We start from the raw sequence: 230,686 nt of genomic DNA, 5'->3' as shown, positions 1-230,686 counted from the left end.
CACGTCGCGGTCAACCGCATGCGTGAAGAATTGGGACTCACGCCCCTGTCCCAGGAAACCATCGTCAACTTCGTCGGCAAGGGGACCGAGAACCTGATCCGGCGCGTGCTCGCCGTGGACTATGCCGAGGACGAGGCGGCGCAATACTTCCAGCAGGCGCTGGACAGCTACACGGAGCATTACCTGGCCATCAATGGCGACTATTCCTCGCTCTACCCGGGCGTGGTCGAGGGCCTGCAAGCCTTGCGCGCCAAGGGCCTGCGCCTGGCCTGCGTGACCAACAAGCCGCTGGCCTTCGCCGTACCGCTGCTGCAGAAGAAGGGGCTGCGCGATTTCTTCGAGATCGTCTATGGCGGCGATTCCTTCCCGAAGAAGAAGCCCGATCCCATGCCCTTGCTGCAAGTCTGTGAGGATTTCGCCCTGCAACCCGCGCAGGTCGTGGCCATCGGCGACTCCAGCAACGATGCCCAGGCCGCCCGCGCGGCCGGTTGCCGTGTCCTGAATGTTCCGTATGGATACAATCACGGTGAATCTATACACGACGTCGATTCGGATGGTATAGTTTCGACGCTTGTAGAAGCAGCGCAGCAAATCTCGGTGGACTGACAACCCGTCAGCTCACCGGTCGACAGACCGAAGATCCAATCGCGACCCACATCAATGTTTCGTAACAACAAACGAACCGCTCAACCGACAGCCGCCCCTGAGGCCTGGCTGTGGCGACGCTGGCAATTCCAGGCGCAGTAATTGACGCCTGGACCTGGCCGCACCTGCGTGCCGGGTCGTTTGTTGTGGTACCGCATCCTCCGCATTTCCCGTAATTCTCATAACGACACCGCTGGCGAGAGTCCGCACCTGTCTGCTGCATCCGCGTGCATCGCGTCCATGGCTTCATGGCGTCTGCGCGCCGGTCTGCGGCCAGGCCCGCGTACCCTACAATGGCGGTCTGGAGTGACACATGACCGAACTCGAATTCAAATCGCTGGCCGCCGAAGGCTACAACCGCATCCCCCTGATCGCCGAAGCCTTCGCCGACCTGGAAACTCCGCTGACGCTCTATCTCAAGCTGGCCCAGAGCCACAACACCGGCAAGAACACCTTCCTGCTGGAGTCGGTGGTCGGTGGCGAACGCTTCGGCCGCTATTCCTTCATCGGCCTGCCCGCCTCCACCAAGATCCGCTGCAGCGGACAGCAGATCGAGGTACTGAAAAATGACGAGGTCATCGAGACCGCCGAAGGCAATGCGCTGGAATTCATCGCCGAGTATCAATCCCGCTTCAAGGTCGCCATCCGTCCCGGCATGCCGCGCTTCTGCGGCGGCCTGGCCGGCTACTTCGGCTACGACGCCGTGCGCTACATCGAAAAACGCCTGGAAAACAGCGCCCCGCAAGATACGCTGGGCCTGCCCGACATCCAGCTGCTGCTGACCGAAGAACTGGCCGTCATCGACAACCTCTCCGGCAAGCTCTACCTGATCGTCTACGCCGACCCTACCCAGCCGGAAGCCTTCTCCCGTGGCCGCCAGCGCCTGCGCGACCTGCGCGCCATGCTGCGCCGCCCGGCCGATGCACCGGTGACCACCGGTTCGGTGCGTACTGAAACGATCCGCGAATTCCCCAAGGACGAATACCTCAAGGCCGTGGCCCGCGCCAAGGAATACGTGATGGCCGGCGACCTGATGCAGGTGCAGATCGGCCAGCGCCTCAGGAAATCCTATGTGGATTCGCCGCTGATGCTGTACCGCGCGCTGCGTTCGCTGAACCCCTCCCCTTACATGTACTTCTACAACTTCGGCGACATGCAGATCGTCGGTGCCTCGCCGGAAATCCTGGTGCGCAACGAATCCATCGGCGAAGGCCAGAAGAAGATCACCATCCGCCCGCTGGCCGGCACCCGCCCGCGCGGCTCCACCATCGAGCGCGATGAACAGCTGGCGCGCGAACTGCTGGCCGATCCCAAGGAAATCGCCGAGCACGTGATGCTGATCGACCTGGCCCGCAACGACATCGGCCGCATCGCCACCACCGGCAGCGTCAAGGTCACCGACCAGATGGTGATCGAAAAATATTCCCACGTGCAACACATCGTCTCCAACGTCGAGGGCATCCTCAAACCCGGCATGTCGAACCTGGATGTGCTCAAGGCCACCTTCCCCGCCGGCACCCTCTCGGGCGCCCCCAAGGTGCGCGCCATGGAAATCATCGACGAACTGGAACCGACCAAGCGCGGCATCTACGGCGGCGCCTGCGGCTATCTCTCCTTCGGCGGCGAGATGGACGTGGCCATTGCGATCCGTACCGGCGTCATCAAGGACGGCACGCTGTACGTGCAGGCGGCCGCCGGCATCGTGGCCGACTCGGTGCCGGAAATGGAATGGGAAGAAACCGAAAACAAGGCGCGTGCCGTATTGCGCGCTGCTGAACAAGTGCAAGATGGCCTGGACGGAGAAATCTAAATGCTGCTGATGATCGACAACTACGACTCCTTCACCTACAACCTGGTGCAATACTTCGGCGAGCTGGGCGAAGAGGTGCTGACCATCCGCAATGACGAGATCACGCTGGATGACATCAGAAAACTGAACCCGGAACGCATCTGCCTATCCCCCGGCCCCTGCAGCCCCAAGGAAGCCGGCATCTGCGTGGCCCTGCTCAAGGAATTTTCCGGCAAGCTGCCCATCCTTGGAGTCTGCCTCGGCCACCAGGCCATCGGTGAAGCCTTCGGCGGCAACATCATCCGCGCCAAGCAGGTCATGCATGGCAAGACGTCCAAGATTGCGCACACCGGCGTGGGCGTCTTCAAGGACCTGCCCACTCCCTACACCGTGATCCGCTACCACTCGCTGGCCATCGAACGCGCCACCCTGCCGGATTGCCTGGAAGTGACCGCCTGGACCGATGATGGAGAAATCATGGGCGTGCGTCACAAGGAGTTCGACCTGCAAGGCGTGCAGTTCCACCCCGAGTCCATCCTCTCCGAGCACGGCCACGCCCTGCTCAAGAACTTCCTGACCGGCAGCGCCCGCGGCTGAGACCATTAGACAAATCGAGACAAGACATGCCCATCACTCCCCAAGAAGCGCTGCTGCGCTGTATCGAGCATCGCGAAATCTTCCACGATGAAATGCTGACGCTGTTCCGCCAGATCATGAGCGGCGAGATGTCGCCGGTGATGATCGCGGCCCTCACCATGGGCCTGCGCGTGAAAAAGGAAAGCATCGGCGAGATCGCCGCCGCGGCCCAGGTCATGCGCGAATTCGCCACCAAGGTGCCGATGGCCGACACCTCCCGCCTGCTCGACATCGTCGGCACCGGCGGCGATGGCGCGCACACCTTCAACATTTCCACCGCCTCCATGTTCGTGGCGGCGGCCGCCGGTGCGCGCGTGGCCAAGCATGGCGGACGCAGTGTTTCTTCGTCCTCTGGCAGCGCCGACGTACTCGAAGCCCTGGGCGCAGACATCAACCTGCAACCCGAGCAAGTGGCGCAATCGATTGCCCAGACCGGTATCGGCTTCATGTTCGCCCCCAACCACCACGCCGCCATGAAGCATGCGGCGCCGGTGCGCAAGGAGCTGGGCGTGCGCACCATCTTCAACATCCTCGGTCCGCTTACCAATCCGGCCGGTGCCCCCAACATCCTCATGGGCGTGTTCCATGCCGACCTGGTCGGCATCCAGGTGCGCGTCCTGCAACGCCTGGGCGCGCAGCACGCCATCGTGGTCTGGGGCCGAGACAACCTGGATGAGGTCACGCTGGGCGGTGCCACCATGGTGGGCGAGCTGGTCAACGGCGAGATCCGCGAATACGAGATCCATCCGGAAGACTTCGGCCTGTCCATGTTTGCCAGCCGCAACTTGCAGGTCGGCAATGCTACCGAGTCCAAGGAGAAAATCTTCGAAGCCCTGCGTGGGGAACCCGGTCCGGTGCACGACATCGTAGTCATCAATGCCGCCACCGCGCTCTATGCGGCCGGCGTTGCGCCCTCGATCGCCGAGGGCCTGCAGACGGCGCGTGCCACCATTGCTTCCGGTGCGGCGCGTGCCAAGCTGGACCAGTTCGTCCAGGTGACCCGCCAGCTCGGCGGCAAGCACTGACCTCCGCCCCTCAACTCAGACCCCTGACAGGAGCCCCATGTCCGACATCCTCAACAAGATCCTCGACGTCAAGGCCGAGGAAGTCCGCATCGCCAAGCAGCAGCGCGACCTCGCCAGCCTGCGCCGCGATGTGGAAACCGATAGCGAATTGCGCTCGGAACTGCGCAATTTCGAAGAGAGCCTGCGCGGCAAGATCGCCAACGGCCAGGCCGGCGTGATTGCCGAAGTCAAGAAAGCCTCGCCTTCCAAGGGCGTGATCCGTCCCGACTTCAAGCCGGCCGAGATCGCGGTGAGCTATGCCGAACATGGCGCGGCCTGCCTGTCGGTACTGACCGATGAACAATTCTTCCAGGGCTCGCCGGACTACCTCAGGCAGGCGCGCGCCGCGTGTGCCCTGCCGGTACTGCGCAAGGATTTCATGATGGATCATTACCAGATCTATCAAGCGCGCTCCTGGGGCGCGGACGCCATCCTGCTGATCGTGGCTGCGCTGGACCACGGTCTCATGGCCGACATGGAAGCCTGCGCCCATGAGCTGGGCATGAGCGTGCTGGTGGAAGTCCACGATCAGGCTGAACTGGACGCGGCCCTCAAACTGAAGACCCGCCTGTTGGGCATCAACAACCGCAACCTGCGCACCTTCGAGACCACGCTCGACACCACGCTGAACCTGCTGCCGCGCATCCTCCCGGAAAAGCTGGTGGTCACCGAATCGGCGATCGCCACCCCGGACGATGTCAAGCGCATGCGCGATGCCGACGTGCATGCCTTCCTGGTCGGTGAAGCCTTCATGCGTGCCCCGGAGCCGGGCGTAGAATTGGCTCGCCTGTTCGCCTGATTCCCCCTCTCACGAAAAAACCTCGCCCGGTGCAGACCGGTACGAGGTTTTTTTTCGTCCTGAGAGTGACGGTGACCTGAGCAGCGATCAAGCCGAGAAACCGCCATCGATCATCAGGTTGGCACCGGTGATGTAGCCCGCTTCCGAACCTGCGAGATAGGCCACGAAACTGGCGATTTCTTCAGCCTTGCCATAGCGGGGCAGTGCCATCAGGCCAGTCAGGGAAGTGGCGAAGTCGCTGTTGGCCGGGTTCATGTCGGTATCGACCGGACCAGGCTGGACGTTGTTGACGGTGATGCCGCGCGGGCCGAGGTCACGGGCCAGGCCCTTGGTCAGGCCAACCAGCGCCGACTTGCTCATGGCATACACGGCGCCGCCGGCAAAGGGGATGCGGTCGGCATTGGTGCTGCCGATGCTGATGACGCGGCCGCCTTCGCCCATGTAGCGCACGGCCGCCTGGGTCGCTACGACCACGCTGCGCACATTCACGGCCAGGGTCCGATCCAGATCCTCCAGCTTGAACTCATCGATGGGGCCCATGGCCAGCACGCCCGCATTGTTGACCAGGATATCGAGCCGGCCAAAGGTCTCTGCGGCCAGGCGGACGGCTTGCTGCAGGGCGGCTGCATCGGCGCTGTCGGCCTGGATCGCCAGGGCGCGGCCACCGGCGGCTTCCACGCGGGAGACCAGGGCTTGCGCCTTGTCCGGCGAAGTGACATAGGTGAAGGCGACGGTGGCGCCTTCGGCGGCCAGGCGCTGCACGATGGCCGCGCCGATGCCGCGCGAACCGCCTTGCACGAAGGCAACCTTGGAGGCCAGGGTGGATGCGGATGGGGATGCGGCGGCGTTCTGGATTTGCTTGTTCATGATCTTGCTCCTTGAAAGTGATGGGTTGGCCCCGTCGGCCTGCAGCGGCGTGCTGCTGTGTGCGTCCGGGTTGAAGCAAGTATCGGCGTTTGATTATGTAGCGACTAGCTGGCAATCTCTATCTTCCTTTTAAACCAATGGTTTAGAATCGAGCGATGGAAACCATGACCAGCATCGAATGCTTCGTCGCCGCGGCCCACGCCGGCAGCTTTTCGGCGGCGGCACGCCAGCTCGGCCTGACCTCGGCGGCCGTGGGCAAGAACGTGGCACGGCTGGAGACTTCACTGGGCGTACGCCTGTTTCACCGCAGCACCCGCAAGCTCTCGCTGACCGAGGCAGGTGAGCGCTTTCTGCAAGAAGTGGGCGGCGGCCTGCAAGCCATCCGCAGTGCCGTGGCCAATCTCGCCAGCGCTGGCGGACAGCCGGCCGGCACGCTCAAGGTCAGCATGGGGACAGGTTTCGGGCGGCAATACATCGTGCCCTTGTTGGGAGAATTCCTGGGGCGCTATCCGGGCATCCAGCCGGACTGGCATTTCGAGAACCGCTCGGTGGATCTCATCACCGAGGGCTTTGATGCCGCCATCGCCGGCGGCACCGAGCTCTCGCCGGGCGTGGTGGCGCGCGAGCTGGCCCCGGCGCATCGGGTGCTGCTGGCTTCACCCGCCTATCTGGAGGCGCATCCCGCCTTGCGCTCGCCGGCCGACCTGGCCGAGCATGCGGGCATCCTGATCCGCTCGCCCCAGACCGGACGCGTTCGGCCTTTCTCGCTACGCGACCACAGCGGCCAGCAGGCACCGGTCACGCTGCAGCAACGCATGACCATGAGCGATGCCAATGCGGCTTGCGAGGTGGCCGAAGCGGGGCTGGGCATCACGCTGGTGTCGATGCCGCATGCCCTGCTCTATCTGGATCGCGGCACGCTGGTGCGGGTGCTGCCGGACTGGTACGTGGATACCGGCATGCTCTCGCTCTACTTCACCGCGGCGCGGCTGCTGCCGGCCAAGACCCGGGTATTCGTCGATTTCGTGGTCGAGCACTTCCGCCGCGAGCGGCTGGCGGAGCGCTTTTCGGCGCACCGCTGAATACACGTCCGAGAAGTTCAGCGCTTGCCTTGCGCGGCGCGCATCCCGCCACCGATATTGCTGCCTGCGTCCCGCGCCAGGCCACGATAGCCGATCACTGAAACCAGCGTCACCACCCCGGCCATCGCGAAGGCCCACTGGAAATCGCCCAGCGTGAAATGCGCGCCGGTGGCATCGATCTCCTCGCCCCGGATCGCCGCCGCGATACGCAAGGCCAGCGCACCGAAGGCGATGCCCATGCCGATGGTCATCTGCTGCGCCACGCTCCAGAGCGTGCTGGCCGAGGATTTGCGGGCATCACTGATGTCCGCATAAGCCAGCGTGGCCAGGGTCGAAAACTGCATCGAACGCGACAGCCCGTAGCAGAAGATCACCCCCAGGATCACCGGCAGCGGCGTGCCCGGCGTGAGCAGGCCGCAGGCGATGATGAGGCAACCCGCGATGGCCGCATTGTTGACCGCGACGCTACGGAAACCGAAGCGCTGCAGGATGCGCGTGGTGAATGCCTTCATGCCGAGATTGCCGAGGGCGGTGGCCAGCAGCAGCAACCCCGACTGGAACGCCGTCAGGCCGAAGCCGATCTGGAACATCAGCGGCATCAGGTAAGGCACTGCATCCACGCCAATACGCGTGAGCGAACCGGTCAGCACCGTCACCGAATAGGTCGGAATGCGCAGGTTGGAAAAATCCAGCAGCGGATGTTCGATGCGCTGCATGTGCCGCCACGCGCAGTATCCGAGCACCACGCCAAGGGCCACGAAACCGAGCGCCACCTTGATGTTGGATTCCATATGGCTGGCGATCTCGGTGCCATACAGCAGCGAGGTCAGCGCCGCGCCCGAAAGCAGGAAACCGATCACGTCCAGCGGCCGCTTGCCGTGGCCGTGTTCATTGCGCACCACGCGCATGACGGCAATGAACGCCGCAAACCCGAACGGCACGTTCATCAGGAAGATCCAATGCCAGGAAGCATAGGTGGTGATGAAGCCACCGATCGATGGTCCCACCACCGGTGCCACGATGGCCGGCCAGGTGATGGTGGCAATGGCTTTCATCAGCCTGTCCTTGCCGGTACTGCGTACCACGATCATGCGCCCGACCGGTACCATCATTGCGCCACCCAGGCCTTGCAGCACCCGCGCTGCGGTGAACTCCCACACGTTCTGCGAATAGCCACACAAAACGGAAGCCAGCGTGAAGATGGCAATGGCGATGCCGAACACGGTGCGCGAACCGAAGCGGTCGGCCACCCAGCCGCTGATGGGAATGAAGACGGCCAGCGTCAGCATGTAGGCCGTCATGCCCAGGCTCAGTTCGTTGGGACCGACACCGAAGGACTGCGCCATCTGCGGCAAGGCCGTGGCGATGATGGTGGTGTCGAGATACTCCATGAAGAAAGTCGCCGCCACGATGTAAGGCAACATGCGCACGCGTGCATCGGACAGGCTGTTGTCGTTGGTTCCCACGGTGTTCTTGGCCTCTGTTGTTTTGGGTTGAACCATGCGAAACGCCGGCATAGGCCGGCGCTTGCTGAAGACAGTTTTAGATAGTTACCAAATTAACCAAACTATCTAAATCATCCAAATCATCTAAATCATCTAAATGATTTAAATCATTTACATCAATAGAACTTCAGGAAATGCATCAGCACCTGGATCACGATGATGCCGCCGATGAGCCCCCCGCCGAAATAGACGATCACACCCAGCAGCATGTTGGTGCGCCGCTGCTCGGCCAGCAGCTTGCGGATCAGTTCGGTGTTCTGCGGCTGGTTCTCGCCTTCGGTGTAGCGCGTCAGCGCCTGGTGCGCCAGGCGCGGCAGTTCCGGCAGCAGGCGGCTGTAACGCGGCACTTCCACCTTCAGCTGTTCGACGAAACCGCGCCAGCCGATCTGCTCGCTCATCCAGCGCTCCAGGTAGGGCTTGGCGGTCTTCCACAGGTCCAGGTCCGGATCGAGCTGGCGGCCCAGGCCTTCAACGTTGAGCAGCGTCTTCTGCAGCAACACCAGTTGCGGCTGCACTTCCACGTTGAAACGGCGCGAGGTCTGGAACAGGCGCAGCAGCACCTGGCCGAAGGAGATGTCCTTCAGCGGACGGTCGAAAATCGGTTCGCAGCAGGCACGCACGGCCGCTTCGAGTTCATCGACGCGGGTTTCCTTGGGCGCCCATCCGGATTCGATGTGGGCCTCGGCCACGCGCTTGTAGTCGCGGCGGAAGAAGGCCAGGAAATTCTGCGACAGGTAATCCTTGTCGTAATCGTTGAGCGTGCCGACGATGCCGAAGTCCAGCGCGATGTAGCGGCCGAAGGTTTCCGGGGCCACCGACACCAGGATGTTGCCGGGGTGCATGTCGGCGTGGAAGAAGCCATCGCGAAACACCTGGGTGAAGAAAATCTCCACGCCATCGCGCGAGAGCTTGGACAGGTCGACCCCTTCGGCGCGCAGGCGCTCGGTCTGCGAGATCGGGATGCCGTACATGCGCTCCATCACGATGACCGAGGATGAACAATAATCCCAATACATCTCCGGCACCATCAGCAGCGTGGACTCGGCGAAGTTGCGGCGCAGCTGGCTGGCATTGGCCGCTTCGCGCATGAGGTCCAGCTCGTCGTGCAGGTACTTGTCGAACTCGCCCACGACTTCCTTGGCCTTCAAGCGACGTCCATCGGCCCACAGGCGTTCCAGCCAGTCGGCGGCCACGTGCATGAGGCCGATGTCGTGATCGATGACGTCGCGCATGCCGGGACGCAGCACCTTGACGGCCACTTCCTTGCCATCCTTCAGGGTGGCGAAGTGGACCTGCGCAATCGAGGCCGAGGCCACCGGGGTGCGCTCGAAGCTGGCGAAGAGCTGGTCCGGATGCGCGCCCAGCGACTTCTCGATCTGCTTGACCGCAAGTTCCGAATCGAAGGGCGGCACGCGGTCCTGCAGCAGCGTCAGTTCATTGGCGATATCGGGCGGCATCAGGTCGCGCCGGGTCGAGAGCACCTGGCCAAACTTGATGAAGATGGGACCGAGATCCTCCAGCGCGCGACGCAGGCGCTCACCGCGCGGCGCAGTCAGGTCGCGCCAGAAGAAGATGCGGTTGATGATGCGGGCGATGCGCGGCGGCGCAAATTCGGAGGCGATGATTTCATCCAGGCCGTAGAGAATGGCGACACGGATGATCTTGAGCAGACGCATGGAACGCAGCAGCATTTAACGACGCTCCAGTTTCTCGATGCGCTTGGACAGGCGTTCCAGGTCATCGCGCAGGCGCACGACGTCGGCGGAAAAATCCTGCAACTGGCGGGGGCGGATCAGCATCGGTTGTTCTTCCAGGAAATACTCGGCAAGGTTTTCGGTCAGCTTGCGCTGGGTGGTGCGGGCGGCGTCAAACAGGCCACGCGCGCCGGCGACGATGCGGGTCGCAGCAACATCGCCGACCACGCGGGAGAGATCATCCTCGGCATCCCAGCGCAGATTCTGGCTCAGTTGCGAAATGGCATTGGCGAAATCGGCATCGCCCTCCAGCTTGACGTAAGAGACGGCGCGCTCGCGGTTGGCGGCAATCAGCGGCAGGTCGGACAGCTTCAGGCGGATGGTGACATTGGCCAGCGCATCGGCCGGCACCTCCTGCAGGTAGCCGTCGCCGGTCACCTTCAGGCGCAATTGCATGACGCCGGTATCGATGCAGGCGACCTTGCCGGCGTGGGCCATGAGGGTGTCGCGCGCCCACGGTTCCTGGGCCAGCAGGTGATTGATCACCGCAGCGGCAGGTTTCATCGGGTCGAGGCCGGAGACAAGAGTGGACGGATCGGGCAGCACGGACATGGATTCCAGAATCGGGGTGGATCGGAGGACTACAGGTTGAGTACGCCGGAGCAGAAAGAATTCCCTCCGCCAAAACAAAACCGCCCGCAAAAGCCGGGCGGTTTCAAGTGTACCAGCTTGGCGCACTGGCAAGGTTCAGGCACTGCGGCGGGCTTGATCCAGCGCGCCTTGTACCTGCATCAGACTTGCTGGATACCCGCCAGCACCCAGCCGCCGCTGCCGTTGAGCGGCTTGGAGAGATTCCAGATCTCGGCGAAGGGTTCGGCCGAGGCATCCGGCGCTTCCTTGATGAGACCCTGGAAGCGCACCGTGGCCAGGTAATCGAAGGCCATGGTCTCGATGCCCAGCAGTTGCGCGTCGAGCTGCACGACATCGGTGGCATTGGGCGCTGCGCCACGTTCGGTCAGCTGCATGCGCAGTTCGGCGAACATCTCGGGCGTGGTGAATTCACGGATGTCGTTGACGTCGGCGCGATCCCACGCCGCCTGCAGGCGGATGAAATAAGTCTTGGCATTGCGCACGAATCCGGCCGTATCAAAGCCTTCGGGGATGCCCCATTGCTGGATCTGCGCCGGCTGGGCCGTGCCGCCGTAGCCATTGCCTTGCAGGGCGGCAGGGGGCGCGTGCGGGACCGCCGGCGGCGGATTGATGTCGCGCAGGCCGGAACCGATTTCCGGGGTGGCACCGGCAGCGCTGCCGATGGGGCTCACGCCCGGCATCGGTGTGGCATAGGCCGGATTGTTGTTCTGCGCTTCACGGCCACGGGCAAACAGACGGATCAGGAAGATCACCGCCGCGCACAGCAGCGCGATGGTCAGCAGCGAACCCAGCATGCTGCCGAGCGCGCCACCGATCCCGAAGTGCGACATCAGCGCACCGAGGCCGAAGCCCAGCAGTGCACCGCCCAGCACATTGCGCCAGGGACTGGCGGGCTTGGGCATGGGAGCGCTTTGCGGCGCGGCGGCCGGTGCGGCAGGACGGGAAGGCTGGCTATAGGACGGCGAAGACGGCGCAGAGGGGGCCGCCTGGCGCGAGTAATTGGAGGATTGCTTGCCGAAGGAACCACCGCCACCCAGGCGCTTGGCCTCGGCGGGCGACATGATGAGGGAGAGCGAAGTGATCGCCAGCAGCAGTGCGAGGAATATTTTTTTCATGGGCTTGCCTCTTGTGGATGATGCCGAAGTGGCGAGCGGGCCGAGGGAAAAGCAAGCCGCCACATCGGAGCCATCATTGTCGCCGGGCAGAATTAAGCCAGCCTTAATGCTGGCGCGCCCAGCATTAATCACATCTTAATGCCCGTATGCAGCGCAGCCACACCGGCGGTCAGGTTGAAATACTGCACGCGGTCCAGGCCGGCCTGTTCCATCATCTGCTTCAGGGTTTCCTGGTCGGGGTGCATGCGGATCGACTCGGCCAGATAGCGATAACTGTCGGCATCGTTGGCGACCTTCTTGCCCAGCCACGGCAGGACCGAGAAGGAATAGACGTCATAGGGCTTCTTCAGCGGTTCCCAGACCTTGGAGAATTCCAGCACCAGCAGCTTGCCACCGGGCTTGAGCACGCGGCGCATTTCGGCCAGGGCGGCATCCTTGTGGGTCATGTTGCGCAGGCCGAAGGCCACCGAGACGCGGTCGAAATAATTGTCCGGGAAGGGCAGTTTCTCGGCATCGCACAGCATGGTCGGGGTGACGATGCCCTTGTTGAGCAGACGGTCGCGGCCCACGCGCAGCATGGATTCGTTGATGTCGGTAAGCCAGACTTCGCCGCTCGGACCTGCCTGCTTGGCGAAGACCTTGGAGAGGTCACCGGTACCGCCGGCGATGTCGAGCACCTTGAAGCCCGGACGCACGCCGGCCTGGGCGATGGTGAAGGCTTTCCAGATGCGATGCAGGCCCGCCGACATGAAGTCGTTCATCACGTCGTACTTGGCTGCGACGGAGTGGAACACTTCCGCGACCTTGCGGACCTTTTCTTCTTCTTTGACGGTTTCGTAACCGAAGTGGGTGGTGTTGGTCATGGCTGGGCCTGTAACGATGAAGACGACATTATAAGAGACGGGCCAGCGCAGAGCTTGCCCTGGATCAGCAGGAGGCGCGCCTCAGTGCGAATGGCCGCAGCCATGGCCGACTGCCGCCTCGGGCTGGTGATCACGCCCGCTTTCACGGGTGAAGCCGGCCGCTTCCAGTTTCTGCAGATAGGCTTCCCACAGGGCAGCCTGGTCACGGCCGAGCTGGTAGAGGTAATCCCAGGTGAAGATGCCGCTGGCGTGGCCGTCCGAGAACAGCGGTTTGACGCCATAGTTGCCGACCGGTTCGATGCCGTGGATCTCGATGTCGCGCTTGCCGGTCTGCAGCACTTCCTGGCCCGGTCCGTGGCCGCGTACTTCGGCCGAGGGCGACAGAACGCGCATCAGTTCAAAGGGCAGGGAAAACATCACGCCGTCATCGAACTCGACTTCGACCACGCGCGAGAGCTTGCGCACCTTGAAGGACACCGGAACCGGAGAAGACGGGGCGCTCATGGGCTCTCCCTTGTTGAAATTGGTGAGTAGAAACATCGCGCCCGGCGGCGTCACCGCGCGCCGGGCTGCTGCCGGCATCAGGCCGTCAGGCCGGCCGCATCGAGATGCCGGCGCACTGCCTCGCGCAACTGCGGCAGCAGTGCACGGCGTGCGGCCAGCGAGGCCTCATCGGCCGCACGGCGCGGCTCGGCCCAGACCGGGCTGGGGAAATGGCGATCATCGGTGAAGCGCGGGATCACATGCCAATGCACGTGCGGCGTCATGTTGCCCAGCGTGGCCAGGTTGACCTTCTCGGGCTGCATCACTTCGCGCTGGGCGGCCTCGACCGCCCACACCGCATTGGCCAGCAGGGTGCGCTGGGCCGGGGCGAGGTCGGTCATTTCCTTCACGTGCGCATGGCAGATCACCCGGCAGAAGCCCGGATAATCGGCCTCATCGACCAGCACCACGCGAAACGCGGGATGCTGCCACAGCACCTCGCCACCATCGCCGGCACACAGCTCGCAAGCGGGAACCACGGAGGCACTCATGGCTTACACCAGGATACGTTCGATGCCGCCATTGTTGGCGCGCTCGACGTATTCCGGCATCCAGTTTTCGCCCAGCAGGTGACGCGCCATTTCCACCACGATGTAGTCGGCGGTGGTGCCGGCATCCTCGTTGTAGCGCGACAGGCCCTGGAAGCAGGACGGGCAGGAGGTCAGAATCTTGACGTCGCCGGTGAAGCCATCGGCGCGGACCTTGTCGCTGCCCTTCTTCATTTCCTCTTCCTTGCGGAAGCGGACCTGGGTCGAGACATCCGGACGCGACACACCGAAGGTACCCGACTCGCCGCAGCAGCGATCGTTCTTTTCGATCTTCTGCGCGTCCACCGTGGTGATGAGCGAGTTGACGGTCTTCAATGGATCCTGCTGCTTCATCGGGCTGTGGCAGGGGTCGTGGTACATGTAGCGGGTACCGGTCACGCCTTCCAGCTTGACGCCCTTTTCCAGCAGGTATTCGTGGATGTCGATGATGCGGCAGCCGGGGAAGATCTTCTCGAATTCATAGCCCTGCAGCTGGTCGTAGCAGGTACCGCAGGACACCACGACGGTCTTGATGTCGAGGTAGTTCAGCGTATTGGCCATGCGATGGAACAGCACGCGGTTGTCGGTGATGATCTTCTCGCCCTTTTCGAAGTCGCCGGTACCACGTTGCGGATAACCGCAGCACAGGTAGCCCGGCGGCAGCACGGTCTGCACGCCCACGTTCCACAGCATCGCTTGCGTGGCCAGGCCGACCTGCGAGAACAGGCGCTCCGATCCGCAGCCCGGGAAATAGAACACCGCTTCCGTATCGGCCGTGGTGGTCTTGGGGTTGCGGATGATGGGGACGATCTTGTCATCCTCGATATCGAGCAGCGCGCGGGCGGTCTTCTTGGGCAGGTTGCCCGGCATCTTCTTGTTGATGAAGTGGATCACCTGCTCCTTGATCGGCGCCTTGCCGACGGTGGCTGCAGGTTTCTGGGTCTGCTTCTTGGCAAACTTCTTCAACAGGTCATTGCCCAGGCGCTGCGCCTTGAAGCCCCACTGCGTCATCACCTTGCGGGTGGCGTTGATGGTGGCCGGGTCGGTGGCGTTCAGGAAGAACATGGCCGCATTGGTGCCGGCATTGAAGGACTTCTTGCCCATCTTGCGCAGCAGGTTGCGCATGTTCATCGAGACATCGCCGAAGTCGATATCGACCGGGCAAGGCGTGACGCACTTGTGGCACACCGTGCAGTGGTCGGCCACGTCCTCGAACTCTTCCCAATGCTTGATGGAGACGCCACGGCGGGTCTGCTCTTCATAGAGGAAGGCTTCCACCAGCAGCGAGGTCGCCAGGATCTTGTTGCGCGGCGAGTACAGCAGGTTGGCGCGCGGCACGTGGGTCGAGCAGACCGGCTTGCACTTGCCGCAGCGCAGGCAGTCCTTGACGCTGCTGGCAATGGCACCGATGTCGCTCTGCTGCATGATCAGCGACTCGTGGCCCATCAAACCGAACGACGGCGTGTAGGCATTGGACAGGTCGGCTTCCATGCCGGGCAGGTTCAGGAGTTTGCCCTTGTTGAAGCGGCCTTCCGGGTCCACGCGCTTCTTGTATTCGCGGAATTCGCCGATCTCGTCTTCGGTCAGGAATTCCAGCTTGGTGATGCCGATGCCGTGCTCGCCCGAGATCACGCCATTGAGCGAACGCGCCAGCTTCATGATGCGCGCCACGGCGACGTGGGCATCCTGCAGCATTTCGTAGTGGTCGGAATTGACCGGGATGTTGGTGTGCACGTTGCCATCACCCGCGTGCATGTGCAGGGCCACGAAGACGCGGCCGCGCAGCACGCGCTTGTGAATGGCCTGGCATTCTTCCAGGATCAGCTTGAAGGCCGCGCCCGAGAAGATCTGGCGCAGTTGCGCCCGCACTTCCTGCTTCCAGGAGATGCGCACGGTGCGGTCCTGCACCACGTGGAAGACGGCGGCTTCGGGCTGGTCGATCAGGCGCTGCTCAAACACCGGCAGCATCTTTTCCAGGCCCAGTGCGGCCAGTTCTCCCTTGGCTTCATCCAGCGGCTTGTCCAGGTTGGCCAGCAGGTAGGACCAGCGTGCGTGGGTCTGTTCGAGCAGGCTCTCGGCCTGGTGGACGCGGTCTTCCAGCATTTCGGCGGCGGGGATGTCGTCACCCTCGGCGTCGTCGCTCTTGCCCAGCGGCAGGTTGCCCTTGACGAAGAAGCTGTCCAGTTCGGCCAGCAGTTGCAGCTTGTTCTTGATCGACAGCTCGATGTTGATGCGCTCGATGCCGTCGGTGTATTCGCCCATGCGGTTCAGCGGGATCACCACGTCTTCATTGATCTTGAAGGCATTGGTGTGCTTGGCGATGGCCGCCGTGCGCGAACGGTCCAGCCAGAATTTCTTGCGCGCTTCCGGGCTCACGGCCACGAAGCCTTCGCCCACACGGTTGTTGGCCATGCGGATGACTTCCGACGCGGCAGCGGCCACGGCATTCTCGTCATCGCCGACGATGTCGCCGATCAACACCATCTTGGGCAGCACGCCGCGCTTGGACTTGGTGGCATAGCCGACCGCGCGCAGGTAGCGCTCGTCCAGGTGTTCCAGGCCGGCCAGGATGGCGCCGCCCTTCTTGGTTTCGGCGTCGAGGTAATCCTTGATTTCGACGATCGAGGGAATCGCATCGCGCGCCTGGCCGAAGAATTCCAGGCAGACCGTGCGGGTCTGCTTGGGCATCTTGTGCAGGATCCAGCGGGCCGAAGTGATCAGGCCGTCACAGCCTTCCTTCTGCACGCCGGGCAGGCCCGAGAGGAACTTGTCGGTGACGTCCTTGCCCAGGCCTTCCTTGCGGAATTTCTTGCCGGAGATTTCCAGGATCTCGGTCTTGAAGACTTCAGTCTTCTGGCCCTTTTCGCCGGGATGCGACCACTCCAGCTTGAAGCGTGCCACTTCGACATCGTGGATCTTGCCCAGGTTGTGGTCCAGGCGGGTCACTTCCAGCCAGTCCCCCTGCGGATCGACCATGCGCCAGCTGGCCAGGTTGTCCAGCGCGGTGCCCCACAGCACGGCCTTCTTGCCGCCGGCGTTCATGGCGACGTTGCCGCCGATGCAGGAGGCTTCAGCCGAGGTCGGGTCCACTGCGAAGACGAAGCCGGCCTTTTCAGCCGCATCCGAGACGCGCTTGGTGACCACGCCGGCACCCGAGTAGATGGTGGCGTAGGGCTTGTCCAGGCCGGGCAGGATTTCCATCTCGACCGCGCCCAGCTGTTCCAGCTTTTCGGTATTGATGACGGCCGACATGGGCGTCAGCGGGATCGCGCCGCCGGTGTAGCCGGTGCCGCCGCCGCGCGGGATGATGGTCAGGCCGAGTTCGATACAGGCCTTGACCAGGCCGGCCATCTCGTCTTCGCTGTCCGGGGTCAGCACCACGAAGGGGTACTCGACGCGCCAGTCAGTGGCGTCGGTCACGTGGGAGACGCGCGAAAGGCCATCGAACTTGATGTTGTCCTTGGCGGTATAGCGGCCCAGTACCTTGGTGGCGCGCTTGCGCAGGTCATAGGTCTGGCGGAATTCTTCGGCGAAATCGCCGATGGCCTTGCGGGCGGCCTTCAGCAAGGCTTCCACGCTGGCGCTGCGGCGCTGGGCCTCGGCGTCGCCGGATTCGGCCAGGTCGGTGGCCAGGCGGCGCTTGTCGACTTCGCTCAGGCGATGGTTCAGCGCCTCGATCAGCGCGGCGCGGCGCTTGGGGTTGTCCAGCAGGTCGTCCTGCAGATAAGGATTGCGGCGGACCACCCAGATATCGCCCAACACTTCATACAGCATGCGCGCCGAACGGCCGGTCTGGCGCTTGCCGCGCAGCTCGTCCAGCAGGGACCAGGAGGCTTCGCCCAACAACCGGATCACGATCTCGCGATCGGAGAAGGAAGTGTAGTTGTAAGGGATTTCGCGCAAGCGCGGTGTCGCTGCGCCATGCGGCGCGTCTGTAAGCAAAGCCTGGATCTGTGCGGGGGCGTTCATCGATGTATGAGGTAAATCTGCTGCCGGAGGTGCATTTTAGCCTATTGGCAAAACTCGCGATGGCCCGACCCGGGTTTTGGGCGCGCTTGCATGAGCTTTGAGAGACCTTGTGCGGCGGATCGGCGACGTTTGCAGCGAGCAGCGCGGCAATAGCCTCCAGCAATTTGATTCATAATAACAATCAATTTCTAAAAGTCGATTGCCAAAACCTATAATCCATCTCAACTACTCAGCCATCAGGGACATGCCCTGACCCATCCCGCCAAGGAGGCCCCATGTTGCAAACCCTGATGACCGAATTCCTGGAAAACCTGGCCATTACCCTGGCCGACTATGCCCAATGCAAGGCCTGACCGGGCCGCGACGACGCTACAAGGAGATCACCATGCATACCGCCATCCTCAACGAAGACACGGGCCTGACCATGAAGCTCAAGACCCGCCACCTGGCCGTGCTGGGTGTGACGGCGACCTTCCTGGCAATCCGCCTGATCGAGAATCTGGTGCCGACTTTGGCAGGATGATTCACCTGCCTCCCGGAAACCCTGCCACGGCGCCCTTGCGGCGCCGTTTTGCTTCGTCTTTTCAGGAATTTACGCCAGCCAGCTGCCCAGCTTGTGCCAGAAGCCATCCGGCACGTTCAGCAGCAGCCAGGTCATGAGCACGTAGCGGATGAACTTGCCGATGGCCATGTAGAACACCGAAGGCCAGAACGGCAGCCGCAGCCAGCCGGCCAGGGTGCAGATGGGATCGCCGATGCCGGGCAGCCAGGCCAGCAGCATGGTCTTGGCACCGAAACGCTCCAGCCAGTGGAACCAGCGCGAGGAGCGCTCCTTGGCAAAGGCCTGCTTGGCCCCATAGCCCATCCAGTAGTCGACGATGCCGCCCAGGGTGTTGCCGAAGGTGGCCACCAGGATCACCGGCCAGAACATCTCCGGACTGGCCTTGATGACGGCAAACACCGCCGGTTCAGAACCCAGCGGCAGCAGGGTGGCCGAAATGAAGCTGATCAGGAACACCGAGGTCAGGCCGACGGTAGGAATGGCGAGGATATTGAGCAGCCAGAGGACGGCGGATTCGATCATGCAGGAGGCAGGTAGATGAAATCGGCTGGCCGCAGCCAGGAGGAAAACTTGCCACCCGTCAAGCCGGTCGGGTGGCGCAGCGTGCATTCTAGCTGGTGCCGCCGGGCCTGAATTCAAGAAGTGAAGAAAGATTCATCTCCGGCATCAGACACGCCAAGCTTGCCGTCGCCTTGGCCGGCTCCCTTATAATGTCCAGTTCCCCTGGCCCGGACCGGTGACCTGCCAGCCCGGCCCAGGAGGAAATCCCAAGCGGCTTACCCAGCCTTGATTCCTTTTATCCTGATTGCGATATGACCGCGCCTGAACCCGCTGCTGCTCGCCTGACTTCACTTCATTGATGACCAACATGAGTAACGATTATCTGAAAAAGATCCTGACCGCCCGCGTCTACGACGTCGCCCAAGAAACCCCGCTGGAACTGGCGAATACGCTGTCGCAAAGGATTGATAATCGAATTTACTTCAAGCGTGAAGACATGCAGAGCGTGTTCAGCTTCAAGCTGCGCGGCGCCTACAACAAGATGGCCCACCTGACGCCGGCGCAACTGAAGCGCGGCGTCATCTGCGCCTCGGCCGGCAACCACGCCCAGGGCGTGGCGCTCTCCGCAGCCCGCCTGGGCTGCCGCGCCGTGATCGTCATGCCCACCACCACCCCGCAGGTGAAGATCGATGCCGTCAAGGCGCGCGGCGGTGAAGTGGTGCTCTTTGGCGACTCCTTCACCGATGCCTACGAACACGCCTTGACGCTGGAAAAGAAGCAGAAGCTGACCTTCGTCCACCCCTTCGACGATCCTTACGTGATCGCCGGCCAGGGCACGGTGGGCATGGAAATCCTGCGCCAGCACCCGGAACCGATCCACGCCATCTTCGTGGCCATCGGCGGTGGCGGCCTGATCGCGGGCGTGGCCTCCTACGTCAAGGCCGTGCGGCCGGACATCAAGATCATCGGCGTACAGACCACCGACTCCGACGCCATGGCGCGCAGCCTGAAAGCCGGCCGCCGCGTGGCCCTGCCGGACGTGGGCCTGTTCTCGGATGGCACGGCGGTCAAGCTGGTAGGTGAAGAAACCTTCCGCATCGCCAAGGAGCTGGTGGACGAAGTCATCATCGTCGACACCGATGCCGTCTGCACCGCCATCAAGGACATCTTCCAGGACACCCGCAGCATCGTCGAACCCGCCGGTGCGCTGGCCGTGGCCGGCGCCAAGGCCTATGTGGAACGTGCCAGGGCCAGCAAGAAACCGATCAAGGGCGAGTCCCTGATCACCATCGCCTGCGGTGCCAACATGAACTTCGACCGCCTGCGCTTCGTGGCCGAAATGGCAGACAACGGCGAGGCCCGTGAAGCGGTCTTCGCCGTCACCATTCCCGAAGAACGCGGCAGCTTCCGCCGCTTCTGCGAAACGGTCGGCCCGCGCAACGTCACCGAATTCAACTACCGCATCAGCGACGCCAAGGCGGCCCATGTGTTCGTCGGTATCCAGGTATCGGCAGCGGATGAAGCAGGCAAGATCGCGCGCAATTTCGAGAAGGCAGGCTTTGGCGTGCTGGACCTGACCCATGATGAACTGGCCAAGGTCCACATCCGTCACCTGGTGGGCGGCAAGAGTGAACTGGCGGGCGATGAACTGCTGTATCGCTTTGAATTCCCGGAACGTCCGGGCGCGTTGATGAAGTTCCTTTCCAGCATGAACCCGGGCTGGAACATCAGCCTGTTCCACTACCGCAACCAGGGCGGCGATGTCGGCCGCATCCTGATCGGTGTGCAAGTGCCGAAGAAGGAAATGAAGGAATTCCGCGCCTTCCTGGCCCAGCTGGGTTATCGCCACTGGGACGAAACCAAGAACCCGCTGTACAAGCTCTTCCTCGGCTGATCAACGCCGACGCCGCGCGCCGTTTCCCCGGCGCGCGTCGGCAACATCACAGAACGTCACCCGCAGCACCGCAGGAGTATTCATATGGACCACACCAACCCGCCCGCATCCACCGTCGGCCATTCGCCGGAAAGTTCTCCCCTGGGCAAGAGCTCGGAATATCCGACGCATTACGATCCGAGCCTGCTGTTCCCGATTCCGCGCGCGCCCAAGCGCGCCGAATTGCAGATCAGCGGCACCCTGCCCTTCTTCGGCGTGGACCTGTGGACGGCCTATGAAATCTCCTGGCTGAACCTGCGCGGCAAACCCCAGATCGCCATCGCCACCTTCATGGTGCCGGCCGATTCGCCCAACATCATCGAGTCGAAGTCCTTCAAGCTGTACTTGAATTCCTTCAATCAGGAGCGTCTGGAAAGCGCCGACCAGTTGATCGACAAGATGCGCACCGACCTCTCGGCCGCCGCCGGTGCCAGCGTGCAGGTGACGTTGACCGAATCCTCGCAGTTCGGGCAGATGCAGTATGGTGAACTCTCGGGCCTGCTGCTGGACCGGCTCGATGTGGAAATCGAACCGGCCACCGGCGCGGCCCATCCCGACGGCAGCCTGCTGCGTGCCAATACCGACGAAACCACGGTGGAAGAAACCCTGGTGTCGCACCTGCTCAAGTCCAACTGCCCGGTGACCAGCCAGCCCGACTGGGGCAGCGTGCAGATCCAGTACGTGGGCGCGCCCATCGACCAGGAACGGCTGCTGAAGTACATCATCGGCTTCCGCGAACACAATGAATTCCACGAGCAATGCGTGGAACGCATCTTCACCGACATCCTGCGCCACTGCAAACCGCAGAAGCTGGCGGTCTACGCTCGCTACACGCGGCGCGGCGGACTGGACATCAATCCCTGGCGCAGCAATTTCTCCAGCGCCAAGCCGCCTTCGCAACTGCGCAACGCGCGCCAGTAAGCGTCGACAATTCATCCCTGCAGGCTGTTCTCCGTGGTGCCAACACCACGGAGTGTCAGCAAATTGTTACAAAATCTTGCGACCAGCGGTGTCGTTGTCCCGTGGGGACAGCCATGGCCGCCATGATTTGGTAACATCTTGCGCTTCAGCAAGATCCACCTAGCGGGATATTTTTGCCACGATGGCAGTCCACACAAGCTGTGGATGAGCTGGCCGGCGACTCGCCTTTTGCCTGTTCCTCGGTCACCGAGCCGCCTGCACATCCCCTCGCTTACCCACTTGCCATCGCGTTTTTTTGCTTTTCCCTTCAATAACAACCATGAAAACCACCACCCAGCTCCGGTGCCAGGCCGAAACCTTCACTTTTGGCGCGATATTGCGCAAAGCCGCCCTCGTCTCTGCCGCCACCTTGGCCCTGGCCCCTGCCGCCCACGCCGAAGACAACCAGTACAGCCTCTGGCAGCAAACCAAGGACCACGCCTCCAGGATCTGGAACCAGGGCGATGACGCCATCTACCTGTCCGGCGTGGCGCACCACGGCCGCAGCACCTACAGCCGCGACAAACTCAATGAACTCAACGAACATGCCTGGGGTGCCGGTTACGGCAAGACCCTGCGCAACGAGCAGGGCAATGATGAATCCCTGTACGGCTTCGTGATCAAGGATTCGCACCGCCATCCGCAGTACATGGCCGGCTATGCCTATGAATGGGTATTCCCGATCGCCAAGACCGGGCTGGAACTGGGCCTGGGCGGCACGGCCATGCTGATGAGCCGCCAGGATTACTTCAACAGCATCCCCTTCCCGGTACCGCTGCCGCTGGCCTCCATCGGTACGCAGAAGGCCAAGATCATGTTCGCCTACGTGCCGCGCCTGTCGGCCAACAAGAACAATGGCGACGTGCTGCTGATCTTCGGCCGCATCGAGATGTAATGCTCTTCAGCCCGCCGGTGCATGCCGGCGGGTCTGCTTTGCGGCATTCGTCCGGGCCGATGTGACCGGGCAACAGATGAGCCGCCCTTTCCTGCCGCGCTTTTTTCCAGACATCGTCACACATCATCGCCAACCATCACGGCGTGATATCCCTTGCGGCAACTTGTTGCCAACGATCATCGATCTTTCGTATGAAACTCGTGGCAATTCGGGGTTTTCTGCCCGAAATCCCCTCCTGTTCAGCGCTTTCAAAGCCCTCCGGCATCGGCAAAGAAGCCTATAATCCTGCTCAAAGCTTCAGTCCGTAGCAATTCCTTGAGCGTCATGACTAATCTCGCAAAAATCCTGTCTCCAGAAAACGTGGTTCTGGATCTGGAAGTGTCCAGCAAAAAAAGAGCTTTCGAACAAGCCGGCCTGACCTTCGAAAACAACAGCGGCATCGCGCGCTCCACCGTTTCCGAAAACCTGTTCGCACGAGAGCGTCTGGGTTCGACCGGACTGGGGCATGGCGTGGCCGTGCCGCACGGCCGCATCAAGGGCCTGAAGGCGCCGCTGGCGCTGTTCATGCGCCTGGCCGCACCGATTCCCTTCGAGTCGCCCGATGGTCAACCGGTCAAGCTGCTGGTGTTCCTGCTCATTCCCGACAACGTGACACAGCAGCATCTGGAAATCCTCTCGGAAATCGCCGAGATGTTTTCCGACGATGCCTTCCGCAATGAACTCACCGTCGAGTCCGACCCTGCCGTGGTGCATGCCCGCATCGTGACCTGGCAGACCTCGATGGAAAAAGCCGGCTGAGGCCGGCACAATCAGGCTGCACCAAGCCGGCGGCAATTCCGCACCCTATTCTGTGAGCAGATCCGGATCTCCATGCCCAATTATTCCGCGTTGTCGATTCAGCAGCTGTACGAAGAAAACCGTGAATCCCTGCAACTGGGCTGGTTCGCCGGCTTCCCCGGCGGCGAGCGCCTGATCTCGGGCGATGCCGTCTCGGCCTCCGACCAGGTCGGCCACCTGAACCTGATCCACCCCGGCCGCCTGCAGGTCTTCGGCCATCAGGAAATCGAGTACTACAACCGCCTCTCCAACACTTCGCGCGCCTACCAGACCGCCGAACTGGTGGCCGGCGAGCCTCCTGCGTTCATCATCGCGCAGGGCCTGTCGACCCCGCCCGATATCCTGGCGGTGTGCGATGAAAAGAACATCCCGCTGTTTTCCACGCCGCTGCCGGCCGCGCAGGTGATCGATTATCTGCGCGTGTATCTCTCCAAGAAACTGGCCCAGCAGATCACCATGCACGGCGTGTTCATGGACGTGCTGGGCGTGGGCGTGTTGATCACCGGTGAATCGGGACTGGGCAAGAGCGAACTGGGTCTTGAACTGATCTCGCGCAGCCACGGCCTGGTGGCCGATGACGCGGTGGAGTTCGCGCGCATCGCGCCCAACATGATCGAGGGCCGCTGCCCGCCGCTGTTGGCCAACCTGCTGGAAGTGCGCGGCTTGGGTCTGCTGGACATCAAGGCCATCTTTGGCGAGACCGCCGTGCGCCGCAAGATGCGCCTGAAGCTCATCGTCCACCTGGTCCGCCGCAGCACGCTGGAAGAAAACTACGAACGCCTGCCGCTGGATGCGCAATATGAAGAAGTGCTGGGCCTGCCGATCCGCAAGGTGGTCATTCCCGTGGCGGCCGGCCGCAACATCGCGGTGCTGCTGGAAGCCGCCGTGCGCAACACCATCCTGCAACTGCGCGGCATCGATACCCTCAAGGAATTCATCGAACGCCAGCGGCGCGCCATGAACGGCGAATAAGCCGGACAAGCCGGACGCAATTTTCCCGCTCGTCGGGAAAACTTTCGGTGGCGCGTTGGCCTACCCGTGCCGCCACGCAGGCACGGGTGATGCGTTATGATTCCGCCATGCGAATCGTTCTGATCACCGGCATTTCCGGCTCCGGCAAATCGGTAGCACTTCACGTGCTGGAAGACGCCGGCTATTTCTGCGTCGACAATCTCCCGCCCTCCCTGCTGTGCGACCTGGTGCAGACCCGCATCAAGGAAGGTGCAAGCATGCTGGCCGTGGCCACCGATGCCCGCAGTGCCGATTCACTGGCCACGCTGCGCACCGACATCGAGCAGTTGCGCGCCGATGGCCATGACGTCAAGGTGTTCTTCCTGACCGCCTCCGACGAAACCCTCATCACCCGCTTCTCCGAGACGCGCCGCAGCCATCCGCTGTCGCACCGCCTGCTGCCGGGCCGCCCGACCTCATCGGACCGCCTGACCCTGACCGAGTGCATCGCACTGGAAAAGGAGATGCTGGGCGACCTGCAGGACATCGGCCTGGTCATGGATACCTCGCAGCTCAGCTCCAACAAGCTGCGCCGCTGGATCAAGGACCTGGTGGATCTGGAACGCTCGCCGCTGACCCTGCTCATCGAATCCTTCGGCTTCAAGCACGGCCTGCCGCTGGATGCCGACCTGGTGTTCGACGTGCGCATGCTGCCCAATCCGCACTATGACGCCGAACTGCGCCCGCTGACCGGACGCGATGCACCGGTGATCGAGTTCCTGGTGGCCTATCCGGAAGTGGCCGAGATGTACAACGACATCCGCGGCTTCGTCGAAAAGTGGCTGCCCTCCTTCAAGAACGACAACCGCAGCTATCTCACCGTGGCCATCGGCTGCACCGGTGGCCAGCATCGTTCAGTCTATCTGGCTGAGCAACTGGCCAGCCATTTCCGCGCCACTGAACAGGTGGTGTGCAGGCATCGCCAGCTGAACTGACAGGTGCGCGCTTCCGAAGTGTCAGGTGCGGGGACTTGAAGTGTCAGGTGTGAGACCCGCAACTGTCAGGTGAACTGTTCAGGCACTGGCCAGCAGATCGTCCGCCCGCAAGACCCCCAGCAAGAGTTTCTTGACCGGTGCCGGCAAGGGCGCATCGGCCAGCTTGCGCGCCGGATACCACACCAGCCCGCCTTCGGCGATGCGATGGCTACGGCTCTTCAGGGCAACCTGGAACGGTGCCACATGCAGCTTGAAGTGCGTGAAGACGTGCGAGAACGGTTGCAGCTTGCGGCATCCATCCAGTTCGCCATAGGGTGCCACCAGGGTGCGAACGGCAATGTCGAAGTGCTCGGCATTGCCCACGCCGATTTCCGGCAGGGACAGCAGGCCGCCCCAGATGCCGCTGTCGGGGCGCTGCTCCAGCAGCACATCCTCGCCCTGGGTGATGACCAGCATCACCGTTTCCTTTTCCGGCACGGCTTTCTTCGGTTTGCTCACCGGCAGTTCGGCCACGCGATCCTCGGCCAGCGCCACGCAGCGTCCGGCCAGCGGACAGCGTGTGCAAGCCGGCTTGCCGCGCACGCACAGCGTCGCGCCCAGGTCCATCAGGCCTTGGGTGTAGGACTCGATATCCTCTTCCGGGAGCAGGGCCACCGCGCGCAGCCACAGCTGGTCTTCGACCGGCTTGGCACCGGGATAGCCATCCACTCCGAACACGCGCGCAAAGACGCGCTTGACGTTGCCGTCGAGGATGGCCGCGCGGCGTCCATAGGAAAAGGCGGCGATGGCAGCTGCAGTTGAACGCCCGATGCCGGGCAGGTCGGCCAGCAGCGCCGGATCGTCCGGGAAGCGGCCACCGTATTCAGCCACCACCCGCTGCGCACACTTGTGCAGGTTGCGCGCGCGCGTGTAGTAACCCAGGCCGCTCCACAGCGCCATCACGTCCTCAGAGGGGGCGGCGGCCAGCGCGAAGACATCCGGACAGCGCTCCAGGAAGCGCTGGTAATACGGAATCACGGCAGCAACCTGCGTCTGCTGCAGCATGATCTCGGAGAGCCACACGCGATAGGCATCGCGCGTGTTCTGCCAAGGCAGCTTGTGACGGCCATGCTGCTTCTGCCAGGCGATGACCTCCGCCGAAAAGGAGGGATCTTCATACTGCGCGCCCGCGTTCTCGGCGGTGGACGCCTTCTTGCGGCGCGATTCGACAAGTCCCTTCATTTCTGGCAGCTCACGCAGTAGAAGGTGGAGCGCTGGCCCTGCTTGATCTGGCGGATCGGTGCCGCGCAGATGCGGCAGGGCTCGCCGGTACGGTTGTAGACGAAATAATTCTGCTGGAAGTAACCCGACTGACCGTTGACTGCAATGAAGTCGCGCAGCGTGCTGCCACCCTGCTCGATGGCGGCGGCCAGCGTCTCGCGGATGGCTTCGGCCAGGCGCTCATAGCGCGCCAGACTGATCTTGTACGCCGGGGTCTTGGGATTGATGCGGGCCTTGAACAGGCTTTCCGACGCATAGATGTTGCCGACCCCGACCACGATGTCGCCCGCCAGCAGCACCTGCTTGATGGGGGCGCTGCGGCCACGCGTCTGGTTGAACAGCTCGCGCGCGCTGAACTTGTCTTCCAGCGGCTCCAGGCCCAGGCTGCGCAACAGCAGGTGCTCTTCGATGTCGCCGTCGCTGAGGTCATGCCACAGGATGGCACCGAAGCGGCGCGGGTCGGTCATGCGCATGACCTGGCCGCCGACTTCTAGGTCGAAGTGGTCGTGCTTCTGTGGGGTGATGCCCGGCGGCAGGATGCGCAGGTGGCCGGACATGCCCAGGTGCACGATGAGCGTGCCATGGTCGAAATGGATCAGCAGATATTTGCCGCGTCGCCCGGTGCTGCGGATCACGCGCCCGGCCAGGAGCGCATGCAAGCCCTCGGGGAAAGGCCAGCGCAGGCCGGTGTGGCGCAGCACGACGCCGCTGACGGTGCGCCCTTCCAAATGGGGCGCGACCCCGCGGCGGGTGACTTCGACTTCTGGTAATTCAGGCATGGGCTTGCGGATCGCGGTGATCCGGGAGGACGAGCAGGAAGCTGCATATGATAATGCACTTGCTGAAATCAAGACCTGAAGCCGCGTGTGCAACCTCGGGACAGAAGCTTGTCAAAGATGGATTACACTGCGTTATCCGTAGCATCGTCAGTCTCAATGCCGTCAGCAACGCCACGGTTGTTGCGCGTAAAATCGAACCTCTCCGAATCGTCAGGATGACATCTTGAAAAAAACCATCGCCCTCCTCACCAGTTCCCTGCTGCTGACTGCCTGCGCGAGCTTCCAGCAGCCCGGCGACAAGGCGAACGCCCAGGCGGCCACTGACCAGAAGACGGCTTCCTCCAAGCCGGCCAACCGCAAGAAAGCCCCCAAGGCCAAGGTCCAGCAGCAGGAAGACGCGCTGCCGGCCATGGAGCTGAGCGAGGACATCCTTTACAAAGTGCTGACAGCCGAGATCGCCTTCCAGCGCGGCCAATGGCAATCGGCCTACGTGACCATGCTGGCCGCCGCCCAGCAGACGCGTGACCCGCGCCTGGCCAAGCGCGCCGCCGAGATGGCCGTGGCCGCGCGCCAGGCCGGCGAAGCGCTGGTGGCGGTACGCCTGTGGACCGAACTGGCACCGCATTCGGATGAAGCCCTGCAGAATTATCTGGGCCTGATCATGCTCTCGGACAGCGTCGACGAAATCGAACCGCTGCTCACCCAGCGCCTGGCCGATGCCGCCCCGCAGGCGCGCGGACCGATGCTGCTGCAGATCCAGCGTCTGCTGGCGCGGGCCAAGGACAAGCAGGCCAGCTATACCATCCTGCAAAACATCAGCAAGCCTTATGGCGATCTGATGGAAACCCATCTGGCCCTGGCCCAGGGTGCCTTCGGCATGGGCGATGGCGCCACCGCCCAGCGCGAAGCCGCCGCGGCCATGAAGATCAAGCCCGATTCGGAACTGGCCGTGCTCACCGCCGCCCAGGTTGCCTCCAACAACAAGGATGCGACCAAGCTGGTGACCGATTTCCTGCGCAAGTATCCGGATGCGCGTGAAGTACGCGTGGCCTATGCCCGCAGCCTGGTCGAGCAGAAGGACTTCAAGCTGGCCCGCACCCAGTTCGAGACCCTGCTGAAGGAAGACGGCGAAGACGCCACCACCCTCTTCGCGCTGGGCGTACTGTCGGCCCAGACCGACCAGTTGAAGGATGCCGAATACTATCTGCAGCGCTACCTGCAGGTGCTCTCGGCCCAGCCCGAGGAAGACCGCGATCCCAGCCAGGCCCTGCTGCTGCTCTCGCGCATCGCCGAGGAGCGCCGCGATCTGGATTCGGCCCTGCGCTATCTCGATCAGGCTGAGCCCGGCACCGAAGGCTATCTGAACATCCAGGTCCGCCGCGCCCAATTGCTGGCCCGCAAGAACGACATCGAAGGCGCGCGCAAGGCGCTGGAAGATGCGCAAGCCGAATCGACCAACGATGGCGAGCAGCTGCAATTGCTGCTGGCCGAATCGAGCCTGCTGCGCGATGCCAACCGCAACCAGGAAGCGGCCGACGTGCTCAAGGGCGGCCTGCAGCGCTTCCCCAACAATACCGACCTGCTCTACGACTACTCCATGGTCCTGGAAAAGCTGGGCAAGTTCGACGAGATGGAAAAGTCGCTGCGCCGCGTGATGCAGCTGGCACCGGGCAACCAGCACGCGTACAACGCGCTGGGCTATTCGCTGGCCGATCGCAACATCCGCCTGCCGGAAGCGCTGGAACTGATCCAGAAGGCGGCCGACCTGGCCCCGGAAGATCCTTTCATTGCAGACAGCCTGGGCTGGGTGCTGTTCCGCATGGGCCGCGCCGAACAGGCCGAAACCCAGATGCGCCGCGCCTATGGCCTGCGCCCCGATGTGGAGATCGGCGTGCACCTGGGCGAAGTCCTGTGGACCAATGGCAAGCAGGACGAAGCCCGCAAGGTCTGGCGCGAAGTGAGCCTCAAGGAACCCAACAATGAAGTCCTGAAAAGCACGCTGTCGCGTCTCAATGTGAAGTTATGAGCAAAACACGCGCTTTCCCGGGGGCTGCTGCCCTCTGCCTGGCCGCTCTGCTCGGCGGTTGCGCCACGGTGTCGCAGGATGCCGTGGCACCGGACGCCACCGCACCGGCTTACCAGTCCAGCATCGAGATCGATGGCCGCATCTCGGTGCAGTACGAGCAGGATGACCGTCCGCAATCGCTGCATGGCAGCTTCTTCTGGAAGCAGACTGCGCAGGAGCTGAACCTGGAGATGTTCTCGCCCTTGGGCCAGACGGTGGCCACAATCAACGTCAAGCCCGGCATCGCCACGCTGGTGCAGTCAGGCCGCGCACCGCAAGTGGCGGCCGATGTGGATGCCCTGGCTGCGCAATCGCTGGGCTGGCCGCTGCCGGTCTCGGGCATGCGCCAGTGGCTGCAGGGCAGCGGCATCGATGCCAGCGGCAAGCCCTTCGTGGCCAAGGCTGGCGAGAACGATGCCAGCTTCACCACCCGCGATGGCTGGCGCGTGACCTATGCCAACTGGGAGAGCGATGCCGCCAGCGGCCAGACGCGCCCCAAACGCATCGACCTCACCCGCAGCACGACGCAGGCCGGCAAGGTGGCGATCCGCATCGCCATCGATGGCTGGAAGAAGCCTTGATGGAATGCCTGATGGCAGAACCTGCACCGCGTTTGATCCACAACTGAAGAATTCGTACTGCGCATGACCACCACCCTCACCGCCTGCCCGGCGCCGGCCAAGCTCAACCTGTTCCTGCACGTGACCGGCCGCCGCCCGGATGGCTATCACCTGCTGCAATCGGCCTTCCAGTTGATCGACCGCTGCGACACGCTCGATTTCAGCCTGCGCGAGGACGGGCGGATCCGCCGTACCAATGAGGTCCCCGGCGTGCCTGAGGCATCGGACCTGGTGATCCGTGCCGCGCACCTGCTGCGCGAGGCCAGCGGCCGGCCGCAACCGGGTGCCGACATCACCGTGCACAAGCTGCTGCCGATGGGCGGCGGGGTCGGTGGCGGCTCCTCCGATGCAGCAACGACATTATTGGTCTTGAATCATTTATGGAAATGCGGATACAATCGCGCCTCTCTGATGGAGATGGGCCTGAAGCTGGGTGCTGATGTTCCCTTCTTCCTGTTCGGCCGCAATGCATTCGCCGAAGGTGTGGGTGAAGAATTGTCGGCACTGCGTACCGCAGATTGCTGGTATGTGGTGATCGAACCGGGCGTATCTGTTCCAACTTCAATAATTTTTTCATCAAAGTTGTTGACAAGGGATACGAAACCAATCAGAATAACGGACTTTCCTGATGCGACGAAACAAGTTGCTTCCAGCTTCGGGAAAAACGATCTGGAAATGGTGGCAACCGCACATTTCCCCGAAGTGGCAGCAGCAGTCGAGTGGCTGGGCAAATTCGGGAGTGCGAGGATGACCGGATCTGGCGCTTGTGTGTTTAGTGCATTCGAACACGAACATCAGGCAGACGAAGTGCTCAAGCAATTGCCTTCGCGCTGGATCGGCTGGAAAGCCAAAGCGATGCAGGAACATCCTCTCGCCCATTTAGTGCAGTCGTAATAGAGAATTAGAGAATTGGTTTGACGAAGACGCAGCGCCTGAAGATGAGCGCGCCGGCACGGCAAACAGCAAGTTGCGTAGGGGAATCGCCAAGCTGGTTAAGGCACCGGATTTTGATTCCGGCATTCCAAGGTTCGAATCCTTGTTCCCCTGCCATTTAATTCGGACAGGCCTTGTTTGATCAGGCCCGGGTCCAGTCAGAAAAATAAGCCGTCAATGTGAGACCGAACAAGTCAAGCATTGTCGGCTTTTCGACTTTTTAACGATTGCATTCAGGGATACCCACATGGCACTTGAGAACCTGATGGTTTTTACGGGCAACGCCAACCCCGAACTGGCGCGCGGCGTCGCTGAGAAACTCGGTATCCCGCTGGGCAAGGCCAATGTTTCGAAGTTCTCCGACGGCGAAGTGATGGTCGAGATCAATGAAAACGTTCGCGGCAAGGACGTCTTCGTGCTGCAGTCCACCTGCGCACCGACCAATGACAACCTGATGGAAATCATGATCATGGTCGATGCCCTGAAGCGCGCATCGGCTGGTCGCATCACCGCCGCCATCCCCTACTTCGGCTATGCCCGCCAGGACCGCCGCCCGCGTTCGGCGCGTGTGGCCATCTCGGCCAAGGTCGTGGCCAACATGCTGCAGGAAGCCGGCGTCGAGCGCGTCCTGATCATGGATCTGCACGCAGACCAGATCCAGGGCTTCTTCGATATCCCGGTGGACAACATCTACGCTTCGCCGATTCTGCTGGGCGACCTGGTCAACAAGAACTACGACGACCTGCTGGTCGTGTCGCCCGACGTCGGCGGCGTGGTGCGCGCCCGTGCGCTGGCCAAGCGCCTGAATTGTGACCTGGCCATCATCGACAAGCGCCGTCCGAAGGCCAACGTCTCCGAAGTGATGAACATCATCGGTGAGGTCGAAGGCCGCAACTGCGTCATCATGGATGACATGGTCGATACCGCCGGCACCCTGACCAAGGCCGCTGAAGTGTTGAAGGAACGTGGTGCCAAGAAGGTCGTGGCTTACTGTACGCACCCGGTGCTGTCGGGTCCGGCCATCGATCGCATCGCCAATTCGCCGCTGGATGAACTGGTCGTCACCGACACCATTCCGCTGTCGCCTGCTGCACGCGGCTGCCCGAAGGTACGTCAGCTGACCTGCGCCGACCTGCTGGCCGAGACCTTCAAGCGCATCACCAAGGGTGACTCGGTGATGTCGCTGTTTGCTGAATAAGATTTTGCATTCGCCTCGCTGCGGTTTTTCGCAGCGAGGTTTTTTCGTATTCCCTGGTCGCGGGGAATATTTATCTCACGGGGCAACCGTCCATGGAATGATTCCACGACGAGCCCCGCCAACATTGGAGTTATCACATGAAAGTCATCGCCTTTCCGCGTAATGAACAGGGCACCGGAGCGAGCCGCCGCCTGCGTCGCGCGGGTCAAACCCCGGGTATCGTCTACGGTGGCACCGCTGCCCCGCTGAACATCGCTGTTGACCACAACGCGCTGTACCACGCCCTGAAGAAGGAAACCTTCCACTCGTCCATCCTGGATCTGGAAATCGACGGCAAGGTCGAGCAAGTGCTGCTGCGTGACTTCCAAGTCCACGCGTTCAAGCAACTGGTCCTGCACGTTGACTTCCAACGCGTGGATGCTTCCCAGAAGCTGCACACCAAGGTGCCCCTGCACTTCGTGAACGCCGAGATCTCGCCTGCCGTCAAGCTGCACGCCGGCATCATCAGCCACGTGGCTGCTGAACTGGACGTGGCCTGCCTGCCGAAGAACCTGCCTGAGTTCATCGAAGTCGACCTGGCCAAGCTGGACGTCGGTCAATCGATCCACCTGGCTGACCTGAAGCTGCCCAACGGCGTGACCGCCGTGACCCAGGAAAACCTGACCATCGCCACCGCCACCGTGCCGGCTGGTCAAGTGGCCGCTGAAGGTGAAGCTGCTGGCGGCGCTGAAGAAGCCAAGTAATTCGCTTTTTCCGCTGCAAGAAAAAACCCGCCAATTTGCGTTGGCGGGTTTTTTTTCGTCTGGCGTGATGGCGACGGGCATCGTCGCATCAAATCAGCGGCCCTTCAGGGTGAGCCATGCCTGGCGCTGACGCAGCACTGCCACTGGCTTGGCCAGCGGCTTGAGCGTGACCTGCAGTGCGGTATCGGACTTGAGCCTGAGACTGAACTCCATGAGCTCATCACGGCGGAAGGCGTGGATGCGCACGGTGTCATTGAAACGATAGCGCGCCAGCAGACCATCGGGGCCCGCAGCCGGTACGCGCAGGCCATCAATGGCGACCAGTTTGTCGCCGGCCGAGAGACCCGCCTGCATCGCCGGGCCGCCCTCATAGACGGCGGCCAGCTTGGCATCGCCGCCTTCCTTGCCGATGCGCGCACCGAGCCATGGCTTGGCGTCGGCCGGTACGCTGGCCTCATAGGCCACACCGAAGGCGGGCAGCAGATCGACCAGCGGCACGTCCTCGGTACCACGGATGTGACGGTCATGGAAACGCTTGAGATCAGCGCCGCTCAACTCTTCCATGATGGCCAGGATCTCGTCTTCCGGCACGCCCTGCTGCTTGCCGTCGTAGAAGTCGCGGCCATAGCGTGTCCACAGCCCGCGCATCACGTCATCCAGCGAACGGCGGCCACGGGTCTGGGTGCGGATGGTCAGGTCCAGCCCCAGCGCCACCAGCGAGCCCTTGGTGTAGTAGCTGACGATGGCATTGCTGGCGTTTTCATCTTGGCGGTAATACTTCACCCAGGCATCGAAGCTGGACTCGGCCACGCTCTGCTTCTTGCGGCCGGTGCCGCGCAGGACGCCCGTGACCGTCTTGCCGACCAGCTTGAGGTAATTGTCCAGATCGATGACCCCGGTACGGACCAGGAACAGGTCATCGTAATAACTGGTAAAGCCCTCGAAGAGCCACAGCAGCGAGGTGTAATTTTCCTGACGCAAATCGTAGGGCGCGAACACCGCCGGCTTGATGCGTTTGACGTTCCAGGTGTGGAAATACTCATGGCTGCACAAGCCCAGGTAAGTGCGGTAGCCATCGGTCTGTTCCGGCTTGCCCTTGACCGGCAGGTCGGCCCGCGAGCAGATCAGCGCAGTCGATGCACGGTGCTCCAGACCACCGTAGCCGTCACCCACGGCCAGCGTCATGAAGACATAGCGATCCATGGGGGCACGCTTGCTGCGCGGCTCGAAGAAGGCGATCTGCGCCTCGCAGATCTTCTTCAAGTCATCGCACAGGCGTGCCAGGTCGAGATTGGGCACGCGGCCCGTGATGACCACATCGTGTGGCACGCCATGCGCCTGGAAAGTGGCCAGGGCAAAGTCGCCGATCTCTACCGGATGATCAATCAGCGCATCGTAGTTCGGTGCAACGTAAGTCCCGAAACCATAGCGCCTGGCCTTGAGTTCCGGCATGGCCGTGGCCACGCGCCAGCGCTTGAAGTCATCCCCTTCCGGGCGAACGATGTCCACCACGTGCTCACCCTCCTCGAAACCATGCGCGGCCAGGAAGACGCTGGTGCCATTGAAGAAGCCATGCGTGCGGTCCAGGTGGGCCGTGCGCACCGACAGGTCCCAGGCATACACCTGATAGTGCAGCGTGAGCGCACCCTTGCAGGGGGCGGCTTGCCAGGTGTGCTTGTCCAGTTTCTTCACTGCCACCTTGCGGCCATTGGATTCGCCACGCAGCTGCACGATGTTCTTGCCGAATTCACGAATCATGTAGCTCCCCGGAATCCAGGCAGGCAGCGAGAAGACCTGGCCGTCAGCGGCCGGGCTATCCACGGTGACGCTGACGTCGTAGAGATGGGAGGCAGGATCGAGGGAAGTGATGCGGTAGCGGATCGGAGTTGCCATTGCGATGTGCGTAGGGATGGTGCCGGCAGGCGGCGATGGGCCATTTTACACGCGCGGCCAAAGGGCATGGGGCTTGGGGCGCAGGCATGGCACGAAACTCATGACGAAAAAAAACCGGACCGGCTTGCGCCGATCCGGGTCCAGGGTCAAACGAAAAATGCAGAAAACTGCGTACTGCTTGATACTTTTTAAATCATATAAATCATTCAGCGTTCAGTACGAGGCGACCAATCAGCGCGGCAGCAGCGAAGAACCCATCAGGAATTCATCCACCGCACGTGCGCACTGGCGGCCTTCGCGGATCGCCCACACCACCAGCGACTGACCACGGCGCATGTCGCCCGCAGCAAAGACCTTGTCCACCGAGGTCTTGTAGCAGCCTTCGCCATCGGTCGTGGCCTTGGCATTGCCGCGCGCATCCTTCTCGACGCCGAAGGCATCCAGCACCTGCTGCACCGGCGAGACGAAGCCCATGGCCAGCAGCACCAGGTCAGCCTTGATCTCGAATTCCGAATCGGGCACTTCGACCATCTTGCCGTCCTTGAACTCGACGCGCGCCGCGATCAGCTTCTCGACCTTGCCGCCCTTGCCTTCCAGGCGCTTGGTGGTCACCGCGAAATCACGTGCGCAACCTTCTTCGTGCGAGGAAGAGGTACGCAGCTTGATCGGCCAGTAGGGCCAGACCAGCGGCTTGTTTTCGGATTCCGGCGGTTGCGGCATCAGTTCGAACTGGGTCACCGAAGCCGCACCGTGACGGTTGGAGGTACCGACGCAGTCAGAGCCGGTGTCGCCACCGCCGATGACGACCACGTTCTTGCCGGTGGCCATGATCTGGCTCTTGAGCTTGTCGCCGGCATTGACCTTGTTCTGCAACGGCAGGAAGTCCATGGCGAAATGCACGCCCTTCAGTTCGCGGCCCGGCACCGGCAGGTCACGCGGGGATTCCGCACCACCAGCGATGACGACGGCGTCGAATTCCTTCTTCAGCTCTTCGGGGGTGACGCTTTCCTTGGACCAGTTGTTGACGCTCTCGGGGAATTCCTTGCCGACGAACACGCCGGTACGGAAGCTCACGCCTTCGGCCTTCATCTGTTCGACGCGCAGGTCGATGTGCGACTTTTCCATCTTGAAGTCGGGGATGCCATAACGCAGCAGGCCGCCGACGCGATCATTCTTTTCAAAGACGGTCACGTCGTGACCGGCGCGCGCCAGCTGCTGGGCAGCGGCCAGGCCGGCAGGACCGGAGCCGACCACAGCGACCTTCTTGCCGGTCTTGACCGCAGCAGGTTGCGGCACGACCCAGCCGTTTTCCCAGCCCTTGTCGATGATGAAGTGCTCGATCGACTTGATGCCTACGGCGTCATTGTTGATGCCCAGGGTGCAGGCGGCTTCGCAGGGTGCCGGGCAGATGCGGCCGGTGAACTCGGGGAAGTTGTTGGTCTGGTGCAGGGTGTCCAGGGCTTCCTTGTAGTTGCCGCGATAGACCAGGTCATTCCAGTCGGGAATGATGTTGTTGACCGGGCAGCCGTTGTTGCAGAAGGGGATGCCGCAGTCCATGCAACGCGCGCCCTGGATCTTGGCGTCAGCGTCGCTCAGGTGCAGGACGAATTCCTTGTAATGCTTGGTACGCGCGGCAGGTGCCTCGCTGGCCTCTTTCAGGCGCTGGTACTCCATGAAACCGGTTGCTTTTCCCATTTTCCTCTCACATTCTCGCTAAGGATGCGGCGGGCGGCGCTCTTCACTTTTCGCGCCACGCCCGCCGGCGTGCTTGATTGATTAGTCCGATTGATGCCTGGCTGAAAATCAGGCAGCGACCTTTTCCTTCTTCGTTTCGGCAGCGGCGGCCAGTTCGGCCAGCGCACGCTTGTACTCGGTCGGGAACACCTTGACGAACTTGGCGCGCGACGCCGCCCAGTTATCCAGCAGGTAGCGCGCACGCGTGCTGCCGGTGTACTTGAAGTGGCGTTCAATCAAGCCGCGCAGGATGGCTTCGTCGGTCTGGCGCTCGCCACCGCGCAGCAGGCTGTGCCAGATGTCGCGGCCCAGGGTCTGCTCCTGCTCGGTGTCGGACAGGACCTTCTCCAGGCTGACCATCGAGGTATTGCACTTGCCGGCGAAATCGCCTTCCGGGTCATACACATAGGCGATACCACCCGACATGCCCGCTGCGAAGTTGCGGCCGGTGTTGCCCAGCACCACTACGGTGCCGCCGGTCATGTATTCGCAACCGTGGTCGCCGGTGCCTTCCACCACTGCAGTGGCTCCGGAGTTGCGCACGGCGAAACGCTCGCCGGCCACGCCGTTGATGAAGGCTTCACCGCTGATGGCACCGTACAGGACGGTATTGCCGGAGATCATGTTGTCCACCGCACGGCCACGGAACTCGGTGTTGGGACGCACGATGATGCGGCCACCCGACAAGCCCTTGCCGACGTAGTCGTTGCCTTCGCCAACCAGGTCCAGGGTCACGCCCTTGGCCAGGAAGGCGCCAGCGGACTGGCCTGCGGTACCTTGCAGCTGGATGTGGATGGTGTCGTCCGGCAGGCCTTCATCGCCGTAACGCTTGGCCACTTCACCCGAGAGCATGGCGCCGACGGTACGGTTGAGGTTCTTGATCGGGGAGATGAACGAAACCTTCTCGCCCTTCTCCAGCGCGATCTTGGCTTGCGCGATCAGCTTGTGGTCCAGTGCCTTGTCCAGGCCGTGGTCTTGCACGTCGGTGTGGTACACCGGCAGGTTCGACTCGGGCTGGTGGAAGATGCGGCTGAAGTCCAGGCCCTTGGCCTTCCAGTGCGCGATGGCCTTGGAACGGTCCAGCAGGTCAGCGCGGCCGATCAGTTCGTCGAACTTGCGGATGCCCAGCTGGGCCATGATCTGGCGCGCTTCTTCAGCGATGAAGAAGAAGAAGTTGACCACGTGTTCCGGCTTGCCGGAGAACTTGGCGCGCAGCACCGGATCTTGCGTAGCGACGCCCACCGGGCAGGTGTTGAGGTGGCACTTGCGCATCATGATGCAGCCTTCGACCACCAGCGGTGCGGTGGCGAAACCGAATTCGTCCGCGCCCAGCATGGCGCCAATGACGACGTCACGACCGGTCTTCATCTGGCCGTCAGCCTGCACGCGGATGCGGTTGCGCAGGCCGTTCAGGACCAGGGTCTGCTGGGTTTCAGCCAGGCCCAGTTCCCACGGGGAACCGGCGTGCTTGATCGAGGACAGCGGCGAAGCACCGGTACCGCCATCGTGACCGGCGATGACCACGTGATCCGACTTGGCCTTGGCCACACCGGCAGCAACGGTACCGACACCCACTTCGGAGACCAGCTTGACCGAGATGGAAGCGCGCGGGTTGACGTTCTTCAGGTCGTGGATCAGTTGGGCCAGATCCTCGATGGAGTAGATGTCATGGTGCGGCGGCGGCGAGATCAGGCCCACGCCCGGCACCGACACGCGCAGCTTGGCGATGTATTCCGAGACCTTGTGGCCGGGCAACTGGCCGCCTTCGCCAGGCTTGGCACCCTGGGCCATCTTGATCTGGATCTGGTCAGCCGAGATCAGGTATTCGGCGGAGACGCCGAAACGGCCCGAGGCCACCTGCTTGATGCGCGAGCGCAGCGAGTCGCCTTCCAGCAGGGGAATGTCGACTTCGATGTGTTCCTTGCCGATTTCGGACGCCAGGGTCGCACCTTGCTTGATGGGGATGCCCTTCAGCTCGTTGCGATAACGGTTGACGTCCTCGCCACCTTCACCGGTGTTGGACTTGCCGCCGATGCGGTTCATCGCGATGGCCAGCGTGGCGTGGGCTTCGGTCGAGATCGAGCCCAGCGACATGGCACCGGTGGCGAAGCGCTTGACGATTTCCTTGGCCGGTTCCACTTCATCGATCGAGATCGCCTTGGACGGGTCGATCTTGAACTCGAACAGGCCGCGCAGCGTCATGTGGCGCTTGGACTGGTCGTTGATGATCTGGGCGTATTCCTTGTAGGTGTTGTAGCTGTTCGAACGGGTCGAGTGCTGCAGTTTGGCGATCGCGTCCGGGGTCCACATGTGCTCTTCGCCACGGATGCGGAAGGCGTATTCGCCACCGGCGTCCAGAGCGTTGGCCAGCACCGGGTCGGCGCTGAAGGCGGCGGTGTGCAGGCGCAGCGCTTCTTCGGCCACTTCGAACACGCCGATGCCTTCGACGTTGGACGCGGTGCCCTTGAAGTACTTGTCCACCAGCGCCTTCGACAGGCCGATGGCTTCGAAGATCTGCGCGCCGCAGTAGGACATGTAGGTCGAGATGCCCATCTTGGACATGACCTTCAGCAGGCCCTTGCCGACCGCCTTCTGGAAGTTGTAGATGGCCTTCTCAGGCGACAGGTCGCCCGGCAGACCCTTGGCCAGATCGGCCAGGGTGTCCATGGCCAGGTACGGGTGGATCGCTTCGGCGCCATAGCCTGCCAGCAGGGCGAAGTGGTGCGTTTCGCGGGCCGAACCGGTTTCCACCACCAGGCCGGTGGAGGTGCGCAGACCCTTGCTGACCAGGTGCTGGTGGATAGCCGAGGTGGCCAGCAGTGCCGGGATCGGCAGCTGGTCGGCATCGACCTTGCGGTCCGAGATGATCAGGATGTTGTGGCCCGACTTGACCGCATCCACGGCCTTGGCGCACAGCGAAGCCAGGCGCGCTTCGATGCCTTCCTTGCCCCAGGCGACGGGGTAGCAGATGTTCAGTTCGTAGGACTTGAACTTGCCGCCGCTGTGCGCGCTGATGTTGCGCAGCTTGGCGATGTCGTCATAGTCCAGCACCGGCTGCGACACTTCCAGGCGCATCGGCGGGTTGATGTTGTTGGTGTCCAGCAGGTTGGGCTTGGGGCCGATGAAGGACACCAGCGACATGACCAGCGCTTCGCGGATCGGATCGATCGGCGGGTTGGTCACCTGCGCGAACAGCTGGCGGAAGTAGTTGTACAGCGGCTTGTTCTTGTTGGACATGACCGCCAGCGGCGAGTCATTGCCCATGGAGCCGATGGCTTCCTCGCCACCGCTGGCCATGGGGGCCATCAGGAACTTGACGTCTTCCTGGGTGTAGCCGAAGACCTGCTGCAGGTCCAAGAGCTTCAGGGACGAGGACGGCTGGCGCGGCTCTTCCTTCAACTCGTCCAGCTTGACGCGTACCGAGTTGATCCACTGCTTGTAGGGCTTGGCGTTGGCGTAGGTGTCCTTCAGTTCCTTGTCGTCGATGATGCGGCCGGCATCCAGGTCGATCAGGAACATCTTGCCCGGCTGCAGGCGCCACTTCTGGATGATCTTGGACTCGGGAATGGGCAGCACGCCGGATTCGGAAGCCATCACCACCAGGTCGTCATCGGTGACGATGTAGCGCGCCGGACGCAGGCCGTTGCGGTCCAGCGTGCCGCCGATGTGGCGGCCGTCGGTGAAGGCCAGCGCAGCGGGGCCGTCCCACGGTTCCATCATGGCGGCGTGGTATTCGTAGAAGGCGCGGCGGTTGTCGTCCATCGAGGTGTGGTTTTCCCAGGCTTCGGGGACCATCATCATCATCGCCTGCGGCAGCGGATAGCCGGCCATGACCAGCAGTTCCAGCGCGTTGTCGAAGCTGGCGGTATCGGACTGGCCTTCATAGATCAGCGGGAACAGCTTCTTGAGGTCCGACCCCAGCACGGCCGACTGCATCACGCCTTCGCGGGCGCGCATCCAGTTGAAGTTGCCCTTGACGGTGTTGATTTCACCGTTGTGGGCGATCAGGCGGTACGGGTGGGCCAGCGGCCATTCCGGGAAAGTGTTGGTGGAGAAGCGCTGGTGCACCAGGGCCAGCGCGGAGACACAGCGCTCGTCCTGCAGGTCCTTGTAGTACACGCCGACCTGGTCGGCCAGCAGCAGGCCCTTGTAGACCACGGTGCGGGCCGACATCGAGGGCACGAAGAATTCCTTGCCGTGCAGCAGGTTCAGGGCCTGGATGGCGTGGCCGGAGGACTTGCGGATCACGTACAGCTTGCGTTCCAGCGCGTCGGTGACCATCACGTCGGGGCCGCGGCCGATGAAGATCTGGCGGATCACCGGCTCTTTTTCGCGTACGGTCGGCGACATCGGCATGTCGCGGTCCACCGGCACATCGCGCCAGCCCAGCACGATCTGGCCTTCGGCCAGCACCGCGCGTTCGATTTCCTGTTCACAGGCAATGCGGGAGGCGTTTTCCTTCGGCAGGAAGACCATGCCCACGCCGTATTCACCGGGCGGCGGCAGGTCCACGCCCTGCTTGGCCATCTCTTCACGGTAATACTGGTCGGGGATCTGGATCAGGATACCGGCACCGTCACCCATCAACGGGTCGGCACCGACAGCACCCCGGTGATCCAGGTTCTTCAGGATGAGCAAACCCTGGTCAACGATGGAATGGGTTTTCTTGCCCTTGATGTGGGCGATGAAACCGACGCCACAGGCGTCATGTTCATTTGCTGGGTCGTAAAGGCCTTGCGCGTGCATAACGGTACTCCACCACATTGACAGTAAGGATTTGAAGAATAGTGCACTGCACCCAATAGTTCAATGAAAATAATTAGGGTCTGAGTGTAATTAAAATCCCCAAGATTTTCAGGATTTTTTTAATGGGGACACAGTGAAGCAATGCAGATTCAAGTCCTTGATTAAAAGGACTTATTTTTGAAAGCTTACGATTCTTGCCGGACGGACACTTCATCCGCCTCGCCCGCAATGCGAACGATGGCGGGACGGCCACGCTTGGCCGGACTGACGCGCCGATGGGTCTGGCGCTCCAGCCCCTGCTTGAAATCTTCCGAACCCAGCGCCCAACCCTTGAGCGTGGCATCGGTGATGCGCTCCACTTCGGCGCGCGCCAGTCCTTCTTCGGTGAGCTGGCGATAAGCGATCTCACGATCGAAGGGAGTGTTGCCAATCGACCAATATTGAGGATGGTCGGTGATCAGCCCATCCTGCTTGGCTCCGATGTGATGCATGTAGCTGGACCACGGATAATCCCCCGGGCTGGCCACCAGGCCATTGCGCACCGGGTTGAGCTCGATGTATCGGCAGATGGCCAGCAGGTAGAGCTCGGGGTCGATGACGGTGGCCCGGTAACGCCCCTGCCACAGCGTGCCGCTGCGTCCATGCTTCTGGTTGAAATACGGGACGTAGTGACGTCCGATCCATTGCATCATCCGTGCCAGGCCTTGATCGTCGGCCGGCGTAGCCAGCAGGTGCAGGTGATCCGGCATGAGCACATAGGCATGGACGGCCACCTTGAATTGCCTTGCAGCCTCCTTGAGCCAGCCGAGGAAGGCCAGATGGTCATCAGCATCACGGAAGATGGACAGACCGTCATGGCCACGCTGGATGATGTGGTGCGGCTGGTGCGGAACGACGAGTCGGGGAAGGCGGGCCATGGCAGACGCTGCAAACCGGTTGAGTGGAGCAGACATTCTAATGCACTCCGTCCCCAATAAACGCGCGATGCCGAATTTGCATCGCTTTATCCAATTCGTTCACTCGCGCATAAAAAAACCGGCCAGATCGCTCCAGCCGGTCAAGCCCCACGTTGAATTGTTCACATCTCCATCAAAGCCGCTTATACCGCCGTGGTTTCCTTGTCCTTGCCCTTGGTCAGGACCAGGCTGGCGATGATGGAGATCACCAGGATGGCACCGACGATGGACAGCGAGACCAGCACCGGCACGTGGAACCAGTAGGACGCCAGCATCTTGCCACCCACGAACAGCAGCACCAGCGCCAGGCCATACTTGAGCAGGTGGAAGCGCTCTGCCGAATCAGCCAGCAGGAAGTACAGCGCACGCAGACCCATGATGGCGAACATGTTCGAGGTGAAGACGATGAACGGATCCTTGGTGATGGCGAAGATCGCCGGGATGCTGTCCACCGCGAAAATCACGTCGGAAATCTCGATCAGCAGCAGCACCAGCATCAGCGGGGTGAAATAGCGCACGCCATTGATGCGGGTGGTGAAGTTTTCGCCGTCATAGTTGTCACTGATCTTCATATGGCCGCGCAGCCAGCGCAGCAGCGGGTTGTCACCCAGATCAGCTTCCTTGTCGGCAAAGATCAGCATCTTGATGCCAGTGAACACCAGGAAGGCACCGAACACGTACAGGATCCAGCTGAACTGCGCGATCATCCAGGCACCCAGCAAAATCATCACGGCCCGCATGACGATGGCACCGATGACGCCGTACAGCAGCACGCGGCGCTGCATTTCAGGCGGCACGGCGAAGTAGCTGAAGATCATCAGGAACACGAAGATGTTGTCGACCGACAGCGCCTTCTCGATCAGGTAACCGGAGAGGAACTCGGCGCCCTTCTGGTTGGCGAACTCGCGGCCGACGTTGGCATCGAGGTACCACCACATCAGGCCGGCGAACAGGAAGGCCAGCGACACCCATACCACCGACCAGCTCAACGCCTCCCTGGGCGACACCCGGTGGGCGTTGCGGCCACCCAGGGCAAACATGTCCACGGCCAGCATCCCCAGCACGAAGACGATGAAACCTATCCACATGGGCAGGCTTGCGAAACTCTCTACACCGTTCACGTCATACCTCTCTTCTTGTTCACCCGCCGGCGGCGGGCTCGGTTATCGGTTTTGGTAAAAAATCTTCAATCGAAGTCGAAGATTTCACCCAGGAAGCCTTTTTTCTTGCGCTTGTATTCATATCCATGGCCACTGCGACCATAGCGGGCATCGTACCCGCCCTGCGGGGGCATCGGTGGCGTGTGCGGCGCAGGCGGCATGTGCGTCCGCGCTGCCTGTACCGGAGCAGGGGCGCTCACCTGGCTGGCGGCCGAGCGTTCGATGAGCTTGTCCAGCTCGCCGCGATCCAGCCACACACCCCGACATTGGGGGCAATAATCGATCTCGATGCCCTGACGTTCCGAGATCAGCAGGTTGTGCACTGTGCAAACGGGACATTTCATCAGGCTTCTCCTTCATTCAGCGTTGGCAACGATACCCGGCACGGCGACAACTCCCCACCGCACCTGACAAGGCGCTACTGTAGGCCAAACCAGACTGAATGAAAATTCGAATATTTTGAGATAATACTTCGGAAAAACCGAAGTATTACAATCGCCCCGCAACCAGGAAGCAATCCATGGCCAGCCTCAACTACAAGCATCTCCACTATTTCTGGACGGTCGCCAAGACCGGCGGCGTGGCGCGCGCCAGCGAGCGGCTGCACCTGACCGCGCAGACCATCAGTGGCCAGATCAGCCTGTTCGAGGAATCCCTGGGCTACAAGCTCTTCAAGCGCGTGGGCCGGCGGTTGGAACTCAATGATGAAGGCCGCATGGTGTTCGATTACGCCGAACGCATCTTCAGCCTCGGCGAGGAGCTGGAAGAAGCCCTGCGCCTGCGCCCCGGCGGACGCACGCTGCAACTGCGCGTGGGCGTGGCCGATGCCGTGCCCAAGGCGATTGCCTACCTGCTGCTGGAAAGCGCACTGGCGATGCAGGACCCGATCCGCATCATCTGCCGCGAAGGCAAGCTGGACGTACTGCTGGCCGACCTGGCCATCCACAAGCTGGACATCATCATCGCCGACAGCCCGATGCCGCCCAATGTGGACGTGCGCGGCTACCACCACCTGCTGGGCGAATGCGATACCAGCTTCTTTGCCACGCCCGAACTGGCCAGGCGCTATCGCAAGGGCTTTCCGCAGAGCCTCGATGCCGCGCCCTTCCTGATGCCAGGGGAAGATGCGGCGGTGCGTCCGCGCCTGCTGCGCTGGTTCGAGAAGGAAGGCATCCGCCCACAGATCACAGGGGAATTCGACGATGGAGCCCTGCTGCTGGCCTTCGGCGACGCCGGCGCGGGCATCTTTGCGGCCCCCACGGCGATTGCCGGGCAGATCCGCAAGCAATATGGACTGGTGGAGATCGGCAAGGCCGACGCCATCCGCGAGCAGTTCTATGCGATCTCGGTCGAACGCAGGCTGAGCCATCCCGCCGTGCTGGCGATCCAGACGGCGGCGCGTGGCAACCTCATCGTGGGCAGCACGCCACCCCGGCCCGACGGCAAGACCGGGACCCGGTGATGAGACCGGCGGGCACAAACATGCAGGATGCGGAAAAAAACGAAAATATATGCACCTTGGTACATATCCCTTGCACACATGTGGCAAACTGACTCGTCATACCAGTGCAGTCGTAAATGACGGGAAATGCAGGGCTGAAAATGGGATGAAAAAACGCGGTACAAAGGAAAAACCCCACGGCCCTTGCGAGTCGTGGGGCAAATCCCATTCTCGGGGGGGGGAGAATGGAGGGGGAACTTCAATATAGGGAAATAGCCGAGCTGTCGCAGCCGTTTTTACAAATGGTTACACCCTCTTCATATGCTGCAACCGCAAACATATTTGTGGCGTGGAGGTTCATATCAAAACAATCCGGTATGAGTCCAATATATCAAAGACTTGCCACAAGTAAAGAGCGCAAGGCCAGCAGTGAAGCCGAGCTGCGTTCCCGCCGGCTGATCAGGAAGGTGGTCACGCGGCCATCGCGGCCCAGCGAATGGGTGGCAAATCCGTGGGGTTCCATCTGCATCGCGATCACCGAACGCGGCACCACCGCCACCCCGGCACCTGCCGCCACGCAGGCCAAGATGGCGTGATAGGAGGCCAGTTCCAGCGTGCGTACCGGCACCCCGCCCTTGCCTTGGCCGGCGAACCAGCTTTCTGCATGGCGGCGGTAGGCGCAGCCCTGCTCGAAGACGATCAGGGTATCCAGCATCACATCCTCGGGCGAGCGCACCCTGCGATGGCTGCGCGGCGTCACCAGCAGCAGTTCTTCCTTGTACAGCGGTGTCGCGGACAGGGCGCCATCCTCGATGGGCCCGGCCACCAGCGCCGCATCCAGCTTGCCGGCGCGCACCCCGGCGATCAGTACATCGGTCGGGCCGGTCGACAGTTCCAGCCGCACTTCGGGCCAGCGCTGGTGGAATTCGGCCAAGGGGGCCGGCAAGCGGCTGGCGGCGGCGCTTTCCATGGAGCCGATGCGCAGGCGGCCACGCGGATTCTGCGGCGACACCACCTCGCGCGCCTCCTGCACCAGGTCGAGGATGCGCTCGGCGTAATCCAGCAGGGCTTCGCCCGAGGCAGTGAGTACCAGCCGCTTGCGGTCGCGCACGAACAGCGGCACGCCGATGGATTGCTCCAGCTGCTTGATGCGCGTGGTGACATTGGACTGCACCCGGTTGAGCCGCTCGGCGGCGCGGGTCACGCCGCCTTCGGCGACGACGGTGCGGAAGATTTCCAGTTCGGCCAGTTCCATGGCTGCTCCAGTGGATGTTCTCGAATCAAGATGAAGTCATCCCGATTATTCATTTTTTGGAATGACTGAAAGACGATAGCATAGACCCCTGTTCACCTCACGCCTTTGCGCTTGCCCATGACCCAGCCCGCCTCACACCCCAGCGCCTCCCTTCACGCGCTGGCCTGGAAAGTCTGCCTGTCCGGCATGGTGGCCCTGTCGGTGGCGATGGGCATCGGCCGTTTCGCCTTCACGCCGCTGCTGCCGATGATGCTGCATGAAGGCAGCCTCTCGCTGCAGATGGGCGGCTGGCTGGCCACTGCCAATTACCTGGGCTACTTCGCCGGTGCCATGCTGTGCGCCTTCCATCGCAGCAAGCGCGGCGTGGCCATGCTGCGCGCCGGGCTGGTGGTGACCATCCTGCTCACGCTGGGCATGGGCGTGCTGCATCAGGACTGGATCTGGCTGTGGATGCGCTTTCTCTCCGGCGTGGCCAGCGCCTATGTGTTCGTCTATACCGCCGGCTGGTGCCTGCAGCAACTGACGCAGCTGGGCCGTCCCGAACTGGGTGGCGTGATCTTCTGTGGTCCCGGCCTGGGCATCGCGCTGACCGGCCTGCTCTCGGGCCCCATGATCGCGGCTGGCTGGCTGGCGGCGGGCGGCTGGATTGCCTTCGGCGTGATCGCGCTGGGGCTCACGGCATTGGTGTGGAAGTCGTTCAGCTTCGATGCCGGGCGCGGTCTCAACGTGCATCCGCATGACAGCAATGCAGCACAGGCTCCGGTCCCGGAATCGGCGAGCCGGAAGCGGGAAGTGATGATCCAGGTGATTGCCTACGGCATCGCCGGATTCGGATATATCATCACCGCCACCTTCCTGCCGGTGATCGCGCGCCAGGCGCTGCCGGGCTCGGTGTGGCCGGATTATTTCTGGCCCATCTTCGGCTTGTCGGTGGCGGCCGGGGCCTTCAGCGCCACGCGGCTGTCGGTGCAGGGCGACCAGCGCCTGCTGCTGACCGGGGCTTACCTGATGCAGGCGGCGGGAGTGCTGGTGTCGATCCTGTTCCCCACTGCACCCGGCTTTGCGTTGAGCTGTCTGCTGCTCGGTCTGCCCTTTACCGCCATTACCCTGTTCGGCATGCGCGAAGCACGCCGCCTGCGGCGCGAACAGGCCAGCAGCCTGATGGCCCTGATGACCGCCGCCTACGGCATCGGCCAGATCGCCGGCCCGCCGCTGGCCACCGCACTGGTGCACGGCAGCGGCTCCTTCACGCCCTCACTGTGCGTGGCGGCGGTGACGCTGCTCATCGGTGCGGGACTCTACTATCGACTCACGATCACGCATCGCCTGCCGCGCTGATCCGCTTCGCTACCCACCAACAAAAACGCCCGCGACATCGACTGTCGCGGGCGTTCGTCCTTGCAGCCACCAGCAATGTAGATCAGCGGAAGGCCGGCTCCGCGAAGCTGCGCAGCTTGCGGCTGTGCACCTGCTCGATGCCATTGTTGCGCAACAGCTCCAGCGCGCGAATGCCGATCTGCAAGTGCTGCGCCACGCGCTGCTCGTAGAAGGTATTGGCCATGCCGGGCAGCTTGATCTCACCGTGCAGCGGCTTGTCCGAGACACACAACAGCGTGCCGTAGGGCACCCGGAAGCGGAAACCGTTGGCCGCCACCGTCGCGCTTTCCATGTCCAGTGCGATGGCGCGGCTCTGCGAGAAGCGCAGCAGCGGCATGCGATGGTCGCGCAGTTCCCAGTTGCGGTCATCGACCGAGGCCACGGTGCCGGTACGCATGATGCGCTTCAACTCATAGCCATCGAGCTGGGTGATGCTGGCCACCGCATCCTGCAAGGCCAGCTGCACTTCAGCCAGCGCCGGGATCGGCACCCACAGCGGCAGGTCGTCATCGAGCACGTGATCGTCCCGCACATAGGCATGCGCCAGCACGTAATCACCCATGCGCTGCGAGGCCGACAGGCCGGCGCAGTGGCCCAGCATCAGCCAGCCATGCGGACGCAAGACGGCCACATGGTCGGTCACCGTCTTGGCATTGGACGGGCCCACGCCGATATTGACCAGGGTGATGCCGCTACCATCGGCACGCTGCAGGTGATAGGCCGGCATCTGCGGCTGCCGTGCTGGTGCCACACCGGAAACTGGCCTGGTCTCTGTACCGGTCTGGTTGGCACTCCAGGTGGTGACATTACCGGGCTCGACGAAGGCAGTGTACTGGCGGCGATAGGCCAGTTCATCCGGATCATCGGTCGGCTCCATCAGGCGCCGGCCCAGGCGCACGAACTCATCGACGTAGAAAGCGTAGTTGGTGAAGAGCACGTAGCGCTGGAACTGGTCCGGCGAGGTCGCCGTGTAATGGCGCAGGCGATGCAGCGAGTAATCGATGCGCGGCCCGGTGAACAGCGCCAGCGGATGCGGCCCTTCGCGCCAGGCACCGTTGTCCACTTCATAGGTGCCGTTGGCGATGCGGTCATCCATGGTCGCCAGGTCGGGCAGGTCGAAGTAATCGGGCAGCGTGCGCAGGTGTTCCGGGTCCAGGCTGCCTTCCACGTGTATGCCTTCGGGGAAGGCGAAGTGCACCGGGATCGGCAGCTCGCTCACGCCCACTTCCAGCGGCACCTCATGGTTCTGCAGCACAAGCTTGAATTGCGCCAGCAGGTATTGATGGAACAGCTTGGGACGCGTGAGCGTGGTCTCGTAGCAGCCGGGACCGGCCACGAACCCGAAGGACTGGCGGGTATCGGTGTGGGTGGATTTTTCGGTGGTGATGCGCACGAAGGGATAGCAGGCACGCACCCGCTGCGGCATCCCTTCGCCGCTGGAGAACTGGCGGAAGGCATCGCGCAGGATGGCCGTGTTGTGTTCGTAGATCTCCAGCACGCGCGCATAGGCGGCTTCGGGGTTGGTGAATTTTTCTGTGGCAAACATCGTGGTTCTCCATCATTGCCGCGCGCCGCACCGGTGTAAAAGCCAATGCGCTGGGGCGGCGCGGCCGGTTGGACCGGTCATTCATCGAAAGAACTTGTGCGCGGCACCATCTTACCTGAGAGCGCTGCTTTCCACGCAGCTGCGCCATGCCGCGATCAAGCAAGACAATGCCGCGCTTGTCAGGCTTTGCTGCACTCTGATTCGGTGATATCTTCCGAGTTCTTCGGCGCGATTTACTTATTTTTTCAAGCGCGCCTTCCCTGCCCGCCTGCCCTGCGCCGGCGCCCCCCGGCCACCTGCGTCAGCGCGCTGTCAGTTGCGCGTCATTTTGCCCTTTTCGATCACTCCTGTCGGGCCAAAACGCACCAAACGTGCGCGCACCCCCGTCGCAAAGGCCCGCGCCATGCGGCTTTCTCACCCGATAAAAAAACCTTTGATTGCCAGGCGAGCCGGTGCTATCGTGTCGGCGCTTTTGGCGGGATGAGATCGCGCGGCAAGACGTGAGACATCTTCGCAAGGCTACCAATAAAACTAAGAAAATCCATTCAACCACTCGTTCAGAGGCAAACATGTTCATCAGAAAAATCTTCCAGCAGATGCTGGTCCTGCTCTGCCTGGCCGCGGCCGCAGCCGCACAAGCACAAAACCTGCCCAACGTGGTCATCCTGGCCACCGGCGGCACCATCGCCGGTACCGGTGCCACCAGCACCACCACTGTCGGCTACACCGCCGCCAAGGTCGGCGTGGATGCGCTCATCGCAGCCGTTCCCGAACTCAAGAAGGTCGCCAACGTGCGCGGCGAGCAGGTCATGCAGATCGCCAGCGAGAACATGAACAACGAGGCCTGGCTGAAGCTGGCCAAGCGCGTCAACACCCTGCTGGCGCAGAGTGACGTCGATGGCATCGTCATCACCCACGGCACCGACACCATCGAAGAAACCGCCTACTTCCTGGACCTGGTGGTCAAGAGCAAGAAGCCGGTGGTGATCGTGGGTGCCATGCGTCCCTCCACCGCCATCAGCGCTGACGGCCCGATCAACCTGTACAACGCCGTGCTGCTGGCCGGCTCCAAGGAAGCCGTCGGCAAGGGCGTGCTGGTGACCCTGAACGACCAGATCAATGCTGGCCGTGAAGTGACCAAGACCAACACCTCCACCATGGACACCTTCAAGACGCCGGAACTGGGCTTCCTGGGCTACATCCAGGGCAGCAAGCCGTACTTCTATCGCCAGTCCACCCGCAAGAACACGGCCGACACCCCGTTCGACATCATGAACCTGGACAAGCTGCCGCAAGTGGACATCGTCTATGGCTACGCCAACATGAACCCGATCGCCCTGAACGCCTTCGTGGCCGCTGGTGCGCAAGGCATCATCCACGCCGGCGTGGGTGACGGCAGCCTGAACAACACCGTGGTGCCGTCGCTGACCGAGGCCCGCAAGAAGGGCGTCGTGATCGTGCGTTCCAGCCGCGTCGGCCAGGGCATCGTGGCGCGCAACGGCGAAGCTGACGATGACAAGCTGGACTTCGTGGTCTCCGATACGCTGAACCCGCAGAAGGCGCGCATCCTGCTGATGCTGGCCCTGACCAAGACCACCGACAGCAAGGAAATCCAGAAGATGTTCTGGGAGTACTGATCCTGCCGGTCCGGCGGCCCTGGCTGCCGGACCCAGCATCAATCAATCCTCAGTCCGAAAGCCCGCTGCCCGTGCAGCGGGCTTTTTTTACGCAGGAACCAAGCACGGCAGGCTTCACTCTGTAGAGTTCGTCTTGCCCCGGACCGCTTCACAGGAGAACATCGCATGCCCAGCCGCCGTCAATTCCTCGCCGCCGCCAGTGCCGCTTCGGCATTGGCCGCCCTCGGCCTCTCGCCGCGTGCGCTGGCGGCGCAGGGCTTGCGCCTGGGCCGTGCGCAGCCGTTTTCCTTCGACAGCCTGATCGCCCGCGCCCGCGACATGGCCCGCACGCCCTACCAGGCCCCGCCGGCCGTGCCGGCCGAGGTGCTGGACAAGATCGACTACGAAGCCCACGGCAAGATCCGCTTCAAGACTGCCGATGCGCTCTTCGCCCAGGGGCCCGGCGCGTATCCGGTGACCTTCTTCCACCTCGGCAAGTTCTTCCGTGTACCGGTACGGATGTTCATCCTTGCTGGTCAGGGCGATGGCACTGTACCGGTACAGTCGCGCGAAGTGTCTTACCGCGATGACTATTTCGACATGCCGGCCGACAGCCCCGCCCATCAGCTTCCGGCAGGCAGCGGCTTCGCCGGTTTCCGCTTCCAGGAAAGCCGCCTGGCCGACCAGAAGGAGAAGGACTGGCATACCAATGACTGGGTGGCCTTCCTCGGTGCCTCCTATTTCCGCGCCATCGGCGACCTGTACCAGTACGGCCTGTCGGCGCGCGGCATCGCCGTCGATGTGGCCCAGGCCGACCGGCCTGAAGAATTTCCCGACTTCACGCAATTCTTCTTCGAACCCTCCGCCCCGGGCAGCGATACGGTGGTGGTGTATGCCCTGCTCGATGGGCCCAGCATCACGGGTGCCTATCGCTTCGCCATGCAGCGCAAGCAAGGCGGCGGCGTGCACATGGAGATCGACAAGTCGCTGTTCCTGCGGCGCGACGTGGCGCGCCTGGGCCTGGCCCCGGCCACCTCGATGTACTGGTTCTCGGAAACGGTGAAGGGCACCGGCGCGGACTGGCGGCCGGAGGTGCATGACTCGGACGGACTGGCGATCTGGAACGGCGCAGGCGAACATCTCTGGCGTCCGCTCAACAATCCGCCGCGCACCATGTCGTCGGCCTTCAGCGACCAGCACCTGCGCGGCTTTGGCCTGCTGCAACGGGACCGCGATTTCGATCATTACCTCGACGGCGTGCATTACGAACGCCGCCCCAGCCTGTGGGTAGAACCGGTGGGCGACTGGGGCGAAGGCGAAGTGCAATTGATCGAGCTGCGCACCGATGACGAGATCCACGACAACATCGTCGCCATGTGGGTACCCAAGGCACCGGCGCGCGCCGGCAACGCCTATCGCGTGCGCTACCGGCTCTACTGGCAGCAGGACGAACCCTTCCCTACCCCGCTGGCACGCTGCGTGGCCACGCGCCTGGGACGTGGCGGCCAGCCGGGCCAGCCGAGGCCGCCGCAGGTGCGCAAGTTCATGGTGGAGTTCAAGGGAGAAGCGCTGGCGGGGCTGCCCTTCGGCGTGAAGCCGGAAGCAGTCATCACGGCTTCGCGCGGCAGCATTTCCTATGTCTATACCGAGGCGCTGCCCAACGGCGTGCCCGGCCACTGGCGCGCGCAGTTCGATCTCACGGCCAGCGGCGAGGAACCGGTCGAGCTGCGCCTGTTCCTGCGCCATCAGGGCCAGGCATTGAGCGAGACCTGGCTGTTCCAGTACCATCCGTTTGCCGCGCGGGAAGTCTATTGAAATGCGGTGAAATAGTTTTTTTGAAGGGCTGCGAAAAAATGTTTGTACTTTTTTGAAAAGCTCCTTATAATCTCGTTCTTTCGCGGCTGTAGCTCAGCTGGATAGAGTACTTGGCTACGAACCAAGGGGTCGTGGGTTCGATTCCTGCCAGCCGCACCATATGTAGTAGAAAAAGGGTCCATCGCAAGATGGGCCCTTTTTTGTTTTGTGCTGCCGCCAGCATGGCGCAGCTCATCCACAGAATCCAAAGCTGGCCGACGCAGGGTTGCGCCATCGTCCGACAGGCCCCCGCAGCCCGGCTGGGGATAATCAAGGCTCCCCGAATCTGATTCCATCGATTTCCCTCGATGCCCACAGGAGCCGCAATGAAAAAGATGTCCTTCCTCATGCTGGCCGCCGGTTCGCTGGCCATGCTGGCCGCTGCCAAACCGGTACTGCGCCGCTATGAAGATCTCAACCGCCGCCGTGCCGCCACCGCGCCCGCCGACACCGCCTCAGGCCAACCGGCCATCATCGGTGAAGAAGACATGCAGCCCGTCGCTCAGGAAAGCAGCATCGTGGCTGACGGCACGCAGCACCATGATCCGGCCGGCGCACCGCCTGTCCAGGCCGCTGCGGTCGATGCCCCGCCGCGCAAGGATGGCGACTTCGCACCGCCGGTCGGCGCGTAAATCAAAGACATTGAACGCGCTCGCTGACGGCCGGGATTTTTCCGTCAGAGCGTCAATCGACGCTCGATGATCTCGTACGCACGCAGTATGCCGGCGATGCGGGCGTGCTCGAAATCGAGATACAGGGGGCTGTCCTGCCGGTAACGCAGGATGCGCTTGCCGGCGTGGAAGATGCGCAGGCTCATCTCCCAGCCATGCGGCCCCTGAATCGCGATGACGCGGATATCGTAGTCGCGATACCGGGCGTGGTGGATCTGCTCGCGGTCGTTGAGGAGCCGGCGGCCATACAGCCGCAAATCACTGCGCGGACACATCATGCCTCCTGCACGCCTTGCGCGCTGCGGCGACGTCCCGCCCCCAGCACCAGCACGAAGAACAAGGGCACGAACAGGACCGCCAGCACCGTGGCACTGACCATGCCGCCGAACACGCCCGTGCCGATGGCGCGCTGGGTCTCGGCACTCGCGCCCGAGGCCAGCATCAGCGGCACCACGCCCAGCGCAAAGGCCAGCGAAGTCATGAGGATGGGACGCAACCGCAGCACCGCCGCCTTGATCGCCGCCTCCACCAGGCCCGCACCCTCGGCGCGCAACTGGCGCGCGAACTCGACGATGAGGATGGCATTCTTGGCCGAGAGCCCGATGACGGTAATCATGCCGACCTTGAAGAACACGTCATTGGGCATGTCGCGCAGGATCACCGCTGCGACCGCACCGATCAAGCCCAGCGGCACCACCAGCATGACCGACAGCGGAATGCGCCAGCTCTCGTACAAGGCCGCCAGCACCAGGAACACCACCAGCATCGACAAGGCCATCAGCATCGGTGCCTGGGCCGCCGACAGGCGTTCCTGCAGGGACTGGCCGGTCCATGCCACGGCAAACCCGGGCGGCAGTTGCTGCGCCAGCTTTTCCATCTCCGCCATGGCATCGCCACTGGCCACGCCCGGCGCAGCACTGCCGGAGATGCGCACCGCCGGGAAGCCCTGGTAGCGCTGCAATTGGGTCGGCACGACCTGCCATTGGGCTTGTACCATTTCCGAGAGCGGCACCATCCCGCCGTTCTGGTTGCGCACATACAGCTTCATCAGGTCCTCGATCTGCATGCGCGATTGCGCCTGGGCCTGAATGATGACCTGCTGCATGCGGCCCGCATTGGGGAAATCATTTACATAGAAGGAACCCATGGCCGCCGAGAGCGTATCGCTGATGCTGGCAAAGGAAACGCCCAGCGCGGCCGCCTTGTGGCGATCCACATTGAGCTGCAGGCTCGCACCCGGTGGCAGGCCATCCGCATACACGCCGGCCAGCTTGGGGCTCTGTGCCGCCAGTGCCAGCAGTTGCGCTTCGGCCGCCTTGAGCGCGGCGTGGCCCTGGTTGGCACGGTCCTGCAGGCGCATGGCAAAGCCGGAGGAATTGCCCAGCTCCTCGATGGCCGGCGGCAGCAGGCTCATGACCATGCCATCCACTCCGTTCTCCATGGCCGCCTGCGCATGCTGGGCCTCGATGGCGGCGGTGGAGCCCTTGCGCTCCTTCCAGTCCTTCAGTTCGGTGAAAGCCATCGCCGCATTGGGGCCGGAACCGGAGAAACCGAATCCCAGCACCGACAGATTGGCACCGATATCCTCGCGCGTTTTCAGATAGCGCTCGAACTGATCCACGGCACGCGCCGTGCGCTCGGTGGTGGCATCGGCGGGCAGCTGGAAGCTGGTCATGAAATAACCCTGGTCTTCCTCCGGCAGGAAGGCCGACGGCAGCGCCCGCAAACCCAGCACCAGCAACAGCGACAGCGCGCCATAGAGCAGCATCATGCGCAGACCGCGCGCGATCAAGCGGCCCAGCAGCGATTCATAGCGGCGCGTGAGGCGTGCGAAGGCACGGTTGAAGGCTCCGAAGAAACCACGCTTCTCGTGATGGCCGGGGGCCACCGGTTTGAGCAAGGTGGCGCACAGGGCCGGCGTCAGGCTCAGCGCCAGGAAGGCCGAGAACAGGATCGATACCGCCATGGCCAGCGAGAACTGGCGATAGATCACGCCCACCGATCCCCCGGCCAGCGCCATGGGAATGAAGACGGCGGTCAGCACCAGGGTGATGCCGATGATGGCACCGGTGATCTCCCCCATCGCCTTGATGGTGGCCTCGCGCGGACCCAGGCCTTCCTCGGCCATGATGCGCTCGACGTTTTCCACCACCACGATGGCGTCATCGACGATGATGCCGATGGCCAGCACCATGCCGAACATGGTCAGCACGTTGACCGAGTAGCCGGCCACCAGCATCACCGCCAGCGTGCCCTGCAGCGCGATGGGCGCGACGATGGCCGGGATGACGGTATAGCGCACGTTCTGCAGGAACAAATACATCACCAGGAACACCAGCACCATGGCCTCGATCAGGGTCTGCACCACTTTCTGGATGGAGATCTTGACGAAGGGCGCGGTGTTGTAGGGCAGCGAGAACTGCATGCCCTGCGGCAGGCTGGGGCGCAGTTCTTCCATGCGCGCCTGGATCGCCGCAGCCGTGCGGACCGCGTTGGCACCGGGCGAGAGCTGTACGGCCGCCACGCCCGCAGGCTTGCCGTCTTCACGGTTGGCGAAGGCATAGGATTGCGCGCCCAGTTCGACCCGGGCCACGTCACCCAGCAGCACCCGCGAACCATCGGCCTTGGCCTTGAGCACGATGGAAGCGAACTGGTCCGGTGACTGCAACTGTCCTTGTACTGTCAGGGGAACGGCGATCTGCTGGCCCGGTACAGTTGGCGTATCGCCCAGGCGTCCGGGAGCAATCTGTGCGTTCTGCTGGCTGACCGCTGTACTGATATCTGTCACGGTCAGTCCGAAGGCATTGAGCTTGAAGGGATCGATCCAGATCCGCATCGCCTGCTCGGCACCGAACAGCTGCACGCGGCCTACGCCGTCGACGCGGCGCAGTTCTTCGACGATGTTGCGGGCCAGGTAATCGTTGAGGCGGATTTCATCATGGCGGCCGTCCACCGAGGTCAGGCTGACCATGAGCAGGAAGCCAGAGGCCGCCGACTCCACGGTCACGCCGTTCTGGCGCACGGTTTGTGGCAGGCGCGCTTCGATGGCCTTGAGCTTGTTCTGCACGTCGACCTGGGCCAGTTCCGGATCGGTGCCGGGCTTGAAGGTCACGGTGATCTGGGCGCTGCCCGATGTATCGGCCGAGGATTCGAAATAGAGCAGGTTCTTCACGCCCGACAGCTCACGCTCGATCAGGCTGATGACGCCATCGTTCATGGTCTGCGGCGTGGCCCCCGGATAGGTGGCGTTGATCGTCACGCTGGGCGGGGCCACCGAGGGATAGCGGGCAATGGGCAACTGGCTCATGGCGATCACGCCGAAGAGCACGATGAACAGCGCGACCACCCAGGCAAAGATGGGGCGGTCGATAAAGAAGCGAGGCATGCAGGAACTCCATCGGGGGAAACACGCGAAGGACAGCGCCTGCCGGTCAACCCACGGCTTTTTTGCCGCACGTGCTGCCCGACAGTACAATCGCGAGCGAAGGCGGAGTCTGGGGCATGCGCGTGAGGTTTGCGCGATACAACGATGGAGTTTTGATGGAGAACGCAAGAATGGCGGCAACCCAAGTGAAAGCCGGCGAGGCCGCACCGGCCACGGGTGCGCTGATCCTCATCGCCGAGGATGCACCCGAGATCGCCGAGATCCTGGCCGCCTACCTGGCCCGCAGCGGCATGCGCAGCGTGCATGCGGCCGATGGTGCGCGGGCACTGGAGCTGCATCTCTCGCTCAAGCCGGACCTGGTGCTGCTCGATATCCAGATGCCGCAGGTCAATGGCTGGCAGGTGCTGGCGCAGATCCGCCAGCGCGACAACACGCCGGTCATCCTGCTCACCGCGCTGGACCAGGACGTGGACAAGCTCACGGGACTGCGCATCGGTGCCGACGACTACGTGGTCAAGCCTTTCAACCCGGCCGAAGTGGTCGCGCGCGTGGAAGCGGTACTGCGCCGCAGCCTGCCGCGCGAGGAGCGCGAAGACCGCCGCATCCTGCGCGCCCCGCCCTTCGTGATCGATTTCGAACAGCATGAGGTGGTGGCCGAAATCGAGGGCGTGAGCCACATGCTGATGCTGACGCTGACCGAATTCAAGCTGCTGGCACAACTGGCACGCGCCCCGCGCCGCGTGTTCAGCCGCGCCGAACTGCTGGCCACCTGCCTGCCCGAGGGCGACACCCTGGAACGCACCGTGGACAGCCACGTCAGCAAGCTGCGCAAGAAGCTGGAAGACCTCGGACTGGCCGGTATCCCGGTGAGCATCCGCGGGGTCGGCTACCGCTTCCAGCAGGGCGGCTGATTGCACGCACCCGATACGCCTCCATGAAACCCGGCATCGATCTCCTGACCCTCTGGCGCGGCAAGGGACTGGCGCGCCAGATCATCAGTTCCGTCGCCATCCTGGCACTGACCATCATGCTGATGGTGCTGCTGGGGTCTTACGCGTTCTATTCGACGCTGTTCATCTTCCTGCCCACGGCGCTCTCCGCACCGGACAGCTGGCTGCCCTCGCCCGCTGAATGGGGCTGGATCTTCGTGACCACGCTCGTCGGCGTGGCCATCGCGGTGTGGGTGGCCATCCGGTTATCGCGCCGCATCCTCACGCCCTTGAATTCGGTGGCCACCAGTTTGCGCCGTGTAGCGCAGGGTGACCTGGCCGCGCGCGCCGCCGCAGACCGGCAGCCGCTGGACGAAGCCTCGCAACTGATCAGCGATTTCAATGCCATGGCCGAACGGCTGGAGCGGGTGCAGCAGGAACGCATCTTCTGGAACGCCGCGATTGCGCACGAGCTGCGCACGCCGGTGACGATCCTGCGCGGGCGTCTGCAGGGCCTGGCCGATGGCGTGTTCCAGCCCGATCCGGCGCTCTTTTCCAGCCTGCTGGTGCAGGTGGAAGGACTGGGCCGGCTGATCGAGGACTTGCGCATCGTGGGGCTGGCCGAGAGCGGCCACTTGCGCATCCAGCTGCAGCAGGCCGATCTGCGGCAGGAGATCATGACGGTGCTGAAAGCGTGTGAATCGGCACTGCACGACAAGGGTTTCACGCTCACCCTGGCGCTGGGCGCGGAGCGCCCGGCATGCGACCCGGTACGCATCCGCCAGGCACTGCTGGCGCTGCTGGAGAATGCCCTGCAACACGCCACGCCGGGCCCCTTGCGCATCAGTACCCTGGTCGTCGATGGCCAGCATTGCCTGCGCGTGGAGGACAGCGGTCCTGGCCTGTCCGCCAGCGACGCGCAGCGCATCTTCGATGCCTTCCAGCGTGGGCCCCGTACCGGCGACACGGCCGCCAAGGGTAGCGGGCTGGGACTGGCCGTAGTGCGGGCCATTGCCAGCGCGCATGGCGGCACGGTGGATTGCCAACCCTCGACCCTGGGCGGTGCCTGCTTCGAGTTGCGCTGGCCGAAATGAAACCGGAGGCCACCACGCCTCCCTGAAAATCGCCCTACTCTTCACGCCGGTGGCTGCCTGCCCCCCCGCCTGGGCCGCATGGACGGCAGCGTGCTGATGTTCTCTTCATATCGCCCTCCAGCCCCCCGCCAGTGGGAGTTCGTGTTCGCCTGCGCTAGGTCTTGAAGGTCCCGACCAGTCCGCTGAGCTTGTGGGCCTGCTCCTGCATCGACTCGGCGGCGGCCGAGGCCTGCTCCACCAAGGCGGCATTCTGCTGGGTCACGTTATCCATCTGGCTGATCGCCTGCTGGATCTGCTCCACGCCGGCGGACTGTTCCTGGCTGGCCGAGCTGATGCCGGCAATGATTTCGGTAACGCGTTGTACGCTGGCGACGACTTCATCCATGGTGGAGCCGGCCTGGTTGACCAGTGTGCTGCCGGCATCGACCTTGGAGACCGAGTTGTCGATGAGTTCCTTGATCTCCTTGGCGGCGGCCGCCGAGCGTTGCGCCAGGTTGCGCACCTCGCTGGCGACCACCGCAAAACCGCGCCCCTGCTCGCCAGCCCGGGCCGCTTCCACGGCGGCGTTGAGTGCCAGGATATTGGTCTGGAACGCGATGCCGTCAATCACGCCGATGATGTCGACGATCTTCTTCGACGAGGCATTGATGGCCCCCATCGTCTCCACCACCTGCGAGACCACGGCTCCGCCGCGCTGCGCCACCGCCGACGCAGTACTGGCCAGTTCGCTGGCCAGCAGGGCGTTGCTGGCATTCTGCTTGACGGTGGAGGTGATCTCTTCCATCGAGGACGCGGTTTCTTCCAGCGAACTGGCTTGCTGCTCGGTGCGGGTGGACAAATCCAGCGTACCGGCCGCGATCTCAGTGGCTGAATTGTCGATGCGATGGGCACCGTCGCGTACATCGGTGACGATGATTTGCAGGCCGGTCTGCATCGTCCGCAGGGCTTCCAGCAATTCACCGGTTTCGCCCCTGACGTGGTGGCTGATCTCGGCCGTCAGGTCGCCCTGCGCCACCCGGCGTGCCACCCTGGCGGCATGCGCCAGGGGATCGCGGATAGCCTTGTAGACCAGCATGAGCGTACAGGCCAGCACCACCACCGCCACCCCCATGAGGGCGTAGAAGATCAGCGCCATCGTGGCCGAATGCGCCCTGGCATCTTCCACCTGGGCCAGGGTGCGGGCGTCCAGCATGGCGAAGAACTGGTCTACCGGGCGCATGATCCGGGCCTTGTTCACGTGGTAGGCAAGGTCGTGCATGAGTTCGCGTGCACGGACCAGGTCGGGTTCGCCACGCCGGGTGAAGTTGCCTTGCGCGTCTTCGTAGAGGCCCTTGACCATGTTCATGGCCAGCGCTTCGGTCTTGACCAGGGCATCCGAATTGGCCTTGGCTTCGCTGAGCTTGGCCAGTTCGGCGTCGGTGAAGCCGGCCTCGCGCATCAGCGCGATCAGGGCGACGCTGCGCGAGCTGTCCGGGCGCGGCGGCTTGCCGTCGGCGGCGACGAAATCCCAGTAGATGCGGCCATAGTTTTCCGGGCGGGGCTTCTTGCCGTCGCGGATGTCGAGGATCGCCTGGTACTGTTTTTCATAGGCGGGGTCAGCCGTGATGACGTAGGTGCGTGCCAGGCGGGTCAGGTCGTCCGAACCCTGGCGCAGTTCCGTGGCCAGCTGGAACGAGGCGTAGCGGCTCTCGTTGGCGGCATTGAGCGTGGCGTCGCTGCGTTCCAGCGCCAGCGCGACCAGCGCGATGGCCAGCATGAGCGCACTGATGACGCCGGTAAGCAAAATGAAGATCTGGCGGATGGTAAAACGGCCTATGAATGAGACGTTCATGAAAACCCCGCTGGAAAGAGTGGATGCAATCGGAACGGTCCAGCCGCCTGCGCTCCGAATTGAGGTGGCTCGAATTACTTGATCTATTGCAAAAATCATTAAATCTAATACTTTAAGGAAACAAAACACCAAATTTATTTTATTGAGTGAATTCAATAAATCAATGTAATTTAATGAAGAGCTTGGTTTTTTTGATCGGGATGAATTTGGCGGTGAGATGCACGCTTGCGGGGTCAGAGATCGGAGCGGATGCAATCCTTGCACTGGCGCATGGTCCGATCACGCCAGGGTGTGTATATTGGACCGCGTACCTGTGCAGAAATAACAACCATCACAGATCAAGATCCCGGGCAGGTTGCGCCGGGAATGGGGGGAAGTGAGATGCGCAAAGTCACCATCATGAGGGCGGCCTGGTTCGCCCTGCTTGCCTGTTTGCAGCCGTGGACGATGCAGCCGGCCGAGGCCGAGGAAGTCCGCCAGGTGACGCTGGGCCTGAGCGCCTGGCTCACGCAGCCGATCGTGCAGAGTGCCTGGCACGGTGCGGAGTTGGCGGTGGAGGATGCCAACGCCATGGCCGCCAGGAAGAAAGCTTCATGGCGTTTTCGCCTGCTGGCCCAGGATGATCAGGGGTCGGCCAATTTCGGCGTGAATGTCGCCCGTTATTTCATCAAGGAAAAAGTCGCGGGGGTCATCGGGCCCTGGAGCAGCGATGCGGCCATGGCCACGGCCGAACTGTACGAGGCGGCCCGCATCCCGCAGATCGGCTTTACGGCCGGCACCAGCCAGTGGACCAACCAGGGCAATCGCATGCCGTTCCGGGTCGTGGGTGGAACCGCCGAGGTCGGCCTGTCGATGGCCGAGGTGATCACCACCGACCTGAAGGGCAAGCGGGTCTTCGTCGTCCACAATGATTCGGCTTACAGCAATGCCCTCACCGATGAGCTGACCGCGCGCCTGGTCAACCGGCCGGGACTGACCGCCACCCGCTATCTGGTCGGCCGGCGCACGACTGACTTCAATGCCACCATCAAGGCGGCCAATCAGTATCAGGCGGATGTGATCGTGTTCCTCGCGCTGTTTCCGCAGGCGGCAGCGTTCATGGAGGAAGTCCGGCGCTCCGGAACGGAGGCCAAGGTGTTGCTGGTGGGCGGGGCCAGCAGCCTGTCCTTCGGCGAGGCGGCGCTGCCGCAGGCCTACGTGCTGGAATATGAACTGGCACGTGAGCAGTGTCCGCGCTGGAAGGCGTTCACCCAGGCCTATATGCGGCGCTACAACGTCGCCCCCAGTCCTTATTCCTACTATGCCTATGACGCGGCCAGCGTGTTGATCGCCGCCATCCTGCAAAGCGACTCGACCGATGGCGAAAAGATCGCGGCCAGCTTGCGCCAGCTACGCCATGCGGGACTGAGCGGACCGATCAGTTTTGCGGCCGGCGGTGCCAATGCGGCACCGCGCTTCCGGCTGTACCAGTATCGGAGCAGGGGGCAATGGCAGCAGGTGGGCGTGTTTCCGCGCGGCGCGGGGATCAACGAGAAATGCCAGTAAGCGGAACCTGCAAAGCAAAAGGCCCGTTCCCGGGGGGAACGAGCCTTTGGACTGCCTGGCGTAATGAAACGAGGTCCGATCAGAAGGGAATATCGTCGTCCATGTCCGAGAAGTTCGGCGCCGGGCGCTGGGCCGGCTGCTGGCGCGGGGCACCACCGCCAGCTGCTGCGCCACCGCCGGCGCTCTGGCGCGGAGCACCGCCGCCGTAGCTGCCGCCACCGCCGCCACCGCCACCGTAGCCGCCTTCGTCCATGCCACCGCCACCGCCGCCCGCACCCTGGCGGCCGCCCAGCATCTGCATGGTGTCAGCGATGATTTCGGTGGTGTAGCGTTCGACGCCTTCCTTGTCCTGCCACTTGCGGGTCTGCAGGCGGCCTTCGACGTAGATCTGCGAGCCCTTCTTCAGGTATTGGCCGGCGATTTCAGCGAGCTTGCGGTAGAAGGTGATGCGGTGCCATTCGGTGAGCTCCTTCTTTTCGCCGGTGTTCTTGTCCTTCCAGCTTTCGGTCGTGGCGACGGCGATGTTGGTGACGGCTTCGCCGTTGGGCATGTAGCGGGTTTCCGGATCGCGCCCGAGATTGCCGACGATGATGACTTTGTTGACCGATGCCATTGTTTCTCCTGAATACGTTTAGGCTGTTGCACCCGCCGCCTGCGCAGCGCGGCGCGGCAGGTTTTTCATGTTAGCCGCGATTATAAGCCAGGTCAGCGTGAGGACGGCTGACAAGAGAAACACGGCGGAATTCCCCACATTTTGTTTGAGCCAGCCCCCCAAGGCGCCGCCGCAAGAAAGCCCCAGCGCCTGCAAGGTGTTGTAGACGCCCAGCGCCGCGCCCTTGGCAGCCGGCGGCGCGATGCGCGACACCAGCGACGGCTGGGCCGCCTCCAGGATGTTGAAGGCGACGAAGAACAGGAACAGCAGCGCCACCAGCATCCACACCTGCGCCAGCGGATGCGACAGCACCGCCCAGAAACCCAGCTGCACCAGCAGCATCAGCCCGATGGCCCCGAGGAAGACCGGTTTCATGCGGCCATATTTCTCGGCCACGAAGATCGGTGGCAGCATCAGCACGAAGGACGCGAGCACCACCGGCAGGTAGATCTTCCAGTGCTCCCCCAGCGGGATGCCGGCCAGTTGCACCAGCGCCGCCGGCACCACCATGAACATGGCGACCTGGGTCAGGTGCAGGGTGAACACGCCAAAGTTGAGTCGCAGCAACTCCGCATGGCGCAACACCTCGGACAGCGAGACGCGACGTGCCGCCACCATCGGTGCGGCCGGGACCACCCACACCACCACCGCGATGGCGATCAGCGACAGGATGCCCGTCAGGCCGAAGATGCCGCCCATGCCGATGGACTTGTAGAGCAGCGGCGAGGCCACCATCGACACCGCAAAGGTCACGCCGATGGAGGCACCGACCATGGCCATGGCCTTGGTGCGGTGTTCTTCCCGGGTGGAATCGGCGATGAAGGCCGTGATGGCCGCCGAAATCGCGCCCGAACCCTGCAGCGCGCGTCCGATCAGCAGCCACAGCACGCTGTGGGCAGCGGCCGCCACGAAGGAACCCAGCGCAAACAGCAGCAGCCCGATGACGATGATGCGCTTGCGCCCGTAGCGGTCGGAAGCGATGCCGTAAGGAATCTGGCCGAACGCCTGCGCCAGGCCGTAGATGCCCAGGGCGATGCCGACCAGGGTGTCGCTGTCACCGCCGGGCAGGCTGTGGGCGTGCACTGCGAACACCGGCAGCACCAGGAACAGGCCCAGCATGCGCAGGGAAAAAATGGAGGCAAGAGAAACGCTGGCGCGCACCTCGGCGCGCGACATGCCGGATTTTTCAGGCTGTGCGGTGGAACGGGAGTGGTGGGACATACGGTTCGTGACTGGCGTTGGCGACTGCCCGGCCCTGCAAGTAAAACCCGGCCGGGGCAAAAGCCGTATGGTAACAGGATAGTCCGGCTGACCGGCAGCACCGCCCAGCCCCTGCACTCCCGGCCCGCAGGATTGAGGCACTTCCATGTCCTGCGTCAACTTCCGCGGCCCCGCCGGATGGTGACAGCGGGACGGGAGTGTCGCGAATCTTCACAACTTTCCTGACAAACCTGTCATGTTAGGTACACCTTATGCCAAAATAGCGCATTGCTCATTTTTTCTGCAGTGCTCATAACAGCCGCCCCTTCCTGAACGGAAGATTTCAGCCCGGCCATAAACTTCGCCAAGAAAAAGAAGGCAATCACGCGTAATGGGGGGGAGAACCCGGACGCAGAGGATGGCGAACAGGTCAAGCGGTGTCCCGCATGCGGCGGCACGCTGGTGTCGTGCGCATCCTCGATGTCCTCCGGTTTTCAGTTTTTTTCCGTTTTTTGTTTGTTGCGCTGGCGGCGCAGGCCGCTCGCATCCGTATATTCAGCATGTTCCTATTTGATTCGCTCAACGAAGGCAAGACGAGCACTTCCCGCTCTGCGCAACCGGTCTCTGCTGCCGGCGGGCAAGCCCTGCCCGCCCGTCTGGCCTGGCTGCTGCTGATCCTGGCCGGTGCCGCCTGGCTGCTGCCGGGCGTGTTCGGCCATGGTCCCTGGAAACAGGATGAGACCTATACCTTCGGCATGATCCATCACATGCTGGTCTCCGGCGAGTACCTGGTTCCCACCAATGCCGGCCAGCCCTTCATGGAAAAGCCGCCGCTGTACTACTGGACCGCCGCGTTGCTGGCCAAGCTGGCCTATCCACTGCTGCCGTATCACGAGGGCGCGCGCCTGGCCAGCGTGCTCTACAACCTGGTCACGCTGGTGTTCGTGGCCAGGATTGCCAAGATGATGTGGGGCCAGCGCAGCCTGATGAGCCTGCCGGTACTGGCTACCCTGGCCCTGTTCGCCGGGTCGCCGGGCATGGTCAAGCACGCCCACGACATGTTCACCGACGTGGCCCTGGTCACCGGCGGCGTCATGGCCACCTACGGCCTGCTGGCCATCGCCCTCAACGAGGAGCGCCGCACGCCCGCGTGGAGCGCGGCCTTCTGGTTCGGCCTGGGGGTGGGCATCACCGAGATGACCAAGGGCCTGTTCGTGCCGCTCACCTTCGCCGCCACGGCGATGGCCGTCGGCGTGATGGTGCCGGCCTGCCGCTCGCGCTCGTACTGGAAGATGGTCGGCACCGCCGTGCTGGTCTCGCTGCCCTTCTTCGTGATCTGGCCGGCACTGCTGGCCCAGCACTCCATGCCCTTGTTCATGGAATGGTTCTGGGACAACAACGTCGGCCGCTTCTTCGGCTTCTCGGTCAAGAAACTGGGCTCGGACAACGACCACACCGTGATCCTGCGCGCCCTGGGCGGCTTTGCCCTGCCTGGCTCGGTACTGGCGCTGGTGGCGCTGGGCAGCGGCGACTGGCGTCAGGTCGGCACCAGCAAGGTGGCGCTGCCGCTGGCCTTTGGTGCCATCAGCCTGGCCGTGCTGCAGAGCTCCGCCACTGCCCGCCAGCTCTATCTGCTGCCGGTACTGCTGCCGCTGGTAATGCTGGGCGCGCGCGCCCTGCCGCGCCTGCCGGCGCTGGCCAACCTGGCGTGGGACTGGTTCTCGCGCCTGGCCTTCGGGGCGCTGGCCGTGGGGATCTGGGCGACCTACATCGTCTCCACCTGGCCGGCCGACCAGCACCAGCCCATCGCGTTCATGGGCAAGTGGCTGCCGCTGAGCTTCGTGACGCCGATCCAGCCGCTGGCCGTGCTGGCCGCGGGAGCCATGAGCATCCTGTGGATCGCCTCGCTGGGCCTGCTGAGCCGTGCCGGCCAGTGGCGTGGCGCGTTCTCGTGGTTTGGCGGGATCACCCTGATGTGGGGCCTGGCTTTCACATTGCTGCTGCCCTGGGCCGATTACGGCAAGAGTTATGAATATGTCTATGCCGATCTCCAGGCCAAGATCGGTCCGGCCTGGCAAGAGGGCGATTGCATGGCCAGCCAGGCACTGGGCGAATCGGAGGCGCCGATGCTGTACTACTACACCGGCATCCTGCACCAGCCCATCGACAGCGGCCGCCACACCGCATGCCGCTGGCTGATCCAGGAGATGCCCGACGCCGGCAAGCGTCCGCATGGTCACTGGACCCTGTTCTGGGAAGGCCGCCGCGACGGCGATGAAGGACAGTTGTTCAAGATCTACGAACGCGCCCACTGAGGGCAAGCGATTACATGACAAGAAACTGCCGGCCACGCGCCGGCTTTTTCTTGTCTGCTTCATCATTCATCAGCAATCCCTGCACCGGATCCGCCACGCAGACGATTTCCTGCGGCATTTGCGCTGCAAGGCCATGGCTTTTTCCACGGCCGCGCTTTCAATTCGACGATGCATGCCCACATGGGTCATCTGCCGCTGCAGCCCCGCCTGCCGGCCATTCGCAGTCCTGTTATAGTTACATGTTGTCCCCATCGCTGCTCCGCACAATGCGTGATCGCTCATCGGCTGATCGCACGCGGGGGCAGGCAACCCCTAGCTGAAGGCATCCATGGAAGAAATTCGCATTCGCGGCGCACGTACGCACAATCTCAAGAATATCAACCTAGACCTCCCCCGCAACAAGCTCATCGTCATTACTGGCCTGTCCGGTTCGGGCAAATCGTCGCTGGCCTTCGATACCTTGTATGCCGAGGGGCAGCGCCGCTACGTGGAGTCGCTGTCGGCCTACGCGCGCCAGTTCCTGCAGCTGATGGAAAAGCCCGATGTCGACATGATCGAGGGCCTGTCCCCGGCCATCTCGATCGAACAGAAGGCGACGTCGCACAACCCGCGCTCCACCGTCGGTACCGTCACCGAGATCCACGACTACCTGCGCCTGCTGTACGCCCGCGTCGGTACGCCCTATTGCCCGGACCACCCCGAGCATCCGCTGGAGGCGCAATCGGTCTCGCAGATGGTCGACGCAGTCCTGGCGCTGCCGGAAGACACCAAGCTGATGATCATGGCCCCCGTGGTGGCCAACCGCAAGGGCGAGCACGCCGACCTGTTCGAGGAGATGCAGGCCCAGGGCTTCGTGCGCTTCCGCATCCAGAGCGGCACCGGGTCGGCCAAGGTCTACGAGGTCGATGACCTGCCCAAGCTGAAGAAGACCGAGAAGCACACCATCGACGTCGTCATCGACCGCGTCAAGGTCAAGGCGGAGATCAAGCAGCGCCTGGCCGAAAGCTTCGAGACCGCACTGCGCCTGGCCGATGGCCGCGCCATTGCGCTGGAAATGGACAGCGGCAAGGAACACCTGTATTCCAACAAGTTCGCCTGCCCCATCTGCGGCTATTCGCTGCAGGAGCTGGAGCCGCGCCTGTTCTCCTTCAACAACCCGATGGGTGCCTGCCCGGAATGCGATGGCCTGGGCCACATCGAGTTCTTCGATCCCAAGCGCATCGTGGCTTTCCCCAATTTGTCGCTGGCCTCGGGCGCGATCAAGGGCTGGGATCGCCGCAACCAGTTCTACTTCCAGATGCTGACCAGCATCGCCGCCTACTACGGCTTCGACCTCGATGTGCCCTTCGAGCAGCTCGACGACAAGGCCCAGCAGGCAGTGCTGTACGGTTCGGGCCGCCAGACCATTCCGTTCGCCTACGTCAACGAGCGTGGCCGCACGGTGGTCAAGGAGCACACCTTCGAAGGCGTGGTCAACAACCTGCAGCGCCGCTATCGCGAAACCGATTCGATGGCGGTCAAGGAAGAACTGGCCAAATTCATCAACGAGAAGCAATGCCCGTCCTGCCACGGCGCCCGCCTGCGGGTGGAAGCGCGCTATGTGAAGGTGGGTAGCGGCAAGCAGCAGCGTGCCATCTACGAAGTCGCTGCCACGCCGCTGCGCGAGACCCTGTCTTTCTTCGAGACCCTGAAGCTGACCGGTGCCAAGAAGGAAATCGCCGATCGCATCATCAAGGAAATCGTCTCGCGCCTGACCTTCCTCAACAACGTCGGCCTGGACTATCTCTCGCTGGAACGCAGCGCCGATACGCTCTCCGGCGGCGAAGCCCAGCGCATCCGCCTGGCTTCGCAGATCGGCTCGGGACTGACCGGCGTGATGTATGTGCTGGATGAACCCTCCATCGGCCTGCACCAGCGCGACAACGACCGCCTGATCGATACCCTCAAGCATTTGCGCGACATCGGCAACACCGTGCTGGTGGTGGAGCACGATGAAGACGCCATCCGCACTGCCGACTACGTGGTCGACATGGGCATCGGCGCGGGCGTGCATGGCGGTGACGTGATCGCCCATGGTTCGCTGCCGGACATCCTCAAGAACAAGAAGTCGCTGACCGCCAAGTACCTGAACGGCTCGCTGGAAATCGCCGTGCCCAAGAAGCGCACGCCCTGCGATGAATCGCGCATGCTGACCATCACGGGCGCCACCGGCAACAACCTCAAGAATGTGGACCTGGAACTGCCGGTGGGCCTGCTGACCTGCGTGACCGGGGTCTCCGGTTCGGGCAAGTCGACCCTGGTCAACGACACGCTGTACCTGTCGGCGGCACGCCACCTGTACGGTTCGCAAACCGAACCGGCCGAGCACGAAGCCATCGGCGGACTGGAACACTTCGACAAGGTGATCGCGGTGGACCAGGCGCCAATCGGCCGCACGCCGCGCTCCAACCCGGCCACCTACACCGGCCTGTTCACGCCGATCCGCGATCTGTTCGCCACCGTGCCCATGGCCAAGGAACGCGGCTACAGCGCCGGACGTTTCTCCTTCAACGTCAAGGGCGGCCGCTGCGAAGCCTGCCAGGGCGATGGCGTGATCAAGGTGGAAATGCACTTCCTGCCGGACGTGTATGTGCCCTGCGATGTCTGCCACGGCAAGCGCTACAACCGTGAAACGCTGGAAGTGCAGTACAAGGGCAAGAACATCACCGAGATCCTGGACATGACGGTGGAAGACGCGCACGAGTTCTTCAAACCCGTGCCGCTGATCGCGCGCAAGCTGCAGACCCTGCTCGATGTGGGCCTGGGCTATATCAAGCTGGGCCAGAGCGCCACGACCCTCTCGGGTGGCGAGGCGCAGCGCGTGAAGCTGTCGCTGGAATTGTCCAAGCGCGATACCGGCCGTACGCTCTACATCCTGGATGAGCCGACCACCGGCCTGCACTTCCACGATATCGACCTGCTGCTCAAGGTGATCCATCGTCTGCGCGACCAGGGCAATACGGTGACCATCATCGAACACAACCTGGACGTCATCAAGACCGCCGACTGGATCATCGATCTCGGTCCCGAAGGCGGTGCCGGCGGTGGCCGCATCGTGGCGGCCGGTACGCCCGAGGACGTGGCCAAGAATCCGGCCAGCGTCACCGGCAAGTACCTGGGTCCGCTGCTGAAGAAGAAATCGAAGCAAGAAAAATAAGTCCGGACTTGCGCGCGCGCAAACGATACAGAATTGCTGCCCATCTGTATCTTGCGCTGCGCCGGCCATGGCATAGAGTCATGCACCTGGCCGCCATCCGGCGCACAATGAAGGCTCGCCCGTCCGCCATGGACGGGCCGCCGTGCAACCCCGAAAGTCCATCATGTCGAACCCGCTGTCACCCGCCCAGGTCGCCTTCTTCCGCGAACAGGGCTATCTCCTGCTCAAGGGCATGGTCCCTGACGCCCTGCGCGAACGCCTGCTCGCCGTCACGCAAGATCACCTGCAACGTGCTGTCGCACCGCTGGAATACGAAGCCGAAGTCGGCTACGAAGGCGCTCCCGCCTCGCTGGAGGCCGAAGGAGGCCGCACCGCGCGGCGTCTGCGGGCAGCCTGGCAGCGCGATCCGGTGTATCGCGAATGGGCCGCCGATCAACAACTGGTGGCCATGCTGCACCAGTTGTTCGAGGAACCGGTCTGCCTCACGCTGGCGCATCACAACTGCATCATGACCAAGCACCCGGCCTTCGGCACCGCCACCGGCTGGCACCGCGACATCCGCTACTGGTCCTTCCCGCGCAATGAACTGATTTCGGTATGGCTGGCGCTGGGTGCGGAAACGCCGGAGAACGGCGCGCTCAAATTCATCCCCGGCTCGCACAAGCTCAAGCTGCAGCCGGAACAGATGGATGAACTGGATTTCCTGCGCCCGGATGTGGCCGCCAACCAGGCCCTGTTTGCGCAGGGCATTGCGCTGTCACTGGCGCCGGGCGACGTGGTGCTGTTCCACAGTGGCCTGTTCCATGCCGCCGGCCGCAACGACAGTGAACAGGTCAAGTGTTCGGCCGTGTTCGCCTATCACGGCAAAAGCAATCCGCCCCTGCCCGGTACCCGTTCGGCTGCGTCCGAGGATATGGCCCTGGACACTTGAACGACTGTACTGGCTGGGGGCGGATCACTGTACCGGCAAGGTCGAAGCGACCGTACCGGTACGGAAAGACGCGGTGACTTGCGGTGTCAGTGAAGCAGCAAGCCACCCTTGCCCGGCAAGGCCGCTGATGCCGGCACAGCCACCGTAACAGTTGCACGCGCGGACAGCGCCTGGGCTGCCGGTACGCCGGCGACGGCAGTACCGCCGAGCCGGAACACGCTGACCGCTTCCGACAGGCGTGCCGCTTGTTCCTGCATGGACTGTGCGGCGGCTGCGGCCTGTTCCACCAACGCGGCGTTCTGCTGCGTGGTTTCATCCATCTGCGTGATGGCATTGTTGACCTCCTCGATGCCCTGGCTCTGCTCCTGCCCGGCTGCACTGATGTCGGTCACCACTTCGCTCACGCGCTGCACGCTTCTGACCACTTCGTCGATGGTCTGTCCGGCCTGTGCCACCAGGGCACTGCCGGTCCCCACCCGCGTGACCGAATCATCGATCAGGACCTTGATCTCCTTGGCTGCGGCCGCAGAACGCTGTGCCAGTGAACGCACTTCCGACGCCACCACGGCGAAGCCGCGTCCCTGCTCACCCGCGCGCGCCGCTTCCACTGCGGCGTTCAGGGCAAGGATGTTGGTCTGGAAGGCGATGCCATCGATCACGCTGATGATGTCGACGATCTTGCTGGAAGACTGATTGATGGAACTCATGGTATCGACCACCTGGCGCACCACCTCGCCCCCGCGCACCGCCACTTCGGAAGCGGAGTGCGCCAGTTCCTTGGCTTGCTGCGCACTGTCGGCATTGTGGCGCACGGTGGAGGTCAGCTGTTCCATGGCGGACGCCGTTTCTTCGAGCGCCCCGGCTTGCTGCTCGGTACGCGAGGAGAGATCGAGGTTGCCATGCGCGATTTCGCTGGAAGCGGTGGCAATGGTATCCGTGCTCAGGCGCACCTGGCCGACGATGCCCTGAAGGTTGTCATTCATCTGCCGCAGCGCCTGCATCAGCTGGCCGGTTTCATCCTGGCTGTGGACGTCGATCTGCTGGGTGAGATCACCGGCAGCCACGGCCTGGGCCACGGTGACCGCACGCTGCAGCGGACGCGAAATCGCCCGCACCAGCAGCACGCCCATCAGCAGCGCCACGAACAAACCCGCCGCCATGGCCACGCCCATCACCACCAGCAGGGTCTGGTAACGCTGCTGTGCCTGTTCGTGCAGCTCGCGCCCGACCGTGCGCTGCAGGTCCATCAGTTGCGCCAGCGTGGTATGGGCATCGGCGTAGAGCTTGAGCATGACGCCGCCATACAGTTCGATCGCACCCTGGAAGTCGCGATTGCGCAAGGCTTCGGCCGCCGGCTTGATGCCATCGGTGACGAACTTCTGGCGCTGGGGAATGAGCTTGTCCAGCAGCACGCGTTCATCGCTGGTGAGCTGGGTGTCCTGGTATTGCTTGACGATGGCGTCGTTGGCCTTGATGGCCTTCTCGATCCGGTCCATGTTGGCATCGATGTCGCCGGAGTCGCCGACGATGGAGGTGGAGATGCCATTGCGCGCCGCATCCAGCGCCGCCGACATGCGCTCCAGCTGGGAGAAGGCGACCAGGCGGTCTTCATAGAGCGAGCGCATCTGCGCATTGGTCGAACGCAATCCGACCAGGCCCAATACGCCTGAGCCGACCAGCATCAGCGCCAGAAAGCCGATGACGAAAATCAGGCGTGCCCTGATGGTTAATTTGCTGAACATGTTCCTCCCGGACTTCACTTTTGTTTTCTCTACAACGGATTCATTGTGTGGACCCGTAGTCCTGATGCGTCCAGCGCGCGCCGATAAGGCTGCGTCGCTGCCACCCGGAAACACTAGCATTTCCCGTACCAGGGGAACAGGTCCGGGATGTGGGAAGTGAACATTTATTTTTGGCAGGCTGGAATGATGAGCAGATGTGCTGAAGTGTGCGGCACGAGCCGCTGCGCATCGGCTGCCAGCGGCGCTCTCCGGCTATTTGCTGAGCAGGCGTTTTTCGGCGCGCAGGATGGCTTCGGAACTGCCGCGCAGCACCACGATGTCGCCGGCCATCAGTTCGGTGTCTTGCGGCGCTTCCAGCCGTTGCTTGCCGCGTCGCAGCATGGCGACTTCGGCACCACATTGGGCCGGCAGGTCGATGTCGGCCAAGGTGTGGCCGATGGCGCTGGCACCGCCGATGAGGGTGACAGATTGCAGACGCACGTTCATGCCCACGCCATCGGCTTCTGCATCGGACATGCCGTGGAAGTAACCGCGCAGTGAAGCGTAACGTTCATCGCGCGCATCCTGCACGCGGTGCACCACGCGGCGCAGCGGCACGCCCAGCATCACCAGCGCATGCGAGGCCAGCATGAGGCTGCCTTCCAGCGCTTCCGGCACGACTTCGGTGGCACCGGCGGCCAGCAGCTTTTCCAGGTCGGCATCATCGTGGCTGCGCACGATCACCGGCAGCTCCGGTTCCAGCTCGTGGGCGTGATGCAAGACTTTCAATGCCGAGGGTGTGCTGGCATAGGTCACCACCAGCGCCGCCGCGCGGTGGATGCCGGCAGCCACCAGGCTCTCGCGCCGGGCCGCGTCACCGTAGGAAACATTGGCGCCCCCATTGCGGGCGTCCTGCACCAGTTCCGGATCCATCTCCAGGGCGTGGTAGGCGATCCCCTCCTCTTCCAGCAGGCGCGCCAGGCTCTGGCCGCTGCGGCCGAACCCGGCGATGATCACGTGCTTCTGCACACCCATGGTGCGGGTCGCCAGTTGCGTCAAGGCCAGCGATTGCAGCATCCATTCATTGGCCGACAGCTTCATGACGATGGCGTCGGACTGGGCCAGGATGAAGGGCGTGGCCAGCATCGACAGCACCATCGCGGCCAGGATCACCTGGATCAGCATGGGATCGACCAGCTTGAGGCCGCCGGCCTGGCTCAGCAGCACGAAGCCGAACTCGCCGGCCTGCGCCAAGCCCAGGCCCACGCGCAGCGCCACACCGGTGGTGGAGCCGAACAGGCGCGCCAGTCCGGCGATGAGGGCAAACTTGAGCAGGACCGGCCCGGTCAGCAGCAGCAACACCAGGAACCAGTGATCCACCAGCGTGCGCACATTGAGCAGCATGCCGATGGTGATGAAGAACAGGCCCAGCAGCACATCGCGGAAGGACTTGATGTCTTCTTCCACCTGGTGCTTGAACTCGGTCTCGGAAATCAGCATGCCGGCGATGAAGGCCCCCAGCGCCAGCGACAGGCCGGCCTTCTCGGTGATCCAGGCCGCGCCCAGGGTGATCAGCAGCAGGTTCAGCATGAACAGTTCCTGCGAGCGCCGCTTGACCACGATGCGGAACCAGCCGCGCATGAGCTTGCTGCCGAAGAACAGCAGCAGCGCCAGCACAACCAGCGCCTTGCCCACGGCCCAGCCCAGCGTGACCATGATGTTGCCGGAATTGTTGGCCAGCGCCGGCACGACGATCAGCAGCGGCACCAGCGCCAGATCCTGGAACAGCAGCACGCCGAGGATGCGGCGACCGTGTTCGGTCTCCAGCTCCAGCCGCTCGGTAAGCAGCTTGGAAACGATCGCCGTGGACGACATGGTCAGCGCCCCGCCCAGCGCAAAGGCCGCCTGCCAGCTGACGTTGGCGAACTGCGGCAGCACCATGGCCGCGCCCCAGGCCACCAGCATGGTGGTGGCAATGGTCGCCGCCACCTGTGCCACGCCCAGGCCGAAGACGATATGGCGCATGGCCGAGAGCTTGGAGAGCGAAAACTCCAGACCGATGGAAAACATCAGGAACACCACGCCGAACTCGGCCAGCGCATGGGTGGTTTCATTGTCCTCGGCAAAAGCCAGGCCGTGCGGGCCGATGATGATGCCCACCACCAGGTAGCCCAGCATCGGCGGCAACTGCATCATGCGGAAGGCGACCACGCCAAGGACTGCGGCAGCCAGAAGGAAAAGGGTCAGTTCCAGTCCGGAAAACATTGCTGTTGGGGTTTCTTGTCAAAAGCCGCCGGGCTGCGGCGGGGTTCGATATGAATGAATTTGTAAAATTGGCAACGCACCAGCAAAAGGCAGTTCACCTGACCAGTGTGCAATATGAAGGAAAGCCTTGGGCGGCGAGGCGCGAAATCGCCTTGAAATTCATACGTGTGGCTCCACAACAGCAGAGTAATTCAGTGCGACCGTGAACCCTCCGCGCTTGCTGCAATGCCATGCCCCATCCCGGCAATGGCCGGAAATCCCCCGTGGCAGCGGTGCTGCGGCGCGATGCAACGCTGCATATCACGTCAAATCCGGCAGCATTCCCTTACATCTGGCAAGTTTTTTGCTTTGCTAATTCGTTTATACTTCGGTTATGAGTGTAACCGATGACAAAACCACGCCTGCATCTTTTTCGGCCGGGGCTGCCCGCCGTGCCATCGAACTGGCACGCCAGACCCTGCAGATCGAAGCCGATGCCATCCTGGCCCTGAAAGACCGCCTGCGCGACGACAGCGCCGCCCCTCTGGCACTTGCCGTGCAGACCTTGCTGCAATGCGAGGGACGTGCGGTGGTCTCGGGGATCGGCAAGTCCGGCCATGTCGGCCGCAAGATCGCCGCCACCCTGGCCTCTACCGGCACCCCCTCGCTGTTCATGCATCCGGCCGAAGCCGCGCACGGCGACCTGGGCATGGTGACGGCGCGCGATGTCTTCATTGCCATTTCCAATTCCGGTGAAACGGCCGAGCTGCTGGCCATCGTGCCCATCGTCAAGCGCATGGGTGCGGTGATCATCGCCATGACCGGCAATGACCAGTCCACCCTGGCCAAGCTGTCCGCCGTCCACCTCAACGTGGGCGTGGCGCAGGAAGCCTGCACCCTCAACCTGGCCCCGACCGCCAGCACCACGGCCACGCTGGCCATGGGCGACGCGCTGGCGGTGTCGCTGCTGGATGCGCGCGGCTTCGTCGAGGAAGATTTTGCGCGCTCCCATCCCGGTGGTGCACTGGGCCGCCGCCTGCTGACCCACGTGCGCGACGTGATGCGCAGCGGCGAAGCCATTCCCGCCGTGCGCCCGGACGTGTCGCTGTCGGCAGCGCTGATGGAAATCACCCGCAAGGGCATGGCCATGACCGCCGTGGTGGATGAGCAATTCCGCCCGGTCGGCGTCTTCACCGACGGCGACCTGCGCCGCCTGCTGGAGCGTGGCCAGGACTTTTCCAAGTTTTACATCGCCGACGTCATGCATGCCAATCCGCAGACCGTCAACCAGGACCAGTTGGCCGTGGATGCCGTGCAATTGATGGAACAATTCCGCATCAACCAGCTGCTGGTCACCGATGCGGCCGGCGTGCTCACGGGCGCGCTGCACATCCACGATCTCACTCGCGCCAAGGTGATCTGATGAACGCGCCAGCCTTCGCCAGCACCCTGCCCGCTGCCGCGCTCGCCAAGGCGGCGGCGATCCGCCTGATGATCTTCGACGTGGATGGCGTGCTCACCGATGGCGGCCTGTTCTACGGCGAGGATGGCGAGGCCTTCAAGCGCTTCAACGCGCTCGATGGCCACGGCATCAAGATGATGCAGCAATACGGCACCGCTGCCGCCATCATCACCGCGCGCCAGTCGCCCTATGTGCTGCGCCGTGCGCGCGATCTCGGCATCGCCCATGTATTCCAGGGCATCCACGACAAGCGCCAGGCCTTCGAACAGCTGCTGCTGCAGGTGCAGTTGACGCCGCAGGATTGCGGCTACCTGGGCGACGACATCATCGACCTGCCGGTACTGACCCGCGTCGGATTCAAGGCCTGCGTGGCCAACGGCCATCGCGAGGTGAAGTCGCGCAGCGACTACGTGACCCAGGCCAGCGGCGGCCATGGTGCCGTGCGCGAGATCTGCGACCTGGTGCTGGCAGCACAAGGCAACTACGAGGCGGCCCTCGCGCCGTACCTGGCATGAGCGGGCGCAGCGGAGAACGCAACGCCGAGCGCATCCGCCTGGCGGTGATTCTGGTGATCCTGATCGCCGGTGCCCTGGGCAGCTTCTGGGTGATGCAGGCCATGCGGGCCGCGGGTGACCAGCAACCGGCGCAGCGTCCGCGTGGCAAACCCGACTACTACCTGGAAAACTTCAACTACGTGCGCATGGGCCCGACCGGTCTGCCGCGCTATGACGTTGCGGGAACGAAGATGGTGCACTACCCCACGGATGACTCCTTCGAGATCACCAAGCCGGTGGTGCACAACCTGGACCAGAACCAGGCACCGATGGAGCTCTACTCGGATACCGCGCGCGTCACCGACGACCAGACGCAGATCCACATGTACGGCAACGCCAACGCCATTCGCGCGCCCTACAAGGGCCGCGAGCAGATGCACCTGGTGTCGGAATACCTGCTGCTGTTGCCTGACGATGAAATCGTCAAGACCGACAAGCCGGTGGCCATGACCATGGGCACCACGCGCCTGAACGGCGTGGGCATGGTGGCCAACAATGCGACCCAGGTGGTGCAGCTGTTCGGCAATGTCCGCGGCTATTACGAGCCCACTCCGAAGAAACGCTAAGCCGGATGACTCCGGGATAAAAACGCCAAGAACCGATCAGACAGGAACCCAATGAAACGCTCATTCTTACTGCCGATGCTGATGCTGGCTGCCGTGTGCGGCGTGGCCAACGCCGAGAAGGCGGACTCCACCAAGCCGACCAACATCGAGGCAGACCAGATGGTCTACGATGACGTGCGCCAGGTGAAGACCTTTACCGGCAACGTGGTCATGACCCGCGGCACGCTGATCATCAAGGCCGGCCGCGTGGTATTGACGACCGACCAGTACGGTTATGAAAATGCGGTGCTGTATGCGGCCCCGGGCGCGCTGGCCAACTTCCGCCAGAAGCGTGACGGCGGTCCCAACCTGTGGATCGAAGGCCAGGCCGAGCGCATCGAGTATTCGGAGCAGACCGAAATCTCCAAGCTGTTCCAGCGCGCGCACATCCAGCGCATGGACGGCGATCGCATCACCGATGAAGTCAACGGCGAATTCATCTCCTACGACAGCCGCGCCGAATTCTATTCCGTGAACAACACCGCCACCGGCGAGAGCAAGCCGGGCGCAGGCCGCATCACTGCGGTGATCCAGCCCAAGAATCCGCCGCCGGCAGGCAGCACCGCGCCGGCCACCCCGTCGGCCCAGCCCGCGGGCAAGAACAACGCCGCGCAGCCTGCAACGCGTCGCGACAGCGGAAAGGATCAGTAACGATGGCAGTCAGCTCGCTGGTCGTTCGCGGCCTGAAGAAAAGTTATGGCGCGCGCCAGGTAGTGCGCGATGTCTCGATGGAATTGCGCAGCGGCGAGGTGGTCGGCCTGCTCGGCCCCAATGGGGCCGGCAAGACCACCTCGTTCTACATGATCGTGGGACTGGTGCCTTCCGATGGTGGCGAGATCGACCTCGATGGCGCGTCCATTTCGCGCATGCCGATCCACAAGCGTGCCACCATGGGCTTGTCCTACCTGCCGCAGGAAGCCTCGGTATTCCGCAAGCTGACGGTGGAAGACAATATCCGCGCCGTGCTGGAACTGCGCCGGGAAGAGGGCAAGCCGCTCTCGCGCGATGAAATCGAAGGCCGCCTCAACAACCTGCTGCACGAATTGCAGATCGAGAAGCTGCGCGAAAGCCAGGCGCTGTCGCTCTCGGGCGGTGAACGCCGGCGCGTCGAGATCGCCCGCGCACTGGCCACCGATCCGCGCTTCGTGCTGCTGGATGAACCGTTCGCCGGTATCGACCCGATTGCCGTGATCGAGATTCAGCGCATCGTGCGCTTCCTGAAGGAACGCGGCATCGGCGTGCTGATCACCGACCACAACGTGCGCGAAACGCTGGGCATCTGTGATCGCGCCTACATCATCAACCAGGGCACGGTGCTGGCCAGCGGCAATCCGGAAGAGATCATCGCCAACGAGTCGGTGCGCCGCGTGTATCTGGGCGAGCATTTCCGCATGTAAGCGGTGCAGTCGGCTTGCCCGATACGCTTGAAGAAATACAGAGTGCACATCACGTAATACGCAACAAGCAATACGCAATACGCAACGACCGGCAGAGCAACCAGCGGGCCACGCCGCTTTCAGAAAGACAGATGAAACAGTCGCTCCAGTTACGTACCTCGCAGCACCTCGCATTGACGCCGCAACTGCAGCAGTCGATCAGACTGTTGCAACTGTCGACGCTGGAACTGCACCAGGAACTGGAACAGATCCTCTCCGATAATCCCCTGCTGGAACGCCTCGACGACGCGCTCGACAATTCGGTACGTCTGCTGGCCGATGGCGCGGTCTCCAGTTCGCCCTCCAGCGGCGTTGCCGAAACCAGTCACGAAGGCAGCGGCGAAGCGGCCCCGGCCGCCAGCGATGGCGATTCCAGCTTCGACTACCAGGACAACGCGCCGGAAGCCGGTGTCACGGGGGATGCCGACTGGAGCTTCGACGACGTCGCGCGCAGCGGCAAGTCGCCAGACGATGACGATGCCCGTCCACAACTCGAAGCGCACGAACTGACCCTGCGCGAACACCTGCTGGAACAGATCCGCGTGACCGCACGCACCCTGCGTGATCGTGCGCTGCTGGAACTGCTCACCGATGCGCTCGACGAGAGCGGCTATCTGGAAGAGCCGCTGGAAGACATCCACGCGCGCCTGCCCGAAGAGCTGGGCATCGACATGGAAGAGCTGTCGATTTCGCTCAAGCTGCTGCAGAGCCTGGACCCGGCGGGTGTCGGTGCGCGCAGTGCCGGCGAATGCCTGGCCCTGCAGATCCGCCGCCTGCCCAAGATTCCCTTCGTGACGCGCAAGCTGGCCTTGAGGATCGTGGAGGATTACCTGCCGCTGTTTGCACAACGCGATTTCAACAAGATCAAGAAGGCACTGGATTGCGATGACGAAGACCTGCGTGAAGCGCAGGCCGTGATCCGCCAGTGCCGTCCGCATCCGGGTGCGGAATTCGCGCGCGATGCCTCGGACTATGTGGTGCCGGACGTGATTGTCAAGCAGACAAAGAACGGCTGGCAGGTCATGCTCAACCATGAGGTCATGCCCAAGCTGCGCGTCAATGCGATGTATGCCAGTGCATTGAAGCAAGCCAAGGGAGAAGGTTCGCTGTCGTCGCAGTTGCAGGAAGCCAAGTGGCTCATCAAGAACATGCGGCAACGTTTCGATACAATTTTGCGCGTCGCGCAGGCTATTGTGGAACGTCAAAGAAACTTCTTTTCACATGGGGCAGTCGCCATGCGCCCCCTTGTGCTGCGTGAAATTGCTGATACACTGGGTCTACACGAGAGCACCATCTCTCGCGTGACGACTCAGAAATACATGCTCACTCCGCATGGAATGTTTGAGTTGAAATACTTCTTCGGTAGCCATGTCGCGACTGAAACCGGAGGTGAAGCATCCTCCACCGCGATACGGGCGCTGATCAAACAGTTGATAGGAGCCGAGAACCCGCAGACCCCATTATCCGATAGCAAGATTGCGGATATGCTGGCAGAACAAGGCATGGTGGTCGCGCGACGCACAGTCGCCAAATACCGCGAAGTGTTGAAGATTCCGCCGGTCAATCTCCGCAAGTCCCTCTGAGTTTTTCCTCAGTTTTTCTGCAGTACCGTTGCTGTGTTCAGGCAAGCATCCGACTGATGCCCGCGCCATCCGACACGAAGACCGTGCCCGTGGTACAGCTGCAGCAGGATCGATTGCACGAACCTCCAGTGACTTCACGATAGGAGTCTTGTATGAATCTGACCATCAGTGGACACCACCTCGAACTGACCCCCGCCATCCGGGAATACGTGCAAAGCAAGCTCTCGCGTATCAAGCGCCATTTCGACAACGTGATCGACGTCAGCGTGATCCTGAGCGTAGATAAACTCACAGAAAAGGAAAAGCGCCAAAAAGCGGAAATCAACGTCCACATCAAGGGGAAGGATCTACATGCGGAAAGCATCGCACACGACCTCTACGCTGCCATTGACACGCTGATCGACAAGCTCGATCGCCAGGTCATCAAGCACAAGGACAAGTTGCAGGAGCATCACTCCATGGCCAAGCGCCTGCCGGACGAAACGCCGGAGGATGCGGTGGCCGGAGCGGCATAAGCCAGGACACCCTCGGCAAGCCACCTCGCAGCCGCAAGGCTGCTGAGAAAGCCAGCCGAATTTCATGAGGAAGGGGCGCGCAAGCGCCCTTTTTCATTTGCGGCCGCCGAACTGGCCAAGCCTGTGGAAAAGATATAAATCATTGCGTAAAGCAACTTTTCCACCGCCGCTGCTGACGATGATGCAAGGGACGGCTTGAATGTCTTCACGGCACCCTCATCTTCGACACAAGAATTTGCATACGATATAAATCATTTCCTCGATGCAATTTTTTTCCCGTTCAGACAGGCCACCAGCATGCAGGCGATTTCAACGCGCCCGCCGGCTTTTCCCTATAATGTCGGGCAATCCCATTTTTAAAGGCACAGCCATGAGCGACGTCCAATCCTGGATCAAAGAAACCGTGACCCAAAACCCCGTGGTGCTGTTCATGAAGGGCACTGCACAGTTCCCCCAATGCGGCTTTTCCGGCAAGGCCATCCAGCTGCTGAAGGCCAGCGGTGCCGAGAACATCGTCACCGTCAACGTGCTGGAAAGCCCGGACGTGCGCCAGGGCATCAAGGAATACTCGAACTGGCCGACCATTCCTCAGCTGTACGTGAAGGGTGAATTCGTCGGCGGCTCCGACATCATGACCGAGATGTACGAGTCCGGCGAACTGCAGACCCTGATCAAGGGCTGAGTTTTACTTACCTGACTGACTCATGAGCAGTTCTTCCAGCCAGCCGCGCCAGCGCCTGATCGTTGCGATCACCGGTGCCACCGGTGCCATCTATGGCGTGCGGCTGCTGGAGCATCTGCGCAAGCATGGCCAGGTGGAAACGCACCTGATGGTGTCCGAAGCTGGCGTGCTCAATCTGCATCAGGAACTGGACATGCGGCGCAAGGATGTGGAAGCGCTGGCCGATGTGGTGCACAACGTGCGCGATGTCGGCGCCTGCATCGCCAGCGGCTCGTTCGCCTCCACCGGCATGGTGGTGGCGCCCTGTTCGATGAAGACCCTGGCCGCCGTGGCGCATGGTCTGTCCGACAACCTCATCACCCGCGCAGCGGATGTGGTGCTCAAGGAACGCCGCCAGCTGGTGCTGATGGTCCGCGAGACCCCGTTCAATCTGGCCCATCTGCGCAACATGACATCCGTCACCGAAATGGGCGGCGTGATCTTCCCGCCCCTGCCCGGCTTCTACCAGCGCCCTGCTTCCATGGAAGAGATGGTGGATCACACGCTGGGACGCGTGCTGGACATGTTCGGGATTTCCATGCAGTTGACGCCGGAGTGGAAGGGCATGAAGGGCGGGACTGAGTGATGCGTTAGCCCTTATCACGTTCGGGCAAAGAAAAATGGCCGCAGCTCATCACCGCGGCCATTTCTTCATCTGGCGAATATAACCCGGCTCACCCCCGCCCGATATACGGCATCTTGGTCGCCATCACCGTCATGAACTGCACATTGGCCTCCAGCGGCAGGCTGTCCATGTAGAGGATGGCACGGGCCACGTGTTCGGCATCCATGGTCGGTTCGACCTTGGTCGAGCCATCAGCCTGCAGCGTGCCCTTCTTCATCAGCGTGGTCATGTCGGTGGACGCATTGCCGATATCGATCTGCCCGCAGGCGATGTCATAGGCACGGCCATCGAGCGAGGTGGCCTTGGTCAGCCCCGTAATGGCATGCTTGGTGGCGGTATAGGAGGCCGAGAACGGGCGCGGTGCATGCGCCGAGATCGAGCCGTTGTTGATGATGCGCCCGCCGCGCGGCGACTGATCCTTCATGATGCGGAAGGCTTCCTGAGTGCAGAGAAAAACGCCGGTCAGGTTGATGTCCACCGCCGCCTTCCACTGCTCCACGCTCAGTTCTTCCAGCGACACCGGCGGCGCAAAGATGCCGGCATTGTTGAAGAGCAGGTCCAGCCGTCCGAAACGCTCGCGGGTCCTGGCGAAGAGCTGCTTCACCGAGGCCGGATCGGTCACGTCGGCCGCCACCACCAGCGCGTTGGCACCATGTTCGCCGGCCAGCTTGCCGGTTTCTTCAAGCGCATCCTGGCGGCGTCCGGCCAGGGCGACGCCATAGCCTTCGCGCAGCAGCGCGAGCGTGATCTGCCGGCCAATGCCGGAACCTGCGCCGGTCACCAGCGCGATACGTTTGGGTGCAGCCATCGTGTGTACTCCTCACTCACTGTAGTTCATGGACGATGCGCATCACGGAGCCATAAAAAAACCGCCCGTGATGCACGGGCGGTTTCACTATAACAAACACGGCGTCGGGCCAGATGAGAGATTTTCAATCCGGCTGGCCGCCGTTCATCTATCGCTCCACTTCATACTGAGGACGACAAGGGCTTGTTCGTATCGATACCCAATGTACGCGCCGCTTCTTGCAGCCGCGCACGTTCATCCCCCCACACTTCACACAGGGCCGTATAAGCAATCCAGCGCGCATCGATCTCGAAGAAGTCCCGCAGGTTCACCCGCGTATCGCTACGCCCAAACCCGTCCGTCCCCAGCGTCACATAGGGTGCCGGCACGAAGGCGCGAATGCTCTCGGGCAAGGTACGGATGTAATCGCTGACCGCAATCACGGGCGCCACACTGCCCTGCAATTGCGCTGTGACATAGGGCTGGCCATCGCTGCCCGACAAGCGCTGTGCGCGTTGTGCCGCCACGCCATCCCGCGCCAGTTCGGTATAGCTGGTCACGCTCCACACCTCGGCCTCGATCTGCCAGTGCTGCTGCAGCAGCGCAGCCGCCGCCACGGCTTCCTTGAGGATGGGGCCGGAACCCAGCAGCCGCACTGGCGCCCCGGGCTTGCGGCCGAGACAGTACATGCCGCGCAGGATGCCCTCCTGCACGCCGTCCGGAAGACTGGGCTGGGCCTCGTTCTCGTTAGTGACGGTGATGTAGTAGAAGACGTCATCGCCGCGTTCCATCATGCGCCGCATACCCTCATCCAGGATCACCGCCAGCTCATAGGCATAGGCCGGATCATAGGACACACAGTTGGGAATCGATGCGGCCGTCACCAGACTGTTGCCGTCCTGGTGCTGCAGTCCTTCGCCGCCCAAGGTCGTGCGGCCGGAGGTGGCACCGATCAGGAAGCCGCGCGCACGCTGGTCCGCCGCCGCCCAGATCAGGTCGCCGATGCGCTGGAAACCGAACATCGAGTAGTAGATGTAGAACGGCAGCATCGGCGTGCCATGCACCGAATACGCGGTGGCCGCTGCCGTCCACGAGGAAATCGCCCCCGCCTCGGTGATGCCCTCTTCCAGAATCTGGCCATCCTTGGCCTCGCGATAGTAGAGAATGGAACCGATATCCTCCGGCTCATACAACTGCCCCTGCGAAGAATAGATGCCGACCTGGCGGAACAGGTTGGCCATGCCGAAGGTGCGCGCCTCATCGGCCACGATGGGCACCACATACTGGCCGAAGTCCTTGTCCTTCAACAGGTTGCCGAGCTGGCGTACCAGCGCCATGGTGGACGACATTTCCTTGCCGTCGGCTTCCAGCGCGAACTTGCTGTGCGCCTCCAGCGGCGGCACGGTACGCCGTGCATCGCCCGCATGGCGGCGCGGCAGGTAGCCGCCCAGTGCGGCACGGCGTGCATGCAGGTGCTTCATCTCCGGGCTGTCATCGGCCGGCTTGTAGAAAGCCAGCTCACGGCATTGCTCATCGCTCAGCGGCAGCTTGAAGCGGTCACGGAATTGCATCAGACTCTCTTCATCGAGCTTCTTCTGCTGGTGCGTGGTCATCTTGCCCTCGCCCGCCGCGCCCATGCCGTACCCCTTCTTGGTCTGCGCCAGAATCACCGTGGGCTGGCCGCGATGACTGGCCGCTGCCTGATAGGCCGAGAAGATCTTCTTCATGTCATGGCCGCCACGGCGCAGGCGATTGATTTCCTCATCGGTGAGGGTGGCGCCGATGGCACGCGTGCCCGGGGTCTGGCCGAAGAAATGCTGGCGATTGAACGCGCCATCATTGGCGGCGAAGGTCTGCAATTGCCCGTCCACCGTGCGGTTCAGGGCATCGACCAGTTCACCGTCCTTGTCGCGCGCAAACAGGCCATCCCAGTCCGAGCCCCACAGCAGTTTGATGACGTTCCAGCCGGCACCGGCAAACAGCGTTTCCAGTTCATCGACGATGTGGCCATTGCCGCGCACCGGACCATCGAGCCGCTGCAGGTTGCAGTTGACCACAAAGATCAGATTGTCCAGCTTCTCGCGCGAGGCCAGCGAGAGTGCGGCCAGTGACTCGGGCTCATCCATCTCGCCATCGCCGAACACGCCCCACACCTTGCGTCCCTGATCCTGCAGCAGGCCGCGATGCTCCATGTAGCGCAGGAAGCGCGCCTGGTAGATGGCATTGATGGGACCGATGCCCATGGAGCCGGTAGGGAATTGCCAGAAATGCGGCATCAGCCAGGGATGCGGATAGGACGAAAGTCCCTGCCGTCCCACGCGCTTGGCCTCGAGCTCGCGGCGATAGTAGGCCAGGTCTTCTTCGCTCAATGCACCTTCAAGAAACGCGCGCGCGTAGATACCCGGCGCGGAGTGCGGCTGGAAGTAGACGACGTCGCCCGCGAACTGCGCATCGCGCGCACGGAAGAAATGATTGAAGCCGACCTCGAACAAGTCCGCCGCCGAGGCAAAGCTGGCGATGTGCCCGCCCAGCTCACCGTAGGCGCGATTGGCGCGTACCACCATGGCCAGCGCATTCCAGCGCATGATGCTGGCGATGCGTTCCTCGATGGCCTGCGCGTCCGACCCACCGGGAAAAGGCGGTTCCTGTTCAGGCCGGATGGTGTTGACGTAGGGCGTATTGCGCGCATCGCGCCAGTTCACGCCCCATTGCTGGGCCGCCGCCGACAGCCGCGAGAGCAGGAAGCGCGCGCGTTCCGGGCCGGCTTCGGCCAGCACGCTCTGCAGCGCTTGCAGCCACTCCTGGGTTTCCTGGGCATCGAGGTCGATATCCTTGGGGATATCGCTGTCACTGGGGCGGGACATGTCCACTTCCTGTTCTCCTGTCTGGGCGCGCCGGGTCGCTCGCCTGCAGTCAGCACAAAACGTGCCGGCACTGCAATCGCTGCTATGCAAAGAGACAAAAAGCCGGTAAAACACAGGCCGCGCCATCCGTCTCCCCGCGCCCGACGCCTTTTCGGTCTTGTTGTCGTTGAGGGCTAGCTGTGTGATGGAACCACCGGCTTACGATACGCCGGATGCCCCGGCATGAGTCACTTAAAATTGGAAGTTGCCGTACAATATTCAGCATCCAGTGCTGCGAAACTGAAACTGACAGAATTAAATTTCGATAATGGAACTCGACACCACCGATTTGCGCATCCTGAACATCCTGCAGGAGAACAGTTCGATCAGCAATCTGGAGCTGGCCAGCCGCATCAACCTCTCGCCCTCGCCGACCCTGGCCCGGGTGAAGCGCCTGGAAACCGAAGGCATCATCTCGCGCTATGTAGCGCTGGCCGATCCGCACCTGCTGGGCTTGAAGGTGAACGTGTTCGTCAAGGTGATCCTGGAGCGCCAGGGTGCCGAAGCACTGGCCCAGTTCGAAACGGCCGTGAGTGCCTTCGATGAAGTCATGGAAGTCTACCTGATGACCGGCGACGAGGATTACCTGCTGCGCATCGTGGTGCCGGACCTGCTGACGCTGGAGCACTTCATCGTCGACCACCTGACCAAGATCCCCGGCATCAAGAACATCCGCTCCAGCTTTGCGCTCAAGCAGATCAAGTACAAGACCGCCCTGCCCACGCCCAAGATCAAGACGCGGCGCTGAGCTGAGCTGAGAGCGAAATCGCGCCTGCGCTGCCATGGCGGAAAAAAGGGCCTTGCGGCCCTTTGTTTGTTTTTACGCCAAGCCGCTGCGCGCAGTTCAGTGTGAGCGCCCGCCTTGCGGAGAGCCATCTTCCTGGCGCCGCTGCGGATGCCCGGGCAGACCGGCCAGCGCATCGCGCATCACGTCTGCGGACAACGGTGCCGCGGCCTCGCTGACATCGCACCAGCGCTCCACCATCTCCACCACACACTGCGCATAGTGTTCGCCATCGACCGGCTTGGGCAGGTATTCGGTCGCGCCGGCGGCCAGCGCCTCGCGCTCGCCCTCGGTTTCGTAGGAAGGGAAGACCACCACCGGCGCATCAGCCAGATGCTTGCTGGCACGCAACTCGCGCAGCAGCTGCAGGCCCTCGCCGCATTCCATGTCGGACTCCAGCAGGATCAGGCTGGGTGCAATGTCATCGCCCTGGCGGCGTCCCTGCAGCAGGCAGCGGCGCGCCGTGGCCAGGTCAGGACACGCACGGAAGGCGCAATGCAAGCCGGCACGCCACAAGGCGAAGCGCGCCAGTTCAGCGGCCTCCTGGCTGGGGTCGATCATGATGATGCTGGGAAAGCTCATGCTGTGGGGGACAGTCCTGTAAGAAGTGCACAAGCCACGGGATGGCTACAGCAAACGTTTTACAGGAGTGATGACCACTGCGGCATCGGGAAATTCCTGACCGCCGCCAATCTGCTGGCGGACGCGCCGTCAGGATTTCCCCGATCGCCAGCCCCGCACAGGATGGCTACAGTGACAACCTCAATGATCCGCTCCACCCGGATCCGCCCATCTCCGCACCAAGGAAGCCCCCCGCCGATGCTGCCGTTTGCCAAAGTCCGAGTCCCTGTCCCCACTGCCTTGCTGGGCAAGGTCGAGCTGTATGTCAGCGGTTGCACGCGCCTGGTGACCCAGCGCGCCAATGCCATGCATGATTGGGCCAGCCTGCATGCGCATCCGCGCATGCTGCTGGATTGGTTTGCCACGGCGGGTTTTTCACCCGGTGGAGAGACTGCCGCGCTGACCCGCTTCGAACCCTGTGCGCAGCGCCTGGCCCGCCTGGATCAGCTCAAGCATCGGCTACCACCGCCACTGGCCGTGCCCCGCTTCTGGCAGCTCGACGGCAACAACTATGGCTTCGATGCCAACCCGCACCTGTCCTATTGGCTCGCTGTGAACGAAGCTTCCTTCGTCCCGCTGCTGGTGCCCACGCACCAGATGGCGCACTTCTCGCGCGCCCTGTTGGCGTGAAGTTTCTTCCCTTTCCTTTAACGCCCCTATTTCAGGGGCAGGTAGATATCGGTCAGCAGCTCGCCTGGCGGCGTATCGGGCAGCAGGTTGAGGTAGTGGAAGTAAAGCGGGAAATCCCGCAGCTCCTCCCCGCTCTCCGGCAACCACTGGCGATACAGCGGATAGATGCTCTCGCCCAGCCGGTCATGCGCGCCTGCATGCCTTATGCGGGCGCAGCGCCCGCCGGGAATCAGGAAGGCTTCCACGCCTTGCGGATTGTCCGGCACGTCCCCTTCCACCTCGCCGCAGATGCCGAACCGGAATTGCTCCGGGGGTGTGGTATCGGGATTGTCCCAGGCCAGACCGAAGGTACGGCAGCGCTCCACCGGTGACAGGCCCGTGGCCTTGCGCCAGTCGATGAACTGCCCGACGGTGCCATTGAGCTGATTGACGGGACCGCGATGCGTAAGCATGGCGATGCGGATGGATTCGACGTTGACGATCTCGGCTTGCACGTCCACTTTCCTTTCAGGGATGCGGAACACGAAACGCTCGTTCCAGGAGGGCCAGTCGGGTGTGCGCCGGAACTGCGAGGGCGACTGGCCGAAGGCACTCCTGAAAGCGCGCGTAAACGATTCCGGATTTTCGAAACCGGCTTCGAGGGCGATGTCGATGATGCGCCGCTGCGGCTGGAAGGCCAGTTGCAGGCTGGCATGCTTCAGGCGCATCAGCAGGATGTAACGCGCCACCCCGACGCCGGTGAAATCGGCAAATTGCCGCTGGAAATGGAACCGCGAAAAATGCGCGACGGCCGCCAGCTGCTCCATCTCCAAGGGCGTATGGAGATGCGCCTCGATATGGTCGAGCACGCGCTCGAATCGGGCTTGATAGCGGGCCTGGCTGCTGGTTTTGCGGTCGTCGTTCATCGGTTCCTCGGTTCACGGGACGTACTGTGCAAGAAAGCGCGCCACAAATCCTGACCGAAATTGCGCATCGTCATCAGAACCTCTGGCAGTCTCGATGGCCGTCATGTTAAAACACGGGCTTCGTCGCGTTCCGCCTTTTTATCCGATGCCTTCCGCTCTCCTCTTGATGCTGGCGATCTGCAGCGTCTGGTTGCCCGCCCTGCCCTTGCCTGCTGGCCGATCCCTCGCGCCCTGGCTGCCGCTGCTGGTGCTGGCCCTCGCGCTGGGACTGCATGACGGCCAGCTCGATGCCATCGCCGTCGCGGGCATCGTCCTGTTGGGGTTCGCTGCCCGGGGCACGACCCATGCGCCACACGCATGGCAACGCCGCAGTCTGCTGGCGTTCACGCTGTTGCTCGCGCTGCTGCTGGCCTTGCATCGCTGGCCCGGCTTCCACAACGTGCTGGTGATCCCGTCAGCGGCCATCACTGCGGAGGCGCGGCCCTTCATGCTGTTCGCCAATCTCGACAAAGGGAGTGCCGGACTGCTGTTGCTGGCGCTGCTGGCCCCCCGCTGCCATGCGTGGCGGGAATGGCGCGAGACCATCGCCAGGACGCTGCTGCCGGGCCTCGCGACGATCGTGCTGGTGATGGGCGTGGGCTGGTTGACAGGTCTGGTCAAGCCGGCACTGAAGTGGCCTGGCTTCACGATGGAGTTCCTGGCCATCAACCTGCTGTTGACCGTGGTGGCCGAGGAAGCCTTTTTCCGTGGCGTGATCCAGCAGCGTCTGCAATCCGCCTTGCAGGGGATGCGTGGCGGTAGCGGACTGGCGCTGATGGCGTCGGCATTGCTCTTCGGAGCCGCGCATCTCGGGGGCGGCATGACCTATGCGACGATTGCCGGACTGGCCGGCCTCGGCTATGCGTGGGTGTTCCAGCGCAGCGGACGGATCGAGGCACCGATCCTGCTGCATTTCACGCTCAATGCGGTGCACTTCCTCGCGTTCACCTATCCGGCGCTGGCCTGAGTCGCGCTCGCCTCACGGCGCGATCCACTGCCCCTGCCATTGCTCCTGCCCGCGCGCGAAGCGGGCGCGGCGATGCTGGTCCGGCGTCAGGTCCAGCCATTCGATGCGCTCCAGCCGCACTTCCACCAGCGCAAAATTCTCGACACCATCGCTGCTGACGTGCGGCTGCACGTGAGCGTCTTCCGGTTGCGCAACAGGCGTGCCGGGGGCATGCGGTGTCTTGTACAGGATCAGCGTGTGTGGCCGGGCCCCCGTCCACATGGCGCGCACGCGGGCCGCATCCTGCACCACCTGAGCCACGCCGTTGACGCGCAGTTGCAGATGGCGCTCCAGGTCCACGGCCAGCATGGACACCCGCCCGTCTGCACGAATCTCGGCCAGTTTGGGAGAGCGCAGATCGGTGTGAAAGCACAGCGACCCGGCAGTCGCATCCGCCTCGCGCAGGACGATGGAACGCAACTGGGGCGTGCCATCCAGGCCCAGCGTGGCCAGTTGCCAGATGGTAAACGGCGAGCGCGTCGGGCTGGCGCCGCGACGCAGTTCGTCCCAGATCAGGGTGTGGAGTTCCGGCAAGTTCAGGTTGAAGTTCATGGCGCCATTGTAGGGCCTTGCGCATGCAATCGATTTCAGGGCAGCGCGAATCGCGCGTCAATCGCGGGACGACATGCTCATGTCAGGCCGGCGTCAGTGCATTGTCAGAGCGCTGTGCCACCATGATTCTGCACCCGCATCACCCATCGCAGTCCGGATCGCAGTCCATCGCAGCACGTCAGCCCCGCAGCACGGCGGGAACACACGGAGCCTCGCATGAAACTCTCCTGGTCGCCCAAACAGATTGCCCTGCCCGCACCTCTTGATGCCGGGCAAGTCCGGCTCCAATTCCACGCACGCTCCTTGCGCCTGCAAGCTCACGCTCGGACCTGGCTCATGCTGCTGGCCTGCGCCCTGCTGTCGGCACTGGCGCGCGCACTGGGCATGGGCTATCCCGGCAACATCGTCGCTACCTGGGCCGGTGGCTGTTGCTATGCCCGGGCCGCGCTCTACCTTGTGCGCGGTCATTGCCACCGCCTGCTTGCCCGCCGGCGCAATGAGGGGGCCGAAGCTGCCGATCTCACGCTCTCCCAATGACTACGCCCGCTTGCGCGGGCGTCATCGTTGCTTGCTGAGAACGGGTGGCGGTGAATCAGAATGCGCCGACGTAGTTCTCCGCCAGCGCCGTCGACAGCGCGCGCGAGTTGACCACGTTCTCCAGTTCGGCGCGCTGGATCTGGCGCTGGAAGGGCGAGGCATCGTCGAAGGTATGCAGCATGCTGGTCATCCACCACGAGAAATACTCGGCACGCCAGATGCGCTTCAGGGCTTGCTCGGTGTAGGACGCGAGACCTTCCTCGCTGGCACTTCGATAGAAATCCTCGATGCCCTGGGCCAGGCGTTTCACGTCACCCACCGCCAGGTTCAAACCCTTCGCGCCAGTGGGCGGCACGATGTGCGCGGCATCACCGGCCAGGAACAGGCGGCCATGCTGTATCGGCGTAGAGACGAAACTGCGCATGCCGATGATGCCCTTCTGGAAGATCTTGCCTTCCTTGACGCGCCAGCCGTCGCCGTTTTCCAGGCGGGTATGGAATTCATTCCAGATGCGGTCATCGCTCCAGTTGTCCACGCTGTCCTTGGGATCGCACTGGAAGTACATGCGCTGCACCGTTGGCGAACGGGTACTGATGAGCACGAAGCCGCGATCATGCTGGGCATAGATCAGTTCGTCCGAGGACGGCGGCGCTTCCACCAGCACGCCGAACCAGCCGAAGGGATAGATGCGCTGGTAATCCTGGCGCTTGCTTTCCGGAATGGCAGGACGCGAGACGCCATGGAAGCCGTCACAACCGGCGATGAAATCCGCCTCCAGCGTATGCTGCTCGCCCTCGTGCATGAAGCGCACGCGCGGCTTGCTGGTCTCGACGCCTTCGATGCTGGTGCCGCTCACACCGAACAGCAATTGCCCTTGCGCGGCCAGGCGTGCGGCCACCAGGTCCTTGATCACTTCGTGCTGGGCATAGACGGTGATGGCCTTGCCGGTCAGTTCGGTGAGGTCGATGCGATGGCGGCGGCCACCGAAGGCCAGCTCGATGCCGTGATGCAGCGCGCCTTCGCGCTTCATGCGCTCGCCCACGCCAGTCTCGTTGAGGATGTCCATGGTGCCTTGTTCCAGCACGCCGGCACGGATGGTGGATTCGATATCTTCGCGGGTGCGGGTTTCCAGCACGACCGATTCAATGCCCTTCAGGTGCAGCAGGTGGGACAGCAACAAACCGGCCGGGCCGGCGCCGATGATGGCGACTTGGGTACGCATGATGGAGGTCTCCGTGTAAAGGTCAGGCACCGTTTTCGTTCCCGGCGCGCAATGGCGCGAGCCGAAGCGGGTGGCAGTTGATCTGTTCTTGTTCTTGGTGTGAGAAGAATCTTAGACGGTGGTGTTCTGATAAAAAATGGATGATCCCGCCAATTACTTGTACTATTTTTACAGAGCACAACCATGCCGCCCCCTCGCAACGCACAGGATGGAGACCCTATGCCCTTGCCCCGCAGCAAACCGCGCACCAGCGATGTACCGCAATTTTCCTTGTACGGCGAGGCTTCCCGGCCGGAAGATGCGGAGCCGGTGCACATCGAACTGATCGAGACGCGCAGCCGCGTGCATGACTGGCATATTGCACCGCACACCCATGCCGGACTTTTTCAGGTACTTTTTTTAATGTCCGGACACGTCAGTGCCTTGATGGAGGAAGAGGTCTGGGAAGTCGATGGTCCGGTGGTCATCACCATCCATCCGTCCCTGGTACATGGTTTCGATTTCTCGGAACAGGCTGTGGGATTCGTGCTGACGGTGGATCCGCACGTGGTGTTTTCGGCTGGCGGCAGCGAGGGGCATGGCGAATTGTTTTCGCCCTTGTTCCTGCGCCCGATGGCCATCGAACTGGGGCGCGTACCGGAACTGCGCGAGCGCATGGAGACGCTGCTGCGTCTGTTGATTGCCGAATCGGCCGCACCGCGCACCGGCCACACACTGATGCTGGAATGGCTGGCGCGCAGCGTCATGCTCTTGCTGGTGCGGCTGGAAGCGGATCATCGCTCGGCGGAATTGTCCGGACGCGGCGACTTCGAATTGTTCAGCCGATTTCGCGCGCTGGTGGAGCAGCACTTCAAGGAGCAGTGGCAGGTGGCGGTGTATGCAGACAAGCTGCGCATCACGCCCAGCCGCCTCAATCGCCTGTGCCTGAAGCTGGCCGGGCATTCGGCCTTCGACCTTGCACAGCAGCGCTTGATCCTGGAGGCTTGCCGCAAGCTGACCTATGTGCCCTCAGGCATTTCGACGATTGCCTATGAACTGGGCTTTCAAGACCCGGCGTATTTCAGCCGGCTCTTCAAGCGGCACATGGGGGTGACGCCCAAGGAATATCGGCGCACGCATGTGGAGGAATAAAACATCTGGGTCTGAGGAACCGCCGGCGCGCCTTCGATACGCGGCTTCGCCGCTACTCAGGTCGAACGGGTTGTGAAACATCGATCCGACAGGCGAGGGGAAAGAAGGCATTTCCTTGTCACACCCTCCCTCCGTTCGGGCTGAGTAGGCCCGCAGGGCCGTATCGAAGCATCACCGGAGTTGGCGCAAAAACAAAAATGACAGCTCCATCTTCGAAAGTCAGCCAGCCCTCACAGCAGCGCTCCCAGCTCCACCTGGATCTTCAGCATGGCCGGCAGGCAGCGTTCCACCATGTCTTCCAGTTTCATGCGGGCCGCATGCACGCTGATGTTCATCGCCGCCACGACCTCGCCACGGAAGTTGCGCACCGGCACGGCCATGGTGCGCAATCCCAGTTCCAGTTCTTGGTCCACCAGCGCATAACCCTGTGCGCGGGCGCGCGCAATTTCCAGTCCCAATCGTTCGACGTCGGTGATGGTGTGGGCCGTGATGGCCTCCGGCTGGGCGCGCGCGAGGATGGCATCGAGCTGCGCCGGTGGCAGGTTGGCCAGCAGGATGCGGCCATTGGCGGTGCAGTAGGCCGGCACCCGCGTGCCGGGCTGCAGGGTGGTCGACACCAGTTGCCCCGCGCTCACCGCCGCCACGCACACCAGCTGGTCGTGATCGAGCACCCCGCAGGAAGCCGCCTCGCCCAGCGAATAGGCCAGCCGGTACAGCAGCGGCTGCACGATGCGCGGCAGCCGCGCCGAATGCAGGTAGGACTGGCCCAGCCGCAGCACCATGGGGGTGAGCGAGAAGGTCTTGTTGTCGTGCCGCATGTAGCCCAGGTGCGTGAGCGTGATGAGATAGCGGCGCGCGGCAGCGCGGGTGAGGCCCGTCAGTTGCGCCACCTCGGCGATGGTCAGGCGCGAGCGCTCCTGGTCAAACGCTTCGATCACCTGCAGGCCCTTTTCCAGACCGGCGACCAGGTCACGCTTGAGAGGACCGTCTGCGCCCTCCTCCACTTCTTCGATGTGTTCTTGCTGCATGTTTCCCTGCCCTGTGGATAAAACAAGCTGATGCGCACCGTCTTCCGTTCGCTGCAGAAAATCGGCCATTTGTGCGATTCTCGCACAAAGCGGGCGCAGGGCGGATATGCTGCGCTGCGTTGGCCTTGAGAGCGGGGATCGGCTTGCCTACTATCTGTCCACACCCAAGCACGGCGCGCCATTCGCCCATTCCGGCAGGCAAGGAATCCGAAGACGACGCCGCATTCACCCCGTCGACTGAGGAGACCTCATGCAATTCGATGCCATCGAACCCGGTGTCTATCCGGAACTGATCTATCCCCCGTACAAGTCCACCGCCAAGCGCGGCCCCACGCAAGCGCCGCTGCGCGTGCGCGACGAGACCGCCACCAGCACCAACCTGTTCGCCTCGCCCAAGCTGATCCTGCCGCACGACATGGACCTGACCGCGCAAGGCAAGGGCGAGCCGCTGGGCGAGAAGATCGTCGTCACCGGCCGCGTGCTCGATGAAGATGGCAAGCCGGTGCGCAATTCCCTGCTGGAAGTCTGGCAGTGCAATGCCGCCGGCCGCTACTTCCACAAGAAGGACCAGCACGATGCGCCGCTGGATCCCAACTTCACCGGCTTCGGCAAGATGCTTACCGATGACAATGGCCGCTATCGCTTCGTCTCCATCAAGCCGGGTCCGTATCCCTGGGGCAATCACCACAAGGCCTGGCGTCCGGCGCACATCCACTTCTCGTTGTTCGGCAACGTCTATGCGCAGCGCCTGGTGACGCAGATGTATTTCCCCAATGATCCGCTGTTCGCCTATGACCCGATCTTCCAGAGCATCCCTGACGAAGCCGCCCGCCAGCGCCTGATTTCGCGCTTCTCGCTGGAGGAGACGGTGGACGACAAGATGCTGGGCTATGAATTCGACATCGTCCTGCGCGGCCGCAACGCCACGCCCATGGGCATCTGAACACAAGGCAGGAGACCACATGAGCAACATCACCACTTCGCAAACCATCGGCCCCTTCCCGCACGAAGCCTGGGCTTGGGCCGTGGAACTGACTTCGCGCGTGGAGAGCAGCGCGCCGCAGGTCAAGATCAAGGGCGCCATCATCGATGGCGACGGCGTCCCCATCAATGACGCCTGGGCCGAAGCCTGGCTGCCGGGCAGCGCTGCGGCAGAAACTTCACATGCCATTCCCGGATATCGCCGGGTGCCCACCAATGAAGAGGGCGGGTTCACATTTTCGATTTCGCAGCCGCAGGCGCCGGCCGGCAAGCCGGTGGCTTACGTGACCGTGTTTGCGCGCGGGCTGGTCAAGCACCAGTTCACGGCCGTCTTCCTGGAAGATGATCCGGCGCTGGCGCAGTCGGCGCTGCTGGAGCAGGTCCCGGCTGACCGCCGCCACACCCTGATCGCCCGCAAGCAAGCCGATGGCAGCTACCTGTGGAATATTCACATGCAGGGCGCGAGCGAGACGGTATTCTTCGACTACACCTGAACGCCCGTTACGGCGTGACGCGCGAGGGGATCCGCAGGCTTTGGCCTGCCGGATCCCGTTTGCGTTGGATCGCGCCGGACGGGCAAGCAATGGAGACTTCATGAGCGTTTCGATCTTCGACAGCTTCCTCACCACTTCCGACATGATTGCGGTGTTCGACGACCAGGCGGTGGTGCAAGCCATGCTGCGCTTCGAACAAGTCCTGGCCGAGGCCGAAGCCGCCGAGGGCATCATCCCCGAGGCCGCCGCGCGCGCCATCGCCAGCGTATGCCGCGCCCCGCTCTATGACATCAATGCCTTGATCGTCGCAGGCCGCCGCGCCGGTGCGCTGGCCATTCCGCTGGTCAAGGAATTGCAGCGCACGGTCGCCCTCTACAGCGAGGAAGCCGCCACCCATGTGCACTGGGGCAGCACCAGCCAAGACGTGCTGGATACGGCCATGGTGCTGGTCACGCGTGAGGCCCTGCGGCTGGTCGATGGCGAACTGGACCAGCTGGCGCATCGCTTGCTGGACTTGTCGCAATCCCATCTCGATACGCCGGTGCTGGCACGCACGCTGATGCAACCGGCGCAAGTCACCAGCCTGGGCCTGAAGTTCTGCAACTGGGCCGCCCCCCTGCTGCGCTCGCGTGCGCAGCTGCAGGCGCTGGCTGAACGCGCCCTGCAGCTGCAACTGGGCGGCGCAGTAGGCACGCTGGCCGTACTCGGCGAGAAGGGTCCCGCCGTGGCCGCACGCATGGCTGCGGCGCTCGACTTGAAGACACCCGATGCGGCGTGGCATACCCAGCGCGACGAATGGATACGCCTGGGTACCGAGATGGCCGTGCTGGCCGGCAGCCTGGGCAAGATCGCGACCGACCTGTCGCTGATGGCGCAGGGCGAAATTGCGGAACTGGCCGAGCCTTCCGGCAATGGCCGTGGCGGGTCATCGGCGATGCCGCACAAGCGCAACCCGGTATCGTCCATGATCGCCCTGGCTGCTGCCGCCCGTGCGCCGCAACAGGCCGCTGCGCTGCTGGGGGCGATGTCGCAGCAGCACGAACGCGGGCTGGGCAACTGGCAGGCCGAACTGGCCGAATGGCCGGGCTTGTTCCTGGGCGTGCATGGAGCCTTGCGTGCGCTCAATGATGCGTTTGCCGCACTGGTCATCGATGACGCGCGCATGCTGCGCAATATCGATGCGCTGCAGGGATTGGTGTTTGCCGAATCCGCGTCGATTGCACTGGCGGGCGTGATCGGCCGTCCGCGTGCGCACAGTCTGCTGGAGCAGCTCACGCGCAAGGCCGTGGCCGATGGCGCGCAACTGGTCGATGTGCTGGTCGATGCCGTGCAGGCCGATGCGCAGCTGGGCAAGGAGATCGACCTGGCCATGTTGCGTGGGCTGTTCGATCCGGTGCAGGCGACGCGGCCTGCGCGCCGCATTGCTGAAGGGCAGCTTGAACATTTGCGCACGATGCTGGTGCGCTGAACCACTGATTTCTCCACCATCCTCCACATCACGAGACAAAAGAGAACACCTCATGAGCTACGATCCGCTGGACCATGATTTCGAGCGCGGCATGCGCAATCGCCGCAGTGTGCTGGGCGACCAATGGGTTGACCGTTCGGTGGCCAACGCCACCAACTTCAATGCCGATTTCCAGAACCTGATCACGCGTTTTGCGTGGAATGAAATCTGGGGCCGTCCCGGGCTGGACCACAAGACCCGGCGCATCATCGTGCTGGCCATCACCATTGCCTTGGGGCGCTGGGAAGAATTTGAACTGCACGTGCGCGCCGGCCTGACGGCTGATCCGGCTACTCGGTTGACGCCGGATGAGATGAAGGAAGTGATGATCCAGGCTTCGGTTTATGCGGGTGTGCCGGCGGGCAATACGGCGTTCACGCATGCGCAGAAGATCCTGCGTGAAGTGGGTGAGCAGATCGGTTACGCGGTGGTGCCGCAGGCGCCAGCGGCCAGCGTGCATCCGGGGGTGGGGCGTGAGGGACGTACTTCTTCTTCACCGGCGTTGCATTACACCTTGCGGGAGCCGCGCAATGGCAAGGCGCCGCGGCATACGGTGGTGTTGTCGCATGCGCTGGGGACCGACCTGATGATGTGGGACGGACTGGCCAATCTGCTGGCGGCCGATTGCCGGGTGATCGCTTACGATCATCGCGGGCATGGCAGTTCGGAGAAGGTGGACGGGCTCTACAGCATGGCGGACCTGGCTGATGATGCGGCGCGCTTGTTGCGGGAGCTGGATACCGGGCCGGTGGTGTGGGTGGGCTTGTCCATGGGGGGCATGGTGGGGCAGGAGCTGGCCTTGCGCCATCCGGGGCTGGTGCGGGCACTGGTGCTGGCCAACACTACCTCCGCCTATCCGGAGGCGGCGCGCGAGGTTTGGCAGCAGCGCATTGCTACCGTGCGGGATCAAGGGATCGAGGTGATTGCGGATGCGGTCATGGGGCGGTATTTCCACGAGGGGTTCCGGTCGGCTCAGGCGGCTACCGTGGCGCGCTATCGTCATCGGCTGGTCACTACCGATGCGGTGGGGTATGTGGGGTGCTGTCATGCCGTCGGGACTGTTGATACTTCTTCCCGGTTGGGAGCTATCCGCGTGCCTTGCCTGGTGATCGCAGGGGAGCTGGATCAGGGGACGCCGGTTGCCATGGCTCAGGCCCTGGTTGACGGTCTTGCTGATGCTCGCTTGGAGATCATTGCGGAAGCTTCCCACGTTAGTGCTGTGGAGCAGCCTGTTGTGTTTGCTGAGCTTGTTTCTGGGTTTATTGGCGGGCTTTGATGGTTTTAGGTTTAGGGCGTAGTCTGCACGGATTGCTTTCCTGCGCTCTAGCTTAATTACTTTCTCTCTCCGGTCGGAAGAACGCGCCGGGAGCGGCCCGGCAGCCGCTCACTTTTCTTGTCTCGCCAAGAAAAGTAAGCAAAAGAAGGCGACCGCAACTCCGCCGCCCTCCTTCGGAGGGTCCCCGCTTCAGTACCCAATAAAACGGGAAAAATAAAGTCGCTTCGCTCCGGTTATTTTTCTGATCCGTTTTATTGGGTACTGAAGCGGCGGCGCAGATGCGGACGGCCCAGACGGCTCGCCTTCGGCATCGCGGCGGACACTACTCGCCTTCGGCTTCGGGTTGAGGAGGTTCTTGCTAAATTCATTCATACGCTGGCCTCAATCGCCCTTTCCAAATTCTTTCTCGCAGTTGCCTCGTATCTTTCGAAAAATGTCTTTGTCCTGTATATCCTCGGACGATTCAGGAAACCTTGCAGAATCTTCTTCCGCTCTTGCATGAACAACGATAGCGGAACATAGTCATATTCCGCACGAATCTGCTTTTCGTATTCTTCGAAACGATCCGGTGGTGCGGCCAATATCGACAAGTCCACATCCACCAATAACGACGCGTCCCCCTCCACGCTGGACTGATGGTGCCGGGTTGCCATCACCAGTGCGTGCACGCGCTGCGCAATCTCTTCCGATGCGCCCGCATCCACCAGACAACGCCGCGCCCAATCCGCGCTCTTCTCTTCGTTGTCATGACATTTGACGTCATAGATGACGTCATGAAACCAGAGTGCCAGTTCAACTTCGCCGGGGTGGGAGGACTCGGTGTGCAACTCTTCCCACTTTGCAAAGCATTCATCGAGGTGCTGAAGGGTGTGATAGTGGCGATGGGGTTCGCGGTAGTGTGAGAGGACCGAGTCAAACAAGTGCGTATCGGGGCAAACCAGACCCAATTTTTTCCAGGTGAGATCCCAGCGTTGGGTGGTCAGGGTCATGATTGGGTCTTTCGAAAAAGAGGGGAGGAAAGATTATCTGTCGATATCCATCTCAATGCGAGAGAAGCGTACCAACCCCGACCAAAGCCGAAGGCGAGTAGGAGACGCGGCGAGGCCGCAGGCGAGCCCGTGGGGGGGGGGTGCCGTCCCCATAGAGCCAGCCGCCGCAGCGGAGCGAAAAGTGGATCAGAAGGATAGTGGGAGCGAAGCGACTCTATCCTTCCCACTTTTCGCTCCGCTGCGGCGGGGGGACCCTCCGTAGGAGGGCTGGCTCTTTGGGGTCGCCTTCTTTTGCTTACTTTTCTTGGCGAGACAAGAAAAGTGAGCGGCTGCCGGGCCGCTCCCGGCGCGTTCTCCCGACCGGAGAGAGAAAAGAATTAAGCTAGAGCGCAGGAAAGCAATCCGTGCAGACTACCCAAGAAAGAATCAAACCCCAGGATCCCGCACCTTCTCCACCTGATCAAACTCCACGTTATAGAACTCAGCCCCGCGCAACTCAGCCTTGCGCATATAAACCGTCTGCACGATATCGCGAGTAGAAGCATCGATGGAAACCGGCCCCCGCACGCTCTCCCAGCTCATCCCTTTCATGGCAGCCAGCAGCTTCTCACCGTCCGCATCGCCCCCGGTCTTCTTGAGCGATTCATAGAGCAGATGCATCCCGTCATAGGCTCCAACGGAATGGAAGTTGGCGCGCATTCCCTTGTTGGCCTTGGCCATGGCATCGACATATTCCTTGTTGGCCGCAGAGGGATGCGCAGCCGAATAGTGGTGACTGCTCACCACATCCTTGGCCGCTGCACCAATCCCGGCCATGAGGTCATCATCGAGCACATCGCCGGTGCAAATCAATCGAATTCCGGCAGCCGCCAATCCCCGCTCGGTGAACTGCTTCAACACGGCAGCGCCTTCCCCGGAAGGTACAAAAACGAACAAAGCCTGCGGCTTGGCGTCTTTCACCCGCTGCAGGAAGGGCGCATAGTCCGGATTGCGCAAGGGCACGCGCACGCTTTCCATGACCTTGCCACCGGCCTCGGAAAAAGTCTTCACGAATACTTTCTCAGCATCCAGCCCCGGCCCGTAATCGGAAACAAAGGTCACCACACTCTTGATCCCATTCTTCGCAGCCCAGGAGGCCAGCGGCGAAGTCACCTGCGCCAGCGTAAAGCCGGTGCGCACGATATAAGGCGAGCGCTGCGGAATGATCGACGTTGCGGCTGCCGTCACGATCATCGGCACCTTGGCCTGTGTGGCGATGGGTGCTGCCGCCAGCGCCAGGGGCGTCAACCCGAAGCCCATCAGAACCTGCGCCTTGTCCCGCGCCACCAGCTCCTGCGCCAGCCGCTTGGTCACATCCGGAGAAACGCCGCCATCATCCTTCAACAGGATCTCCACCTTGCGCCCGGCCACGCTGTCACCGAACTTCTGCTGATACAGCTTCACCGCTGCCTCGATCTGCCGCCCGGTCGAAGCAAACGGCCCCGACATCGGCACGATCAGCCCGACTTTCAGTGCATCGGCTGCCCGTGCCACCAGGGGCGCGCCCATCGCAGCCAGCGCGGTTCCGGCCAGCACCAGGTGGCGGCGCCGGGTATCGATCATCTCGCTCATCATGTCTCCTCAGGTTTTAATTTGTATAAATGCTTTACGACGCAGGACAATACTGCTTCAGAACATTACAGATCCAGCACCAGCAACGAACTGCGAGCCCGGGAACAGCAAGGCGTGAACTGATCATTGGCCGCCCTTTCCTCATCGGTCAGGTACTGATCACGATGATCCGGCTCACCCTCCAGCACACGCGTGAGACAGGTACCGCAGATGCCCTGCTCGCAGGACACCGGCACATCCACACCGTGTTCGCACAAAACCTGGATCACCGTGCGGTCGGCGGGAATGGTATAGACCTGACCGCTGCTGGCCAGCTTCACATCAAACGCGCCATTGCTGTCGGCTGTTACCGGCGCCGCACCAAAGTATTCGAAATGAACCTGCGACTCCGGCCAGCCGCGTGCACGGGCAGTCTCCACCACATGCGCGATGAAGCCGGCAGGACCGCAGACGTAAAGATGGGTAGCCGGATCAGCCTGTGACAGCAAGGCCTCCAGATCAAGCCTCTGCGCGGCATCACCATCGTCATAGTGATGCACCACGCGGTCCGCAAATCGTGACCCGGCAATGCGCTCCCGAAACGCCTGGCGGGCAGGCGAACGGGCACAGTAATGCATCTCGAAAGACGCCCCGGAGGCCGCCAGCGCCTCGGCCATGCACAAAATCGGCGTCACCCCGATGCCACCCGCCAGCAGCAGGCTGTGCTGCGCCGGCACCAGCGCAAACTGGTTGCGCGGCACGCCGATGGTGAGCAGATCACCAACCTTCAGCGCCTCATGCACCGCCACCGATCCACCGCGCGAATTGGCATCGCGCAATACACCGATCTGGTAGCGATGCTGCTCATGCGGCGCATTGCACAGCGAATACTGGCGCAGCAAGCCGCCCGGCAGATGCACGTCGATATGCGCACCGGCGGTAAAACCCGGCAAGGGCGCACCATCCACCGAGACCAGCTCCAATCCCACGATGCCGTCGGCTTCCTCGCGGCGCGCCGCGACCTTGACCTGCAATGTCGTCATCGTCACTCCTCAGGCCGCGGCAGCCTTGCCAGATTCGGCTTCGCGCGCCAGCCACTTGTCCAGCACCTTGCGCGACTGCACCCCACCGGCATCGATGTTGAGCGCCAGCAGGCGGCGCTCGGGATACTTCAGCAGATTGGCCTGCTGCAGCTCCAGCATCTCGCGGTCCTCGCCGAAGATCTTGCCCTGCCCTTCGCGGATGGTATTGGTCAGCTCCTTGTCCTCAGGACGGAAGTGCCGCGCCATGCCCCAGAAATACCAGTGCGACGTTTCAGTCTCGGGCGTGATGAAATCCACCACGATGGAGGAAGCCTTGTGCTCCGGCCCGGCCTCGTAACCGCCCTTGCCTGCATGCGCCACGCCCACTTCGATCATCACGTGGCTGGGCGGCGAGAAGCGGCAGATCTGCCAGCGATCCACCGGCACCTCATCGGCCAATCCATTGCCTCGCAAGGCCATGCGCCAGAACGGCGGCGGCATGATGTTCTCCATGAAGCGGCTGGTGATGACCTGCTCTCCTTCCACCCGCGTATTGACCGGCGCTTCGTCAATCTCCTTCTGGCCGATGCTGGAGGCGTGCACATAAGTCTCGTGCGTGAGGTCCATGAGGTTGTCGATCATCAGGCGGTAGTCGCAGTTGATGTGATACAAGCCACCGCCATAGGCCCACTCGGGATTCTCAGCCCATTCCAGATGATGGATCTGTGCCGGATCGGCCTGCTCCTTGTCGCCGGGCCATACCCAGATGAAACCGTAACGCTCCACCACAGGGAAGCTGCGTATGCAGGGAAAGCCGCGCACGCGCTGGCCCGGCATGCTGCGGGTCTGGCCATCGCAGCCCATCTCCAGGCCGTGATAACCGCACACCAGTTGCCCTTCCCGCACGAAGCCCAGCGACAGCGGCGCGCCGCGATGCGGACAGAAATCCTCAACGGCGGCGACCTTGCCTTCGGCGCCACGATAGAACACGATCTTCTCGCCGCAGATCTGGCGGCCCAGGGGCTTGCTTTCGATTTCGTCGGGCGTGCAGGCGACGTACCAGGCATTCTTGGGGAACATGACGGTCTCCTTGGGTGAATTCCTCAACCGGCACCGGCCTTCCAAGGCCAGTGCCCTTCTTGATGGACTGCTCCAGCTTGTTCTTTTCCGCAGGCGGCTTGATCCAGATCCTGTCGGGTCTCGCATTTATCTGTTTTAATATTCAGTACACTGAATGTTAGAAAAGTATCCGCCAATCCGCAGCGCAAGTAAACGCGCTGGCGGACTTTTTTCGTTGCGCGTTGCATCAATTGATTGAGGGAAAACCTTGCGGACCGTACACTGCCGCATCGCTGTCATCACCCTGCAGCTCATCCATTACCTGATTGCATCCGACCTCATCCGCCATGCCAGAGACCACGCCACCCAAGGACGAAAGCCAGCTCATCGATCTCTACGAGCACCCCGGCCACCTGTTGCGGCGGGCGCAGCAGATTTCGGTGTCGATCTTCCATGACGAAACCGGCGGCATCATTACCCCGGTGCAATACGCCATCCTGCGCATGCTGTCGAACCATCCCGGCATCGACCAGGTGAGCTTGTCGGGACTGGTCGCCATCGACACTTCCACTGGTGCCACGGTCTGCGCACGGCTGGAAGAAAAGGGATTGCTGGTGCGCGAAGTCATTCCGCACAACCGCCGCCAGCGCGCATTGCGCATCACGCAGGCCGGCGAAGCCCTGCTGGAAGAACTGATCCCCGGCCTGCAGCGCCTGCGCAAGCGCATCCTGGCGCCCCTCGATGAAGCCGAACAGCAACAGTTCATGCTGCTGCTGGACAAGCTGGTGCATGAGAACAATCCGCAGAGCCGTGCGCCGCTCGCACGCTTGCGCGACCAGGATTGCCAGGAAGACTGAGGCCCTGGCTTCCTAAGCCACCGCCACCAAGCGATCCAGTGTCTCGCCATCGTCCAGCAGGCTCTGGCTGTCCGAGGCATGCACGATGCGGCCGCGATCCAGCACGATGGCCCGCTGCGTCAACGACAGCGCCATGCGTGCATGCTGCTCCACCACGATCACCGACATCCCTTCTTCACTGACCAGGCGGCGGATCACCTTCAGCAGTTCCTGCACGATGATCGGGGCCAGCCCTTCCATCGGTTCATCCAGCAAGAGAATGCTGGGGCTCACCATCAGCGCGCGCGCAATGGCCAGCATCTGCTGCTCGCCCCCGGAGAGCTGGTTGCCCATGTTGTGGCGGCGCTCATGCAGGCGGGGAAAAATCGAATAAATCTTCTGCAAGTTCCATTTGCCGCCACGCTCCACCACCGTCAGGTGTTCCTCCACCGACAGCGAAGGAAACATGAAACGCTCCTGCGGCACCCAGCCCAGCCCGGCGTGCGCGCGCTTGTGGGTCGGCACGCGCGCAATGTTGCTGCCACGCCAGTGAATGCTGCCGCCATGCAGGCGCGTCAGTCCCATGAGGGTGATCAACAGACTGGTCTTGCCCACGCCATTGCGCCCCAGCAGGGCCAGGCTCTCGCCTTCCTGCATCGAGAACGACACGTCTTCCAGGACGATGGAGTCGCCATAACCGGCGCTCACCTTGTCCAGTGCCAGCAGATCAGGCATGTTCGGCCTCCCCCAGATAGACTTCCTTGACGCGCTGGTCAGCCGCAATCTCCGCCGGCATGCCCTCCACCAGCACCTTGCCGCCGACCAGCACCGTGATGCGCTCGGCGAAGCGGAACACCAGCCCCATGTCATGTTCGATGAAGACGATGGTCACTTCACGCGGCAGTTGCGCAATCACTTCGAAGAGTTCGCGGCTTTCCGCCGAGGGAATGCCGGCGGCCGGTTCGTCCAGCAGCAGTACCTTGGGCTGCGTGGCCAGTGCCAGTGCAATCTCCACCAGCCGCTGCTTGCCATAGGCCAGGCTGCGCGTGATGCTGTTGGCTTCCTGCGCCAGTTTGAGCGATGTCAGCAAGGCCATGGCTTCATCCACGACCTCGGTCTGGCTGGCCACGGTCTGGTACCACTTGTATTGCAGGCCGCGCCGCTCCTGGATCGCCAGGATCACCGACTCCAGCACCGTGAGCCCGGCAAAAAGCGTATTGATCTGGAAGGTGCGGGTCATGCCGCGCTTGACGCGTTCATGCTGGGCCAAGGCGGTGATATCCTCGCCACCGAACCATACCTTGCCCCCGCTGGGCGCAAAGCCGCCCGTGAGCAGATTGATGAAGGTGGTCTTGCCGGCGCCATTGGGACCGATCAAGGCGTGGCGCGCGCCGGGTGTGAAGGTCAGCGAGATATCGCTGTTGGCCACGAAGCTGCCCCAGCGTTTGCTCAGGCCTTCGGTGCGCAGGGTGGTATCGGCTGGATGCGGGCTCATGCGCGGCCTCCCTTGAAGAACTTGTCACGCAGCACCGCCAGCCCGCCGAGCAGGCCACCGCGCGCAAACAGAACGATCACGATCAGCAGCAGGCCGATCCAGAATTGCCAGTAGGCCGGATTGAGTCCGGACAGGTAATCCTGCGCCAGCATGTAGACCAGCGCACCGACCAGTCCGCCATAGAGGCGGCCGGTACCGCCCAGCACCAGGATGATGAGCAACTCTGCCGACCGCGGGAAACCCAGCACATCCAGCCCGACGAACTGCGTGGTCTGCGCCAGCAGGGCACCGGCCACACCGGCCACCGCAGCGGCCACTGTGAAGATGACGACGAGGCGGCGGTTGACATCGGCGCCGATGGCCGGCATGCGGCGGCCACCTTCGCGGATGCCACGCAAGCCCAGCCCGAAGGGTGAATTCACCATCCGCCGCAGCACCACGAACAGCAGCAACAGCACCGCGAAACTGTAGCCATAGGCCACGCGTCCGTTGAGGTCGAACTCGAAGACACCGAAGATCTTGCCCATCACCATGCCGGACAAGCCATCCACACCACCGGTGATGAAGGCCGCCTTGTTGGCCGCCTCGAACAGCATCAGGCCGATGCCCAGCGTGACCATCAGGCGCGTGAGGTCCGCTCCGCGCACCACCAGGAAGCTCACCAGGAAACCGGCGACAGCCGCCACGATGGCCGCCAGCAACAGCCCCGTGATCGGCTCGCCCCAGCCATGCACGGCCAGCAGCCCGGCCGTGTAGGCCCCCAGGCCGAAGAAGGCGGCATGCCCCAGCGAAACGATGCCGGCATAGCCCAGGATCAGATCCAGCGAGACGGCGAACAGGCCCACGATCATGATCTGGCTGATCAGCACCAGGTAATCGGGGAAGAGGAAATAGGCCGCCACCGGCAGCAGCCAGAAGAGGATCTCCAGTGGCGTCCAGCGATCATTGGGCAGGCGCAGGACCGGCTTGGCGGCCGCTCGGGTTGAAGTGCTGGTGCTGCTCATCCGCGCCTCCGCATCAGTCCGGCCGGGAACAGGATCAGCAACACCACCATCAGGCCATAGATGACGAAGGCGCCGATCTCCGGCACATAATATTTTCCGGCGACATCGAACACGCCCAGGATCAGCGCGGCCAGCAGCGGCCCCTTGATGGTGCCGGCCCCGCCCACGGCCACCACCAGCAGGAAGTAGACCATGTACTTGACCGGGAAGGTCGGGTCCAGCCCCAGCACGTCAATACCCAGGCCGCCACCGAGACCGGCGAGACCCGACCCCAGTGCAAAGGTCAGGCTGAACACACGGCTGACGTTGATGCCCAGCCCCGCTGCCGCCACCTGGTTGTCGACCGAGGCGCGGATCTGTGCACCGAAGCGGGTACGCTCGATCAGGAGGCCCAGCGCCACCGTCACGATCACCACCACGCCGATCAGAAAGACGCGATACGCCCCGACATCCAGCCCCAGCAGCGAGACCTGTCCGCGCAGCCAATCCGGCAGCACCACAGGCTGCTGGGTCGGCCCCCATTGCCAGGTCGCGCCGGCCACGGCCATGAAGGTCAGGCCGATGGAAAACAGCACCTGGTCGAGGTGGCTGGCCTTGTAGAGACGGCGATAAAGGGAACGTTCGAGGATCAGACCGACCACGGCGGCCGCGATGAAGGCCAGCGGCAAGGTCGCCAGGAAGGGAACGCCGATGCGATTGAGCAGCGTCACGCAGACGTAGCCGCCCAGCATGGCGAAGGCACCATGCGCGAGGTTGATGAAGTTCATCATCCCCATCGTCACCGACAGGCCCACGCTGATGAGAAACAGGAGGCTGCCGTAGGCAATGCCATCGAAGAGCACGCCAAGGAAGTTGCCTAGCATGGCACACCTCCCCGGCAAGGACGAACGGGCGCAGCCGAACGCGGCGCGCAGTCATGATGCGAATGCATGATGCGGTTGGTCTCCTCTTCTGGCCTGCGGCTCTGTTTTTTTGGCCGCTTGGAAATCGATATAAATTATTTTTCTATTGTGCTGCGCCTGCCTCAATTCATGCTTGATCAATTTTCACGAAGACCCTTGCGATCTTCATGGATGGCGCGACACGGTTGCCCGACCGCGCCATCCCGAACGCATCACACGCGCTCGATCACCATCGCGATACCCTGCCCCACGCCGATGCACATGGTGCACAGCGCATAGCGGCCACCGGTGCGCTCCAGCTGGTAGGTGGCGGTGGTCACCAGGCGCGCACCGCTCATGCCCAGCGGATGGCCGAGGGCGATGGCACCGCCGTTCGGATTGACGCGGGCGTCATCATCGGCCACGCCCAGTTCGCGCAGCACGGCCAGCCCTTGCGAGGCGAAGGCTTCGTTGAGTTCGATCACGTCCATCTGATCAATCGTCATGCCCAGTTGCGCCAGCACTTTCTTGCTGGCCGGGGCCGGACCCATGCCCATGATGCGCGGTGCGACACCGGCCGTGGCCATGCCCAGGATGCGGGCGCGCGGCTTGAGCTGGTACTTCTCGACGGCATCGGCACTGGCCAGCAGCAAGGCGCAGGCGCCATCGTTGACGCCGGACGCATTGCCGGCCGTGACGGTACCATCCGGCCTGACTACGCCCTTCAGGCGGGCCAGCGCTTCCATGCTGGTCGCACGCGGATGTTCATCCTGGGTCACGGTGATCGGGTCGCCCTTCTTCTGCGGGATCACTACCGGCACGATTTCCTGTGCCAGGTTGCCATTGGCTTGTGCGGCGGCGGCCTTGGCCTGGCTGCGTACGGCGAACTGATCCTGGTCTTCGCGGCTGACCTTGAAATCGACGGCGACATTCTCGGCCGTCTCGGGCATGGCATCCACGCCATACTTCTGCTTCATCAGCGCATTCACGAAACGCCAGCCGATGGTGGTGTCCTGGATCGCCGCCTGGCGCGAGAAGGCACTGTCGGCCTTGCCCATCACGAAGGGGGCGCGGGTCATCGATTCGACGCCACCGGCGATCATCAGCTGGGTTTCACCGGACTTGATGGCGCGCGCGGCCGTGCCCAGCGCATCCATACCCGAGCCGCACAGGCGGTTGATGGTGCTGCCCGGCACTTCCTGCGGCAGGCCTGCCAGCAGCAGCGACATGCGTGCCACGTTGCGGTTGTCTTCACCGGCCTGGTTGGCGCAGCCAAAGATCACGTCATCGACGGCCTTCCAGTCCACCTGCGGATTGCGCTCCATGAGCGCGCGCAGCGGCACCGCGCCCAGGTCATCAGCGCGCACGTCTTTGAGCGCGCCGCCATAGCGGCCGATGGGGGTGCGGATGGCGTCACAGATAAATACGTCTTTCATGCATTCCTCACAGCGATAACGATACGGGTCACGGAATCAGGCCGCCGGGCGCAGCGGTGCGCCGGTCAGTTCCTGCAATTGCGCAAAGGTCAGGCCCTCGACAATCTCGCGCACCTGCAGGCCTTGCGGGGTCACGTCGATGACGGCCAGGTCGGTGTAGATGCGGTTGACGCAGCCGATGCCGGTGAGCGGATAGGAGCAGGCCTCCACCAGCTTGCTTTCGCCGGTCTTGGTCTGGTGGTCCATCATGACGAAGACTTGCTTGGCACCGATGGCCAGGTCCATCGCACCGCCCACGGCGGGGATGGCATCCGGTGCGCCGGTGTGCCAGTTGGCCAGGTCACCCTTGGCCGAGACCTGGAAGGCGCCCAGCACGCAGATGTCCAGGTGGCCGCCGCGCATCATCGAGAACGAATCCGCGTGATGGAAGTAGGAACCGCCGGTCAGGAGCGTCACCGGCTGCTTGCCGGCATTGATGAGGTCTTCGTCTTCTTCGCCGGGGGCCGGGGCCGGGCCCATGCCCAGTACGCCGTTTTCGCTGTGCAGGAAGATTTCCTTGTCCGCCGGCAGGTAGTTGGCGACCTTGGTCGGCAGGCCGATACCCAGGTTCACGTAGGCGCCCTCGGGGATGTCCTGCGCCACGCGGGCGGCGATCTCTTCACGGGTAAAGCGCTTCATTGCTGTGCCTCCTTGGTTTGCACGATCCGCTGCACGAAGATGCCGGGCGTGATGATGTTTTCCGGATCGAGCTGGCCCAGTTCCACCACCTCGGTGACTTGCGCAATGGTGACCTTGGCCGCCATCGCCATGATGGGACCGAAGTTGCGCGCCGTCTTGCGATACACCAGGTTGCCCCAGCGGTCGCCGCGCAGCGCCTTGATGAGCGCGAAGTCGGCATGGATGGGCGACTCCAGCACGTAGTGCTTGCCATCGATGAGGCGGGTTTCCTTGCCTTCGGCCAGCATGGTGCCGTAGCCGGTCGGGCTGAAGAAACCGCCGATGCCGGCACCGGCGGCGCGGATGCGCTCGGCCAGGTTGCCTTGCGGAGTCAGTTCCAGTTCGATTTCACCGGCGCGATAGAGCGCATCGAAAACGTGGGAATCAGTCTGGCGCGGGAAGGAACAGATGATCTTCTTGACGCGCTTGGTCTTGAGCAGCGCCGCCAGACCCGTATCGCCGTTGCCGGCATTGTTGTTGACGATGGTCAGGTCGCGCGCGCCCTGGGCGATGAGCGCATCGATCAGGGCCGAGGGCATGCCGGCATTGCCGAAACCACCGATCATGATGGTGGCGCCATCATGGATGTCAGCCACCGCCTGCTCCAAAGAGTCAGAAATTTTATTGATCACGTTGCTCTCACTGTAGATGCGGCGCTTCCAGCTGCGCCTGCGGATTGCCTCGCTGACCTTGGTCTTGCCGTTCAGCCAGGCGGTTGGGACTCGTCTCTGCCGGTGTGGACGGGCATTCCGGAGGTATTTGCAGCGTGACGTTTTCTGCACCAGAATGTTCGATCACCGAACTAATGTTTGATTTTCGCACAAAAAGAGTTTAGCGATCCGGCTTGACGGCCGTCAAGAAAAACCCGCAGGATGTGTTCGCTTGCCGCACAAAACGTTAAAATCCTGACGCACTGAGGTATAGCGGGAAATCCGAGCTGCCCCGCTGATGCATCGTCCTGAACCATCCGACCAGAGAGTCCATTCGCGCCCATGTCCACCGCCCCTGCTGCCAAGACCCGCAAGACCGCCGCCAAGAGCACCGCTGCCGTCAAGGACGCCAAGCCGCTCAAATCCGCCCCGGCCGCGAGCCGGCGCAGCAAGGTGCGGGACCCGGAGCAAGCCGCCAGCGCGCCCGAGGCTGAACGCGAGCTGACCATCGCCGAAGAAATCGATGCCCTCACCGACCCCAGCTTCATGACCTCGCTGGCCCGGGGCCTGGCGGTGATCCGCGCCTTCAGCGATTCGCGCCGCAGCCTGACCATCGCCCAGATCAGCCAGAAGACCGGCATCCCGCGCGCGGCCGTGCGGCGCTGCCTGCATACCCTGAAGCAACTCGGCTATGCCGATTCGGACGTCAACAATTTTTCGCTGCGCCCCAAGATCCTGACGCTGGGCTACTCCTATTTGTCGTCCACCCCGCTGACCGTTTCTGCACAGCCCTACCTGAACAACATCAGCCGCACGCTCGGCGAGTCCTGCTCGCTGGCCGTGCTGGATGACAATGAGGTGCTCTACGTCGCTCGCTCGGCCACTTCGCGCGTGATGTCGGTGGCACTCAATACCGGCAGTCGCCTGCCCGCCTACTGCACTTCGCTGGGCCGCGCCATGCTGGCGCACCTGCCGGATGATCAGCTCAAAGCCTACTTCGAGAAGGTCAAGCTGCGCGCCCTGACCGACAAGACCGTGGTGTCGCAAAAGCGTCTGCGCGACATCCTGGCCGGTGTGCGTGCGCAGGGCTATGCGGTCATCGATGAAGAACTGGAAGTCGGCCTGCGCTCCATCGCCGTACCGGTACGCGGCGCCTCCGGCAATGTGCTGGCCGCACTGAACGTGGGTGCACAGGCCGCGCGCGTGTCGGTGGCACAGATGGAAGAAGAGATCCTGCCGGTGCTGCTGCGTGGCGCACAGGAATTGTCCGTGCTGCTGCCGTAAAAAAACAGGTCCGCACTCCCCACCGGGGAGGCGGACCGAAGACAAAAACAGACCCTGCCTTTGCCATGCTGCGGATGTCGGCGCACCCTAGGGCCTGTTCACATTTAATCTGCGACCTCTCCCGGAGGGTTGCCCCCCAGAAGGCGCGCTGGCCGCGTTGCACGTCAGGGCTGGTGGCACCACCACCAGCCCTGACGCGCGCCTTGCCAGCCCGCCTTCTGGGGGCAACGCATCTCGCAGATTAAATGTGAACAGGCCCTAGCATCCGGGTGCGCCATCCTCCTCAAGACTGCTTTTCCATCACCGATCAGAATCAGAAGGTGTGACGAATGCCCGACATCACACCCAGCTGGTTCTTGCCCGCACCCACCGACCCGCCGGCATCGACGGCCACGGCCGACGTACCGCCGTTCTTGATGTAGCCCAGCGAAGTGTAGAGCGCCGTACGCTTGGACAGGTTGTAGGTCAGGCGTGCCACCGAGAGGGTGACATCGTTCGGGCTGTTCTTCACGTCCAGGCGCGAGACCTGCGCATCCAGCACCAGTGCGGTGGTCAACGGATAGCTCACACCCAGGTAGTAGAGATCGGAATCGGTATTGGTGTTGTTGGCTGCGCGGGTACGGCGATCGACCACGCCGCCGCCGATCTTGACATCACCGATCATGAAGTAACCGTTCAAGGTGATGCGCTGATCGCTGTTGTCGCTGCTGGTGAGGCCACCGGAGGCGCCGGTGTTGCCATACAGGATGTCATAGGAGGAAGTCACGCCCCAGCCCTTGCCATCGTAGCCCAGCAAGCCCGTAACCTGGCGGCAGGCCTTGCTGTTGCCGGCCACTTCGCCGGCACAGTTGGTGGCGGCCGGACCGCCGGTGGCCGAGGTATCGCGTCCGAAGCTGTAGGTCGCGCCCAGCGTGAAGCCGCTGAAGCTGCCGAGGTAGCCGATGGAATTGTCGCTGCGGGCATTGGGCAGATACGGGTCGATGCTGCCGATGGCGAAGATGTTGGGACCCATCACGTCCGTCTTGAGCTGCGAGATGTAGGTCATGTTGATCTGGCGGCCCAGCGTGACCTGGCCCCAATCGCTCTTCAGACCCACATACGACTGGCGCCCGAAGATGCGGTTGCCCTGTCCCATGGCGCCGGTGTCGGGAGCAAAGCCGCTTTCCAGCACGAATATTGCCTGCAGTCCGCCGCCCAGATCTTCCGCACCACGGAAGCCGATGCGCGACGGGAAGCTGCCCGTCAGCGACGGCATCTTGAAGACCGAATTGCCGTTGGCATTGGCGTTGGTGGTGTAGACCACGCCGGTATCGATGATGCCGTAAATGGTCACCGAACTCTGCGCCATGGCCGAGCCCGCCGCACCCGCGGTCATTGCACATGCGGCAGCGGCCAGGGCCACTGCACGCAGGGTGGTTGTTCTTGTCATTGCCATCTCCTCCTGATTTCATTGAATGGTGAATGGCCGGCTCGCTGCCGGCGCACGCCCTCCTCCAGGCGCACGCCAGCGATTCGCTGCTCGCCGGCCGGGTGACTTCCCTTGATGTCAGTCCCTTCGATTACTTCAACTGCCTGTTGCGAATTCCCGTCGCCGACCCGGCACCTTCCCGAAGCGCGGGCAAAAAAGCCCCCTGCCCCATGGTCAGCGCCATCGGCATGCGTGTTGCTGCGACGTTTTCCACGCCACTTTATAAATGCGAGTTGGTCGATGCCGACTAGCGGACATCGCAGAATGAAGCGTCTCGTCTCTGGCTTGTTTCTTATTTTTTATAACTTTTATTAGCCGTTCGTTTACCGCACATCGGTTTGTTTACCGAACGGATGGTGCGATACTATTGTCGGCACCGACGCTTTGTCAACAAGGCGAGCCAGGGAAGAGAAAGCGATACGTCGTCCGTCTGCAACAGTCGGACCGGCGATGCGACAATCAGGACGGCAGCAGAACCGCCCGCGCAGCATCGCTCACTACAATCACAAAGGAGACTGAAAAATGAGGTTGAAAAAACTCGCAGGATTGGCCGTGATCACGGCCTCCGTCAGCTTGCTGACATCGCTGGCGCACGCTCAGGAAACCATCAAGGTCGGCCTGATCGCCGCCTTCTCCGGCCCCTTCGCCGATTACGGCAAGCAGATGGAAGGCGGCATCAAGGCCTACATGGCGCAGCATGGCGACACGGTCGCCGGCAAGAAAATCCAGATCATCATCAAGGACACCACCGGTCCCTCGCCCGAGATCGCCAAGCGCCTGGCACAGGAACTGGTGGTGCGCGACAAGGTGGATTTCCTGGCCGGCTTCGGCCTTACGCCCGAGGCGCTGGCGGTAGCGCCCATCGCTGAACAAGCCAAGAAGCCGATGATCGTCATGAACGCGGCCAGCTCCGTCATCACCACCAAGTCCAGCTACATCGCGCGCTTTTCGATGACGCTGCCGCAGGTCTCGGGCCCCATGGCGACCTGGGCGCTGAAGAACGGCATCAAGCGCGTAGTCACGCTGGTGGCCGATTACGGCCCGGGCATCGATGCCGAGACCGCCTTCAAGACCAACCTGCTGGGCGGTGGTGGCCAGGTACTGGAATCGATCCGGGTGCCGCTGCGCAATCCTGAGTTCGCCCCCTACATCCAGCGCATCAAGGATGCCAAACCGGAGGCCGTCTTCATCTTCGTGCCGGCGGGCGAACAGGGCATTGCCTTCATGAAGGGCTATCGCGAACGCGGACTGGCCGAGGCCGGCATCAAGGTCATCGCCACCGGCGACCTGACCGACGACCACGTGCTGCCCGCCATGGGCGACTCGACGCTGGGCGTGATCACCACCTTCCACTATTCGGCCGCGCATGATTCGCCGGAGAACAAGGCCTTCCTCAAGAGCTTTGCTGCCGCCAATCCGGGGGCGGGCCGTCCCAACTTCATGGCCATCGCGGCCTACGACGGCATGAACGCCATCTACGAGGTCAGCAAAAAGCTGAACGGCAAAATCGATGGCGACCGTGCCATGGCCATCCTCAAAACCATGAAGTTCACCAGCCCGCGCGGCCCCATCGCCATCGACCCGGCCACCCGCGATATCGTGCAGACGGTCTACGTCCGCAAGGTGGAGAAGGTCGGCAGCGAGGTCTACAACGTCGAATTCGACAAGTTCGAAAACATGAAGGACACCGGCAAATAATCGCCTGTCGATACTCCATGGAAACGCCGGTGATGCAGTGCACACCGGCGTTTTTCTTTGGGCCGCCCGCAGCCATGCAGGTTGGCGCGCCATCAGTCACCGACACGTCATCGTTGCGACGCGATGCAGCAATTCCTGCTGCATGCCTCGACACATTTTTCGTTCGTTAATCGCCCGCTTTTACTTTTTTCGCACAACACGAAAGTCACATGGGGCTTGCGTTTACCTCCACTTTACTTATACTGAATAAACGTTATAACTTATAACTAATTCAAACGCCGACCACGGCATGACCAGAGACAGCATGAACCAGCACAGCGACCTCCTCGACATCCAAGTTCACGGCGCCATTGCCGAGATCGGACTCAACCGCGCCGCCAAACGCAATGCCCTCAACGACCCGCTGGTGCGCGCCATCCGCGACTGCTTTCAGGATCTGCCGGAGGGCGTGAAGGTGGCCATCATCCACGGCATCGGCGAACACTTCTGCGCCGGCCTTGACCTCTCCGAACTGCGCGAGCGCGACACCACCGAATCCCTGCATCACTCACGCATGTGGCATGCGGCCTTCGAGCAGATCGCCTTCGGCCGCGTACCGGTGATCGCGGTACTGCATGGCGCAGTCATCGGCGGCGGACTGGAGCTGGCCTCGGCGGCCCACATTCGCGTGGCCGAACCGAGCGCCTTCTACGGCTTGCCGGAAGGACAGCGCGGCCTCTTCGTCGGTGGTGGCGGATCGGTGCGCATCTCGCGCCTGATCGGCGTGGCCCGCATGGCCGACATGATGCTGACCGGCCGCGTGCTGACGGCCGAAGAAGGCCACCAGGCCGGCATCTCGCAATACAGCGTGGCCGCCGGCACCGGTCTGGACAAGGCCCGTGAGCTGGCCGAACGCATCGCCCGCAATGCGCCCATGACCAACTACGGGATCATGCACGTGCTGCCGCGCATCCATGACCAGTCGATCCAGGATGGGCTGATGACCGAATCGCTCATGGCCGCCGTGGCCGGCAGCGATCCCGATACCAAGGGCCGCCTGGCGGCTTTCCTCGATCACAAGCAGAACAAGGTCAAGCCGACCTGAGCACGACCGCAACGAACAAAGCATCGCAGAAGAATCGGCCCTGCATGGCCGGACAAGAGCCACCACAGCGGCCAGCAAGTCAGTAATACAGCGCAAGACCACAACAACACACCTGCCCGGCCACGACCGGGCAGGTGACACAACAGAGACATGTATGAACACTCCTCCTCGCTATCGCAGCTTCAGGTTCGGCATCGGCGGCGTTGACGTCGTGCCGGGTGCTGAGGGCATCTCCATCGTCAAGACCCGGCAGCCGCTGGGCGACTATCCTGCGCGCCTGACCGACAAGCTGATCCACTGGGCCACCGTCGATCCCGACCGCACCTACATGGCCCGCCGCGACAAGGATGGCCAATGGCGCCGCATCAGCTACGGCGAAGCCCTGCAAAGCGCACGCCGCATCGGCCAGGCGCTGCTGCAGCGCGGACTCTCGGCCGAGCGCCCGCTGCTGATCCTGTCCGAGAACGACCTCGAACACGCCATGCTCGTGCTGGGCTGCCACTATGCAGGCGTGCCTTATGCGCCGGTATCGTCGGCCTATTCGCTGCTCTCCAAGGATTACGCCAAGCTGCGCCATGCGGTGCAGTTGCTCACGCCCGGTCTGATCTTTGCCGCCCATGGCGAGAAGTTTGCCGCGGCCGTCAATGCGGTGGCACCCGATATCGAATTCGTGGTCACCGAAGCGCCGCCTGCCGGACGCGAATGCACGCTGTATGCGGAACTGGAAGCCACCCGCGCAGGCGATGAAGTCGAGCGTGCCTACGCCGCCACCGGTCCGGACACCATCGTCAAGTTCCTCTTCACCTCGGGCTCGACCAAGATGCCCAAGGCGGTCGTCAACACCCAGCGCATGATGTGCAGCAACCTGCAGATGATCGTGCAGACCTTCCCCTTCCTGGCCGAAGAGCCGCCCATCCTGATTGACTGGCTGCCCTGGAACCACACTTTCGGTGCCAACCACAACGTGGGCATCGTGATCTACAACGGCGGCACCATGTACATCGACGAGGGCAAGCCCACGCCGCAAGGCCTGGCCACCACCCTGGCCAACCTGCACGAGATTTCGCCGACCGTGTATTTCAACGTGCCGGTGGGCTGGGAAGGCATCGCGCACGCGCTGGAGAAAGACCAGGCGCTGCGCGAAAAATTCTACAGTCGCCTGCGCATGCAGTTCTATGCCGGTGCCGCCCTGGCGCAACCGGTGTGGGACAAGCTGCACGCCACCGCCGAAGCCACCTGTGGCGAACGCATCGTGATGTGCTGCGGCCTGGGCATGACCGAGACCTCGCCTTCGGCGCTCTTCGTGGCCGACCTGGAAGTGCAGGCCGGACAGATCGGCATCCCCACGCCGGGCATGGAAATCAAGCTGGTCCCCAATGGCGACAAGATCGAGATCCGCTATCGCGGCCCCAACGTTACCCCGGGTTACTGGCGCGCGCCGGAACAGACGGCCGAGGCCTTCGATGAAGAGGGCTACTTCCGCTCGGGCGATGCAGTGCGCTGGCTGGACCCGGCCCATCCGGATCGCGGCTTCATGTTCGATGGCCGCGTGGCCGAGGACTTCAAGCTCTACACCGGCACCTGGGTCAGCGTCGGCCCGCTGCGCGCGCTGATTGCGCATGAAGGTGCGCCCTATCTGCAGGATGCCGTCATCACCGGCCAGGACCGCAATGAAGTGGGCATGCTGATCGTGCCCAACATCGAGCGCTGCCGCCAGCTGGCGCGCCTGCCTGCGGAGGCCTCGCGGGCCGACGTGCTCAATGCGGCACCGGTACGCGATTTCTTCCAGGGTCTGCTGGAACGCCTGCAAACCCATGCCACCGGCAGTTCAACCCGCGTGGCGCGCGCGCTGGTCCTGATCGATCCGCCGTCCTTCGACCGTGGCGAAATCACCGACAAGGGTTCGATCAATCAACGTGCGGTGCTGACTCACCGCGCCGCCCTGGTGGAGGCGCTCTACGCCGGCACCGACCCGGCCGTGCTGACCGCACAGGCCGCGCTCTCCCCCGCTCACTGAGGAAGCAACAGACATGGCACAAGCAGCGTTCTATTCCGGCTTCAAGGACATCTGGCTCGTCGGCGGCGTGCGTACGCCCATGGTGGATTACTGCACCAGTTTCAGCCAGCTCTCGCCCACCGACATGGGCATCAAGGTGGCGCGCGAAGTACTGGCCCGTACCGGTATCGCCGCCACCGACATCGGCTCGGTGGTAGCCGGCAACATGGCGCCGGGCGATGCCTACCAGTACATGCTGCCGCGTCACATCGGCCTGTATGCGGGCGTGCCGATCACTACGCCGGCCATCATGGTCCAGCGCATCTGCGGCACTGGCTTCGAACTGATCCGCCAGGCCGGTGACCAGATCGAGCGCGGCTACACCGAGACCGCGCTGATCGTGGGCAGCGAATCGATGACGCGCAATCCGATTGCCGCCTTCGGCCATCGCACCGGTTTCAAGCTGGGCGCACCGGTGGAATTCCAGGACTACATGTGGGAAGCGCTGGTCGATCCGGCCCCCGGCATCACCATGCCGCAGACCGCCGAGAACCTGGCGAAAAAATATGGCATCACCCGCGCCGAGGTCGATGAATACGCCGCGTATTCCTTCGAGCGCGCGCTCAAGGCACAGGCGGCCGGCTTCCACGCAGGAGAGATCGTTCCGGTCGTCAACGAGACCTTCCGCCTGGATGGCTACAACGATCGTCACATCAAGCTGCAGGGCAAGACCAGCGAAGCCGCCACCGACACCCATCCGCGTCCGTCGCCGGTGGAGGTGCTGGCCAAGCTGCGCACGCTCTACCCGGATGGCGTACAGACCGGTGGCAACTCCTCGGCGCTGGTCGATGCAGCGGCCGCCACCATCGTCGCCTCGGGCGATTACGTACGCCGCCATGACAAGCAGCCGCTGGCGCGCGTCGTCGCCGCCGCTGTGGCCGGGGTGCCGCCGGAGATCATGGGCATCGGCCCGGTGCCGGCCATCCGTACCCTGCTGGAACGCAATGGCCTGACAGTGGCCGACATCGGCTGCTTCGAGATCAATGAAGCGCAAGGCGCGCAGATCGTGGCAGTGGAACGTGAGCTGGGGATCGACCGCGACAAGCTCAACGTCAACGGCGGTGCCATCGCCCTGGGCCATCCGCTGGCCGCGACCGGTGTGCGCCTGTCGATCACGGCCGCGCGCGAGATGAATCGCCGGGGTGCGCGCTACTGCGTGGCATCGGCCTGCATCGGCGGCGGCCAGGGCATCGCCCTGCTGCTGGAAAATCCTTCGGCCTCCCACTGATCCGCTCATTCGACAAGGACACATCTCATGCAACTGCAAGGACAAGCCGCCCTCGTGACGGGCGGCGCCTCCGGACTCGGTGCCGAGACCGCGCGCCAGCTGGTCCAGGCCGGGGCCCGCGTTTCCATTCTGGACGTCAACATGGAAGCTGCCCAGGCTTTGGCCGATGAACTGCGCTGCCACGCCGCACGCTGCGACATCACCGACAGCGCGTCGGTGACAGCAGCCCTCGATGCCGCACAGGAAGCCAACGGCGCACCACGCATCCTCATCAACTGCGCCGGCATCGGCGGTGCCAAGCGCATGGTCGGCAAAGATGGCAGCCCGATGCCGCTCGAAGATTTCAGCCGCATCGTCAACGTCAACCTGATCGGTACCTTCAATGTCATCCGTCTGACTGCCGCGCGTATGGCCGCTGCCGAGCCGCTGGCCGAGGGCGAGCGCGGCGTGATCGTGGCGACCGCCTCGGTAGCCGCCTTCGACGGACAAGTCGGGCAAGCCGGCTATGCGGCGTCCAAGGGCGGCATCACCTCCATGACCCTGCCGCTGGCACGTGATCTGGCGCAACACGGCATCCGCGTGGTGACCATTGCACCGGGGCTGTTCCTCACGCCCCTGCTCTACAAGCTGCCGGAAGAAGTGCAGCAATCGCTGGCCTCGTCCATCCCCTTCCCCAAGCGACTGGGCAAGGCCGAGGAATATGCACAGCTGGCCTTGCATATCGCCACCAATCTATCGCTGAACGGCGAAGTGATCCGGCTCGATGGCGCATTGCGCCTGGCACCGCGCTGAGCACCGAGGAGAACGCATGAGCAAGACCATCATTCATCCGGTGCGCGTGGAATTCGGCGATTGCGATCCGGCCGGCATCGTGTATTTCCCCAATTTCTTCCGCTGGTATGACGCGGCCTCGCGCAACTTCTTCCATGAATGCGGCGTGCCGCCCTGGCGTGATACGGAAAAGACACGCGGCATCATCGGCACGCCCGTGGTGGACATCAGTTCGCGCTTCGTGCGCCCGGCCACCTATGGCGACCGCATCGAAGTGCATTCCAGCATCGTCGAATGGAATGACAAGACCTTCGTCATGAAGCACGAGATCAAGCGCGATGGCGAACTGCTGTGCGAAGGCCGCGACGTGCGCGTCTTCGCCATTCGCCATCCGGAGGATCCGGCGCGCATCAAGGCCATCCCCATTCCGGAAGACATCAGGGAGATGTGCAGTTAAGCAATACGGCAGCAAGCGAGAGGCGGCAACAAGCCGCATCCGCCCACATCGAGCATTCGAACCATAATTACAAAGGAGACGGAGATGAAAACCAAACTGGCAATCAAGGCAGGGGTACTGGCAGCGATGCTGGCCTGTGCAGGGGCCGCACAGGCCGAGCTGACCATCGGCGTGGTGATGTCGCTGACCGGTCCGGGCTCGGGCCTGGGCATTCCGGCCAAGAACGGCTTTGCCCTGTGGCCGGAGACCATCGGCGGCGAGAAGGTCAAGCTGATCATCCTCGACGATGCCACCGATCCCACCCAGGCCAGCAAGAATGCGCGCCGCCTGGTGGCCGAGGACAAGGTCGACCTGCTCATCGGTTCGGCCGCGGTGCCGCCCACGCTGGCCGTGGCCGACGTGGCGCTGGAATCGCAGACGGTACAGCTGGCCATCTCGCCTATCGAGACCGCTGAAGGAAAAGACGCCTGGACCTTCCGCCTGCCGCAATCCACGGCCGTCATGGCCGGTGGCGTGGTGGAGCAGATGAAGAAGATGGGCGTGAAGACCATCGGCTTCCTCGGCTACTCCGACTCCTACGGTGAAAACTGGCTCAAGGAGGTGCAGCGCCTGGCCACCGCCGCCGGCATGAAGATGGGCACGGTGGAGCGCTTCTCGCGGGCCGACACCAGCGTGACGGCGCAAGCCCTGCGCGTGGTCAGTTCCAATCCGGATGCGGTGCTGGTCGTGGCCTCGGGCAGCGGTGCGGCCATGCCGCACAAGGCGCTCATCGAGCGCGGCTACAAGGGCAAGATCTTCCAGACCCACAGTGCCGCCTCGCGCGACCTGATCCGTCTGGGCGGCAAGGATGTGGAAGGTTCCTACGTCATCTCCGGCCCGGCCGTGGTACCGGAAGCGCTGCCGGACAGCAATCCTTCCAAGAAACTGGCCATGGATTTCGTCACGCGTTACGAGAAGCAGTTTGGCGCAGGTACCCGCAACCTCTTCGCGGCCCATACCTATGACGCGCAGCTGGTGCTGCAGAAGGTGGTCCCGGAAGCGCTGAAGAAAGCCAAACCCGGCACCCCCGCCTTCCGCGCCGCCTTGAAGGAGGCGCTGGAAACCTCCGGCCCGATCCAGATCTCGCAGGGCACGCTGAACTACTCGGCCAAGGATCACTTCGGGCTGGGTGACGATGCGCGCATCATGCTGACCATCCAGAACGGCAACTGGAAGGCGGTCAATCCGTAATCCGCCTGTCCTGTCCGCGCGGCGGCGCGAGGTCTCCAGCTTGCGCCGCCGTTTTCCAGCCTGACGTTTTCTGCACCACACCCGAAACATGGACTCCTCCATTGCCGCCATCCTGACCCTGGATGGCCTGACCAACGGCATCGTCTATGGCTTGATCGCCATTGCCCTGGTGCTGGTCTTCACGGTCACCCGCATCCTCTTCATCCCGCAGGGAGAATTCGTCGCCTATGGCGCGCTCACCCTGGCCATGCTGCAACAAGGCCAGCGCCCCGGTCCGCTTTGGCTGCTGCTGGTGCTGGCCGTGTGCGCGGCCGGCATGCAGGCCGCGCAGCTCTTGCGCGCAGGCCAGGCTGCGCTGTTGCCGCGCACCCTGCTGGGCACGCTGGGCGTGCCGCTGGCCATTGCCGCCCTCGTCTGGTGGGCCGCGCCCCAGCAATTCGCGCTGCCGGTGCAGGTGCTGCTGACCCTGCTGCTCATTACCGCCCTCGGACCGCTGATGTACCAGGTGGTCTATGAATCGATGGCCGATGCCAGCGTGCTGCAACTGCTGATCGTCTCGGTCGGCATCCACCTGGCCATGACCGGACTGGGGCTGGTGTTCTTCGGGGCCGAAGGCTTCCGTACCCCGGCCTTCTGGGATGAACGCTGGAACCTGGCAGCGCTCACCTTGAGTGCCCAGACCGTGGTGGTGGTGGTGGCCGCTGCCGCGCTGCTGGTGGCACTGTGGCTGTTCTCCGGGCGCACGCTGTATGGCAAGGCGCTGCGCGCCACGGCGGTCAATCGCCTGGGCGCACGGCTGATGGGAATCTCCACGACGCTGGCGGGCAAGTTGTCGTTTGCCGTCGCGGCGTTTATCGGTGCTCTGTCGGGCGTATTGATCGGTCCGATGAGCACCATTTTTTATGACTCGTGTTTCCTGATCGGTTTGAAGGGTTTCGTCGCCGCCACCATCGGTGCGCTGGCGAGCTTCCCGGCGGCCGCAGGGGGCGCGCTGCTGGTGGGCCTGCTGGAGTCCTTCAGCTCCTTCTGGGCCAGTGACTTCAAGGAGGTGATCGTGTTCCTGGCGCTGTTGCCGATCCTGCTGTGGCGCTCGCTGGTCACGCCCGCGCATGACGAGGACGAGGAATGATGATGAACAAACGACTCCCTCTCTATGCGCTGCTGGTCGTGCTGGCGCTGTTCCCGATCCTGCCCACGCCGCAGTTCTGGGTGATCCAGGCCAACTACATCGGCCTGTATGCGCTGGTGGCCATCGGCCTGGTGCTGCTGACCGGCATCGGCGGCATGACCTCGTTCGGGCAGGCGGCCTTCGTCGGCATGGGTGCCTACACCACCTCGTATCTGACCACCGTGCATGGCGTGTCCCCTTGGCTGACGCTGCCGATCGGCCTCTTCATCACGGGGATCTCGGCCTATGTGCTGGGCCGCATCACGCTGCGCATGTCCGGCCACTACCTGCCGCTGGCCACCATCGCCTGGGGCATCAGCCTGTACTTCCTGTTCGGCAAGGTGGACTTCCTCGGCAAGTATGACGGCATCTCCGGCATCCCCGCGCTGCAACTGGCGGGGTTGGACCTGGCCAAGGAACGCCACCTGTATTACCTGATCTGGGCCATCGTGCTGGCCGCCGCATGGGTCTCGCTGAACCTGCTGGATTCGCGCGCGGGACGCGCCATCCGCGCCCTCAAGGGCGGACGTTCGATGGCCGAGGCCATGGGCGTGGATACGGGGCGCTACAAGATCCTCATCTTCGTCTTTGCCGCGCTGCTGGCCTCGGTGTCGGGATGGCTCTTTGCGCACATGCAGCGCACCGTCAATCCCTCACCCTTCAGCCTGGCGATGGGCATCGAATATCTCTTCATCGTGGTGGTCGGCGGCATTGCTCATATCTGGGGTGCGCTGCTGGGCGCGGGGGTATTGAAACTGCTGTCGGACCAGTTGCAGGTGCTGCTGCCAGCACTGCTGGGCGATGGCGGCAGTTATGAAAGCATCGTCTTCGGCCTGATCCTGATCCTGTTGCTCAAATACGCACGCGGCGGCCTGTGGCCATGGGTACGCGCGCTGTGGCTGCGTGCCTTCCCGGCCGTCCCGGCACCGCTGCGCGTGGCGACCGCCGCGCCGATGGACAAGCGCAACGGTCCGGCGCGTGGTGCACCGCTGCTGGAAGTGGACCAGATCAACAAGCGCTTCGGCGGACTGGTGGCGGTCAATGACGTGTCCTTCAAGGTCAAGGCCGGTGAGATCGTTGGCCTGATCGGTCCCAATGGCGCGGGCAAGTCCACCACCTTCAATCTGGTCACGGGCCTGCTGCATGCCAGCGGCGGACGCGTCAGCTTCAACGGCCGCGACATCGCCGGACTGCCGGCGCGCGCCATCGCACGGCTGGGCATTGCCCGCACCTTCCAGCACGTGCGCCTGCTGCCGGGCATGACGGTGCTGGAGAACGTGGCCCTGGGCGCGCACATGCGCAGCCGGCAAAGCTTCCTCAGCAATACGGTCAATGCCATGCTGCATCTGGAACGCGCCGAAGAGCAGGCGCTGCTCGATGAAGCCGCGCGCGCCCTGCATCGCGTCGGCCTGCAGCACCTCATGCATGAGCAGGCGGGCAACCTGGCGCTGGGCCAGCAACGCATCCTGGAGATCGCCCGCGCCCTGTGCTGTGATCCGCTGCTGCTGTTGCTCGATGAACCGGCCGCAGGCCTGCGCCATCTGGAAAAGCAGGCGCTCTCCAAAGTGCTGCAGGAGTTGCGCGCCGATGGCATGAGCATCCTGCTGGTGGAACATGACATGGAATTCGTCATGGAACTGACCGACCACATCGTGGTGATGGAATTCGGCACCAAGATTGCCGAAGGCACACCGCAAGAGATCCAGCGGCATCCCGCCGTGATCGAAGCCTACCTGGGTGGAATCGAATGAGTGAACTGGTCCTCGACGTTGCGCAACTGCGCGCAAGCTATGGCAAGGTGCAGGCGCTGCACGACATCAACCTGAAGCTGGAACGCGGCAGCATCGCCACCGTGATCGGCCCCAATGGCGCGGGCAAGTCCACGCTGCTCAACGCCATCATGGGTGTGCTGCCGGCGCAGGGCACGGTGCGTTATCAAGGCAAGCCGGTGGAACGCTGGAGCCTCGAACAACGCGTGATGGCAGGCATCGCCCTGGTACCGGAGCGGCGCGAACTGTTCTCTACCATGAGCGTGGAAGACAACCTGCTGCTGGGGGGATTTCGCCGTCTGCGCTTGCGCCAGGCACAGCCGCTGGATCAGCTGGCGACCGTCTTCGAGCTGTTCCCGCGCTTGAAGGAACGCCGCGCCCAGCAGGCTGGTACGCTCTCGGGCGGCGAGCGCCAGATGCTGGCCATCGGCCGCGCCATGATGGCCAAGCCGGAACTGCTGATGCTGGATGAACCCAGCCTCGGCCTGGCACCGCGCATCGTCAAGGAAATCCTGCATATCGTTTCCGAACTGCGCACGGCCGGCATCTCGGTGCTGCTGGTGGAACAGAATGCGCGCGCGGCCTTGCAGACGGCCGACTATGGCTACGTGCTGGAACTGGGCAAGGTCACCATGCAGGGCGAGTCCGCGAAACTGGCGGGCGATCCGCAGGTGATCCAGGCCTACCTGGGATTTGGCAAGAAGGCAGAAGCCGAGGTGGTGGCGGCTTCCTGAAGCTTGACGTTTTCTGCACCACGGTATGCATAAAAGACATGATGGCCATATCTGCTTGAATTGAACCGTTCGGACTGAGTAGGCCCGCAGGGCCGTATCGAAGACACACCGCTGCCCAAAGGGTGCCACGCCTTCGATACGCGGCGTTGCCGCTACTCAGTCCGAACGGGGATCTGATGTCTTTCAAAACAATGACGATACAGAGGAGACGAACATGAAAAAGATTTTCCTGCTGCTGGCGGCCCTGACGCTGTCCTTCCAGGCGCATGCGGCCAGTGACGCCGACAACACCACGCTGGTGCCGCCGCAACCGAAGCTGGCCTTCCTGGCGCGCTTCTCGGTGGATCTGGTGGCGCCGATCTGGGAACTGGGGAAGACTTCCGACCTGGGCCGCCGCCGCATCATCCCCATCACCGGCGGCAGTTTCAAGGGACCGCTCATCAATGGCGAGATCCTCAACAACGGTGCCGACTGGCAGACCGTCACCGCCGATGGCCTGGCCATCATCGATACCCGCTACCTGCTCAAGCTCGATGACGGCGAGCTGGTCTACCTGCAAACCCGTGGCGTGCGCTACGGTCCGCCGGAAGTGATGGCCGAGGTCGCCAAGGGCAAGCCGGTCGATCCTTCGCGCTATACCTTCCGCCTGTTCATGAACTTCGAGACCGCCTCCAAGAAGTACGACTGGCTCAACCGCGCCATGGGCGTGGGCTACGCCATGCGCCTGGGCAATGCGGTGGTGTATGACGCCTACCTGCTCAATTGAGATGGACGGAGCCGATGACGATGCACTACACGCCCCCGCTGCGCGACTTCGCCTTCGTCCTCGATGAAGTGCTGCAGGCCCCGCAGGTCTTGCGGGCCTTGCCTGCGCACGCCGAGATCGATGGCGAACTGATGATGCAGGTACTGGAAGAAGCCGGACGCTTCGCCGCTGAGGTGGTCGCGCCCTTGAACGGTATCGGCGATCGCGAGGGTTGCCGTCTCGAAAATGGAACGGTCACAACGCCCCCCGGATTCGAGCGCGCCTATGCGCAATTCTGCGCGGGCGGCTGGCCGGCCCTAGCCTGTGCGCCCGAGCACGGCGGCCAGGGCTTGCCGCATGTGCTGGACTGCGCGCTCCATGAAATGCTGAGCGCGGCCAATCATGGCTGGACCATGTATCCCGGCTTGCTGCACGGGGCCTATGCCTGCCTGGCGGCGCACGGCTCGCCTGAGCTGCAGGCGCGCTATCTGGAAAAGATCGCCAGCGGCCAATGGCTGGCCACCATGTGCCTGACGGAAGCGCAGGCCGGCAGCGACCTGGGGCAGTTGCGCACACGCGCCGTGCCGCAGGAGGACGGCAGCTATCGCCTCAGCGGCGACAAGATTTTCATCTCAGGGGGCGAACACGACCTGACGCCCAACATCATTCACCTGGTACTGGCCCGATTGCCGGATGCGCTGCCGGGCAGCAAGGGGCTGTCGCTGTTCCTGGCGCCGCGCGTGCTGGACGATGGCAGCCGCAATGGCGTGCACTGCACCGGCATCGAACACAAGATGGGCATTCATGGCAGCGCCACGTGCAGTCTGCATTTCGAGCAGGCGCAGGCGTGGCTGGTAGGTGAAGCGGGACGCGGACTGGCGGCGATGTTCGTGATGATGAATGCGGCGCGCCTGCATGTGGGCGCGCAGGGGCTGGGGCTGGCTGAAGCGGCCTGGCAGCGCGCCAGCGCTTATGCGCGCGAACGTCGCCAGTCGCGCGCACCGGGCTCATCCGGCAACGACCTGATCGTGCGCCATCCTGCCGTGCAGAAGCTGTTGATGGAACAGCGCTGCCGCATCGAGGGGGCGCGGCTGCTGACTTGCTGGGCCGGGCTCTTGCTGGATCTGGCCGAGCATGATGCCGATGCGGCCCAGCGCCGCCGTCATCATGAACGGCTGGAATTCATCACGCCGGTCATCAAGGCCTTCCTCACCGACCAGGGATTCCAGTGCGCCAGCCGTGCGCTGCAGGTCTTCGGCGGACACGGCTATGTGGTCGAGACCGGCATCGAACAATTCATGCGCGATGCCCGCATCACCATGATCTATGAGGGGACCAACGAAATACAGGCGATCGACTTCCTGATGCGCAAGGTGCTGGGCGATGAAGGGAGGCGGCTGGATGATTTCCTCACGCTGGTGCGTGCGGACATCGAGGAGGGAACCCTGCTTGGCGATCAGGCCCGATTGCTGGCAAATGCTGTGGATAAATTAAAAGGATTCGCCCGGCGCATCGCCACGGCGGCGGTGCAATCACCCTCACTGCCCTACTACGTGGCCGATGAAATGCTGCGCCTCACCGGCCATGTGGCGCTGGGCTGGATGTGGCTGCGCGCCGGCCGCCGGGCGCTCTCGGCCATGGCCTCGGACGCGGCCTGGTACGGCGGCAAGCGGGATGCCGCGTGCTATCATTTCGCCTTTGTGTTTGCGGAAGTCCACCAGTTGTCCAGCGTGATCGAAGGCTGCCTGGCGACCGGGCTGCCGCCCCTTCCTACCGACCTGGACCACCATGCTGCCCAAGAAGCCGGCTGATTTCGATTCCGACGACGATGCAGCGCCAAGCGCGCCGCTGGACCAGCAACTGCTGCTGAGCCTGGTCGGCTACAACTGCCGCCGTGCCTACATCACCATCATGCCCTTGTTCGAAAAACGGATGGCGAAGTTCGAATTGCGGCCAGTGGATTTCACGGTGCTGAGCCTGCTGAAGGCCAATCCCAACATCAACCAGAAGCGCCTGTCCAAGGCGATCAACGTCTCCCCGCCCAACCTGGCGACCTTGCTGGACAAGCTGGAGCAGCGCGGCCTGGTAGTACGCCAGCGCAATCCGCAGGATCGCCGTTCACAGGTGCTGGCGCTCACGCCAGCGGGCATGCGCATGTGCACCAAGGCCGAACAGACCGCCATCGAGCTGGAGCTCAAAGCCACCGAGATGCTTTCGGACGGCGAACGCGCTCAGCTCATCGGCTTGTTGCAGAAGATGTTCCTGCCGCAGTAAGCGGCATTTCTGATTCCATTCTCAACGCAGGAACACCAGCTCGGCGTAGCTGGGGTTGGCGTGCGCGCGCTGGTATTGCTTGAGGTCTTCGATGACCTGGGCGCGGGTCAGGCCTTGATGTTGCTGCTGATCGGCAGCGGCGGTGCGCGTTTGCTGCGCCGGAATGCTGATGGTCGAGGCGGGCTCGGCCTTGGCCGGTTCGGCGGCATAGGCTGCCTGTGCCGAGATGGCGGCTACGGCCAGTGTGGCGGCCAGGACGCGTTGGCGTGTGAAGATCTTGTTCATGTTCTGCTCCCTGGAATGCAAGCGGATGCTGCACGATGCGTATCGCTTATGGATGCTTCATTCCCATGCAGACATTCTATTGTTTCCATTCCGATGGAAAAACCGGTGATCCGGCAATGCTCTGTTGCGGCCGCTGAAAGAATGCTTTCAGGCATCTTGCCGATTTGCCAGCACTGGTATGACAAATGATGAGTTGCACGGCTTTTACCCGCCTCCATCGGGCTTTCCCCGCGACCAGCCACCCTCAGAATTGGTAAATCTTATAAATAATTTTCAGGGAACAGGCATGAAAATCGGTACCCGTCTTGGTGGCTCCTTCCTGCTGGTCACGTTGCTGGCTTGCTTACTCATTACGGCGTCTCTGCTCACGCTGACCCGGATCGGCCAGCACTGGGGTGATTTTTCCGGCACGGTGCTGACCAAGCAGGACTACGCCACCCAGGGCTACATCAAGCTGGGCGAGGGCGTACAGAACTTCAAGAACTACGTGGTGCGCGGCAAGGACTATGACAAGCACTTCCTGGCGGATATGGATGCCATTGCCCGCCTCATGAGCGACTACCGCAAGCTGGGCGTGGACAACCCCAAGGAAGAAGAGCTGCTGCAGAAGATCAGCACGGGCGAACGCAATTACCGTGAAGCCGTGGCCAAGGCGCAGGGGATGAAGGCGGCCGGGGCCTCGGTCAACGAGATCGATGCGTCCATCAGTGGTGCAGACAAGGTTCTGGGAGCAGGTTTCGCGGGCCTGCTGGCGATTGCGCGCGAGAACGCCAATGGCACTGGCCAGGAAATCTCCGGCGCCATCCGCAACGGCGAAGTGGTCGAGTTGGGCGTAGGCGCGGTGGTGGTGGTGCTGGCCGCGCTGCTGGCGCTGCTCGCCACCCGCTCGATTACGCGCCCCATCGGCGAAGCGGTGAGCATCGCCAAGACGGTGGCGGCAGGCGACCTGGGCAGCCGCATCGAGGTCACGCGCAAGGATGAGACCGGCGAGCTGCTGCAGGCCTTGAAGGACATGAACAGCAGCCTGCAGCGCGTGGTCGGCGGCGTGCGCACCGGCAGCGATACCATCGTGACGGCCTCGACCCAGATCGCTGGCGGCAACCTCGACCTGTCGGCGCGCACGGAACAACAGGCCAGTTCGCTGGAAGAGACGGCGGCAGCGATGGAACAGATCACCTCCACCGTGCGCCGCAATGCCGATCATGCGCGCCAGGCCAATGCGATGGCGGGCTCGGTGTCGGAAGTGGCCTCGCGCAGCGGGCTGGTGGTATCGGACGTGGTGAGCACCATGGAAGAGATCCAGGCTTCTGCTCGCGAGATTGCGGACATCATCAGCGTGATCGACGGCATCGCCTTCCAGACCAATATCCTCGCGCTCAATGCGGCGGTGGAAGCGGCGCGTGCCGGCGAGCAGGGGCGCGGCTTTGCGGTGGTAGCGTCGGAAGTGCGCAGCCTGGCCCAGCGTTCGGCGACGGCGGCCAAGGAGATCAAGGATCTGATCGGCAACTCGGTGGAGAAAGTGGAAGCGGGCAGCCAGCTGGTCAGGAATGCCGGCGCGACCATCGAGGAACTGGTGGTGAGCGTGCGCAGCGTGACGCAGATCATGAGCGAGATCTCGGCCGCCAGCGGCGAACAGGAAGCCGGGATCGAACAGGTCAACCAGGCCATTGCCCAGATGGATACGGTGACGCAGCAGAATGCGGCGCTGGTGGAAGAAGCCGCGGCGGCCACCGAGGCGCTCAAGGAACAGGCGCGCAGGCTGGCGGAGTCGGTGAGCGTGTTTCGGTTGGGGGTGGGGAGGATGGCTTGAAGGGAGAAAGATGCACCGTGCAACTATCGATGGTGACCTGGCACGGGTTCGCTTTCAGGCGCTTGAAGGAAATCAATCCGACCTCCGCGCTGCTCAATCCATGATGCTGTGCCACATCGCGCCCAGCTCCTCATACTTCTTCATGACGTGGCGCTGGGCGGCGTCATAGATACGCTGTGCCTCGTCAGCTTCGCGCTTGATCTCGGCCATGGTTTTCTTTTTCAATGCGCTGGCCTGGTCTCTTGCCGCCTCGGCAGCAGCCTGCAATTTCTTCCTGGCCGCTTCAGCCTGTTCCTGGATCTCCCGCTTGGCCGCTTGCGCCTTATCCTCAACCTCGCGTTTGGCACGCGCGGCGGCATCCTCGACGGCATGGTAACCGCTGACAATGCGATCGCGGGCGCGATCATAGGTACGGACGGTGTAATCCTTGATGTCACGCGCGTCTTCAGCCATGTCCGCAGCACGCTCCCCCACCTTGCGCTCGACCAGTTCCCCGATCTTGCGCGTGGCTGAGTCGCCCTCGCCCTGCAGAAACACCTGACGGAAGCGGGCATAGCCACCGGTGATGAAAATCGGTTCGTGCTTGCCCGCCACCCGGAAGCCGGCGCGGGAATCATGGATATAGTCATCGAAGAGCGTTACCGACGCGGCCGGCGGCACCGGGCCTGCGCACATGATGTCGTAGAATTTTTTCTCTTCCGCAGTCAGGCGCTCCTTGGCCGCATCCGTCAGGACGCCCGCCAGCGGCGAAACACGGCGCACATACTTCCGGGCCATCTGCCCCATGCGCTGATCCAGATCCAGATTGCCACGCTCACGCCAGTCACGGATCATTTTCCCGAGTTCGACATCGGCCTCCAGCAGATCCTTCTTGTCGGAGGTCCCGGCATCCCGATAGAAGCGCTTGCTCACCAGCAAGCCGCCCTTCCCCTCATGCAGAGATCCTCTCCACCGAAGATACTGACGGGTATGGGCCTGCGTAAATTCGCGAATGCTGCCGGCCTTGATGCCGTTACCTGCCAGCCAGTCGTTGTAGGCCTTGACCAGGCGCGCATCGGTGGCGAAGCCCCGGGCGCTGGCAGGATCTTTGGCCAGCTCGGTCAGTGTCAGCAAAGGCACGCCGCCTTTGAGTGCGGCAAAGTGCATGTCAATGAGGGGAATCTGCGAAAGCTGTGGTGACAAGCCCCAGTCAGGCATGGATTTGCCCTGCTCTCCCGGCAGATAGCCGCCACCCACGTCAGAGTGCATGCCGGGATAGCCGACATTCTTCCACCCTGTGGAGGACTCCAGCGGAAAACTGGCGCGTTGTTCGTGCAGCGCCACGAAATGCGCGCACTCTTCAACCGCAGGCAGAATGGATTGCGTATTGTGCGCCCAGGCCATGTGGCCGAAGGTGATCGGCGTTACATCTCCGATGCCGACCGAGGCGACCGTATCGAAGATACCGAGGAAACCGATGCGAATTGGCACACCGGCGATTTCGAAGGCGCCGCCGGAAGGCGTGAAGAGTTCGTGCAGCCAATGCGTGAACGCACGAGCCTCAGCCGCTCCTCGGGAAAAGCCGAATACCGAAACGTTGATCTGCACGATCTTGCGCTGGCTGGATTTGACCGCGGCCGCCAGCTTGTCGATGATCTGCTTGTAGATGTCGGCGCGGCGCATCTGCTCCGGTGCGTTCAGCAGATAGCCGGGGATATTCCACTGTCCGACTTTCATGTCCGCCGTCGCTGCATAGGCGTTGCCACCCGCCAGCATGGAAGAACTCATGAAGTTGACGAGTTCGCGTCGTTGCCCGTTACCGCTGAAGAGACCGCTTCCTGTCAGATAGTTGTGGATTGCATCAAGCAGATAAGTGATGCCCCAATTGATACGGTCAGCGCCCATGAAGCCAAATGCGTTCCCGCCGATATCCGTTCCCAACTTGCTGGCATCGCCGATCTCTGCAAACGGGGTTCCGACGCCTTGCATGTAGATCTTGTAAAAGCCGTTGCTGGTATCACCGATGTAAGCGTCATAGAGGCGCGCGACATTGCTGTGCTTGTTGCGCTCTCGCTGCGTCTTGGTCTGCTTGTCTTCGACCCACTTGTCGTTATTGCCGGTGCCATCGAAGAACAAACCGACGAATACCTGTCCCTTGCACGCGGTGCTACCTGGCGCACGCAAGCAGGCCAGCGCCTTGGCACGCTGCGAAGCCTCCCTGGCGGAGAATTTGCGTTTGCCATCCGATGGCACGGCCTTTCCTGTGTACAGCATGCTCATGATCAGTTTCCTTGGACTAGCTGGTCGCGGGCTTCATTTGGGCCTCTTCGCCCTTGAGGGGATAGTCGGGATGCCATGGGGCCAAATTCGTCACGAAGACCTTGACCTGCCCGCTCCGAAGAAAATGCACCGCAAAGTGACCGGCATTCTCCGGTGTGTATTGCGGGACCGGCACAGTCCAGGACGGCTCCTGCTTTTCTCCGGCACTGTTGTAAGTGCGGACATGGATGGTGGCCATGAGACCCGGCTTCCAGTCGTGCGGCACACTGATGCAGCAAACTGCACCGCCACCTGATCCGGCAGCAATATAACCGCCACCAGAACGCATCCCGGGGATGACGGTGACATCAAAGTCTTCAATTCCGTGAGCGGTATGGTTGTAGGCCTGCATATCCATCGCCTCTGTGCGTTCCGGCGGCTCTCCGCATCCATTGAGAAGAAGCAGCAGAGCAAGGAACATGGGGCGTACAAAAGAGCCCAGGGGCATTCTGAAAAGATATTTCATTTAAATTATTTATCAATATCCAAGTAATTCACGGATCATGCGAAAGACGTTCGCAGTCAATCTTCATCGAGCCCGCGCATCCGCAGCGTTCTCCCACAACGGCTGCCCGCTATCGTACACACGTTGCGGAAGCCCGATGAGAGCATCGCTGAATGCATCCGAGGAAGCCGGCGGATGCGCCATCACCTGCTTGAACTCGGGCTGTTCGAGACCCTTGCCCGAGGTGTACAAGGCCAGCAGCACGTAGGCGGTCTGGCGATCGATATCCTTCAGACCTGCAGAAACCGCACGCTTCTGGTATTGCGCGACGAAGCGTTCCAGTTTTTTCGGTTCCACCAATGCCGTTTCATCGGGAATGACGAACTTAAGATGGGCCACCAGGGCCTTCAGATCGTCATTGGTCTGGGCATGCGCGCGCGGGCAGGACATGGCAAGCAGGAACACCATTCCCAGTACCAGTGCCCACTGCGGAAAAACAATCCGCTTCTGCCAGTGCTCATGCGACATGCTCATTCTCCCAAAGAGGTGGCCCCGCTTCCCAAACTTCCTCAGGCATGGCCTGCAAGGCATCGAAATAGCCTGTCAGGGAAGCAGGCGGATTCTGCATCAAAGCCTTCACGGCCGGATGCTCAACGCCAGCGCCGCTGGTGTAGAGCGCCAGCAATACGTACTGCGTCTGCCGATCGATATCATCCAGGCCAGCTTCACGCGCACGCTGCTGATAGGCGGCGACGAATTCCACCAGCGTGCGCGGCGGCAATGCATTCGTCTCATCAGGGATCACGAAACGCAAATGCGTGAGCAGGGCATCGAGATCTCCGGCATCCACCAGCAGACCGAACTGACGGTCATCCAGCGTCACCAGCGGTGCGTCCAACGGCAAAGCCCGGCTGGGCGGCTGCACCTGCTCGCTCTGATAGAGCGTCCGGGCTTCGCCGAAACGGTCCACGAAAGCCAGGCTGAGCATGCCGCCGGTAAAGAGCGCCAGTTGATCTTTGGTCAACGCCTGTATCCAGATCGGCAGGATACGCGTGTCATACCAGCGCATCATCATGGCCTGTCCATCGCTCAGGCCCGCGTGATGGAAGTTGCGCAGATGCGCTGCAAAGTCATGCAGGCCAAGCGTACTTTCATACCAGCTCAGGCAGGGTGCGGCAAAGCCCAGCTGCGAAACCCAGCGCACAAGCACAAGCGCGCGCTGCTCATCCAGTCCGGAGAGGGGAAGCAGCAGAGGCGCAATCTCAGGCAGGGCTTCTTCGCGCTTGCCCTCGAACAGCGAGGCATAAGGGACGTGCATGGACTGCAGCTTGAGATGGCTCGCCTCGGCCTGCGCCGTATCGAGCAGAAGGAAGGCATGGCGGCCGCGTTCACGACATGCCTGCGCCCACTGCAACAGCGCCAGCGGATCGTCATGCACATCACTCATACCATCACTCCCGGTGCGCCTTGTTTCATTGCATTGAGGATGCAGTCCTTGCAAACGCTATTGGGCATGGCCGGCATCGGTACCTCCTGCCGCACCGGCCCCTGGAACAGCTTCTGCGCAGCATGAATGGTGAGCTTCCCCGGACACTGCACGGTAATATTGCCGCCCTCGATCGTGATGTTGGCCCCACCCGCCGTAGACAGGGTAATTTTCTTGGCCGCCGCCCAATCCACACTGGCATTGGCACTCACCACGCTCACCTGATCACGCGCCTGTAGCGCCAGCGTATCGGCTTGTGCCTGCACATCAATATTCTTTTGCGCGGCAGTCATCTGCAAACCCTGCCCGCCCTCGCCCGCCGCAACGGCCCCGGCCAGCACACCCAAGGCCTGTCCGCTGCGCAGGCGCAATTGATTGCCACTGACATGCTGGCTGTCCTGCCCTGAAAGCAGGCTCACCGTCTCGCCATTGGCCAGTTGCAGATGCTGGCCCGCGACCACGCCCATGCCGTCCTTCGCGGCGATGCCGATCAGCGCCGAGGTGCTCTGCGGGACCTTGCCCTCGCCCGCCTGCGTGTTAACGGCGGCCACATCCTCGCCGCTCTTGTCTGGCGCGCCATCGACCATGCCGGCGGCCGCCGTGCGAATGGCTTCGAGGGGTGCAGCACCGTCATTGATGACGCTGGCATTGGCCTGCGCCGGGCCGACATGGCTGGCCATGGCGACGGTCTTGTGGGTCACCGCCGCTTCATTGAAGGTCTTGCCCAGCAACGTGGCCTGCTTCAGCAGGGCCATGCCGCCGGCATTGTCGCCCGCCGGATCGCGGCTGGCCGCAGCATGTTCGATCCGGTAGCTGGAAAACAGGATGCCGCTGCCCGCACGTAGTGCGCCATACGCATCGGTGCGCAGTTCCGCTCCCGTACCACGGAAGCTGCCGCGATAGTTGTCCGCCGCGTGGATCAGGTGACCGAGATTGAGTTCGGACGCCGCCTGCGAGGTCTTGAGCTGGATGCGGCCCTGGGCATCGGTATCGTCGAACAGCAACTGGTTGTAGCCGGCGCCGCCAAATTCCTTGGAACGGATGCCCCATTGCGCAGCGGCATTGCGATGGCCTTCGCCATCCTGACTGCCACCGTGCCAGGTCGGCGCATTGCCGCCGGCCAGATTGCCCTGGCCACTGGGAGAAAGATCACTGGCACTGGTGAAGACCTTGTTGCGCTCCTGCTCGCCACCCTGCGCGGCTTCGCCTGCGGGCGTGGGTGCGGCAGAACCTTCACCCTGGCCGTTGTAGAGCGCGCCCAGAATGACCGGCCGATCGATGTCGTCTTCCAGAAACTGCACCAGTACCTCCTGTCCGATACGCGGCAGGAACTGCATGCCATTGCCGCCACCGGCCGAGCGCTGCGCCACGCGCACCCAGCAGGTCGCGGCGGCATCGTTGTTGCGGCCCTGCCAGTGGAAACGGATGCGAACCCGGCCCAGGCGGTCGCAATGGATTTCATCGGCACCGTTGGCGGTGCTCTCGCCGTTGGGTCCGACCACGATGGCACTCTGGCTGCCTCGCGCGGTGGCACCCGCGTGACGATACAGGCCGGTGCCATCCGCCAGCACCGGACGCCACACCACGTCGGCACGGATCGCCTCGAAGGCATTGGCATAGCCGAGCTTGCGGGCCTGGGCGATCACGGCATCGAGATCGGCACGCTCACTCACGGCCACTGAATCAGGCTGGAAACTGCCCTGGACGGTTTGTTGCAGGGACTGGCATGCCGCCAGGCATTCTTCCAGCAGCGGCGGCAGCGGGCCGAACAATTCGGCCAGCCCTTCCTGTGCATCCTTGGGTAAATTATTTACGCCTGCACTCACCACCGACAATACGGCGTATTCAGGTGCTTTGCCGGCCGCTGCAGACAAGCCCAGCGGCCCCTGCGTCAGCGTGAAGCGGGTGCCGGGACGCAGCGTGCGCACCGTGCTGCGGGCCTGCCACAATTTGTTGCGGGCCTCGCTGGCTTCCAGGTGCAACTGGGCGTAGCGATCCGCTTCCGCGGCATTGCGATAGGCATACAGACCAGGGCTGTCATAGCTCTCCAGGCGCGGTGTATCCTGGTGGCCGAACGCATGGCGGGTCGGCATGCTGGTGGCGACCGCCTGCTTGCTCTTGTCATCGTAGGAGAGCAAGGTGAAGGACGCCGGTTGCAAGGCGCGGCGCGCGGCCAGTGCCTGGATGCTGTCCTGCTCCTCGCGTGCGCCGCCGGCGTGGAAACGGATACCCTGCCCGCCAAGGCCGGCAGCACTGCTGGCGTCTTCAGGGAAAGCGGTATTGCGTGACGAATCCGCAAACAGCACCAGACGATGGCCGGCGCTGGCCTCGCCGGATTCTTCGACACGCCAAGACACCCCCTCGGCCGCCAGCACGCGGCTCACGAAGTCGAGATCGCTCTCACGGTACTGCACCGTGTAGCTGCGCGGCGGCAGGTCCTGCAGGAAGGGCATCACGTCGTCCGACCAATGCCAGTCGGCATGCGGGGTATAAGCAGCGAAGACATCCTCGATGATCTCGACAACACTCTTGTCCTGCCACACGCGGCTGTTGCGTGATTGGCTGAGAAGCCAGATCCACGGCACCAGCCGCAGCCGGTAACGGGCAAACCCGCCCTCACTGCCGAGCTTGGCGGCTTCGTTCACCAGCCCCGAGAAACTGGCGCTGGAGCCATCCGAGAGGCTCACCTGCAAGCTGGCGCGCTGACCGATCAGGGTGTTGAGCGACAGTCCGGCATTCAGGCTCAGGACGATCACCTCGCGTACCCCGACGGCGTGCAAGCCTTCCGAGGCGGCGAAGGCCTCCACCAGCAGGTCGCCGGCAGCGACGCCCTCTCCCAGGGAGAGGCGGTAGAGACGGGTCGCGCTGGTGAATTGCACCAGCTGGTTCAGCAGCTCAGACATCGGTCACCGGTTGGTCAGAATAAGGAACACGTTTCAGATCGGGAGGGGCCACACTGCGCAACGCAAGCTGAGCCCGGTTCAGTTATCGGCCTGCGGCACTTTGCAGGCGGGATCACTATCCCAACGGCCCGAACAGATGCGCCAGCGGCAGAATTCACCTTCCACGAAGCCCAGCGCATGGCAGCGCTGCAGCAGCGAGGCGGTGCTTTCGCCATTTTTGCGCTCCACCACGTCGACGTTGCGGGCTTCCTTGGACTTGGTGTTGTTGGCGTGCGCCTGGGCGGACTTCTGCGAACTGCCATCTGCACTGGTGCCATTGCCAGCGTTGGCGGCAGTGCCGCCATTGTTGCTGCCATTGGCGTTGCGCTTCTTCTCGACCTCGCCGGAGCGGGCGACCAGCGCCTTGATCAGATCGACATCACTGTCGTTGCGGTTCTCTGCCTTGGCCGGCTTCTTCTTTTTGTCCTCGTGCTGGGCGGCCGGCTTGGCGGGCTTGTCGGATTTCTCGGGCTTGGCTTCCAGCGCGTTCTTCAGCGTCGCCGGCGGTGGCTTGACGCCATCCTCCAGGGCCGAAGTCAACTGGTCCGGTCCACGCGCTGCGGTTGCGGAAGATGACGCCGCCTCGGGCGCGGGGGCGTTGGTGTCATTGATGACCGCGGTATCGGCGGGTGCCGCAGCCGGTGCGGCGGCGGCACCGGTGGCGGGCTCCGCAACGGCACCCGGTGCCGGGGTGGTGGTCGGCGCGGCAGAAGCCAGAGGCGGCACCGGCGGTGCCGCCGCAGCCTCCACGGGGGTGCTCGCGGCGTCATGGCTGTTCATGCGCAGGGCAGCCAGTGTGACGCCACCTGCCAGCAGCAACAGCAGCAGCACGATCAACAGCACACGGCGCGGCTTGCGCGCTTCACCGCTGGTGCTGCTGCGGGCTTTGGTCTTTCCATCCGAAATCGAATTGAGTATGCGAACTTCATCCGCAGACGAAGTGTCGGATGCAGGCATCAAGCTCGGTCTTCTGGATGCAGGTTTCTCTTGGTTCGGAGGCTGCAAGGCCGTACTCCTGTGTTGTGCAACTTGAAACAAGTTGTTTGATTTTTATTAATTTTTCGTTTCCTGCCAGTCGCTCTCGGTCTCGCTGACGCGCCGGCTCAATTCCAGAAACGTGTCGGCGTCCGCACCGCAGTGCCACCCAGCGCCGGCCAGAATAAAAAGGGGATTCGTCGTGCTGTTCCTTCTCATCGCCGCCTATCTGCTGGTCACCGGCTTCGCCATGTGGCTGCTGCTGTTTCCATCCGGCAGAGTGCTGACATTACGCTTCCTGAACGCCCGGTTTGCCGGCCTGCGATCCCGCTGGGAACGCTGGAACAGAAGAGGCGATGAGGTGATTGCAGGGACCACATCCAGCGTCCGGAGTTCCCTGACAGCGAGTGTCGACTACGTGCGCAATAATTACGTAATTGTGTCAACGATTGCTGTCTTGCTGATTGGTCCAGCCATCGTTGCATTTCTATTAAGCGGCAAATCGATGCTGCAGGGTTTTGACGACACCCAGCGCGTAACCAATTCTCAAATCGCGGAACTTTTAAAAGGTGAGCAACTCGTACCACCGCCGCCCTTGCCGCCGGACATGTTTACCACTGCTGAGGTGATCCAGGTCCGTCCGATGCTGGTCAACGCCAGCCGCAACTGGCAACTGCTCAATCCTGAATACGCCCAACGCCTGCTCCTGGTCTTCAAGATCATGAAGGAAAAGCATGGTTACGAGATGGCACTCATCGAGGGTTATCGCAGTCCGGAGCGCCAGACCATGCTGGCGGGGATGGGCAGCAACGTCACCAATGCAGCCGCGTTCCAGAGTTATCACCAGTACGGCCTGGCCGGCGACTGCGCCTTTGTGCGCAATGGCAAGCTGGTGATCAGCGAAAAGGATCCATGGGCTATGGAAGGCTATCGCCTCTATGGCGAGGTCGCCGAGTCGGTGGGTCTGACCTGGGGCGGCCGCTGGAAGCTGATGGATTTCGGCCACACCGAATACCGCATGCCGGGCGTGATGAAGAAATAGAGCTGGACGCGGCCCTGTACGTCGCCGTCCGACGAAAGACAGATCGTAGAAATACAAGGGGATACACCATGAGCAAGCCGATCATCGTCCTTGGAGACAAGACCTCGCACGGTGGCAGCGTCATCGAAGGTTCCGGCCAGACCCTGGTCGGCAACAAGCTGGTGGCGCGCATCGGCGACAAGGTCAGTTGTCCCCGCCATGGCACCACCACCATCGTCAGCGGCGATCCCACCATGGTGGTGGATGGCGCACCGGTGGCGCGCGACGGCGACAAGACCGCGTGCGGCGCAGTGCTCATTGCCGGCCAGGCCACCACGACACTCTGAGCGACACCACCCATCACGACAGGGGCAGGGCTTACTACAACAAAAAGAATCCGGAAAGCGAACGCTGATGAGCACATGGATAAAGCGGGGTCTGTTGACCGTCGCAGTCTTCTTGGTCACCTGGGTGATGTTCATCACCTATTGGTCCGGTGCCAACCACATGCCGGATGGCGGTGACGTCATTCTCTATCTGCTGGTGCTGCCGGCCGTCTTCCTGTTGCTGGTATGGAGCATTGCCAAGGGCAGAAGCGCCATGGCCGCAGCCGCTGCTGCCAAGGCCGCCGCTGCAGCCGCCGCACCGCCCCCGGCAGCAGCCGTGACCGAACCCGGCCATTCCCCCGAACGCAAATGGACCCTGGCCATCGTGGCCACCGCCCTGCGCTCGCCCTTCGGCGCCGATGCCGCCGACCTGCTCGAACAGATCAAGTCGCAATCGCTGCGCCTGCCCCTGGATGGCGAATTGGTGAACGATCAGGGCATGCCCATACTCGCCGGGCGCATTTCCGATGTTCAAGGTGAAGAAACACGCGAAATCTACCAGGCCTGGCAGCAGCAGCGTTTCCCCGAGCAGGCGCTGACACCACAGGACAATGCACACTGGCGCAGCCTGGCGCTGGCCGCAGACATCGCCCGCGAGCTGGGCGATCGGCTGCAGTGGCATCCCCTGCTGGAAGAATATCAAGACGCGCCGCGCCATCGTCAGGAGGAAGTCGGCTTGCCGCATCTGCATCTGCTGGTGCTGCTGCCCCCCACCTGGAGCAGCGAGCAACGCATGCAGGCCGCCCGCTGGCTGGGTGAACAAGTCTGCCAGCAAGGCTGGCCACCGGAAAAGCTCAACGTCCTGCCGGCCGCCGCCGGTGAAAATGCGCATCCCCTGCTGCACCTGGACCGGCTGGTGGCGACCAGCCGCGATCCGCGTACGCAACAGCCCTCCCCTTACCTCGCCTCGTCCTACCTCGCCATGGTCATTGCGGCCCAGTCCAATCTGGATCCGGAGATCGTGCAAGCGTGGCAGCAGGACAAGCAATTGCTGCAAGGCGCACAGAGCATCGGCAAATCCCCGGCAGAAGCTGCAGCCGGACTGATCCTGGCCGATACCACCCAAGCACTGGCCATGGGTACTGCTGATCCGGTACTGCTGCACCGGGCCAGCCTGGGCCGTCACGAACAGTCCGTCGACCAGGCACGCCGCGTACCGGGCGACCTGCTGATCCATCTGGCGCAGGGCGCGCTGCGCGATGCGGCGATCGTGCCCGATCAACTCGCCCTGCTGGTCAGCGATGGCGATTACCGAGCCAGCCGCACCGATGAAATCATGAAGCTGGGTTACGCCGTGCTGCCCGAACTCGACCTCGGCAGCCAGTGCGTGAAGCTGGGTGCCAGCTGCGGTTCGGCCGGCCTGGCCACGGCGCTGTCGGCACTGGTGCTGGCGCACGCCGCCACCGACGACAGCGATCAGCCCAGCCTGTGCGTCTGCAACGAGGACGCCCATCAGCGCGCCGTAGTCGCCCTCAGCCGTGCACCCGCGATTGCGGCGGCACCGGCCCCCGTTTCCGATTCAGCTGCATCCACCGCAACCCCGGCATCTCCCGTCACTGCTTCAGCGACCGTATAACAAGAACTCCACACCAAAGCGCTCACATCATGCAACGACTCTGGCACATCCTCAGCGACACGCGCGTCCTCATCCTCCTCGGCTTCGCCGCCCTGGCGGCCTTCCTCTTCATCGGTGCCGACCAGCTCGAAGTGGCCCTGATCTGGGCGGCAGCCCTGCTCGGCCTGCTGTTGCTGGTCTGGCTGGGTTTCTGGCTCTACAAGCGCTGGAAAGTCCGGCGCGCCGCCGGCAAGCTGGAAAACGTGCTGGAACAGCAAGCCTCGCAAGCCGCCCCCGCCAGCAGCGACGGTGCGCGGCGTGACGACGTGAATGCACTGCGCCAGCGCATGCTGGACGCGATCAACACCATCAAGACGTCCAAGCTGGGACAGAAATCCGGTGCCGCCGCACTGTATGAATTGCCCTGGTACATGGTCATCGGCAACCCGGCGGCCGGCAAGAGTACCGCCATCGCCAACTCCGGCCTGCAGTTCCCCTTTGCGGACAAGGGCGGCAAGATCGTCCATGGGGTGGGGGGTACACGCAATTGTGACTGGTTCTTCACCACCGACGGTATCCTGCTCGATACCGCGGGCCGTTACTCGGTGTACGAAGAAGACCGAAATGAATGGTTCAGCTTCCTCGGCCTGCTCAAGCGCTATCGCAAGCAGGCACCCATCAACGGCATCATCATCGCGGTGAGCATCGCAGAGCTGACCGGCAACCGTCCGGAATTCGCCATCAACCTGGCCAAGAACCTGCGCCAGCGCGTGCAGGAGCTGACCGAGAAGCTGGAAGTGTTTGCGCCGGTCTATGTGGTCTTCACCAAGGCCGACCTGATCACCGGCTTCAACGAATTCTTCCTCGACACCGAACGCGGCGAACGCGACCGCGTCTGGGGCGCGACGCTCGCCTATGACCGCAAGCGCAGCGGACAGGAGGTCAGCAGCTTCTTTGACGAGCGCTTCGACGAGCTCTATGCCGGCCTCAAGGAAATGAGCCTGGCCAACATGTCCGTCAAGCGCGGCGAAAACCTGGCACCGGGCGTACTGACCTTCCCGCTGGAGTTCTCGTCCATCAAGGGTGTACTGCGTTCCTTCGTGACCACGCTGTTCGAGGAGAATCCCTTCCAGTTCAAGCCGGTCTTCCGCGGCTTTTACTTCACCAGCGCGCTGCAGGAAGGCGCGACCGTCAGCGCCTCTTCGCAACGCATCGCCGATCGCTTCGGCCTGACGCTGGAACACAAGCCGCAGCGCGAGATCTTCTCCCAGCACGGTTTCTTCCTGCACAACCTGTTCAAGCAGGTGATCTTCGCGGACAAGCAGCTGGTGGCGCAGTACACCAGCCGCAACAAGATCCGCATGCGCTACGTCACCTTCTTCGCGGCGGTAACCGTATTGGGGGCATTGCTGGGCGGCTGGAGCTGGTCCTACATGGGCAATCGCCAGCTGGTGGCCAATGTGCAGGCGGACATGGACAAGGCCGTCAAGCTGCAGGAAAAGCGCCTGGACCTGCAATCGCGCTTCGAAGCGCTGGAGATCCTGCAGGATCGCATCGAGCAGCTGGATCGCTATCGTTCCAGCCGCCCGATCTCGGTGGGCCTGGGGCTGTACCAGGGCGATCTGCTGGAGCGCAAGCTGCGTGAGGAATACTTTGCCGGCATCAAGGAAATCATGTTGAAGCCGGTGTCCTCCAACATCGAAACCTACCTGATGGAAGTCAACGCCAATTCCGGCAAACTGGAACCGATGGCCAAGCCGCCACAAGCCGGAGGCGTGACGACGGTGGCCGACAATGCGGCCCAGGCGGCCAACGCCCTGCGCACCTACAAGGACAGCTCGGCCACCAGTGTGGAAGATGCCTACAACGCGCTCAAGACCTACCTGATGCTGTCTGACAAGTCGCGTGCCGAATCCAGCCATCTGAGCGACCAGATCACCCGCTTCTGGCGCGGCTGGCTGGAGACCAACCGCGGCACCATGCCGCGCGAGCAGATGATCCGCAGCGCTGAACGCCTGATCAGCTTCTCGCTGGAGCAGATCAATGATCCGTCCTGGCCGACCGTGGAAAGCAAGCTGACCCTGGTCGACCAGACCCGCGAAAACCTGCGCCGCGTGGTGCGTGGCATGCCGGCGCGTGAACGCGTGTATGCCGATGTGAAGGCACGCGCCGCCACCCGCTTCGCTTCCATGACCGTGGCCCGCATCGTCGGCGACAAGGACAAGGAACTGGTCATGGGCAGCTACGCCATCCCCGGCACCTTCACCCGCGATGCATGGGAGAAGTTCGTACAGGATGCCTTCAAGGAAGCCGCCAACAAGGAATTGCAGAGCGCCGACTGGGTGCTCAAGACCTCCACCAAGGATGATCTGACGCTGGAAGGCAGCCCCGAGCAGATCCAGAAGGCGCTGGTGTCGCAGTACAAGACCGAATATGCACGCGAGTGGCAGAAATTCCTGCAGGGCGTGAGCATCGTCGAACTGCGCAACCTGGACGACGCCACCAATGCCATGAACCGTCTGGGCGACCCGCTGACCTCGCCGCTCAACAAGGTGATCAACACCGTCTACGACGAAACCTCGTGGGACAACCCGTCCCTGGTCGATGCCGGTCTGGCCAACGCCAGCAAGGGCTTCATGGGCTGGTTCAAGGAAACCATCCTGCGCCGCTCGCCGGCCCCGGTACCGACCCAGCTCAATACCGACGGCAGCACCGCCATCCCGATGGGACCGGTGGGGCGCGAATTCGCCGGCGTGGCACGCCTGGTGGTGAGCAAGGACAAGGGCAATTCGCTCATGCGCGGCTACATGGAGAATCTCTCCAAGCTGCGTACCCGCCTGAACACCATCAAGAACCAGGGCGACACCGGCCCCGGAGCCAAGCAGCTGATGCAGCAGACGCTGGAGGGCAACGGCTCGGAACTGTCGGATTCGCTCAAGTTCGTCGATGAAGAAATGCTGCCCGGCCTGAACGACCAGCAGAAGACCACGCTGCGCCCGTTGCTGGTCCGTCCGCTGGTGCAGGGCTTCAATGCACTGGTGCGTCCGACCGAAGGCGAAGTCAACAAGATCTGGCGTGCTCAGGTGTACGAACCGTTCCAGAACAACCTGGCCGCCAAGTATCCGTTCTCGCCCAATTCCAAGATCGAAGCCAACAGCGGCGAGATAGGAACCGTGTTTGGCGAGAACGGTGCGATCTCCAAGTTCGTGACCACGGCCATGGGTCCGCTGGTGGTGCGCCGGGGCGACACGCTGTCGCCGCGCAAGTGGGCCGACATGGGCATCACCCTGTCGCCGGCCATCACCACCAGCTTCGCCGACTGGATCAGCGCTCCTGGCGGTGCTGGTGCGGGCGGCGGTGCTGCAGAAGCGCAGACGGTGTTCCAGATCCAGCCCCAGCCGGCACCGGGCGCGCTGGAATACACCATCGAGATCGATGGCCAGCAACTGCGCTACCGCAACACCCAGGCGCAGTGGACCAACTTCGTGTGGCCCAATCCGCAAGGCGCTCCGGGTGCCAAGGTGACGGCCGTGACCTATGACGGCCGCACCGTGGAAGTGGCCAACCAGCCGGGACGCTTCGGCCTGGAACGCCTGATCAACACGGCCCAGCGCAAGCGCAAGGACAACGGTGCCTTCGAGCTGTCGTGGACCAATGACGGCGTGACGGTGGTGGTGAACCTCAAGATCATCAGCAGCGCAGAAGTCTCCGGCAACAGCAACGGTGCCGCCCGCGGCACGGCCGCTCTGCGTGGCCTGAAGCTGCCGGAAACCATCGCTGGCGGCGCACCGGAAGCGCCGACGCCTGCCCCGGCGCAGGTCCCGACGCCAGCGCCGGCCACTGCGCCCGCTGGCGCTCCGGCAGCGCAAGTGCAATCGCAAACTCAATCCATGACTACAGGGGCTAAGCAATGAGTGCAACCGGCACCCCCATCAAGATCGGCTATTTCGGCAAGATTCCGGCGCGCGGGGATTTCATCAAGGCCACTGACAACGCCGCCCTGATCACGCTGCTGGACAACTGGCTGGCGCAGACCATGGAGCTGCTGTCGCGCGATGCGCGCTGGAAAATCATCTACGACGGCGTCAAGCCCCTGCACTTCGTGGTCATGGGACCACGCAGCCGGCGTGCCGTGGCGGGCCACCTGCGTGCCAGCGGCGACCAGTCGCAGCGCCGCTTCCCGTTCATCTCGATGAGCGCCTTCGATATCGAGGATCCGGTCGCTTTCGTAAGCAACAGTCCGCTGATCCTCTCGCGTCTCTGGTCGCGGCTGGAATCGCTCACGCAAGGCGTGCTGACGGCACCCGATCCGGCCCAGCCGCTGCAGACCCTGGCGTCGACAACGCTGGAACTGGACATCAACAGCGCCGGCTACACAGCGGCCTTTGCCGACTTCCTGGATCTGCAGACCACGGGCTCGCTGCAACAGATGCTGGCCGAAGCCGGCTTCACCGGCAATCTGCGCCAGTTGTTGCTGGCGCTGGGACTGCTGCTGCAGCCGGTCATGGCCAGCACCTCCAGCCGCCTGGACAAGAACCTGATCCTGCCGCTGCCGCGCGACCCGATGTATCGCAGCCTGGTGGCCAGTTTCTGGATGCACCTGATCACGCCCTTCCTCACCCGGGCCGATTTCGAGCTGGCGCTGTTCCTGACGCGGCTGGATGATCAGCCGGCCATGTTCCTCGGCTTTTCGGGCGCTTCGCCGCGCACCTTGCATTCGGTGATGGACATCCAGGCCGGTGCCGAGCACAACATCCCCTTCGACGATGCCGACTGGGTGGAAGAACATGTGGGCAGCGACTACGGCATCCAGAAACTGTCCAGCTACCTGGCCCATCCCGACCTCTCGCTGACCTCGGCCCTGGCCTCATTCCGCGAAGCTTTCATCGGAGCCTGAATCTTGAAGACGAACATTTTTTCCCAAACCCGCCGGCTGGCACTGTTGAGCGCGGCCTGGCTCGCCTGCTCGGTCGCTCATGCACAGAACGTTGCGCCGCCGGTCGCCACGCCTGCACCGGGCCAGGTACTGGTGACCGGCACCGTCCCCGATGAAGCCAGCAAGGCGGCCGCGCTGGCGCGCCTGCGCGAGGTCTATGGCGCTGACCGCGTGGTGGATCAGATTGCGGTCGGCCAGGTGGTGCTGCCGGCTAACTGGAACAATCACGTGCAGAAGCTGATTTCGCCCAACCTCAAGGCAGTCAGCCGTGGCCAGCTGAAGATCGATGGCACCAGCGTCAGCATTTCGGGCGAAGTGTCCAATGAGGCGCAGCGTCAGCAGATCGCCAGTGACATGGCCAGTAGCCTCAATTCTTCCTATACCGTGAACAACGGCTTGCGGGTTTCCACTTCGGAACAGGGGCTGCTGGACAACGCCCTGGCCAACCGGGTGGTGGCCTTCGAAAGCGGACAGGCCACCCTGACGCCCGAAGGCAAACGCATCCTCGATGAGATCGCTGCGACCATGCTCAAGCTCAAGGGCCGGCACGTGGAAATCATCGGCAACACCGACAATGAAGGCCTGCGCGCCAGCAACATCTCGCTGTCGCTGGCACGGGCTGATGCGGTCAAGGCCTACCTGAGTGCCAAGGGGGTCGATGAAAGTCTGCTGACGACCTCGGGCCAGGGTCCGGATCGTCCGGTCGCTTCCAACAATACGGCTGAAGGGCGTGCCAAGAATCGACGGATCGAATTCCGTATTGCCAAGTAAGACAAGACGCGGGTGAATCTCGCCCGGCATGAAAAAAAGGAACCGCTTGTTTTGCGGTTCCTTTTTTCTTTGGGCGCGTCGACAGGCGATGTTCAGTCCTGTGGCGGCGGTTGCAATCCCAGCAGTTCTTCGACGTGGGACAGTGCGGCGTTGTCCTTGATGACGGTTTTGAGCCAGGCGTGCAAGGGCATCTCACCCCATTGTGCGGCCTTGTCGGCCAGGTGCGCGACCGGGCTGTGGGGCTCGGTGCGGCGGAAGAACTCTGCCACGGCGCGCAGTTGGGCAATGGCTTCGGCACGCGTACGGATTGGTCCCTGATGCTGGACCGGCGCTGCAACAGGGCTGCCTTGCTCACTCAAATGCGCGGCCACGGCAGCCGTATTTTCATCGGCCACGGCGATCTCTGCGGGGGCCACCGAACGCAGACCGGTATCGGCTGCGAAGCGGGCGATGGTGTCGTGAACCAGGGTGATCGCCTCGCGGGCGGAGGCGAAGCCGGGACCATCGACACCGAGGCGCTGATCCACGGATTTTTCCAGTTGTTCGAGGCATTGCAGGCAGTACTGGGTATCGGCCAGCATGGCTTCATAGAAGGCATGTGAGCTGCGCTTGCGGGCCGATTCCATGACGGCCAGCTTGATGCCCTCTTCCGGCTGGCCGCCTTCGTTGGCGATCCGTTCAGCATTGGCCGCGCGGGTGCGGGCGGCGTCGAAGTCGAGCAGGGAGAAGGCGCTGCCACGGCCTTCGGTCAGGGGGATTTCGCGCGACATCTGCACCGAGCGCGACAGCAGCCAGGTCAGGTTGCCGACACGGCGGTCGTGGTCGCCGTCTTCCGACAGCGGATAGAGATGATCCCAGAACTGGTCGAACAGCCCGGCCACCAGCAGGAACCCATCCCCCAGACCGCGCAGGCCGCGCGTCTTGCAGGCGGCTTCGCTGTACCAGACGGCCAGGCGCAGGTCCTTGCTGCGGGTTTCGATGAGCTGGGCGCAGCGCTGCTCGACGAAGATCCAGTCGGCTTCCTTGATGTCGGTGACCCATTCGCCCTGGTCCAGGGTCGGATCATCGAAGCGGCGTGCCTCGGCAATGGCGTCCAGGTCGGCGGTGAAGGAGAGGTCTTCGCCGCCGGGATGGTTGTCATTGATGGGCTTGAGCAGCGGGTCGACGGCAGAGGTGGGTGGCTTGACGCCGAGCAAGGATTTCAGGGTGGGCAGTTTCATGGTCGATACGATCCCGATCAGTTATTTTCTTGTCATGATGATCCCCGTTGTTTCAGCATGCGCGTGCTGGAAGTGACGGGCCTTGGAGGGGGTTGGACAAGGGTTGGGGGCGGGTGTTCGCGACTGCAGAAGAATAAGGGTGAATAAATGCAGTTCAACTTCTTGCGACCATTACTGGCTGGACTCACTGGAAAGGACTTTCCGGGAATCTTGGATAGTCACTGCTGCGTAACGCAGCGGAAAGTGGCGCCGAACCGAATTGGCTTGAATCCCTGCTCCTGGAATAACTTGTCAACTTTCTCATCGACGCCATCGGGACGTCTTCCCGTGCGCGCCATTGTCATTGCTGGCACTGAGCTGCTGGCTTGAGCGCCACGCACGACTTTGAGATCACCAGCAGCGGGTCCTGCAGGGTCGAGCTTTGAGGAGTGTGCATAGTAATTATCATCATACCAATCTCGTACCCACTCCAATCCACTCTTGGCGAAATCACCCAGCCCCGACGAATTCGCGGGTGCGCTTCCTACGGGCACAGGGAAAAATGGATCCTGACTGATCGCCTCTGCCTGTTCATGAGAAATTACATTCACCCCGTTTCGGAAGCTGCCATCATTTGTGGCGAAGATATAGAACTTGCCACCATCCCGAGCGGCATATTCCCACTGAGCTTCGGTCGGCAAGTTCATCTTTTGTCCCAGTTTCTCTCCCAGCCACGCGCAGTAATCTTGCGCTTCCTTCCAGAGGACCATGGCCGGAAAGCGTCCGCTATCCGGAAGACGAGCGATTCTCTCCGAAGTGGCATCGCCCTCGCGGTCATTTACCTTGTGCCGGTTGTTCTGGCTTGCAAACACGTTGTACTCATCATTGCTGACCTTCCATTTGAGCATGGAGAAATCTGAGAGCCGTACCTCATGCAAGGGCTGCGCATTGGGTTCTCCTGTGTATGGGAGCCTCTCGGATGAGTGCCGCTCACCGAAATCCCCCATCAGGAAATCGCCGCCTTTCACTGGCAGCAGATTGTTGCGTGTAGCTTCGACGAGCCGCGCCACGGCGTCATCCTTTGCAGTGGCGTCATCGCCGTGGCAGCCTGCGATACCCAGTGAGCTGATGCAAGTCAGCATCAATATGCGCATAGAAATCATCACCACACGACCTTCTGTCTTTCCTTCATACATTTCATTAACCATCTTGTTGGAGACCACTGGGAGAGCTCTATAGGGAGCGGCTTTCGGCATCGATGTCCGGAGGCCACTTGGGTAACGGAGCGAATCGCATGGCAACGTAGTGAGACAGGCCCAACGGCAGCCAGATCCAGAAAAACCAGATCGTCAGGAAAATGATCGGATAGTCCAGCCACCGCATCTTGCTGCGGAAGCGCCGGCCCTCCTCGGTTGGGGAAAGGTAAGGCATGAAATGAAACAGGCTCTTGACGAAGCCGACACTCTGCTCCCGTGTCATCAGCACTGGAATACGGGACGGGCCGTAGGCCATGAACCGGCGGGCATAGGACCACAATTGATACAGGGTCTCGACACCAACGTCATTACCCTTGAGTGAAATACGGTCAATGACCGCGTTGGTTGCTGGTTTACAGATCACCAGCACCAACTCATGCCGAACGGAGTAAGTCTTCCCGGTAAATACTGAAGACTTGGCAATCTCCGCCTCGATCTGATCCCAGTCATAGATCTTGATTTCCGTTCGCCAGCGCTTCAGACGTTGCAACGACGCCGTATATTCGTAGACGTATATTTTTCTGGTGTTTCGATTGAACCGGATCGGGGTGTCTCTCGGAAGCCGACAGGCGTGCAGAGCGAATACGCTCGCTGCCACGATACCGCCAACCAGCATGACGCAAAAAATAAGTCCAAGCACTGGAATGAGGTTGAAATAAACATCCCTCAACTTAATAAGAAGAGGGATAAATACGCCAATAACACTCAGAAGAAACAATCCTCCTACTAAGATACCTAGTCCCCTGATAACAGACGATGTACGTGAAATCTCCAGGTAATTTTCATCGACGTGATTCAGATCCTCATCAAGGAGCGGGCTATCCAAGCGCTCATTAAAGTCAATTCCTGAATCGCGCTTAGGGAGGTCCTCATACCAAAGAGGATTTTTCGGAGTAAATCGGCTTGCATTACATGTTGTCACGCGGGCGACGCTTATCATCAGGTTTTCCGAGCGCGTTGATGAATAGGATGTCCGTGCCCTGTATCAATTGGACAGCAGACTATAAGTCTTCAATATTTGCAGTACATCACGCCACCCTCAGTATCAGCCAGAGTCTTCAAGCTCTTTTGACCGATAGCAATCCAATCATCGCACTCACCAGGATCTTCTTCTCATTGTTTTGCTTGGCCTCCCGCAGGCACGCATCCAACTCAAGCATCATCGTAGAGCCGGGTGATATCCAAATGGCGAAAATCACCATGCATTTGCAAATCCCGCCACTACGCGAGACAAACTTCATATGATTGACCTAAAAAACTCAGGGACAGACCACTCATAGATTTAGGATTCAAAGTGGATTGAAATGCGACGTCCTCACGAAAGAATTTTCCATTCTCCCCGACGACGCTCTTCATCCACTTCTGCAGGCCAACACGGCTCTGGAGCACACCTCATTGCAACGTAATGGCAAAGCCCAAGAGGCAGCCAGATCCAGAAGAACCACATCATGACCAGCGCCAGCAGCCAGTCGACTGCCCCCATGCGGTTGCGAAACTGGGAGCCTTCCATCGACGGGTCGAAATAGGGCATATACGAAAACAGGCTGCGACGCAGAGTTACACCTTGGTGCCGCGGCTGGACTTTCGGTAAATTGACGGTCCCCTCGGCCATATAGCGACGAATGTAACCCCAAAGCACCTCCAAGCCGAGTACGGTCATGTCGTTCCCCTTTAGCGTGAGGCGATCAACCACTTGATTGGTGCCGGGTTGACAGATCACAAGAACCAGCGCATAGCGGACGACATAGGCTTTTCCGTTGTAACCGGACTGCTTGGTAATCTCGGCCTGCACGTCCTGCCAGGAAAATATCTTTAGTTTCGACCGACGGGGTGGAAACGGCATCAGACGAATTGGATAATCATAGGCATAGACCTTGCATTTATCGCGGTCGAAACGCACTGGCATATCACGCGGAATGCTGCAGTCCAGAATCATACCGAAAATGGCGCATATCATCCCCAAAGCAAGAAAACTCCAACTAATGATGGGAAAGATCAGCGCGTCATCTGGCCCGATGCTCGCCGCTACCAGGTGCATCACTACCCAAGAGAAGAACACAAGCATTACGGTGCCCACCATCAGCAAACCGCCCCGGATCACATTGCCCGCGCGCGACACTTCCAGATAGCTTTCGCTGATTGCATTGATGTCGTCTGCGAGCGTAGGGGACTCTAGATCTCGACCGAAGTCTGCCTGATGGTCGGGTAAATCCTCGTACCAATGTTGATTGATCGGATTAAAACGGGACCGGGTGCTACTCATCTACAAATCCTCATTCACAACTGTTCCTCTCTGGCTGGACATTTCTTCGCCGTCTAACCGGTCAATCAGGACTCAGCAGATTCCGAAACAGGTATCTACTGAACCTCAGTTGTCCAAAGAACGATGGCTCAATTTTTTCCAACGGCCCCATCAATCCAAGCGTTCCGGCCAACTTGGCTCTGGAGCACACCTCATTGCAACGTAGTAGCACAGCCCTAACGGCAGCCAAATCCAGAAGAACCAGATCATCAGAAACGCAAGAATCAACTCTACCGCGCCCATACGACTACGATAGAACCGCCCTTCTTCTCCCGGAGCGAGATAGGGCATGTAGAAGAACAGGCTATTCAACAAGGAAATCCGCCGCTCACGCACATGTAGCGTCGGCAGATTGGATGGGCCTTGCTCCATGTACCTTCGCACATAGGACCAGATAGACTCCAAGCCTTGGGTTGCAATGTCGTTGCCTCTGAGGGTGATCCGCTCAAGCACCTCCGTGGTTCCTGGTCGGCAAACTACCAATACCAAGGCGTATCTCACCATATAGACCTTGCCGTTGAACCCGGCCTGTTTGGTCAACTCAGCCTCGATGTCCGCCCAGTCGAAAGTCTTCAGCAGAAGCTTTCGGTGTGCGAAAGGATTGAGACTGAGGCTGAAATCCTGTACGTGAATCTTTCCAGCACGACGGTCAAAACGTACAGGAAGATCACGTGGAATTCGACAGTCCAGCCAGATCAGGAACAGGCTGTAACCGGCCAGTGCAAGATTCTGAATCGTCAAGATCGTTATCACCAATACAGATCTCGGGGGTGTAAAGATAGACGTGAAGACATGTGGCGCGAACCAGCACAGTATCAGCAAGACCGCCATTCCGATAAAAATGAAACCGCCTCGCAGAGTGGAGGATGCGCGAGAAATATCCAGTTTATCTTGATCGACACCGATCACATCCTCTTGCAAAGCCATGACAGAAACTTCTTCCTCCGCCATCGCCGCTCGGGCCGGGAGGTCCTCATACCAGAGGGAATTCGGTGGATTAAACCGCGATGTACTCATGAAAGAATTTTCTGTTATCCACGCCGACTCTCTTCATCCACTTCTGCAGGCCAAAACGGCTCTGGAGCACACTTCATTGCAACGTAATGGCAAAGCCCAAGAGGCAGCCAGATCCAGAAAAACCAGATCGTCAGAAAAATGATCGAGTAATCCAGCCACCGCATCTTGCTACGGAAGCGCCGGCCCTCCTCGGTTGGGGAAAGGTAGGGCATGAAATGAAACAGGCTCTTGACGAAGCCGACACTCTGCTCACGTGTCATCAGCGCTGGAATACGGGACGGGCCGTAGGCCATGAACCGGCGGACATAGGACCACAATTGATACAGGGTCTCGGCACCAACGTCATTACCCTTGAGTGAAATACGGTCAATGACCTCGTTGGTTGCTGGCTTACAGATCACCAGCACCAACTCATCCCGAACGGAGTAAGTCTTCCCGGCAAATACTGAAGACTTGGCAATCTCCGCCTCAATCTGGTCCCAGTCATAGATCTTGATTTCCGTTCGCCAGCGCTTAAGACGTTGCAATGACGCCGTATATTCGTAGACGTATATTTTTCTGGTGTTTCGATTGAAACGTACCGGCGTATCTCTCGGAAGAAGACAATCATAAAGAGCGAACAATCCCACTGCTACGATTCCGCCCGCCAGCATTACGCAATAAAAGAGTCCAAGCAAAGGCGCGAGACTGAAAAAGTCACCCCACCGATGGATCAAGAAAGGAATAAAGAATCCGAAGGAAATTAAAAAAAATGATATACCGATCAGGACGCCAAGCCCCCTGATGACAGACGATGTGCGTGAAATTTCCAGGTAATTTTCATCGACGTGATTCAGATCCTCATCAAGGAGCGGACTATCCAAGCGCACATCAAGATCTATTCCCGACTCGCGCGCAGCGAGGTCCTCGTACCAAAGTGGATTTTTCGGAGTAAATCGGCTTGTATTACTTATAGTCACATTTCCTCCGCTCAAATCTGCGAGCAAATCAACATCGATGATTTCGCTACCTGTATGGTGCTGGCAAACAAGCATTGCTATTTTTCGCAACGATCCGCAGGCGCGCTGTGTCATTGGAGATATCTCGATGTTTTTTAGCCGGTGAAAAAGCCCGCAGGAATCAGTTCACGAGAAATCCATTCCCAATTCACGTTGCGGCCCTGACTGGAGGGCATCAGCTCGCCTTGTTTGGCCTCTATCCGATAATCCACGGAATCGGCTACCAACCAAAAACCATCTAGGGGACAGCGCTCTCCAGTTCTCGCCCGTATCCTGGATGCAAGCGGACTTTCGTTCTGCTCGCTTGAGCATTTCTCACTTATTTTCTCGAAAGCATCTTTGAGCGCAACAAAGAAATCCCATGTTCCAAGATCTCTATCGGTAAAGGGTGTGATATCCATCATGTAGAGCTGAAGATACCGTTGCGAAAAATAAGAAACTTCGTGCAATAACGCGCCAGTTCTATCGTGCATCCGCACTGTTGAATATCCGGGAATGGCACTGCCGTCCCTTCTCTCTGCCGGGACAATCTCGAATTTCAGCCCATCGCGCAGATCTTCAAAACGTGCATCTGAAAGGTGGCGGAACAACGTGTATTCGGTGCCGTCCGGAAGTCTGAAGAGCAAGATCCGGTCCGCTGTCCAATAAAGGTAATAACGCTTGCCATCGACTTCAGTAAAGCTTCCTCGAACCGGAAGGGTGAACCTTGCCATGATCTCAAGCTCAGGCGTCACTCTCGGCTTTTCTGGATAACGCCAGAGCCCGGTTGCCGGGTCGAAATCGATAATGTCACCCCCGGTCACATGATCAAAGATCAGCATCTTCATTTCCTTCATCTGCTCATTCGGATTTGCGGTGACCTTCGCGGCTTTTGAAAGGGCGAATCTCATTGGGGAAAGCGACTTAGCGGATCTGATAACTCTCCCAAAATAGATTAAAAAAAGGCGATCAAATCTCAGTATTTGAAATACATCACGCCACATTCAGGAGGATCGGTCTCGGTCTTATGCAATTTGGTGGATTTCTTCAGATCGATATTTGAAGGCGAAGGCAATTCCAGTGCCCGAAAGACCTTTTGAGCGAGGCGCACGAATGGCATCCATTTCCTAGTTAAAGACGCAACCATGACCATAAAAAAAATGCCTAGCCCAATTAAAACATATGAGAAACTGGGCTCCTCTGTCAGAAGATCAATCCAAAATCTCCAGAAGGTTAGAACTCCACCTAACAACGGCACTAGCAACGTTACTGTATAAACAAATGCCATAAATATGAACCACCATTTAATGGCATTTTTTATATGACTCTGCTTCCCACGTGAACAATGAGGGTATAACGAGATGACCTTATCGATGGGGCGCATCATTCCATACAACTCGTAATGGCCTTGCCGTTTCTCAACAGCCGCAACAACTTCATCCCCTTCCTTGAATGGGCTTCTCCATAGCCAGCCCTTAATCTGTTTTCCATCCAGCGCAAACTGAACGTAGTCAGCTTCTTCCTCTATTGATGAAGCGTAGTGCGACATAATTGCCGCCTGCCCCGTCAGACTGGTCGCCGAATACGCGACGGCAAGCCCCCCCATTCTTGTTTGATCTGACTCCGCAAATACAAAGCTCGCACTTAATCTCTCCTTCTCATACGAACTTATCTTCCCCGTCAGTTTTTGTAGTGAGCTTTCGTTTGAATGGCTCATGTAAATGGTCATAAGAATTTCCATCGGCCGGCGATCAATAAGGTTTAGTCAGGGAAACGAGTTCTAATATTTAATGCGATGATGCACGCAAACGTCAGCGTTCTGCACTTATCCTGCCACACACAATTTTGTCAGCGCTGGAGTAGGTTCAGATGCGTGTCGGGAAAATGATTAGAGCCGTCCTAGAAATTCTGAACTGGATGCCTTCGCCAGCTTTTCTCGTAAAAACCATGATTTCTAATATTTGAAATACATCACGCCACATTCAGGTGGATCACTCTCGGTCTTGCGTAATTTTGTGGATTTCTTCAGATCGATGCTGGTAGGCGATGGCAAGTCCAGTATCCGAAAGACCCTTTCAGCCAATCGTACAAATGGCATCCATTTGCGTGCCAGGTGTCCAACGATAAGCACCGATGCCATCCAGCCAGCTCCAATTATCAGAAATCCCTGTGGAAAATTGAAATAGAAGTCACCCCATATCCCCAGAGGTCCAGCACCGATCAACCAACCCAACAGAATCCCCGCAATAAAGAAATAGATAGCCAGATAGCCAACCCACTTTGCAGCGTTCCTGACATGAGTCGCGCGTCCTCGCGAGCAATGAGGATAAAGAGCAATAACCCGATCAGAGGGCCTTGCGACGGCAAATAGTTCGTAGTGATCGCTGCGTTTCTGAGCAGCCACCTCTACAATATCGCCCTCTTGGAAAGGGCTGCGCCATACCCATCCTCTTAACGACTTTCCATCCAGGTCGAACTCAATGAAATCGGCCTCCTCCTCCATTGAGGTAGCGTAGTTAGCCATGATCGCGGCTTGTCCAGCCAAACCGGATGCTGCCGACATGACGGCCATTGCACCAATTTTTGCTTGATCCCCCGCGGTGAAGAAGAAGCTAGCGCTTTCCCTCGTCTTCTTGTAATTGGAGATATAGCCTCTTAGTTTTAGAGTAGGTCCAGAATCAGGGTGTTTAACATATTCAGCCATAGTCTCTCTCTCAGTCGTGCAGTTTCATATTTTCAACAATGGGCTTCGATTCATTTTGCCAAAACCAACCACCGACCTTCTTAGCCTAGTCCGCCGGGGGTAAACCAATCGCAACGAGCGCTTGATTCAATCCGGAACTTTGTTCCTTCAATGAATGAAAAGCTGATTTTTCGTTACGGTCTTCTCCAAAAACACACAGGGCACACCATGATTGAAGATCATCGTCGCTGAATATCCAGATCAATACCTGGATGGTAAAGATGGCCACGCCTACCCAGAATCCTGCAGCCATCAGCAGAATACGTGCGGCAATCAAGGCCGCTTCTCGTTCAGCAACGACTTGGACTGTCAAACTGAGAGTCGCCCGCACAGTCAACTGCCGAATAAGGGGTGTTGAGTATGTCATCGCGGTGGCCGTCGACAACAAAACGGTTCCAGATCCGAAGACAACCTTGAGGAAATATAGCGAAGCCATTCCTCTCTTGCCCGCCTCCCAATTTTTTTTCATATCCAGCGTATCAAACACTACTCCTATTGCGGCAGTCGCTGCACCTAACGCTCCACCAACAAGCTTAAGCCGCTGGTAGCTCCACAAGGTCGCCCCTTTATCGAATTCTCCCTTGGCATTCTGCGTCATATTTTTCAGAATGCCTCCTGCCACATCAAACAGACCACTAGTAATGGTCATGCCAGAGGCCACAAGCCCCCACCAGCTCTTCGCATCCCCTTTTTCTATGCAGGCATGCGCCATCTTGGAGAAATTAACCCCCTCAATGATCATCACCAGCAGCGCAGCTCGTACGTCTTTGATCGCGTTGGGCGCCTTCTCACTTTTCTTGAAGTCCTCCCAAGCGCGACGCATGCTTTCAGTCTGCGCATTGTGCATGGCCGGCTGATCACTTGCCAGAAACGCTCGTGCAGTGCGTAAGCGTCCGATAGTCTGTTGCCTGATCAAGCCGTCATTCTTGGCTTGCGCCTGAATCAGCTGCAAGGAATCCAGTGGGTTGACGAGTGCTCGCACACTCAGCATGTACTGCACCATTTTTTCGCCAGCGTAATCAAGCGTGCTCGCCAACTTGAAGTCCCTCATGATGGCATCGCCGACCGTCATGATCTTCAAGTCGACCCCAAAGGTCTTGATCGGCTTGACCCTGACGTTGAATGCCATGGAGCCTTTTTCGGAGGCGGCATTGGTATTGGCGTTGTAGATGCCAATGGCCTTTTTATAGGTATCAGCCAGGGTCTTCAGGCTCTTTTGACCGATGGCAATCCAATCGACCGTGCTCGCCAGGATCTTCTTCTCATTGTTTTGCTTGGCCTCCTGTAGGTACGCATCCAACTCAGGCATCGCGTCAATCTGATTCAAGGCCATGGCGCGCCACAAGAGGTTGGTCTCGGTCGTTTTCATCTCCTTGACCCAAGCAGCGATCTTGTCCTGTCCCACATTGCTGTGGTTCATGCCGAAGATCGCCCTGCCCACCTGATCATCGAACACCACGCCGTCGCTCACACTTTTTCCGTGGAATTCGGTAAATGCATCAATCAGATTCTTCGCTTCAAGCCAGTTCACCAGATCCTCGGTACGATCATTGGCGATCTTGGTTACCTCATCCTGGAATGCGTTGTAATTCTTCTTGAAGTCTGAATAGCGCTTCTTGTCCAACTTCTTTTCATATTTTGACCAGGCGCCGGTTCTGGCATCCTCGATATTTCTCACGCCATTCTTGTCCCGCGTGCTTACGAAGTCATCTGCCTGCTTTCGCAGCTTTGCCAACTCGGCACTACGCTGAGGTTCTGGCATCGTATTGACATGATCGAGATAGGTCGGCTGGATAACGACCGTCGGAACTTGCTTCTGCTTCAGTTCATCAATGAAGTCGCTAATCTCGTTGGCCTTGGCCTGTTCGGCCGGAGGTAGCTTGGAAGCGTACTGGCGCCGACCGGTGCTATCCGGCTGAGACATGCTGTGGCTCTTCATGTCCTGCTGGAAGCTGTCCTGCGCATCGGCGGCCCGTTGGCCCAGGACCTCCTTGAGTCCATCAATGGCCATCATCGCAGAGACTTCCATCTGCAATTCTTCCATGTACTTTTCCGACCAGCCGACAACATCGTTACGGAAGCCGTTGAGTTCATGAACAATTCCGACGGCATCCCACACGCCCATGATGAGCGGCAGATGGTCTTTGCCTTTCGTGTTCTTTCCGATCTCGGCCATCAGCTTGGAAACGGGCTCGCTCTGCCCACTGCGCTCAACGGCTGTATAAATGGTGCTCTGCTTTTTCAGCACGTCAGCAAAATAGCTGCCATTCCTGGAAGGCCGGCTGATCTTCGGAACGACCTTTGGGTTCACGCTATCCGCACGGAAGCCTGGCTTGTATTCAAGAATCTGCTCAATGTTCGCCTTTGTCGCCGGCAACCCGTGGCGATAACCGCCGGTCGCAATCCAGGTCGCGGGCAGGAAGGTCTGCATGCGCCGGTCACGCAGTTTGGCGTCCTTCTCGAAGTCTGCCAGCGTCTCGGTACTCCAGATATGCTCCGAGAAAGCGATCCAGACTCGCTTGCATTTCTCGGGAGATTCGATCGTGATGACCGAGGCCGGGAGATTGTGTCCGTTGCGTGAGCACTGCGGCTCCTCGTTCACGGCCTTGATGGCGCTGGCCGAAGGCATCTTCCACAGCGTACCTGCCTCCGAAACGCCGTACACCTCCCATTTGATGTGACTGCCGCGCGGATGCTTCTCATGAAAGACGTAAAGGAATCCTGCCCTTAAGGCACGCAATGCATATTTGTGATGGTTCAGCCTGACGCTGCTCACCTTGTTGCCCAAAGGAGCTGGCAAAGCTGCATCGACATGCATCGGCACCACGGCGTAGCGCGTCGGCAGGATGGCAAGGCCACTCTTGTTGCAGTTGGGGCACTGCGGATTCTGGGGGTTGTTGCAAGCCATGGCTCAGGTCTCGTGATGCAAATGGATAAACAGGCGGTCGGCGCTGTCGCCAATAAGCTCTTCGAGCGCGCCGCCATAGTATTCGCCAGCGCGCGTCCTTTCCCACACTGGTGAGAGCAAGGCATTCAAATGAAAATTTGTGCCAACTTCCAAGGCGTGCCTGGCGAACAAGACGCGATCCTGCGCGTCCGTAATGCGGTACTCGGTAGCGTGTCGAAGGCAATCCAGCGCGTTATATTGCCAATCTGGCTGCAGCGACAGGCGGCCACGCCATGCTTCATCCTGCCCGCATAGGGCAAGCCAGGCAGCGTGGACGACTGCATAATCCTCTACCTCGTTCCATTGTTTTGCGGTCAACGCCAGGGATGGATTCTGTTGGTGCGGCTCGGTCTCGTCGAGGCCCTGCTCCAGTAGCTGCCCGTTACGGCCAACCGACAGGATGTAGGTCGCCGGCCCCAGCAAAATGGTGTGCTGCAGTCTGTCAAGTGTAGGCCACAGCCATTCGCGTACCCCAGGGTCATGGAAGCGGAGCAGCTTGGTTTGGCCGTTACGCCGGTGAATGTGGCACGTACGCGCCCAGTAAGCCGCCAGATCCCTCGCTGTGCATGAAGCTGCCACCCATCCGCATATCGGCTGTCCGTTCATTTTCTGCAAGCTGTCCAGTGTCCATGCATTGGCGGCCAACTCCACTGTGCGAGCCAGTACATCACCATCCTGGAATCGGGACAGGTCCAGTTCCACCAAGTAAGGTGCATAACGCATGTCAAAGTGCGGATGCATGATGGGAACGCACACTTTTCTGGCGGCCACCAATTCATCGGTCTCGAAGGGATCGCCTTGGGCAGGATTGATCCAGGCGAGGCAAGGCTTTTCTTGGAAACGGGAATGCAATGCACTGACATACGAATCCCAGAGCGGCGTTGCAATCATTGTCACGTTATCTTCCATTGATTCCTGCCCTATAAAGTTTGGGCACCGGCCATCGCCGCACTGGCATCTTGGCTGGCCTGGGAACAGCCCTTGATGTCGCCGCTGGACATGGTCAAGGAAGATGTACTACTGGCCGGTCCCGTCAACTCCTTGGCACTAGCCCTGAACTCCATCGCCCCCGGCCCATGCACCTCGATGTTGCCGCCCTCGAGTTTCAGCCACGCGCCCTGCGCACTGAACTGCACATGCTGCTTGCCCGTGATCTGCACATCCTTCCCCACGCTGGCCACCGTCACCTGCTTCGCCGCCGTCATCAGGGTCTTTCCCGCCTGGCTCTGCACGCTGACCTTTCCCGATGCAGCATGCAGCGCCATGCCGGCATCCTGAACCGGCTTGCTGGCATCACCGACTTTGCCGTAAGTGAAAAGACTGATCCCTGCCTTGGCCAGATGATGCAGATGGCCCTGGGCAATCTGGTTGATGTCCTTGCCCGCCGTGACGCTGCTGGTCACCCCGGCTGCCAGAATCGCGCTGGCCGGTGTTGCCGCCGCGATGCCGGCCGGACTGGAGAGCTGCAACTGCGGAGCGCTGAAGGCGGTCGCGCCAGTTGTGCTTGCTTCGTTGCCCTCACCACCGCTGCCATTGCCCGATGAAGCCGTGGCACTCGCCTTGAGCACCTCGACCGACTCCGGCAGCGATTCCACCGCGGGCAACTTGCCTGCTTCCGTCTCGCCCTCGAATTTGGCATTGTGCTTCTGGGCGGTCTCCGCCAATTGCTTCTGCTTATCGACGCTGTCCGCCAGCTGCGAAAGCGCACCCCGCACATCCAGCTGCGCCCCCGAACTCTTCTCCGTAGACAACAACAATCCCTGACCGCCGCGAACGGCCGCACTGTAGCGGGTTTTCAGCTCGAAGCCCTGACCGGTGGCAGCCAGGCGCTGATTGTCGGTCTGCTGGCGCAGCAGACCAAGATTCAGTTCGCTGGCACCGTCATGGCCATCCGCATGCTGCTGCAACGAGGCGCGCGACTGGCCGGGGGTATCGTCAAACACCAATTGGTTGTACGCGCCACCGCCGCTCTGGCTGGCACCCAATGCCTGTGTCTTGATACCGGAGAGCACCGCCGCATGCTGGTGCCCGTCCGTATCGCCAGGGAACCACGCCGGTGCATTGCCGGTGGCCGCACCTGCACCCTGCCCGGCCTGGTTGCCCTGGGCATTGTCCTGCCCGCGACCGTTGTACAGCGTGCCGATGACCACCGGACGGTCGATGTCGCCTTCGATGAAGTCGATCAGGACTTCCTGCCCCACGCGCGGCACCGCCTGGCCACCCCAATTGGCGCCCGCCGTCGGCGCAATACCCGCCAGCACCCGAACCCAGGTGCCAGATTGTTCATTGGCTGGCGCGCCAACGTGACCTTCCGGTGCCGGAGAACTCAAGCCGCTGTGACTGCGCTCGCCGCGCTGCCAATGGAATTGCACACGGATCCGGTTATCGCGGTCAGTATGGACCGCCTGTCCCTGCGCGCCGACCACCACGGCCGTCTGCTGGCCGCTCGCCACCGGCTTGGGATGCAGACGCGTTCCCTCAGCATCCGTCAGCAGGGGACGATACGGAATCTTGATGCGGATCGCCTCGAAACGATTGCGGTAAACCGGACGTGCATCGCCGCGCGCAGGCTGCAAGGCGGCATCGAGCAGACTCCCCGCAGCCGCACCCTCGTCCAGTGCAGCTTCGCCCAGCAGACGCCTCGCCTCCGCCTTGAGATCCGCGTTCAGATTGTTGTGCGCCTGGTGAACCACCCGCAGCAGCGCGAACTCGTCATCCGCGCCACCGATATGGTCGTAGTGACCAGTGAGGGTAAAGCTGGTCGCGGGCCTGAGACTGCGCACCGTGCCCGTGCCGGTGAAGATTTCATTGCGCGCCTCGATGGCCTGCATGTGATTGCGCGCCTGGCGTTCGGCCTGCGCACGGTTCTCGTTGGCGTAGACGCCGGGCGCATCGCGCAGGGTCAATACCAGACCGCCCGGTGTTTCGCCCTGGCTGCCGTGGGCATCATCGCCACCGGTACTGCTCATGCTGCTGGCCTCTCGTACTGCGGCCTGGCGGTAGTCCCAGGTCAGGATCTCCACCGCATTGCTCTGCCAGCGGCGCACGCTGCGCCAGCGGTCAATACTGTCCTGCGACATCACCGCTCCCGGCTGGCTGAAGGCGATCTGGTCACGTGCATTGGGCTTGAAGCTGCCGTTGTGGTCAGCGATGACCACAGTGTGCGTTCCCAGGCTGGCGCTGCTCGGGTCGCCGGTGTGCTCGATGTAGTAGAACAGGCCTTCCTCGGCCAGCAGGCGTTCGACGAAAGCGAGATCGGTCTCCTGGTACTGCGTCGCCAGACTGCGCCTGGGGTAGACCGAGGCATCCTGCAAGTCCAGTCGCCAGGCGGGCTGCAGCTTGCCTTGTCCCTGGTAGTCACGGAAGACGGATTCGATGATGTCCGGCACCGTCATGTCCTGGAATACTGCACTGTCGCGCCGATGCTGCAGGAAGGCCAGCCACGGCTCAATGGTCAGCACGTAACGCGCCATGCCGCCATTCGCCCCTTCCATCCGGCAGTCGGTGACGTGGCCATGGAAGGCACGCGGCGCACCATCGGTATCCAGCTCAACCAGCACCGGCTGCCCCAGCAGCTTGCGCAGGGAAATGCCGGCGTTCAGGCTGAGGCAGGAGAGCTGCAGGCGATAACCGGCGATGTCCGCCTTGCCATCCATCGCACCGCGCTCCTCCTGGAACGCACTGATCTGCTCGACGGCCTGCAATTTCTCGGCCATCAGCGTCTCCGCGCCCAGCTCCGCTCCTGCGGCCATGTACAGCCGCATCACCCGCGTGGATTGATTCCACGCCCCCGCCAGGGCGGCGATGGCCGAGGCAATCATGATTGCCCCGCCGTTGATCGGACAAGCTCAGCAGCAGGCGCTGCCGGGTGAAAGAGTGGAGAGGAACACGTCATGATCTTGACCGCTTCGTGAAGATTACTGGATGGTGTACTTGAAATCGCCCTTCTTGCTGGCCGAGACCTTGATGCGGCTGATGCCCTGCCCTTCGGCCATGCGCGCCAATACGCTTTCGGCGATCTCCGGCAAGAGGCTGCCGTTGAGGATGTTGTCCACATTGCGCGCGCCGGAATCAACCTCGGTGCAGCGCGCGAGCACGGCTTCGACCAGCGCCTTGTCGTAGCTGAACTCGGCCTTGTGGTTGCCGGCGATCCGCTTGGCGATGCGCGCCAGCTTGAGATGAATGATCTCGACCAGTACCTCGTCGGCAATCGGGTAATACGGGATGACCTTGAGACGCCCCAGGAAAGCCGGCTTGAAGGCCTTGACCAGCTGGGGCCGGATCAGCGCATCGAGCTCATCCGGGGTGGGCAACTCTTCCGCAGTCTTGTTCAGGCACGCCTGCATCATCTGCGAGGAAGCGACATTGCTGGTGAGGATGATGATGGTGTTCTTGAAGTCGATCTCGCGGCCTTCGCCATCGTCCATCACGCCCTTGTCGAAAACCTGGAAGAACAATTCCAGCACATCCGGGTGCGCCTTCTCCACCTCGTCGAGCAGCACCACGCTATACGGATTGCGCCGCACCGCCTCCGTCAGTACGCCGCCCTCGCCATAGCCGACATAACCCGGCGGCGAACCCTTGAGGCCGGAGACGGTATGGGCTTCCTGGTATTCGCTCATGTTGATGGTGATCAGCTTGCGCTCGCCGCCATACAGCACGTCGGCCAGTGCCAGCGCGGTCTCGGTCTTGCCGACGCCGGACGGTCCGACGAACAGGAACACGCCCTTGGGCTTGCCCGGATCATCCAGATTGGCGCGCGAAGTACGCACGCGCTGTGCGACAGCAGAGGTCGCCTGCGGCTGCCCGAGCACGCGCTCGCGCAGCAAGGCGTCCAGGCCTAGCACGGTCTTGATCTCATCCTTGACCATCTTGCCCAGCGGGATGCCGGTCCAGCCGGCCACGATCTCGGCTACCACATGGCCATCCACTTGGACCGGCACCATCGGGGTCTCGCCCTGATGCTGCTTCAACTCGTCCAGCAACTGCTTCAGTTCGGCGCGCGCAGCATCGGCATCACCGGTGTTGCTACCTTCCTTGTTGGCGTCTTCCAGGGCGGCACGCGCCTGCTGGATGCGCTCATTCAAGCCACGCTCCTGCTCCCAGCGAGTCTGCAGATCGGCCTGTTCAGCCAGGGCCGCGGCGTGTTGTGCCTGCAATTCGGCCAATCGTGCCTGATGCTCGGAGCCGCTGGCGCTCTCGCGCCGCAGTGCGCCGATCTCGGCATCCAGACGCTCGATGCGCCGCGTGACGCCTTCCAGCAGCGCCGGCGTGGCATTCTGTCCCAGCGCCACCTTGGCGCAGGCAGTATCGAGCACGCTGATGGCCTTGTCCGGCAGCTGACGGCCGCTGATGTAGCGATGCGACAGGCGCACGGCTTCGGTGATCGCTTCATCATACACGCGCACGCCAAAGTGCTTTTCCATGAGCGGTGCCATTGCCCGCAGCATGGCGCATGCCACTTCCTCGGTCGGCTCCTCGACCTTGATGACCTGGAAGCGGCGGGCCAATGCGGCATCCTTCTCAAAATACTTCTTGTACTCGCTCCAGGTCGTGGCGGCGATGGTGCGCAACTCGCCACGTGCCAGGGCGGGCTTGAGGAGGTTGGCGGCGTCGTTCTGTCCGGCCTGGCCACCGGCACCGATCATGGTGTGCGCCTCATCGATGAAGAGAATGATGGGATGCGGGCTTTTCTTGACCTCGTCGATCACGTTCTTGAGGCGATTCTCGAACTCGCCCTTGACGCTGGCACCGGCCTGCAGCAGGCCCATGTCCAGCGTATGGATCTCCACGCCCTGCAAGGGCTGCGGCACATCGCCCTGGGCGATGCGCAGGGCCAGGCCCTCCACCACGGCGGTCTTGCCCACGCCGGCCTCACCGGTCAGGATGGGATTGTTCTGGCGGCGGCGCAGCAGGATGTCGACCGCCTGGCGGATCTCGGCGTCACGTCCGATGACCGGGTCGATCTTGCCGTCACGGGCGCGCTCGGTCAGCTGGGTGGTGTACTGGTCCAGCGCCGGGGTCTTGCTGGCAGCGCGCTGCTGCAATTCGCCCACGGGATCGCCGCCTGCGCTGTCCTCTTCACCCGGCTTGCCGCCGGCATCTGCCATCGCGGGCGCTTCCACCGAACCTTCGGTGAGCTTGTGCAGGTCATGCTTCAGTTCGTCGACCTTGAATTTGGCAAACAGCTTGGAACCGCGATAGGCCAGTTGCGACAGCTCGCTCTGGGTCAGCAGCGCCAGCAGCAGGTGGCCGCTGCGGATGGCGGGATTGCCGCTGTCCAGCGAAGCGATCAGCCAGCCATGTTCGAACAAGGTTTGCAAATGAGGAGACAGCACCGGGGTCCGGGTATTGCCGTTCTTGAAGGTGCCGATTTCGCGTTCGAGATCAGCCTGCAGACTGTCGAGACTGATGCCGCTACGTCGCGCGATCAGGCAAAAGTCGGATTGCGGCTGCTCCAGCAGGGCCAGGAACAGGTGTTCCAGGTCCACTTCATACTGGCCGCGCGACATGCACAGCGTGGCTGCGCGTTCCGTGGCCAGGCGCGCGGACTCGTTGAGTTTGCTGATCAGGGATTTCAGGTTGATGCCCATGCTGCGTTTCCTTCCTGCTTTGAATGGCGACAGCCTTGGCGGCCATCTTGGTTTTTGTGGTTTTCTTTCACATCACTGAACGGCAATTTCGTAGCGGATATCGGCACGGTCCCTTGTTTCGGGCGCGGTGGCGATGAAGGTGTCCCAGCCCAGGCGTCCTCCTTCATTTGTGCCCGCAAGCGCCATACCGCGGACATCCTGCGCACGCAGCACCAGCTGCACTTCATATTCGAGCGTCGATCCGGTGAACATGCCCAACATGCGCGCCAAGGCCAGGGAGGCCTTCTTCCCTGGCAGGAACTGCTCGAAATCCTTCATCGCCAGCGGGCCGATACGCAGACGCATGCGCAGGTCGCGCTGCCAGACCCGCTCGCCGGCCATGGCCGTACCGAGTGCCGAATTGGTCGAACCCAGCATGGTCTGGTGTTCGCGCGGCACCTTGTACCAGTAGCCGACGAACTGCTCGATCTGCAACGGCACCGAGAAATACTCGCCCAATACCTTCTGCATGTAGGGTGCCGAGGCGGGACGGTGACGGAAGGCCCCCGCGAAGTGCGCCAGGGATTCGTCGCGGACACCGTTGCCCTCGATATCCTGCAGGCGCTCGCGCAATGAACGGAAACCGAGCCCGGACAGGGACAACAGCAACGGCAGGAAGGTATCGCGGCGGCCGGCTTCGTATTGAAAGGCCAGCCGGTACTTGCTCCACGCCTGATAGAACAGGGCGAGCGAACGCGTGGAAAAGGCATCCAGGAAAGCACGCGGACCTTCATCTCGCTGCTCGATCTGGTGACGGGCGATGCGCTCGGTGTAATGCGCAGGAAGCGAACCGCTGCCGCCCAGGAAGCCCATGAAGGTCGGCGTCAGCCGCACATACTTCATCTGCCCGCTGCGCAGTGCCTGTTCCATGTCAGCGACGGAGACAGTCTCATCTTCGCGCGGCGGATAGGTCTCAATCCCCTCGATTTCACTGGCAGGAAAGCCGAGTACGGTGCGATTGGCAAAGCGCAGGAAATCACTGAGCGCACGTTCATGCGGCACCCCGTTGCGCTTGAACCAGAGTTCGATCATGCGCACGGCCTGGAAAAACTGGAAGCGGTGAGGAGCGGCGAACAGCCGCTCGATCACGCTAGGCTCAAATCTCCGCTGCGTGGCCTGCATTTGAGCAGTTCCTCCCCGGTTCTTTTGGATATCACGGTCAACTGCGAAAAGCTGTTGGCGTGGACGTACAAACCCATGAAGCGATCGATCACGCCGGCGAAGGCGTGCAAGCCGCTGCCGACGAAACCTTCTTCATCCACGGTCAGCTTGACCTCGATGCCGCGCACCAGGCTGGCGAACGGATTGCCCGGCAACCATGCGGTGGTGGCTTTGTGATCGATGGCGGCGATGGCACTGATCTGGCGTTGCGAAATGGGTGAATTGGATTGGTCGTAAAGCGTGAGCATCTCCTGGAAGGCTTCCAGCCCACCCCGCATGAGCGAGAGGTGATTCAGCGAGAGATGCGAGATCAGACGCCATTGCGCGCCGCGTCCGCGCTCGAAGCGCGACGGCAACGTCGGTTTGCGCAACAAGGCGGCGGTGCGGATCACGCCGCCACCTTCCAGACTCAAGTCTCCGCCCGGCAGGCCGTAGGTCAGCAAGGCAGGCAGGTCGCGGTTGGTGCAGGTCAGCTCGATGCTCAGGGTATCGGTCTCGACCTTGGCCGGATCGAAATCGATATCGACGATCGAGATCTCCGTTTCATATCCGGGGCTCTTCAGTGCGACCAATTCGTCACGGCGCATGGCCCAGTAGTGACCATCACTCTCCGGTGCCTGGCCGTGGCGCAGGGAATAGAAGGGGCGGAAACGCGTGATCGATTCGCCTTGCGGCGTCTGGCGCACCAGCTGGACCGAATCAATCGAGTAGACCTCGTAACCGAAGGCACGACGCCCGTCGGGCAGGACCGGGTAGGAGGCACCCGCATGCGTCAGGCGGATCGGATCGCCCCGCTGGCTGAACAGGTTGATGACTGGCGTGCAGCCCAGCAGCAGATTGGCCGCGCTGACGCCGCCAAGCTGGCGGGCGATGTGCGAATCGGCGCGCAAGCCGGACAGGCCCAGGTGCAAGGTGAAGCTTTTGGTCCCGGCCGGCAGGACGGCGAGAATGGCCGACAGATCGATGTCGAAGAAATTGAATTTCTCGGGGAAGGCAAAATACTCGGTCAGCAGGCGATAGGCAGGATGCGATTGCGACGGGAAGTCGATCAGCGCGTCCTCTTCAGCGAACCCCACCTCGGCCAGCGGGACCTTGCGCAGCCCGGTCCAGCGGCCGCTGCGCGGCAGCTCGACCCAGGCAGCCGTGCTGCGCATGAAGAGGCTGTCACGCAGGGCGGCGCAGAACGAGGCCTCGCCATCGATGAAGACGCGCAGCGAGGCCAGGCCCAGCTTGGACAAGGTCACCTGCTCGGTGGTGGTCTCGATGGTGATGGACAGGGAGGATGTCACTGAAGTCGGCAGTACCACTGCCTCGGGGGCATCGATGATGGGAGAAAAGACCGCTTGCGCTAACCGGATGGGCGCGACCGGCACATCGTAAGCGCTCTGGAACCGGCAGATCACGCCCTTCACCGGCCGCGTGGAGAGCGCCGTCCCGCGCGGGATGACGGTGGCGTTGGTCAGCTGCGCAGCCGAGGCTGCAGAGTCCATGCGCGCGATCGAGCAGGAGGGGAAAGGTCGCAGGTAATGCGGATAGAGGACCTCGAACAAGGCCTCGGTGAATTCGGGGTAGTCGTCATCAAGCCGCTTGGAGACCCGCGCGTTGAGCAGCGCATAGGACTGGATCATGCGCTCGATATGTGGATCCTCACAGATCTCGCCGGCCATCAACAGGCTGCCTGCGATCTTGGGATAGCGCTCGGAGAACTCGCGGGAATAGCGCCGCAGGAAGCTCAGCTCGCGCTCGTAATAGGGAAGCAGCTCTTGCACTTAGACTCCTATGCGCGTGGTTCGCGACTTGCTGATCGAATATTGCAGGGTGGACGGCTGCAGGACGGCGTCAAAATTGACGGTCTCGCGCGCCGCATTGACCACGAGCAAGGCACTGATGGCGAAATTGAGGCGGTTGATCGAACCTTCCTGGATCTCCAGCGTGGCCTTGACGTTGCGCAATCGTGGCTCGTGCCGGGAGATGGCTTCTTCCAGGGAATGGCAGATGGCAGTGCGGTCATCCAGGCTGGCCAGGCTCATCCCGGCAAAATCATTGAGACCATAGGCGATGATGGAGGTGCTGCATTCGGGATATTGCTGCAGCAATTCCTCGGGCACGACGGAGCGCGTGTTGAGCATTGCTTCCAGATCGCGTGCGACGGCATCCTTGAGTTCTTCTATGGAAAGGCGGCTGACGACAGGGCTGAAGGAGGAACGCGGTCCATCATTCATCAGCTTGTCAAACAGGCTGGGCGCGAAGCCTTTCATATGCTTTCCCCCGTCTGGTGATCGAATTATCGGGTGGGTGAATCGACTGGCCTGGCCGACCAATCAACGATCTTGATAGTGAATCACACGGTGTTGAAAGCGGAAGTCCGCCGGAGGACCGGCGGACGTCATACGCTTCATGAATGGCTGTTCTTTTGCCGACAGCTCATCCGTTCAGTGCAAGGTTGCCTCAGATGACCTTGTTGGTCGACAGATCCCAACCGCCCGAGGTATTGCCGGCGGTCCCGCCATCCTTCTTCTGCTGGGTGTACTTCCACTTGACGGTGGAGTACTTCAGGCCGACCACTTCGTTCAGGATCTCGCCCGACTCGATGGAGGGAGCGACGCTGCTGATCATGACGTTGGTCAGTTCGATTTCGAAATAGCGGACGCGCTCGCCCTTGCCATCGGCGCGCATGAATTCGAACTTGGCCTTCGGGATGGTCTTCCCCGAGGAAGAGTTTTGCAGCAGCAGCGGCGAAGCCAGGTCAGCCACCTTGGTGAACACGATGTCCTTGTGCTCGCAGCGCTCGGCGGTGTGGCCACCACCGGTCGATGCGGTTGCCGATTTCGGCTGCAGGACTTCCCAGTCAACGGTCTTGCACTCGATCCAATCCTTGTGCAGGTCATCAGTGGATTCACCCTTGATGCCGTCGATTTGCAGATAGACGTCAATTGCCATAACTTATCCTGTAAACATGAGGGAGGAAAAATAGTTAAGATTTACCTGCCTGCGGCAGCTCCGCAACCAGCCGGAGCGACACGGACAGTTCATCCAACTGAAAATGCGGACGCAAGAACGACACGGCGCGATAAACGCCTGGCCGTCCCGGCACTTCCGACACCTGTACCGAAGCTTCGCGCAGCGGGAATTGCGCTTTTGCTTCCTGCGTGGCGTTGTCATCCAGCAGCACGTATTGCGCGATCCAGCGATTGAGGAAGTCTTCGACGTTTGAAGCGGCAGCAAAGCTGCCGATCTTGTCCCGCATCATCGACTTCATGTAGTGAGCGATACGCGAGACGGCAAAGATATATTGCAACTGCGAGGACAGGACCGCGTTGGCATTGGCCGCATCCGTGTTGTACTTCTTGGGCTTCTGAGCGGACTGGGCACCGAAGAAGGCGGCGTAATCCGTGTTCTTGCAGTGGACCAGCGAGATGAAGCCCAGATCCGACAGTTCTTTCTCGCGACGGTCGGTGATGGCGATCTCGGTGGGGCACTTGAGGGCGACTTCGCCTTCATCCGTCTTGAAGGTGTGGGTGGGCAGGTCCTCGACCAGGCCACCACCTTCCACGCCGCGAATGGCCGCGCACCAGCCGAAGTCCTCGAAAGCCTTGGTCAGTTTGCTGCCGAAGGCATAGGCAGCGTTGCACCACAGGTATTTGGAGTGGTCGGTGCCATCCACATCCTCGACGAAGTTGAAGCCTTCAACGGTGGTGCCATCCTTGGGATTAAATGGCAGACGGCCGAGGAAGCGCGGCAGGGTCAGGCCGACATAGCGCGAATCCTCGGATTCGCGGAAGGACTTCCACTTGGCGTATTCCACCGTGTCGAAGACCTTGGACAGGTCGCGTGGCTTGCCCAGGTCGGCATAGCTCTCCAGGCCGAACAGCTCAGGCGATGCGGCGGTGATGAAGGGAGCGTGCGACGCAGCGGCGATGCGCGACATCTGCTCGATGAAGTACATATCTTCAGGCTGGCGCGTGATTTCGTAATCGCCCAGCAAGGCACCGAAAGGCGCGCCACCGAAGGTACCGAATTCTTCTTCATATACCTTCTTGAACATGGCGCTCTGGTCGAATTCCAGGGCCGAGTTGAAGTCCTTGACCAGTTCCTTCTTGGTGGCGTTGAGGATCTTGATCTTCTGATTCTCGCCAACGGTGGTGTTGCGCACCAGGTAGTTCAGGCCTGTCCAGCTGCCTTCGAGCTTCTGGAATTCGGGGGCATGCATGATGGCGCTGACCTGATTCGAGATCAGATGATCCAGTTCGGCAATGCGGGCATCCAGGGTCGCCGACAGGTTGTCGGAGACGACCACCGTCCCTTCCATGACCTGGCTGACCAGTTCGGTGATCAGATCCTTGGCGCGGTCATGCTCGGAAGAGGACTTGGCGACCTTGCTTTGTTCGACGATGTCATCCAGAAGAGTGCTGGCGGCAGCGGCAGGCGCAGCACTTGCGGCAGCTTCGGTATTGGCTTGAGCGGACATGGGAATCTCTTTTACTTGTTGGTTTGCTTGCTGAGTTCGGCCAGCTTCTCGGTGCTGTTGAGCACGTCGCTGAGGATGTCTTCCAGCTTGTCGTTGCCGGCGATCTTGTTGCGCAGATCGGCCAGCTTGGTGCGTGCTTCCAGCAGCTTGCGCAGCGGCTCGACCTGCTGCACCACGGACTCGGGACGGAAGTCTTCCATCGAGCGGAACTTCAGTTCCACCGCGAATTCCCCGCCTTTGTCGGAGAGCTCATTGGAGACGCGATAAACCGCGCGCGGCTCGATGCCCTTCATGACTTCGTCGAAATTGTCGGGATCGATGTTGATGAACTTGCGATCCTTCAGGCGCGGCTGCGGCACCTCCGAGTTGCCGCCAAAATCACCGACCACACCGGTGACGAAGGCCAGTTCCTTCTTCTCGATGGCGTCACCGATCTCGACGTCATACGTCATCTGCACGCGCGGGGGACGCACTTTCTGCAGTTTTTTCTGGATGCTTTCTCTTTTGGCCATGTTTGCTCCGCTGCTGTATTGAGTGAACGCCCCATTCGCCTGAGGCGGCTTGAAAAACGGGGACAGCACAAGCTGCCCCCGCTGGCGCGCCTTACTTCAGATTGCCAAAGGGATTGGGACCGCTGCCACCGCCACTGCTGCCATTGCCGGCATCCGCATCTGCAGCAGGTGCAGGAGCCGCCTTGCGAGCTGCCTTGCCGCGCGGACGGACCGCTGCAACAGGCTTGGCCGGAGCGGGCACCAAGGTGTTTTCGCCGAGGCTTTCACGCAGGATCTTGGTCAGGTCCTGTGCTTCGGTCTTGACCGAACCATTCAATGCATTTTGTGAGCGCAGATCCCCCAGCGACTTGGTGGCCAGACGCAGACCGGAGACGGTCACGATGCTGTTGGCGACCTTGTCGGCGGGATCGCGCTTGAGGGCTTCCTGGGCGTTGACGATCGCATCACTGTAATCACCTGCATCGAAGCGGATCTGGGCGATACGCAGCCAGGGCGTCTTGTCAGCAGGGAAGCGGCTTGCCACCACCTTCAGCACCGACACTGCCTCGTCGGTCTTGCCTTCCGCCTGCGCGGTATTGGCCTGGGCCACTCCGCTTTCCAGCGTGTTCTTGGCCTCATCTTCCGGATTGGGCTTGCCCTGGGTATTGGCACAACCCGCCAACATCACCGCCAGCAACGCCGGAATGATCAGACCTGTCTTGAATTTGCTCGCACACATTGGAAACCACTCCTTATATTTTTGACATTAAGAAAGCCTTGCACGACATCGCGCAAGCAAATTAGTCGGCACCGAAAAATTCCGGAGATTCCTGATTTTTAGGCTGCAAATGAGATGCGACGGCTGTTTTCTGGCGAAATTGATGCTTCTGGAAACCGCACTTTTTCACTACGCCACGTTCCAATCACGACTATCAGGTTGTTGCCCGACTTAATAGTTTTAAGTAATTTGAACTTAAGCTCGTCCAAATGTATCGCATAGACCTTCAAGGGAAAATGCAGTTCCACAATCTGTAAAGACTTCCTAAAATTTTTTCGGCTCGCGAGAAATCGCTCATCAGAAATCCAATAAACCGCACGGGGCAGCGTTGAAAAACCGATTGATTAATCACCTGACAACTGGAGTTGTCATTTTTTCTCTATCCGGCTGCGCGGCCGTCGGCGCGGCCTCCGGGGTCGCCCAGGCCGCCAAGTCCACGCTGGAGGCACTCGGCCTGAAGAAGCCGGACACGCCCGAACTCCCGGACGCCCAGAAGCAGCCGCGTACCGTGCCGATCAAGCTGCACGCGTCCAAGGCGCTCAATGTCGATTCGCAGCAGCGACCGCTGGCCCTGGTGGTAAAAATTTATAAGCTCAAGCAGAACATTAGTTTCCAACAGGCGTCATATGACACGTTCCTGAGTGCGCAAAAAGAAAAGGAAGCCTTGGGAGCCGACCTGCTGGAGGTCAAGGAAGTCACGCTGGTACCGGGCCAGCGCTATGAAATTTCCGAAAAGGTCAGTTATGAGGCCGGCTACATCGGTGTCGTGGCGCTGTTCGTCAATCCTGCACCGCAGCGCTGGCGTGCCGTCTTCAAGGCCGATGAAGCGGAGAAGAATGGCATTACCGTCGGCCTGCAATCCTGCTCATTGACAGTGGGTGCGGGGGCGGTGGCCATCGATATGCAGGGCAAGCCGCTGGAAAAGAATCTGATGCTGGCACCGGTTCAGTGTCATTGAAATTCAAACAACAATTCGCAGGACATCGCGACATGACAATCATCACGACGGGGCAATCCAAGTGAATCACTCCAACAAAGTCCTCTGGGGCGAAGGTCTTTTCCTCCGGCCACAGCATTTCCAGCGCCAGGATCATTATCACGAAACACGCCTGCACCAGACCGCGCTGGCGCTCAATCCCTACTGCTGGGGCATCTCCTCCCTGCAGGTGGACCGCGATGCCCTGAACAACAATACGCTGCGCATCCTCGAACTGTCGGCCATCTTCCAGGACGGGGAAATCTACAAGGCACCGGATGGCGACGACCTGCCCGATCCCATCGAACTGACCGAAATTCCGCTTTCCCAACAATCCGTCACCTTCTACGCGGCCCTGCCGGCACTGAAGAGCTTTGGCAGCAATTTCGTCTCGGGCACCGGCAATCATCAGTCCAGTCGCTACATTCAAGACAACATCGAGACGCCGGATCTTTTCACCGATGCGGCCAAGGCGGAGATGAGCTATTTGAAGAAGGCAGTGCGGCTGGTCTCCGAGAACGAACCGCGCGACTCCCTGGTATGCATTCCGATCGTGCGCTTGCGCCGCGCAAGCTCATCAGGATTCGAACTGGATCCCGATTTCGTCGCCCCCAGCCTGTCGGTGCATGCGGCGCCCTTGCTGTTCCTGCGCCTGCGCCGCCTGCTGGATGCCTTGCAGGCCAAAGTCAGCGCGCTCTACGGACATCATCGCGAACCCAGCAAGAGCGTGGTGGAGTTCCGATCGGGTGACATCACCTCCTTCTGGCTGCTGCATACGGCCAGCACCGCTTACGCCAGCCTCTCGCACTATCTGAACAATCCCCTGCTGCATCCCGAGCGCCTGTATGAACAATTGCTCGGGCTGGCCGGCTCGCTGATGACCTTCTCGCGCAGCCTGGCGCTGGCGGACCTGCCGCCGTATGACCATCGTGATCCTGGTCCGCCGTTTGCGCGGCTCGATGGCATCATCCGCGAGCTGCTCGATACCGTCATCTCGTCACGCTATTTCGCCATCGCCCTGCACGAGAGCAAGCCGTCGTATCACATGGGCATGCTGGACTCGGGCAAGATCGACGAGAAGACCAGTTTCTACCTGGCCGTCAACGCCGACCTGCCGGCCATCGAGCTGGTGGATGTGGTACCGCTGCGCTTCAAGATCGGCGCGCCCGAGGATGTGGAGAAATTCGTGCTGGCCGCACTGCCCGGCGTGAAGCTGGTGCACTCGCCGCAAGTGCCGGCTGCCCTGCCCGTGCGCCCCGATACCTATTACTTCACATTGGAAAGCAAGGGTGCCATGTATGAGCGCATGCTGCAGGCGCAATCGATCTGCATTTATGTACCTTCCGGTATCCGTGACCTCAAACTCGAACTCCTGGCGGTGACGCAATGAACATGACTTCGGCCCCTTCCCTGCTCGATCAGGACCATCTTCCCCCGGCCCAGATGGCCGCCGCGCCGGTCAATGCGCGTTCGCTGCTGGATCTGATGTATGACGGTTTCTACGCGCTCTTCATGCTCAAGAATGGCAGCGCGCCGGTGGATGAAGCTTCCTTCTCGGTGAAGATGCAGAAATTCCTGGGCGATGTGGAACGCAATGCGAAGAAACTCGACGTCTCCCCGGAAGATGTCTACGCCGCCAAATACGCGTTCTGCGCCTCGGTCGATGAAATCATCCTGCGCTCCAGCTTCGGCATCCGCGACGCCTGGGAGCGCCGTCCGCTGCAGCTGACCATGTTCGGCGATCAACTGGCAGGTGAAAATTTCTTCAAGCAGCTGGAAGACCTGCGGGTCCGCGGCAATGCGCACATCCAGGCGCTGGAAGTGTTTCACATGTGCCTGTTGCTGGGGTTCCAGGGCAAGTACGCGCTGGAAGGTCCGGAGAAACTGAATTATCTGACCGCACGACTGGGGGACGAAATCGCCCATCTCAAGGGCAAGAGCGCCGGCTTCGCGCCACATTGGGCGCGGCCTGACGCCATCGTCAACAAGCTGCGCAATGACGTGCCGCTGTGGGTGGTGGCTTCGCTGTTTGCCTTCATCGCCCTGTTCGCCTACCTCGGCTTGAACTGGATGCTGACCAGCGGCACGGAAAACGGACTGGCCGGCTATTCCGATATCGTCAAGCTGGCACCGCGTACCGCTAACCTGACCATCACCCTGCCCTGAACGCGATCTCTCCCCTGATAGTCTTGGAAGGCCACACAGATGAATCTGCCTTTTCCCGATTCACTTTCCAGCGTCATCAACCAACTCTTCGGCCCTGGCCTGTCGCAGCACGCGCGCCTGATCACGCTGGCCAGCGCCCAGGAAGCTGGATTGCCCGAATCCCTGGTCGTGGAGCGCTTCCACGGCCAGGAGAGCGTCAATGACAACTTCCAGTTCGACATCGATGCCCTTTCGGTTTCCACCGATCTCGATCTCAAGCAGTTCATCGGTACTGAACTGACCCTGCGTCTGCTTCAGGCCGACGGCAGCCGGCGCGCCTGGCACGGCTACTGCACCCAGGCTTCGTGGCTGGGTGCCGATGGCGGACTGGCGCGCTACAGGCTTAGGCTGGAATCCTTCCTCGCCTTCCTCGACCGCCGCCGCGACAGCTTCCTGTTTCAGGATATGAGCGTCACCGACATCGCCAGCGCCGTCCTGAAGGAATACCCGCAAGCCAATTTCGCTTTGGATGTCACCCAGACGCTCATCAAGCGCGACATCTGCACGCAATACCGCGAGAGTGATTTCGCCTTCCTGCGCCGCATCCTGGCCAGCGAGGGCCTGAACTTCCGCTTCGAGCATCAGCAGGAGGGTGAGCAAGGCCAGGCCTCCGGCCAGCAACAGGCGCGACACAAGCTGGTCATCTTCGACCGCGAGGCCAAGGCACCTGATCTGCCCGGCGGCGATACGCGCGTCCGCTTTCACCGTATCGCCGCCACCGAGGCCAGCGATGCCATCACCGACTTCAGCGCCATGCGCAGCGTGCGTTCCAACGCCGTGGCGCTGGCCAGTTGGCATCCCGAGAAGATTTCTTCACCTTCGGCTGAAGAGAGCTCCAGCCTGGATGCCGGCGAAGTCCCTGCCCTGCCGGTCTACGACGGCACAGGCCAGCAGGACTTTGCAGACCAGCAGGCGGCCGCGGCCCATGCGCAGTTGATGCTGCAGGCTTTGGAAATGCAGAACAAGCGTTTTGAAGGCGCGGGGGCGGCACGCCAGCTCAGTGCCGGTGCGCAGTTCACGCTGAGCCAGCATGAGCGCTATCCCGAAGGCGAGAACCGCTTCAAGCTGCTCTCGGTGCGCCACAGCGCCCGCAACAATTTCGACAGCAACATCACACAGATCCTCGAACAGCTCATCCCTGCTTCGCTGACAAATCTGTTCGGCAAGACGCCCTCCTCGGGCGGCCTATCCGATGACGACCTGAAGGCAGGGACCTACCGCAACAGCTTCGTGGCCGTGCGTGAGGTAGTCCCCATCGTTCCTGCTGCAATCACGGAGCGCCTCAAGCCAACGGCGCGTGGCACTCAGACTGCGCTGGTGACCGGCCTGCCGGATGCGGCCGTTACCACCGACCGCAATCACCGCGTCAGGGTCCAGTTCCACTGGCAGCGCGGGAAGTCGCCCAATCCGGGCGGCTTGCGCGAGACCGGCAATCTCGATGACAAGGACGGCAATGCTCCCGGCAACGACGCCTCCGGCACCTGGGTGCGCGTGGCAGAAGCGCAGTCCGGCCCCAACTGGGGCAGCCAGTTCACGCCGCGCATCGGCAGCGAAGTGCTGATCGATTTCATCGAGGGTGACATTGATCGTCCCGTCGTGGTCGCACAACTTTACAACGGCAATGATGTGCCGCCCTTCCCGGCAGGAGCCGAGTCTGACGCCAACCATGCCGGCACGATTTCAGGCTGGCACAGCACGGCGCATGATGGCAGCGGTTTCAATCAATGGGTGGTGGACGACACGCAGTCGCAATTGCGCATGCGCCTGGCCTCGAGCCAGGGCAAATCCCAGCTCAATCTCGGCCATCTGATCGATCAGGCAGATACCGGAGCCCAGCGTGGAAACTATCGCGGCCAGGGCTTTGAACTGCGCACGGACGCTTGGGGCGTAGTGCGCGGTGCGGAGGGCTTGCTGATTTCCTCGACGGCGCGTCCGGTTGCGGGTGCCAGCGTCACCAGCACGCAGATGGATGCCCACGAAGCTGTGGCGCAATTGAAGGGTGCGCAGCAACTTGCGCAGACCATGGGCGACGCCGCCACACAGCAGCAGGCGCTGCACAGTGCGGACGCCTACCAGGCCAAGACTGATTTCATCTCCGTCATCGACCCGCAGGATAAGGGCAAGCATCCGGCCAGCGTCAATGGTCAGGACGCATTCAAGAGCCAGGCGGGCTCCCGTGAAAGCGACAGCTCGCAACCGGTCGAAAAGTTCAGCAAGGCCGCTGTACTGATGGAGTCACCAAGCAACGTCAACTGGGCCAGTGCGGCTTCCACCGTGCTCTACGCTGGCGAAAACCTTCACTGGACCACACAGGGGGATACCCACTGGACTGCCGCCGATACCGCCAGCCTCGCGGCCGGCAAGGCGGCGACGCTCTTTGCGCACGACGGCGGCATTCAGGCCTTCGCCGGCAATGGCCCGGTTTCCTTGCAGGCGCATACCGATGCGCTGGAGATCCTGGCTGACAAGGATGTGAGCGTCATCAGCGTCAATGAAGGCATTGAGATCAAGGCGCGCCAGAAGATCGTGCTGCAGGCGGGGCAGGCTTCGGTGACGCTGGAGGGTGGCAATATCACGTTTGCCTGTCCGGGGACGTTTTCGGTGAAGGGGGCAACGCATGCGTTTCCGGGTGGGGCGAGTGCAGGGGTTATGCTTCCCCCCCTACCCGACGGAACGTCCGCCGAAAACAATTGGATTGGATTGCATTACATGGAGCCTGAAACCGGCTCGGGCATCGCTGGAGCGGACTATGAAATCCACTTCAAAGACGGTACCAAGCTCACTGGCACATTGGACGATCAGGGAAAGGCGTTGCATGAAAATATCGAGCGCAAACAAGTGACGAAGGTTGTCTACCAGCCTCGCAAACCAGAAAGCGACAAGCCTGCCGCTCCGTTGGAAGACTTCAGCAACGGCTGAGTGGCTTATCCCTGCTCCATTTCTCCGACTGCGCTCGACTGAAGACTTGGTCTTGAGCTGCAAGCCCCTGTCGAATGCAACGATGAACTGCATAAAGCTCCAAGGAATCAATATGAAGGAAACCGCATGGCTGATGTGAATTCGACCCAGCTGCGCGATGCACTGGCGTGGGTCACCAACGATCAGAAAAAGGCCGAGGAACCCAGCACCAATCCTTTCGTCTGGTTCTGGGAAGCCATGCAAGGGGACTTCAATGAAGATCGCTCCACTGGCCAGTTGATGACTGATGCCGCCATCTCGATGATTCCCCTGGTCGACCAGGTGTGCGATGTCCGCGACCTGATCGCGAACTGCAACAAGCTTCGCAAAGACACCTCGGACACCTGGGCCTGGGTCGCCCTGGCACTGACATTGATCGGGCTGTTCCCGACATTGGGTTCGCTGGTCAAAGGCGTACTGAAGATCTTTTTCCACTTCATCCGGCGCATGGGTGGCGACGCCACCATCAAGGCGATTGATGCGGCGATGACGATGGTCGTCGGATTTCTGCGCAGGCGTGATGTGCAGAAGTATCTGCGCCAGCTCAAAGTCGACGAAGTCTTCAAATGGTTGGCAACTGAAATCAAGGTTGTTCGTGGCAAGGTCAATGTCAGCTCGCTGCTGAGAGCCTTTGACCGTGGCATCGGCGCGCTGGAACAGTTGGCAGCCAAGGTCGCCTGGGCACCCACTATAGGTGCCAAAGCAAAACATTATCTTGAACAAGTGCACCATATCCGCCAACTGGCGGACAAGCATCTCGGAGAAGCACTGCGCCCGGTCCAAAATGCCCTGGATAGCATCATCATGCGGCTGGAACGAGAGTCGTTGGAGCGGCAGCGCGGAATCATCAACCTTAATAACATTCACTATCGCGGCGCGCTTCCGGAGGCGGAGGCGGTCAAGCTGATGCGGGAGACTGAGCCTCCGCCTTCGTGGCTCAGCAAGGGGGAAGATCCAGAATATCCGGGACTTCTTTCCTCGAAGATGCAGTCAGATGTTGATAAAGAAGTTAAGAAAGGATGGCCCCCGCTATCTCCACGCAGTATTGAATCCTTTAACACCTTGATAGCAGATGAAATAAAAGGACCTGCTCGGCTCTACAGAATCCTCTCTCCAAACAGCCGAGCCATGAGTGATTGCTGGGTCACCGAAGATGTTTTCAAACAATTACAGGCAGCAACCGACCCACGTGCGGCATGGCGCAAACATTTGGCGGTATGGCCGGACTGGAACGTGAATGGTCAGTTTGTGATCTACGACATCAAACCGGGTGAAAGCCTGAAAGCTTGGCGAGGGAAAGCATCTACGCAATTCAAGGAAAACCTTGCAGATCGACATCTTGAGGGCGGTTGGGAGCAAATCGTCTTTAACGTGCCTCGTAGTGATGTTCGCAACGATACGATGCTTTACTACCCTCTCCATGGCGAAAATTCCCAAAAAATGCAAAGTGCTCTGAACACAGCAGAATATGGCAAGCTGGATGCTACACAAAGAGAAAACTACGTCGGCCTGCGAGAATCAATCAATCATCCCAACATCAGCGGCCCCTTTGATACCGGCTGGGGCTACTTGGATTTTGGAGGCGCAGGATTGGGAGAGAAAATCGGACTACCAAGCCTTCCGGGTCAAACCACAAAACTGAATCACTAAAAAATGTCTGACATTCCATTACAACTTAATTTGACGCAAAAGAAACATGTCTCTTTGCTGTATCACTTTGCTTCATTGCCTTACCTAAAAGGATTGCAGAATCGCCTTCGATCGCTAATGCAATTCGTCGACCCTACCTTGGACAAAGCGAAGTTTCAAGGCCGCGACCCACTTCTGACCAACAGCCGATGGGGCACACGTGATACCTCCGAGAACTGGGCCAACAATGGCTGGCCATTTCTTGCTGACTTCGAACTATCTGTCTCCAAGCAGATCGCACAGCGCGCATTCGAAGTCTATTCGTTTACCGATGCGTACAATTGTGGGCGCGGTTTGTCCGAGTACTCCCTGAACTGGATGACACCTCAAGAGGAAGATGAATTTCAGGCTCGTTTCGATGAACTGTACCTCTACGCGCAGAATATCGACAGAACATTAAAGAAGTTTAACGTCGCTGGAGGATGGGACGATTTTGATTTGACTATGTGTCTGAAGGAACATCCCCAAGCACTTGGAGAAGCGACGGCATTGCGTCTTCGAAGCGACATCACTGCCCACAGCGGAACAACGCCGCCGCGTACCGGCGTATATTTGCCGCTCGATGATCCGAATGGAACTCCTCAATTTTGCTGGACAGGAGAGCCTTCAGGAAAACTCAAGCAATGCAGCACATTTAACGACCTTGGACTTGCAGCGCTAGCAAATGTGGGACGTCAAGCTCTTTGGCTTAACGATTACAGCATGTATCAGTTTGTGCAAAGTCACCGTCAAGACCCTCGCTTGATCGCAGATTCATTCTTCAACGACGCCGTCAGTGATCCCGAGCGCTCTGCTAGTTTAGTAGCTCGACACTCGTTCACGTCGCGTCCCTGCAAGTGGATTTATGTAGAGCAACTTCACGGACAACCCGCCGACTTCTCTGAAGATCCTCCCCTTGTTCAGGCAAGAATGGCTGTTCGACTGGAAGGCGGTGCCATCTGTAGCCGTTCAGGATATTACTTCACGCCGTCGCAGATCAATTCCCGCAGGTATTTCAACAAAGGAGAAAGCATGCCTGATCTCAATAGCGAATATGGCGCGACTATCTGGCAATGGGATGCAGATCAGGGTTGAAGACAAGTTGTAACGGAAATTATCTTGACCAGGATAAAGATCGAATTCTCCGGCATATCAGCTCATCTTGCTTGCCTCAAGAACAGAAAAGTCCCGGATAAACAAAATGAGCAGATATCCCGATGAACTCAGCCTGACCCAGAAAAAACACATCTCCTTGCTTTACCATTTCGCCTCGATCGAATATCTGAAAGAGATTCAAATACGCCTGCAGGAGTTAATGCGATTCGTCGATCCGACGTTATCCAACGCCAAGCTTCAAGGCCGCGACGCACTTCTGACCGACAGCCGCTGGGGAATACGTGGCACCTCTGAGAACTGGGCCAACAATGGCTGGCCATTTCTTGCTGACTTTGAGCTCTCTGTCTCCAAGCAGATCGCACAGCGTGCATTTGAAGTCTATTCATTTACCGATGCGTACAATTGTGCGCGCGGCTTGTCCGAGTACTCGCTGAACTGGATGACACCGGAGGAGGAAGATGAATTCCAATCCCGCTTCAATGACATCTATCTCTACGCAGAAAAAATCGATCGAACATTAACAAAATTCAACGTTGCCGGAGGGTGGAACGATTTTGGCTTGACACTTTGCCTCGCCGAAAACCCGGAGGCGCTGAGAAACGCCACGGCATTAAGACTTCGCAGCGACATCGTCGCCCGTAGCGGCGCAACGCCGCCACGTACCGGCGTATATCTGCCGGTCGACGACCCTCATGGCACTCCCCAATTTTGCTGGACCGGGAATCCTTCTGGAGAACTCAAGAAGTGCACTACTTTTAATGATCTTGGACTGGACGCGCTAGCCAGTGTTGGTCGTGAGTCTCTGTGGCTGGATGATCATCGCATGAGTCGATTCGTGCAAAGTCACCTTCAAGATCCTCGCCTGATCGAAGATCCGTACTTCAAGGAAAGCGTAAGTAAATCCAAACTGGCGCCAAGTTTGGTAGCTCGACAATCTTTCACATCACGTGCCTGCGATTGGATTTATGTAGAACAACTTCACGGACAGCCTATCGATTTCTCGGAAGATGCGCCCCTTGATCAGGTAGGAACCGCAGCTCGACTGGAAAGCGGTGCGATATGTAGTCGTTCGGGATATTACTTCACCCCGTCCAAAATCCATTCCCGCAAGTATTTCAGCAAAGGAGAAAGCATGCCTGATCTCAATAGCGAATATGGCGCAACTATCTGGCAATGGGATGCAGATCAGGATTGAACGTGGAGCGAGACCAATTGTGGTCAATCAGGATGACCTGAAGAACGCCTTGGTGAGCAAGCGACAACCTGCCCATTGGGGCTATGATGAATTCGGTCAAAAGACCGATCTGGTTGGTGTTCAGGTTCTCACCAACAATTGGTACGAGTCGAAAAAGAAATGATTGGCTCCACTGGACATCTCGATCCACAAGAGATTTTTCTCTTGGAACGTTACACATCTCTTGAATACCTGGGCCAATTGCGAGACAACTGGCACGAGCTACTTGAATTTGTGGAATCACGGCTGAGTCAGTTCATGCAAACCTTGCCTCCCGATTACCGCAATCGTGCTTTACCTGAACAGCCTGATATCGTTTGGGGAGAACAGGTGCTTCCCAACTTCCGAGATACATTCGACAGCCTCTGCAGCGGTTATATCAAGTTGTCTCATGGAGACCTCGATGGACTCAACAGCGCGCATGGAGTGCGCTCTGACTTCAAGGGGCAGCTCGAATTTTCCGCCGAGTGGATGGGCGAGGAAGGCGTACGTACGTATCGGCACCTGCTGAGTCAGGCGCTCGTCCGGGCGAGCAACATCATTTCTACTCTAGGTGCATACTGGTCGGCCGGAACCTTGTCACCCGGCTATACGCCGGAGGATCGCGGGCCACTCGATGCGCCGGATACCTGGCCTGGCTACGCGCTTGATCCTTCGACCAGCGTGCGAACAGGACAGCCACCACCAAGACCAGGCATCTATGTTCCAGACCAATCCAATTCCAGTGCTCAGTTCCTGGGCCCGGATATTGATGAGGCCCCCGAATGCAGCATATTCTTGGGTATGCAATCTCTCTACATTCCTGGCACCTCGGAAAAATACGGCGAAGAAGCTCTGCATCAGACTGCTCCATGTACATGGACGCTGGTCAAGAAGGTGGCCCATCAACGGAAGATAACATCGCTAAACGCACCGCAGGATTTCCAGCGACGCGTTGCAAGCGGAGAACTGTGCCCGGAGGATGGATATTATTTCACGCCTGCCCAACTGAATTCCCGACGCAAATTCAAGCGCGGAGAGACCATGCCAAGCCTGAATTCCCAATATGGCGCCACCATCTGGCAATGGGACTCCGATCAAGAATGAAGATAGACGGAGGGCTTCAAAGCTGACATGTGCTCAACGGTATCGATATCCATTACCTGGATGTTGGGGAGAATTTCAAATGGCTGAACGCTCTGTCTGACCGCTGACGATCACGCTGAGAAATTCCCGGTGCATTCATCTTTTTACTCCCTCGAATACCAGCGGGCTCGTGTGTCCACCGCATTCAAATCCACGATAGGCAGAATGCTGATTTTCGTTATGGCGACCGCGATGCTGGGCGCCTGCGGCAATGGCAGCGGAGCCGAGCAACGCGCAATGAACGAGCTCATTCATATCCAACTCGGCCAGTCCGGCGACGATATCCTCAAGAACTATCCCGGACTGTTTTCGATGAGCGATCATCCCTCAGGCGCAAAGTTCTATGCGGCCAGATGGACAAACGACGCGCGCGGCACAGTTGAAATTGGGTCATCGGAGACACTGTTTGTCATTCACCACGCGTTGAGCGCAACAGGGAATTACACGCCTTCATTTGCCAACGAAAACATCATCGAATGGAACATCAATGCTGGCCTCGCGGAAAGCAGTCCGATCATGCACGACACTGCAAGGAAGCAATTTCAATCCATTCTTGAAAATCTGCGCAAGGCCTCCTGGCATCGTTATATCGATCCGGATGCCCCCCGCCTGTCCGGTGTAAACACGCTACGCTATGCAGAATCCACGTCCTCCATTTATGGATTGGATACGGACTACGAGCCAACCCTGGACGAATGGATGCATCTTCCCGGCCGCACGCTTTGGAAACTCTGGAGCAAGGAGGGCTACCTGACGATCGCTTTGTCCCGCGATCTTTCTCTGAACGACGTCAACCAGCCGGGGGCCTACTTCATTGAATTCAACCTCCGGAGTGAAAAAGAGCAATTCCGCCAACTGGTGGGCCCTGACAAGCGGGCGGTTTGGCAGCAAGCATTACCCGCTGAAATGAAGCTGCTGAAAGAAGAGCGCCAGCAGGCCGAAAGTACTTTGCGCAAACAGGGAGTCAATATTGACGAAGCCTATCGGGATCCACCGGGCTTCTGATGATTGCCCCCCACCCAAAGTGTGATGAGGACTCTCTTATCCAAGTCCGGCAAGATCAAATAGACAATGAGATCGCACTGCAGCTTCACTTTATATTTGCTTTTGCTAGGAGCCTTGGGTATGCATGGGAAGCATGCGCTTGCCGAATCCGCCGTAACGGGCGAGGCCATTCATCTCAACATTCACGAATCGGCGACATCGCTCAAAGAAGCGTATCCCAGCCGTTTCAAGGCAAGCCAACACCCGGGCGACCTCCAATTCTTCACTGCTGAGTGGCAGGCCAGCAAGCCAGGCAAGGTCATCTTCGACCATGGTCCGCAATCGTTTTCGATACCGTCCGTGCTCAGCGTCACGGGAACCGCTTCCGCCAGGTTTGCGGCAGAGCATATTTCGCAGTGGTCCGTGAATGGTGGGGTCAGCGATGCAGAAACGATTTCCCATGACGACGCGCGCAAACAATTTACCGCATTGCTGCATGCACTAAGCGCAGCAGGTTGGTCGAAGGTGATCCCGATCAGCCGCCCGCGACTCCAAGGTGAACAAGCGCTGGCCTACGCACTGAAGAACCCCGGCTATCCGCTCGACCCTTCGCATGACCTGTCGCTGGCGCAATGGATGGGGCTGGCTGACGGCACTCCCTGGCTCTTTTACGCCGATCACGTGTTCCTCGAAATCAAACTGTACCGGGATCCCAACCGGCTCGATCCGGACAAGAGGGGAGCCTACTTCGTCACCTATTCATTGACGGCGCAGGACGCCTATCTGCGCGGCTATGTCGATGATGAAAAACTCGACAACTGGAAAATGGAATTCAGGAAGGAACTGCCTGCCTTGAAGCAGGCGCGGGAAAAGAAGGAGGCGCAACTGAAGAATGACAACGTCACCATCGATCAGGCTTATCAGGATCCGGCGGTCTTCCAATAACGCCCCGTACGCACCGCTGGCATAGTGATCTTGAACTGGATATATCCCAATTCCTCAGGGCCCAATAAGTCCGATCGCTTTGCTCGACCAGACGTACTGCCCACCCTCACCAAGAGTTGAGATAAGGCGAAAACTCAGTGACCAGCCTTCGTTTCGACAACAACCAGTTTCGCTGCGCAGTAAAAAACGGCCTGATCACCCACGCGACCAAGCCGTCATCATCAGCCCACAGACAACAGCATCAAGCCGCTGACGCAGAATCCGCCTGCGCAAACAGGGCACGCGCCTTATGCAGCTTGCGATAGCTATCCAGCAAGCGCTGATGGCGATCCAGCCCTTCGAGCTTCATGCTGGTCGGCGTCAAGCCAAAGAAGCGGACGCTGCCGTTCACCGATCCGATGGCCGCATCCATGCGCGCGTCGCCGAACATGCGGCGGAAGTTGGTCTCATAGTCGAATAGCTCAAGCTCATCATCCAGCTCCACTTCCAGCACGACATTCAACGCCTGGTAGAACAGGCCACGTTCCACCGAGTTGTCGTTGTATTGCAGGAAGGCACCGACCAGGTCATGCGCTTCTTCAAACTGCTGCAGGGCCAGATTGATCAGCAGCTTCAGTTCAAGGACGGTCAGTTGGCCCCACTCGGTGTTCTCATCGAAGTCAATTCCGATCAGGGTGGCGATGTCCGAGTAATCATCCAGCTCGTTGTTTTCCAGACGATCGAGCAAGGCAGCCAGGGCCTTGTCATCCAGACGATGCAGGTTCAGGACATCCTCGCGGAACAGCAGCGCCTTGTTGGTGTTGTCCCAGATCAGATCCTCGACCGGATACACCTCGGAATAGCCTGGCACCAGGATGCGGCAAGCGGTCGCCCCCAGTTGGTCGTAGACAGCGACATAGGCCTCCTTGCCCATCTCCTCCAGAATGCCGAACAGCGTAGCGGCCTCCTCGGCGTTGGAATCTTCGCCCTGGCTGGAAAAATCCCATTCCACGAATGCGTAATCCGCCCTGGCACTGAAGAAGCGCCAGGACACGATGCCGGACGAATCGATGAAGTGCTCCACGAAGTTGTTGGGTTCCGTGACGGCATTGCTCTCGAAGGTCGGCTGCGGCAGATCGTTGAGCCCTTCGAAGCTGCGTCCCTGCAGCAGTTCCGTCAGGCTGCGCTCCAGCGCTACCTCAAAGCTCGGGTGTGCGCCGAAGGAAGCAAACACGCCGCCTGTGCGCGGGTTCATCAAGGTCACGCACATCACCGGATAGACGCCACCTAGCGAGGCATCCTTGACCAGTACCGGGAAACCCTGTTCTTCCAGTCCCTTGATACCGGCCACGATACCGGGATACTTTGCCAGGACCTCCTGGGGAACATCGGGCAGGCAAAGCTCGCCTTCCAGGATTTCACGCTTGACCGCGCGCTCGAAAATCTCCGACAGACACTGCACCTGCGCTTCAGGCAAGGTATTGCCGGCACTCATGCCATTGCTGACGAAGAGATTCTCGACCAGGTTGGAGGGGAAATACACCACCTCGCCATCGGACTGGCGCACGTAAGGCAGCGAGCAGATACCGCGCTTTGCGTTGCCGGAATTGGTATCGACCAGATGCGAGGCACGCAGCTCGCCATCGGGGTTGTAGATCTCCAGGCAATACGTGTCCAGGATCTCCTTGGGCAATTTGTCCCCGCGGCCGGGCTTGAACCAGCGCTCGTTGGGGTAATGCACGAACTCGGCATTGGCGATCTCCTCGCCCCAGTAGGAACCCGCATAGAAGTGGTTGTTGCTGATGCGCTCGATGTACTCGCCCAGCGCCGAAGCCAGCGCACTTTCCTTGGTCGCGCCCTTGCCGTTGGTAAAGCACATCGGCGAGTGCGCGTCGCGAATGTGCAGCGACCACACATTGGGAATGATGTTGCGCCACGAAGCAATCTCGATCTTGATGCCCAGGTCAGCCAGCAGGCCGGACATGTTGGCGATGGTCTGCTCCAGCGGCAGGTCCTTGCCCAGGATGTGCGTGCTCGAGCCAGCCTCGGGCTTGAGCGTCAGCAGGGACTGCGCGTCGGCGTCCAGGCTCTCCACTTCCTCGATGATGAATTCCGGTCCCTGCTGCACCACCTTCTTGACGGTACAGCGCTCGATGGAACGCAGGATGCCGCGGCGGTCCGCTTCCTCGATGTCGGGTGGCAGTTCGACCTGGATCTTGAAAGTTTGCTGGTAGCGGTTTTCGGGGTCGACGATGTTGTTCTGCGACAGCCGGATATTCTCTGTGGAGATGTTGCGCGTATTGCAGTACAGCTTCACGAAATACGCTGCGCACAGGGCCGATGACGCCAGGAAGTAATCAAAGGGACCCGGCGCCGAACCGTCTCCCTTGTAGCGGATGGGCTGGTCGGCGATGACGGTAAAGTCGTCGAACTTGGCTTCAAGACGCAGCTTGTCGAGGAAGTTGACTTTGATTTCCATGGCGAGATTCCGAGAATGAACCGAAGAGATGGCGGTAAGGCATGCGAGCGACAGCGGCCCACAATTTTGTCGCGACGACGGCGACGGCCGTGGAGCGAGTCCGGCAGTCGTCGCGCAAAAGAGCTTCGATGATAGCCTAGTGCGGTTGCACCAGCGTTGCTGGCCCATGTTGAGCAAGCAGCGCGCGCTGGATCACGATGGACCTGCAAGGTTGCGGGCCAAAAGAAAACGGCTCACATTGCTGTGAGCCGCTTCGGTATTTGGTGCTGGCTGCAGGACTTGAACCCGCCACCCCCTGATTACAAGTCCGGTGCGGTTTTCAATTATATCAAACACTTAGCCCAGTTTTTGCTTCGCAATTACAAAATTCATCGCCTCGTGAGCCCTTATTGAGCCTGGGTCGTTTAAGAATTGCGAAGCGGAATCTTCGCTTTCATATGCAAGTAAGGACCAAATCAAGAGTTGGCACCTCAAGGCAACGATCTTTCGGGCTTAGCCGCCGACTTTCGTAAAGGGATCTCTGCAAAAATTTATTGACTTTTCAGGATTTTTCTGATTTCCTGAAATGGCGCTTAGTCAGAAAATTCAAGATACACAAAAAAAAATGAAGAACTCTGATGGTGCTGGCGGGAGGGCGAATATCAGGCACGTCCCTAACCCTTTTTAGTGTGAGTACATAACAGTCTCTATGATTCGCCTTGCCCGTAGAAATTTTGTCACTTTTAATCGCACGCCAAACCAGTCGAAAGTTGGCGTTGAATAACGCTTTTTTCCAAGGGCTTCAACGGCCTATCGACCACGTCGACGATGAAGAGGAGCATTTCTACTCCGCTCACTCAATTCAGAGCCACGGGGCGCTACTGTGTCTAAATGAGGAAGGTGTCTTGGTCTCGCGCAGCGCCAACGCTGAAGCGTATCTCGGAGTACTTCCGCAAATTGGGGAAATACTTACGGAGCTGCATTTAGGAGCCCCACTTTGCGCATCTATTCAGCTGGCATTGAGGGAGCGCAGCGGTTATGTAGAATCTCTCGTGGTCACACTTCCACCCGGGGTGTTCGATCTCGTTATGCACAAAGCAGACGGTCTGCTCTTCGCTGAGTTTGAACATCGTCCTGCTGAATCGATATCCCTAGAGACACTTTCATCAGCGGCGCATAATTCCTTCCAACGCCTTCAACGAAAGCAAAGCATCGACGATCTCATTACATGCGTAGTCACTGAGATGGCACTCATCACCGGTTTTGACCGGGTCGTGGCATATCGCTCCATTGATGATGGCAGTAGCGAAGTAATCGCTGAGTATCGACAAGAGGACCTCCAGCCTCTTTCAGCTACAGGCCATCCAGCGATGAATCCTTCCAGGCAAGCTCGCTACATGCAAGCAGTCAATTCGGTAAGTGTAATTGCCGACATCAATTCTCCGGCAGTTCCGCTAGAGCCCCCCCGCTATGTGACTGGCGAGATGCCATTGGATCTGAGCGTGAGCTTTCTGCGCTGCGCCTCTCCGAAAGAATTGGATTATTTGGTCAAATTGGGGGTAAATGCCTCAATGAGTTTTCCCATCGTCTGCGGTGACCACCTGTGGGGTCTCATTTCCTGCTATCACATAAAACCCCGCTTGGCTCCTCATCCTATGCGGATGTCATGTCAGTTAATCGCCCAATTTGTGAGTACCATGGTGGAACGCAATCTCAACATTGAGCGAGCACAAGCAACGGAGCGCAATATGGCGATTACAAGCCGAATCGTTGCTCATGCCATGGAGCACGAAGACATCGTATCCGCATTGGGGGCGGAAGGCGAATCTTTACTCTCCCTCGTAAATAGCTCTGGCGGTGCAATCTCACTAGACCGCAAAACGCAAACTCTAGGACAGTCACCAGCGCAAGAAGATATCAATTCTCTTATCAATTGGTTTAACGAAAAGAATCCAGGAGACATCTTCTATACCACTGATATTGCGGCCGCCGTGCCCTCGCTCAAGGAACGTTTTGAGAACGTACGCGGCATGCTAGCGGTACGTTTCTATCGCGAACGAAATGGTTTCGTCTTTTGGTTCCGGAATGCGCGGGAGATAGAACAACTTTGGAGCAATGATTCTGAAAAGATTTTTTATAAAAATCGATTGTTACCGCACTCATCACCTAAAAGCTCCTTCGCAATTCCGCAAGAGATAAAGTCGGACAAGAGTTTGCAATGGACACAGATTCAATTAGAGGCGGCACTAAATCTACGCTTGGCTTTGCAAGAGGTGGCTCTATCCAATGAAAACATGCTGAAGCGCGCGCGCGAAAATCTTCTAGCTACTCTCGGGCACGATCTCCGTGATCCGCTGCAAGCTATTATGATGGCGGCTCGTATGATGGAAGTACGTGAAGGCAGTGACGTTTCTTCCAAGCTGAGCCAGCGAATCTCCGCATCATCCAGTCGAATGCATCGGCTAATTTCACAGATTCTCGATCTAAGTCGGCTACAAAGTGGCTTGGGGTTACAGATTCATCGCGCACCGTTGGATGTACGCAGGATGACAAGCGAGATAGTTAGCGAAGCACGAGTGGCCTATCCTAACAACGAGATCATCCTCGAGGCCGAAGATTGCGGAGACGTCGAAATTGATGGCGACCGGATAAGCCAGGTGATTTCTAACCTTCTCTCCAACAGCCGTCATCATGGTGAGCCAGGTATGCCATCCACGCTGATAGCATTTCGTCGAGGACCGACGCTTGTCATATCCGTTTCCAATTATGGAGCACCAATTCCTGAAGCTCTCCAACGGGACTTATTCAAGCCCTATAAAAAAACTTCTTTAGGCAATCGTCGCAATAGCCACGGACTAGGTCTCGGGCTTTATATTGTCGGCGAGATCGTCAAGGGTCACAAAGGTCAAATCCACGTTGAATGCGAACAAAATATCGTCACTTTCATAGTTGAACTACCTGCAAAGTAACGAAAACGCCCGCATCGCGCGGGCGTTTTCACGTCAAATCCTGGGCGAGATTTGTTATTAAGAAACGCTGACATAGCCCCTGTACCACTGATTGTAAGTCCGACGCCGATTTTAATAATATCAAAGACTTAACTCCCTTTTTTGCTTCGCAACCAAGAAATTTAAGGCATCTCAATCCTTTATGGAGGCTCGGCCCGTTGAAAAGTGCGAAGCGGGATTTTCATTGGCGGATACGAATGCTTGCTACATTTGCCAACGTCCTTAATCAGCCAAAGGTTGCTGATTTTTCTGGTGGTTATAAACAGCTACATAACCAGAGTTTAGTTACATCTGGAAATGATGCCCACCCTGAGCCGCTTCAACGTATACGCCTTCTTATTCCGTTTCGCCCGCAGCCTAATACAGCAATTCTGCTAATTGCCGCAAGTCATATCTGAGGTTTTTCATCCTCTTGTAGGGAAAAATCCTAATGCGAATAAAGACGGACTAGCTTATATTTCAAGAAAACACACATTAATTCCATGGAAATTAATCACTCAAAAATGCTCGTACTTGACCTGGGGGAAGATATATGAATGCGTTCAAGAATATGAAGATCGGAACCAAGCTAGCGTTAGCGTTCGCGGCGCTATTAACACTGACAGTCCTGCTCGCGGGAATAGCTCTCAGCAGTATCAATTCGCTTACTGTTTCCATTAAGGCGGCGGATGCCGTACAGGATCAGCGATTGCTGCCACTTTACCTTGCGCGAGAAGCTCTTGATCAGACTGGCATTGCCGCTCGCAATGCTTATGTCTTCAGAAGTGACTCGGATGCGCAAAAAGAGCTGGAAATCGTTGATGAGCAAAAAAAACTCTATCTCAAAGCGCTGAAAGACATGGAACCGCACTTTGCGGGCAACAAGGGTTTTGAAAAGGTACGCGCGGGTCTATTGCAGATGGCCGATGACTTAAAGCGGCCGCGTATCTATCGTGAAGGTGGAAAGTCCGAAGAGTTTCGTGATTTTCTGGTTAACGAATGTAGTCCGCTGCGCCGCCAGATCGTCCTTGATATCAACAAGGTTATCGAAGAAGTAGACGCTGAGAATGCTAAGGCACATAAAGTCACTATCGATATGGCGTTAAAGACCTCTGTGGTGGTTGCCGTCTTGACCGCCATTGTGGCAATCATCTCGGCGCTTGTCGCATACGCGATCACGCGCGGCCTTCGGAAGCAGCTCGGTGGGGAGCCAGCCTACGCCGCAGACATTGCGCAGCAAATCGCAGCCGGCGACCTGACTTCTACGGTGGATGTGAAAGCCGGCGATACCACTAGTTTGTTGTTCGCCATCAAGAAGATGCGCGACAGCTTGGTCGGAATCGTGGGTCGGGTAAGAGAAGGAACCCATGCTATCGAACAGGCATCCATTGAGATCGCGAAAGGCAACTTGGATTTGTCCTCGCGTACAGAACAGCAAGCGGGCGCGTTGGAAGAGACAGCTTCGGCGATGGAAGAACTGATGTCCACCGTAAGGAAAAATGCTGATAATGCAAAGCAAGCAAGTGAGCTAGCAGTGTCCGCTTCGCACGTTGCCACCCAAGGGGGCGAGGTGGTTGGCAAGGTGGTTAGCACAATGGAGGGTATTAATTCTTCCTCGCGAAAAATCGTCGACATCATCAGCGTTATTGACGGGATTGCGTTTCAAACAAATATTCTTGCACTGAATGCCGCCGTTGAGGCTGCGAGAGCTGGGGAGCAGGGACGAGGCTTTGCTGTCGTTGCGTCGGAGGTCCGCAGCCTGGCACAACGGAGCGCTACAGCAGCAAAAGAAATTACCGAGCTGATCAACGATTCGGTAGAACAGATTGGCCGCGGAAGCAGCTTGGTCGAGCAAGCTGGTATGACTATGGAAAATGTCGTCACAAGTGTTAATCGGGTGACCGATGTGGTGGCTGATATCTCTCATGCGAGTCAGGAGCAAAGCCACGGGATTACCCAAGTGAATCTCGCAATCACGCACATGGATGACACCACTCAGCAGAATTCTGCGCTGGTCGAAGAGGCTGCTGCCGCTGCCAATTCGATGATGGAGCAGGCGAGTGAATTGGCCGGTTTGGTATCCACTTTCAAGCTTGATAGTGCGCAGAGGCCCGCCGCACCTTTCAATATTGAGCGAGAGAACAGCCAAATTCTAGTGACCTGACCCTGGGCTGAATAGGTTATCTCATAGAAAACCGCCCGCTTCATGCGGGTGGTTTTGTTATAGCGGCAGCGTATTCAATGAGGGAAATGGTATCCAGCATCTACAAAATACTCAAAAAACACATGAAATATGCAAAAAATATTAAATATTATATTGATCTATATGTTCTAGCCTATTATTAAGGCGACTAATACACATCAACTAACAGACCTTATTCTTAGAAGTGTGACTGTGTTATCAACGATTGCGTTGGCAATGATTGGCGGCTCTTGGAAAAGCAAGCACATACAAACAATTTGAGGTGCAGATGCCCCATCCGATCCAAGTCGCTAAAAGCATACTGAAAATTGTGGGGTATGTTTATTGCTGCTATTTCACGATTTGTGGATCGGCATTTGCGGTATGGCTCTTTTTTTACTTGCGCAAGAAGAACTCATATTTAACAAGCGATACGTTCGCGCAACAACACGACTCCCACGCCCTGCGAAGAAATTCTACTGATTCCCTTGAAAATTTAGATATATAGTTTTTGCTAGCAATCAAGGCGTGCCTTGAAGCCAACCGTATCGATCAGCTCAGCAGGCTTTGCATTTGTGGAGAAAATCATGCTACTAGATTGGTCACGACTAAAAGAATTCTTTACTTGCGGGATGATTCTAATGAGTAAGAGGTTTTGGCTTTTCCTTATTGCTGGAGTTATGTATTTGGGAATGGTTCTTAACCTTCTATCAAGCCTAATCGTTTATGAGCCAGACGGAGCGATTAGACTAAAAACGCTACCTCCTGAAAATCAAAGCATCCCTTGCAGCCGAGATCGTTGACGGAAATATGTTTATTCCCTTTCGATTTGATCCTCTCAATTTGCCTCAATTTTGCGACAAACTGCGTCAGATTTTCTGGTCGTCGAACGGAGGCCCAGCCCAGGCTGGTTGGGCTACGGCGCCAGCTAAAAATTTGAGTCAAAATCGACCTATGTAGCGGGCAGGCGCGGGGTGGGGGCAACCGCGCGCGCAAGGGTGGGAAAGTGATTTTCACTGTGTTTAATCACAGTGCTTCGCAACTCGTCGCTCCCATTGTTAATATGTCACGTCAGGAAGCGGCATCCGGCCTTGCGTCGACTATTCAGTTTGACCTGACCTGAAAAAATGGCCGCATCATCGATGCGGCCCAAGCACAGCTACTTACCGGAAGTGTTCCAGTGCCGCACGTGACGGTCACTGCATAGAGAATTTGCGTATTCCGATCAGGCTAATCAGTCAGGAATCACCGCCGTGGCATCTACCTCGACCAGGTATTCCGGACGGGCGAAGGCGGTCACCACGATCCCGGTCGAGACCGGATAGACGCCCTTGAGCCACTTGCCCACCACGGTATAGACATCCTCGCGGAAGCGCGGGTCGGAGATGTAGATGGTCAGCTTGCAGAGATGGTCTAGCTGGCTGCCGGCCTCCTTGAGCAGCATGTCGATGTTCTTCATGGCCTGTTCGGTCTGCCCCTTGACGTCGCCGATGCAGACGCTCTCGGAGGTATCGAGGTCCTGGCCGATCTGTCCGCGCAGGAAGACCATGGTGCCGCGCGCCACCACGGCCTGGCAAAGGTCGTTGTCCAGCTTTTGTTCGGGATAGGTTTCGCGGGTGTTGAACTTGCGGATGCGAGTATGGGGCATGTCGGTTCCGAAAATGGATGGTTGAAATACAGCCTGGGGGGCAGAGGGACGGACCGGCCCGGATTACGGCCGGTCCGGCGTCTTACTTCTTGTCGAAATAACCGGCGCGGATGGTGGCGCCAATCAGATTGACGATCAGGCGGCCGGCGGTGATGCTGCTAATCTTGCTGGCATTGTCCTTGGCGGGCTGGATTTCCACGATGTCCATGCCCACCACGCGGCCCTTGCGCACCAGGCCGTGGATCAGCTTGCGCGCCTGCAGGAAAGTGACACCTCCCGGCGCGGGACCATCGACGGCCGGCATGATGGCGCAGTCCAGACCATCGGCGTCGATGGTCAGGTAGTAGTTGCCGCCATCTGGAATGCGTGCCAGCACCGAATCCATGCCGACGTCGTGCAATTCATAGGCGCTGATGAGATCGGCTCCCCATTCCCTGGCGGCACGATAGTCGGCCGGTCGGCCGCTGCCCTGGGCGCGCAGCCCGATCTGCACGATGTGCTTGACGTAGGGCAGTTCGGAGGCGCGGCGGATCACGCTGGAAAGACCGTCACGCACGCCGTTGACCTCGTCGCGCCAATCCAAGTGGGCATCGACGTGCACCAGCGTGATCGGTCCGACTTCATCGAAGCCGCGCAGCACCGGGTTGGTGATGCCGTGGTCGCCGCCCAGCACGATGGGCAGCGCGCCGCCGCGCAGGATCTGGCGCACCGCACTTTCGGCACGCTGCTTGTGCAGCTCCGGCTGGGCCAGGTCGGGCAGGACATCGCCGCAATCGACGAAGCGGATATCCTCGCGCTCCTGCAGCAGCGGGCCGTCGATATCGAAGTCATAGTGGCTGGGATGGCGCACCATGCGGTCACTCAGGTCGCGCAGCGCCTGCGGCGCATTGGTCTGGTCGTTACTGTATTGGCGCGGGCCGTAGGCTGCACCGAAGGGAACGCCCAGTACTGCGATGTCGGCCTTGAAATCGGTGATGTCGATGACCAGTTCCGAATACAGCAGGGTCTTGTGGCCGGTGCGCGGTGCGGTGAGCTTGTCCATGGGTGGTTTCCTGGTGGGAGAAATGCTGCGGGATCTGAATGCATCATTGAGGGTGCGATGAGCGACCGTGGCATGCATTCACTGTAGTGAGTCGCAGTGATGATAGAAAATGATTCTTTTGGAGGTATAGTTTCGTTTTTCGAGACTTTGTATCTTCCTCGCATTTCACCGTATTTCACCGCATCGGTGCATGCCGACAGGAGCGTCATGATCAGACTGGATTTTGATGAGCGTGACCTGCGCTCGCTGCGGGTCTTCTGCAACGTCGCCGAAGCCGGCGGCTTTGCCGCCGCCGAGCGTGTGCTGCTGATGTCCAAGGCGTCCATCAGCCGCCACGTGCGCGAAGTCGAGGAACGACTGGGCGTGCGCCTGTGCGAGCGAGGGCCGGCAGGTTTCCGGCTCACCCCCGAGGGCGAGGTGGCGCTCAAGCTGGCCACCACCGCCCTGCGTTCGCTGCAGCGCATTCGCCCCGAGATCGATGCCGTGCATGGCGTGCTGTCCGGCCCGCTGGCGCTGGGGGTGGTGGAGCACGCGCTCAGTCATCCCGATTGCAAGTTGCCGCAAGCCATCGCCGCGCTCAGGCGACGCGCCCCCCAGGTGCAGCCGCGCATTGAGGTGATGACCTTTCCTGATCTGAATCAGGCGCTGCGCGAGCAGCGTGTGGATATCGCCATTCGTGGCCGTTATCCGGGCGATGATGAATTCGATTACCTGCCGCTGTTTGTCGAGAGCCATCGCCTCTATGGCGCCGTGCGTAAGGAGGGGGGCGAGCCGCGCAAGGCGGTCTGGCCATTGGTATACCGGCCCCATCCCTATGTCGATCAGGTGCTGGCGGGTGGCGACTATGAACGCGGGCCGGAGGCCGGTGGCCTGGAAGCCATCGCCTTGCTAGTGGCCAGCGGTGACTATGTCGGCCTGCTGCCCACGCATTACGTGCAACTAATCGGCAAGCGCTACGCCCTGCGCGCGCGCCGCGTCAGCCCCATCTTCGTCCATCCGATCTGCGCCGTGACCGACCCGCACCGTCCTTCCACTCACCGCGCTGAACTGTTTCTCTCCCTGCTGCGCGAGTTGCACGCCCGTTCCGCCGCGCATCTGGGCAACTGAGTTATCCGCTTCGTCACGGCCCTGCGCCGTCATGGGGCGTGACGTCCCATGACGGGGCGCTGCGCCGCCGCTGACGGGGGGAGGCTGTTACGCCATCCCCTGGTGCCTGAGACGCCGGTGATGCAGGCAGGGCTGCTTTCTGTTTCGTTTGTATCGTCGTAGGTCGTCGCGGTGCTGCGCAAGCCCGGTGGCAGAGCCGTACAGAGGCAGGCGTGGTGCTGCCGAAAATGGTTCATTTGGATCGTTTGTGCCGGCAATTGGCACACATGTTGCTCATACAGGGCTATCTTCCGCCCCGGCCCTGCATCGTGAACCAAGCTGCGCTGACTGTCCTCATCAAGGAACGCTTCGACCGCCTGTCGCGCCAGGTGCGGGAGGTGGCTGCCTTCGTGCTGGATCACCCGCACGAGGTGGCGGTGCTGTCCATGCGCGAACAGGCGCGCCTGATCGAGGTGCCGCCTTCCACCATGACGCGCTTTGCCAAGGCGATCGGACTGTCCGGCTACGACGCCGTGCGCGAAGTGTTCAAGGCCAGCCTGCGCAGCCATGGCAGCGAATTCGGTTCACGCGCCCAGGGCCTGGTGGAGTTGCACCAGCGCATCGGCGAGGAAGCCCTGGCCATGGACCTGGTGCAGACCGCCGAAGCGCAGATGCGCTCCTTCGCCAGCGGTCCAACCATGCCCGCCATCATGCGCGCGGCCAAGCTGCTGTCGGCGGCACGTGACATCTTTTGCCTGGGTCTGCGCGGTTCCTTCCCCGTGGCCTTCCAATTCGCCCATGTGTGTGAATTCTTTGCGTGCAATGTCACGCTGGTGGATGGCGCCGGCGAGAGCGGCATCATGAAGCTGATGCACCAACCCTCCTCGCGCGACGTGGCACTGATCTGCAGCATGGCGCCGCATTCGCGCCGGGCCATGTCGATCGCCACCCATCTGCAGAAGGCTGGCGTGCGGCTGGTGGTGATCACCGACAGCGCCAGCTCGCCCATGGCCCGCATGGCCAGCGAAGCCATCATCGTGCCAAACAAGGGCGCCTCATTCTTCGATACCTTGCTGCCGGCCTTTCTGGTGGCGGAAATCCTGGCGGCGCTCATGGCCGCCACCGCAAAGATCAACATCAAGTCACAGATCGCCGACACCGAGAGAAAACTCTGGGGCGTGGGCGAGTGGTGGGGCAGTCAGGGCGAGGAAGCTCCCGCGCTGGAACCGCGCGCGGCCGCGTCCACCCGCAACAGACGACGCGGCACCTGAAGAGGCCGCAGAGCACAAAGCATTACCGGAGCGTCGCATGCCCGAGACATGCGACGGACAACAAGCACGCCAGAAGGCGTTCTCGCCCCAACTCATCCTGCGTATCGACGGAGCTTGGCTCCAGAAAGGTTTTCCATGAAACGCCGTCCAATGCTCACCCTGCTTGCAACAGTGGCCCTCGCGGCCAGCCTCGCCGTCGCCAGTTCGCCCGTGCTGGCCGACGGCCTCTACAGCACCATCATGGCGCGCAAGTCCATCCGAGTGGCCGTGCCGACCGACTATCCGCCCTACGGCTCGGTGGGCAGCGACATGACCCCGCGTGGCTACGACATCGATATGGCACAACTGATCGGCAAAAAGCTCGGCGTGAAGGTCGAACTGGTGCCGGTGACCGCGCCCAACCGCATCGCCTACCTGCAGACCAGCAAGGCCGACATCACCATCTCGTCGCTGGGCAAGACCGCCGAACGCGCCAAGGTGGTGGACTTCAGCCTGGCCTATGCGCCGTTCTTCGATGCGGTATTCGGTACCAAGAGGGTTAAGGCCAGCAGCTTTGCCGAACTCAACGGCAAGACTATTTCGGTAACCCGCGGCTCGACGCAGGACCAGGAACTGGAACAGATGGCCCCGGGTGCGGTGGTCAAGCGCTTCGAGGACAACAATGCCACGCTGTCGGCCTTCCTGGCCGGGCATGTGCAGATGTTCGCCACCGGTACCACTGTTGCGGCAGCACTGCAGAAAATGAATCCCTCGCTGGACATGGAACTGAAGGTGATCTTGTCCAATGCTCCCTGCTACGTGGCTATGCCCAAGGGAGAATCAACCCTGCTGGCGAAGATCAACATGATCATCCGCGAAGCCCGCGCCGATGGCACCATCGACAAGTTCTCGCAGACCTGGCTGGGTGCACCGGCAGGGCCGTTGCCGGATTGAGCGAGCCGCACTCCGCCATGGCAGTTGATCCGATGAGCATCATCCCTGCCATGGCGCACTGGCTGGAGCGGCAGGATGCACAGTATCCCGCAGCACATCCGGCGCATCGCCCTGTACAGTCTCATCGATATCCTCGATGATCACTGCGGGTAATCGCACGCGCGTGGCGGCCCACGTCCTCCTGCTAGTCCACTGAATCCGAAGAATCGGATGTGATGCGTCGAGTCGGATCGTTGAATGTCCACTTCAACGGCTTTGGGTCTTTGTTGTACTGACGGATGTAGCACATGAGCTTTTTGTCGAGGTCTTTGACAGAGGTGAAGACGCCGCGAGTGATGACGTCGCGCTGGATGCGGGAGAACCAGTTTTCGACTTGGTTCAACCACGACGAGTACGTCGGGGTGTAGTGCATATGAACACGGCGATGCTTGGCCAGGAACGCCTGCACACGCGGCGTCTTGTGGCTGCTGACGTTGTCGCAGATGACGTGGATCTCACGGCGGCTGGACTGGCTGGCGACGATCTCTTCCAGGAAGGTCACGAACTGCTCGCTGGTGTGGCGGGCAGCGGTCTTGCCCAGCACTTCACCGGTGCTGGTGTTGAGCGCGGCGAACAGGCTGAGCGTGCCGTTGCGCGTGTATTCGAAGCCGTGGCTCTCGGCCCGACCGGGCGACAGAGGCAGCATCCGGTCCTTGCGGTCCAGTGCCTGGATCGCCGTCTTCTCATCCACGCAGAACACGGCTGCATGCGCGGGCGGCTGCAGGTACAGGCCGATCACATCGGCCGCCTTGGTCTCGAAGTCCGGGTCATTGGAGACCATGTGGGTATCGAGCCGATGCGGGCGCACGCCGTCTTGCGCCAGATGCGCTGCACGGCAGAGAACGACACATCGCCGAGTTCGGCGGCCAGCTTGCGGCTGCTCCAGTGCGTCGAGCCGTCCTTGGGAAGGTGCTTGAGTGTTCGGTTCAGAACCCGAGCTTCGAGCTTGGCCACGGGCGTCTTCGGCGCACGACCAGGATGCAAAGACACCAACCCAGCCAGCCCCTGCGCCTGGAACGCCGCAGTCCACTTCGAGACGAACTCGTCGTTGCAGGCGAGCTTGCTGCGGATATCGACCCGGCGTTCTCCGTCGCTCCAAAGCACAACGCACCGCGCTCGACGCGCCAATGCGGCATTGCCGTGACGCCTGCGCATCACAGCATCCAATTCAGCACGCTGCTCGATCGTCAACATGATTCTTTGCATGCCTCAATATCTGGGCACAATGCATCTGATTTCAATGATTCAGTGGACTAGAAATACGTTTGAGCCACGAGATTCCGAGGAGGGTTTGGCTTGTATAAGGGAAATTCCTAAGTCACGCGGGTTAGCATTCATATATATTCGCTTCAAAAGGGCAGTGTTTGAAAAACAAACGTCAAGAAGGGGCGCAGTGCTTGGACAGAAGGGAATCTGAAAGCATTTACTTCATCCGGGCTGCTCTTCGGCAACGCTGACGCAGCAATGACTGAGCCTTCATCGCTCCTAACTTTAAGCGGTTCGCTATTGGAGCTAACTGCGTTTGAAATTCTTAGCGCTTACAGCTAAATACCATCAGAATATACACATGAATGCTGACAGCTTGAGACTTAGCCAACTATCGATGGCGGATAAAAATACGGATGAACGCGCACGGCTTGCCGCGTTGGACTCTTACTGCATTCTGGACACGCAACCAGACTTAATTTGCGACCTTGTTACAGAGTTAGCAACAAGGTTGTTCAAGGTCGAGATTGCGTTAGTCTCTCTTGTTGCGGAAAATCGACAGTGGTTCAAGTCACGCCAAGGATTAGAGGCATCCGGTACGCCACGGTCACAGTCATTCTGCGCCCATGCGATAGAGAAAAATGGTTTGTTGATAGTGCCAGATGCAAGCCGTGATCACCGTTTTGCAGATAATCCACTCGTCCTTAGTGAACCGGGTATTCGCTTCTACGTCGGCGCGTCACTTGTGACGCCGACAGGTCTGCGCTTGGGTACTTTATGCATAATTGGCAAGTCCCCACGGGAGAAATTTACGGTGGATGATGCGGTTACGCTGCAACGGCTAGCAGCCATCGTGATGGCGCGGCTTGAAATCTTACGGGAGAACAGTTATGTAGATAGCCTTACCAAACTACCTAACAGGAATCACTTTTTCGCTGATTTACAGGCGCTACAGGGAACACCTGAGCTACGTAGCTCACGGAACAAGCTGACTGCGGTGGCCGTTGATATTTGTGACCGTAGCTATCTTGATGACATGGTAAAAGCGCTCGGCTGGGATTACGTCGAAGGATTCTTGATTCAAGCGAAAGAGCAGATCCGCCTGGCTTTGGGTGAGATGGGCCTCTATCGTATAGGCACGACTGTATTCGCTTTTTTAGAAAAAAATGAAGATTGTTTGCCGAGGATAGAGCAGATAAAGCAAGCCTTTATGGAAAACCTAAATCATCAGGGAATTCCTCATCATTTAGTGATTTCGATAGGGATAGTACCGTTATCGCGATGCGAGGAAGACAATGAAGTAGTGCCTGCGTTACTGACATCGACAGGCGTTGCACGCGAGCGTGGAACTTTGCATTGTCATTTCGATCTGCCGCTGGGTCACGTACAGAAGCACTCTTTTGAGTTGCTCTCAGCTATTCCAGGCGCACTGCTCTCTACTCAGGAATTCGAGCTAGTTTATCAGCCCAAGATTTCTTTGATTTCTGGGAAATGCGTTGGTGTGGAGGCTTTATTGCGCTGGCATCACCCCTTGCACGGTGTAGTCTCTCCAAGTTTGTTTATTCCCCTAGCCGAAAAAACCGCTTTGATTCGTCAGGTTACGCTATGGGTGCTACAGCGCGGAATCGAGCAGGCTGCAAGATGGTTGAAGCAGGGGAAGGCTATTCCTGTAGCCATTAATGTTTCGGCACGCGATTTTGATAATGAGGAAATGATATTGGCGCTCGGAAATCTTATTGAGCATCACCGCATTCCACCGGGCTTGATGGAGATCGAATTCACTGAAAGTGGCTTTAGCAAGAATCCTGAAAAACTTTACGAAAAAATCCAAAATATTAAGCGTCTTGGTGTGAAGGTGGCGATTGATGACTTTGGGGCAGGGTTTAGTAACCTTAGCTATCTGAAAAATATCCCCGCGGATTATCTAAAGATCGATCAATCCTTCATACGTTCGATGGACAGTAACTATGCTGACCAGCAGATAGTCCCGTCGATGATAAATCTCGGGCAGAGACTTGGGTTCGCCGTAGTAGCAGAAGGTCTGGAGACTGAGAAAGTTCAGCGAATCCTTCGACACCTGGGTTGTGACTACGGGCAAGGTTATGGTATCGCGATGCCCATGTCAGCGGAAGAGGCGTGGAGCTGGGTGTTGGTGCGGGGTTAGTTCCGGTGCGCGGGGAAATTACATGTAGAGCCTGGTTGTTTACTGGCAAATCGAATGGTTCGGAAAGCACCTGATCATCAAGGGCCACTGAAGTCAAATTCGAGTTGAATGCGAACACAATATCTTCACTGTTAGCGTTGAATTACCCGCAAAGTAAGATGGGCGTCCGGATTGCGCGGGCGTTGTCATGGGCTGTAACTTTAGATCTCTAACCATGACATGGGTCAGACTTTCAGCCTGGCTCAGCGCTGAGGCAGTCAAATCGCGTAAGCAGAGACGACACAGATCAGACCGTCGCATCGTAGGAATGCGCGACGGTCGGTCTCATCTAATGCGTAAATCAAAAATCGTGCTTGATACCCACTGCAAGCGCTCTGATGTTCCGTCTCGCTAGCCCGGCCCCACCCGCGCTTCCCGCGCCGCCAATATCGTATTTGGCGTTTACTCCGTTGCGCAGTTGCACCAACTGCGACCACAGTTCGGTACGCTTGGATAGCGCGTAGCGGTAACCCAGCATGATGATGTTGGAAGCACTGCCGTTGCCGACATAGATGCCGGAGAACACCGGCGTCTGGTCGCCATGCCCTTGGCCTGCGTGGTACCAGGACAGCTCCAGCGTATGCGGTCCCTCCTTCTTGCGCGCGGTCAGGCCAAAGCCGTTCTGGCGCAGGTCCCGCAATCCGGGGTTGCTGTATTTCAGCGCCTGGAAGTAGCCGCCGAGATAGAGGGAAGGCGTCACCGAATACCCGGCCGCCAGCATCAGAAGCTGGTCATTCAAGCCAGTGCCGCGCACGTTGTGATGCAGATCGTAGTCCAGTGCCACGATGGCGGCATCGCGCTGATACTGCACCTTGCTGGACCAGGCCATGCCGTTGCAGCCGGTGACTTCGCCCAGCGACAGATGCGTGGCGGCACTGAAGCCATTGATCACCGGTGAGTCATAGCGAATGGAATTGCCGAAGCGGCTGTCAAAGGCAAAGCTGTTGGTCGAGCCGCCATTGCCGGCGACCTGGGTGCAGGCCGTGCTGCCGGCGTTGCCGCTGGTGCCGGTGAAGGTGTTGCTGTAGCCATTGGCCCAGAAGCCGTTGAGATTGTCGTTCATCATGCTGGTCCCGTAGCCCGGGCCGGCGATTCCATGCAGATCGTCTAGCGGATTGAGCATGTAACCGACCTTCACCGATCCGAAGGAACCTTGCAGTCCGACCGAACTTTCCCGGCTGCCGAGGGCGCCGGCACCGGTATCGGGACTGAAACCGGACTCCAGCATGAAGGTGGCTGCCAGCCCGTCGCCCAGGTCTTCGTGGCCCTTGAAGCCGATCCGGCTGGAGAGGTTGTTCTCCTGCGTGACCGCACCGCGGCCTTGACCATAGCCGGAATAATTGACGAAGCCGACGTTAAGCCTGCCATACACCGTCACGTTGCTCTGCGCATGAACAGGCGAGGCCAGAACGATCATGGCGATCGCCGAGCCAGCCAGCGCATTTGCTTTGAAAGACATGTTGATTTCCCCTGTTGTCATAAAGAAGTGGCCTGTCGTTTGCCACATCCATCCAATGGGATTTGCGCCTGTCTTCAACAAGCACCCGCAAAAGGAGGCGATGTAGCGGGCTCAATTCTATGAAGCCGAAGCAGAGTGAAAATTGAGTTTTTCGCACACTACGATGAGCGGCGAACGCATCACGGACGGTGGTTGCGAGAAAGTGCGGGAGGGGGAAAAACTAACAGATGCGCAGATGGACTGCGCGCGACGAAGAGCAATTCGAGGTGAACTTGTCAGGCCAGAGTATTGGCCTGAACACGCAGTGGTGCAACCGTGTGCGCATCACGCGGATCGGCACAGGCCGTCTGCAACCAGGTGCGGAAAGCCTTGAAAACGGGCAGGTTCAACTGCTCCTTCGGATAGCAGAGATAGTGCCCCTGATTGATTTCCACACTGGTGGAAAAAGGCTTGACCAGCAATCCCTTCTTGAGCTCCTGCCCCACCAGGAATTCGGGAACGAGGCCGATGCCCATGCCGTTGACCACGGCTGAAATGAGCACCGAGTATTGCTCGAATCTTGGCCCCAGCAGGGCGCGTGACTTGTCGATCTTCACGTGGTCGCACCACCGTTCCCAGCTGCCCGGCGCCTCGATGTGCTGCAGCAAGGTGTGGCGATGGATATCGTTCACGCCCCTGATGGCGCGTTCGCCTTTCAAGTCGTCCGGCCGGCAGATCACCACGAAACGGTTGCCGATCAGGTATTCGGAGACCACGTTGGGCCAGGTCCCCTTGCCGAAACGCACTGCTGCGGTGACGTCCGGGGGAAACATCTCATCGGATGAAACGTGTGCCTTGAAATTGAGCTTGGCATCCGGATAGATCTGTTGGAACAGCGGCCAGTGCGGGATCAGCCAGTTGGTGGTGAAGGTCGGTACGCTGGAGAGCGTCAATGAGCTGTCGCAAGATCTGACGGCCAACATGTCCAGCGAAGCGGCTTTGATGATGTTGAGCCCCGGCGCTACCTTGGAGAGATACATCTTGCCGTTGCCGCTCAACACCAGCTTTTTGCCGCTGCGGCGAAACAGCGCCACGCCCAGAAATTCCTCCAGGCTGGAGACTTGCCGGCTGACTGCGCTGGGTGTGATGCAGAGCTCATCGGCGGCATCCGTGAAACTCAGATGGCGCGCCGCTGCCTCGAAGGCCAGCAGCTCATGGATCGTGGGACAGATTCTCTTCATTGGGAGGTGCGCGGGGAGCGTCTTGCGTCCGGGCGGAAGCCAGACGGGGCGCCAGTTTGACAAGCGGATATGACAGGAACATGACGCTGCTTGACGGGTGTGGCTTTCTGTTCTTCTCGATGAGCAGTCCTCACCGTTGCATGCAGAATGCGCAAAATGCAGCCCGGAAAGCTACCATAGAATCTCGTTCGATTCGATACACCGTCGTGCATCGCCGCAGCCGGTTCCATTCCGGACAGAGTAAAAAAGATGCTACTCAGACTGATCTCAATTTCGTATGGCCTTTATCTGCTGCTTCCCATCGCGCTGGTCTGCGTGGGCTCGGTGGGCCAGACCTGGACCAACACCTTGCTGCCGGAGGGATTCACGCTCTCCTGGTTCGTCGCGCTGTGGCAGGACGTGTCCATGCGCCGCGCGTTCTTTTCCAGTCTGACGCTGGCCTTGTGTACCTGCGTGTTGTCGACGCTGCTGTCGGTGCCGCTGTCCTACTATCTGTACAAGAACGGCCGTGGCGCCAAGGCAGTGGCCACCGGCCTGATCGCCTCGATGCCCATCGCCGTACCGACCATCACCCTGGCCTTCGGCTATCTGCTGGTCTTCAATTCGGACTGGCTGCCCTGGCAAGGTTCGTTCGGGCTGCTGATCGCTGCGCACACCATGCAGACCATGCCCTATCTCACCAACACGCTGCTGAGCGATCTGCGCCATCTGAAGCTGGATCAGCTGGAGCAGGCGGCAGCGACCCTCGGTGCGAATGGTGCCCAGCGCTTTTTCGGCATCGTGCTGCCCAATCTCGGCCACAGCCTGATCTCCGGACTGGCCATGGTCTCGGCGCTGTCTATCGGTGAATTCGGACTGTCGAACCTGCTCTCCAGTTTTTCCAATCGCACTTATCCGGTGGTCTTGCTGCAAGCCTTCTACGGCGCTATCGGCCTGGCCTGTGCGGCCACGGTGGTTCTGCTGCTGCTGGCTGCGATGGCCTCCCTCATCTCCACTTATTTTGCCAAACGATAATGGGTCTGCATTTCAACGATGTCGTTTTTCACTATGGCCAGAGCCGGCATGGTATCGATCAGCTCAGTCTCAACATCGCCAAGGGCGAACTGCTGGCCGTCATCGGCGCCAGCGGTTCCGGCAAATCGACCTTGCTGCGCCTGGTGGCCGGATTGCTGGGCCAGCAGAGCGGGCACATCGTCCTGGATGGACATGACCTGACCGACGTGGAAGTCCACAAGCGCAATATCGGCATGGTGTTCCAGCATTACGCGCTGTTCCCGCATCTGAGCCTGCAAGACAACGTGGCCTATGGACTCAAGATGCGCGGCATCTCCCGTGACGAATCGGTCCGCCGGGCCGGCGACATGCTGGCGATGGTGGATCTGGCCGAGATGGCACAACGCCTGCCGCACCAGATCTCCGGCGGACAGCAGCAGCGTGTGGCGCTGGCGCGCGCGCTTGCCTATCGCCCCAGCGCCTTGCTGCTCGATGAACCGCTGTCGGCGCTGGACGTCAACATTCGTGGCTATCTGCGCGATCAGATCAAGGTCCTGCAGCGCGAGTTTGGCGCTACCACCCTGATGGTCACGCATGACCAGGAAGAAGCCCTGGCCATCGCCGACCGCATTGCCGTGATGGAAGGCGGGCGCCTTCTGCAGGTCGCTACACCGCAGGAGCTCTACGAACGCCCGGTCAATCGTGCCGTGGCCGGTTTCGTCGGCCATTCCACGATACTGCCCGGCCGCGTTGTCTCCGATGGCATCGTGGATGTCGGCTTCCAGCTGCTGCTTACACACACCGGCAAGCTTGCCGTGGGCACGCAGGTGTGGCTGCTGATCCGCCCGGAATGCGTCAGCGTCGTCGCTGATCCGCGCGCGCCGAACTGCATCGAGGGAGAGCTGAGTACCGTGCGCTATCTCGGTGCCACCAAACGTTACGACTTCTTCCCCAGGGGCGGCACTGCCGCGATTCTGGGAGAGGGCGCGGACTTGCCCGCGCATCGCATTTCCATCAAACCGGAAGATATTTATCTTCTGCAATCCTGATCCTGTCCAGCCATTTCATTCTCGGGGAAACACTATGATCAAGTACCTTCGCATCGCCGGCCTCGTGGCCGCGTTCATGTCCACTGCCACCAGCATGGCGGCCGATTTCAAGGAGCTCTATCCGGGCGAGGCCGCGCTGTACGAAAAGGCCAAGTCCGAAGGCATGGCCGTCTCGTTCGACACCGGCCCTGAATGGGCCAACTGGAAGGCGCTGTTTTCTGCCTTCAAGCAGCGCTATCCCGAAGTGGAGCTGACCTATAACGATCTCGGTTCAGCCGCCACCGTCGTCGCGCTCGACAAGACCCGCCGCCGTCCGCAGGCCGATACCGCCTACTACTTCGCCGCGTCGGCGCTGGATGCGGTGAAGAAGGATGTGGTGGCGACCTACAAGCCGGTCAACTTCGACAAGCTGCCGCCGGTATTCCGCGAAGCCGATGGCAAATGGTTTGCCGTGCATTCGCTCAACATCGCTTTCCTGGTCAACAAGAAGCTGGTCAAGGAAGTACCGCAATCCTGGGCCGACCTGCTCAAGCCGCAATACAAGAGCAGCGTCGTCTATCTGGACCCGCGCTCAGCCGGCGTGGGCCAGGTGACCGTGCTGGCGGCGGCCTACGGCAACGGCGGCAGCGTGGACCAGATCAAGCCCGGCCTGGACTACCTGTCCACGCTGCACAAGTCGGGCAACGTCCTGCGCGTGGAAGCCACGACGCCCTATGCCAAGTTCCTCAAGGGTGAAATCCCCATCTGGATCGGCTACGAGAGCGATGGTCTGAAGGCCAAATATACCGATGGCATGGGTGATGCCATTGCGGTCGTCATTCCTCGCGAAGCCAGTGTCTCCGCGCCCTATGCCATGAGCCTGGTGAAGAACGCCCCCAATCCGAATGCCGGCAAGCTGTGGCTCAACTTCGTGATGAGCGATATCGGCCAGTCGCTGTTCGTGAAGGGTTATGTGCGTCCGGCCATCGCCGTCAAAGCAGCGGGCGACGGCGCCGTCCAGCTCCCCGATGCACCGCAGATCCACGCGTTGGATATCGAGAAGGCTGCCGCGAAGAAGGACGAGATCGACCGTCAGTGGACTAGTGCCGTGCTGTTGAAGTAAGCCCGCCATGCGTGCGCCCTGGCATGTCATGTCAGGGCGGCGAGGCCTTTTGGAGAGTACTTCGTATGCAACGATTTGGATCGTGGCCGGCCTGCATTGCGCTGGCCCTGTTTTTCTTCCTGCCGCTATTGTCCTTGCTGCCCGAGGCCTGGGGCGATGGCGGGCACAGCTTCGCTCATCTGTTTGGCGATCGGCTGTTCTGGCAGGGCCTGCTCAACACCATCCTGTTGGGCCTGCTCTCGGGTGGCATGTCGGTGGTGGTGGGTAGCCTGATCGCCATCCAGCTGGCACGGCAGCCGCAACAGCGGCGCGGCTGGATGATCATGTTATTGGGCTTGCCGCTGGCGTTCTCGGGCCTGGTGATTGCCTATGGTTTCATTCTCGCCTTCGGCCGCTCGGGCTTCGTTACGCAAAGCCTGGAAGTATTTGGTATTGATCCGGCCAGTTCGGGCAGTCTGCTCTATTCCTTGTGGGGTCTGGCTTTGGCGTATGCCTACTACCTTATTCCGCGCGTGGCGCTGACGCTTTATCCGGTCTTCGCCAATTTCGACGTGCGGTCCTTGCATGCGGCGCGGACCATGGGTGCTTCGCCGCTACGTGCTGCTGTTGAGATTGCGCTGCCGCAGGTCTATCCCGCCATCATCCAGTCGGGCTGTGTCGTGGCGGCCATTGCCATGGGCACCTATGGCACGGCCCTGGCGATGGTAGGTTCGCAAATCAATATCCTTCCGCTGCAGCTGTACCAGAAGGTCAGCGACGGTGGTAGCGATCTTTCCGAGGCTGCGGCGCTGTCGCTGGTGCTGCTGGTCTGCTGTTCAACTTTTATTGGAATCGGTGATGCAGTTGCAAGACGTCGACAATCAACTTAAGCAGGAAACACAAGAGGTGCTGGCCCAGCTGGCACAGCGGCAAGCGGGTGCCAATGCGATCCGCCAGCCGGTGGCGATCATTGGTCCTGGCGAGGCTACGGACGAACAGAAGGTCAGTGCGTTTCGTTTTGCGCGTGCATTGGCGGGGGCGGGTGTTCCCATCATTTGCGGTGGCAAGGGCGGGGTGATGGAGGCAGCGGCGCACGGTGCGCGGGATGCTGGTGGGTTGGTTATTGGGATTCTTCCCGACTCGGATGCGGCGACCGGCAACGCCTATCTAAGCGTGGTGCTGCCCACGGGCTTAGGCGAAGCCCGTAATGCGGTCATCGCGAGCAGCGCAATTTGCCTGATTGCGGTTGGGGGAGGATGGGGGACCATTTCGGAAATGGCTTTGGGAATGAAATGGAATAAGCCGGTTTTCGCGACTCAAGACGCAGAAAAAATTCCTGGCATCAAGCAATTCGACAAGGCGGATATGCTACTTTTTCAGGCTGCCCATTGGTTATGTGAGCAGCGTCCAGGTGCATGAAAGACTAACTAGCTAAAAATAACATTGGTGTTGGCTACATTTTTTCATAGCCGATCAACGTGGTCTGATTCAAATGAAAAAAACAGACCACGTTCTACTTATTTAGGGAATAGAGCAATCTGATTTTCGCGGACTGCATTGATCGAATTTACTAAGCTTGCCAGTACCGGCGAATGTGGAAGCCGAAACGCATAGTATCGAGGTCGTCAGCAGGATCCGGGGAGCCTTGCGCATAAATTTTCTCCTTAAAAAAATGTTCAAATGAAGTTTGAAACACTCAAAATGCGTTTCTACTCCATCGCGAAGAATGAAGGTCTGATTGATTGATGATCGTATCGGCCTGGCGGGAAGGGAAGGGAAAAACCGCTCAATTTGACTAACTTGGAAAATGTAAAGTTAGCAAGGAAATCTCTAAGGCAAGTATGACAAAACAAGAACAATTTCTGTGGTCTGTCCAGACTATGATTCTGGCGAACTCCTCGAACGTTACGACGCAACCTGGATTCGATGAGAGCAAGCATCACATCGTCAGCTCCTCTTGACCGTATCGTTGCAGTGTCCTTCCCCGTAATCCAACCTGCAATGCATGCCGTTCAATATAACAGCACGCAGGACCACTTAGCCTAACGCCGTACAGGATTATCTAGTCGGCAGGTTTTCAGTGCGTCATAACAGCCGAGAATTATTCAACTTATCGATTAGTGCGACATCTCGTTCGCTCGGTGCGGGCCGGCCACAGAAAAATCCCTGAATTTCTGTGCAGCCTTCTTTCTGTACGCAATCAAGCTGTGCTTGAGTCTCCACGCCTTCAGCAACGATAGTGACACCAAGCCGACGACCTAGTCCGGCGATAGCTTGAATCACGGCGGCACTTTTTTGATGAGTCACTGCGTCGCGCACGAAAGATCCGTCAATCTTGATTTTATCAAAAGGAAAAAGGCGTATTTGTGCGAGCGAGGAATAACCTGTCCCGAAATCATCAAGCGCAACTTGCACACCTAGATCGCGCACCTGCCGAAGTTCAATGACAGTCTTATTCTCATCAGTAAGAAGAGCCGTCTCAGTAACTTCAATCTCAAGTCGTTGAGACGAAAGGCCAGACGCTGCAAGAACCGCTTGAATATTCGACACGAAAGTGCCTTTGCCGAGCTGCCTAGCTGAAATGTTTACGGCGACAATAGCATTATCGACCCAATTTTGGGCGTCTCGGCAGGCGCAGTTAAGTACGAATAATCCAAGGCGGTCAATAAGACCGCTTTGCTCAGCAATAGGTACGAACTCGCCGGGGGAAATCCAACCGTATTCAGCGTGATACCAACGCACAAGTGCCTCGCGAGCCGTCACCTTACCACTCTTGATATCGACAATAGACTGATAAAAAACGAATAGTCCTCGCATATCAACCAGTGCAGAACGCAGAGCTTCTTCTATGCATCTGCGTCTGTGCAATCGCACTTCCATTTCTGGCAAAAAAACTTTAAGAACGCCTTTACCCGTCGCCTTTGCTGCGTAGAGTGCAATATCGGCGCGAGACAATAAATTCCCCGCATCAGCAGCATGATCGGGGGCAAAGGCGATGCCGACTGATGCGTTGATTTGGATATTACGGTGGTATTCAATACCATACGGTGTCCTCAAAACACGAATAATATTTTCAGCAAAAATCATTGCCTTTTCTGAGTCATTATCTAGCAGCATCACGACGAATTCGTCCCCGCCCAATCGCGCGAGTTTGACGTCAATCCCATCGCATAGATTACTTAGTCTATCGGCTACCTGCCGCAGCAAAAGGTCTCCAACCCTGTGCCCAAGCGCGTCATTAACAAGTTTGAAGCCATCAAGGTCGACAAAAAGCAAACTTGCGCGACTGTCTGGTTTCGCGAGATGGGTATTGATTTGATCATTAAAGGTGCTCCTGTTTGCCAGGCCAGTCAACGTATCAAGCTCGGCTAGTTGACGCATACGCTGCTCGGCACGCTTTCGGGCGGCAATGTCAATGCCGATACCAACAAGACTTGGCTCATCGCCATATTCAAAATTTACCCCAGTAAGAAGATAGGGGATGCTGGTGCCATCCTTAGTGAAAAAGTGGGCCTCGAGAAGATGCTGACCTTTTTCAAATACTTTTTTCATTCCGTTCTTGATGATTTCATGTTCATCTTCCTGAAATAAATCTAGCGCATTCAGATGCTTATATTCTTCTGAAGAATACCCAGTCGCGATAACAAGGTTTTGATTCACGTGCAGAAAACGACCATTAACGTCTATATGATAAAAAACACCTGGGAGACTTTTAAGGATGGCATTAGAAAACTCGAGTTCCCTTTGAAGCTTCCTACTATGTTCTCGCTCACGCTCTATAGCATCTGCCCGTATGTCGTCATCAATTAAATAGCTGATAAGGCCAACAGCGATGATCATCAGCGCCATGCCTGCGATGGCAACTCCGAATATTTGCAGCGCCTCGGGATTGGAAAACGATCCATTAATAACAACAGGATGGACACGAAATGCGACCATTCCAGTGAAATGTAAGGAGATGATCGCCAGCGAGAGCATTACAGCCATCAGATTCCCGGCATGCTTGCCAGCGTTCAAAGCAGCATACAGAGCAATGGAAGAAAAGCTAACTGACAGAATGATTGAGACAATTAGATAGGAGATATTCCATGAAACAATACCTTGCACCCGATAACCTAGCATGCCAGTGTAATGCATGGCAGCGATTGTCAGTCCAATCCAGCCGCCTCCGATCGCAGGCGAAAAACGCGAAAACAGGCTGTCTGCGACCGCAAATCCGACGCCGGCGCCTACAACAGCAATTATCAGAGATGCAACGGTTAAGAATGTATCTATTCTGATCGGAACGTTCACGTCAAAACCAAGCATAGCGGTGAAATGCGTGCACCAAATCGTCATTCCTGCGGTAATGGCTGCCAGAAAATACCACCCGACTCGCTGTAACCTGCTAGCACTCATTTTTCGCAAAAACAGGCGTGCCGTAACCCATGATCCAGCAACGCAGATTAAGCCTGCGAAAAATACTAGCCAGAAATTATGCTGAAAAACCATACATCCTATAACGGACATCATGAAAAACTCACTGTTTTGAAATTGTTATTGAGAAGAACTAATAGTGTTTAAAAGCTTTTCTATATTTCAAGTTATCCCGGTATTTCCCAGGTTCGCTCAGGTTTTCGATACTTCTCTGATCGAAGAATCGGTTGGCTTAAATCTTGGTATTGCTCTACGTCGTTAGCTTGTCGCCAGTTAGATAGTGAGTCGATTTTCAATTTGAGCAGCACTGTAAAAACAACACCTCTCCGATGATACATATCTAATGTTCTTCCAAAACGGGAACCTGACATTTCGTAAGGTTTTGCGCGCTATAACATCAAAAGCTCTCACTCTTCTCAAATTCGGAGATTTTCAGCGTTTTTAAGACAAAAAATAAAAATTTTCCATACTGATACTATGCGCGAAGGATAGAGGAGAATTTAGCAAACTCTCGCACCAGAAAATTTAATTGATTTGCCCTGTGATTTGTGGCTCTTCTCTATAAAAAGAGAAATTTGGTATGCACCTTCATCGCGATCAAAAGCCGCCAGAATTTAGGCTCCAATGCCGCCGGATCCTATTAGACACGACCTTCTAAATTTTCAGAGTTATCAAAGATGTCGCAGATATTTTCTAGCTCCGTGCCTGCGGCATACATCTCGATCAAGCACTTTCTGACTTGCGCTCGCACTAGGTCTCCAACGACTTCCCCTTGAGGGGCCTTTTTTGCGATTTCACGAAGTATCAGCAAATAGCGCTTTACGATCTCTTTCAAGAGTTCATTTGGTATCTCGCTCCCGTCATTTGAGAGTTATACCTGGACCAAAAAGGAGGTGCTATAGGGCGAAACCTGATACTTTACACTTGTCAGTTAAAGAAATTTCTACAGACAGTAGAGGACGTGGGCGAGCTCTACCGTAAATTGGACGGCGTCATGCATGGAATATTTCCCAGAGATGCGGGCAACTCCGTAAGGCAGTGATTTCCTTGATGCGCATGACCAATGGCGTGGCGTCACGTGCCTTGGACTGATACGCATACAGCGAACGCGATATCTTGAACAATGCACTGGTTTGCGTCAGGCTTGTCTGGCATCGGTTACGCAATTCTTCAATCAGCGGCCGGGCGTTCGGCAGCCTCAGGCAACTAACACATGAAGCAGCGGTCTATTCCAAGCAACAGAGAAACAGGCCAGCTTGTCTTCTGTAAGCTATCTAAAAGGAGAACCGCATGGGCAGACCAAAAGGATCGAAGAATAAGGTAAAGGAAAAACAACCAGGCTTCATTTCCGAGCCCGGCGGCAGACTTAATGTCCGCGTTAGCCTGACGACGCGTGAGAGCTTAGTTCAACTCAAAGAAGACTTTGGTTTAAATACCCAGGAGGAAGTTTTGGAAAAGACCGTCGCAATCGTTATGGCGCTACGCAACGCGATAGCCTCATAGATATACGAGATTATTTGAGCACGACTTATTACTGGCAAAAAGCAGGACTCAGGTAATTACTGTGAATTGAGCCTTTAAGGAAAAACACTTAAAGGCTCTAACTAACCGGTTTGCAGATAAACTAGAGTTGAGTTGGCATCTTGTAGAGCAGCCACCCGCATAACACGGAGATCGCAAAAGCCAACGCTCGCAGCGCCAATAGCTCCCTTTGAGCTCGAGCAAAAGATGCATCCTTTTCAAGGCAAGTGGGACATCCTGGTTGATGTTGCCCTCTTTTACTTTGTACCACTTTTTTCACCTCTGGGACCACAACAGGGCACGCTTTAGCAGAGCTAGCCGAAATCCATTCCTCTAGTGTTTCTTTCACGGTTGAATAATGCTCAATCGGGAGCTCGCGGAAATATCGAAGTCCAAAGTCTTTCATAAAGGTCTTATAAATTTCGATTTCCTTTTCGCCGGAAATTGCCGACCATTCTTTAACTAATACGTTGATTCTTTTCCGCTGGAATTCAGTGATCTTTTGTGAATTTTTTGTTTCTTTTACTTCACTCGAATTCCGAGTCTCAGTGGTCGTCGGTCCGGTGACACTATGTACATCCCCATTGATGAGCTGAGAAACATTCCCCCGAATATTTATTTTTCTTACCATTCCTACCCTATTTCCAAAAAACGATCTTTAATACAGCCTTCCGCTTACACCGCAAACGCACTGCTCTAGTTCACGAGAAACTAGAAATCTATTTCTTCTTAGACGGGGCTTTGACAATCTGAGGACCAACGACCTTTTTAAAGGTCTCGCCGTGAATTTGTTGCCCGACTCCGCCATGGATGGTGATGTTCGCTCGGCCTTTGGGAGCGGGCGCAGATGTATTTGTATCGCTCGCTCCTTCGATCACGCCAAGGACGCGAGCCTTCGCACGAAGATCCAGCTTCCGATATCCCACCAGAAGCTCCGACTCGTCTTCCGTCAACTCGTGGGAAGCCGGAACACCAAGTAAAACATACTGAGTGTCAACACCAAGCGCTGCAACGGCAATTAGATAGTCCGCGCCTGGAAAGCGCTTGTCTTGCTCATAATTGATTTGCGCTCCCTTTTCCACCCCACCGACGGCAGCAAACTCCGGTTGAGTAAGGCCTAGGCGCTTACGTTCATCTTTTAATCTCTGACCAAAGGTACTCATTACGCAAATATTTGTTTGACAGGTACGTTTTTGAGAACTAATATTCACGTCATTGCTAAGTGACGTGTACAACCTATTATCCCATATGCCTACCCTCTCCAAGCACGTAGCCCGCCCCCACACCGATACTTCGGTGGCCGTCACCTTCCGCCTTGAAGCTGATGAAGAAGAACGACTGGCTGAGCTGGCACGCCAGGATTTGCGTACGCGCTCTTCATTCGTGCGCCTGCTGATCTTGCGCGGCATGGCCGCCTACGACAACGACGTCAAAGCCGAACGGGCTTGAGCACGGAGGCTGCTATGTACGACGATCCCCGCAAAATTCGTCATCGCCGCATCGTAGTGCGCGTCAACGACGACAACTACGACATCATGAAAGCCCTCGCGCAGTACCAGGGTGAGAACCTGGCCACGCTGGCCCATGATCTGCTGATGCATCAGGCCATCGCCCTGGCGCAATCCTATTCGATGCCGATCTTATCCGAGCAGAACGTGCAAGCCAAGGCGCTCACGAGCCACTTTTCAGTGCCTCGCAATGCCTGATATCGAACTGCCGTTCACCCATCCTGCGTTAGTCGAAGCCCTGGAAGTGATCATGATGCGAGAAGGCTTCGACACAATTGAACAGGCCGCTGAGTTCGCTCTAGCGCAATCTGTTCGAGAAGGTATCAAACGTCTTACCGGCAAGGGGCGTGCACTCTATGCCATCAAGGGAAAGAAAACAACATGCGTGTAATCAGCCTGCCGTGCCCTCATTGCCAAAGCCCTGTGCGTGCAGCCAAAAGCCGGACCATGTCTACGCTGATGAAGGAAATCACCTATCGATGCCAGAACGTCGATTGCGGCCACACCTTCGTGGCCACGCTGGAGATTTCTCGTACCGTTTCCCTGTCGGCTATGCCCAATCCCGAGGTGAGCCTTCCCATCTCGCCCCGTGCGTACCTCGCACCTCAAGGAACAGGCACGGCCTGACTTGCTGCTGACCGCCTAGCCGGTCGCTGAACCCCAAATTGACTAAGACCTGTCGTGCGCCGTTTGGCGCACGCGGGATTCGCTCACCCTAAAGAAACCTCACATGGCTCTCGATCAGCAACAGACAACGCTTGCCCTCGCCTCGCTGCGGCTTCGCATGGGCGACGATATCAAAGAATTTCAGTGCGCCCAGCGCATGCTGCTGCGCAAAGCAGTACTGCAAGACGAACTGCAGTGGAATGTGATCTGGCAAGGGAAGAACGTTATTTCCGCCCGCCTCGTCCAGCGCTTGCAGCGTCTCGGTGGTCTGATGGGGGCATGGTAATGCGTACTGTGATCGCTCATAGCATCGCGGTGTTGTTGTTGCTTGCCCCCTCACTTCTGGCGGCTCTCGGGCTGGTGCGGGGGTAATGATGCGCGGTGCACGAATTAAGGACCATGCGTCATTCCGTTCGGCTGCGGACTTGCTGCGTGAGCGCGCGGCATGGGTGCCCACGCCTCCCGGCAATGAAGCCGCTAAGGCTGAGCTAGAGAAATCCATCTCACTCTTACGCAATCGCAGGCGGCCCAATCTCCAATCCGGCATTGCCTATTCCTGGGCAGCGATGCCCAAGCCAGTGCGCCGACACATCCTCGCCCTGGCGGGGCTCTCGGCGGATCGCTGGGAATGCCCTATTCACTCCTTCACTGAAGCTGAACGCCTGGCCATGCGCCATGCGGTGCTGCGTGCCATTACGACGTATGAAAGAGCCCTCAATGCAGTCTAGAACAGTCGATGCGAAGACACGGCGTCGCCATCGAGCTTTCGTCGAGTCGCACCAGTTTGCCGGAGAACTGGCACGTATTCCGCTAAAGTGGCGCGGACGCGTCGTGAGCCAGGCCCTGGAACTGATGTCGGTATGGCACTGGAACAAGATTTTTGAGCCGGTTGCGGTTCAATTCGTCCGGGAATTCGCTGAGCAGTACTTGCCGGCCGGAGTAGATCTGTCGCAGGATGATGCGGACATCTGCGCCACGGCTGAGAAAGCCGCCGAGAACGTCAAGAAGGTCTTGTGGAAAGCGATTTCTGATACCCACGCACGTGACCTCATCGCGCAGGAGTGTAGTGACTACGGCATTGATATGCCCGAAGTGGATGATGACGACCTGCGCGCCATCATTGCGCGTGTGGTGGATCCGCGCTGGTGGCGCAGGCAACTGCGTAAGGTGGTTGGTCGTGCCTTTGAGGGCGGCAATATCCGCTTGGGCTATGTGCACTATCACGGTGAGCCCTATACCAGTAATGACGCCGTACTCTCTCGCCTGGCACAAAACAGAAGAAATGCCGCCGCGCTGGAAGCGACGATGGTGCGCAATGAGGCTGGCCAGGAATTCAGTATTGCTGAGCTGGCCGAGAAGACGACTGCCAATAAGACCATCCGTCGCGGCGAACTCATGCTGCGTATCAACGGTTTCGAGACCATCGCCAAGGAGTGCAACGATCAGGGCCTGTTCCTCACCTGGTCATGCCCATCGCGCTTCCATGCGACGCTGCATACGGGCAAGCCGAATCCGAAATATGACGGCTCGGACCCGCGCACAGCCAATAAATACCTGGGAAAGATGACTGCGTTGGCGCGCTCAGCGCTGGCCCGTCGCGGCATCGGCCTGTACGGTTTTCGGATTGCTGAGCCGCATCACGATGGTTGCCCGCACTGGCACATGCTGGTGTTCGTGCGCGCGCTGCCGGACTACACCACGCCGCACGTCAAGGACGTGGCCAGCCGCGCTATCCGCGTCATGAAGCGATATGCCTGGCGCGTGGATCGCGGCGAACCGGGGGCATTCAAGCGCCGCCTGGACGTGAAACGCATTGATTGGGCGAAAGGCAGTGCTGCTGGCTATATCGCCAAGTACGTGGCCAAGAATATCGATGGCGTGGCGGACCACAAGACCAAAGAAGGTTACCTCATCACTACTGATATGGCGGGGGACCGTGAGCTGACGCCCTCGGCCCGTGTGGAAGCCTGGGCGGCTCGCTGGGGTATTCGCCAGTTCCAGCAATGGGGTGGCGCACCGGTGAGCGTCTGGCGCGAGCTGCGCCGCGTGCCGGCAGACATGATCAAACAGGCTCCTCCGGCCATGGCCGCCGCATGGGATGCCGTACAAAAGGTCGAGGGCGAGAAGCGTGCGTGCTGGGCAAATTATCTGCGTGCGCAGGGCGGCGCGCTGGTGAAGCGAGACGATCTGATGGTCACGCTCGCGAAGGAGACCAAGACTGTAACCGGCCGCTATGAAGAATGCGAGCGGGTCATGCCCTATGGCGTCCAGTGCCGTCAGATGGTCGGTGTGGTTTTTAAATCCGTTCGTCACACATGGACGCCAGTTCAAGGGCACGACGCCCGCGCTACGGCGGGCTCGGGGTTCCCTTGGACTCGTGTAAATAACTGTACGCAGCCCGCCGGGCCTGACTTTGCGGCTGATGCGTCCTTCGCGCCGAAGGCAGCACCGGTGCCGGTCATGTTCACGCCCGATCAGGTTGCGCAGATCGATCATGCCTGGCTTGCCCTGGGCGCATGCCCCTGGCCCCGGCCGGCTGTCGATGACAGGCCAGCGTGGCCAGCACCGGCTATGACGGCCGATGAACAGGGCCGCGCGCTGGCCTCATGGGAGGCCATCGGGGCCTGCCCCTGGCCGCGCATGGTGCCGGTGCCGGATAAGTCCCCACGTCGTACCACACCGCGCCAGGCGGCCGACTGGCGCGCCGGCCGGCTCGATGTCAGCGAACTTCCGATTGCCCCCCAACCCAACGAAAAGGGAACGCCCCATGACCGCGTTTCGTGTCGTCGTGCGCACTGCCAGCGCACGCCATTCCTACACCGCCATCGCAGCTCATAGCTGCGACGTGATCGCCGCTGCCGTCGATCGTTTTGGTGTGTGCTCCGTTACGGCCATTCAGGAGAACCAAAAGTGAACGCACCCGCAACCACCACCCACGCCGTGTCTTACCGCGCCACAGGCTACGCCGCCATGTATTTCGCCAAGCAGCCGAAACAGCGTGATTTCGTCATGCTGCCGCCGCAGCCCCTGGACCGCATCACGTTCAACACGCCCGATGACGGGGTGCTGGCTGGCTATGTTTCAGTCATTCGCCAGCACCTGGGTAATGGCGAGAGATTTGCATGGGTAGAGCTGGATAACGAACCAGCCGGTCTGTTCCGTGGCGTGCCGCTAGCGGACATCATCACTTGCGATGATGCCGGAACTCTGCGCCGCAATACCTCGAACCGAGAAACCAAATGCCTTTGCCTGGGCGACTACAGCGGCAGTCTGCGTGGTGAAATTGCGAAGAGGAAGCCACAGTCATGAGTAATCTGTTTCTCGACAGTGAGAGCTTGGATATTCTCACCGGCATTCGCCGCGGCTCCACCCGCGCGGGCGTAAAGAGATCCAAGCATCAGCTCCAAGCAGCCTTCCTACGCGAGGCCGGCATACCGTTCATCTCGAATGCACGTGGACAACCGGTTGTGTTGGTGTCGGCCGTAGAATCCCGCCGTTCAACTGATGCACCTAAGCAGATGTGGCAACCAGCAGCAATAAGGACATGAAATGGGACGCAGACCTTCCAAGAACTCGAACCTACCAAAAGGAATGCGCGCCCGTGTCCAGCGAAGCGGAGCCATCTACTACTATTACGAACTCGGCGGCGAGACGCGCAAAGAACTCTCGCTTGGTTCGAACTATGTGGAGGCCGTTCGTAAGTGGGCAGAGCTGGAGGCTGCCCCGCCTATTGCTGTCACAAGCATCGTCACTTTTCGCTACGCCTGCGAGATCTATCAGAAAAAATACCTGGTCGAAAATGCCCTTAAGACAAGGGAAGAGAAACTGCGACAGATTGAAACTCTGCTCGAATTCTTCAACAACCCGCCGGCACCTCTAGCCGAGATAAAACCCATCCACATCAAGCAATTCATGTCGTGGCGCGTTCAGCGTACGCAAGAAGCCATGCGCAAGAAAGGACTACAAATCGAGGGGCACGAAGGGCGCGTCGCTGCCAATCGAGAGAAGTCATTAATCTCGCACATATGGAATGCGGCGCGAGCCGAAGGTCTAACTGATCTCCCGAATCCCTGCACAGGAATCAAATCCTTTCGTGAATTCGGGAGGGAGACCTATGTCTACGACGAGGTCTTCCAAGCCGTGTGGCAGCAAGCAGATATACCGACAAGGGAAGCCATGGACCTCGCCTATCTGACCGGTGGCCGGCCAGCCGACCTACTAAAGATCGACGAGACCCATCTGCGTGAGGGAAACATCGAGGTTCGCCAAAACAAGACTGGTCACAAGCTTCGTATTGCCATCGAAGGAAAACTTGCGTTGCTAATTGACCACATTAAGGCCAGGAAACGTGCAATTTCGGGCGTTGTCGTATCGACTCGACTTTTGGTGAACGAAGAAGGTCAGCCGCTTGGCAAATACGCACTTCGCTTTCGCTTTGACGCGGCGCGGGCCGCTGCCGGCATTGAAGGTGATGACTTTCAGTTTCGGGATCTACGTGCGAAAGCCGCGACAGACAAGACGGACAACACTAGTGATATTCGACAAGCTCAGCAGCAACTCGGTCATACCAGCGTTACCATGACCGAAACTTACGTCCGAAAACGCCGCGGTCGAAAGGTCATGCCGACGGAGTAGCGCAACTCCCGCTAAGCTGGTGCGAATGTTAGGAGCCGAGAGGCACCATAAGACGCTTTAAGTGAACAGTAATCAGATGTAGCTGCTCACCACTTTCCAATGTAGCGAAGCCATGCAAAACACCGTCAACCGCATACAGCCGCCCTTCCAACTCATCCACTGTCGGGAAAGTAACTCTGTCACCTTGTCTTGGGACCGAATGCACACTTAATCGCAGTTCCTTGCGTTCATATCGTTGGAAGCTCGGGTCTTCGAGAACAAATTGACATTCGAACATCATCCCCCCATGTGATAACGTGCTTTAAGAATGCGAGTTATTTTAGACAAAATTAGCTAGGTAGGATGATTGCGAAGCAAAAACAGAATTGCGAAGCAAAAAAAAACGGCTCACATCGCTGTGAGCCGCTTCGGTATTGGTGCTGGCTGCAGGACTTGAACCCGCCACCCCCTGATTACAAGTCAGGTGCTCTACCAGATGAGCTAAGCCAGCAAAAACTTCAGCCGGCGATTATAGCCTACTTGATGCGTGTCAGTACAGGACGGCCGCCCTTTTTCGGTGGTTCCGGATCATCATCGCCCTTGTCGCTGCTTTCAGCCGGCTTCTTTTCGGGTTCGGAAACAGGTACCGAGGACAGCACAGGCGCACTGCTTTCCTGCTCAGGAGCCGGTTGCACCTCGTCGGCCGTGGCCGGCGCAGGCGCTTCAAACGCCATGCCCTGGCCGTTTTCACGGGCGTAGATGGCGATCACGTTTTCCACAGGGATCAGGATGTCGCGCGAAACACCACCAAAGCGGGCGCTGAAGTGAATGTTGTCGTTCTCCATCTTCAAGCCGCTGGTGGCCTCGAAGCTGATGTTGAGGACGATTTCGCCATTCTTGACGAATTGCATCGGCACGCGGGTGCTGCTGTCGACGACCACGGCAATGTGCGGCGTGTAGCCATTGTCGGTGCACCACTCATAGATGGCGCGCAGCAGATAAGGCTTGGTGGAGACTTCTGGCATGACTGGTGTGGTCTGCGATGCGACGGTAAAAACCGCATCTGCCGGCAAGGCCGGGGTGGAAAGCAATATGAACTTCTGTGAACTGCACCGCCGCCCAGGGCGGCAGTGCAGCCGGAACAGCTTAACGGCGCATGACCTTTTCGGACGGGGTCAGTGCTTCGATGTAGGCAGGACGCGAGAAGATGCGCTCGGCATACTTCATCAGCGGTGCCGCTGTCTTGGAGAGCTCGATGCCATAGTGATCCAGACGCCACAGCAACGGGGCCAGGGCCACGTCCAGCATGGAGAACTCGTCGCCCAGCATGTACTTGTTCTTCAGGAACAGCGGTGCCAGTTGGGTCAGGCGGTCACGGATCTCGTGGCGGGCCTTTTCCTGGTTCTTCTCGGCAGCCTTGGACTTTTCATTTTCCAGGGTGTGCACGTGAACGAACAGTTCCTTCTCGAAGTTGAACAGCATCAGGCGCGCACGCGCACGCATCAGCGGGTCAGCCGGCATCAGCTGTGGATGCGGGAAGCGCTCATCGATGTATTCATTGATGATGTTCGATTCATACAGGACCAGGTCGCGTTCAACCAGAATCGGCACCTGGCCATACGGGTTCATGACCGAAATGTCTTCCGGCTTGTTGAAGAGGTCAACGTCGCGGATCTCGAAATCCATGCCCTTTTCGAACAGGACAAGGCGGCAACGTTGCGAAAATGGGCAGGTCGTGCCCGAGTAGAGAACCATCATTTTTTCAGAGCCCTAAAAACAAAAGGGGGGCGAGACGCATAACGCTCACCCCGATACGCAATTCCGCAAAAACTGCGCGGATACGTGATTGTACGTTTTTACTTGATGTTCTTCCAATAGGACGCGTTCAAACGCCACGCCAATACCGAGAAGATTCCCAGGAACAACAGTACCCAGACACCCAGCCGCTTGCGCGTATTCTGCGCCGGCTCGCCCATCCATTGCAAATAGGCAACGAGATCGGCGACATTGTTGTCATACTCCGCCGCGCTCATCTTGCCCGGCTTGACTTGCTCGAAGCCGGCAAACTTGTGGATGGTCTTGTTCGCGTCGTGAGGATCCTTCTCTTCCACGAACTTGGCCTTGCGGATACCTTGCAATTCCCACAACACGTGCGGCATGCCGACGTTGGGGAAAAGCATGTTGTTCCAGCCGGTGGGGCGGCTGTCGTCCGTATAATAACTGCGCAGGTAGGTATAAATCCAGTCCGGACCGCTGCCAGCCTCCGAGGCCTTGGCCCGGGCGATCACCGACAGGTCCGGCGGTGTTGCGCCAAACCAGGCCTTGGCGTCCTGCGGCGACATCGAGATCTTCATCAGGTCGCCGACCTTTTCCCCACTGAACAAGAGGTTGTTCTTGATCTGGTCTTCAGTCAGGCCGATGTCGCGCAGGCGGTTGTAACGCATGGCCGAGGCCGAGTGGCAGTTCAGGCAATAGTTGACGAACAGCTTGGCACCGTTTTGCAGCGAGGAAACATCCTTGGTACGGTCCGGGGCATGATCCAGCGGGAAGCCCCCTTCGTTGGCGCAGGCCAGCGCCGGCAGCAAGGCCAGCGCGGCAATCACTTTCTTGAGCAATGTCATGTTCTTGTCCTTTGGCGGCTGGCTTAGTGCGGGTGGTAGACGACGCGCTCGGGCACCGGCTTGAAGGTACCGGCAGCACTCCACCACGGCATCAGCAGGAAGAAGCCGAGATAGATGAAGCTGCACACCTGCGAGACGGTGGTGCCGATGGCCGTCGGCGGTTGCACGCCGAGGTAGCCAAGGATGACGAAGGCGATGGCAAAGACCAGGTACACGTACTTGTGCCAGCTTGGACGATAGCGGATCGACTTGACCTGCGAATGATCCAGCCACGGCAGGCCGCCCAGGATCACCACCGACAGGCCCATCAGGACCACGCCCCAGAACTTGGCATCAAACACCAGCATGCCGGCGATGATGGCCAGGCCGATCACGATGGCCACGATCTTCAGCTTGGCCGTCAGGCGCGACTTGAACACCAGCAGCAGCACATAGCCTGCCACGCCGGCAATCAACCAGCCCATGAAGTCCGCGGTCGTGGCGCGAAGAATCGAGTAGAACGGCGTGAAGTACCAGACCGGTGCGATGTGCGGCGGGGTCTTGAGCGAATCGGCCGGGATGAAGTTGTTGTACTCCAGGAAGTAGCCGCCCATTTCCGGCGCGAAGAACACCACGGCCGAGAACACCAGCAGGAAGATCGAGACACCGAAGATGTCATGCACCGTGTAATACGGATGGAAAGGAACCCCATCCAGCGGTACGCCACGTTCGTCGGTCTTTTCCTTGATTTCCACGCCATCCGGGTTGTTGGAACCCACTTCGTGCAGCGCGATGATGTGCGCAGCCACCAGTCCGATGAGCACCAGCGGAATGGCGATCACGTGGAAGGAGAAGAAGCGGTTCAGCGTGGCGTCGGAAACGACATAGTCGCCGCGAATGAGCAGCGACAGGTCCGGGCCGATGAAGGGGATGGCGCCGAAAAGGTTCACGATCACCTGAGCGCCCCAATAGGACATCTGCCCCCAGGGCAGCAGGTAACCGAAGAAAGCTTCACCCATCAGGCAGAGGAAAATCCCCACCCCGAACAGCCACACCAGTTCGCGCGGCTTGCGGTAGGAGCCGTAGAGCAGGCCCCGCACCATGTGAAGATAAACGACGATGAAGAAGGCCGAAGCGCCGGTGGAGTGCATATAGCGCACCAGCCAGCCCCAGGGCACATCACGCATGATGTATTCGACCGAGGCGAAGGCCAGATTGGCGTCCGGCTTGTAGTGCATCACCAGGAAGATGCCGGTGACGATCTGGATCACCAGCACCAGCAGTGCCAGCGAGCCGAAGATGTACCAGAAGTTGAAGTTCTTCGGGGCGTAGTATTCGGAGAGGTGGGCTTTCCAGGTGGCCGTCAGCGGAAAGCGCGAATCGACCCAGTTCAGGGCCTTGGCGGCTACCGGTGCATCATCCGGCAGCTTTTTTTCGTGAAATGCTCCCATGATCAGGCCTCCCCTTTCTCGTCCTTGCCGATGACGAGCTTGTTGTCGCCTTCAAACATGTAGCGCGGGACTTGCAGATTGTCCGGCGCCGGCTTGTTCTTGTACACGCGGCCGGCCAGGTCGAAGGTCGAGCCGTGGCAGGGGCACAGGAAGCCGCCATGCCAGTCGTCCGGCAGCGAAGGCTGCGGGCCGCTCTGGAAGCGGGAACTCGGGGAGCAGCCGAGGTGCGGGCAGATGCCGACCACGACCAGGATGTCCTTGCGCAGCGAACGCCACTCATTGAGCGCGTATTCAGGCGTTTCGGAGAAATCGGTGCGCTTGGAGTTGGGATCGGCCACCTCGCCATCGGTCTTCTTGAGGGACTCGATCATCTCGGGGGTGCGCTTGAGAATCCAGACCGGCTTGCCGCGCCACTCAACGGTGCGCATTTCACCGGGAGCCAGTGAAGAAATATCCACTTCCACCGGTGCGCCTGCTGCCTTGGCGCGTTCTGAAGGTTGCAGGGTGGAGACGAATGCTCCAGCGGTGGCCAAACCCGCTACACCTCCGGCCGCACAAGTCGCAACAAGCAAACCTCGTCGACTTGCGTCGACCTGATTCTCGTCAGTCATAAAGACCCCAATCTCCAAATGTAAGTTAGCGTGGACCTTCTAAGTGACCCTCATGCAACTTTTCGATTATATATAAGCTGAATAGGGTTTTGTGGCTAACGGCCGGTATGGTACAGGCTTGCGAAAATGAACATTTGACGCAGCGCAACCCCTTGTCAATCTGCTCTCGTTCTCAGTTTTTTTGCAGTGCGGCGTCAGTGCTTGTCCGATTTACTTTTGCTGGCGGGCAGGATATAACGCGTTGTAAGCCCGCCTCATGTTTAAACAGCAACTTTCAAAGGAGAAACCAGGGATGAGCATGCTCAAGGATTTTCGCGCCTTCGCGATCAAGGGAAACGTGGTCGACCTGGCCGTCGGTGTCATCATCGGCGGGGCCTTCGGCAAGATCGTCAGCTCACTGGTCGAGGATATCATCATGCCCATCGTCGGCAAGATCTTTGGCGGCCTGGATTTCGCCAACTACTACCTTCCCCTGAACGGTCAAGCCTATGGCCTGCCGCTGGCCGAAGCCAAGAAGGCCGGTGCAGTCTTCGCCTACGGCAACTTCCTGACCATCTTCATCAACTTCCTGATCCTGGCCTTCATCATCTTCCAGATGGTGCGTGCCATCAACAAGGCGCGCGACCTGGCTTCCAAGCATGAAGAAGCCGCACCGGCCGCGCCGGCACCAACGCCGGAAGACGTGCTGTTGCTGCGTGAAATCCGCGATTCGCTCAAGAAGCAAGGCTGACGCCTGCCCTGCCCCAAAAAGCTTCACTTACCTGACACGGTAAGTGAAGCAACAAGTATCGCAGCCCCTCTCACACGGGATTGTCGATATCGATGAAGCGATGCTCGATGCCGAAGTGCCTGGCCACATGTTCCCCCAGCGCCTGGATGCCATAGCGCTCGGTGGCGTGATGGCCGGCGGCGAGATAGACGGTGCCGCTCTCGCGCGCCAGATGCACGGTCGGTTCTGAAATCTCGCCGCTGATGTAGGCCGTGGCTCCTGCTTCGATGGCCTCGCCCAGCATGCCCTGCGCTGCACCGGTACACCAGGCGACCTGCCCGATGGCCTGCTGCGGGTCACCGATGAGCAGCGGCATGCGGCCCAGGCGTTTCTCGATCAGCATCGCCAGGTCCGCGGCCGTCTTGACGGAGGGCGCATGGCAGCGCCCGATCCAGCCGATGTCGTTCTCACCGAAGCGGCCAGTGGCGTCAAAGTCGAGTCGTTTGGCCAGCTGCGCGTTGTTGCCCAATTCCGGATGTGAATCCAGCGGCAGGTGATAGCCGAACAGATTGATGTCATGCCCCAGCAGCAGCTTCAGTCGCCGCTGCTTCTGCCCGATCACGCGCATGTCTTCACCGCGCCAGAAGTAACCGTGATGAACCAGAATGGCATCGGCCTGCCATTCCACGGCGGCCTCGATCAGGGCCAGGCTGGCCGTGACGCCGCTGACCACGCGCCCAATGGTGGCGCGCCCTTCCACCTGCAAGCCGTTTGGGCAATAATCGCGATATTGCGCCGCGCTGAGCGTCTGCCCCAGATAGACTGCGAACTCGTTTCTGCTAATGTGGCGGGTCATCTCTTCCTCATCCGATCAGATTTTCAATCCAAATACCAAGAATTCTTTTATGCGACGTTTATGGCTGTTGTTTGCCCAGACCGTGACAGTGGGTCTGGCGGTGTGGTTCATTGTAGCGACCTTGAAGCCGGACTGGCTGTCCGGATCCTTCACTTCGCGTGCACGCCCTGCCCAGTCCACCATCCAGATGCAGGAAGCCACACCCGCCGCGCCCGCCCTGGACTCCTATCGCCATGCCGCGCGCCAGGCCATGCCCTCGGTGGTCAATATCTTCACCACGACCGAAGCGCGGCCACAGAAGAGCCCCTTCCAGAACGATCCGTTCTTCCGCAAGTTCTTCGGCGACCAGTTCGACGAACAGCAGCAGGATGACAAGCAATCCAGCCTGGGTTCGGGCGTGATCGTCAGCCCGCAGGGCTACATCCTCACCAACAACCACGTGGTGGAAGCCGCCGACAAGATCGAAGTGGCCCTGGCCGACGGCCGCAAGGCCAGCGCCAAGGTGGTCGGCATCGACCCCGAGACCGACCTCGCCGTCATCAAGATCGACCTGCCCAACCTGCCCGCCATCACCCTGGGCCATCCGGAAAACAGCTCGGTAGGCGACGTCGTGCTGGCCATCGGCAATCCCTTCGGCGTGGGCCAGACGGTGACCATGGGCATCGTCTCGGCGCTGGGCCGCAACCACCTGGGCATCAATACCTTCGAGAACTTCATCCAGACCGATGCTGCCATCAATCCCGGCAACTCGGGCGGTGCGCTGGTCGATACCAACGGCAACCTGCTGGGCATCAACACGGCCATCTATTCGCGTACCGGCGGCAACCTGGGGATCGGCTTTGCAATCCCGATGTCCACCGCCAAGACCGTGATGGAAGCCATCATCAGCCACGGCCAGGTGGTGCGCGGCTGGATCGGCGTAGAGCCGCAAGACATCACGCCCGAACTGGCCGAGAGCTTCGGCCTGGGCAAGAAGACCGGCGCCATCATCGCCGGCGTGCTCAAGGGAGGTCCGGCTGACCGCGCGGGCATGCGTCCGGGCGACATCCTGGTGAGCATCGACGACAAGCCGGTGGCCGATACCACCGAGATGCTCAACGTCATCGCGCAATTGACGCCGGGCCAGCAGATCGCCATGACGGTGCTGCGCAAGGCGCAGGAAACCAAGCTGAACATCACCGTGGGCAAGCGTCCGCCGCCGCCCAAAAACGATGATGCCGACGAAGAATGAGCCAGGAGAATCTGATCCATGCACGTGCGTGACCTGATCCAGTTCCTCGGGGAACTGTCCGAAAACAACAACCGCGCCTGGTTCGTCATGAACAAGCCGCGCTATGACATCCTGCGCGAGGAATTCCTGGCGCTGACCATCAAGCTCATCGCCGAGATCAGCAAGTTCGATCCGGCCATCGCCGGCTGCAATCCGAAGAAGGCGCTGTTCCGCATCAACCGCGACATGCGCTTCTCCCACGACAAGCGCCCGTACAAGACGCACTTCTCGGCCGCCATCACGGCCAGCGGACTGAAGAAGCCCAGCCAGGGCGGCGGTCCGGCCTACTACTTCCACATCAATGAAGCGGGACAACTGCTCATTGCCGGCGGTGAATACCTGCCACCGACGCCGCGCCTGCGCGCCATCCGCAACCGCGTGGTGGAGGATGCAGCAGGCTTCACCAAGATGCGGAAGAACAAGAAGCTTGTTGCGACATATGGCGACCTGCAGGAAGAAGGAAAGCTGCAACGTCCGCCCAAGGGCTTCGATCCGGACACCCCAAACATCGAATACGTGAAGCTGAAGAGTTTCATCGTCTGGACCGAAGAGGACATCCGCAAGAAAATTCCTGCCGACCTCGGCAAGCAGGTGCTGGAAGGCTTCAAGGATGCCTATCCGCTGGTGCAATGGCTGCGCGAGATTCCGCTGATGACTATCGAAGAGTGAACGGTTTATCCAGCTCCTTCTCCTGAAGCCAGAAACGACAAAGCCCGCTCATCATCGAGCGGGCTTTGTTTTTGGTGAATTGCCAGGCTTATTCGGTGGGCACGGAACTGCCAGGTTCCGCCTCCGGCGCACGCGTGGCACGCTCGAAGATCGGGGCCACCAGCAGGCCCACCTCGTAGAGCAACACCAGCGGCACGGCCAGCATCAGCTGGCTCATCACGTCCGGCGGCGTGACGACGGCGGCAACGATGAAGGCACCGACGATCACGTAGGGACGGATCTGCTTCAACTTGGCCAGCGGCACCAGGCCCATGCGAACCAGGACGATCACGATCACCGGAACCTCGAAGGTCACGCCGAAAGCCACGAACATGGTCAGCACGAAGTCGACGTAGCTGTCGATGTCCGGTGCCACCGAGACTGACTTGGGCGCGAAATTGTTGATAAACGGGAAGACCACGCCAAAGACGAAGAAGTAGCAGAACGCCACACCCGCCACGAACAGCAGCGAGGACGAGATCACCAGCGGCGCGATCAGGCGCTTCTCGTGCGCATACAGGCCAGGCGCGACGAAAGCCCACAGCTGGTACAGCACCCAAGGCAGCGAGATCAGCACGGCCACCAGCATGGTGACCTTGATGGGGATCAGGAAGGGAGTGATCACGCCGGTGGCGATCATCTTGCTGCCGGCGGGCAGCGCATGGATCATCGGCGCGGCCAGCACGTCGAAGATATGGGCCGCAAACGGCATCAGGCAGAGGAACACTACCAGCACCACCGCAGCCGCCTTGACGATACGGCTGCGCAATTCGATCAGGTGCGAGATGAAGGTGTCTTCGGCTTGGGTGTTTTCTTCAGCCATGGATTCGGAGCATTCTGATGAAGTGAGACGCGCTGCGCCAAATTAGAAGAAACCTGCCGACTTGCCCACCCCGACCGGACGGCGATACTTGGCCACGCGGGCCGAGGCCGAGATCACGCGGGTCTTGTGGCCGCTCTGGTGCTTGTACCAGGACGGCACGCCGGTGGTGCGCGAGAGCTTCTT

195 protein-coding genes, 3 tRNA genes and 1 pseudogene (2 of these 199 cut by a window edge) are annotated in these 230,686 nt (G+C 60.5%); 107 read left to right on the top strand and 92 right to left on the bottom strand.

Features of this window, described 5'->3' with window-relative positions; all coding sequences use genetic code 11:
- From ACWHXP_RS25420 to trpC, 5 genes are all read left to right on the top strand, one after another.
- A protein-coding gene (locus ACWHXP_RS25420) for a phosphoglycolate phosphatase (protein ID WP_034340158.1) crosses the window boundary here: on the top strand, nucleotides 1–606 show its 3' portion. It extends 75 nt beyond the left edge of the window; the window shows 606 of its 681 coding nt (coding positions 76–681); its start codon lies beyond the left edge, outside the window; its stop codon occupies nucleotides 604–606.
- A gap of 352 nt (nucleotides 607–958) precedes the next feature.
- Nucleotides 959–2,455, top strand: a complete 1,497-nt coding sequence (gene trpE, locus ACWHXP_RS25415) for an anthranilate synthase component I (RefSeq protein ID WP_039786830.1) — start codon at nucleotides 959–961, stop codon at nucleotides 2,453–2,455.
- Nucleotides 2,456–3,031 (top strand): aminodeoxychorismate/anthranilate synthase component II, encoded by a 576-nt coding sequence (locus tag ACWHXP_RS25410; protein ID WP_489634755.1) that lies wholly within the window; start codon nucleotides 2,456–2,458, stop codon nucleotides 3,029–3,031. It begins immediately after the preceding gene.
- A gap of 26 nt (nucleotides 3,032–3,057) precedes the next feature.
- On the top strand, nucleotides 3,058–4,095 hold the full coding sequence (trpD, locus tag ACWHXP_RS25405) for an anthranilate phosphoribosyltransferase (protein ID WP_034340151.1): 1,038 nt from the start codon (nucleotides 3,058–3,060) through the stop codon (nucleotides 4,093–4,095).
- A 37-nt stretch (nucleotides 4,096–4,132) separates the two neighbouring features.
- Complete coding sequence (gene trpC / locus ACWHXP_RS25400; protein WP_489634756.1) at nucleotides 4,133–4,933, top strand: indole-3-glycerol phosphate synthase TrpC; 801 nt, start codon at nucleotides 4,133–4,135, stop codon at nucleotides 4,931–4,933.
- A gap of 87 nt (nucleotides 4,934–5,020) precedes the next feature.
- On the opposite strand, the gene ACWHXP_RS25395 is transcribed toward trpC, so the two are convergent.
- Entirely contained in the window at nucleotides 5,021–5,800 is a 780-nt protein-coding gene (locus ACWHXP_RS25395; protein ID WP_489634757.1) for a 3-oxoacyl-ACP reductase family protein, read from the bottom strand.
- A gap of 155 nt (nucleotides 5,801–5,955) precedes the next feature.
- Here ACWHXP_RS25395 and ACWHXP_RS25390 point away from each other — a divergent pair, with 155 nt between their 5' ends.
- Nucleotides 5,956–6,882, top strand: coding sequence for a LysR family transcriptional regulator (locus tag ACWHXP_RS25390; protein ID WP_489634758.1), 927 nt, complete (start codon nucleotides 5,956–5,958; stop codon nucleotides 6,880–6,882).
- Between the two features lie 17 nt (nucleotides 6,883–6,899).
- Here ACWHXP_RS25390 and ACWHXP_RS25385 read toward each other — a convergent pair whose 3' ends face one another.
- From ACWHXP_RS25385 to ACWHXP_RS25350, 8 genes are all read right to left on the bottom strand, one after another.
- The gene (locus ACWHXP_RS25385) at nucleotides 6,900–8,384 is read right to left on the bottom strand and encodes an MFS transporter (protein ID WP_375713600.1); all 1,485 of its coding nucleotides are present in this window, start codon (nucleotides 8,382–8,384) and stop codon (nucleotides 6,900–6,902) included.
- Between the two features lie 119 nt (nucleotides 8,385–8,503).
- Nucleotides 8,504–10,078 carry a ubiquinone biosynthesis regulatory protein kinase UbiB gene (gene ubiB / locus ACWHXP_RS25380; RefSeq protein WP_489623778.1) on the bottom strand — a complete coding sequence of 525 codons (1,575 nt, stop codon included), beginning with the start codon at nucleotides 10,076–10,078 and terminating at the stop codon, nucleotides 8,504–8,506.
- Nucleotides 10,079–10,693 (bottom strand): ubiquinone biosynthesis accessory factor UbiJ, encoded by a 615-nt coding sequence (locus ACWHXP_RS25375; protein ID WP_489634759.1) that lies wholly within the window; start codon nucleotides 10,691–10,693, stop codon nucleotides 10,079–10,081.
- 179 nt (nucleotides 10,694–10,872) lie between these two features.
- On the bottom strand, nucleotides 10,873–11,847 hold the full coding sequence (locus tag ACWHXP_RS25370; RefSeq protein WP_489623779.1) for a Tim44 domain-containing protein: 975 nt from the start codon (nucleotides 11,845–11,847) through the stop codon (nucleotides 10,873–10,875).
- Nucleotides 11,848–11,975: 128 nt separating this feature from the next.
- The gene (ubiE, locus tag ACWHXP_RS25365) at nucleotides 11,976–12,710 is read right to left on the bottom strand and encodes a bifunctional demethylmenaquinone methyltransferase/2-methoxy-6-polyprenyl-1,4-benzoquinol methylase UbiE (RefSeq protein ID WP_039786819.1); all 735 of its coding nucleotides are present in this window, start codon (nucleotides 12,708–12,710) and stop codon (nucleotides 11,976–11,978) included.
- Between the two features lie 81 nt (nucleotides 12,711–12,791).
- Nucleotides 12,792–13,214 (bottom strand): gamma-butyrobetaine hydroxylase family protein, encoded by a 423-nt coding sequence (locus tag ACWHXP_RS25360; RefSeq protein ID WP_489634760.1) that lies wholly within the window; start codon nucleotides 13,212–13,214, stop codon nucleotides 12,792–12,794.
- 77 nt (nucleotides 13,215–13,291) lie between these two features.
- Nucleotides 13,292–13,744, bottom strand: a complete 453-nt coding sequence (locus ACWHXP_RS25355) for an HIT family protein (protein ID WP_286866854.1) — start codon at nucleotides 13,742–13,744, stop codon at nucleotides 13,292–13,294.
- A gap of 3 nt (nucleotides 13,745–13,747) precedes the next feature.
- Nucleotides 13,748–17,749, bottom strand: coding sequence for a DUF3683 domain-containing protein (locus tag ACWHXP_RS25350; RefSeq protein WP_489634761.1), 4,002 nt, complete (start codon nucleotides 17,747–17,749; stop codon nucleotides 13,748–13,750).
- 385 nt (nucleotides 17,750–18,134) lie between these two features.
- Here ACWHXP_RS25350 and ACWHXP_RS25345 point away from each other — a divergent pair, with 385 nt between their 5' ends.
- Nucleotides 18,135–18,272, top strand: a complete 138-nt coding sequence (locus ACWHXP_RS25345) for a hypothetical protein (RefSeq protein ID WP_166675521.1) — start codon at nucleotides 18,135–18,137, stop codon at nucleotides 18,270–18,272.
- A 69-nt stretch (nucleotides 18,273–18,341) separates the two neighbouring features.
- On the opposite strand, the gene ACWHXP_RS25340 is transcribed toward ACWHXP_RS25345, so the two are convergent.
- Complete coding sequence (locus ACWHXP_RS25340) at nucleotides 18,342–18,833, bottom strand: YqaA family protein (RefSeq protein WP_121045834.1); 492 nt, start codon at nucleotides 18,831–18,833, stop codon at nucleotides 18,342–18,344.
- A gap of 337 nt (nucleotides 18,834–19,170) precedes the next feature.
- On the opposite strand from ACWHXP_RS25340, the gene ilvA reads away from it, so the two are divergent.
- The 6 genes from ilvA to rapZ all read left to right on the top strand — a co-directional run bounded on the left by ilvA (nucleotide 19,171) and on the right by rapZ (nucleotide 25,383).
- Nucleotides 19,171–20,706, top strand: coding sequence for a threonine ammonia-lyase, biosynthetic (ilvA, locus tag ACWHXP_RS25335; protein ID WP_489634762.1), 1,536 nt, complete (start codon nucleotides 19,171–19,173; stop codon nucleotides 20,704–20,706).
- Between the two features lie 84 nt (nucleotides 20,707–20,790).
- Entirely contained in the window at nucleotides 20,791–21,666 is an 876-nt protein-coding gene (queF, locus tag ACWHXP_RS25330) for an NADPH-dependent 7-cyano-7-deazaguanine reductase QueF (RefSeq protein WP_489634763.1), read from the top strand.
- A 319-nt stretch (nucleotides 21,667–21,985) separates the two neighbouring features.
- A complete protein-coding gene (locus ACWHXP_RS25325) occupies nucleotides 21,986–22,600 on the top strand; it encodes a hypothetical protein (protein WP_134223329.1) in 615 nt (204 codons plus the stop codon).
- Between the two features lie 324 nt (nucleotides 22,601–22,924).
- Entirely contained in the window at nucleotides 22,925–23,398 is a 474-nt protein-coding gene (locus tag ACWHXP_RS25320) for a PTS sugar transporter subunit IIA (protein ID WP_034330862.1), read from the top strand.
- A gap of 72 nt (nucleotides 23,399–23,470) precedes the next feature.
- The gene (gene hprK / locus ACWHXP_RS25315; protein ID WP_034330851.1) at nucleotides 23,471–24,409 is read left to right on the top strand and encodes an HPr(Ser) kinase/phosphatase; all 939 of its coding nucleotides are present in this window, start codon (nucleotides 23,471–23,473) and stop codon (nucleotides 24,407–24,409) included.
- A 107-nt stretch (nucleotides 24,410–24,516) separates the two neighbouring features.
- Entirely contained in the window at nucleotides 24,517–25,383 is an 867-nt protein-coding gene (gene rapZ / locus ACWHXP_RS25310) for an RNase adapter RapZ (protein ID WP_034330860.1), read from the top strand.
- A 78-nt stretch (nucleotides 25,384–25,461) separates the two neighbouring features.
- Here rapZ and mutY read toward each other — a convergent pair whose 3' ends face one another.
- Both mutY and mutM read right to left on the bottom strand, forming a co-directional pair.
- A complete protein-coding gene (mutY, locus tag ACWHXP_RS25305) occupies nucleotides 25,462–26,604 on the bottom strand; it encodes an A/G-specific adenine glycosylase (protein ID WP_489623783.1) in 1,143 nt (380 codons plus the stop codon).
- Nucleotides 26,601–27,422, bottom strand: coding sequence for a bifunctional DNA-formamidopyrimidine glycosylase/DNA-(apurinic or apyrimidinic site) lyase (mutM, locus tag ACWHXP_RS25300; protein ID WP_209584681.1), 822 nt, complete (start codon nucleotides 27,420–27,422; stop codon nucleotides 26,601–26,603). Before mutM ends, mutY begins: the two co-directional genes overlap by 4 nt.
- Before the next feature lie 223 nt (nucleotides 27,423–27,645).
- Here mutM and ACWHXP_RS25295 point away from each other — a divergent pair, with 223 nt between their 5' ends.
- From ACWHXP_RS25295 to ACWHXP_RS25270, 6 genes are all read left to right on the top strand, one after another.
- Entirely contained in the window at nucleotides 27,646–29,448 is a 1,803-nt protein-coding gene (locus ACWHXP_RS25295) for a tetratricopeptide repeat protein (RefSeq protein WP_121045829.1), read from the top strand.
- On the top strand, nucleotides 29,445–30,068 hold the full coding sequence (lolB, locus tag ACWHXP_RS25290; RefSeq protein WP_204727083.1) for a lipoprotein insertase outer membrane protein LolB: 624 nt from the start codon (nucleotides 29,445–29,447) through the stop codon (nucleotides 30,066–30,068). The genes ACWHXP_RS25295 and lolB overlap by 4 nt, the downstream gene beginning before the upstream one ends.
- Nucleotides 30,069–30,131: 63 nt before the next feature.
- Nucleotides 30,132–31,001, top strand: a complete 870-nt coding sequence (ispE, locus tag ACWHXP_RS25285; protein ID WP_489634764.1) for a 4-(cytidine 5'-diphospho)-2-C-methyl-D-erythritol kinase — start codon at nucleotides 30,132–30,134, stop codon at nucleotides 30,999–31,001.
- 79 nt (nucleotides 31,002–31,080) lie between these two features.
- Nucleotides 31,081–31,157 (top strand) — tRNA-Gln (locus ACWHXP_RS25280).
- A 130-nt stretch (nucleotides 31,158–31,287) separates the two neighbouring features.
- Nucleotides 31,288–32,238 (top strand): ribose-phosphate pyrophosphokinase, encoded by a 951-nt coding sequence (locus ACWHXP_RS25275; protein WP_008332043.1) that lies wholly within the window; start codon nucleotides 31,288–31,290, stop codon nucleotides 32,236–32,238.
- 137 nt (nucleotides 32,239–32,375) lie between these two features.
- Nucleotides 32,376–32,981: a 50S ribosomal protein L25/general stress protein Ctc gene (locus tag ACWHXP_RS25270; RefSeq protein WP_489634765.1), complete on the top strand. Its 606-nt coding sequence runs from the start codon at nucleotides 32,376–32,378 to the stop codon at nucleotides 32,979–32,981.
- Nucleotides 32,982–33,074: 93 nt separating this feature from the next.
- Here ACWHXP_RS25270 and ACWHXP_RS25265 read toward each other — a convergent pair whose 3' ends face one another.
- The 6 genes from ACWHXP_RS25265 to ACWHXP_RS25240 form a co-directional block, all read right to left on the bottom strand.
- Complete coding sequence (locus ACWHXP_RS25265) at nucleotides 33,075–34,874, bottom strand: M61 family metallopeptidase (RefSeq protein WP_489634766.1); 1,800 nt, start codon at nucleotides 34,872–34,874, stop codon at nucleotides 33,075–33,077.
- A 231-nt stretch (nucleotides 34,875–35,105) separates the two neighbouring features.
- Entirely contained in the window at nucleotides 35,106–36,569 is a 1,464-nt protein-coding gene (locus tag ACWHXP_RS25260) for a glutamate synthase subunit beta (RefSeq protein ID WP_134223336.1), read from the bottom strand.
- Nucleotides 36,570–36,677: 108 nt separating this feature from the next.
- Nucleotides 36,678–41,354, bottom strand: coding sequence for a glutamate synthase-related protein (locus ACWHXP_RS25255; protein WP_039784111.1), 4,677 nt, complete (start codon nucleotides 41,352–41,354; stop codon nucleotides 36,678–36,680).
- Between the two features lie 185 nt (nucleotides 41,355–41,539).
- Nucleotides 41,540–42,271 carry an REP-associated tyrosine transposase gene (locus tag ACWHXP_RS25250; RefSeq protein ID WP_489623786.1) on the bottom strand — a complete coding sequence of 244 codons (732 nt, stop codon included), beginning with the start codon at nucleotides 42,269–42,271 and terminating at the stop codon, nucleotides 41,540–41,542.
- 182 nt (nucleotides 42,272–42,453) lie between these two features.
- Complete coding sequence (locus tag ACWHXP_RS25245) at nucleotides 42,454–43,431, bottom strand: TerC family protein (protein WP_489634767.1); 978 nt, start codon at nucleotides 43,429–43,431, stop codon at nucleotides 42,454–42,456.
- A gap of 65 nt (nucleotides 43,432–43,496) precedes the next feature.
- Nucleotides 43,497–43,814: a TFIIB-type zinc ribbon-containing protein gene (locus ACWHXP_RS25240; RefSeq protein ID WP_121045821.1), complete on the bottom strand. Its 318-nt coding sequence runs from the start codon at nucleotides 43,812–43,814 to the stop codon at nucleotides 43,497–43,499.
- 176 nt (nucleotides 43,815–43,990) lie between these two features.
- Between ACWHXP_RS25240 and nhaR the strand changes: the two genes are divergently transcribed.
- Nucleotides 43,991–44,932: a transcriptional activator NhaR gene (gene nhaR / locus ACWHXP_RS25235; protein ID WP_489623788.1), complete on the top strand. Its 942-nt coding sequence runs from the start codon at nucleotides 43,991–43,993 to the stop codon at nucleotides 44,930–44,932.
- Nucleotides 44,933–45,302: 370 nt separating this feature from the next.
- Here nhaR and ACWHXP_RS25230 read toward each other — a convergent pair whose 3' ends face one another.
- Nucleotides 45,303–46,166 (bottom strand): LysR substrate-binding domain-containing protein, encoded by an 864-nt coding sequence (locus tag ACWHXP_RS25230; RefSeq protein ID WP_121045819.1) that lies wholly within the window; start codon nucleotides 46,164–46,166, stop codon nucleotides 45,303–45,305.
- A gap of 117 nt (nucleotides 46,167–46,283) precedes the next feature.
- Between ACWHXP_RS25230 and ACWHXP_RS25225 the strand changes: the two genes are divergently transcribed.
- Nucleotides 46,284–47,504 carry an MFS transporter gene (locus ACWHXP_RS25225; protein WP_489623789.1) on the top strand — a complete coding sequence of 407 codons (1,221 nt, stop codon included), beginning with the start codon at nucleotides 46,284–46,286 and terminating at the stop codon, nucleotides 47,502–47,504.
- A gap of 82 nt (nucleotides 47,505–47,586) precedes the next feature.
- On the opposite strand, the gene ACWHXP_RS25220 is transcribed toward ACWHXP_RS25225, so the two are convergent.
- Nucleotides 47,587–49,089, bottom strand: a complete 1,503-nt coding sequence (locus ACWHXP_RS25220; RefSeq protein ID WP_121045817.1) for an AMP nucleosidase — start codon at nucleotides 49,087–49,089, stop codon at nucleotides 47,587–47,589.
- 569 nt (nucleotides 49,090–49,658) lie between these two features.
- Between ACWHXP_RS25220 and ACWHXP_RS25215 the strand changes: the two genes are divergently transcribed.
- The 4 genes from ACWHXP_RS25215 (at nucleotide 49,659) to ACWHXP_RS25200 (ending at nucleotide 53,191) form a co-directional block, all read left to right on the top strand.
- Complete coding sequence (locus ACWHXP_RS25215) at nucleotides 49,659–50,726, top strand: type II asparaginase (RefSeq protein ID WP_310163109.1); 1,068 nt, start codon at nucleotides 49,659–49,661, stop codon at nucleotides 50,724–50,726.
- A gap of 165 nt (nucleotides 50,727–50,891) precedes the next feature.
- A complete protein-coding gene (locus ACWHXP_RS25210; protein ID WP_489634768.1) occupies nucleotides 50,892–52,520 on the top strand; it encodes an OpgD/OpgG family glucan biosynthesis protein in 1,629 nt (542 codons plus the stop codon).
- Nucleotides 52,521–52,602: 82 nt separating this feature from the next.
- Nucleotides 52,603–52,679, top strand: a tRNA-Arg gene (locus tag ACWHXP_RS25205).
- Nucleotides 52,680–52,885: 206 nt separating this feature from the next.
- A complete protein-coding gene (locus ACWHXP_RS25200; protein ID WP_489634769.1) occupies nucleotides 52,886–53,191 on the top strand; it encodes a hypothetical protein in 306 nt (101 codons plus the stop codon).
- A gap of 44 nt (nucleotides 53,192–53,235) precedes the next feature.
- Here ACWHXP_RS25200 and ACWHXP_RS25195 read toward each other — a convergent pair whose 3' ends face one another.
- Together ACWHXP_RS25195 and ACWHXP_RS25190 are read right to left on the bottom strand one after the other, a co-directional pair.
- Nucleotides 53,236–53,505 (bottom strand): hypothetical protein, encoded by a 270-nt coding sequence (locus ACWHXP_RS25195; RefSeq protein ID WP_489634770.1) that lies wholly within the window; start codon nucleotides 53,503–53,505, stop codon nucleotides 53,236–53,238.
- Entirely contained in the window at nucleotides 53,505–56,615 is a 3,111-nt protein-coding gene (locus ACWHXP_RS25190; protein ID WP_489634771.1) for a multidrug efflux RND transporter permease subunit, read from the bottom strand. Before ACWHXP_RS25190 ends, ACWHXP_RS25195 begins: the two co-directional genes overlap by 1 nt.
- A 170-nt stretch (nucleotides 56,616–56,785) precedes the next feature.
- Here ACWHXP_RS25190 and ACWHXP_RS25185 point away from each other — a divergent pair, with 170 nt between their 5' ends.
- Both ACWHXP_RS25185 and ACWHXP_RS25180 read left to right on the top strand, forming a co-directional pair.
- Nucleotides 56,786–57,526 carry a response regulator gene (locus ACWHXP_RS25185; RefSeq protein WP_489634772.1) on the top strand — a complete coding sequence of 247 codons (741 nt, stop codon included), beginning with the start codon at nucleotides 56,786–56,788 and terminating at the stop codon, nucleotides 57,524–57,526.
- A gap of 23 nt (nucleotides 57,527–57,549) precedes the next feature.
- Complete coding sequence (locus tag ACWHXP_RS25180) at nucleotides 57,550–58,638, top strand: ATP-binding protein (protein ID WP_489634773.1); 1,089 nt, start codon at nucleotides 57,550–57,552, stop codon at nucleotides 58,636–58,638.
- 154 nt (nucleotides 58,639–58,792) lie between these two features.
- On the opposite strand, the gene ACWHXP_RS25175 is transcribed toward ACWHXP_RS25180, so the two are convergent.
- Nucleotides 58,793–60,469 carry a methyl-accepting chemotaxis protein gene (locus tag ACWHXP_RS25175; protein WP_489634774.1) on the bottom strand — a complete coding sequence of 559 codons (1,677 nt, stop codon included), beginning with the start codon at nucleotides 60,467–60,469 and terminating at the stop codon, nucleotides 58,793–58,795.
- A gap of 381 nt (nucleotides 60,470–60,850) precedes the next feature.
- Between ACWHXP_RS25175 and ACWHXP_RS25170 the strand changes: the two genes are divergently transcribed.
- Entirely contained in the window at nucleotides 60,851–62,014 is a 1,164-nt protein-coding gene (locus ACWHXP_RS25170; RefSeq protein ID WP_489637755.1) for a branched-chain amino acid ABC transporter substrate-binding protein, read from the top strand.
- Between the two features lie 79 nt (nucleotides 62,015–62,093).
- On the opposite strand, the gene ssb is transcribed toward ACWHXP_RS25170, so the two are convergent.
- Complete coding sequence (gene ssb / locus ACWHXP_RS25165; RefSeq protein WP_489634776.1) at nucleotides 62,094–62,627, bottom strand: single-stranded DNA-binding protein; 534 nt, start codon at nucleotides 62,625–62,627, stop codon at nucleotides 62,094–62,096.
- 18 nt (nucleotides 62,628–62,645) lie between these two features.
- On the bottom strand, nucleotides 62,646–63,887 hold the full coding sequence (locus ACWHXP_RS25160) for an MFS transporter (protein ID WP_084319844.1): 1,242 nt from the start codon (nucleotides 63,885–63,887) through the stop codon (nucleotides 62,646–62,648).
- Nucleotides 63,888–64,426: 539 nt separating this feature from the next.
- On the opposite strand from ACWHXP_RS25160, the gene ACWHXP_RS25155 reads away from it, so the two are divergent.
- The 3 genes from ACWHXP_RS25155 to ACWHXP_RS25145 all read left to right on the top strand — a co-directional run bounded on the left by ACWHXP_RS25155 (nucleotide 64,427) and on the right by ACWHXP_RS25145 (nucleotide 70,308).
- Nucleotides 64,427–66,181 carry an ArnT family glycosyltransferase gene (locus ACWHXP_RS25155; RefSeq protein ID WP_489634777.1) on the top strand — a complete coding sequence of 585 codons (1,755 nt, stop codon included), beginning with the start codon at nucleotides 64,427–64,429 and terminating at the stop codon, nucleotides 66,179–66,181.
- Between the two features lie 328 nt (nucleotides 66,182–66,509).
- Complete coding sequence (uvrA, locus tag ACWHXP_RS25150; protein WP_134223400.1) at nucleotides 66,510–69,377, top strand: excinuclease ABC subunit UvrA; 2,868 nt, start codon at nucleotides 66,510–66,512, stop codon at nucleotides 69,375–69,377.
- 163 nt (nucleotides 69,378–69,540) lie between these two features.
- On the top strand, nucleotides 69,541–70,308 hold the full coding sequence (locus ACWHXP_RS25145) for a phytanoyl-CoA dioxygenase family protein (RefSeq protein WP_489634778.1): 768 nt from the start codon (nucleotides 69,541–69,543) through the stop codon (nucleotides 70,306–70,308).
- An 86-nt stretch (nucleotides 70,309–70,394) separates the two neighbouring features.
- On the opposite strand, the gene ACWHXP_RS25140 is transcribed toward ACWHXP_RS25145, so the two are convergent.
- Together ACWHXP_RS25140 and ACWHXP_RS25135 are read right to left on the bottom strand one after the other, a co-directional pair.
- Complete coding sequence (locus ACWHXP_RS25140; RefSeq protein ID WP_489634779.1) at nucleotides 70,395–72,050, bottom strand: methyl-accepting chemotaxis protein; 1,656 nt, start codon at nucleotides 72,048–72,050, stop codon at nucleotides 70,395–70,397.
- A 252-nt stretch (nucleotides 72,051–72,302) separates the two neighbouring features.
- The gene (locus ACWHXP_RS25135) at nucleotides 72,303–74,294 is read right to left on the bottom strand and encodes a monovalent cation:proton antiporter family protein (protein WP_039784052.1); all 1,992 of its coding nucleotides are present in this window, start codon (nucleotides 74,292–74,294) and stop codon (nucleotides 72,303–72,305) included.
- A 373-nt stretch (nucleotides 74,295–74,667) separates the two neighbouring features.
- Here ACWHXP_RS25135 and ACWHXP_RS25130 point away from each other — a divergent pair, with 373 nt between their 5' ends.
- From ACWHXP_RS25130 to hpf, 7 genes are all read left to right on the top strand, one after another.
- The gene (locus ACWHXP_RS25130) at nucleotides 74,668–75,696 is read left to right on the top strand and encodes a KpsF/GutQ family sugar-phosphate isomerase (RefSeq protein ID WP_489634780.1); all 1,029 of its coding nucleotides are present in this window, start codon (nucleotides 74,668–74,670) and stop codon (nucleotides 75,694–75,696) included.
- A complete protein-coding gene (locus ACWHXP_RS25125) occupies nucleotides 75,696–76,250 on the top strand; it encodes a KdsC family phosphatase (RefSeq protein ID WP_489623800.1) in 555 nt (184 codons plus the stop codon). Before ACWHXP_RS25130 ends, ACWHXP_RS25125 begins: the two co-directional genes overlap by 1 nt.
- Nucleotides 76,247–76,855, top strand: coding sequence for an LPS export ABC transporter periplasmic protein LptC (lptC, locus tag ACWHXP_RS25120; protein ID WP_034331443.1), 609 nt, complete (start codon nucleotides 76,247–76,249; stop codon nucleotides 76,853–76,855). Before ACWHXP_RS25125 ends, lptC begins: the two co-directional genes overlap by 4 nt.
- Before the next feature lie 51 nt (nucleotides 76,856–76,906).
- Nucleotides 76,907–77,545: a lipopolysaccharide transport periplasmic protein LptA gene (gene lptA / locus ACWHXP_RS25115; RefSeq protein ID WP_034331445.1), complete on the top strand. Its 639-nt coding sequence runs from the start codon at nucleotides 76,907–76,909 to the stop codon at nucleotides 77,543–77,545.
- Between the two features lie 2 nt (nucleotides 77,546–77,547).
- Nucleotides 77,548–78,291: an LPS export ABC transporter ATP-binding protein gene (lptB, locus tag ACWHXP_RS25110; RefSeq protein WP_134223405.1), complete on the top strand. Its 744-nt coding sequence runs from the start codon at nucleotides 77,548–77,550 to the stop codon at nucleotides 78,289–78,291.
- 131 nt (nucleotides 78,292–78,422) lie between these two features.
- Nucleotides 78,423–79,913, top strand: a complete 1,491-nt coding sequence (locus ACWHXP_RS25105; protein WP_121045784.1) for an RNA polymerase factor sigma-54 — start codon at nucleotides 78,423–78,425, stop codon at nucleotides 79,911–79,913.
- A 152-nt stretch (nucleotides 79,914–80,065) separates the two neighbouring features.
- Nucleotides 80,066–80,428, top strand: a complete 363-nt coding sequence (hpf, locus tag ACWHXP_RS25100) for a ribosome hibernation-promoting factor, HPF/YfiA family (protein ID WP_034331451.1) — start codon at nucleotides 80,066–80,068, stop codon at nucleotides 80,426–80,428.
- Between the two features lie 62 nt (nucleotides 80,429–80,490).
- On the opposite strand, the gene ACWHXP_RS25095 is transcribed toward hpf, so the two are convergent.
- Nucleotides 80,491–80,637, bottom strand: coding sequence for a hypothetical protein (locus ACWHXP_RS25095; protein WP_157845661.1), 147 nt, complete (start codon nucleotides 80,635–80,637; stop codon nucleotides 80,491–80,493).
- A gap of 161 nt (nucleotides 80,638–80,798) precedes the next feature.
- Here ACWHXP_RS25095 and grxD point away from each other — a divergent pair, with 161 nt between their 5' ends.
- Together grxD and ACWHXP_RS25085 are read left to right on the top strand one after the other, a co-directional pair.
- Entirely contained in the window at nucleotides 80,799–81,110 is a 312-nt protein-coding gene (gene grxD, locus ACWHXP_RS25090) for a Grx4 family monothiol glutaredoxin (protein ID WP_039784040.1), read from the top strand.
- Nucleotides 81,111–81,132: 22 nt separating this feature from the next.
- Nucleotides 81,133–81,735, top strand: coding sequence for a UbiX family flavin prenyltransferase (locus tag ACWHXP_RS25085; RefSeq protein WP_489634781.1), 603 nt, complete (start codon nucleotides 81,133–81,135; stop codon nucleotides 81,733–81,735).
- Nucleotides 81,736–81,823: 88 nt separating this feature from the next.
- Here ACWHXP_RS25085 and ACWHXP_RS25080 read toward each other — a convergent pair whose 3' ends face one another.
- Together ACWHXP_RS25080 and mdeB are read right to left on the bottom strand one after the other, a co-directional pair.
- The gene (locus ACWHXP_RS25080) at nucleotides 81,824–82,582 is read right to left on the bottom strand and encodes an SDR family oxidoreductase (protein ID WP_489634782.1); all 759 of its coding nucleotides are present in this window, start codon (nucleotides 82,580–82,582) and stop codon (nucleotides 81,824–81,826) included.
- A 161-nt stretch (nucleotides 82,583–82,743) separates the two neighbouring features.
- Nucleotides 82,744–85,425: an alpha-ketoglutarate dehydrogenase gene (gene mdeB / locus ACWHXP_RS25075; RefSeq protein WP_489634783.1), complete on the bottom strand. Its 2,682-nt coding sequence runs from the start codon at nucleotides 85,423–85,425 to the stop codon at nucleotides 82,744–82,746.
- 307 nt (nucleotides 85,426–85,732) lie between these two features.
- Between mdeB and ACWHXP_RS25070 the strand changes: the two genes are divergently transcribed.
- A complete protein-coding gene (locus ACWHXP_RS25070) occupies nucleotides 85,733–86,212 on the top strand; it encodes an Lrp/AsnC family transcriptional regulator (protein ID WP_006461679.1) in 480 nt (159 codons plus the stop codon).
- A 96-nt stretch (nucleotides 86,213–86,308) separates the two neighbouring features.
- On the opposite strand, the gene ACWHXP_RS25065 is transcribed toward ACWHXP_RS25070, so the two are convergent.
- Nucleotides 86,309–86,830: a response regulator gene (locus tag ACWHXP_RS25065; RefSeq protein WP_039784031.1), complete on the bottom strand. Its 522-nt coding sequence runs from the start codon at nucleotides 86,828–86,830 to the stop codon at nucleotides 86,309–86,311.
- A gap of 237 nt (nucleotides 86,831–87,067) precedes the next feature.
- On the opposite strand from ACWHXP_RS25065, the gene ACWHXP_RS25060 reads away from it, so the two are divergent.
- Nucleotides 87,068–87,499, top strand: coding sequence for a hypothetical protein (locus ACWHXP_RS25060; protein ID WP_489623802.1), 432 nt, complete (start codon nucleotides 87,068–87,070; stop codon nucleotides 87,497–87,499).
- Between the two features lie 26 nt (nucleotides 87,500–87,525).
- Here the strand turns inward: ACWHXP_RS25060 and ACWHXP_RS25055 are convergent, their stop codons facing one another.
- Complete coding sequence (locus ACWHXP_RS25055; protein WP_489623803.1) at nucleotides 87,526–88,404, bottom strand: AraC family transcriptional regulator; 879 nt, start codon at nucleotides 88,402–88,404, stop codon at nucleotides 87,526–87,528.
- A gap of 145 nt (nucleotides 88,405–88,549) precedes the next feature.
- Here ACWHXP_RS25055 and ACWHXP_RS25050 point away from each other — a divergent pair, with 145 nt between their 5' ends.
- Complete coding sequence (locus ACWHXP_RS25050; protein WP_489634784.1) at nucleotides 88,550–89,410, top strand: CPBP family intramembrane glutamic endopeptidase; 861 nt, start codon at nucleotides 88,550–88,552, stop codon at nucleotides 89,408–89,410.
- Nucleotides 89,411–89,422: 12 nt separating this feature from the next.
- Here ACWHXP_RS25050 and ACWHXP_RS25045 read toward each other — a convergent pair whose 3' ends face one another.
- Nucleotides 89,423–90,001, bottom strand: a complete 579-nt coding sequence (locus tag ACWHXP_RS25045) for a pyridoxamine 5'-phosphate oxidase family protein (RefSeq protein ID WP_489634785.1) — start codon at nucleotides 89,999–90,001, stop codon at nucleotides 89,423–89,425.
- Nucleotides 90,002–90,217: 216 nt separating this feature from the next.
- Here ACWHXP_RS25045 and ACWHXP_RS25040 point away from each other — a divergent pair, with 216 nt between their 5' ends.
- Entirely contained in the window at nucleotides 90,218–90,538 is a 321-nt protein-coding gene (locus ACWHXP_RS25040; RefSeq protein WP_489623806.1) for a hypothetical protein, read from the top strand.
- Between the two features lie 55 nt (nucleotides 90,539–90,593).
- On the opposite strand, the gene ACWHXP_RS25035 is transcribed toward ACWHXP_RS25040, so the two are convergent.
- Entirely contained in the window at nucleotides 90,594–91,760 is a 1,167-nt protein-coding gene (locus ACWHXP_RS25035) for a 4-hydroxybenzoate 3-monooxygenase (RefSeq protein WP_489634786.1), read from the bottom strand.
- A 219-nt stretch (nucleotides 91,761–91,979) separates the two neighbouring features.
- Between ACWHXP_RS25035 and ACWHXP_RS25030 the strand changes: the two genes are divergently transcribed.
- Complete coding sequence (locus ACWHXP_RS25030) at nucleotides 91,980–92,891, top strand: helix-turn-helix domain-containing protein (RefSeq protein WP_209584736.1); 912 nt, start codon at nucleotides 91,980–91,982, stop codon at nucleotides 92,889–92,891.
- Between the two features lie 230 nt (nucleotides 92,892–93,121).
- Here ACWHXP_RS25030 and ACWHXP_RS25025 read toward each other — a convergent pair whose 3' ends face one another.
- Nucleotides 93,122–93,919 (bottom strand): IclR family transcriptional regulator domain-containing protein, encoded by a 798-nt coding sequence (locus ACWHXP_RS25025; RefSeq protein WP_489634787.1) that lies wholly within the window; start codon nucleotides 93,917–93,919, stop codon nucleotides 93,122–93,124.
- A 250-nt stretch (nucleotides 93,920–94,169) separates the two neighbouring features.
- Between ACWHXP_RS25025 and pcaH the strand changes: the two genes are divergently transcribed.
- The 4 genes from pcaH (at nucleotide 94,170) to pcaCD (ending at nucleotide 98,177) form a co-directional block, all read left to right on the top strand.
- Nucleotides 94,170–94,862 (top strand): protocatechuate 3,4-dioxygenase subunit beta, encoded by a 693-nt coding sequence (gene pcaH, locus ACWHXP_RS25020; protein WP_489634788.1) that lies wholly within the window; start codon nucleotides 94,170–94,172, stop codon nucleotides 94,860–94,862.
- A gap of 19 nt (nucleotides 94,863–94,881) precedes the next feature.
- Nucleotides 94,882–95,394, top strand: coding sequence for a peptidase associated/transthyretin-like domain-containing protein (locus ACWHXP_RS25015; RefSeq protein WP_034336162.1), 513 nt, complete (start codon nucleotides 94,882–94,884; stop codon nucleotides 95,392–95,394).
- A gap of 100 nt (nucleotides 95,395–95,494) precedes the next feature.
- The gene (gene pcaB, locus ACWHXP_RS25010; RefSeq protein WP_489634789.1) at nucleotides 95,495–96,862 is read left to right on the top strand and encodes a 3-carboxy-cis,cis-muconate cycloisomerase; all 1,368 of its coding nucleotides are present in this window, start codon (nucleotides 95,495–95,497) and stop codon (nucleotides 96,860–96,862) included.
- Between the two features lie 52 nt (nucleotides 96,863–96,914).
- Nucleotides 96,915–98,177 (top strand): bifunctional 4-carboxymuconolactone decarboxylase/3-oxoadipate enol-lactonase PcaCD, encoded by a 1,263-nt coding sequence (pcaCD, locus tag ACWHXP_RS25005; protein WP_489634790.1) that lies wholly within the window; start codon nucleotides 96,915–96,917, stop codon nucleotides 98,175–98,177.
- 368 nt (nucleotides 98,178–98,545) lie between these two features.
- On the opposite strand, the gene ACWHXP_RS25000 is transcribed toward pcaCD, so the two are convergent.
- From ACWHXP_RS25000 to ACWHXP_RS24985, 4 genes are all read right to left on the bottom strand, one after another.
- Complete coding sequence (locus ACWHXP_RS25000) at nucleotides 98,546–99,166, bottom strand: HD domain-containing protein (RefSeq protein WP_489634791.1); 621 nt, start codon at nucleotides 99,164–99,166, stop codon at nucleotides 98,546–98,548.
- A gap of 426 nt (nucleotides 99,167–99,592) precedes the next feature.
- On the bottom strand, nucleotides 99,593–100,780 hold the full coding sequence (locus ACWHXP_RS24995; protein WP_489634792.1) for an ABC transporter substrate-binding protein: 1,188 nt from the start codon (nucleotides 100,778–100,780) through the stop codon (nucleotides 99,593–99,595).
- A 62-nt stretch (nucleotides 100,781–100,842) separates the two neighbouring features.
- A complete protein-coding gene (locus ACWHXP_RS24990; RefSeq protein ID WP_489634793.1) occupies nucleotides 100,843–101,799 on the bottom strand; it encodes a PDR/VanB family oxidoreductase in 957 nt (318 codons plus the stop codon).
- A gap of 9 nt (nucleotides 101,800–101,808) precedes the next feature.
- Nucleotides 101,809–102,858, bottom strand: a complete 1,050-nt coding sequence (locus ACWHXP_RS24985; protein ID WP_034336186.1) for an aromatic ring-hydroxylating dioxygenase subunit alpha — start codon at nucleotides 102,856–102,858, stop codon at nucleotides 101,809–101,811.
- Between the two features lie 326 nt (nucleotides 102,859–103,184).
- Here ACWHXP_RS24985 and ACWHXP_RS24980 point away from each other — a divergent pair, with 326 nt between their 5' ends.
- Nucleotides 103,185–103,694 carry a MarR family winged helix-turn-helix transcriptional regulator gene (locus ACWHXP_RS24980; RefSeq protein WP_134134500.1) on the top strand — a complete coding sequence of 170 codons (510 nt, stop codon included), beginning with the start codon at nucleotides 103,185–103,187 and terminating at the stop codon, nucleotides 103,692–103,694.
- Nucleotides 103,695–103,706: 12 nt separating this feature from the next.
- Here ACWHXP_RS24980 and ACWHXP_RS24975 read toward each other — a convergent pair whose 3' ends face one another.
- The 7 genes from ACWHXP_RS24975 to ACWHXP_RS24945 all read right to left on the bottom strand — a co-directional run bounded on the left by ACWHXP_RS24975 (nucleotide 103,707) and on the right by ACWHXP_RS24945 (nucleotide 109,838).
- The gene (locus ACWHXP_RS24975) at nucleotides 103,707–104,408 is read right to left on the bottom strand and encodes an ABC transporter ATP-binding protein (protein ID WP_252696382.1); all 702 of its coding nucleotides are present in this window, start codon (nucleotides 104,406–104,408) and stop codon (nucleotides 103,707–103,709) included.
- Entirely contained in the window at nucleotides 104,401–105,168 is a 768-nt protein-coding gene (locus ACWHXP_RS24970) for an ABC transporter ATP-binding protein (protein WP_489634794.1), read from the bottom strand. The genes ACWHXP_RS24975 and ACWHXP_RS24970 overlap by 8 nt, the downstream gene beginning before the upstream one ends.
- Entirely contained in the window at nucleotides 105,165–106,172 is a 1,008-nt protein-coding gene (locus tag ACWHXP_RS24965; RefSeq protein WP_121045765.1) for a branched-chain amino acid ABC transporter permease, read from the bottom strand. Before ACWHXP_RS24965 ends, ACWHXP_RS24970 begins: the two co-directional genes overlap by 4 nt.
- On the bottom strand, nucleotides 106,169–107,035 hold the full coding sequence (locus ACWHXP_RS24960; protein ID WP_034336202.1) for a branched-chain amino acid ABC transporter permease: 867 nt from the start codon (nucleotides 107,033–107,035) through the stop codon (nucleotides 106,169–106,171). Before ACWHXP_RS24960 ends, ACWHXP_RS24965 begins: the two co-directional genes overlap by 4 nt.
- Before the next feature lie 251 nt (nucleotides 107,036–107,286).
- Nucleotides 107,287–108,489, bottom strand: coding sequence for a 3-oxoadipyl-CoA thiolase (pcaF, locus tag ACWHXP_RS24955; protein ID WP_039784000.1), 1,203 nt, complete (start codon nucleotides 108,487–108,489; stop codon nucleotides 107,287–107,289).
- Between the two features lie 36 nt (nucleotides 108,490–108,525).
- Entirely contained in the window at nucleotides 108,526–109,167 is a 642-nt protein-coding gene (locus tag ACWHXP_RS24950) for a CoA transferase subunit B (RefSeq protein ID WP_134223425.1), read from the bottom strand.
- Nucleotides 109,164–109,838 (bottom strand): 3-oxoacid CoA-transferase subunit A, encoded by a 675-nt coding sequence (locus ACWHXP_RS24945; protein ID WP_034336231.1) that lies wholly within the window; start codon nucleotides 109,836–109,838, stop codon nucleotides 109,164–109,166. The genes ACWHXP_RS24950 and ACWHXP_RS24945 overlap by 4 nt, the downstream gene beginning before the upstream one ends.
- Before the next feature lie 360 nt (nucleotides 109,839–110,198).
- On the opposite strand from ACWHXP_RS24945, the gene ACWHXP_RS24940 reads away from it, so the two are divergent.
- Nucleotides 110,199–111,140: an IclR family transcriptional regulator domain-containing protein gene (locus tag ACWHXP_RS24940; protein WP_489634795.1), complete on the top strand. Its 942-nt coding sequence runs from the start codon at nucleotides 110,199–110,201 to the stop codon at nucleotides 111,138–111,140.
- Nucleotides 111,141–111,453: 313 nt separating this feature from the next.
- Here ACWHXP_RS24940 and ACWHXP_RS24935 read toward each other — a convergent pair whose 3' ends face one another.
- Complete coding sequence (locus ACWHXP_RS24935; protein ID WP_489623817.1) at nucleotides 111,454–112,569, bottom strand: porin; 1,116 nt, start codon at nucleotides 112,567–112,569, stop codon at nucleotides 111,454–111,456.
- Between the two features lie 32 nt (nucleotides 112,570–112,601).
- Here ACWHXP_RS24935 and ACWHXP_RS24930 point away from each other — a divergent pair, with 32 nt between their 5' ends.
- The 14 genes from ACWHXP_RS24930 (at nucleotide 112,602) to ACWHXP_RS24865 (ending at nucleotide 127,822) form a co-directional block, all read left to right on the top strand.
- A complete protein-coding gene (locus tag ACWHXP_RS24930) occupies nucleotides 112,602–112,859 on the top strand; it encodes a hypothetical protein (RefSeq protein WP_489634796.1) in 258 nt (85 codons plus the stop codon).
- Between the two features lie 271 nt (nucleotides 112,860–113,130).
- Nucleotides 113,131–114,306 (top strand): ABC transporter substrate-binding protein, encoded by a 1,176-nt coding sequence (locus ACWHXP_RS24925; protein ID WP_489634797.1) that lies wholly within the window; start codon nucleotides 113,131–113,133, stop codon nucleotides 114,304–114,306.
- Between the two features lie 304 nt (nucleotides 114,307–114,610).
- Nucleotides 114,611–115,390 (top strand): crotonase/enoyl-CoA hydratase family protein, encoded by a 780-nt coding sequence (locus ACWHXP_RS24920; RefSeq protein WP_252696389.1) that lies wholly within the window; start codon nucleotides 114,611–114,613, stop codon nucleotides 115,388–115,390.
- A gap of 154 nt (nucleotides 115,391–115,544) precedes the next feature.
- Complete coding sequence (locus tag ACWHXP_RS24915; protein ID WP_259433294.1) at nucleotides 115,545–117,407, top strand: feruloyl-CoA synthase; 1,863 nt, start codon at nucleotides 115,545–115,547, stop codon at nucleotides 117,405–117,407.
- Nucleotides 117,408–117,420: 13 nt separating this feature from the next.
- Nucleotides 117,421–118,674 (top strand): thiolase family protein, encoded by a 1,254-nt coding sequence (locus ACWHXP_RS24910; protein WP_489623820.1) that lies wholly within the window; start codon nucleotides 117,421–117,423, stop codon nucleotides 118,672–118,674.
- A 27-nt stretch (nucleotides 118,675–118,701) separates the two neighbouring features.
- A complete protein-coding gene (locus ACWHXP_RS24905) occupies nucleotides 118,702–119,466 on the top strand; it encodes an SDR family NAD(P)-dependent oxidoreductase (protein ID WP_034333388.1) in 765 nt (254 codons plus the stop codon).
- Nucleotides 119,467–119,482: 16 nt separating this feature from the next.
- Nucleotides 119,483–119,902, top strand: a complete 420-nt coding sequence (locus ACWHXP_RS24900; protein WP_489623821.1) for an acyl-CoA thioesterase — start codon at nucleotides 119,483–119,485, stop codon at nucleotides 119,900–119,902.
- Nucleotides 119,903–119,986: 84 nt separating this feature from the next.
- Entirely contained in the window at nucleotides 119,987–121,132 is a 1,146-nt protein-coding gene (locus ACWHXP_RS24895; protein WP_121045754.1) for an ABC transporter substrate-binding protein, read from the top strand.
- Nucleotides 121,133–121,220: 88 nt separating this feature from the next.
- Nucleotides 121,221–122,261 carry a branched-chain amino acid ABC transporter permease gene (locus tag ACWHXP_RS24890; protein ID WP_489634798.1) on the top strand — a complete coding sequence of 347 codons (1,041 nt, stop codon included), beginning with the start codon at nucleotides 121,221–121,223 and terminating at the stop codon, nucleotides 122,259–122,261.
- Complete coding sequence (locus tag ACWHXP_RS24885) at nucleotides 122,258–124,051, top strand: branched-chain amino acid ABC transporter ATP-binding protein/permease (RefSeq protein ID WP_489634799.1); 1,794 nt, start codon at nucleotides 122,258–122,260, stop codon at nucleotides 124,049–124,051. The genes ACWHXP_RS24890 and ACWHXP_RS24885 overlap by 4 nt, the downstream gene beginning before the upstream one ends.
- The gene (locus ACWHXP_RS24880; RefSeq protein ID WP_121045751.1) at nucleotides 124,048–124,803 is read left to right on the top strand and encodes an ABC transporter ATP-binding protein; all 756 of its coding nucleotides are present in this window, start codon (nucleotides 124,048–124,050) and stop codon (nucleotides 124,801–124,803) included. The genes ACWHXP_RS24885 and ACWHXP_RS24880 overlap by 4 nt, the downstream gene beginning before the upstream one ends.
- A 214-nt stretch (nucleotides 124,804–125,017) precedes the next feature.
- The gene (locus ACWHXP_RS24875; RefSeq protein ID WP_252696393.1) at nucleotides 125,018–125,569 is read left to right on the top strand and encodes a DUF3237 domain-containing protein; all 552 of its coding nucleotides are present in this window, start codon (nucleotides 125,018–125,020) and stop codon (nucleotides 125,567–125,569) included.
- A 14-nt stretch (nucleotides 125,570–125,583) separates the two neighbouring features.
- Complete coding sequence (locus ACWHXP_RS24870) at nucleotides 125,584–127,359, top strand: acyl-CoA dehydrogenase family protein (protein ID WP_489634800.1); 1,776 nt, start codon at nucleotides 125,584–125,586, stop codon at nucleotides 127,357–127,359.
- Nucleotides 127,337–127,822, top strand: coding sequence for a MarR family winged helix-turn-helix transcriptional regulator (locus tag ACWHXP_RS24865; protein WP_034334628.1), 486 nt, complete (start codon nucleotides 127,337–127,339; stop codon nucleotides 127,820–127,822). Before ACWHXP_RS24870 ends, ACWHXP_RS24865 begins: the two co-directional genes overlap by 23 nt.
- 21 nt (nucleotides 127,823–127,843) lie before the next feature.
- On the opposite strand, the gene ACWHXP_RS24860 is transcribed toward ACWHXP_RS24865, so the two are convergent.
- The gene (locus ACWHXP_RS24860) at nucleotides 127,844–128,107 is read right to left on the bottom strand and encodes a DUF4148 domain-containing protein (protein ID WP_204727124.1); all 264 of its coding nucleotides are present in this window, start codon (nucleotides 128,105–128,107) and stop codon (nucleotides 127,844–127,846) included.
- A gap of 286 nt (nucleotides 128,108–128,393) precedes the next feature.
- Here ACWHXP_RS24860 and ACWHXP_RS24855 point away from each other — a divergent pair, with 286 nt between their 5' ends.
- Nucleotides 128,394–129,917 (top strand): methyl-accepting chemotaxis protein, encoded by a 1,524-nt coding sequence (locus ACWHXP_RS24855; RefSeq protein ID WP_489634801.1) that lies wholly within the window; start codon nucleotides 128,394–128,396, stop codon nucleotides 129,915–129,917.
- A 93-nt stretch (nucleotides 129,918–130,010) separates the two neighbouring features.
- Here the strand turns inward: ACWHXP_RS24855 and ACWHXP_RS24850 are convergent, their stop codons facing one another.
- The 6 genes from ACWHXP_RS24850 to ACWHXP_RS24825 all read right to left on the bottom strand — a co-directional run bounded on the left by ACWHXP_RS24850 (nucleotide 130,011) and on the right by ACWHXP_RS24825 (nucleotide 138,045).
- Nucleotides 130,011–132,176, bottom strand: coding sequence for a phospholipase effector Tle1 domain-containing protein (locus ACWHXP_RS24850; protein WP_489634802.1), 2,166 nt, complete (start codon nucleotides 132,174–132,176; stop codon nucleotides 130,011–130,013).
- 16 nt (nucleotides 132,177–132,192) lie between these two features.
- The gene (locus ACWHXP_RS24845) at nucleotides 132,193–132,681 is read right to left on the bottom strand and encodes a DUF3304 domain-containing protein (RefSeq protein WP_121045745.1); all 489 of its coding nucleotides are present in this window, start codon (nucleotides 132,679–132,681) and stop codon (nucleotides 132,193–132,195) included.
- Between the two features lie 63 nt (nucleotides 132,682–132,744).
- Complete coding sequence (locus tag ACWHXP_RS24840) at nucleotides 132,745–133,188, bottom strand: hypothetical protein (RefSeq protein ID WP_121045850.1); 444 nt, start codon at nucleotides 133,186–133,188, stop codon at nucleotides 132,745–132,747.
- Nucleotides 133,178–134,107, bottom strand: coding sequence for a DUF4123 domain-containing protein (locus ACWHXP_RS24835; protein WP_489635824.1), 930 nt, complete (start codon nucleotides 134,105–134,107; stop codon nucleotides 133,178–133,180). Before ACWHXP_RS24835 ends, ACWHXP_RS24840 begins: the two co-directional genes overlap by 11 nt.
- The gene (locus ACWHXP_RS24830; protein ID WP_489634803.1) at nucleotides 134,104–137,049 is read right to left on the bottom strand and encodes a type VI secretion system Vgr family protein; all 2,946 of its coding nucleotides are present in this window, start codon (nucleotides 137,047–137,049) and stop codon (nucleotides 134,104–134,106) included. The genes ACWHXP_RS24835 and ACWHXP_RS24830 overlap by 4 nt, the downstream gene beginning before the upstream one ends.
- 78 nt (nucleotides 137,050–137,127) lie before the next feature.
- On the bottom strand, nucleotides 137,128–138,045 hold the full coding sequence (locus tag ACWHXP_RS24825) for a hypothetical protein (RefSeq protein WP_489634804.1): 918 nt from the start codon (nucleotides 138,043–138,045) through the stop codon (nucleotides 137,128–137,130).
- 220 nt (nucleotides 138,046–138,265) lie between these two features.
- Between ACWHXP_RS24825 and ACWHXP_RS24820 the strand changes: the two genes are divergently transcribed.
- The 6 genes from ACWHXP_RS24820 (at nucleotide 138,266) to ACWHXP_RS24795 (ending at nucleotide 146,732) form a co-directional block, all read left to right on the top strand.
- Nucleotides 138,266–139,105: a M15 family metallopeptidase gene (locus tag ACWHXP_RS24820; protein ID WP_489623835.1), complete on the top strand. Its 840-nt coding sequence runs from the start codon at nucleotides 138,266–138,268 to the stop codon at nucleotides 139,103–139,105.
- 68 nt (nucleotides 139,106–139,173) lie between these two features.
- Nucleotides 139,174–139,431, top strand: coding sequence for a PAAR domain-containing protein (locus ACWHXP_RS24815; protein WP_034334647.1), 258 nt, complete (start codon nucleotides 139,174–139,176; stop codon nucleotides 139,429–139,431).
- A gap of 67 nt (nucleotides 139,432–139,498) precedes the next feature.
- Entirely contained in the window at nucleotides 139,499–141,046 is a 1,548-nt protein-coding gene (locus ACWHXP_RS24810; protein WP_489634805.1) for a hypothetical protein, read from the top strand.
- A gap of 29 nt (nucleotides 141,047–141,075) precedes the next feature.
- Nucleotides 141,076–144,939 carry a type VI secretion system membrane subunit TssM gene (tssM, locus tag ACWHXP_RS24805; protein ID WP_134223442.1) on the top strand — a complete coding sequence of 1,288 codons (3,864 nt, stop codon included), beginning with the start codon at nucleotides 141,076–141,078 and terminating at the stop codon, nucleotides 144,937–144,939.
- Nucleotides 144,936–145,922, top strand: coding sequence for a type VI secretion system-associated protein TagF (tagF, locus tag ACWHXP_RS24800; RefSeq protein ID WP_034330839.1), 987 nt, complete (start codon nucleotides 144,936–144,938; stop codon nucleotides 145,920–145,922). The genes tssM and tagF overlap by 4 nt, the downstream gene beginning before the upstream one ends.
- Before the next feature lie 3 nt (nucleotides 145,923–145,925).
- Complete coding sequence (locus ACWHXP_RS24795; RefSeq protein ID WP_489623839.1) at nucleotides 145,926–146,732, top strand: OmpA family protein; 807 nt, start codon at nucleotides 145,926–145,928, stop codon at nucleotides 146,730–146,732.
- 92 nt (nucleotides 146,733–146,824) lie between these two features.
- Here the strand turns inward: ACWHXP_RS24795 and tssA are convergent, their stop codons facing one another.
- The 20 genes from tssA to ACWHXP_RS24695 all read right to left on the bottom strand — a co-directional run bounded on the left by tssA (nucleotide 146,825) and on the right by ACWHXP_RS24695 (nucleotide 172,664).
- Nucleotides 146,825–147,952 carry a type VI secretion system protein TssA gene (gene tssA / locus ACWHXP_RS24790; protein WP_489634806.1) on the bottom strand — a complete coding sequence of 376 codons (1,128 nt, stop codon included), beginning with the start codon at nucleotides 147,950–147,952 and terminating at the stop codon, nucleotides 146,825–146,827.
- A 218-nt stretch (nucleotides 147,953–148,170) separates the two neighbouring features.
- Nucleotides 148,171–149,154 (bottom strand): formylglycine-generating enzyme family protein, encoded by a 984-nt coding sequence (locus tag ACWHXP_RS24785; RefSeq protein ID WP_489634807.1) that lies wholly within the window; start codon nucleotides 149,152–149,154, stop codon nucleotides 148,171–148,173.
- A gap of 10 nt (nucleotides 149,155–149,164) precedes the next feature.
- A complete protein-coding gene (locus tag ACWHXP_RS24780) occupies nucleotides 149,165–150,127 on the bottom strand; it encodes a DUF6708 domain-containing protein (protein WP_489634808.1) in 963 nt (320 codons plus the stop codon).
- 375 nt (nucleotides 150,128–150,502) lie between these two features.
- Nucleotides 150,503–151,450, bottom strand: coding sequence for a DUF6708 domain-containing protein (locus tag ACWHXP_RS24775; RefSeq protein WP_489634809.1), 948 nt, complete (start codon nucleotides 151,448–151,450; stop codon nucleotides 150,503–150,505).
- Nucleotides 151,451–151,600: 150 nt separating this feature from the next.
- Entirely contained in the window at nucleotides 151,601–152,506 is a 906-nt protein-coding gene (locus ACWHXP_RS24770) for a DUF6708 domain-containing protein (RefSeq protein ID WP_489634810.1), read from the bottom strand.
- A 14-nt stretch (nucleotides 152,507–152,520) separates the two neighbouring features.
- Complete coding sequence (locus ACWHXP_RS24765; RefSeq protein WP_489634811.1) at nucleotides 152,521–153,579, bottom strand: DUF6708 domain-containing protein; 1,059 nt, start codon at nucleotides 153,577–153,579, stop codon at nucleotides 152,521–152,523.
- A gap of 20 nt (nucleotides 153,580–153,599) precedes the next feature.
- Nucleotides 153,600–154,331: a hypothetical protein gene (locus ACWHXP_RS24760; protein WP_489634812.1), complete on the bottom strand. Its 732-nt coding sequence runs from the start codon at nucleotides 154,329–154,331 to the stop codon at nucleotides 153,600–153,602.
- A gap of 128 nt (nucleotides 154,332–154,459) precedes the next feature.
- Complete coding sequence (locus ACWHXP_RS24755; RefSeq protein WP_489634813.1) at nucleotides 154,460–155,212, bottom strand: putative type VI secretion system effector; 753 nt, start codon at nucleotides 155,210–155,212, stop codon at nucleotides 154,460–154,462.
- Between the two features lie 225 nt (nucleotides 155,213–155,437).
- Complete coding sequence (locus ACWHXP_RS24750) at nucleotides 155,438–156,187, bottom strand: putative type VI secretion system effector (protein ID WP_489634814.1); 750 nt, start codon at nucleotides 156,185–156,187, stop codon at nucleotides 155,438–155,440.
- An 85-nt stretch (nucleotides 156,188–156,272) separates the two neighbouring features.
- Nucleotides 156,273–159,134 (bottom strand): T6SS effector BTH_I2691 family protein, encoded by a 2,862-nt coding sequence (locus ACWHXP_RS24745; RefSeq protein ID WP_489634815.1) that lies wholly within the window; start codon nucleotides 159,132–159,134, stop codon nucleotides 156,273–156,275.
- A 3-nt stretch (nucleotides 159,135–159,137) separates the two neighbouring features.
- A complete protein-coding gene (locus ACWHXP_RS24740) occupies nucleotides 159,138–160,082 on the bottom strand; it encodes a DUF4123 domain-containing protein (protein ID WP_489634816.1) in 945 nt (314 codons plus the stop codon).
- Nucleotides 160,083–160,093: 11 nt separating this feature from the next.
- Nucleotides 160,094–162,994 carry a type VI secretion system Vgr family protein gene (locus tag ACWHXP_RS24735; protein WP_489634817.1) on the bottom strand — a complete coding sequence of 967 codons (2,901 nt, stop codon included), beginning with the start codon at nucleotides 162,992–162,994 and terminating at the stop codon, nucleotides 160,094–160,096.
- Between the two features lie 96 nt (nucleotides 162,995–163,090).
- Complete coding sequence (tssH, locus tag ACWHXP_RS24730) at nucleotides 163,091–165,766, bottom strand: type VI secretion system ATPase TssH (RefSeq protein ID WP_489634818.1); 2,676 nt, start codon at nucleotides 165,764–165,766, stop codon at nucleotides 163,091–163,093.
- A gap of 72 nt (nucleotides 165,767–165,838) precedes the next feature.
- Nucleotides 165,839–166,927, bottom strand: coding sequence for a type VI secretion system baseplate subunit TssG (tssG, locus tag ACWHXP_RS24725; protein WP_489623848.1), 1,089 nt, complete (start codon nucleotides 166,925–166,927; stop codon nucleotides 165,839–165,841).
- Nucleotides 166,891–168,735 (bottom strand): type VI secretion system baseplate subunit TssF, encoded by a 1,845-nt coding sequence (tssF, locus tag ACWHXP_RS24720; RefSeq protein ID WP_039783887.1) that lies wholly within the window; start codon nucleotides 168,733–168,735, stop codon nucleotides 166,891–166,893. The genes tssG and tssF overlap by 37 nt, the downstream gene beginning before the upstream one ends.
- Entirely contained in the window at nucleotides 168,736–169,224 is a 489-nt protein-coding gene (gene tssE / locus ACWHXP_RS24715; protein ID WP_134223451.1) for a type VI secretion system baseplate subunit TssE, read from the bottom strand.
- Nucleotides 169,225–169,414: 190 nt separating this feature from the next.
- Nucleotides 169,415–169,906, bottom strand: coding sequence for an Hcp family type VI secretion system effector (locus tag ACWHXP_RS24710; protein WP_034330822.1), 492 nt, complete (start codon nucleotides 169,904–169,906; stop codon nucleotides 169,415–169,417).
- A gap of 34 nt (nucleotides 169,907–169,940) precedes the next feature.
- On the bottom strand, nucleotides 169,941–171,434 hold the full coding sequence (tssC, locus tag ACWHXP_RS24705) for a type VI secretion system contractile sheath large subunit (RefSeq protein ID WP_034330820.1): 1,494 nt from the start codon (nucleotides 171,432–171,434) through the stop codon (nucleotides 169,941–169,943).
- Between the two features lie 11 nt (nucleotides 171,435–171,445).
- Nucleotides 171,446–171,946: a type VI secretion system contractile sheath small subunit gene (gene tssB / locus ACWHXP_RS24700; protein ID WP_034330819.1), complete on the bottom strand. Its 501-nt coding sequence runs from the start codon at nucleotides 171,944–171,946 to the stop codon at nucleotides 171,446–171,448.
- A gap of 91 nt (nucleotides 171,947–172,037) precedes the next feature.
- Entirely contained in the window at nucleotides 172,038–172,664 is a 627-nt protein-coding gene (locus tag ACWHXP_RS24695) for a tetratricopeptide repeat protein (RefSeq protein ID WP_489634819.1), read from the bottom strand.
- Between the two features lie 367 nt (nucleotides 172,665–173,031).
- On the opposite strand from ACWHXP_RS24695, the gene tssJ reads away from it, so the two are divergent.
- From tssJ to ACWHXP_RS24645, 10 genes are all read left to right on the top strand, one after another.
- Complete coding sequence (gene tssJ / locus ACWHXP_RS24690) at nucleotides 173,032–173,661, top strand: type VI secretion system lipoprotein TssJ (protein WP_489623850.1); 630 nt, start codon at nucleotides 173,032–173,034, stop codon at nucleotides 173,659–173,661.
- 61 nt (nucleotides 173,662–173,722) lie between these two features.
- On the top strand, nucleotides 173,723–175,069 hold the full coding sequence (tssK, locus tag ACWHXP_RS24685; RefSeq protein ID WP_489623851.1) for a type VI secretion system baseplate subunit TssK: 1,347 nt from the start codon (nucleotides 173,723–173,725) through the stop codon (nucleotides 175,067–175,069).
- Nucleotides 175,070–175,071: 2 nt separating this feature from the next.
- The gene (gene icmH / locus ACWHXP_RS24680; RefSeq protein WP_371925474.1) at nucleotides 175,072–175,845 is read left to right on the top strand and encodes a type IVB secretion system protein IcmH/DotU; all 774 of its coding nucleotides are present in this window, start codon (nucleotides 175,072–175,074) and stop codon (nucleotides 175,843–175,845) included.
- Nucleotides 175,846–175,884: 39 nt separating this feature from the next.
- Nucleotides 175,885–178,803: a type VI secretion system Vgr family protein gene (locus tag ACWHXP_RS24675; protein ID WP_489634820.1), complete on the top strand. Its 2,919-nt coding sequence runs from the start codon at nucleotides 175,885–175,887 to the stop codon at nucleotides 178,801–178,803.
- Between the two features lie 126 nt (nucleotides 178,804–178,929).
- Nucleotides 178,930–180,492: a hypothetical protein gene (locus ACWHXP_RS24670; protein WP_489623853.1), complete on the top strand. Its 1,563-nt coding sequence runs from the start codon at nucleotides 178,930–178,932 to the stop codon at nucleotides 180,490–180,492.
- A 3-nt stretch (nucleotides 180,493–180,495) separates the two neighbouring features.
- Nucleotides 180,496–181,605: a hypothetical protein gene (locus ACWHXP_RS24665; protein ID WP_489623854.1), complete on the top strand. Its 1,110-nt coding sequence runs from the start codon at nucleotides 180,496–180,498 to the stop codon at nucleotides 181,603–181,605.
- Between the two features lie 106 nt (nucleotides 181,606–181,711).
- Nucleotides 181,712–182,821 carry a hypothetical protein gene (locus tag ACWHXP_RS24660; RefSeq protein WP_489634821.1) on the top strand — a complete coding sequence of 370 codons (1,110 nt, stop codon included), beginning with the start codon at nucleotides 181,712–181,714 and terminating at the stop codon, nucleotides 182,819–182,821.
- Between the two features lie 159 nt (nucleotides 182,822–182,980).
- The gene (locus ACWHXP_RS24655) at nucleotides 182,981–183,946 is read left to right on the top strand and encodes a hypothetical protein (RefSeq protein WP_489623856.1); all 966 of its coding nucleotides are present in this window, start codon (nucleotides 182,981–182,983) and stop codon (nucleotides 183,944–183,946) included.
- Nucleotides 183,947–184,150: 204 nt separating this feature from the next.
- Complete coding sequence (locus tag ACWHXP_RS24650; protein ID WP_489623857.1) at nucleotides 184,151–184,990, top strand: hypothetical protein; 840 nt, start codon at nucleotides 184,151–184,153, stop codon at nucleotides 184,988–184,990.
- 120 nt (nucleotides 184,991–185,110) lie between these two features.
- Entirely contained in the window at nucleotides 185,111–185,914 is an 804-nt protein-coding gene (locus ACWHXP_RS24645; protein ID WP_489634822.1) for a hypothetical protein, read from the top strand.
- 241 nt (nucleotides 185,915–186,155) lie between these two features.
- On the opposite strand, the gene ACWHXP_RS24640 is transcribed toward ACWHXP_RS24645, so the two are convergent.
- On the bottom strand, nucleotides 186,156–188,372 hold the full coding sequence (locus ACWHXP_RS24640) for an OsmC domain/YcaO domain-containing protein (protein WP_489634823.1): 2,217 nt from the start codon (nucleotides 188,370–188,372) through the stop codon (nucleotides 186,156–186,158).
- Nucleotides 188,373–189,070: 698 nt separating this feature from the next.
- Between ACWHXP_RS24640 and ACWHXP_RS24635 the strand changes: the two genes are divergently transcribed.
- The 3 genes from ACWHXP_RS24635 (at nucleotide 189,071) to ACWHXP_RS24625 (ending at nucleotide 193,502) form a co-directional block, all read left to right on the top strand.
- Nucleotides 189,071–191,320, top strand: a complete 2,250-nt coding sequence (locus ACWHXP_RS24635; protein WP_489634824.1) for an ATP-binding protein — start codon at nucleotides 189,071–189,073, stop codon at nucleotides 191,318–191,320.
- A 236-nt stretch (nucleotides 191,321–191,556) separates the two neighbouring features.
- On the top strand, nucleotides 191,557–191,757 hold the full coding sequence (locus ACWHXP_RS24630) for a hypothetical protein (RefSeq protein WP_489634825.1): 201 nt from the start codon (nucleotides 191,557–191,559) through the stop codon (nucleotides 191,755–191,757).
- A 134-nt stretch (nucleotides 191,758–191,891) separates the two neighbouring features.
- Nucleotides 191,892–193,502, top strand: coding sequence for a methyl-accepting chemotaxis protein (locus ACWHXP_RS24625; RefSeq protein WP_489634826.1), 1,611 nt, complete (start codon nucleotides 191,892–191,894; stop codon nucleotides 193,500–193,502).
- A gap of 1,252 nt (nucleotides 193,503–194,754) precedes the next feature.
- Here the strand turns inward: ACWHXP_RS24625 and ACWHXP_RS24620 are convergent.
- Together ACWHXP_RS24620 and ACWHXP_RS24615 are read right to left on the bottom strand one after the other, a co-directional pair.
- Entirely contained in the window at nucleotides 194,755–195,168 is a 414-nt protein-coding gene (locus tag ACWHXP_RS24620; RefSeq protein ID WP_489634827.1) for a RidA family protein, read from the bottom strand.
- Nucleotides 195,169–195,250: 82 nt separating this feature from the next.
- Nucleotides 195,251–196,210 (bottom strand): agmatinase, encoded by a 960-nt coding sequence (locus ACWHXP_RS24615; RefSeq protein WP_489634828.1) that lies wholly within the window; start codon nucleotides 196,208–196,210, stop codon nucleotides 195,251–195,253.
- Nucleotides 196,211–196,417: 207 nt separating this feature from the next.
- On the opposite strand from ACWHXP_RS24615, the gene ACWHXP_RS24610 reads away from it, so the two are divergent.
- From ACWHXP_RS24610 to ACWHXP_RS24600, 3 genes are all read left to right on the top strand, one after another.
- Nucleotides 196,418–197,317, top strand: a complete 900-nt coding sequence (locus ACWHXP_RS24610; RefSeq protein ID WP_489634829.1) for a LysR family transcriptional regulator — start codon at nucleotides 196,418–196,420, stop codon at nucleotides 197,315–197,317.
- A 308-nt stretch (nucleotides 197,318–197,625) separates the two neighbouring features.
- A complete protein-coding gene (locus ACWHXP_RS24605; RefSeq protein WP_489634830.1) occupies nucleotides 197,626–198,567 on the top strand; it encodes a MurR/RpiR family transcriptional regulator in 942 nt (313 codons plus the stop codon).
- A 135-nt stretch (nucleotides 198,568–198,702) separates the two neighbouring features.
- Nucleotides 198,703–199,500, top strand: a complete 798-nt coding sequence (locus ACWHXP_RS24600) for a transporter substrate-binding domain-containing protein (RefSeq protein ID WP_489634831.1) — start codon at nucleotides 198,703–198,705, stop codon at nucleotides 199,498–199,500.
- Between the two features lie 184 nt (nucleotides 199,501–199,684).
- On the opposite strand, the pseudogene ACWHXP_RS24595 reads toward ACWHXP_RS24600, so the two are convergent.
- Nucleotides 199,685–200,745 (bottom strand): annotated as a pseudogene (locus ACWHXP_RS24595) (IS630 family transposase).
- A gap of 361 nt (nucleotides 200,746–201,106) precedes the next feature.
- Here ACWHXP_RS24595 and ACWHXP_RS24590 point away from each other — a divergent pair.
- Nucleotides 201,107–202,909: a sensor domain-containing phosphodiesterase gene (locus ACWHXP_RS24590; RefSeq protein WP_489634832.1), complete on the top strand. Its 1,803-nt coding sequence runs from the start codon at nucleotides 201,107–201,109 to the stop codon at nucleotides 202,907–202,909.
- 340 nt (nucleotides 202,910–203,249) lie between these two features.
- Here the strand turns inward: ACWHXP_RS24590 and ACWHXP_RS24585 are convergent, their stop codons facing one another.
- Both ACWHXP_RS24585 and ACWHXP_RS24580 read right to left on the bottom strand, forming a co-directional pair.
- Nucleotides 203,250–204,407, bottom strand: coding sequence for a porin (locus ACWHXP_RS24585; protein ID WP_489634833.1), 1,158 nt, complete (start codon nucleotides 204,405–204,407; stop codon nucleotides 203,250–203,252).
- Nucleotides 204,408–204,682: 275 nt separating this feature from the next.
- Complete coding sequence (locus ACWHXP_RS24580; protein ID WP_489634834.1) at nucleotides 204,683–205,627, bottom strand: LysR substrate-binding domain-containing protein; 945 nt, start codon at nucleotides 205,625–205,627, stop codon at nucleotides 204,683–204,685.
- Nucleotides 205,628–205,876: 249 nt separating this feature from the next.
- Between ACWHXP_RS24580 and ACWHXP_RS24575 the strand changes: the two genes are divergently transcribed.
- From ACWHXP_RS24575 to ACWHXP_RS24555, 5 genes are all read left to right on the top strand, one after another.
- Nucleotides 205,877–206,641: an ABC transporter permease gene (locus ACWHXP_RS24575; protein ID WP_489634835.1), complete on the top strand. Its 765-nt coding sequence runs from the start codon at nucleotides 205,877–205,879 to the stop codon at nucleotides 206,639–206,641.
- A complete protein-coding gene (locus ACWHXP_RS24570; protein WP_489634836.1) occupies nucleotides 206,641–207,669 on the top strand; it encodes an ABC transporter ATP-binding protein in 1,029 nt (342 codons plus the stop codon). Before ACWHXP_RS24575 ends, ACWHXP_RS24570 begins: the two co-directional genes overlap by 1 nt.
- A gap of 34 nt (nucleotides 207,670–207,703) precedes the next feature.
- Nucleotides 207,704–208,771, top strand: a complete 1,068-nt coding sequence (locus ACWHXP_RS24565; RefSeq protein ID WP_489634837.1) for an extracellular solute-binding protein — start codon at nucleotides 207,704–207,706, stop codon at nucleotides 208,769–208,771.
- Between the two features lie 65 nt (nucleotides 208,772–208,836).
- Nucleotides 208,837–209,640: an ABC transporter permease gene (locus tag ACWHXP_RS24560; RefSeq protein WP_489634838.1), complete on the top strand. Its 804-nt coding sequence runs from the start codon at nucleotides 208,837–208,839 to the stop codon at nucleotides 209,638–209,640.
- Complete coding sequence (locus ACWHXP_RS24555) at nucleotides 209,609–210,169, top strand: TIGR00725 family protein (protein WP_489634839.1); 561 nt, start codon at nucleotides 209,609–209,611, stop codon at nucleotides 210,167–210,169. Before ACWHXP_RS24560 ends, ACWHXP_RS24555 begins: the two co-directional genes overlap by 32 nt.
- Nucleotides 210,170–210,835: 666 nt before the next feature.
- Here ACWHXP_RS24555 and ACWHXP_RS24550 read toward each other — a convergent pair.
- Nucleotides 210,836–213,262, bottom strand: coding sequence for a bifunctional diguanylate cyclase/phosphodiesterase (locus ACWHXP_RS24550; protein WP_489634840.1), 2,427 nt, complete (start codon nucleotides 213,260–213,262; stop codon nucleotides 210,836–210,838).
- A 1,194-nt stretch (nucleotides 213,263–214,456) separates the two neighbouring features.
- Here ACWHXP_RS24550 and ACWHXP_RS24545 point away from each other — a divergent pair.
- Nucleotides 214,457–214,669: a hypothetical protein gene (locus ACWHXP_RS24545; protein ID WP_489634841.1), complete on the top strand. Its 213-nt coding sequence runs from the start codon at nucleotides 214,457–214,459 to the stop codon at nucleotides 214,667–214,669.
- A 121-nt stretch (nucleotides 214,670–214,790) separates the two neighbouring features.
- Here ACWHXP_RS24545 and ACWHXP_RS24540 read toward each other — a convergent pair whose 3' ends face one another.
- Together ACWHXP_RS24540 and ACWHXP_RS24535 are read right to left on the bottom strand one after the other, a co-directional pair.
- Nucleotides 214,791–215,318 (bottom strand): hypothetical protein, encoded by a 528-nt coding sequence (locus tag ACWHXP_RS24540; RefSeq protein WP_489634842.1) that lies wholly within the window; start codon nucleotides 215,316–215,318, stop codon nucleotides 214,791–214,793.
- Nucleotides 215,319–215,406: 88 nt separating this feature from the next.
- On the bottom strand, nucleotides 215,407–215,850 hold the full coding sequence (locus tag ACWHXP_RS24535) for a helix-turn-helix domain-containing protein (RefSeq protein WP_489635825.1): 444 nt from the start codon (nucleotides 215,848–215,850) through the stop codon (nucleotides 215,407–215,409).
- A gap of 85 nt (nucleotides 215,851–215,935) precedes the next feature.
- Between ACWHXP_RS24535 and ACWHXP_RS24530 the strand changes: the two genes are divergently transcribed.
- From ACWHXP_RS24530 to ACWHXP_RS24490, 9 genes are all read left to right on the top strand, one after another.
- Complete coding sequence (locus tag ACWHXP_RS24530; RefSeq protein WP_489634843.1) at nucleotides 215,936–216,136, top strand: hypothetical protein; 201 nt, start codon at nucleotides 215,936–215,938, stop codon at nucleotides 216,134–216,136.
- Between the two features lie 14 nt (nucleotides 216,137–216,150).
- Complete coding sequence (locus ACWHXP_RS24525; RefSeq protein ID WP_006461600.1) at nucleotides 216,151–216,393, top strand: hypothetical protein; 243 nt, start codon at nucleotides 216,151–216,153, stop codon at nucleotides 216,391–216,393.
- Entirely contained in the window at nucleotides 216,386–216,586 is a 201-nt protein-coding gene (locus ACWHXP_RS24520; RefSeq protein ID WP_489634844.1) for a hypothetical protein, read from the top strand. The genes ACWHXP_RS24525 and ACWHXP_RS24520 overlap by 8 nt, the downstream gene beginning before the upstream one ends.
- The gene (locus ACWHXP_RS24515; RefSeq protein WP_006465440.1) at nucleotides 216,577–216,822 is read left to right on the top strand and encodes an Ogr/Delta-like zinc finger protein; all 246 of its coding nucleotides are present in this window, start codon (nucleotides 216,577–216,579) and stop codon (nucleotides 216,820–216,822) included. The genes ACWHXP_RS24520 and ACWHXP_RS24515 overlap by 10 nt, the downstream gene beginning before the upstream one ends.
- A gap of 103 nt (nucleotides 216,823–216,925) precedes the next feature.
- Entirely contained in the window at nucleotides 216,926–217,147 is a 222-nt protein-coding gene (locus ACWHXP_RS24510; protein ID WP_058896481.1) for a hypothetical protein, read from the top strand.
- 431 nt (nucleotides 217,148–217,578) lie between these two features.
- Nucleotides 217,579–219,699 carry a replication endonuclease gene (locus tag ACWHXP_RS24505; RefSeq protein ID WP_489637754.1) on the top strand — a complete coding sequence of 707 codons (2,121 nt, stop codon included), beginning with the start codon at nucleotides 217,579–217,581 and terminating at the stop codon, nucleotides 219,697–219,699.
- A 132-nt stretch (nucleotides 219,700–219,831) separates the two neighbouring features.
- A complete protein-coding gene (locus tag ACWHXP_RS24500) occupies nucleotides 219,832–220,170 on the top strand; it encodes a hypothetical protein (RefSeq protein WP_489635826.1) in 339 nt (112 codons plus the stop codon).
- A complete protein-coding gene (locus tag ACWHXP_RS24495; protein WP_489634845.1) occupies nucleotides 220,167–220,409 on the top strand; it encodes a DUF4224 domain-containing protein in 243 nt (80 codons plus the stop codon). Before ACWHXP_RS24500 ends, ACWHXP_RS24495 begins: the two co-directional genes overlap by 4 nt.
- A gap of 1 nt (nucleotide 220,410) precedes the next feature.
- Nucleotides 220,411–221,496, top strand: coding sequence for a tyrosine-type recombinase/integrase (locus ACWHXP_RS24490; protein ID WP_489634846.1), 1,086 nt, complete (start codon nucleotides 220,411–220,413; stop codon nucleotides 221,494–221,496).
- A gap of 414 nt (nucleotides 221,497–221,910) precedes the next feature.
- Here the strand turns inward: ACWHXP_RS24490 and ACWHXP_RS24485 are convergent.
- From ACWHXP_RS24485 to petA, 6 genes are all read right to left on the bottom strand, one after another.
- Nucleotides 221,911–221,986, bottom strand: a tRNA-Thr gene (locus tag ACWHXP_RS24485).
- A 25-nt stretch (nucleotides 221,987–222,011) separates the two neighbouring features.
- Nucleotides 222,012–222,500 carry a ClpXP protease specificity-enhancing factor gene (locus tag ACWHXP_RS24480; protein WP_039783873.1) on the bottom strand — a complete coding sequence of 163 codons (489 nt, stop codon included), beginning with the start codon at nucleotides 222,498–222,500 and terminating at the stop codon, nucleotides 222,012–222,014.
- Between the two features lie 121 nt (nucleotides 222,501–222,621).
- On the bottom strand, nucleotides 222,622–223,233 hold the full coding sequence (locus tag ACWHXP_RS24475) for a glutathione S-transferase N-terminal domain-containing protein (RefSeq protein ID WP_017453790.1): 612 nt from the start codon (nucleotides 223,231–223,233) through the stop codon (nucleotides 222,622–222,624).
- Nucleotides 223,234–223,331: 98 nt separating this feature from the next.
- Nucleotides 223,332–224,096, bottom strand: a complete 765-nt coding sequence (locus ACWHXP_RS24470) for a cytochrome c1 (RefSeq protein ID WP_034330805.1) — start codon at nucleotides 224,094–224,096, stop codon at nucleotides 223,332–223,334.
- Nucleotides 224,097–224,119: 23 nt separating this feature from the next.
- Nucleotides 224,120–225,526 carry a cytochrome b gene (locus ACWHXP_RS24465; RefSeq protein WP_034330803.1) on the bottom strand — a complete coding sequence of 469 codons (1,407 nt, stop codon included), beginning with the start codon at nucleotides 225,524–225,526 and terminating at the stop codon, nucleotides 224,120–224,122.
- Between the two features lie 2 nt (nucleotides 225,527–225,528).
- A complete protein-coding gene (gene petA, locus ACWHXP_RS24460; RefSeq protein ID WP_489634847.1) occupies nucleotides 225,529–226,137 on the bottom strand; it encodes a ubiquinol-cytochrome c reductase iron-sulfur subunit in 609 nt (202 codons plus the stop codon).
- 292 nt (nucleotides 226,138–226,429) lie between these two features.
- On the opposite strand from petA, the gene mscL reads away from it, so the two are divergent.
- A complete protein-coding gene (gene mscL / locus ACWHXP_RS24455; RefSeq protein WP_121040404.1) occupies nucleotides 226,430–226,867 on the top strand; it encodes a large conductance mechanosensitive channel protein MscL in 438 nt (145 codons plus the stop codon).
- A gap of 70 nt (nucleotides 226,868–226,937) precedes the next feature.
- On the opposite strand, the gene ACWHXP_RS24450 is transcribed toward mscL, so the two are convergent.
- The gene (locus ACWHXP_RS24450; RefSeq protein ID WP_311434504.1) at nucleotides 226,938–227,702 is read right to left on the bottom strand and encodes a Nif3-like dinuclear metal center hexameric protein; all 765 of its coding nucleotides are present in this window, start codon (nucleotides 227,700–227,702) and stop codon (nucleotides 226,938–226,940) included.
- Between the two features lie 49 nt (nucleotides 227,703–227,751).
- On the opposite strand from ACWHXP_RS24450, the gene ACWHXP_RS24445 reads away from it, so the two are divergent.
- Complete coding sequence (locus ACWHXP_RS24445; protein ID WP_034330798.1) at nucleotides 227,752–228,933, top strand: Do family serine endopeptidase; 1,182 nt, start codon at nucleotides 227,752–227,754, stop codon at nucleotides 228,931–228,933.
- Nucleotides 228,934–228,951: 18 nt separating this feature from the next.
- A complete protein-coding gene (locus ACWHXP_RS24440) occupies nucleotides 228,952–229,641 on the top strand; it encodes a DUF2461 domain-containing protein (protein WP_311434503.1) in 690 nt (229 codons plus the stop codon).
- An 88-nt stretch (nucleotides 229,642–229,729) separates the two neighbouring features.
- Here the strand turns inward: ACWHXP_RS24440 and tatC are convergent, their stop codons facing one another.
- Both tatC and tatB read right to left on the bottom strand, forming a co-directional pair.
- Complete coding sequence (gene tatC, locus ACWHXP_RS24435) at nucleotides 229,730–230,503, bottom strand: twin-arginine translocase subunit TatC (RefSeq protein WP_121040411.1); 774 nt, start codon at nucleotides 230,501–230,503, stop codon at nucleotides 229,730–229,732.
- Nucleotides 230,504–230,545: 42 nt separating this feature from the next.
- On the bottom strand, nucleotides 230,546–230,686 hold the 3' portion of the coding sequence (gene tatB, locus ACWHXP_RS24430; RefSeq protein ID WP_134136891.1) for a Sec-independent protein translocase protein TatB. Its footprint extends 384 nt past the window's final position; the window shows 141 of its 525 coding nt (coding positions 385–525); the start codon falls outside the window, past its right edge — the gene reads right to left on this strand; it ends in the stop codon at nucleotides 230,546–230,548.

It is taken from the genome of Herbaspirillum sp. Her2 (assembly GCF_057961375.1).
This window is presented reverse-complemented; position numbering and strand designations above follow the sequence as displayed.

Bases quoted from the DNA above. Each gene is read 5' to 3' on its own strand.
- trpE (WP_039786830.1), top strand. From the start codon at position 959: ATGACCGAACTCGAATTCAAATCGCTGGCCGCCGAAGGCTACAACCGC.
- ACWHXP_RS25410 (WP_489634755.1), top strand. From the start codon at position 2,456: ATGCTGCTGATGATCGACAACTACGACTCCTTCACCTACAACCTGGTG.
- trpD (WP_034340151.1), top strand. From the start codon at position 3,058: ATGCCCATCACTCCCCAAGAAGCGCTGCTGCGCTGTATCGAGCATCGC.
- trpC (WP_489634756.1), top strand. From the start codon at position 4,133: ATGTCCGACATCCTCAACAAGATCCTCGACGTCAAGGCCGAGGAAGTC.
- ACWHXP_RS25395 (WP_489634757.1), bottom strand. From the start codon at position 5,800: ATGAACAAGCAAATCCAGAACGCCGCCGCATCCCCATCCGCATCCACC.
- ACWHXP_RS25390 (WP_489634758.1), top strand. From the start codon at position 5,956: ATGGAAACCATGACCAGCATCGAATGCTTCGTCGCCGCGGCCCACGCC.
- ACWHXP_RS25385 (WP_375713600.1), bottom strand. From the start codon at position 8,384: ATGGTTCAACCCAAAACAACAGAGGCCAAGAACACCGTGGGAACCAAC.
- ubiB (WP_489623778.1), bottom strand. From the start codon at position 10,078: ATGCTGCTGCGTTCCATGCGTCTGCTCAAGATCATCCGTGTCGCCATT.
- ACWHXP_RS25375 (WP_489634759.1), bottom strand. From the start codon at position 10,693: ATGTCCGTGCTGCCCGATCCGTCCACTCTTGTCTCCGGCCTCGACCCG.
- ACWHXP_RS25370 (WP_489623779.1), bottom strand. From the start codon at position 11,847: ATGAAAAAAATATTCCTCGCACTGCTGCTGGCGATCACTTCGCTCTCC.
- ubiE (WP_039786819.1), bottom strand. From the start codon at position 12,710: ATGACCAACACCACCCACTTCGGTTACGAAACCGTCAAAGAAGAAGAA.
- ACWHXP_RS25360 (WP_489634760.1), bottom strand. From the start codon at position 13,214: ATGAGCGCCCCGTCTTCTCCGGTTCCGGTGTCCTTCAAGGTGCGCAAG.
- ACWHXP_RS25355 (WP_286866854.1), bottom strand. From the start codon at position 13,744: ATGAGTGCCTCCGTGGTTCCCGCTTGCGAGCTGTGTGCCGGCGATGGT.
- ACWHXP_RS25350 (WP_489634761.1), bottom strand. From the start codon at position 17,749: ATGAACGCCCCCGCACAGATCCAGGCTTTGCTTACAGACGCGCCGCAT.
- ACWHXP_RS25345 (WP_166675521.1), top strand. From the start codon at position 18,135: ATGCATACCGCCATCCTCAACGAAGACACGGGCCTGACCATGAAGCTC.
- ACWHXP_RS25340 (WP_121045834.1), bottom strand. From the start codon at position 18,833: ATGATCGAATCCGCCGTCCTCTGGCTGCTCAATATCCTCGCCATTCCT.
- ilvA (WP_489634762.1), top strand. From the start codon at position 19,171: ATGACCAACATGAGTAACGATTATCTGAAAAAGATCCTGACCGCCCGC.
- queF (WP_489634763.1), top strand. From the start codon at position 20,791: ATGGACCACACCAACCCGCCCGCATCCACCGTCGGCCATTCGCCGGAA.
- ACWHXP_RS25325 (WP_134223329.1), top strand. From the start codon at position 21,986: ATGAAAACCACCACCCAGCTCCGGTGCCAGGCCGAAACCTTCACTTTT.
- ACWHXP_RS25320 (WP_034330862.1), top strand. From the start codon at position 22,925: ATGACTAATCTCGCAAAAATCCTGTCTCCAGAAAACGTGGTTCTGGAT.
- hprK (WP_034330851.1), top strand. From the start codon at position 23,471: ATGCCCAATTATTCCGCGTTGTCGATTCAGCAGCTGTACGAAGAAAAC.
- rapZ (WP_034330860.1), top strand. From the start codon at position 24,517: ATGCGAATCGTTCTGATCACCGGCATTTCCGGCTCCGGCAAATCGGTA.
- mutY (WP_489623783.1), bottom strand. From the start codon at position 26,604: ATGAAGGGACTTGTCGAATCGCGCCGCAAGAAGGCGTCCACCGCCGAG.
- mutM (WP_209584681.1), bottom strand. From the start codon at position 27,422: ATGCCTGAATTACCAGAAGTCGAAGTCACCCGCCGCGGGGTCGCGCCC.
- lolB (WP_204727083.1), top strand. From the start codon at position 29,445: ATGAGCAAAACACGCGCTTTCCCGGGGGCTGCTGCCCTCTGCCTGGCC.
- ispE (WP_489634764.1), top strand. From the start codon at position 30,132: ATGACCACCACCCTCACCGCCTGCCCGGCGCCGGCCAAGCTCAACCTG.
- ACWHXP_RS25275 (WP_008332043.1), top strand. From the start codon at position 31,288: ATGGCACTTGAGAACCTGATGGTTTTTACGGGCAACGCCAACCCCGAA.
- ACWHXP_RS25270 (WP_489634765.1), top strand. From the start codon at position 32,376: ATGAAAGTCATCGCCTTTCCGCGTAATGAACAGGGCACCGGAGCGAGC.
- ACWHXP_RS25265 (WP_489634766.1), bottom strand. From the start codon at position 34,874: ATGGCAACTCCGATCCGCTACCGCATCACTTCCCTCGATCCTGCCTCC.
- ACWHXP_RS25260 (WP_134223336.1), bottom strand. From the start codon at position 36,569: ATGGGAAAAGCAACCGGTTTCATGGAGTACCAGCGCCTGAAAGAGGCC.
- ACWHXP_RS25255 (WP_039784111.1), bottom strand. From the start codon at position 41,354: ATGCACGCGCAAGGCCTTTACGACCCAGCAAATGAACATGACGCCTGT.
- ACWHXP_RS25250 (WP_489623786.1), bottom strand. From the start codon at position 42,271: ATGGCCCGCCTTCCCCGACTCGTCGTTCCGCACCAGCCGCACCACATC.
- ACWHXP_RS25240 (WP_121045821.1), bottom strand. From the start codon at position 43,814: ATGAAATGTCCCGTTTGCACAGTGCACAACCTGCTGATCTCGGAACGT.
- nhaR (WP_489623788.1), top strand. From the start codon at position 43,991: ATGGCCAGCCTCAACTACAAGCATCTCCACTATTTCTGGACGGTCGCC.
- ACWHXP_RS25230 (WP_121045819.1), bottom strand. From the start codon at position 46,166: ATGGAACTGGCCGAACTGGAAATCTTCCGCACCGTCGTCGCCGAAGGC.
- ACWHXP_RS25225 (WP_489623789.1), top strand. From the start codon at position 46,284: ATGACCCAGCCCGCCTCACACCCCAGCGCCTCCCTTCACGCGCTGGCC.
- ACWHXP_RS25220 (WP_121045817.1), bottom strand. From the start codon at position 49,089: ATGTTTGCCACAGAAAAATTCACCAACCCCGAAGCCGCCTATGCGCGC.
- ACWHXP_RS25215 (WP_310163109.1), top strand. From the start codon at position 49,659: ATGTTCATCAGAAAAATCTTCCAGCAGATGCTGGTCCTGCTCTGCCTG.
- ACWHXP_RS25210 (WP_489634768.1), top strand. From the start codon at position 50,892: ATGCCCAGCCGCCGTCAATTCCTCGCCGCCGCCAGTGCCGCTTCGGCA.
- ACWHXP_RS25200 (WP_489634769.1), top strand. From the start codon at position 52,886: ATGAAAAAGATGTCCTTCCTCATGCTGGCCGCCGGTTCGCTGGCCATG.
- ACWHXP_RS25195 (WP_489634770.1), bottom strand. From the start codon at position 53,505: ATGTGTCCGCGCAGTGATTTGCGGCTGTATGGCCGCCGGCTCCTCAAC.
- ACWHXP_RS25190 (WP_489634771.1), bottom strand. From the start codon at position 56,615: ATGCCTCGCTTCTTTATCGACCGCCCCATCTTTGCCTGGGTGGTCGCG.
- ACWHXP_RS25185 (WP_489634772.1), top strand. From the start codon at position 56,786: ATGGCGGCAACCCAAGTGAAAGCCGGCGAGGCCGCACCGGCCACGGGT.
- ACWHXP_RS25180 (WP_489634773.1), top strand. From the start codon at position 57,550: ATGAAACCCGGCATCGATCTCCTGACCCTCTGGCGCGGCAAGGGACTG.
- ACWHXP_RS25175 (WP_489634774.1), bottom strand. From the start codon at position 60,469: ATGAACGTCTCATTCATAGGCCGTTTTACCATCCGCCAGATCTTCATT.
- ACWHXP_RS25170 (WP_489637755.1), top strand. From the start codon at position 60,851: ATGCGCAAAGTCACCATCATGAGGGCGGCCTGGTTCGCCCTGCTTGCC.
- ssb (WP_489634776.1), bottom strand. From the start codon at position 62,627: ATGGCATCGGTCAACAAAGTCATCATCGTCGGCAATCTCGGGCGCGAT.
- ACWHXP_RS25160 (WP_084319844.1), bottom strand. From the start codon at position 63,887: ATGTCCCACCACTCCCGTTCCACCGCACAGCCTGAAAAATCCGGCATG.
- ACWHXP_RS25155 (WP_489634777.1), top strand. From the start codon at position 64,427: ATGTTCCTATTTGATTCGCTCAACGAAGGCAAGACGAGCACTTCCCGC.
- uvrA (WP_134223400.1), top strand. From the start codon at position 66,510: ATGGAAGAAATTCGCATTCGCGGCGCACGTACGCACAATCTCAAGAAT.
- ACWHXP_RS25145 (WP_489634778.1), top strand. From the start codon at position 69,541: ATGTCGAACCCGCTGTCACCCGCCCAGGTCGCCTTCTTCCGCGAACAG.
- ACWHXP_RS25140 (WP_489634779.1), bottom strand. From the start codon at position 72,050: ATGTTCAGCAAATTAACCATCAGGGCACGCCTGATTTTCGTCATCGGC.
- ACWHXP_RS25135 (WP_039784052.1), bottom strand. From the start codon at position 74,294: ATGTTTTCCGGACTGGAACTGACCCTTTTCCTTCTGGCTGCCGCAGTC.
- ACWHXP_RS25130 (WP_489634780.1), top strand. From the start codon at position 74,668: ATGAGTGTAACCGATGACAAAACCACGCCTGCATCTTTTTCGGCCGGG.
- ACWHXP_RS25125 (WP_489623800.1), top strand. From the start codon at position 75,696: ATGAACGCGCCAGCCTTCGCCAGCACCCTGCCCGCTGCCGCGCTCGCC.
- lptC (WP_034331443.1), top strand. From the start codon at position 76,247: ATGAGCGGGCGCAGCGGAGAACGCAACGCCGAGCGCATCCGCCTGGCG.
- lptA (WP_034331445.1), top strand. From the start codon at position 76,907: ATGAAACGCTCATTCTTACTGCCGATGCTGATGCTGGCTGCCGTGTGC.
- lptB (WP_134223405.1), top strand. From the start codon at position 77,548: ATGGCAGTCAGCTCGCTGGTCGTTCGCGGCCTGAAGAAAAGTTATGGC.
- ACWHXP_RS25105 (WP_121045784.1), top strand. From the start codon at position 78,423: ATGAAACAGTCGCTCCAGTTACGTACCTCGCAGCACCTCGCATTGACG.
- hpf (WP_034331451.1), top strand. From the start codon at position 80,066: ATGAATCTGACCATCAGTGGACACCACCTCGAACTGACCCCCGCCATC.
- grxD (WP_039784040.1), top strand. From the start codon at position 80,799: ATGAGCGACGTCCAATCCTGGATCAAAGAAACCGTGACCCAAAACCCC.
- ACWHXP_RS25085 (WP_489634781.1), top strand. From the start codon at position 81,133: ATGAGCAGTTCTTCCAGCCAGCCGCGCCAGCGCCTGATCGTTGCGATC.
- ACWHXP_RS25080 (WP_489634782.1), bottom strand. From the start codon at position 82,582: ATGGCTGCACCCAAACGTATCGCGCTGGTGACCGGCGCAGGTTCCGGC.
- mdeB (WP_489634783.1), bottom strand. From the start codon at position 85,425: ATGTCCCGCCCCAGTGACAGCGATATCCCCAAGGATATCGACCTCGAT.
- ACWHXP_RS25070 (WP_006461679.1), top strand. From the start codon at position 85,733: ATGGAACTCGACACCACCGATTTGCGCATCCTGAACATCCTGCAGGAG.
- ACWHXP_RS25065 (WP_039784031.1), bottom strand. From the start codon at position 86,830: ATGAGCTTTCCCAGCATCATCATGATCGACCCCAGCCAGGAGGCCGCT.
- ACWHXP_RS25060 (WP_489623802.1), top strand. From the start codon at position 87,068: ATGCTGCCGTTTGCCAAAGTCCGAGTCCCTGTCCCCACTGCCTTGCTG.
- ACWHXP_RS25055 (WP_489623803.1), bottom strand. From the start codon at position 88,404: ATGAACGACGACCGCAAAACCAGCAGCCAGGCCCGCTATCAAGCCCGA.
- ACWHXP_RS25050 (WP_489634784.1), top strand. From the start codon at position 88,550: ATGCCTTCCGCTCTCCTCTTGATGCTGGCGATCTGCAGCGTCTGGTTG.
- ACWHXP_RS25045 (WP_489634785.1), bottom strand. From the start codon at position 90,001: ATGAACTTCAACCTGAACTTGCCGGAACTCCACACCCTGATCTGGGAC.
- ACWHXP_RS25040 (WP_489623806.1), top strand. From the start codon at position 90,218: ATGAAACTCTCCTGGTCGCCCAAACAGATTGCCCTGCCCGCACCTCTT.
- ACWHXP_RS25035 (WP_489634786.1), bottom strand. From the start codon at position 91,760: ATGCGTACCCAAGTCGCCATCATCGGCGCCGGCCCGGCCGGTTTGTTG.
- ACWHXP_RS25030 (WP_209584736.1), top strand. From the start codon at position 91,980: ATGCCCTTGCCCCGCAGCAAACCGCGCACCAGCGATGTACCGCAATTT.
- ACWHXP_RS25025 (WP_489634787.1), bottom strand. From the start codon at position 93,919: ATGCAGCAAGAACACATCGAAGAAGTGGAGGAGGGCGCAGACGGTCCT.
- pcaH (WP_489634788.1), top strand. From the start codon at position 94,170: ATGCAATTCGATGCCATCGAACCCGGTGTCTATCCGGAACTGATCTAT.
- ACWHXP_RS25015 (WP_034336162.1), top strand. From the start codon at position 94,882: ATGAGCAACATCACCACTTCGCAAACCATCGGCCCCTTCCCGCACGAA.
- pcaB (WP_489634789.1), top strand. From the start codon at position 95,495: ATGAGCGTTTCGATCTTCGACAGCTTCCTCACCACTTCCGACATGATT.
- pcaCD (WP_489634790.1), top strand. From the start codon at position 96,915: ATGAGCTACGATCCGCTGGACCATGATTTCGAGCGCGGCATGCGCAAT.
- ACWHXP_RS25000 (WP_489634791.1), bottom strand. From the start codon at position 99,166: ATGACCCTGACCACCCAACGCTGGGATCTCACCTGGAAAAAATTGGGT.
- ACWHXP_RS24995 (WP_489634792.1), bottom strand. From the start codon at position 100,780: ATGATGAGCGAGATGATCGATACCCGGCGCCGCCACCTGGTGCTGGCC.
- ACWHXP_RS24990 (WP_489634793.1), bottom strand. From the start codon at position 101,799: ATGACGACATTGCAGGTCAAGGTCGCGGCGCGCCGCGAGGAAGCCGAC.
- ACWHXP_RS24985 (WP_034336186.1), bottom strand. From the start codon at position 102,858: ATGTTCCCCAAGAATGCCTGGTACGTCGCCTGCACGCCCGACGAAATC.
- ACWHXP_RS24980 (WP_134134500.1), top strand. From the start codon at position 103,185: ATGCCAGAGACCACGCCACCCAAGGACGAAAGCCAGCTCATCGATCTC.
- ACWHXP_RS24975 (WP_252696382.1), bottom strand. From the start codon at position 104,408: ATGCCTGATCTGCTGGCACTGGACAAGGTGAGCGCCGGTTATGGCGAC.
- ACWHXP_RS24970 (WP_489634794.1), bottom strand. From the start codon at position 105,168: ATGAGCCCGCATCCAGCCGATACCACCCTGCGCACCGAAGGCCTGAGC.
- ACWHXP_RS24965 (WP_121045765.1), bottom strand. From the start codon at position 106,172: ATGAGCAGCACCAGCACTTCAACCCGAGCGGCCGCCAAGCCGGTCCTG.
- ACWHXP_RS24960 (WP_034336202.1), bottom strand. From the start codon at position 107,035: ATGCTAGGCAACTTCCTTGGCGTGCTCTTCGATGGCATTGCCTACGGC.
- pcaF (WP_039784000.1), bottom strand. From the start codon at position 108,489: ATGAAAGACGTATTTATCTGTGACGCCATCCGCACCCCCATCGGCCGC.
- ACWHXP_RS24950 (WP_134223425.1), bottom strand. From the start codon at position 109,167: ATGAAGCGCTTTACCCGTGAAGAGATCGCCGCCCGCGTGGCGCAGGAC.
- ACWHXP_RS24940 (WP_489634795.1), top strand. From the start codon at position 110,199: ATGTCCACCGCCCCTGCTGCCAAGACCCGCAAGACCGCCGCCAAGAGC.
- ACWHXP_RS24935 (WP_489623817.1), bottom strand. From the start codon at position 112,569: ATGACAAGAACAACCACCCTGCGTGCAGTGGCCCTGGCCGCTGCCGCA.
- ACWHXP_RS24930 (WP_489634796.1), top strand. From the start codon at position 112,602: ATGGCCGGCTCGCTGCCGGCGCACGCCCTCCTCCAGGCGCACGCCAGC.
- ACWHXP_RS24925 (WP_489634797.1), top strand. From the start codon at position 113,131: ATGAGGTTGAAAAAACTCGCAGGATTGGCCGTGATCACGGCCTCCGTC.
- ACWHXP_RS24920 (WP_252696389.1), top strand. From the start codon at position 114,611: ATGAACCAGCACAGCGACCTCCTCGACATCCAAGTTCACGGCGCCATT.
- ACWHXP_RS24915 (WP_259433294.1), top strand. From the start codon at position 115,545: ATGAACACTCCTCCTCGCTATCGCAGCTTCAGGTTCGGCATCGGCGGC.
- ACWHXP_RS24910 (WP_489623820.1), top strand. From the start codon at position 117,421: ATGGCACAAGCAGCGTTCTATTCCGGCTTCAAGGACATCTGGCTCGTC.
- ACWHXP_RS24905 (WP_034333388.1), top strand. From the start codon at position 118,702: ATGCAACTGCAAGGACAAGCCGCCCTCGTGACGGGCGGCGCCTCCGGA.
- ACWHXP_RS24900 (WP_489623821.1), top strand. From the start codon at position 119,483: ATGAGCAAGACCATCATTCATCCGGTGCGCGTGGAATTCGGCGATTGC.
- ACWHXP_RS24895 (WP_121045754.1), top strand. From the start codon at position 119,987: ATGAAAACCAAACTGGCAATCAAGGCAGGGGTACTGGCAGCGATGCTG.
- ACWHXP_RS24890 (WP_489634798.1), top strand. From the start codon at position 121,221: ATGGACTCCTCCATTGCCGCCATCCTGACCCTGGATGGCCTGACCAAC.
- ACWHXP_RS24885 (WP_489634799.1), top strand. From the start codon at position 122,258: ATGATGATGAACAAACGACTCCCTCTCTATGCGCTGCTGGTCGTGCTG.
- ACWHXP_RS24880 (WP_121045751.1), top strand. From the start codon at position 124,048: ATGAGTGAACTGGTCCTCGACGTTGCGCAACTGCGCGCAAGCTATGGC.
- ACWHXP_RS24875 (WP_252696393.1), top strand. From the start codon at position 125,018: ATGAAAAAGATTTTCCTGCTGCTGGCGGCCCTGACGCTGTCCTTCCAG.
- ACWHXP_RS24870 (WP_489634800.1), top strand. From the start codon at position 125,584: ATGACGATGCACTACACGCCCCCGCTGCGCGACTTCGCCTTCGTCCTC.
- ACWHXP_RS24865 (WP_034334628.1), top strand. From the start codon at position 127,337: ATGCTGCCCAAGAAGCCGGCTGATTTCGATTCCGACGACGATGCAGCG.
- ACWHXP_RS24860 (WP_204727124.1), bottom strand. From the start codon at position 128,107: ATGAACAAGATCTTCACACGCCAACGCGTCCTGGCCGCCACACTGGCC.
- ACWHXP_RS24855 (WP_489634801.1), top strand. From the start codon at position 128,394: ATGAAAATCGGTACCCGTCTTGGTGGCTCCTTCCTGCTGGTCACGTTG.
- ACWHXP_RS24850 (WP_489634802.1), bottom strand. From the start codon at position 132,176: ATGAGCATGCTGTACACAGGAAAGGCCGTGCCATCGGATGGCAAACGC.
- ACWHXP_RS24845 (WP_121045745.1), bottom strand. From the start codon at position 132,681: ATGAAATATCTTTTCAGAATGCCCCTGGGCTCTTTTGTACGCCCCATG.
- ACWHXP_RS24840 (WP_121045850.1), bottom strand. From the start codon at position 133,188: ATGTCGCATGAGCACTGGCAGAAGCGGATTGTTTTTCCGCAGTGGGCA.
- ACWHXP_RS24835 (WP_489635824.1), bottom strand. From the start codon at position 134,107: ATGAGTGATGTGCATGACGATCCGCTGGCGCTGTTGCAGTGGGCGCAG.
- ACWHXP_RS24830 (WP_489634803.1), bottom strand. From the start codon at position 137,049: ATGTCTGAGCTGCTGAACCAGCTGGTGCAATTCACCAGCGCGACCCGT.
- ACWHXP_RS24825 (WP_489634804.1), bottom strand. From the start codon at position 138,045: ATGCCTGCATCCGACACTTCGTCTGCGGATGAAGTTCGCATACTCAAT.
- ACWHXP_RS24815 (WP_034334647.1), top strand. From the start codon at position 139,174: ATGAGCAAGCCGATCATCGTCCTTGGAGACAAGACCTCGCACGGTGGC.
- ACWHXP_RS24810 (WP_489634805.1), top strand. From the start codon at position 139,499: ATGAGCACATGGATAAAGCGGGGTCTGTTGACCGTCGCAGTCTTCTTG.
- tssM (WP_134223442.1), top strand. From the start codon at position 141,076: ATGCAACGACTCTGGCACATCCTCAGCGACACGCGCGTCCTCATCCTC.
- tagF (WP_034330839.1), top strand. From the start codon at position 144,936: ATGAGTGCAACCGGCACCCCCATCAAGATCGGCTATTTCGGCAAGATT.
- tssA (WP_489634806.1), bottom strand. From the start codon at position 147,952: ATGAAACTGCCCACCCTGAAATCCTTGCTCGGCGTCAAGCCACCCACC.
- ACWHXP_RS24780 (WP_489634808.1), bottom strand. From the start codon at position 150,127: ATGATAAGCGTCGCCCGCGTGACAACATGTAATGCAAGCCGATTTACT.
- ACWHXP_RS24775 (WP_489634809.1), bottom strand. From the start codon at position 151,450: ATGAGTAGCACCCGGTCCCGTTTTAATCCGATCAATCAACATTGGTAC.
- ACWHXP_RS24770 (WP_489634810.1), bottom strand. From the start codon at position 152,506: ATGAGTACATCGCGGTTTAATCCACCGAATTCCCTCTGGTATGAGGAC.
- ACWHXP_RS24765 (WP_489634811.1), bottom strand. From the start codon at position 153,579: ATGACACAGCGCGCCTGCGGATCGTTGCGAAAAATAGCAATGCTTGTT.
- ACWHXP_RS24760 (WP_489634812.1), bottom strand. From the start codon at position 154,331: ATGAAGATGCTGATCTTTGATCATGTGACCGGGGGTGACATTATCGAT.
- ACWHXP_RS24755 (WP_489634813.1), bottom strand. From the start codon at position 155,212: ATGACCATTTACATGAGCCATTCAAACGAAAGCTCACTACAAAAACTG.
- ACWHXP_RS24750 (WP_489634814.1), bottom strand. From the start codon at position 156,187: ATGGCTGAATATGTTAAACACCCTGATTCTGGACCTACTCTAAAACTA.
- ACWHXP_RS24745 (WP_489634815.1), bottom strand. From the start codon at position 159,134: ATGGCTTGCAACAACCCCCAGAATCCGCAGTGCCCCAACTGCAACAAG.
- ACWHXP_RS24740 (WP_489634816.1), bottom strand. From the start codon at position 160,082: ATGGAAGATAACGTGACAATGATTGCAACGCCGCTCTGGGATTCGTAT.
- ACWHXP_RS24735 (WP_489634817.1), bottom strand. From the start codon at position 162,994: ATGATTGCCTCGGCCATCGCCGCCCTGGCGGGGGCGTGGAATCAATCC.
- tssH (WP_489634818.1), bottom strand. From the start codon at position 165,766: ATGGGCATCAACCTGAAATCCCTGATCAGCAAACTCAACGAGTCCGCG.
- tssG (WP_489623848.1), bottom strand. From the start codon at position 166,927: ATGCAGGCCACGCAGCGGAGATTTGAGCCTAGCGTGATCGAGCGGCTG.
- tssE (WP_134223451.1), bottom strand. From the start codon at position 169,224: ATGAAAGGCTTCGCGCCCAGCCTGTTTGACAAGCTGATGAATGATGGA.
- ACWHXP_RS24710 (WP_034330822.1), bottom strand. From the start codon at position 169,906: ATGGCAATTGACGTCTATCTGCAAATCGACGGCATCAAGGGTGAATCC.
- tssC (WP_034330820.1), bottom strand. From the start codon at position 171,434: ATGTCCGCTCAAGCCAATACCGAAGCTGCCGCAAGTGCTGCGCCTGCC.
- tssB (WP_034330819.1), bottom strand. From the start codon at position 171,946: ATGGCCAAAAGAGAAAGCATCCAGAAAAAACTGCAGAAAGTGCGTCCC.
- ACWHXP_RS24695 (WP_489634819.1), bottom strand. From the start codon at position 172,664: ATGTGTGCGAGCAAATTCAAGACAGGTCTGATCATTCCGGCGTTGCTG.
- icmH (WP_371925474.1), top strand. From the start codon at position 175,072: ATGACTTCGGCCCCTTCCCTGCTCGATCAGGACCATCTTCCCCCGGCC.
- ACWHXP_RS24675 (WP_489634820.1), top strand. From the start codon at position 175,885: ATGAATCTGCCTTTTCCCGATTCACTTTCCAGCGTCATCAACCAACTC.
- ACWHXP_RS24670 (WP_489623853.1), top strand. From the start codon at position 178,930: ATGGCTGATGTGAATTCGACCCAGCTGCGCGATGCACTGGCGTGGGTC.
- ACWHXP_RS24665 (WP_489623854.1), top strand. From the start codon at position 180,496: ATGTCTGACATTCCATTACAACTTAATTTGACGCAAAAGAAACATGTC.
- ACWHXP_RS24660 (WP_489634821.1), top strand. From the start codon at position 181,712: ATGAGCAGATATCCCGATGAACTCAGCCTGACCCAGAAAAAACACATC.
- ACWHXP_RS24655 (WP_489623856.1), top strand. From the start codon at position 182,981: ATGATTGGCTCCACTGGACATCTCGATCCACAAGAGATTTTTCTCTTG.
- ACWHXP_RS24650 (WP_489623857.1), top strand. From the start codon at position 184,151: ATGCTGATTTTCGTTATGGCGACCGCGATGCTGGGCGCCTGCGGCAAT.
- ACWHXP_RS24645 (WP_489634822.1), top strand. From the start codon at position 185,111: ATGCATGGGAAGCATGCGCTTGCCGAATCCGCCGTAACGGGCGAGGCC.
- ACWHXP_RS24640 (WP_489634823.1), bottom strand. From the start codon at position 188,372: ATGGAAATCAAAGTCAACTTCCTCGACAAGCTGCGTCTTGAAGCCAAG.
- ACWHXP_RS24630 (WP_489634825.1), top strand. From the start codon at position 191,557: ATGCTTGCTACATTTGCCAACGTCCTTAATCAGCCAAAGGTTGCTGAT.
- ACWHXP_RS24625 (WP_489634826.1), top strand. From the start codon at position 191,892: ATGAATGCGTTCAAGAATATGAAGATCGGAACCAAGCTAGCGTTAGCG.
- ACWHXP_RS24620 (WP_489634827.1), bottom strand. From the start codon at position 195,168: ATGCCCCATACTCGCATCCGCAAGTTCAACACCCGCGAAACCTATCCC.
- ACWHXP_RS24615 (WP_489634828.1), bottom strand. From the start codon at position 196,210: ATGGACAAGCTCACCGCACCGCGCACCGGCCACAAGACCCTGCTGTAT.
- ACWHXP_RS24610 (WP_489634829.1), top strand. From the start codon at position 196,418: ATGATCAGACTGGATTTTGATGAGCGTGACCTGCGCTCGCTGCGGGTC.
- ACWHXP_RS24600 (WP_489634831.1), top strand. From the start codon at position 198,703: ATGAAACGCCGTCCAATGCTCACCCTGCTTGCAACAGTGGCCCTCGCG.
- ACWHXP_RS24590 (WP_489634832.1), top strand. From the start codon at position 201,107: ATGAATGCTGACAGCTTGAGACTTAGCCAACTATCGATGGCGGATAAA.
- ACWHXP_RS24585 (WP_489634833.1), bottom strand. From the start codon at position 204,407: ATGTCTTTCAAAGCAAATGCGCTGGCTGGCTCGGCGATCGCCATGATC.
- ACWHXP_RS24580 (WP_489634834.1), bottom strand. From the start codon at position 205,627: ATGAAGAGAATCTGTCCCACGATCCATGAGCTGCTGGCCTTCGAGGCA.
- ACWHXP_RS24575 (WP_489634835.1), top strand. From the start codon at position 205,877: ATGCTACTCAGACTGATCTCAATTTCGTATGGCCTTTATCTGCTGCTT.
- ACWHXP_RS24570 (WP_489634836.1), top strand. From the start codon at position 206,641: ATGGGTCTGCATTTCAACGATGTCGTTTTTCACTATGGCCAGAGCCGG.
- ACWHXP_RS24565 (WP_489634837.1), top strand. From the start codon at position 207,704: ATGATCAAGTACCTTCGCATCGCCGGCCTCGTGGCCGCGTTCATGTCC.
- ACWHXP_RS24560 (WP_489634838.1), top strand. From the start codon at position 208,837: ATGCAACGATTTGGATCGTGGCCGGCCTGCATTGCGCTGGCCCTGTTT.
- ACWHXP_RS24555 (WP_489634839.1), top strand. From the start codon at position 209,609: ATGCAGTTGCAAGACGTCGACAATCAACTTAAGCAGGAAACACAAGAG.
- ACWHXP_RS24550 (WP_489634840.1), bottom strand. From the start codon at position 213,262: ATGATGTCCGTTATAGGATGTATGGTTTTTCAGCATAATTTCTGGCTA.
- ACWHXP_RS24545 (WP_489634841.1), top strand. From the start codon at position 214,457: ATGGGCAGACCAAAAGGATCGAAGAATAAGGTAAAGGAAAAACAACCA.
- ACWHXP_RS24540 (WP_489634842.1), bottom strand. From the start codon at position 215,318: ATGGTAAGAAAAATAAATATTCGGGGGAATGTTTCTCAGCTCATCAAT.
- ACWHXP_RS24535 (WP_489635825.1), bottom strand. From the start codon at position 215,850: ATGAGTACCTTTGGTCAGAGATTAAAAGATGAACGTAAGCGCCTAGGC.
- ACWHXP_RS24530 (WP_489634843.1), top strand. From the start codon at position 215,936: ATGCCTACCCTCTCCAAGCACGTAGCCCGCCCCCACACCGATACTTCG.
- ACWHXP_RS24525 (WP_006461600.1), top strand. From the start codon at position 216,151: ATGTACGACGATCCCCGCAAAATTCGTCATCGCCGCATCGTAGTGCGC.
- ACWHXP_RS24520 (WP_489634844.1), top strand. From the start codon at position 216,386: ATGCCTGATATCGAACTGCCGTTCACCCATCCTGCGTTAGTCGAAGCC.
- ACWHXP_RS24515 (WP_006465440.1), top strand. From the start codon at position 216,577: ATGCGTGTAATCAGCCTGCCGTGCCCTCATTGCCAAAGCCCTGTGCGT.
- ACWHXP_RS24510 (WP_058896481.1), top strand. From the start codon at position 216,926: ATGGCTCTCGATCAGCAACAGACAACGCTTGCCCTCGCCTCGCTGCGG.
- ACWHXP_RS24505 (WP_489637754.1), top strand. From the start codon at position 217,579: ATGCAGTCTAGAACAGTCGATGCGAAGACACGGCGTCGCCATCGAGCT.
- ACWHXP_RS24500 (WP_489635826.1), top strand. From the start codon at position 219,832: ATGTATTTCGCCAAGCAGCCGAAACAGCGTGATTTCGTCATGCTGCCG.
- ACWHXP_RS24495 (WP_489634845.1), top strand. From the start codon at position 220,167: ATGAGTAATCTGTTTCTCGACAGTGAGAGCTTGGATATTCTCACCGGC.
- ACWHXP_RS24490 (WP_489634846.1), top strand. From the start codon at position 220,411: ATGGGACGCAGACCTTCCAAGAACTCGAACCTACCAAAAGGAATGCGC.
- ACWHXP_RS24480 (WP_039783873.1), bottom strand. From the start codon at position 222,500: ATGCCAGAAGTCTCCACCAAGCCTTATCTGCTGCGCGCCATCTATGAG.
- ACWHXP_RS24475 (WP_017453790.1), bottom strand. From the start codon at position 223,233: ATGATGGTTCTCTACTCGGGCACGACCTGCCCATTTTCGCAACGTTGC.
- ACWHXP_RS24470 (WP_034330805.1), bottom strand. From the start codon at position 224,096: ATGACATTGCTCAAGAAAGTGATTGCCGCGCTGGCCTTGCTGCCGGCG.
- ACWHXP_RS24465 (WP_034330803.1), bottom strand. From the start codon at position 225,526: ATGGGAGCATTTCACGAAAAAAAGCTGCCGGATGATGCACCGGTAGCC.
- petA (WP_489634847.1), bottom strand. From the start codon at position 226,137: ATGACTGACGAGAATCAGGTCGACGCAAGTCGACGAGGTTTGCTTGTT.
- mscL (WP_121040404.1), top strand. From the start codon at position 226,430: ATGAGCATGCTCAAGGATTTTCGCGCCTTCGCGATCAAGGGAAACGTG.
- ACWHXP_RS24450 (WP_311434504.1), bottom strand. From the start codon at position 227,702: ATGACCCGCCACATTAGCAGAAACGAGTTCGCAGTCTATCTGGGGCAG.
- ACWHXP_RS24445 (WP_034330798.1), top strand. From the start codon at position 227,752: ATGCGACGTTTATGGCTGTTGTTTGCCCAGACCGTGACAGTGGGTCTG.
- ACWHXP_RS24440 (WP_311434503.1), top strand. From the start codon at position 228,952: ATGCACGTGCGTGACCTGATCCAGTTCCTCGGGGAACTGTCCGAAAAC.
- tatC (WP_121040411.1), bottom strand. From the start codon at position 230,503: ATGGCTGAAGAAAACACCCAAGCCGAAGACACCTTCATCTCGCACCTG.